This is a genomic window from Candidatus Sneabacter namystus (genome assembly GCF_008189685.1).
Lineage (GTDB): Bacteria > Pseudomonadota > Alphaproteobacteria > Rickettsiales > Rickettsiaceae > Sneabacter > Sneabacter namystus.
The window spans coordinates 403701-605311 of the sequence record NZ_CP043312.1 but is presented as its reverse complement, the minus strand read 5'-3'; the positions used below and the strand labels follow the sequence as shown (position 1 = coordinate 605311).

The 201611-nt window shown below is 34.5% G+C and carries 195 protein-coding genes, 17 tRNA genes, 2 rRNA genes and 1 other RNA gene (1 of these 215 only partly in view); 97 read left to right on the top strand and 118 right to left on the bottom strand.

Annotated elements, in window-relative coordinates:
• The first annotated feature begins 227 nt into the window (after nucleotides 1–227).
• From FZC37_RS02995 to infB, 9 genes are all read left to right on the top strand, one after another.
• Nucleotides 228–303, top strand: a tRNA-Ile gene (locus tag FZC37_RS02995).
• Nucleotides 304–379: 76 nt separating this feature from the next.
• Entirely contained in the window at nucleotides 380–985 is a 606-nt protein-coding gene (locus FZC37_RS02990) for a Maf family protein (RefSeq protein ID WP_148952233.1), read from the top strand.
• Between the two features lie 75 nt (nucleotides 986–1060).
• On the top strand, nucleotides 1061–1774 hold the full coding sequence (locus tag FZC37_RS02985) for a YebC/PmpR family DNA-binding transcriptional regulator (protein WP_148952232.1): 714 nt from the start codon (nucleotides 1061–1063) through the stop codon (nucleotides 1772–1774).
• 87 nt (nucleotides 1775–1861) lie between these two features.
• The gene (gene htpG / locus FZC37_RS02980) at nucleotides 1862–3751 is read left to right on the top strand and encodes a molecular chaperone HtpG (protein ID WP_148952231.1); all 1890 of its coding nucleotides are present in this window, start codon (nucleotides 1862–1864) and stop codon (nucleotides 3749–3751) included.
• Nucleotides 3752–3821: 70 nt separating this feature from the next.
• The gene (locus FZC37_RS02975) at nucleotides 3822–5006 is read left to right on the top strand and encodes an MFS transporter (RefSeq protein ID WP_148952230.1); all 1185 of its coding nucleotides are present in this window, start codon (nucleotides 3822–3824) and stop codon (nucleotides 5004–5006) included.
• Between the two features lie 81 nt (nucleotides 5007–5087).
• A complete protein-coding gene (locus FZC37_RS02970) occupies nucleotides 5088–5795 on the top strand; it encodes a phosphatidylserine decarboxylase family protein (RefSeq protein ID WP_148952229.1) in 708 nt (235 codons plus the stop codon).
• A gap of 36 nt (nucleotides 5796–5831) precedes the next feature.
• Nucleotides 5832–6587: a CDP-alcohol phosphatidyltransferase family protein gene (locus FZC37_RS02965; protein WP_216363372.1), complete on the top strand. Its 756-nt coding sequence runs from the start codon at nucleotides 5832–5834 to the stop codon at nucleotides 6585–6587.
• Between the two features lie 136 nt (nucleotides 6588–6723).
• Entirely contained in the window at nucleotides 6724–8226 is a 1503-nt protein-coding gene (gene nusA, locus FZC37_RS02960) for a transcription termination factor NusA (protein WP_148952227.1), read from the top strand.
• The gene (gene infB, locus FZC37_RS02955) at nucleotides 8226–10559 is read left to right on the top strand and encodes a translation initiation factor IF-2 (protein ID WP_148952226.1); all 2334 of its coding nucleotides are present in this window, start codon (nucleotides 8226–8228) and stop codon (nucleotides 10557–10559) included. Before nusA ends, infB begins: the two co-directional genes overlap by 1 nt.
• Before the next feature lie 3 nt (nucleotides 10560–10562).
• Here infB and FZC37_RS02950 read toward each other — a convergent pair whose 3' ends face one another.
• The 7 genes from FZC37_RS02950 to fdxA all read right to left on the bottom strand — a co-directional run bounded on the left by FZC37_RS02950 (nucleotide 10563) and on the right by fdxA (nucleotide 17582).
• Nucleotides 10563–11141: a NifU family protein gene (locus FZC37_RS02950; protein ID WP_148952225.1), complete on the bottom strand. Its 579-nt coding sequence runs from the start codon at nucleotides 11139–11141 to the stop codon at nucleotides 10563–10565.
• 20 nt (nucleotides 11142–11161) lie between these two features.
• On the bottom strand, nucleotides 11162–12454 hold the full coding sequence (locus FZC37_RS02945) for an MFS transporter (RefSeq protein WP_148952224.1): 1293 nt from the start codon (nucleotides 12452–12454) through the stop codon (nucleotides 11162–11164).
• 52 nt (nucleotides 12455–12506) lie between these two features.
• Complete coding sequence (locus FZC37_RS02940; protein WP_148952223.1) at nucleotides 12507–13775, bottom strand: MFS transporter; 1269 nt, start codon at nucleotides 13773–13775, stop codon at nucleotides 12507–12509.
• A gap of 14 nt (nucleotides 13776–13789) precedes the next feature.
• Nucleotides 13790–13996, bottom strand: coding sequence for a hypothetical protein (locus tag FZC37_RS02935; protein ID WP_148952222.1), 207 nt, complete (start codon nucleotides 13994–13996; stop codon nucleotides 13790–13792).
• Between the two features lie 91 nt (nucleotides 13997–14087).
• On the bottom strand, nucleotides 14088–15383 hold the full coding sequence (locus FZC37_RS02930) for an MFS transporter (RefSeq protein WP_148952221.1): 1296 nt from the start codon (nucleotides 15381–15383) through the stop codon (nucleotides 14088–14090).
• A 222-nt stretch (nucleotides 15384–15605) separates the two neighbouring features.
• On the bottom strand, nucleotides 15606–17174 hold the full coding sequence (locus FZC37_RS02925; protein WP_148952220.1) for a lysine--tRNA ligase: 1569 nt from the start codon (nucleotides 17172–17174) through the stop codon (nucleotides 15606–15608).
• A 78-nt stretch (nucleotides 17175–17252) separates the two neighbouring features.
• Nucleotides 17253–17582, bottom strand: a complete 330-nt coding sequence (gene fdxA, locus FZC37_RS02920; protein WP_148952219.1) for a ferredoxin FdxA — start codon at nucleotides 17580–17582, stop codon at nucleotides 17253–17255.
• Between the two features lie 387 nt (nucleotides 17583–17969).
• Here fdxA and rho point away from each other — a divergent pair, with 387 nt between their 5' ends.
• The 7 genes from rho (at nucleotide 17970) to rpmA (ending at nucleotide 23095) form a co-directional block, all read left to right on the top strand.
• Entirely contained in the window at nucleotides 17970–19370 is a 1401-nt protein-coding gene (gene rho, locus FZC37_RS02915) for a transcription termination factor Rho (RefSeq protein ID WP_148952218.1), read from the top strand.
• Between the two features lie 121 nt (nucleotides 19371–19491).
• Nucleotides 19492–19818 carry a hypothetical protein gene (locus FZC37_RS02910; RefSeq protein ID WP_148952217.1) on the top strand — a complete coding sequence of 109 codons (327 nt, stop codon included), beginning with the start codon at nucleotides 19492–19494 and terminating at the stop codon, nucleotides 19816–19818.
• 35 nt (nucleotides 19819–19853) lie between these two features.
• A complete protein-coding gene (locus tag FZC37_RS02905; RefSeq protein ID WP_172619350.1) occupies nucleotides 19854–20201 on the top strand; it encodes a hypothetical protein in 348 nt (115 codons plus the stop codon).
• A gap of 19 nt (nucleotides 20202–20220) precedes the next feature.
• Nucleotides 20221–21681, top strand: a complete 1461-nt coding sequence (locus FZC37_RS02900; RefSeq protein WP_148952215.1) for a hypothetical protein — start codon at nucleotides 20221–20223, stop codon at nucleotides 21679–21681.
• 1 nt (nucleotide 21682) lies between these two features.
• A complete protein-coding gene (locus tag FZC37_RS02895; RefSeq protein WP_148952214.1) occupies nucleotides 21683–22513 on the top strand; it encodes a hypothetical protein in 831 nt (276 codons plus the stop codon).
• Nucleotides 22513–22824: a 50S ribosomal protein L21 gene (gene rplU, locus FZC37_RS02890; RefSeq protein WP_148952213.1), complete on the top strand. Its 312-nt coding sequence runs from the start codon at nucleotides 22513–22515 to the stop codon at nucleotides 22822–22824. Before FZC37_RS02895 ends, rplU begins: the two co-directional genes overlap by 1 nt.
• 22 nt (nucleotides 22825–22846) lie before the next feature.
• Nucleotides 22847–23095: a 50S ribosomal protein L27 gene (gene rpmA / locus FZC37_RS02885; RefSeq protein ID WP_148952212.1), complete on the top strand. Its 249-nt coding sequence runs from the start codon at nucleotides 22847–22849 to the stop codon at nucleotides 23093–23095.
• A 127-nt stretch (nucleotides 23096–23222) separates the two neighbouring features.
• Here the strand turns inward: rpmA and ssrA are convergent.
• Nucleotides 23223–23554: a transfer-messenger RNA gene (gene ssrA, locus FZC37_RS02880) on the bottom strand.
• A 62-nt stretch (nucleotides 23555–23616) separates the two neighbouring features.
• Here ssrA and FZC37_RS02875 point away from each other — a divergent pair.
• The 4 genes from FZC37_RS02875 to FZC37_RS02860 are packed head-to-tail and all read left to right on the top strand — an operon-like array spanning nucleotide 23617 to nucleotide 26669.
• Entirely contained in the window at nucleotides 23617–24633 is a 1017-nt protein-coding gene (locus tag FZC37_RS02875) for an NAD(P)/FAD-dependent oxidoreductase (RefSeq protein WP_148952211.1), read from the top strand.
• On the top strand, nucleotides 24634–25509 hold the full coding sequence (locus tag FZC37_RS02870) for a bifunctional 5,10-methylenetetrahydrofolate dehydrogenase/5,10-methenyltetrahydrofolate cyclohydrolase (protein WP_148952210.1): 876 nt from the start codon (nucleotides 24634–24636) through the stop codon (nucleotides 25507–25509). It begins immediately after the preceding gene.
• An 8-nt stretch (nucleotides 25510–25517) separates the two neighbouring features.
• Nucleotides 25518–26186 carry a glutathione S-transferase family protein gene (locus tag FZC37_RS02865; protein WP_148952209.1) on the top strand — a complete coding sequence of 223 codons (669 nt, stop codon included), beginning with the start codon at nucleotides 25518–25520 and terminating at the stop codon, nucleotides 26184–26186.
• Nucleotides 26187–26192: 6 nt separating this feature from the next.
• A complete protein-coding gene (locus FZC37_RS02860) occupies nucleotides 26193–26669 on the top strand; it encodes a crossover junction endodeoxyribonuclease RuvC (protein ID WP_148952208.1) in 477 nt (158 codons plus the stop codon).
• Here the strand turns inward: FZC37_RS02860 and FZC37_RS02855 are convergent.
• The 3 genes from FZC37_RS02855 to FZC37_RS02845 form a co-directional block, all read right to left on the bottom strand.
• The gene (locus FZC37_RS02855) at nucleotides 26666–27052 is read right to left on the bottom strand and encodes a helix-turn-helix domain-containing protein (protein ID WP_148952207.1); all 387 of its coding nucleotides are present in this window, start codon (nucleotides 27050–27052) and stop codon (nucleotides 26666–26668) included. The genes FZC37_RS02860 and FZC37_RS02855 overlap by 4 nt on opposite strands.
• A gap of 8 nt (nucleotides 27053–27060) precedes the next feature.
• Nucleotides 27061–28542 (bottom strand): DNA polymerase III subunit gamma/tau, encoded by a 1482-nt coding sequence (gene dnaX, locus FZC37_RS02850; protein ID WP_148952206.1) that lies wholly within the window; start codon nucleotides 28540–28542, stop codon nucleotides 27061–27063.
• 193 nt (nucleotides 28543–28735) lie between these two features.
• A complete protein-coding gene (locus FZC37_RS02845; RefSeq protein WP_148952205.1) occupies nucleotides 28736–30256 on the bottom strand; it encodes an Npt1/Npt2 family nucleotide transporter in 1521 nt (506 codons plus the stop codon).
• A gap of 60 nt (nucleotides 30257–30316) precedes the next feature.
• Here FZC37_RS02845 and murD point away from each other — a divergent pair, with 60 nt between their 5' ends.
• Genes murD through FZC37_RS02825 form a run of 4 tightly spaced genes read left to right on the top strand, consistent with a single transcriptional unit; the run spans nucleotide 30317 to nucleotide 35482 of the window.
• Entirely contained in the window at nucleotides 30317–31684 is a 1368-nt protein-coding gene (gene murD / locus FZC37_RS02840; protein WP_148952204.1) for a UDP-N-acetylmuramoyl-L-alanine--D-glutamate ligase, read from the top strand.
• Complete coding sequence (recJ, locus tag FZC37_RS02835; protein WP_148952203.1) at nucleotides 31685–33403, top strand: single-stranded-DNA-specific exonuclease RecJ; 1719 nt, start codon at nucleotides 31685–31687, stop codon at nucleotides 33401–33403.
• A 50-nt stretch (nucleotides 33404–33453) separates the two neighbouring features.
• On the top strand, nucleotides 33454–34845 hold the full coding sequence (xseA, locus tag FZC37_RS02830; RefSeq protein WP_148952202.1) for an exodeoxyribonuclease VII large subunit: 1392 nt from the start codon (nucleotides 33454–33456) through the stop codon (nucleotides 34843–34845).
• Nucleotides 34835–35482, top strand: coding sequence for an RlmE family RNA methyltransferase (locus FZC37_RS02825; RefSeq protein WP_148952201.1), 648 nt, complete (start codon nucleotides 34835–34837; stop codon nucleotides 35480–35482). Before xseA ends, FZC37_RS02825 begins: the two co-directional genes overlap by 11 nt.
• Nucleotides 35483–35487: 5 nt before the next feature.
• Here FZC37_RS02825 and tsaE read toward each other — a convergent pair whose 3' ends face one another.
• Genes tsaE through nhaA form a run of 5 tightly spaced genes read right to left on the bottom strand, consistent with a single transcriptional unit; the run spans nucleotide 35488 to nucleotide 40361 of the window.
• Complete coding sequence (gene tsaE, locus FZC37_RS02820) at nucleotides 35488–35955, bottom strand: tRNA (adenosine(37)-N6)-threonylcarbamoyltransferase complex ATPase subunit type 1 TsaE (RefSeq protein WP_172619349.1); 468 nt, start codon at nucleotides 35953–35955, stop codon at nucleotides 35488–35490.
• Entirely contained in the window at nucleotides 35906–36775 is an 870-nt protein-coding gene (locus tag FZC37_RS02815) for a YihY/virulence factor BrkB family protein (protein WP_148952199.1), read from the bottom strand. The genes tsaE and FZC37_RS02815 overlap by 50 nt, the downstream gene beginning before the upstream one ends.
• Nucleotides 36776–36811: 36 nt before the next feature.
• The gene (locus FZC37_RS02810) at nucleotides 36812–37675 is read right to left on the bottom strand and encodes a division plane positioning ATPase MipZ (RefSeq protein ID WP_148952198.1); all 864 of its coding nucleotides are present in this window, start codon (nucleotides 37673–37675) and stop codon (nucleotides 36812–36814) included.
• The gene (locus tag FZC37_RS02805; protein WP_148952197.1) at nucleotides 37672–39207 is read right to left on the bottom strand and encodes a leucyl aminopeptidase; all 1536 of its coding nucleotides are present in this window, start codon (nucleotides 39205–39207) and stop codon (nucleotides 37672–37674) included. Before FZC37_RS02805 ends, FZC37_RS02810 begins: the two co-directional genes overlap by 4 nt.
• Nucleotides 39207–40361: a Na+/H+ antiporter NhaA gene (gene nhaA, locus FZC37_RS02800; protein WP_148952196.1), complete on the bottom strand. Its 1155-nt coding sequence runs from the start codon at nucleotides 40359–40361 to the stop codon at nucleotides 39207–39209. The genes FZC37_RS02805 and nhaA overlap by 1 nt, the downstream gene beginning before the upstream one ends.
• A gap of 130 nt (nucleotides 40362–40491) precedes the next feature.
• On the opposite strand from nhaA, the gene FZC37_RS02795 reads away from it, so the two are divergent.
• Nucleotides 40492–40563, top strand: a tRNA-Thr gene (locus FZC37_RS02795).
• Nucleotides 40564–40636: 73 nt separating this feature from the next.
• On the opposite strand, the gene lipA is transcribed toward FZC37_RS02795, so the two are convergent.
• The 6 genes from lipA to FZC37_RS02765 form a co-directional block, all read right to left on the bottom strand.
• Nucleotides 40637–41533 (bottom strand): lipoyl synthase, encoded by an 897-nt coding sequence (lipA, locus tag FZC37_RS02790; RefSeq protein WP_148952250.1) that lies wholly within the window; start codon nucleotides 41531–41533, stop codon nucleotides 40637–40639.
• A gap of 21 nt (nucleotides 41534–41554) precedes the next feature.
• Nucleotides 41555–42103 carry a hypothetical protein gene (locus tag FZC37_RS02785; protein WP_148952195.1) on the bottom strand — a complete coding sequence of 183 codons (549 nt, stop codon included), beginning with the start codon at nucleotides 42101–42103 and terminating at the stop codon, nucleotides 41555–41557.
• 88 nt (nucleotides 42104–42191) lie between these two features.
• On the bottom strand, nucleotides 42192–43106 hold the full coding sequence (locus FZC37_RS02780; protein WP_148952194.1) for a tyrosine-type recombinase/integrase: 915 nt from the start codon (nucleotides 43104–43106) through the stop codon (nucleotides 42192–42194).
• Nucleotides 43103–44425 (bottom strand): tRNA uridine-5-carboxymethylaminomethyl(34) synthesis GTPase MnmE, encoded by a 1323-nt coding sequence (mnmE, locus tag FZC37_RS02775; RefSeq protein ID WP_148952193.1) that lies wholly within the window; start codon nucleotides 44423–44425, stop codon nucleotides 43103–43105. The genes FZC37_RS02780 and mnmE overlap by 4 nt, the downstream gene beginning before the upstream one ends.
• Nucleotides 44426–44461: 36 nt before the next feature.
• Nucleotides 44462–45463 (bottom strand): ribonucleotide-diphosphate reductase subunit beta, encoded by a 1002-nt coding sequence (locus FZC37_RS02770; protein ID WP_148952192.1) that lies wholly within the window; start codon nucleotides 45461–45463, stop codon nucleotides 44462–44464.
• A gap of 51 nt (nucleotides 45464–45514) precedes the next feature.
• Nucleotides 45515–47299 carry a ribonucleoside-diphosphate reductase subunit alpha gene (locus FZC37_RS02765; RefSeq protein WP_148952249.1) on the bottom strand — a complete coding sequence of 595 codons (1785 nt, stop codon included), beginning with the start codon at nucleotides 47297–47299 and terminating at the stop codon, nucleotides 45515–45517.
• 201 nt (nucleotides 47300–47500) lie between these two features.
• On the opposite strand from FZC37_RS02765, the gene prfA reads away from it, so the two are divergent.
• The gene (gene prfA / locus FZC37_RS02760; protein WP_148952191.1) at nucleotides 47501–48580 is read left to right on the top strand and encodes a peptide chain release factor 1; all 1080 of its coding nucleotides are present in this window, start codon (nucleotides 47501–47503) and stop codon (nucleotides 48578–48580) included.
• Between the two features lie 29 nt (nucleotides 48581–48609).
• Here the strand turns inward: prfA and priA are convergent, their stop codons facing one another.
• Both priA and fabZ read right to left on the bottom strand, forming a co-directional pair.
• Nucleotides 48610–50565, bottom strand: a complete 1956-nt coding sequence (gene priA / locus FZC37_RS02755) for a replication restart helicase PriA (protein ID WP_148952190.1) — start codon at nucleotides 50563–50565, stop codon at nucleotides 48610–48612.
• Between the two features lie 4 nt (nucleotides 50566–50569).
• The gene (fabZ, locus tag FZC37_RS02750) at nucleotides 50570–51013 is read right to left on the bottom strand and encodes a 3-hydroxyacyl-ACP dehydratase FabZ (RefSeq protein ID WP_148952189.1); all 444 of its coding nucleotides are present in this window, start codon (nucleotides 51011–51013) and stop codon (nucleotides 50570–50572) included.
• A gap of 154 nt (nucleotides 51014–51167) precedes the next feature.
• On the opposite strand from fabZ, the gene FZC37_RS02745 reads away from it, so the two are divergent.
• From FZC37_RS02745 to mutL, 4 genes are all read left to right on the top strand, one after another.
• A complete protein-coding gene (locus FZC37_RS02745) occupies nucleotides 51168–51947 on the top strand; it encodes an enoyl-ACP reductase FabI (protein ID WP_172619348.1) in 780 nt (259 codons plus the stop codon).
• A 181-nt stretch (nucleotides 51948–52128) separates the two neighbouring features.
• A tRNA-Ser gene (locus tag FZC37_RS02740) sits at nucleotides 52129–52222 on the top strand.
• Between the two features lie 53 nt (nucleotides 52223–52275).
• Nucleotides 52276–53553, top strand: coding sequence for an MFS transporter (locus FZC37_RS02735; protein WP_148952188.1), 1278 nt, complete (start codon nucleotides 52276–52278; stop codon nucleotides 53551–53553).
• A 2-nt stretch (nucleotides 53554–53555) separates the two neighbouring features.
• Complete coding sequence (mutL, locus tag FZC37_RS02730; RefSeq protein WP_148952187.1) at nucleotides 53556–55322, top strand: DNA mismatch repair endonuclease MutL; 1767 nt, start codon at nucleotides 53556–53558, stop codon at nucleotides 55320–55322.
• Nucleotides 55323–55412: 90 nt separating this feature from the next.
• Here the strand turns inward: mutL and FZC37_RS02725 are convergent, their stop codons facing one another.
• Nucleotides 55413–56912: an Npt1/Npt2 family nucleotide transporter gene (locus tag FZC37_RS02725; protein ID WP_148952186.1), complete on the bottom strand. Its 1500-nt coding sequence runs from the start codon at nucleotides 56910–56912 to the stop codon at nucleotides 55413–55415.
• A 333-nt stretch (nucleotides 56913–57245) separates the two neighbouring features.
• Between FZC37_RS02725 and FZC37_RS02720 the strand changes: the two genes are divergently transcribed.
• A complete protein-coding gene (locus tag FZC37_RS02720) occupies nucleotides 57246–57743 on the top strand; it encodes a hypothetical protein (protein WP_148952185.1) in 498 nt (165 codons plus the stop codon).
• 9 nt (nucleotides 57744–57752) lie between these two features.
• Here the strand turns inward: FZC37_RS02720 and secA are convergent, their stop codons facing one another.
• Nucleotides 57753–60362 carry a preprotein translocase subunit SecA gene (secA, locus tag FZC37_RS02715; protein ID WP_148952184.1) on the bottom strand — a complete coding sequence of 870 codons (2610 nt, stop codon included), beginning with the start codon at nucleotides 60360–60362 and terminating at the stop codon, nucleotides 57753–57755.
• 194 nt (nucleotides 60363–60556) lie between these two features.
• Between secA and FZC37_RS02710 the strand changes: the two genes are divergently transcribed.
• Complete coding sequence (locus FZC37_RS02710; RefSeq protein ID WP_148952183.1) at nucleotides 60557–61384, top strand: peptidylprolyl isomerase; 828 nt, start codon at nucleotides 60557–60559, stop codon at nucleotides 61382–61384.
• Between the two features lie 28 nt (nucleotides 61385–61412).
• On the top strand, nucleotides 61413–61769 hold the full coding sequence (locus FZC37_RS03175; RefSeq protein WP_148952182.1) for a YraN family protein: 357 nt from the start codon (nucleotides 61413–61415) through the stop codon (nucleotides 61767–61769).
• Nucleotides 61770–61784: 15 nt separating this feature from the next.
• On the opposite strand, the gene FZC37_RS02700 is transcribed toward FZC37_RS03175, so the two are convergent.
• A complete protein-coding gene (locus tag FZC37_RS02700) occupies nucleotides 61785–63473 on the bottom strand; it encodes an ABC transporter ATP-binding protein (RefSeq protein WP_246120990.1) in 1689 nt (562 codons plus the stop codon).
• A 204-nt stretch (nucleotides 63474–63677) separates the two neighbouring features.
• On the opposite strand from FZC37_RS02700, the gene FZC37_RS02695 reads away from it, so the two are divergent.
• Both FZC37_RS02695 and FZC37_RS02690 read left to right on the top strand, forming a co-directional pair.
• The gene (locus FZC37_RS02695) at nucleotides 63678–64673 is read left to right on the top strand and encodes an ABC transporter transmembrane domain-containing protein (RefSeq protein WP_148952180.1); all 996 of its coding nucleotides are present in this window, start codon (nucleotides 63678–63680) and stop codon (nucleotides 64671–64673) included.
• Nucleotides 64674–64684: 11 nt separating this feature from the next.
• Nucleotides 64685–65296 (top strand): hypothetical protein, encoded by a 612-nt coding sequence (locus tag FZC37_RS02690; protein ID WP_148952179.1) that lies wholly within the window; start codon nucleotides 64685–64687, stop codon nucleotides 65294–65296.
• Nucleotides 65297–65418: 122 nt separating this feature from the next.
• Here FZC37_RS02690 and fusA read toward each other — a convergent pair whose 3' ends face one another.
• From fusA to gyrB, 5 genes are all read right to left on the bottom strand, one after another.
• Nucleotides 65419–67497 carry an elongation factor G gene (gene fusA / locus FZC37_RS02685; RefSeq protein WP_148952178.1) on the bottom strand — a complete coding sequence of 693 codons (2079 nt, stop codon included), beginning with the start codon at nucleotides 67495–67497 and terminating at the stop codon, nucleotides 65419–65421.
• Between the two features lie 16 nt (nucleotides 67498–67513).
• Nucleotides 67514–67999: a 30S ribosomal protein S7 gene (gene rpsG, locus FZC37_RS02680; RefSeq protein ID WP_148952177.1), complete on the bottom strand. Its 486-nt coding sequence runs from the start codon at nucleotides 67997–67999 to the stop codon at nucleotides 67514–67516.
• Nucleotides 68000–68075: 76 nt separating this feature from the next.
• On the bottom strand, nucleotides 68076–68459 hold the full coding sequence (gene rpsL / locus FZC37_RS02675; protein ID WP_148952176.1) for a 30S ribosomal protein S12: 384 nt from the start codon (nucleotides 68457–68459) through the stop codon (nucleotides 68076–68078).
• Nucleotides 68460–68697: 238 nt separating this feature from the next.
• Complete coding sequence (locus tag FZC37_RS02670) at nucleotides 68698–68946, bottom strand: DUF2671 domain-containing protein (RefSeq protein WP_172619345.1); 249 nt, start codon at nucleotides 68944–68946, stop codon at nucleotides 68698–68700.
• A 365-nt stretch (nucleotides 68947–69311) separates the two neighbouring features.
• Nucleotides 69312–71732 carry a DNA topoisomerase (ATP-hydrolyzing) subunit B gene (gene gyrB / locus FZC37_RS02665; RefSeq protein ID WP_148952174.1) on the bottom strand — a complete coding sequence of 807 codons (2421 nt, stop codon included), beginning with the start codon at nucleotides 71730–71732 and terminating at the stop codon, nucleotides 69312–69314.
• Nucleotides 71733–71898: 166 nt separating this feature from the next.
• On the opposite strand from gyrB, the gene FZC37_RS02660 reads away from it, so the two are divergent.
• From FZC37_RS02660 to FZC37_RS02615, 10 genes are all read left to right on the top strand, one after another.
• Nucleotides 71899–72789 carry a TIGR01459 family HAD-type hydrolase gene (locus tag FZC37_RS02660; protein WP_148952173.1) on the top strand — a complete coding sequence of 297 codons (891 nt, stop codon included), beginning with the start codon at nucleotides 71899–71901 and terminating at the stop codon, nucleotides 72787–72789.
• 101 nt (nucleotides 72790–72890) lie between these two features.
• Nucleotides 72891–73349, top strand: coding sequence for a signal peptidase II (gene lspA, locus FZC37_RS02655; protein ID WP_172619344.1), 459 nt, complete (start codon nucleotides 72891–72893; stop codon nucleotides 73347–73349).
• Nucleotides 73350–73353: 4 nt separating this feature from the next.
• On the top strand, nucleotides 73354–73716 hold the full coding sequence (locus FZC37_RS02650; protein WP_148952171.1) for a ribosome-binding factor A: 363 nt from the start codon (nucleotides 73354–73356) through the stop codon (nucleotides 73714–73716).
• 8 nt (nucleotides 73717–73724) lie between these two features.
• Nucleotides 73725–74642 (top strand): tRNA pseudouridine(55) synthase TruB, encoded by a 918-nt coding sequence (truB, locus tag FZC37_RS02645; RefSeq protein WP_172619343.1) that lies wholly within the window; start codon nucleotides 73725–73727, stop codon nucleotides 74640–74642.
• A gap of 38 nt (nucleotides 74643–74680) precedes the next feature.
• Nucleotides 74681–74947: a 30S ribosomal protein S15 gene (rpsO, locus tag FZC37_RS02640; RefSeq protein ID WP_148952169.1), complete on the top strand. Its 267-nt coding sequence runs from the start codon at nucleotides 74681–74683 to the stop codon at nucleotides 74945–74947.
• Between the two features lie 48 nt (nucleotides 74948–74995).
• The gene (gene holA, locus FZC37_RS02635; RefSeq protein ID WP_148952168.1) at nucleotides 74996–75958 is read left to right on the top strand and encodes a DNA polymerase III subunit delta; all 963 of its coding nucleotides are present in this window, start codon (nucleotides 74996–74998) and stop codon (nucleotides 75956–75958) included.
• Nucleotides 75959–76011: 53 nt separating this feature from the next.
• Entirely contained in the window at nucleotides 76012–77313 is a 1302-nt protein-coding gene (gene proS, locus FZC37_RS02630) for a proline--tRNA ligase (RefSeq protein ID WP_148952167.1), read from the top strand.
• A 50-nt stretch (nucleotides 77314–77363) separates the two neighbouring features.
• Nucleotides 77364–77990 (top strand): DUF2659 family protein, encoded by a 627-nt coding sequence (locus FZC37_RS02625; RefSeq protein WP_148952166.1) that lies wholly within the window; start codon nucleotides 77364–77366, stop codon nucleotides 77988–77990.
• Between the two features lie 60 nt (nucleotides 77991–78050).
• Nucleotides 78051–79283 (top strand): outer membrane protein assembly factor BamB family protein, encoded by a 1233-nt coding sequence (locus FZC37_RS02620; protein ID WP_148952165.1) that lies wholly within the window; start codon nucleotides 78051–78053, stop codon nucleotides 79281–79283.
• Nucleotides 79284–79332: 49 nt separating this feature from the next.
• Nucleotides 79333–79409 (top strand) — tRNA-Arg (locus tag FZC37_RS02615).
• Nucleotides 79410–79431: 22 nt separating this feature from the next.
• Here the strand turns inward: FZC37_RS02615 and prfB are convergent.
• The 3 genes from prfB to FZC37_RS02600 form a co-directional block, all read right to left on the bottom strand.
• Nucleotides 79432–80545, bottom strand: a protein-coding gene (gene prfB / locus FZC37_RS02610) for a peptide chain release factor 2 (RefSeq protein ID WP_410520478.1) whose coding sequence is annotated in 2 segments (ribosomal slippage) — nucleotides 79432–80478 and nucleotides 80480–80545 — 1113 coding nt in all. Because the reading frame shifts where the segments join, the coding sequence is not laid out codon by codon here.
• Nucleotides 80546–80556: 11 nt separating this feature from the next.
• The gene (locus FZC37_RS02605; RefSeq protein ID WP_148952163.1) at nucleotides 80557–81456 is read right to left on the bottom strand and encodes a signal recognition particle receptor subunit alpha; all 900 of its coding nucleotides are present in this window, start codon (nucleotides 81454–81456) and stop codon (nucleotides 80557–80559) included.
• Nucleotides 81456–84092 (bottom strand): tetratricopeptide repeat protein, encoded by a 2637-nt coding sequence (locus FZC37_RS02600; RefSeq protein ID WP_148952162.1) that lies wholly within the window; start codon nucleotides 84090–84092, stop codon nucleotides 81456–81458. The genes FZC37_RS02605 and FZC37_RS02600 overlap by 1 nt, the downstream gene beginning before the upstream one ends.
• A 160-nt stretch (nucleotides 84093–84252) precedes the next feature.
• Here FZC37_RS02600 and FZC37_RS02595 point away from each other — a divergent pair, with 160 nt between their 5' ends.
• Nucleotides 84253–85998, top strand: a complete 1746-nt coding sequence (locus tag FZC37_RS02595; RefSeq protein WP_148952161.1) for an Hsp70 family protein — start codon at nucleotides 84253–84255, stop codon at nucleotides 85996–85998.
• Between the two features lie 58 nt (nucleotides 85999–86056).
• Here the strand turns inward: FZC37_RS02595 and FZC37_RS02590 are convergent, their stop codons facing one another.
• Entirely contained in the window at nucleotides 86057–86554 is a 498-nt protein-coding gene (locus tag FZC37_RS02590) for an Hsp20/alpha crystallin family protein (protein ID WP_148952160.1), read from the bottom strand.
• Nucleotides 86555–86823: 269 nt separating this feature from the next.
• Between FZC37_RS02590 and FZC37_RS02585 the strand changes: the two genes are divergently transcribed.
• A complete protein-coding gene (locus FZC37_RS02585) occupies nucleotides 86824–87201 on the top strand; it encodes a hypothetical protein (protein WP_148952159.1) in 378 nt (125 codons plus the stop codon).
• A gap of 162 nt (nucleotides 87202–87363) precedes the next feature.
• Nucleotides 87364–87435 (top strand) — tRNA-Glu (locus FZC37_RS02580).
• Between the two features lie 49 nt (nucleotides 87436–87484).
• On the opposite strand, the gene metG is transcribed toward FZC37_RS02580, so the two are convergent.
• Nucleotides 87485–89002 carry a methionine--tRNA ligase gene (gene metG / locus FZC37_RS02575; protein WP_148952158.1) on the bottom strand — a complete coding sequence of 506 codons (1518 nt, stop codon included), beginning with the start codon at nucleotides 89000–89002 and terminating at the stop codon, nucleotides 87485–87487.
• A 157-nt stretch (nucleotides 89003–89159) separates the two neighbouring features.
• Here metG and FZC37_RS02570 point away from each other — a divergent pair, with 157 nt between their 5' ends.
• Nucleotides 89160–90461, top strand: coding sequence for an APC family permease (locus FZC37_RS02570; RefSeq protein ID WP_148952157.1), 1302 nt, complete (start codon nucleotides 89160–89162; stop codon nucleotides 90459–90461).
• Between the two features lie 6 nt (nucleotides 90462–90467).
• On the opposite strand, the gene rsfS is transcribed toward FZC37_RS02570, so the two are convergent.
• Genes rsfS through acpP form a run of 3 tightly spaced genes read right to left on the bottom strand, consistent with a single transcriptional unit; the run spans nucleotide 90468 to nucleotide 92493 of the window.
• Nucleotides 90468–90887 carry a ribosome silencing factor gene (gene rsfS, locus FZC37_RS02565; protein WP_148952156.1) on the bottom strand — a complete coding sequence of 140 codons (420 nt, stop codon included), beginning with the start codon at nucleotides 90885–90887 and terminating at the stop codon, nucleotides 90468–90470.
• A gap of 14 nt (nucleotides 90888–90901) precedes the next feature.
• Nucleotides 90902–92152, bottom strand: a complete 1251-nt coding sequence (gene fabF / locus FZC37_RS02560) for a beta-ketoacyl-ACP synthase II (RefSeq protein ID WP_148952155.1) — start codon at nucleotides 92150–92152, stop codon at nucleotides 90902–90904.
• Nucleotides 92153–92211: 59 nt separating this feature from the next.
• Nucleotides 92212–92493 carry an acyl carrier protein gene (gene acpP, locus FZC37_RS02555; protein ID WP_148952154.1) on the bottom strand — a complete coding sequence of 94 codons (282 nt, stop codon included), beginning with the start codon at nucleotides 92491–92493 and terminating at the stop codon, nucleotides 92212–92214.
• A gap of 577 nt (nucleotides 92494–93070) precedes the next feature.
• On the opposite strand from acpP, the gene FZC37_RS02550 reads away from it, so the two are divergent.
• Complete coding sequence (locus FZC37_RS02550; protein WP_172619342.1) at nucleotides 93071–93826, top strand: Fic family protein; 756 nt, start codon at nucleotides 93071–93073, stop codon at nucleotides 93824–93826.
• Nucleotides 93827–93946: 120 nt separating this feature from the next.
• Here FZC37_RS02550 and fabG read toward each other — a convergent pair whose 3' ends face one another.
• The 3 genes from fabG to FZC37_RS02535 form a co-directional block, all read right to left on the bottom strand.
• A complete protein-coding gene (fabG, locus tag FZC37_RS02545; RefSeq protein ID WP_148952152.1) occupies nucleotides 93947–94675 on the bottom strand; it encodes a 3-oxoacyl-ACP reductase FabG in 729 nt (242 codons plus the stop codon).
• Nucleotides 94676–94684: 9 nt separating this feature from the next.
• Nucleotides 94685–95752: a recombinase RecA gene (gene recA, locus FZC37_RS02540; protein ID WP_148952151.1), complete on the bottom strand. Its 1068-nt coding sequence runs from the start codon at nucleotides 95750–95752 to the stop codon at nucleotides 94685–94687.
• Nucleotides 95753–95949: 197 nt separating this feature from the next.
• Nucleotides 95950–96492 carry a CvpA family protein gene (locus FZC37_RS02535; RefSeq protein ID WP_148952150.1) on the bottom strand — a complete coding sequence of 181 codons (543 nt, stop codon included), beginning with the start codon at nucleotides 96490–96492 and terminating at the stop codon, nucleotides 95950–95952.
• Nucleotides 96493–96979: 487 nt separating this feature from the next.
• On the opposite strand from FZC37_RS02535, the gene FZC37_RS02530 reads away from it, so the two are divergent.
• The 4 genes from FZC37_RS02530 (at nucleotide 96980) to FZC37_RS02515 (ending at nucleotide 101276) form a co-directional block, all read left to right on the top strand.
• Nucleotides 96980–97615 (top strand): transglycosylase SLT domain-containing protein, encoded by a 636-nt coding sequence (locus FZC37_RS02530; RefSeq protein ID WP_216363371.1) that lies wholly within the window; start codon nucleotides 96980–96982, stop codon nucleotides 97613–97615.
• 73 nt (nucleotides 97616–97688) lie between these two features.
• Nucleotides 97689–98630 carry an AEC family transporter gene (locus tag FZC37_RS02525; protein WP_172619341.1) on the top strand — a complete coding sequence of 314 codons (942 nt, stop codon included), beginning with the start codon at nucleotides 97689–97691 and terminating at the stop codon, nucleotides 98628–98630.
• 25 nt (nucleotides 98631–98655) lie between these two features.
• Entirely contained in the window at nucleotides 98656–99837 is a 1182-nt protein-coding gene (locus tag FZC37_RS02520) for a malic enzyme-like NAD(P)-binding protein (protein ID WP_148952147.1), read from the top strand.
• A 626-nt stretch (nucleotides 99838–100463) separates the two neighbouring features.
• Nucleotides 100464–101276, top strand: a complete 813-nt coding sequence (locus FZC37_RS02515; protein ID WP_148952146.1) for a hypothetical protein — start codon at nucleotides 100464–100466, stop codon at nucleotides 101274–101276.
• 64 nt (nucleotides 101277–101340) lie between these two features.
• Here the strand turns inward: FZC37_RS02515 and rplO are convergent, their stop codons facing one another.
• From rplO to FZC37_RS02400, 23 genes are all read right to left on the bottom strand, one after another.
• Nucleotides 101341–101811 (bottom strand): 50S ribosomal protein L15, encoded by a 471-nt coding sequence (rplO, locus tag FZC37_RS02510; protein WP_148952145.1) that lies wholly within the window; start codon nucleotides 101809–101811, stop codon nucleotides 101341–101343.
• 39 nt (nucleotides 101812–101850) lie between these two features.
• Complete coding sequence (rpsE, locus tag FZC37_RS02505) at nucleotides 101851–102474, bottom strand: 30S ribosomal protein S5 (protein WP_148952144.1); 624 nt, start codon at nucleotides 102472–102474, stop codon at nucleotides 101851–101853.
• Nucleotides 102475–102488: 14 nt separating this feature from the next.
• Nucleotides 102489–102857 carry a 50S ribosomal protein L18 gene (gene rplR / locus FZC37_RS02500; protein ID WP_148952143.1) on the bottom strand — a complete coding sequence of 123 codons (369 nt, stop codon included), beginning with the start codon at nucleotides 102855–102857 and terminating at the stop codon, nucleotides 102489–102491.
• 6 nt (nucleotides 102858–102863) lie between these two features.
• The gene (gene rplF / locus FZC37_RS02495; RefSeq protein WP_148952142.1) at nucleotides 102864–103391 is read right to left on the bottom strand and encodes a 50S ribosomal protein L6; all 528 of its coding nucleotides are present in this window, start codon (nucleotides 103389–103391) and stop codon (nucleotides 102864–102866) included.
• 25 nt (nucleotides 103392–103416) lie between these two features.
• Nucleotides 103417–103815 (bottom strand): 30S ribosomal protein S8, encoded by a 399-nt coding sequence (gene rpsH, locus FZC37_RS02490; protein WP_148952141.1) that lies wholly within the window; start codon nucleotides 103813–103815, stop codon nucleotides 103417–103419.
• Nucleotides 103816–103818: 3 nt separating this feature from the next.
• Complete coding sequence (rpsN, locus tag FZC37_RS02485) at nucleotides 103819–104124, bottom strand: 30S ribosomal protein S14 (protein WP_148952140.1); 306 nt, start codon at nucleotides 104122–104124, stop codon at nucleotides 103819–103821.
• A 37-nt stretch (nucleotides 104125–104161) separates the two neighbouring features.
• On the bottom strand, nucleotides 104162–104701 hold the full coding sequence (gene rplE, locus FZC37_RS02480) for a 50S ribosomal protein L5 (protein ID WP_148952139.1): 540 nt from the start codon (nucleotides 104699–104701) through the stop codon (nucleotides 104162–104164).
• 7 nt (nucleotides 104702–104708) lie between these two features.
• Nucleotides 104709–104936, bottom strand: coding sequence for a 50S ribosomal protein L24 (rplX, locus tag FZC37_RS02475; protein WP_148952138.1), 228 nt, complete (start codon nucleotides 104934–104936; stop codon nucleotides 104709–104711).
• A 13-nt stretch (nucleotides 104937–104949) separates the two neighbouring features.
• A complete protein-coding gene (gene rplN, locus FZC37_RS02470; protein WP_148952137.1) occupies nucleotides 104950–105318 on the bottom strand; it encodes a 50S ribosomal protein L14 in 369 nt (122 codons plus the stop codon).
• A gap of 50 nt (nucleotides 105319–105368) precedes the next feature.
• Nucleotides 105369–105596 carry a 30S ribosomal protein S17 gene (rpsQ, locus tag FZC37_RS02465; protein ID WP_148952136.1) on the bottom strand — a complete coding sequence of 76 codons (228 nt, stop codon included), beginning with the start codon at nucleotides 105594–105596 and terminating at the stop codon, nucleotides 105369–105371.
• An 18-nt stretch (nucleotides 105597–105614) separates the two neighbouring features.
• Nucleotides 105615–105806, bottom strand: a complete 192-nt coding sequence (rpmC, locus tag FZC37_RS02460) for a 50S ribosomal protein L29 (protein ID WP_148952135.1) — start codon at nucleotides 105804–105806, stop codon at nucleotides 105615–105617.
• Nucleotides 105803–106225, bottom strand: a complete 423-nt coding sequence (rplP, locus tag FZC37_RS02455) for a 50S ribosomal protein L16 (RefSeq protein ID WP_148952134.1) — start codon at nucleotides 106223–106225, stop codon at nucleotides 105803–105805. The genes rpmC and rplP overlap by 4 nt, the downstream gene beginning before the upstream one ends.
• 16 nt (nucleotides 106226–106241) lie before the next feature.
• Entirely contained in the window at nucleotides 106242–106898 is a 657-nt protein-coding gene (gene rpsC / locus FZC37_RS02450; RefSeq protein WP_148952133.1) for a 30S ribosomal protein S3, read from the bottom strand.
• The gene (rplV, locus tag FZC37_RS02445; protein ID WP_148952132.1) at nucleotides 106888–107247 is read right to left on the bottom strand and encodes a 50S ribosomal protein L22; all 360 of its coding nucleotides are present in this window, start codon (nucleotides 107245–107247) and stop codon (nucleotides 106888–106890) included. The genes rpsC and rplV overlap by 11 nt, the downstream gene beginning before the upstream one ends.
• 3 nt (nucleotides 107248–107250) lie before the next feature.
• Nucleotides 107251–107529, bottom strand: coding sequence for a 30S ribosomal protein S19 (rpsS, locus tag FZC37_RS02440; RefSeq protein ID WP_148952131.1), 279 nt, complete (start codon nucleotides 107527–107529; stop codon nucleotides 107251–107253).
• A gap of 2 nt (nucleotides 107530–107531) precedes the next feature.
• Nucleotides 107532–108356, bottom strand: a complete 825-nt coding sequence (gene rplB / locus FZC37_RS02435; RefSeq protein ID WP_148952130.1) for a 50S ribosomal protein L2 — start codon at nucleotides 108354–108356, stop codon at nucleotides 107532–107534.
• Entirely contained in the window at nucleotides 108353–108667 is a 315-nt protein-coding gene (gene rplW / locus FZC37_RS02430) for a 50S ribosomal protein L23 (protein WP_216363368.1), read from the bottom strand. Before rplW ends, rplB begins: the two co-directional genes overlap by 4 nt.
• Nucleotides 108664–109290 (bottom strand): 50S ribosomal protein L4, encoded by a 627-nt coding sequence (gene rplD / locus FZC37_RS02425; protein WP_148952129.1) that lies wholly within the window; start codon nucleotides 109288–109290, stop codon nucleotides 108664–108666. The genes rplW and rplD overlap by 4 nt, the downstream gene beginning before the upstream one ends.
• A 24-nt stretch (nucleotides 109291–109314) precedes the next feature.
• A complete protein-coding gene (rplC, locus tag FZC37_RS02420) occupies nucleotides 109315–109965 on the bottom strand; it encodes a 50S ribosomal protein L3 (RefSeq protein ID WP_148952128.1) in 651 nt (216 codons plus the stop codon).
• A gap of 20 nt (nucleotides 109966–109985) precedes the next feature.
• On the bottom strand, nucleotides 109986–110300 hold the full coding sequence (gene rpsJ / locus FZC37_RS02415) for a 30S ribosomal protein S10 (RefSeq protein ID WP_148952127.1): 315 nt from the start codon (nucleotides 110298–110300) through the stop codon (nucleotides 109986–109988).
• A 35-nt stretch (nucleotides 110301–110335) separates the two neighbouring features.
• Nucleotides 110336–111517 (bottom strand): elongation factor Tu, encoded by a 1182-nt coding sequence (gene tuf / locus FZC37_RS02410; RefSeq protein WP_148952126.1) that lies wholly within the window; start codon nucleotides 111515–111517, stop codon nucleotides 110336–110338.
• Between the two features lie 111 nt (nucleotides 111518–111628).
• A tRNA-Gly gene (locus tag FZC37_RS02405) sits at nucleotides 111629–111699 on the bottom strand.
• 7 nt (nucleotides 111700–111706) lie between these two features.
• Nucleotides 111707–111790: transfer RNA gene (locus tag FZC37_RS02400), tRNA-Tyr, on the bottom strand.
• Nucleotides 111791–112006: 216 nt separating this feature from the next.
• Here FZC37_RS02400 and FZC37_RS02395 point away from each other — a divergent pair.
• Both FZC37_RS02395 and leuS read left to right on the top strand, forming a co-directional pair.
• Complete coding sequence (locus FZC37_RS02395; protein ID WP_148952125.1) at nucleotides 112007–112714, top strand: TrmH family RNA methyltransferase; 708 nt, start codon at nucleotides 112007–112009, stop codon at nucleotides 112712–112714.
• Nucleotides 112715–112752: 38 nt separating this feature from the next.
• Nucleotides 112753–115251: a leucine--tRNA ligase gene (gene leuS, locus FZC37_RS02390; protein WP_148952124.1), complete on the top strand. Its 2499-nt coding sequence runs from the start codon at nucleotides 112753–112755 to the stop codon at nucleotides 115249–115251.
• Between the two features lie 53 nt (nucleotides 115252–115304).
• On the opposite strand, the gene FZC37_RS02385 is transcribed toward leuS, so the two are convergent.
• Together FZC37_RS02385 and era are read right to left on the bottom strand one after the other, a co-directional pair.
• Complete coding sequence (locus FZC37_RS02385; RefSeq protein ID WP_148952123.1) at nucleotides 115305–116780, bottom strand: hypothetical protein; 1476 nt, start codon at nucleotides 116778–116780, stop codon at nucleotides 115305–115307.
• Between the two features lie 172 nt (nucleotides 116781–116952).
• Nucleotides 116953–117864 (bottom strand): GTPase Era, encoded by a 912-nt coding sequence (era, locus tag FZC37_RS02380; RefSeq protein ID WP_148952122.1) that lies wholly within the window; start codon nucleotides 117862–117864, stop codon nucleotides 116953–116955.
• A 35-nt stretch (nucleotides 117865–117899) separates the two neighbouring features.
• Here era and FZC37_RS02375 point away from each other — a divergent pair, with 35 nt between their 5' ends.
• The 3 genes from FZC37_RS02375 (at nucleotide 117900) to FZC37_RS02365 (ending at nucleotide 120046) form a co-directional block, all read left to right on the top strand.
• A complete protein-coding gene (locus FZC37_RS02375) occupies nucleotides 117900–118232 on the top strand; it encodes a ferredoxin family 2Fe-2S iron-sulfur cluster binding protein (RefSeq protein WP_148952121.1) in 333 nt (110 codons plus the stop codon).
• A gap of 122 nt (nucleotides 118233–118354) precedes the next feature.
• On the top strand, nucleotides 118355–119251 hold the full coding sequence (locus tag FZC37_RS02370) for a hypothetical protein (RefSeq protein WP_148952120.1): 897 nt from the start codon (nucleotides 118355–118357) through the stop codon (nucleotides 119249–119251).
• Nucleotides 119252–119269: 18 nt separating this feature from the next.
• Complete coding sequence (locus tag FZC37_RS02365) at nucleotides 119270–120046, top strand: hypothetical protein (RefSeq protein ID WP_148952119.1); 777 nt, start codon at nucleotides 119270–119272, stop codon at nucleotides 120044–120046.
• A gap of 76 nt (nucleotides 120047–120122) precedes the next feature.
• On the opposite strand, the gene rrf is transcribed toward FZC37_RS02365, so the two are convergent.
• The 4 genes from rrf to dprA form a co-directional block, all read right to left on the bottom strand.
• Nucleotides 120123–120237: ribosomal RNA gene (gene rrf, locus FZC37_RS02360) — 5S ribosomal RNA — on the bottom strand.
• A 79-nt stretch (nucleotides 120238–120316) separates the two neighbouring features.
• Nucleotides 120317–123165 (bottom strand): 23S ribosomal RNA (locus tag FZC37_RS02355).
• A gap of 201 nt (nucleotides 123166–123366) precedes the next feature.
• Nucleotides 123367–125709: a type I DNA topoisomerase gene (topA, locus tag FZC37_RS02350; RefSeq protein ID WP_148952118.1), complete on the bottom strand. Its 2343-nt coding sequence runs from the start codon at nucleotides 125707–125709 to the stop codon at nucleotides 123367–123369.
• A 4-nt stretch (nucleotides 125710–125713) separates the two neighbouring features.
• A complete protein-coding gene (gene dprA, locus FZC37_RS02345) occupies nucleotides 125714–126835 on the bottom strand; it encodes a DNA-processing protein DprA (protein WP_148952117.1) in 1122 nt (373 codons plus the stop codon).
• 117 nt (nucleotides 126836–126952) lie between these two features.
• Here dprA and FZC37_RS02340 point away from each other — a divergent pair, with 117 nt between their 5' ends.
• Together FZC37_RS02340 and FZC37_RS02335 are read left to right on the top strand one after the other, a co-directional pair.
• Entirely contained in the window at nucleotides 126953–127264 is a 312-nt protein-coding gene (locus FZC37_RS02340; RefSeq protein ID WP_148952116.1) for a hypothetical protein, read from the top strand.
• Between the two features lie 166 nt (nucleotides 127265–127430).
• Nucleotides 127431–128708 (top strand): MFS transporter, encoded by a 1278-nt coding sequence (locus FZC37_RS02335; protein ID WP_148952115.1) that lies wholly within the window; start codon nucleotides 127431–127433, stop codon nucleotides 128706–128708.
• 6 nt (nucleotides 128709–128714) lie between these two features.
• Here FZC37_RS02335 and tyrS read toward each other — a convergent pair whose 3' ends face one another.
• The 9 genes from tyrS to FZC37_RS02290 all read right to left on the bottom strand — a co-directional run bounded on the left by tyrS (nucleotide 128715) and on the right by FZC37_RS02290 (nucleotide 135149).
• A complete protein-coding gene (tyrS, locus tag FZC37_RS02330) occupies nucleotides 128715–129971 on the bottom strand; it encodes a tyrosine--tRNA ligase (RefSeq protein WP_148952114.1) in 1257 nt (418 codons plus the stop codon).
• Nucleotides 129972–130001: 30 nt separating this feature from the next.
• Nucleotides 130002–130451 (bottom strand): hypothetical protein, encoded by a 450-nt coding sequence (locus FZC37_RS02325; RefSeq protein WP_148952113.1) that lies wholly within the window; start codon nucleotides 130449–130451, stop codon nucleotides 130002–130004.
• 164 nt (nucleotides 130452–130615) lie between these two features.
• The gene (locus FZC37_RS02320) at nucleotides 130616–131401 is read right to left on the bottom strand and encodes a baseplate hub domain-containing protein (RefSeq protein WP_148952112.1); all 786 of its coding nucleotides are present in this window, start codon (nucleotides 131399–131401) and stop codon (nucleotides 130616–130618) included.
• Nucleotides 131402–131423: 22 nt separating this feature from the next.
• On the bottom strand, nucleotides 131424–132053 hold the full coding sequence (locus FZC37_RS02315) for a DUF2460 domain-containing protein (RefSeq protein WP_148952111.1): 630 nt from the start codon (nucleotides 132051–132053) through the stop codon (nucleotides 131424–131426).
• Nucleotides 132054–132074: 21 nt separating this feature from the next.
• Complete coding sequence (locus FZC37_RS02310) at nucleotides 132075–132518, bottom strand: hypothetical protein (protein ID WP_148952110.1); 444 nt, start codon at nucleotides 132516–132518, stop codon at nucleotides 132075–132077.
• An 11-nt stretch (nucleotides 132519–132529) separates the two neighbouring features.
• Entirely contained in the window at nucleotides 132530–132868 is a 339-nt protein-coding gene (locus FZC37_RS03170) for a phage head completion protein (RefSeq protein WP_148952109.1), read from the bottom strand.
• On the bottom strand, nucleotides 132865–133428 hold the full coding sequence (locus tag FZC37_RS02300) for a hypothetical protein (RefSeq protein ID WP_148952108.1): 564 nt from the start codon (nucleotides 133426–133428) through the stop codon (nucleotides 132865–132867). The genes FZC37_RS03170 and FZC37_RS02300 overlap by 4 nt, the downstream gene beginning before the upstream one ends.
• 44 nt (nucleotides 133429–133472) lie before the next feature.
• Nucleotides 133473–134639: a phage major capsid protein gene (locus FZC37_RS02295; protein WP_148952107.1), complete on the bottom strand. Its 1167-nt coding sequence runs from the start codon at nucleotides 134637–134639 to the stop codon at nucleotides 133473–133475.
• Nucleotides 134640–134672: 33 nt separating this feature from the next.
• Nucleotides 134673–135149, bottom strand: a complete 477-nt coding sequence (locus FZC37_RS02290; RefSeq protein WP_148952106.1) for an HK97 family phage prohead protease — start codon at nucleotides 135147–135149, stop codon at nucleotides 134673–134675.
• A 161-nt stretch (nucleotides 135150–135310) separates the two neighbouring features.
• Between FZC37_RS02290 and trpS the strand changes: the two genes are divergently transcribed.
• From trpS to FZC37_RS02235, 11 genes are all read left to right on the top strand, one after another.
• On the top strand, nucleotides 135311–136303 hold the full coding sequence (gene trpS, locus FZC37_RS02285; RefSeq protein WP_148952105.1) for a tryptophan--tRNA ligase: 993 nt from the start codon (nucleotides 135311–135313) through the stop codon (nucleotides 136301–136303).
• A gap of 8 nt (nucleotides 136304–136311) precedes the next feature.
• A complete protein-coding gene (locus tag FZC37_RS02280) occupies nucleotides 136312–137505 on the top strand; it encodes an ABC transporter permease (RefSeq protein ID WP_148952104.1) in 1194 nt (397 codons plus the stop codon).
• Between the two features lie 9 nt (nucleotides 137506–137514).
• Nucleotides 137515–138180: an ABC transporter ATP-binding protein gene (locus tag FZC37_RS02275; protein ID WP_148952103.1), complete on the top strand. Its 666-nt coding sequence runs from the start codon at nucleotides 137515–137517 to the stop codon at nucleotides 138178–138180.
• Nucleotides 138181–138280: 100 nt separating this feature from the next.
• Nucleotides 138281–138353 (top strand) — tRNA-Trp (locus tag FZC37_RS02270).
• A gap of 38 nt (nucleotides 138354–138391) precedes the next feature.
• Nucleotides 138392–138580 carry a preprotein translocase subunit SecE gene (gene secE / locus FZC37_RS02265; RefSeq protein WP_148952102.1) on the top strand — a complete coding sequence of 63 codons (189 nt, stop codon included), beginning with the start codon at nucleotides 138392–138394 and terminating at the stop codon, nucleotides 138578–138580.
• Nucleotides 138581–138661: 81 nt separating this feature from the next.
• Complete coding sequence (nusG, locus tag FZC37_RS02260) at nucleotides 138662–139189, top strand: transcription termination/antitermination protein NusG (RefSeq protein WP_148952101.1); 528 nt, start codon at nucleotides 138662–138664, stop codon at nucleotides 139187–139189.
• Nucleotides 139190–139252: 63 nt separating this feature from the next.
• Nucleotides 139253–139693 carry a 50S ribosomal protein L11 gene (rplK, locus tag FZC37_RS02255; protein ID WP_148952100.1) on the top strand — a complete coding sequence of 147 codons (441 nt, stop codon included), beginning with the start codon at nucleotides 139253–139255 and terminating at the stop codon, nucleotides 139691–139693.
• Complete coding sequence (gene rplA, locus FZC37_RS02250; protein ID WP_410520480.1) at nucleotides 139683–140411, top strand: 50S ribosomal protein L1; 729 nt, start codon at nucleotides 139683–139685, stop codon at nucleotides 140409–140411. Before rplK ends, rplA begins: the two co-directional genes overlap by 11 nt.
• Nucleotides 140412–140447: 36 nt before the next feature.
• A complete protein-coding gene (gene rplJ / locus FZC37_RS02245; RefSeq protein ID WP_148952098.1) occupies nucleotides 140448–140963 on the top strand; it encodes a 50S ribosomal protein L10 in 516 nt (171 codons plus the stop codon).
• 22 nt (nucleotides 140964–140985) lie between these two features.
• Complete coding sequence (gene rplL / locus FZC37_RS02240) at nucleotides 140986–141390, top strand: 50S ribosomal protein L7/L12 (RefSeq protein WP_148952097.1); 405 nt, start codon at nucleotides 140986–140988, stop codon at nucleotides 141388–141390.
• A 14-nt stretch (nucleotides 141391–141404) separates the two neighbouring features.
• Nucleotides 141405–141476 (top strand) — tRNA-Cys (locus tag FZC37_RS02235).
• 48 nt (nucleotides 141477–141524) lie between these two features.
• Here the strand turns inward: FZC37_RS02235 and FZC37_RS02230 are convergent.
• Entirely contained in the window at nucleotides 141525–141740 is a 216-nt protein-coding gene (locus tag FZC37_RS02230) for a hypothetical protein (protein WP_148952096.1), read from the bottom strand.
• 302 nt (nucleotides 141741–142042) lie between these two features.
• On the opposite strand from FZC37_RS02230, the gene FZC37_RS02225 reads away from it, so the two are divergent.
• Both FZC37_RS02225 and FZC37_RS02220 read left to right on the top strand, forming a co-directional pair.
• On the top strand, nucleotides 142043–142357 hold the full coding sequence (locus FZC37_RS02225) for an HU family DNA-binding protein (protein WP_148952095.1): 315 nt from the start codon (nucleotides 142043–142045) through the stop codon (nucleotides 142355–142357).
• A 27-nt stretch (nucleotides 142358–142384) separates the two neighbouring features.
• Nucleotides 142385–143014, top strand: coding sequence for a peroxiredoxin (locus FZC37_RS02220; RefSeq protein WP_148952094.1), 630 nt, complete (start codon nucleotides 142385–142387; stop codon nucleotides 143012–143014).
• 255 nt (nucleotides 143015–143269) lie between these two features.
• On the opposite strand, the gene FZC37_RS02215 is transcribed toward FZC37_RS02220, so the two are convergent.
• Together FZC37_RS02215 and FZC37_RS02210 are read right to left on the bottom strand one after the other, a co-directional pair.
• The gene (locus tag FZC37_RS02215) at nucleotides 143270–144877 is read right to left on the bottom strand and encodes a 30S ribosomal protein S1 (protein WP_148952093.1); all 1608 of its coding nucleotides are present in this window, start codon (nucleotides 144875–144877) and stop codon (nucleotides 143270–143272) included.
• Nucleotides 144878–145092: 215 nt separating this feature from the next.
• Entirely contained in the window at nucleotides 145093–145623 is a 531-nt protein-coding gene (locus tag FZC37_RS02210; protein ID WP_148952092.1) for a phosphatidylglycerophosphatase A family protein, read from the bottom strand.
• Between the two features lie 147 nt (nucleotides 145624–145770).
• Between FZC37_RS02210 and FZC37_RS02205 the strand changes: the two genes are divergently transcribed.
• The 4 genes from FZC37_RS02205 to trxA are packed head-to-tail and all read left to right on the top strand — an operon-like array spanning nucleotide 145771 to nucleotide 148627.
• Nucleotides 145771–146019 carry a hypothetical protein gene (locus FZC37_RS02205; protein ID WP_148952091.1) on the top strand — a complete coding sequence of 83 codons (249 nt, stop codon included), beginning with the start codon at nucleotides 145771–145773 and terminating at the stop codon, nucleotides 146017–146019.
• Entirely contained in the window at nucleotides 146006–146758 is a 753-nt protein-coding gene (gene fliP, locus FZC37_RS02200) for a flagellar type III secretion system pore protein FliP (RefSeq protein ID WP_148952090.1), read from the top strand. Before FZC37_RS02205 ends, fliP begins: the two co-directional genes overlap by 14 nt.
• Nucleotides 146759–146792: 34 nt before the next feature.
• Complete coding sequence (locus FZC37_RS02195) at nucleotides 146793–148244, top strand: trypsin-like peptidase domain-containing protein (RefSeq protein ID WP_148952089.1); 1452 nt, start codon at nucleotides 146793–146795, stop codon at nucleotides 148242–148244.
• A 38-nt stretch (nucleotides 148245–148282) separates the two neighbouring features.
• Nucleotides 148283–148627, top strand: coding sequence for a thioredoxin (gene trxA / locus FZC37_RS02190; protein WP_148952088.1), 345 nt, complete (start codon nucleotides 148283–148285; stop codon nucleotides 148625–148627).
• Here trxA and FZC37_RS02185 read toward each other — a convergent pair.
• From FZC37_RS02185 to FZC37_RS02170, 4 genes are all read right to left on the bottom strand, one after another.
• A complete protein-coding gene (locus tag FZC37_RS02185; protein ID WP_172619339.1) occupies nucleotides 148624–149853 on the bottom strand; it encodes a CCA tRNA nucleotidyltransferase in 1230 nt (409 codons plus the stop codon). The genes trxA and FZC37_RS02185 overlap by 4 nt on opposite strands.
• 3 nt (nucleotides 149854–149856) lie before the next feature.
• Nucleotides 149857–150702: an outer membrane protein assembly factor BamD gene (locus tag FZC37_RS02180; RefSeq protein WP_148952086.1), complete on the bottom strand. Its 846-nt coding sequence runs from the start codon at nucleotides 150700–150702 to the stop codon at nucleotides 149857–149859.
• A 35-nt stretch (nucleotides 150703–150737) separates the two neighbouring features.
• Nucleotides 150738–150822, bottom strand: a tRNA-Leu gene (locus tag FZC37_RS02175).
• A 137-nt stretch (nucleotides 150823–150959) separates the two neighbouring features.
• Nucleotides 150960–151223: a flagellar biosynthetic protein FliQ gene (locus FZC37_RS02170; protein ID WP_148952085.1), complete on the bottom strand. Its 264-nt coding sequence runs from the start codon at nucleotides 151221–151223 to the stop codon at nucleotides 150960–150962.
• A 303-nt stretch (nucleotides 151224–151526) separates the two neighbouring features.
• Here FZC37_RS02170 and FZC37_RS02165 point away from each other — a divergent pair, with 303 nt between their 5' ends.
• The 3 genes from FZC37_RS02165 to trmB all read left to right on the top strand — a co-directional run bounded on the left by FZC37_RS02165 (nucleotide 151527) and on the right by trmB (nucleotide 152570).
• Nucleotides 151527–151751, top strand: coding sequence for a hypothetical protein (locus FZC37_RS02165; protein ID WP_148952084.1), 225 nt, complete (start codon nucleotides 151527–151529; stop codon nucleotides 151749–151751).
• 70 nt (nucleotides 151752–151821) lie between these two features.
• Nucleotides 151822–151893, top strand: a tRNA-Ala gene (locus FZC37_RS02160).
• 26 nt (nucleotides 151894–151919) lie between these two features.
• Nucleotides 151920–152570, top strand: a complete 651-nt coding sequence (gene trmB / locus FZC37_RS02155; protein WP_148952083.1) for a tRNA (guanosine(46)-N7)-methyltransferase TrmB — start codon at nucleotides 151920–151922, stop codon at nucleotides 152568–152570.
• Here trmB and FZC37_RS02150 read toward each other — a convergent pair whose 3' ends face one another.
• The 5 genes from FZC37_RS02150 to murB form a co-directional block, all read right to left on the bottom strand.
• Nucleotides 152571–154436 carry an Rne/Rng family ribonuclease gene (locus FZC37_RS02150; RefSeq protein ID WP_148952082.1) on the bottom strand — a complete coding sequence of 622 codons (1866 nt, stop codon included), beginning with the start codon at nucleotides 154434–154436 and terminating at the stop codon, nucleotides 152571–152573. It lies immediately after the preceding gene.
• A gap of 136 nt (nucleotides 154437–154572) precedes the next feature.
• Nucleotides 154573–154648: transfer RNA gene (locus tag FZC37_RS02145), tRNA-Val, on the bottom strand.
• Between the two features lie 105 nt (nucleotides 154649–154753).
• Nucleotides 154754–156049, bottom strand: coding sequence for a serine--tRNA ligase (gene serS, locus FZC37_RS02140; protein ID WP_148952081.1), 1296 nt, complete (start codon nucleotides 156047–156049; stop codon nucleotides 154754–154756).
• Nucleotides 156050–156052: 3 nt separating this feature from the next.
• Nucleotides 156053–157339, bottom strand: coding sequence for a S41 family peptidase (locus FZC37_RS02135; RefSeq protein ID WP_148952080.1), 1287 nt, complete (start codon nucleotides 157337–157339; stop codon nucleotides 156053–156055).
• Nucleotides 157340–157344: 5 nt separating this feature from the next.
• Nucleotides 157345–158250 carry a UDP-N-acetylmuramate dehydrogenase gene (murB, locus tag FZC37_RS02130; RefSeq protein ID WP_148952079.1) on the bottom strand — a complete coding sequence of 302 codons (906 nt, stop codon included), beginning with the start codon at nucleotides 158248–158250 and terminating at the stop codon, nucleotides 157345–157347.
• A gap of 91 nt (nucleotides 158251–158341) precedes the next feature.
• Between murB and FZC37_RS02125 the strand changes: the two genes are divergently transcribed.
• Nucleotides 158342–158752, top strand: a complete 411-nt coding sequence (locus tag FZC37_RS02125; protein WP_148952078.1) for a DNA polymerase III subunit chi — start codon at nucleotides 158342–158344, stop codon at nucleotides 158750–158752.
• Nucleotides 158753–158786: 34 nt separating this feature from the next.
• On the opposite strand, the gene FZC37_RS02120 is transcribed toward FZC37_RS02125, so the two are convergent.
• The 4 genes from FZC37_RS02120 to FZC37_RS02105 all read right to left on the bottom strand — a co-directional run bounded on the left by FZC37_RS02120 (nucleotide 158787) and on the right by FZC37_RS02105 (nucleotide 161052).
• Complete coding sequence (locus tag FZC37_RS02120) at nucleotides 158787–159728, bottom strand: L-threonylcarbamoyladenylate synthase (RefSeq protein ID WP_148952077.1); 942 nt, start codon at nucleotides 159726–159728, stop codon at nucleotides 158787–158789.
• Between the two features lie 166 nt (nucleotides 159729–159894).
• Nucleotides 159895–160833, bottom strand: a complete 939-nt coding sequence (locus FZC37_RS02115) for an ACP S-malonyltransferase (protein ID WP_148952076.1) — start codon at nucleotides 160831–160833, stop codon at nucleotides 159895–159897.
• A 20-nt stretch (nucleotides 160834–160853) separates the two neighbouring features.
• A tRNA-Gln gene (locus FZC37_RS02110) sits at nucleotides 160854–160924 on the bottom strand.
• Between the two features lie 55 nt (nucleotides 160925–160979).
• A tRNA-Ala gene (locus FZC37_RS02105) sits at nucleotides 160980–161052 on the bottom strand.
• Nucleotides 161053–161189: 137 nt separating this feature from the next.
• On the opposite strand from FZC37_RS02105, the gene FZC37_RS02100 reads away from it, so the two are divergent.
• Nucleotides 161190–161420 (top strand): hypothetical protein, encoded by a 231-nt coding sequence (locus FZC37_RS02100; RefSeq protein ID WP_148952075.1) that lies wholly within the window; start codon nucleotides 161190–161192, stop codon nucleotides 161418–161420.
• Nucleotides 161421–161523: 103 nt separating this feature from the next.
• Here the strand turns inward: FZC37_RS02100 and lon are convergent, their stop codons facing one another.
• Nucleotides 161524–163851, bottom strand: a complete 2328-nt coding sequence (gene lon, locus FZC37_RS02095; protein ID WP_148952074.1) for an endopeptidase La — start codon at nucleotides 163849–163851, stop codon at nucleotides 161524–161526.
• 299 nt (nucleotides 163852–164150) lie between these two features.
• On the opposite strand from lon, the gene FZC37_RS02090 reads away from it, so the two are divergent.
• Nucleotides 164151–165191 (top strand): pyridoxal-phosphate dependent enzyme, encoded by a 1041-nt coding sequence (locus FZC37_RS02090; protein WP_148952073.1) that lies wholly within the window; start codon nucleotides 164151–164153, stop codon nucleotides 165189–165191.
• Between the two features lie 9 nt (nucleotides 165192–165200).
• On the opposite strand, the gene FZC37_RS02085 is transcribed toward FZC37_RS02090, so the two are convergent.
• Entirely contained in the window at nucleotides 165201–166049 is an 849-nt protein-coding gene (locus FZC37_RS02085) for an RMD1 family protein (RefSeq protein WP_148952072.1), read from the bottom strand.
• 178 nt (nucleotides 166050–166227) lie between these two features.
• On the opposite strand from FZC37_RS02085, the gene FZC37_RS02080 reads away from it, so the two are divergent.
• From FZC37_RS02080 to FZC37_RS02060, 5 genes are all read left to right on the top strand, one after another.
• On the top strand, nucleotides 166228–167706 hold the full coding sequence (locus tag FZC37_RS02080) for an Npt1/Npt2 family nucleotide transporter (protein WP_148952071.1): 1479 nt from the start codon (nucleotides 166228–166230) through the stop codon (nucleotides 167704–167706).
• A gap of 3 nt (nucleotides 167707–167709) precedes the next feature.
• Complete coding sequence (gmk, locus tag FZC37_RS02075) at nucleotides 167710–168273, top strand: guanylate kinase (protein WP_148952070.1); 564 nt, start codon at nucleotides 167710–167712, stop codon at nucleotides 168271–168273.
• Nucleotides 168274–168397: 124 nt separating this feature from the next.
• Entirely contained in the window at nucleotides 168398–169615 is a 1218-nt protein-coding gene (ftsA, locus tag FZC37_RS02070) for a cell division protein FtsA (protein ID WP_148952069.1), read from the top strand.
• Between the two features lie 74 nt (nucleotides 169616–169689).
• On the top strand, nucleotides 169690–170952 hold the full coding sequence (locus tag FZC37_RS02065) for a hypothetical protein (RefSeq protein ID WP_148952068.1): 1263 nt from the start codon (nucleotides 169690–169692) through the stop codon (nucleotides 170950–170952).
• A 15-nt stretch (nucleotides 170953–170967) separates the two neighbouring features.
• The gene (locus tag FZC37_RS02060; RefSeq protein WP_148952067.1) at nucleotides 170968–172770 is read left to right on the top strand and encodes a glycosyltransferase family 2 protein; all 1803 of its coding nucleotides are present in this window, start codon (nucleotides 170968–170970) and stop codon (nucleotides 172768–172770) included.
• Nucleotides 172771–172781: 11 nt separating this feature from the next.
• On the opposite strand, the gene FZC37_RS02055 is transcribed toward FZC37_RS02060, so the two are convergent.
• The 14 genes from FZC37_RS02055 to FZC37_RS01990 all read right to left on the bottom strand — a co-directional run bounded on the left by FZC37_RS02055 (nucleotide 172782) and on the right by FZC37_RS01990 (nucleotide 184618).
• Entirely contained in the window at nucleotides 172782–174203 is a 1422-nt protein-coding gene (locus tag FZC37_RS02055; protein ID WP_148952066.1) for a UDP-N-acetylmuramoyl-L-alanyl-D-glutamate--2,6-diaminopimelate ligase, read from the bottom strand.
• A gap of 7 nt (nucleotides 174204–174210) precedes the next feature.
• Nucleotides 174211–175857: a peptidoglycan D,D-transpeptidase FtsI family protein gene (locus FZC37_RS02050; protein ID WP_148952065.1), complete on the bottom strand. Its 1647-nt coding sequence runs from the start codon at nucleotides 175855–175857 to the stop codon at nucleotides 174211–174213.
• 31 nt (nucleotides 175858–175888) lie between these two features.
• Complete coding sequence (gene ftsL, locus FZC37_RS02045) at nucleotides 175889–176251, bottom strand: cell division protein FtsL (protein ID WP_172619338.1); 363 nt, start codon at nucleotides 176249–176251, stop codon at nucleotides 175889–175891.
• Between the two features lie 6 nt (nucleotides 176252–176257).
• Nucleotides 176258–177175 carry a 16S rRNA (cytosine(1402)-N(4))-methyltransferase RsmH gene (gene rsmH, locus FZC37_RS02040; RefSeq protein ID WP_148952063.1) on the bottom strand — a complete coding sequence of 306 codons (918 nt, stop codon included), beginning with the start codon at nucleotides 177173–177175 and terminating at the stop codon, nucleotides 176258–176260.
• Between the two features lie 3 nt (nucleotides 177176–177178).
• Complete coding sequence (locus FZC37_RS02035; RefSeq protein ID WP_246120974.1) at nucleotides 177179–177631, bottom strand: division/cell wall cluster transcriptional repressor MraZ; 453 nt, start codon at nucleotides 177629–177631, stop codon at nucleotides 177179–177181.
• Nucleotides 177632–177849: 218 nt separating this feature from the next.
• On the bottom strand, nucleotides 177850–179640 hold the full coding sequence (gene uvrC / locus FZC37_RS02030) for an excinuclease ABC subunit UvrC (protein WP_148952062.1): 1791 nt from the start codon (nucleotides 179638–179640) through the stop codon (nucleotides 177850–177852).
• Between the two features lie 55 nt (nucleotides 179641–179695).
• Nucleotides 179696–180622 (bottom strand): FAD-dependent thymidylate synthase, encoded by a 927-nt coding sequence (thyX, locus tag FZC37_RS02025; protein ID WP_148952061.1) that lies wholly within the window; start codon nucleotides 180620–180622, stop codon nucleotides 179696–179698.
• 29 nt (nucleotides 180623–180651) lie between these two features.
• Nucleotides 180652–180724: transfer RNA gene (locus tag FZC37_RS02020), tRNA-Thr, on the bottom strand.
• 5 nt (nucleotides 180725–180729) lie between these two features.
• Nucleotides 180730–182130: a DASS family sodium-coupled anion symporter gene (locus tag FZC37_RS02015; protein WP_148952060.1), complete on the bottom strand. Its 1401-nt coding sequence runs from the start codon at nucleotides 182128–182130 to the stop codon at nucleotides 180730–180732.
• Between the two features lies 1 nt (nucleotide 182131).
• The gene (locus tag FZC37_RS02010; RefSeq protein WP_148952059.1) at nucleotides 182132–183343 is read right to left on the bottom strand and encodes a dicarboxylate/amino acid:cation symporter; all 1212 of its coding nucleotides are present in this window, start codon (nucleotides 183341–183343) and stop codon (nucleotides 182132–182134) included.
• 75 nt (nucleotides 183344–183418) lie between these two features.
• Nucleotides 183419–183979: a ribosome recycling factor gene (frr, locus tag FZC37_RS02005; protein WP_148952058.1), complete on the bottom strand. Its 561-nt coding sequence runs from the start codon at nucleotides 183977–183979 to the stop codon at nucleotides 183419–183421.
• A 158-nt stretch (nucleotides 183980–184137) separates the two neighbouring features.
• Nucleotides 184138–184422: a BolA family protein gene (locus tag FZC37_RS02000; RefSeq protein WP_148952057.1), complete on the bottom strand. Its 285-nt coding sequence runs from the start codon at nucleotides 184420–184422 to the stop codon at nucleotides 184138–184140.
• Between the two features lie 30 nt (nucleotides 184423–184452).
• Nucleotides 184453–184525 (bottom strand) — tRNA-Phe (locus FZC37_RS01995).
• Between the two features lie 9 nt (nucleotides 184526–184534).
• Nucleotides 184535–184618 (bottom strand) — tRNA-Leu (locus FZC37_RS01990).
• A 200-nt stretch (nucleotides 184619–184818) separates the two neighbouring features.
• Between FZC37_RS01990 and FZC37_RS01985 the strand changes: the two genes are divergently transcribed.
• Nucleotides 184819–185781 (top strand): hypothetical protein, encoded by a 963-nt coding sequence (locus FZC37_RS01985; protein WP_148952056.1) that lies wholly within the window; start codon nucleotides 184819–184821, stop codon nucleotides 185779–185781.
• A 44-nt stretch (nucleotides 185782–185825) separates the two neighbouring features.
• Here the strand turns inward: FZC37_RS01985 and clpX are convergent, their stop codons facing one another.
• Together clpX and ileS are read right to left on the bottom strand one after the other, a co-directional pair.
• Entirely contained in the window at nucleotides 185826–187094 is a 1269-nt protein-coding gene (gene clpX / locus FZC37_RS01980) for an ATP-dependent Clp protease ATP-binding subunit ClpX (protein ID WP_148952055.1), read from the bottom strand.
• A gap of 50 nt (nucleotides 187095–187144) precedes the next feature.
• Nucleotides 187145–190306: an isoleucine--tRNA ligase gene (ileS, locus tag FZC37_RS01975; protein ID WP_172619337.1), complete on the bottom strand. Its 3162-nt coding sequence runs from the start codon at nucleotides 190304–190306 to the stop codon at nucleotides 187145–187147.
• A 115-nt stretch (nucleotides 190307–190421) separates the two neighbouring features.
• On the opposite strand from ileS, the gene FZC37_RS01970 reads away from it, so the two are divergent.
• Genes FZC37_RS01970 through hemW form a run of 3 tightly spaced genes read left to right on the top strand, consistent with a single transcriptional unit; the run spans nucleotide 190422 to nucleotide 195952 of the window.
• A complete protein-coding gene (locus FZC37_RS01970; RefSeq protein ID WP_148952053.1) occupies nucleotides 190422–191417 on the top strand; it encodes an RluA family pseudouridine synthase in 996 nt (331 codons plus the stop codon).
• Between the two features lie 47 nt (nucleotides 191418–191464).
• Complete coding sequence (locus FZC37_RS01965) at nucleotides 191465–194758, top strand: UvrD-helicase domain-containing protein (protein WP_148952052.1); 3294 nt, start codon at nucleotides 191465–191467, stop codon at nucleotides 194756–194758.
• Between the two features lie 15 nt (nucleotides 194759–194773).
• Nucleotides 194774–195952 carry a radical SAM family heme chaperone HemW gene (hemW, locus tag FZC37_RS01960; RefSeq protein WP_148952051.1) on the top strand — a complete coding sequence of 393 codons (1179 nt, stop codon included), beginning with the start codon at nucleotides 194774–194776 and terminating at the stop codon, nucleotides 195950–195952.
• Here hemW and tmk read toward each other — a convergent pair.
• The 3 genes from tmk to FZC37_RS01945 form a co-directional block, all read right to left on the bottom strand.
• Nucleotides 195912–196550, bottom strand: a complete 639-nt coding sequence (gene tmk, locus FZC37_RS01955) for a dTMP kinase (RefSeq protein WP_148952050.1) — start codon at nucleotides 196548–196550, stop codon at nucleotides 195912–195914. The two genes, hemW and tmk, sit on opposite strands and share 41 nt — an antisense overlap.
• Before the next feature lie 20 nt (nucleotides 196551–196570).
• Entirely contained in the window at nucleotides 196571–197452 is an 882-nt protein-coding gene (locus FZC37_RS01950) for a tetratricopeptide repeat protein (protein ID WP_172619336.1), read from the bottom strand.
• Between the two features lie 276 nt (nucleotides 197453–197728).
• The gene (locus FZC37_RS01945; RefSeq protein WP_148952048.1) at nucleotides 197729–198334 is read right to left on the bottom strand and encodes a hypothetical protein; all 606 of its coding nucleotides are present in this window, start codon (nucleotides 198332–198334) and stop codon (nucleotides 197729–197731) included.
• A 143-nt stretch (nucleotides 198335–198477) separates the two neighbouring features.
• Between FZC37_RS01945 and FZC37_RS01940 the strand changes: the two genes are divergently transcribed.
• The 4 genes from FZC37_RS01940 to FZC37_RS01925 form a co-directional block, all read left to right on the top strand.
• Complete coding sequence (locus FZC37_RS01940) at nucleotides 198478–199854, top strand: FliI/YscN family ATPase (RefSeq protein WP_148952047.1); 1377 nt, start codon at nucleotides 198478–198480, stop codon at nucleotides 199852–199854.
• Nucleotides 199838–200248 (top strand): flagellar FliJ family protein, encoded by a 411-nt coding sequence (locus tag FZC37_RS01935; protein ID WP_148952046.1) that lies wholly within the window; start codon nucleotides 199838–199840, stop codon nucleotides 200246–200248. The genes FZC37_RS01940 and FZC37_RS01935 overlap by 17 nt, the downstream gene beginning before the upstream one ends.
• A gap of 90 nt (nucleotides 200249–200338) precedes the next feature.
• Nucleotides 200339–201085 (top strand): ABC transporter ATP-binding protein, encoded by a 747-nt coding sequence (locus FZC37_RS01930; RefSeq protein ID WP_148952045.1) that lies wholly within the window; start codon nucleotides 200339–200341, stop codon nucleotides 201083–201085.
• Between the two features lie 43 nt (nucleotides 201086–201128).
• Nucleotides 201129–201611: the 5' portion of an ABC transporter permease gene (locus tag FZC37_RS01925; RefSeq protein WP_216363366.1), read on the top strand. Its footprint extends 240 nt past the window's final position; 483 of the gene's 723 nt are visible here — the first part of the coding sequence; it begins with the start codon at nucleotides 201129–201131; the stop codon falls past the right edge of the window.

Sequence of the window (201611 nt, the reverse complement as noted above, 5' to 3'; positions counted from 1 at the left end):
ATACTATTGTGGTGTATCATTCGGTTTAGAGGATTTTGACTAAAGCATACCAGACCCTATTAAAGGTTAAAGTTAAAAGGCTCTACTGTCAATATTCATTGCCATGTTGCCTTGTGGTGTACGTGGGGTGTTGGTGTGAGATTTCTTTTATCATGTCTTGGTTAAAATTTGTAGTTGACACGAAAGTTTGATTGCAGATAAAACTTGGGTGTTCATTTTATCAAGTTGGGCTTGTAGCTCAGGGGTTAGAGCGCACGCCTGATAAGCGTGAGGTCGATGGTTCGATTCCACCCAGGCCCACCATTGCTTTCTTGTTTTGACTACCTAGTGCAACTTTAAGTGCCCTGTTATTTGCTTAAACTAAAAAGAAATTTTTTATATGGAAGGTAAGAAGAGGTTTGTTTTAGGATCTTCTTCTGCGATCAGATTTACTTTGATTCAGTCTTTGCTAAAGAAAGAAGATTTTGATGTTCATCCTCCAGACATTGATGAGGAAGTGTTAGATAAAGAGTTGCCTCGAGAATATGTTAAACGTATAGCTGAGGCTAAAGCAGAAAAGGTTTCGCGCACTGTAGACAATGAGTATGTGATATGTGCTGATACAGCTGTTGCTTTAGGTAGAAGAATTTTACCTAAAGCCGTAAGTGATGATCTTGTACGACAATGTTTAAAACAACTTTCTGGAAGGAGGCACAGGGTGTATACGTGTCTGTGTGTTATACGTAGAAGTTTGAATGCTGATGGAGTGCAACATGTAAAAAGAGTTAAAGTTGTAGAAAGTAGGGTGCGCTTTAAAAGATTAACTCAGCACGAGATACAATGGTACGTTGATTCGAAAGAGGGATTAGATAAGGCTGGCGGCTATTCTATATACGGGAAAAGCCAGGCCTTGATTCTTTTTTTGAGTGGTTCTGTGTCAGGAGTTCAGGGATTGCCATTGCTTGAATTGAAGAATCTTCTTACATCTGTTGGAGTGGATGTTTGAGTGTGTGTGGATGCTTTTTTATTATGATACCTAATCTTAGTATAATGAAAATTAGAGCAATTGCGTTTAAATAGTATGGCTGGTCATTCAAAGTTCAAAAATATACAACATAGAAAAAGTGCTCAAGATGCTAAAAGGGCGAAGCTTTTTACGAAGATTTTGAAAGATTTGTATCATGCCGCTAAATCTGGTGCAGATCCATCTTTAAATCAAAAATTACGTACTGTGATAGCTCATGCCAAGTCTGTAAATGTACCGAAAAGTAGGATAGATTCTGCTATATTAAAAGCAACTTCGTCCGGCAATGGGGAAAATTATGAAGAGGTAAGATATGAAGGCTTCATTTATGGTGTTGCTTGTATTGTTGAAGTACTAACAGATAACCGCAATAGAGCTGCTGGAAATGTTAGATCTATCTTCAACAAATATGGTGCCAGCTTGGGTGAAGTTGGGTGTGTATCATGCATGTTTTCATATGTAGGAGCGATATATTACGATACCGATGTTTGTAACGAAGATGAACTGTTGGAAGTAATTGCAGATACTAGTGTGATAGATTTTTGTATAAGTGAAGATTACTATGTGTGTTTTGCTGAGCCTCAAAAATTTTGTGAAGTAGTAGAGCAGCTAGAAAATAAGCTTGGAAAGTGTGTAAATGCAAATTTAACCTGGAGAGCAAAAGAATTGGTCAATGTTCTTGACCAGGATAAATTAAGCAAAATAGAGAAATTTTTAGAAGCCTTGGAAGATACAGAAGATGTGCAGGCTGTTAGCACAAATTTGGTATAGCTTTTTGTTGTATATAATTAGTTATAATGAGAATTGAATGTACTTCCGATACTGTGACTTTTATTTAACATCTATATTAAGATAATTATGCAAGATAGTGGTGACATGAACAACGCACAACAAGAACGTAACTTGCATCAATTCGATGCTGAGGTAGGCAAAGTATTGCACCTTATGATTAATGCTATCTATACCAATAGTGACACTTGTTTACGAGAGCTTATTTCTAATGCCTCAGATGCATGCGAAAATTTGAGATATTTGGCTCAAAGTGATGAAATTCTGTCTTCTTATGTGCAGGATTTGCATATAGAAATTATTCTTAATAAAAAAGAAAATACATTGAGCATTTATGATACTGGAATAGGTATGACAGAAGAAGAGTTGAGAAAAAACCTAGGAAGTGTGGCGCATTCTGGTACACAGAAATTTTTAGAACAAAGAACTGGTGACAGGCAACAGGATAGTGATTTTATAGGAAAATTTGGTGTTGGTTTTTACTCTGTCTTTATGATTTCTAAAAATGTTGAGGTATTTAGCTGTAAAGCAGGAAGTGCTGATGTTTACAAATGGTCTTCTGATGGTGTTAGTCACTATTGTGTGGAGAAAAGTGAAGAAAAGATAAGAGGTACAAGGATAGTGGTACACCTTGATCCCAACTCTGAATATTTAGATTTCCATAATGTAAAAAGGGTGGTAAAGAAATATTCTGACTATGTATCCGTACCTATAATGTTAAATGTTCATGGTGATGCGGTGCAAGAAGAAGATTCTAAGTGTGTCAACTCATCTATTGCGGTTTGGAGAAAGAGTAAAAATGAAGTTTCTAAACAACAGTATGAAGATTTTTACAAAGAGATTGCAGAAGTGCCAGACTCTCCATGGGGGGTACTTCATAATGTAAACGAAGGTGTTGTTGAATTTACGAATTTACTTTTCCTTCCTACAAATCGTACATTTGATTTATTTTCTTCGGAAAGAAAAAGAAGAGTGAAACTTTACATTAAAAAAGTTTTTATAACAGATGAAGGGGTAGATTTGGTTCCTTATTACCTCAGATTTTTAAGAGGCGTGATAGAAACTGATGCTTTACCTTTGAATATTAGTAGAGAGAATATTCAAAACAGTCCTGTGATTGGTAAAATTAGAAGCGTGATAGTAAAGAGGGTTATAGATTTTTTAACATGTAAGCTCAAGAATAATTTTGATGAATATTTACATTTCTGGTCTAATTTTGGGTCAGTATTAAAGGAAGGGTTATGTGAAGATCATGTAAATGCCCCCTTGTTGTTGAAAATTTCCCTGTTTTACAGTGCGTTGAAGAAAAAATTTATTACCCTTTCTTCTTATATAGAGGGATGTAAACAAGATCAGAGGAGTATTTATTATTTTTCTGGTGAATCAACAGAGCGTATGTTAGCTAACCCTGCTATAGAAGGTTTATTGAAAAGAGATATCGATGTTTTGCTACTTACAGATACTGTAGACAGTTTTTGGGTTGGTATGATTAATGAGTTTGAGGGCAAGAAATTTGTTTCAGCATCTAGCTTTGATTTAGGAATAGAAAAAGATCAAGATGCAAGTGAAGCAAACAGTAAAGGTGACAATGATGCTTTATGTAAATATTTTAAAACTTGCTTGGGGCAAAAAATTAAAGATATAAGAATCTCTGATAGACTTGTAGATAGTCCTGTATGTCTGGTATCAGAAGAAGGTGGTATGGATTCACATATGGAGAGAATATTGGTGACAAGAAAGCATATAGAAAAGCCATCGTCTAAAATTCTAGAAATTAATCCATCTCACGATATATTGCAGAAATTGCGTTCTAGAATTGAAGCTGGTACATGTGGTGTTGATACTGAAGATGTTGTGCATTTGATGTTTGATCAAGCCACTTTTTTAGATGGTTCTTTCCCAGAAAATGTTGTAGATATGAGTAATCGTATTAACAGAGCGTTGTCTAGAATTGGTTAACAATTAAAATTGCTTTTTGGACTGAAAAGTAATAGCATCCGGCTTGCTTGATTTTTCTACTTTGTTGATTATGAAACGTGATTATGGCAAATTTGCTGCTTTGAGCAGCATAGGGGCTGCACTTGAATATTACGATTATGTTTTGTTTGGTTTATCAGCGCAGTATATAGCTCAGGTATTTTTTCCAAATTCTGGCGGTGGTCAGGGTTTTGTTAAAACTGTCTTTGTATTTTCCGCAGCACCTTGGGCTAGATCTTTATTAGGTATATTGTTATTTTCCTTTTTAAGAAGGATGGATGTACGTCGTTCGTTAATTTTGAGCATGATGTTGATGGCGTTTAGTACTTTTGCTATAGGTATCATTCCTTCAGTTGAAGTCATAGGTGTTTTGGCACCTGTATTGTTAATAGTTTTTCGCTCTTTGCAAGGCGCTGCTTTTGCTGTTGAACTACCGTATAACTTGCATTTTGGTAGTGATTACTTAGGCAGATATTTTAGCCTTTTTACCTCGGTTATTATTTCAAGTTTTACTTTAGGATCAATAATTGCTCATGTAGTGATGTGGAGTATGACCCACTATTTTAGTTGTGCTCAAATTGTTGAAAAATATTGGAGAATACCTTTTTTGTTGGGAGGAGTGTTAGGAGTTTTGGGATATTTTATGAGACGTAATGTTAGCGTTACTTCGAAAGAGGCTTTGACTATTCCAAAAGTTAAGGTGCATAACATTATGTTGGCTTTTTCTATGCTTATGATACAAGGGCTTTTGATAACAAATGCGGCTTATTTTAGCTCTACTCTTACTTCGTTGTATTCTTTCAGCCATGAAAAAGTATACTTTGCTTCTTTGATTGGCTTATTTGCTTCTTTTATATTTGCACCTTGTATTGGTTTTTTCACCTATAGAACAAATATTAGGTATTCTTTGTTATTCAGCATTAGCATTGGAGTTATGCTATTACCGTTGTCTTTTTTTTTACTGGAAAGATTTGGTACCGTTACTCTATTTACTTGCTTATATCAATTTGTTACTACATGTTTTGCTGCAGTAATACCTGTGTTTTGCACACGAGTATTAGGTATTAAAGGAATAGCTATGGCCTTTGTTTACAATTTTGTTTGGCCAATTTCTGCTTTAAGCATTATATTGGTAAGGAATTATGGCTTTACCCCGATTATTTGTATTTATATTCTTTTATTGATTCTTTCTTTCGTTGTTGTAAATAGATTTAAGTCTCATGTTTCAGAAACATAATGAACGTTTTCGTTTAACTTCTATTTACCGTTGTAAATATTTGGTATAAAATCTCATCGTTATACACATTTTAGTATCGTTATGAGCAAGAGTAAGTACTATTTGTCAGCCATCCATAGAGAAGGATATTCCGTCATTTTAGTCGCTGCTATAGCAGCTTTTTTACTTTCTATGATTCATGCAGGCTTTGGTTGGTTTGCTTTAGTCTTCGTCGTATTGTTGTGTGGATTTTTCCGTAATCCTTCAAGAGTTGTTCCTATTGCTGACAATCTTGTGGTGAGTCCTGCAGATGGCGTGGTTACATCTATATCTGTTACTAAATTACCTGAGCAAATCGCAGTAGAGGGTGTGGAAGAGGTAATCAAAATTAGTATTTTTCTTAGTGTTTTTGATGTACATGTTAATAGGGTACCATGCACGGGTAAGGTAGAATGTGTCAAATATATTGCTGGTAAATTTATCAATGCGTCTCTAGATAAATCTAGTGACATGAACGAAAGATGTTACGTTTTGTTACGTAGCAAAGCAGGGCAGGTGGTGGCTTTTAGTCAAATTGCTGGATTTATTGCAAGGAGAATAGTAAACAATTTATCGGAACAACAAGATGTCATTATAGGATCTAGTTTTGGTATAATAAAATTTGGTAGCAGGATGGATGTGTATTTGCCATCAGATTCTGTCGTGCAAGTGGCTGAAGGGCAAAGAATGGTAGCGGGTGAGACTGTTTTATCTGATTTGCAAAAGCAACATTCATCTACTGGTGATCTTGCTTATGAGGTCAAAGAATGATCTCTAGTTATTGTTGATTATATATAGTTATTTCTTGTGCCGCGATCTCTTTTTTTAGTTAGATTGATACCCAATATTATTACTCTTATGGCCCTATCTGTTGGGTTGAGTTCTGTACGTTTTGGCTTAAATGGCAAGTGGGAAAGTGCTGTTTGGTGCATCATTATTGCAGGTTTTCTAGATATGATGGATGGGCGAGTCGCCCGTTTTTTAAGGGTGACATCATCTTTTGGTGTAGAGCTGGATTCTCTTTCTGATATGGTTAATTTTGGTGTTGTTCCGTCATTGTTACTTTATGTATGGTGTATGTGTTTGCCAGGTAGGAATGTTTTATTATGGGGATCTGTTCTTTTTTTTACTACTTGCACGGCAATAAGACTTGCAAAGTTTAACTTAGTTGCCCATAAACCTAACGCTCATAATGGTAGGGGGAGGCATTTTTTCCTTGGCATGCCAGCTCCTGTTGGAGCTGCTTTTGCAATAATGCCTATAGTGATAGAGTTTGATATTGCTAAGTTATTAGATTTTTCTTTGAATAATCGTTTTATTCTTGCTCCTTATCTTGTTGTGATAGGTTTTTTTATGGCAAGTAGAATTCCTACTTTTTCCGTAAAATTTATCAGAATTTCTACAGAATATGTTTGGATGTTTTTTCTGTTAGTAGTAATAATACTTGTACTATTGTATTTGTATCCTTGGTACTTTATTCCATTTATGGCTTTAATTTACTTGGTTAGTGTTATATTAAGTGTAATTGTGTACTACAAATCTGGGAAATCTTTTGCTAAATAGTCCTTTGGTCTAAAATTGGTGCGTTTTTCTGTGTTTGCTACTATACTGTGTGATGCATTATGTATGGTTTTGCTATGTAATGCGTTATGCTTTTTGTATTTTTCTGTTTTAATTTCACTAATTTGATTGTAGGTGTATGAGTATTTCTGGAGAAGAGTTATTGCATGTGGTTGAATCCGTTGCAAAGGACAAGGGTTTATCCAAAGATATAGTGCTACAAATGCTGGAGAATGCTGTCGCTGCTGCAGGAAGTAAAAAGTATGGTAAATTTCACAAAATTCAGGTTCGTATTAATAAAAAAGATGGCGTTTTAAGCATATATAGAGTGCTTACAGTAGTTGATACTAATAAAGATGATGATATTACTCAAATATCTTTTGAAGATGCACGTGTGATAAAACCAGATTGTGTAATTGGAGATGTGATAGAGGAAAAATTGCCACCTTTAGATTTATCTTGTGAGTTTGCGGAAATTGTTAAGCGTGCAATTTCACAAGAGTTTGTCACAGCGGAAAAAGAGAGAGAGTATGATGCATTTCACGACAGAGTTGGAGATATGATTTCTGGAGTAGTAAAATCTGTAGAGCGTAATGGCGGTGTCATGGTTGGATTAGCTGCTGGTAATGCTGAAGGATGGCTAGCTCGTAAACAGATGCTACCTGTAGATAATTTTAAAATAGGAGATAGGGTAAAGGCTTACATATATAAAGTTGAAAGAAGAGATGGATGGGCACAAATCTTTTTGTCAAGGACAGATGAGCAAATGTTGGCTAAGTTATTTGCCTTGGAGGTTCCTGAAATCTATGATGATATTGTGCAAATTAAGGCAATTGCTCGTGATCCAGGTTCTAAAGCTAAAATCGCTGTTTATTGCTCTGATGATTCTATTGATGCTGTTAGATGTTGTGTTGGTAGTAGAGGAGCAAGAGTGCAGGCTGTATCCCATGAAATGAATGGTGAGAAGATAGATGTTGTGAAGTGGAGTTCTGACTTGGCACAATTTGTTGTAAATGCTTTATCGCCTGCTGTAGTAGAAAAAGTGGTAATACATCAGTCACAACATGTGGTGGAGACTATACTACAAGAAGATCAGTTAAGTCTTGCTATAGGTAGAAAAGGGCAGAATGTTGGGCTTGCCTCTCATCTTGTTGGATGGGAAATAAGGATTGTTACGGCAGATGATGCTTCTGCGAAACGCCTTGCTGAATTTCAAAGTGTTACTAGTATATTTAAAGATGTTTTAGATATTGATGAAGTTCTAGCACAATTGTTGATATCAGAGGGTTTTGATTCTTTGTCAGCGTTGGCAAATGCGACAGTGGAGCAAGTTGCTGGTATAGAAGGGTTGAACAGTGAAATTGCTGAAGAAGTTATTACTAGGGCTGTTTCTGTGCATAAAAAAGAACAGATAGCTAAAGCTGAGTTTTTGCAATCTCATGGTGTTGATGATGAGTTGTGTAATTTATTATCTATGGTGTGTTGGGAAGATTTTGTAAGACTAGTTGAGTATGGAATAAAGACAGTCGAAGATTTAGGCGCTATTACAGATAAAGAATTTCAAAGTTGTGTCATAAACAAACCTCTTGATAAGAGAAAGGTAAGGGAATTAATTAGTCATGCTAAGAATACTGATCATTAATGGATGTTATGGAGAAAAAAGATAAGGAGAAAAAGCGTCTTACTCTGAGTATAGGGAAAGTGAATGTAGATGAGAAGGCGATAAAGGAGAAATTTTTATCGAATGCTGATAAAAATAGTATTTCTGTAGATGTAAAAGTTAATAAAGTAACTTCATACTCAGTGTCTTCTATTTCTGGTTTGAGTAAGAAAGAGGAAGTTGTAGCTAATATGGCTGATAAAGCAAAAGAGATTCAGAAAGTCAAAAATGAAGCAGAAATAGAGAAGGGCAATGATGCAAAAAATGTAGATTCAGTGTTTGATGTTGCTCAAGAGGATGATTTAAGAAATAAAGAAGTCAGCGATAGTGCAGAGTCTAGAAAAAAGACGAATACTGTAAAGGCTCGTACTAATAATGAAAATGAAGAAGAGAAGAAAGTAAAACATGAAAAATCTTTAATATTAAGCAAGGATAAGGCTAATAAAAGATTACATAAAGCAAATTTATTTAATCTTAGTGAAGGTATAGATACTGTGACTACTACTCGTAGTTTGTCGTCAATAAAAAGAGCGTTTAATAAAAGTAAAAAAAGGCGTAATGAGATAAAATCAAAGGTTTATCGTGATGTAGTGATAGGGAGTTCTATTTTGGTATCTGACCTTGCTCATGCTCTTTCAGAAAAGGTGCAAGATGTTCTAAAAAGTCTTAAAAGCCTTGGTGTTACGCATGGAGATGTGGTAGATGGAGATACTGCAGAGATGGTCGCTGTGTCTCTTGGTCATGCAGTAAAAAGGGTGGCTTCAGATGCTAATATGGGATTGTATAGTATTATGAGTAATATAAACGATTCTGATAAACATTTGGAATGGAGGCCACCTGTTGTGTCTGTTATGGGTCACGTTGATCATGGTAAAACTTCCCTTTTAGATGCTCTACGTAAAACGAGCGTAGCAGATAGTGAAGAAGGTGGAATTACACAATATCTTAGCGCTTATGTCATTGGTGAAGGTAAAAAAGCTATTGTTGTTATTGACACTCCTGGACATGAAGCCTTTTCTCAGATGCGTCGCAGAGGAGCTAGTGTGACAGATATTGCAGTTATTGTTATTGCAGCAGATGATGGTATAAAAGATCAGACTGTAGAGGCCATCAAGTACGCTAAAGCATCTTGTGCTGCTGTCATAATTGCTATTAATAAGATTGATAAGCCTGATTTAAAGATAGAGGCCATTAAAGCCGATTTATTAAATTATGATGTTGTTCCAGAAGAAATGGGTGGTGATGTGGTGATTGTACCTGTATCAGCAAAGAAAGGAACAAACTTGGATGAATTGCTTAAATCAATTGTCCTTGTTGCTGATATTTTGTCTTTAAAAGCAAATTATAAGGGTATCACTGCTGGTGCGGTGTTAGAGTCCAAAATGGATGCTAAAATTGGTGTGTCAGTTACAGTTGTTGTTCAAAGAGGTGTGCTGCGTGTAGGTGATATTGTCGTAGCTGGCAGTAGCTGGGGAAAGATAAGACGTTTGTCTAATTTTTTAGGTAATAAAATTGATTCTGCAGGTCCTTCTACACCCGTAGAAGTTATTGGCCTTGGCTCTGTTCCTAAAGCTGGCGACATTTTTATGGTAGTAGAGGATGAAAAAAAGGCAAGGGCACTTGCTACTGTAGAAGAAGGCCTTCAAACAAAGAAACAGGAAGAGGAGGATGTATTTGATATTACTACTAGTAAGCTTAATAGACTCTCTATAGTAGTAAAAGCAGATGTACAAGGTGCACTTGATGCTATTTTAAATAATTTGCCTACAGAGACATTCGAGGGGGTCGCTTTACATGTCTTGTATAGTGGATTGGGAGATATACAAGAAGCAGATGTAAATTTGGCACATTCTTTTTCTTCAATGCCGATAGTGTTAGCATTCAACGTAAAAGTATCTAATACTGTAGAAAAAATAGCGAAATTGCAAGGTGTACACATTGGCCATTATAGCGTTATATACAAGCTTTTGGAAGATGTACGTTGTATGTTAAACGACATGCTGCCATTGATACATAAAGAATATCCTATAGGTTCTGCTATTGTTAAGAAGGTATTTTGTGCGTCTAAAATAGGCAAAATTGCTGGTTGTTTGATTGTTGATGGTATTGCGAAAGTGGGCTGTGTTGCTAAGATTGTAAGAAATAAAAAGGAATATAACAGTACTGTTATAAAAAGTATCAAAAGGGAAAAAATGCCTGTTAAGGAGGTGAAAAAAGGGATTGAATGTGGCCTAGAGTTTAACATTGATACTTTCCGAGAAGAAGATGTAATAGAATTTTATGAAATAAAGCAGGAAAAGCAGCAATTGTTCTAGAACTCAATTATCTTCCAAAAGATCTTCTATTTCTACAGATATAACTTCTGGTACGTGATATTGAATTGTATTTTGAACTCCTTGTTTCAATGTGATAGTTGAACTAGGACAACCTTTGCAGGCTCCTACGAGTTTTACGTATACAATCCCTTTGTTGAATCTCAAATATTCTATATCTCCTCCATCTAGCATTATAGCTGGCCTAATGTATTCTTCTATAACTTGTTTTATTTGCCGCTCTATATCTGGTAGACTTACTTCTTCTTGTTCTTGTAGAGGTTGCGACCTATCTGCCTCTATGTCAAAGACCTGATCTGTTTTTTCAAAATGCTTTGTTATCAAAAGTACAATCTTAGATTTTACTTTTTCCCAAGAGGTACTTTGTTCTTTTGTAATAGTGATAAAATCTGTACCGAAAAACACCATAGATACTTCTGGAAGAGAAAGTAGCTCCTGTGCTAAAGAGCTACTTCTACACTGATCTTTGGAAGTAAAAGTTTGAGGCATTAAAGGGCTAACCTCCCTGTTACATACAAACTTTACTGCTAAGGGATTGGGAGTATCTTGTATGTTAACTAGCATGACATAAATAGACCTTTTTGCTATTCATTACTGCCAGCAGAAGCAGTGTCTCTTTTCTTTTCTAGCCTTTCGAAGTATACAACCGCTAAAGCAAATAGTATATACAAGGGTATTAATATTGCCCATAAACCGAACGCTCCAAATCTTGCTTTAAGAGGGTCCAACACTACGGTACCAAGTGCCCAACTTGCTGCAGTGGCGAAAGCAAATGCAAATGCAACTACGGTAAACCTTTTTAACGTCGGAAAATGAGAATAGAAAATAGGAGTAGCAGGAGAACCACATAAGTAGAAAATGGTCACTAACATCTGTAACAATATTATCACAGAAGAATAAGGACAATACTCTAATATTGGTGGCAATATCAGCACTAAAGCTAAAAATATATGTGCTCTATATTTTACTATCTTAATTGGCGAAATTATTAATACAATACAAGCCAATGCTACATCGACTATAACTTCGACCGTACTTACCGCTAAATTACAATTGATCACGTCTTGAGTGGAAAATCCAAACCTATTTTGAAGAGTTTCCGGTATGTGTATACAACGTAGACAAAACATCATTGGTAAAACTGCGTTTATCGCCAATAACCACATAAAGCTTCTTATGTTTACCTTATTGGAAGTGGTCATGGTTTTCGTCAAACTACTTGATTTGTTACGCAGCATTATCATTTTCTCCCTTGTAAACTCAGGAGCTTCTCTTAGCGCTGTTCTGGCGACACCTCCTGTGACTGCTATCAACGATCCGAACGCAAACGCATAACGCCAACTCAATCCAAATTTCAGTATAAAGTTGCACGTTGCAAGAGCGAACAAACCACCAAGTCCAGTAGCAGAAGCAACCATGGCTATGTAAAAATACCTACGAGGAGGTTTTGTTAACTCCAGTAGGTATATCTCTGCTCCTGTTACTTCTCCCATTGCTGACATTCCTTGTATCACTCTACATAGTATCATCAATACCTGAGCCGACATTCCTATCGATTCGTATCCTGGTAGTGCGGCCATAGTAACACATGCTATCCCAGACATCATAGTGGTAACTATCACTGTAATTTTTCTACCTAACACATCACCTATTCTTCCAAAAATTAGGGCCCCAATAGGTCTAAACATGAAAGTTGATAAAAGAGCAAAGTTTCCTAGTAACCAAGAACCCGACGCCCCCTGTGGGAAGAATACAGGGTTGATGATTTGAGCCATATGTACATATAGGAATAGGTCAAAAAATTCAAGGAAGGTACCAACAGATAAAAGAGCTGTCGTCTTTGCATGTTGCAGCCTTTCATTATCACTTTCTTTCATATTGTACCAAAGTTATAAAGTTAAATTTTCATTTTTGTAACAAGATTCTATTCTAGTTCCTTATCAATTTATCTCTTTCCAGCTTGTTAAAATAATTGAATCCGGTAAGAAAACACGCCCATACAGGAATAGCGACTATCCAAATTGAGTAATAGCCAAATTTTTCTGTCAAAGGCTGCATCGAAAAAGCCCCAAGTGGAAAGCTAATTCCTTTAGATATTGCGAAAATTAAAGATACAGTTGTAAATCTTTGAAGAACAGGAAAATGTGAGTAAAAAATAGGCGTTGCTGGAGTTTGTCGCAGGTCGCACATAATCATTAACGCTTGAGCTAGTAACACAATGTACGCTGAACTAGCATACTGCAGCATGAAAGGCATCAGCAGCGCTACCAACAGAAAAGCACGAGATCTGAACTGAACTATCTTCAACGGATGTATTTTTATTACTATCATAGTTACAGCAAAGTCCACAAACAGATCTATGCAAGTTAATAGTAGATTGTGGTTTATAATATCCTTTGCAACGAATCCAAATTTTGCCTTGAACACGTTTGGACAGTGTATATAAAGCACGTACATTACTACAGGTGATGCTAGGTTCATCAGCATCATATAGAAAATGGATTTTTTACTTATCGAAGTTTTTACTTTTGCGGAATCTGAATGCTTTTTAACAGCAGTTTTTGCCTGTAAAAAATCTGGCGCTTCCCTTAGCGCTCTTCGTGCCACACTTCCTGCAATGGCTATCATGGTACCTATAGCAAAAGCATAACGCCAATTAATGCCTAAATTGACCACTGCCGCACATACTACAAGAGCAAACAATCCTCCTAGAGTGCAAGATAAGGTAAGAGTACTGACAAATACATACTGCCTTGGGGGTTTGATAAGTTCCAAAAGAAAAATTCTCGCTCCTATTACCTCTATAGACGAAGTAATTCCTTGTACTACACGACATGACAACATCCCGAAAGACGCAGCAACACCTATAACACTATATTCTGGTAATATAGTCATTACAGCACAAGTTCCTGACATCACTATATTAGTTAATATAAATGTGAATTTACGTCCGCATGTGTCGCCTATCCAACCGAACAACAAAGCTCCAAACGGTCTGAAAGCAAAAGTAGTGCATAGAGAAAGGTTAGCAAGTATCCAAGACCCTTTCATCGAAGCTGGAAAGAACAAGGAGTTCAGAATGTGGGACATATGGATGTAAAGCCAAACGTCAAAAAACTCTAAAAATGTACCAATTGCCAGGATTATAGCTGCTCTTCTTTGATAAGCAAGATCTTCAGTTGCAATGGTGACTGCCATATTTGTGACTATATTTAATTTAATTCTAACTGAGCATTCATCGCTAGATTCAGTATGTTTTTTATGAAGTCTAGGAAAAGAATAGGAAATGTAAAAATTACAGCGCTACTGACAGCATAAAAAGCTGATCCTGCTTGTGTAAGAAAAATGACAATATATGAAAAGACTTGCCTAATTGTGCAAGGAAGAAAAACGTTAAGAAAACTTTCAATGGAAACCATTAAATCCTTTCGTAGAAATACTTAAAAACATCCTCAACAATGAGGCTAACCCTACTTTTTAACTATGTCAACTAACTTATTAATTCTTTCTTTACATGATGTCTTCATTATTTCTAGTTTTCTTGTCTAATTTTGCGAAGTAGAAAATAGCTATATTAAAGTTGATCCACACAGGTATCAAAATTACCCACATTCCGCATAGGCCCAGTCTATCTGTAAGAGGTTTCATGCAAAATGCACATAGTGTATATGATATTGCGCCAGCCATGGCAAAGGACATACCTACAGCTCTGAACCTTTTTAATATAGGAAATTTTGTATAAAATATTGCCACACCACCTGGTTCTACATCTACTGCGAATAGCATTGCAAGGGTCTGTAATATTAATATACTTACTGGAGATTGGGCGTTAGATAGTACAAACGGAGCCGCAAATATTACTACTAAATGCAGCACAGAGCGCGTTATTATGATCCTAAACGGGTGAAATTTTAGGACAAGATAACCAAGCGCAAAGTCAGATAATACTTCGCCCAATCCTAGTATAGAGTTATGATTAAGAACTTCCGCTGGAGTTAACCCTAACTTTGATCTGAGAAAATCTGCAGAGTAGTTGTAGAGAAAAAATAAACATGTGTTAGGAGCCATGCTAGCCAATGTCATGAATAAAAGTGATGACTTATTTATTGGACGTCTTAGCAATGGACTTTTTTCTAGTACTTTTTTACTACTATCTGACATATAGGATATAAGTCTTTTTCTTGCGTTAGAGAAGTTACTTGCTTCTTTCAATGCTCTTCTTGCTACTGTTCCTACTATTGCCACTACTACTCCGAACATGAAAGCAATTCTCCAACTTAAATCTAATAATTCTATTAAGGAGGCTAAACCTACTGCTGCAAACCTGCCAAAAGTTGCTGATGCGGATACAAGAAATATAAGAAAAAATTGTGTTGGAGGTTTGCTAGATTCTAATAAATATAGTCTAGCACCAGCTACTTCTACCAGAGATGCGATACCCTGCACCCCTCTACAAATTGTTAATATGATTGGGGCCAACACTCCTATATATTCATATGTTGGTAGTATTGCTATGACAGCACAAGACATCGCCATCATAGAAGTTGTTATGAGGATAGTTGCTTTTCTTCCTAAAGTATCTCCTATCCATCCAAAAATTATTGCTCCTATTGGTCTAAATAAGAATGCGGAACAAAGCGCAAAGTTAGATAGTAACCAAGAATGTTTAAAAGATGGTGGGAAGAATAAATCATTTATTTTGACAGACATGTGCAAATAAAGCCACAAATCAAAAAATTCAAGAAATGTACCAATTGATAACAATGTGACGGCGGTTTTTTGTTGTGGTGATATGTTAGGAAGCATATACAAGTACGAAATATTTTTTAGTTTATCGAAATTCGGTGTATTAAATTTGACGTAATGGATGTGTTTTTAGGTGTTAATGCAGCTTTATTAATAATTAACCTATAGTTGTAATATTAACACAAAAATACCCAACGTGCAAGATTTCCTCCTACACTTATAAGAATGAATATTGTGTATATAGAATACTACTAAGACGGTCTTTTTTGCACTAAAGGAAACTTATTTTCTTGTTAGAGCTGAGTCTATTAAATTGATAGATTTTTCTTTTCCCAAAAGTGACAGAAGTGATCCTAATCTTGGTCCAACGTTTTTTCCCAAGAGGGTTTTGTATAGGAATTGAAAGTAGTTTTGCATATCATGCGCGTGGTATAGCATCCCTATAGCGTAGATTTCTTTTTGTATGGCAGTAGCGTCCGACAGTTGAAGAACTTTTTGTTTTAGCTGTTGTAAAATATTGCGTTGTATATCGTCAGTGATAACAGAGTATTCTTTTGTTGTGTCGGCCGCTTTTACGAAAGCGATGGCATGCTTTATCAACTTATCCAAATATGAATCAGTTTCTTGTACTATTTTATCATCGTAATTTTTAATGAAGCTCCATATCATGTCTTTATTTTCTACATTGCATGATTCTACTAAATTGATCAGAGTGCTAAATGTTATTCCATGTGTTGTGACAATTGGCACCTGGCCATTGTGTATATGGTATACTGGATTCTCTAATTTTTGCTTGATATTTTGAGAGTGATATTTTTCGTTTAGCATGAGGTATTCATCTACGCATGATGCTATTGTGCCCATGTGTAGTTTCTTCGCTCTTTCTGGATTTTTATATAGGAAAAGTTGCAAGCTTTCTAATGGTGCGTATTGCAACCACCGGTCTATTTCTATACCGTTACCCTTTGATTTAGAAATTTTTTCTCCTTGTTCGTCTAAAAACAGTTCATAGCAGAACAATACCGGCGGTCTTCCCCCTAAGATTTTACATATTTTGGAATATATATCAGCGTTTGGTGCATGTTCTTTGCCGTGTATTTCTAAATCGATCTTTAAGGCTGCCCACCGCATACCAAAATCTGGTTTCCATTGTAACTTACAGTTACCTTTAGTGACTGGCACTGTAACGTGTTTGTTCGTGTCTGTATTTATGTATGTTATAGTTCCATTAGTTGTATCAAGTGTTTCTACCTTGACTTGTAAAACCTTTCCTGTTGTGGGGCATATTGGCAAAAATGGTGAGTATGTTTTTCTACGTTCTTCTCTTAAAGAAGGAAGCATTACATTCATTATCTCGTCATATTTTTTTAATACTTTTAACAAATATTCGTCAAAAAGACCTTCAGAATAACATTGGGTTGCGCTGTAAAAATCGTATGAAAAGCCAAATTTATCAAGGAAAGATTTTAGCTGTTTATTCATGTAATCGCCAAAACTTTTAGTTTCACAAAAAGGATCCGGTACATGGGATAGTGGTTTATGTAGATGTTGTCTTAACATCTCTTGGTTTGGAACATTTTCTGGTATTTTTCTCATGCCATCTAAATCATCTGAAAAGCATATCAACTTAGTTGGTATATCGCATATTTTTTGAAAAGCCTGTATTATCATGTTTGTTCTTGACACTTCTCCAAAAGTACCTATATGTGGTAAACCTGATGGTCCATACCCAGTTTCAAATGACACTATGTCTTTTTGTGAGTTTGTATTTTGTATTCTTTTGTGTAATTTTTTGGCTAATTGAAAAGGCCATGCTTTTGACTGAATATAATGTTCTTTGTTTATGTGCATATACAGTACATATTCTTGTTAAGTTAAGAGTAATTAAGAATTAAATTCTTACATTGAATTACGCTATATTCGGGGTATTTATATTTTTTCTGTGTCTGAGCAGTATCTATCAAATTTATTGTCTTCTTTAGAATATTTTTCTGCATCCTCTAATGGAGATTTAGACTTCGTAATTGATGGCCATTTTTTGCTAAATTTTGCATTTCTCTCTGTCCAGACTATATTTTTTTCAGACTCGGGCTCTATTGCGTTTACCGGACACTCTATTTCGCATATCCCACAATCTATGCATGTGACGGGATCTATCACTAGCATTTCTTTCCCTTCTTTGAAACAGTCAACAGGACATACATCTACACAATCTGTATACTTACATTTGACGCAAGCGTCAGTTACTACGTATGCCATCTATCTATTAGTAAAAAAGCTGAAACCCGCTTTATGATAGCATATCAGAGTGTTCTTGAGCAATATGGTGTTTGCCATAAAAAAAAGATTGTTACTCAGTGAGTGATAGAATTACACTAATTACTTATTCTTGTACACGTTATGTGTTAAAGTTTGTTTGACACAAGAGCAAGGGCATGATATCTAAGGCAATCAGCTGATTGCTTCAGCGTTTTGTATCTAATTGCCTTTTCTCATTGAGATCTTGTGTTGTTTTACCCAACGAGTTTTGATCTAGGTTTACTAGTAACCTTATCTCTTGTTATTTGCACGTTTTGTGTAAGGCAAAAGTTTATACATTTCCACTCAATATACGTATGTGTTTTTTAACAGCCCTTGACAAGTTTTATGAAAGAAAATTCTCACAATGAAATTCCTGCACACGATGGTGGTGCAACTAGCTGCGAAGATTCGCTAGCGGATTCTAATGCTAAGAAAGATTCTGGAAAAAAGAAGTTATTAGAAGAGCTGTTTGGTGGTTGTAAGGTATACGTTAAAGAGTTTAGGAAAATGGATCCTGAGCGTTTGTATGCTTTAATGGACAAGTTAGGACTCAAGCATTATGCCGGATTGTTAAAGCAAGATCTTATTTTCTTTGCTATGAAGAAAATTGTAGAATATGGAGGAGAGATAGTTGTTGAAGGAGTGTTAGAGGTTTTATCAGAAGGGTTTGGTTTTTTAAGATCAGCAGAGGCAAATTATCTTGCCGGTCCTGACGATGTGTATGTTTCTCCTAGTCAAATTAGAAGATTTTCTTTACTTACAGGAGACACATTGGAAGGGGAGGTGCGCGCTCCACGCAATGGTTCTGAGAGATATTTTGCTCTTTCTAGAGTAAATAAGGTAAATTTCTTACCTGTGAAAGAAGCGGTCAAGCGTTCTCATTTTGATAACTTAATTCCTATATTTCCTGAAGAAAAATTATTACTTGAAACTGACAATGCTGGTGAAAATGATATAAGTACTAGGGTTATTGATATTGTAGCCCCTATAGGTAAAGGACAAAGAAGCTTAATTGTGGCACCGCCGCGTACTGGAAAAACTGTGTTGTTGAAAAATTTAGCTCATGTTATTGCTCAAAATCATCCAGAAGCATTTCTTATTGTTCTTATGATAGGTGAAAGGCCAGAAGAATTAACTGACATGCAAAGATGTGTAAAAGGTGAAGTTGTAAGTTCTACTTTTGACGAGCCTGCTAATAGGCATGTGCAGATAGCTGAAGTAGTTATAGAGAAAGCAAAAAGGTTAGTGGAACATAAAAAGGATGTGATTATCCTTTTGGATTCTATTACACGACTTGCAAGAGCGTATAATGCTGTTATGCCGTCTTCTGGTAAAGTACTAACTGGAGGTGTAGATTCTAATGCCTTGCAAAGACCAAAGAGATTTTTTGGCGCAGCAAGAAATATAGAACATGGTGGTTCTTTAACTGTTATTGCTACCGCTCTTGTAGAGACTGGGTCTAGGATGGACGAGGTTATTTTCGAAGAATTTAAAGGTACTGGTAACTCTGAAGTTATTCTAGATAGAAGGGTGGCGGATAAGAGAACATATCCTGCGATTGATATCAGTAAATCTGGTACCCGTAGAGAAGAATTGCTTGTTGGCAAAGCTGTTTTGAATAAAATGTGGATTTTGAGAAAAATTTTGGTTCCTATGAATACTTTGGAATCTATAGATTTCTTACTCGCAAAATTGAAAAATACCAAAACTAACGAGGACTTTTTTGACTCGATGAATCCTCAATAGATATGCATTATATGCATATTATAAGAGAAATTTTGTTTTTATATGAATAAGATTTCTGGACATAATTTTGCTATTATGGTAACAGTTCTCTGAACGATAGATTACGAAATGTGGTTGCTGTATGTCTGTAAGTGTTTTTTTTGGGGCTCGCACCCCTGGAGTTTCGACTCCGACCGTATCTGATTTTCGCTCTGTTTCCCAAGGTGTAAGTATGTTGATTAAGGGGGCGTTTAAGGTTTCTAAAATTGCTAGTGGTAATGTTACGAGTAATGAAAGTGAAGTTTTTACTGGTAAGTGCGTTAAGGTTCATATAGAAAATTTGGTGCAAGATATGATTGCTGATTTGTGTTCTTCTGGTATCTCTCGAAAAATGCAGGAACTAGATGTACATTGTGGGTATGATAAAGGCAAGTTATATTCTGGCAATACTTTAGATATTAAGGTTTGATGTTGGACGTACCTAGTAGTGAGACTACTTCCTTGATGAAGCTGGTTGAAGATGTGAAGCTCGCGGTTGAGAATGTGGTAGAGCTTAGTAAGCAAGGGCAGGATTTGTTGCGACAAGGTAATACAAAGGGTTTTTTTGCTGTAGTTTCAGAATTAGGAAAGGTAGTAGAAAGTGCTACAGGCATGTTTGATGCTATTGAATCTCATGCTGATTTTCCGCACGGCCTAACTGCTCAGGTTAGAAAAGAGATAGCTGGTAAGTCTGAAATATGGAGTAAAACGTTGGATGATTTTCGTTCATTGCTTTCGTCCGCTATAGGAGATGAAAACTATAATATGTATAGGTCTGCTGGTAAGGGAGGCGTGATAGACGAAGAATGTTAATTAAATTTGTGTGTAGTTTATGACTATAAAGGGTTTAGGCTTGTTGTGTGGCCAGCAGAAATATCTTATGGATAGGTGTGCTTTAAACGTTGCAAGGCGCTCTATGGGAAATAGGGCTACTTATATTAACTTGAGATCTAATTGTGATGAAGCTGTAGATAAGCTTGGTTATTCTTCTACGGTACGCAAAAATTGGAGCTGTGATATAGATTGGGCAGGCGGTGCAAAGCAATTTGCTGCTAATAGTGCATTTGAGAAAATGTCTAGCTTGAGTAAGTATTGTGATAATTTAGAAGTTGCTTTTTCTGATGCTAGTAACACCCCTAAACTTGTTAAACAAATCTTAGATGTTCAAGGGGTAGTGAAACGTCACACAGATAAAGGGGCGCTCAGTGCTCATGATCTTGACGTAGTGATATCTAATGTAGAAAGGCTAGTATCTCTTGTTAATGATTTGAATAGCGTTTTGCACGTAACTAAGCGTTCAGTGTTTAGTGATCTTGTAAAACAAGTCAATGATTTTAATAATTCTGCTTTAAAATTGTCTGATGTCGCAAAAAGCATGAAGAGTGTACCTAGTTCTTCTTCTGAATTTGAAGTGATGGGTAAGGGAGAGCAATGTTATGAAGCGATCAATAAATTGTCTGAATTTGTTGAAATAGATTCATCTGGAGTATCTTTCGAAGGTTCAAAGGCACAGGTACCTATTAAAGTATTAGGTGCGTCTATCTCTGCAAATGATTTTATCTCAGGTGCAGTTGTTATAGATATCGATGATAAAAATAGCGATGGCCTGTCATTTGGCGTACGTTTAGACAATATAAGGGGTGCAAAAGAGAAAAAAGGTGATAGTTCTAAGAGTTTTATGCTGAATAATTTTACATCAAAGACAAATGTAGATGGTGCCTCGGCTGACAAGGGCGCAAAATCAGATAAAGGTATACAGTTTGAGTCAGATGTAAGCGTATTAGGTGGAGGCAGATTGTCTGGATTAGCTGAGATGCATTCGCTTGTGATTCCTAAAGTACGTATGTATTTAACCCAAGTAGCCGAATCCGTATGTAAGGAAGTGAATGCTTGTTTATCTAACGCAGCTGGTAGTAAAGATTTGCTATCTTTGAAAGATAAGCCTGCAGATGGAGATGTACTGATTGAATTTAACAAGGCTTGGAAGGGTACTTGCACCAAGGGAAAGCAGGTGCAAGATTGTTTTTCTACTGTAAAAGATGTAATTACTTATTGTTCAAATGAGATACCTGAAATTTTTAAACATTACCATGACTCTGTTGAACTAGCTGCGTCTGAAAAAGATGCTGTGCAAAAAGAACAGGTCTTCCAGTATTCTTTGTTGCAAGCAGAGTTAGTTTCTGAAGAAAAAGACTTGGCAAGAACTCTGGAATATATTAACCTCCTCATACAATCTGTGAACAAGTTTCTTGATAGCTTGCTAGATTGTGCAAAGGGAATAGTAAGAGGATGATATGTCATTAACAAAATTGAGTAACTGCCAAGGTTTATCGGGTCTTGGTTCGTTGTTACAGAATATAAAGTTAGCTCAAGAAACCAAGAAAATGTTTGGTTTGCCATTATCTCGTATGTCTGCTTTTGAGCGTAAGCAGCACTTAGATGGTATGTGCGAGTTGCATGAGGCTTCTTCTGGAGCAGAGTATGGTTTGGAGAAAAGTTTGATTGTAAAGGAAGTATCAGAGCGTTGGACAGCTTTCTGGAGTTCTTTAGATAAAATAATGCAGGAAGTTGAACAAGAATATGAACATGCTGTACGAAATGGTATAGCAAATGTTACATCGGAAGACGAAGAGCGTTTGGTGAGTGCGGTTTCGGTTCGTAAGGTGATTGTTTTGTCTAGATTTGAAGATGTGAGGCGTTTATTTGATGATAAAATGTCTGAGTCTGTGTACCTTGAACAGGTGGATCTTGATGCGAAGGATATAGATGGGATTATGAAAGATGTGAAAAAAGAGTTAGATTCTTTGCCTGCTGGAGCTGTTGATACTGTTACTGGTAAGAGTAAGAGCGTCGTTGTTGAAGAGTATTTTAAAGCTTTAAAGAAGGCTTCTTTAGATGTGCGAGGTCTTGTAGACAGATTCGGCGGTGTTTCATCTAAGATAGAGAGTGTGGTAGGTAGCCTTAAGAGTAAGGTTGCATCTCTGCAGGCTGTGTTAAAGCGTTACTCTCCTGATCCTATGGATGTTGCAAGAAGTATATCTTTAATCGATGACGAGAGAAGAGCGCATGAAATGTGGGATGATGTAATGTCTAATATGTATATTAACAAGAACAGAAGGGGATAATGTTTGCGATTATAAAGTCTGGTGGGAAGCAGTATAAGGTTTCTGCGGGTGATGTTGTAGCGGTAGAGAAGATAGTTGCAAATGTCGGCGATGATGTAATGTTTGATGAAGTGCTGTTTCTTGAATCTGACGACGGAGAGATTAAGATTGGGGCGCCAGTCGTACCTAATGCTTCAATTAAAGCTACTGTGATGGAGCATTGCAGAGAAGATAAAGTGATCGTTTTTAAGAAGCATGCAAGAAAGAACTATAGGCGTAAACTTGGACATCGTCAGCCTGTTACTAAGGTTAGAATTATCGGAATAAAATAATAAATGTGTTAGGTAAGATGCTATGGCTACCAAAAAAACTGGAGGTGTTTCACGTAATGGCAGAGATTCTGCTGGTCGTCGTTTAGGTGTTAAATGTTCTGATGGTCAAAAGATTTCGTCAGGCTCCATTATAGTAAGACAGCGTGGTACAAAGTTTTTACCAGGCGTTGGTGTTGGCGTTGGAAAAGATCATACTATTTTTGCTGTTCAAGAGGGGATCGTGAAATTTTTCAGGCAATCTAATAACAGGGTTGCTATTTCTGTCGTTTAGATCTACGACATTCGTATTTTGTTAGTGTTCTTTGCGTCAGCTTTTTCGCGCGTACGTGGGCAGTTTTTGTTTCACTGTTGAAAGAGCTTTGTCTGTTTGAAAAGAAATTTGCATTCAAGATTTTAGTTGAGAGCTTTTCTGTTGCTCGGAAAGCCCTCGGAACCGCTGGAGGATAGCTACTTTAAGCAGCTAGAGCCCACCTTTTGTTGTTGTTTCCGTTTAAGGAATAGATCTTTTTATTGCAGAAACTACAAATCGGGTGATCTGTCCCCGAGAGAAATGTACCCCTTTCGTCAAAGTGTCGATACTATGTCACCCCCATTTGCATGTGCCTTTTTTGGTGGAGGTGCCGGGTACTGCCCCCGGGTCCACGTTTGCTATTATAAGTACAGTTTATCGCCATAGTACACTGCGAATGTACACAGACATTGTAGCAAAAACAGTTGCAAGATCAATTTTATATTTGTTAAATGTTGTCATCTTATATACTGTAGTGTTGTTTATGAATTAATCTACAAATTATGGATAGTCGTATTAAAACGGATGTTGTGGTTATAGGCGGTGGGCCCGTTGGTTTGTTTTCTATTTTTCAGGCTGGAATGCTAGGAATGAAAGTAAATCTTTTTGATGCGTTGGAAACGCTAGGTGGACAGTGTACAGCTTTGTATCCTAAAAAGCCAATTTACGATATTCCGGGGCACCCATGTATAGCTGCTGAGGCACTCGTTAAATCTTTAATAGACCAGGCGGCACCATTTCGTCCTGTTTATCATTTGGGAGATATGGTTTCCGAACTTACTCAAGAGAGAGATAAGTGGTTGATAAAAACACAAAGTGGGATAGAGTGCGAATCTTCTGTTGTACTCATTGCTGCTGGTAATGGTTCTTTTGTTCCAAATAAGCCTGACATAAAAGGCATTGATAGCTTTGAGTTATCTGGGAGTGTGGCGTATTGCGTTAAAGATTATTCACACTTTGATGGACAAGTAGTTTTAATAGCGGGAGGAGGAGATTCAGCTGTAGATTGGGTGAACATCTTATCAGGTGTTGCGAAGAAGATATTTTTGGTGCATAGACGTGAAAAATTTCGTTGTGCAGAAGAAAGTTTGCAGAAAATGTTGAAATTTGTTGATGCCGGTATTGTTGAGATTTGCGCTCCGTATCAAGTGTATGATATCATGGGTAAAGGAGGTGTTGTGGAGGCTGTTGATATAGCATCCATCAAGGAAGGAGAGGTTAGGCGTTTAGCAGTTGATAAGGTGTTGTGTTGTTTTGGTCTTAAGAGTCGTCTAGGCCCAATAGAAAATTGGGGGCTGAGCGTGGACAAAGGTAAAGTTATGGTGAGTTATCCCACTTGTATGACCAATTTACCTGGTGTATATGCGGTGGGGGATATTGCACTTTATGAACATAAATTAAAGCTAATTTTAACTGGCTTTGCTGAGGTGTCATTTGCTTTACATGATGCTTATGCAAAAGTATTTCCTGAAAAAACTCTCAGATTTCAGTATTCTACTACTCAAGGTGTGCCAAATTAGATGCTATCAAAGCTAATAGATGGAAAAAAACTTGCTAAAAATTTATTGCAAGAAGTTAGTCGGGTGACTCTTTTTTTAAAGAGCACATATGATATCGTTCCCCATTTGGCTATCGTGATAGTTGGTAATGACCCTGCTAGTGCTTTGTATGTGCGTAATAAAATTAATAAAGCCAGAGAGGTAGGTATACAAACTACTCTCTGTCAGAAAGATATGGATTGTTCGTATGATGATTTGATGAGTCTTCTAAAAAAACTGAATGATGATCGAAAGATACATGGTGTTATAGTACAATTACCATTACCTTCTTCATTATGTGCACATAGTATCTCTAAGGCGATTGCACCTTGCAAAGATGTAGATGGACTGAACCCTGTAAATGTAGGATTGTTGACCAAGAATAATGAGGATGCTTTTATACCTTGTACACCTCTTGGATGTTTACGCTTAATTACATCAGTCTCATCTGTAAAAGGTAAACATGTTGTTGTAGTTGGAAGGTCAAATATTGTTGGTAGGCCACTTGCTTCGTTGTTGCTTAATTATGATGCTACTGTGACTATATGTCATAGTAAAACTGCTAATCTTGCAAATGTAACTAAATCAGGTGACATTGTTATTGTTGCTACAGGTATACCTAATAGGTTTGGTAAAGAATATTTTTCTAGAGGTAGTACAGTTATAGATGTTGGTATTTCTCGTGTAGGAGATGTATTTGTAGGTGATGTTGATTTTCAGGATGTAAACGGATATATATCGACTATTACTCCGGTACCAGGTGGTGTTGGGCCAATGACAGTGGCATTTCTTTTGGCAAATACTGTCAAAAGTGCATGTTTGCATGTAAAAGACAACTCTTATAAAGTGTTTTACTAAAAATAACAATGTACGTTTTATATCATCATCCATCATGCCCTTTATCACGTCAGATAATGGTAACTATGGAATACATGTCTCTTGATTGTGAATACTTGCAAGAAGAATACTGGTATCGTAACGCTAAATTAGCTGATATTAGTTCTTTTGCTACTGTACCTTTGCTGAAATGCAGAAAATTTGGCGTTATAGATGGTGCATACCCTATATTAGAATTTCTATTGTCCTTGTATCCAAATTCACATATATTTCCCGGTAGTTTACGTGCCATTTCGGAGATGAGAAGGTTGTTATCAGTTATTAATTCAGAATTTTATTATCACGTATCTCAGAGAATAATAGAGGAAAAATTGTTACGTCTTTTAGCCAATAGAGGTAGTCCTAGAGGTGATGTGTTGAGGAGCGCTACGTCTCGACAGGTCTACTATTTAAACTATTTTTCTTGTGTTATAAGGGATAGAAATTTTCTGTTGTACGATAAAGTGAGCGTAGTTGATATTGCTTTAGCGTCTCATGTTGCAATGTTAGACTATTTTAACTATGTTGAATGGTATAGGTACCCTACATTGCGTGGTTGGTATCAGGTTTTGAAGTCCGTTCCATGTTTTAGGGCGTTGCTCAAGTCTAGGTTTAGTAGTATCAGGCCCCCAGAGCATTATATGGAATTAGATTTTTAGAAAGTTATGAGAATTTTTGGTATTGACCCAAGTGTTTTAGTATGTGGTTGGAGTTTAATAGAGTATTCTGATGGTGCTGCTTCTTATATAGACAGTGACACGATTTTTACCAACCCTGCTGAAAATATCTCTATAAGGCTGTATAAGCTTATGAAAAAGTTTCACGAATTGTTAGATGAGCATAGGCCAGATGCTATATCTATAGAGGAAGTGTTTCTTAGAAAAGATATAGGAGTTGTCTTTAAGTTGAGTTATGTACGAGGCATTATACTTGCACTTGCAGGGGATAGAAAAATTCCTGTAATAGAAGTAGCCCCTGTAACTGTGAAGAAAGTTGTTACTGGTAATGGTAAATCAGGCAAAGCTCAGGTGCGTAATTTTGTTGTAAAGGTTGTGCATAATAATGGAATACGATTTAGTAGTTATGATGAATCAGATGCTTTGGCCATAGCCTATTGTGCTGGGGTAGTAGGCAAGTTTTAACTAGGCTTTGTAAAGAAGAATACTACAAGAAAGATCAAAGTACACATTATCGTGATGCACCACCGATTTAAAAGGATTTTTAAAAAATCATGCCTTTTGTTGTTGATGCTTTGTAGTTGAGGATGGCTGTTCATGTGCGTATGGAACATTTGATTTGCATCTATAGTATCTATTCCTAGATATTGAGCGTATATTCTCTTATATCCTTTTGCATACACTGGTGATACAAGGCTCTCTAACTTTTGCATCCCATCTTCTTCATCTTCTAAAAGTTTAAGATATTTGACACTGATATTTATTGCGTTATGCACTTCTTCTATAGAAAGAGACAGTGCTTCTCTTGCGCGTTTGAGGTCATGTGCTGTTATAGATTCTTGATGCATTTTTTAAGTTATTGTGTGTTGAGTAGTATATCTTGTACTTCTTTTACATTGTAATGTTCATGCAAAATCTTCCATTGAGAAGAGGTTTTTACCAATTCCACAAGTTTATTCTTCAAGCTTCTTATGGTGGCATGTTTTTGTAAAGGTGTTACTACTAAATCTGTGTCATTTTCTTTTAAGATAGCTCTTAATTTGTCGTTAAGAGGATCGTTTTGGTCTGCCATAATCTCTAAGATTGTGGATGTACATGATTTTATTTCTACGTTATTCATTAGGTAATAGCATAAATTTAACAGATTTTTTTCTTTTAAGGTGTCTAAAATTTTTAGTATGTTCTTATAAGAGTCATCATCTTGTTGATTTCCTTCTTCTTTCACCTCTGACATCTCTGATATATACACAATTTTGCATAATAGTATTTCTATCACCGGAAGATGATTAGGTGCTTCTTTTAAGTCTTTTATTGTATTTAAAATTAACTGCCATGTTATAGTTAACTTTTCCAATGAGGAGCATTTTGCTAAAGCGTGTATATTTTCTTTAAGATCTATGTCTTCTACAGCACTTTCTGGGCAGAGTTTTACTTTTGAACACACTCCAACTAGTTCTAATAACTCTTCTAATATATGAGAAAAATTTATTCTATTTTTTGAGATTTGATCCAGTATTGCAAATGCTTCTTTGCCTTTACCTTGTAGTGCAAGTGACAGCATAGAGAGCAAGGTTTGGTGTTCTTCTAGATTTAGTATTGAATTTACTATGTCGACTTCAATTATATTGCCTTGTGTATTTGCGATATTACTTATTTGTTCCAGTAAAGATATTGCATCTCTTGCAGAGCCTTGACTTTTTTTTGCAATAATGGCAAGAGCATTGTCTGTAATATTTACTTTTTCTTTTGTGCATATGTCTTTTAATAATTGCACAATTTCATTGTTAGAAAATCTGTTTAAGTTAAACCTTTGACATCTTGATATAACAGTTGGCGGCAGTTTATTACTTTCTGTTGTGGCAAAAATAAAAATTAAATGTTCTGGTGGTTCTTCAATTGTTTTTAGCATTGCATTAAACGCACTCTTGGACATCATATGTACCTCGTCTATTATGTAGACCTTAAACTTACCTAACAGGGGTTTGTATGCTGCATTCTCTGTTATTGTTCTTACATCATCTACACTGGTATGGCTTGCAGCGTCGATCTCTATTATGTCAGGATGATTTCCTTTGTTAAACGATGCACAATTTTCACAATTTTCACACGGTGTTACTTGAGCCCCTTTATCTATCTTTTGATTGCTGCAATTTACCGTTTTCCCTATTATTCGCGCGATAGAGGTTTTACCTATACCTCTTATTCCGGTCAATAGGTATGAGTGTGATACTCTTTTTTGTATTATAGCGTTAGACAGTATCGTTACAAAGGTACTTTGCGCCTGTACCATTCCAAGATTTTTAGGCCTATATTTTAGCATCCACGCATTAGCTGACATCCTCTTGGTCTAACTTAAATGACATAAAACAACATACTGCACGAGAGAGATTAATGCGGTGACCTGTTGGCTACATGTAGGCTGCTTCTTCCGACCTGACCTTTTACATCTAAAACGACATCCACCGCACGAACGACATTTTAACATTTGTATATTTTGTTATCAACGAACTGAAAACATTTCTTACTATTTTCTAGTCGTGGTGTAATACAGCTTTATTATACTCGTTACCTAATTGATTTGCCGCATAGCACCACAGCACGCATGTCATTGAGAATAAAATCATGAGAAAGACTGATATGGAAGAAAATGTCGCATTTGGCATCAACGAAAATATACTTGCTTGTATAAGAGCTCCTAACGACTTACCAAATTTAACTCCGACAGTATCTGCACATGCTTTACCTTGAGTCTTTAGTTCAGGATCCAATGGCACATATGACATTTCTTTAGTTGCATCGAAAAGAGTGTATTTTGTCGCTTTGGTAAAAATATTTTGCAGTGCACCTGCAATAAGTGTGACATATAAGGTATTTGTAGCCCATATCGAAGCAAGTACTGTAGCGGCTGTTTCACAATTTGCTGTAATAAAAAATATGGTACCAAAAAACCAAGTGCATATGGGTGTAATTAAAGCTCCAGCTTTCCAACCAAATTTTCTTATTACTCCTGATCCGACAATCACTGCAACTATTGTTACTATACCGCTATATTTTAGTGTCATACCAGTAAACGCAAGGTTAAATTCTGGAATTTGATACATCATTCTTACTTTGTCTTTCCACATAGATTCTACAGTGGTTATGGAGATACCGTATGACATTAGCAACAATCCTATTAGTCTTATGTATTTAGACTGTGTTATTAATTTTATACTTTCAAGAGTTGATTGCTGTGATTTTTTTGGTTTGAAATTAAAGTTTATTAGGTCTTCTTTGTCGATTACGAATTTGTTTAGTAAGAAGAATATCACTATGCTGGCTATACCGAACAGCGCCATTATACTTAGTACTACCTGTATACATAAAACGGTTTGAGAGATTTTAAGAGAAAATTTGTGGATAAGCCAAGATGTTAAGTTAGGTATATTTTGTAAAAATGATCCTGACAGATACAGGCCAGTTTGTCCTAATACTCCAAACATCACATAAAGTCGTTTTGAAGTTGCAACTGGAGTAATAGCATTTACAAACTGCCAAAACAGCAATGATAACACTATGTTGGACCATAATTCGGATACAACATATAACAAAGAGCAACTCCAATTAGATATTACTAAAGCGAATAGTTTTAGACTTTTCCATTTGACTGCCGCTGTGTTAAGATCAAGAAGATGTGAGGAGTATATATGTTTCGGTAGAATGACGAACGCGAATAACAGAAAAAATGCCACAAAGGCTGTAATTATCGTGTAGAATATATTTTCTGCTTTTATTGTTTTTGTCAGTTTTACGTATATTATTCCGGCTAATATGGATGATGGTAAAACTCCCCATATTTTTAGTACTGAAATGACTTCTGTTGCAACTAATGTGGTGATTAGGGAATCTTTTAAGGCTTTGGAAATATTTTGAACAAATAGTATGCAGAATAACAAGGCTGCTATTGCACAAAACTTCTTTAATTCGCTTCTTTTTATTGGAAATATGTGGCTAAACGCTGCAGCTGTTAATTTTGTAGCTTGAGAAAGTAATTTAGCCAATGTTTTGTTCATTAGAAGAAATATACAACGGCCAGATTGTATTGTATGACATAAATGTAGTCAACAGAGATTATGAAAACTAGTTTTATTGATGATTTCAACACTAAAGCAATAGGAATCTTAGGCCTTGGTGTAACTGGGTTAAGTGTTTTGGAATTTTTAAAAGGCAAAGCAAAGTTGTTGATTTGTTATGATGACAATGCATCAGCTATACATAGTGCGCAAAGCCGTGTTGGAGATATTCTTGTAAAAAGTATTGATGATGACGCTTGGGAAAATTTAGATTACCTCGTTGTAAGTCCTGGTATTAGTATTGCTGGTGAAAAAGCTCACAATATAGTCAAACAAGCTGCTGCTTGTGGTGTAAAAATAATATCTGATATAGATTTGCTCTATAATAGAGATCCTGATGCGACATATGTTGGTATTTCTGGCACCAATGGTAAGAGTACAACAGTATCTTTAATTTCACATATTTTAAATTTTTGTGACTTATCTCATTCTTTAGGGGGCAATATAGGCACTCCGTGTTTATCTTTGCCTAAGTCTGAGATATATGTACTGGAATTATCCTCTTTTCAGATAGATTTGTTAAAGTATCCTAAGTTCAGTATTGCTGGTATTACAAATATTACCCCCGATCATGAAGATAGGTATCTTTCATTCGATGAATATTTGCAATCTAAGTTACACCTTGCTGACTTTTTATATCAAGATGGATATTTCGTTGTAAGAGATGTAAAAAGTAGTTACGAATATAAAGCGTTGCAACAAAGATACAAAAGCAGTGCTTTTTCTTCTATTTCTTCGTTACCTGATTGTGCTGTATTTCATAATTTGCATGGCAGGGATTTACCTTCTCTTGAATGTAATTTTTTGAAGAATTTTTGCTTATTAGGCAAACATAATGAAGAGAATTTTAGTTTTGCAATTACTGTGTGTTTATTGCTTGGATGTGATCCGAACAAGGTATCCTCTGCTGTAAGATCCTTTAAGGGATTAGAACATAGGCTTGAATTGGTTCTTAAAGATGGAAATGTTACTTACTATAATGACAGTAAAGCTACTAATATGCTCTCAACTGTATGTGCTATACGTTCAATGCGTAACATTTACTGGATTGCAGGTGGTAGGCAACATAACATAGAAGAAGATATGTTGATACCAGAGTTGGGTCATGTTCGAAAAGGATATTTTTTTGGCGAGAATCGTGAGCTACTTTATGCCAAACTTAATAAGTTTATGGAATGTTATACATTTAATACACTTAGAGAATGCTTAATGAAGGTGATATTAGATGCGCGAAAATCAGACTCTGAGGTTGTTGTACTTTTTTCTCCTGCGAGTAAATCTTTTGATCAATTTGATAACTTTATGCATAGAGGTCGTGAGTTTAAAAGACTTTGTTTAGAGTTAACATCTTGTAAATTTATGATTTAAATGTTTTCTATACTGAAAAAGCGTTGGCTTTTAAAGCAACATAAGAAAGAAATAGTTGAGGATATAAAATTACGCTACAAGCTAAATGATATAGTAGCGCAAGTTATTAGTTCTAGGATAGAAATATCAGATGTGAACTTTTTCTTATTTCCGACTTTACGCCATCAAATGCCAAATCCTTTTGTCTTAAAGGATATGGATTGTGCTGTTGAATGTGTTAAGAAGACTTTGCTTGCGAAAGAACGTATATGTATATTTGCTGATTATGATGTAGACGGAGCTACGTCTTGTGCTGTATTAAAAAAATTTTTTAAGGCACTTGGTGTAGAATGTAATGTATATATACCAGATCGTATTACGGAAGGATACGGTCTATCTGAAAGCGCTATTAAGCGTATTTCTCAGCATTCTACTTGTATTATTTCTGTTGATTGTGGATCTGTGTCTTTTGAAGAAATTATGTTGGCTAAGAGTCTTGGTATGTCTATGGTAGTATTGGACCATCATATCTGTACATCGCGTGTTGCAGATGCAGATGCTGTCGTTAACCCTAATAGATTGGATGATACGTCTGGTTTACATTATATGGCAGCTGTAGGTGTAACATACATGTTTATTGTTGCTCTTAGCAGTTGCTTGAAGGATACATACTTAAAAAGGTTGATTGAAACGTTTGACTTATTGTCATTATTAGATTTAGTTGCTCTTGGCACTGTATGCGATGTCATGCCTTTGATAAAGTTAAATAGAGTTTTTGTGACTCAAGGACTGAAGATATTGAAAAAAAGGCAAAATGTAGGGCTTCGTAATCTCAGTGATACCGCAGCTTTAGCGGAAGAACCAACGGTGAGACATTTGGGGTTTGTATTTGGCCCTATGATTAATGCCGGTGGTAGGGTAGGTGACTCTATGCTGGGTGCCAAATTGTTATCTACTGACAGTGAAGCTGAGGCTGTCAAGATTTCTACATATCTGCACGAATGTAATGTAAAGCGTAGAAAAATACAAGATGATGTTATGGAGGAAGCATGTCAGCTTATTGTAGAGCATGGGCTAGATAATGTTATAGTTGTATGTGGTGATTTATGGCATGTAGGAGTAATAGGAATAGTGGCAAGTAGGTTAAAAGAAATATATGATAGGCCTGTTGCTGTTATATCTTTGGATGAAAATGGCATAGGAAGAGCGTCGTGGAGATCGATAAAGGGATTTAATTTTGGGGCAGCAATTTTACTAGCAAAAGAAAAAAATTTAATTACGGAAGGTGGTGGGCATGATATGGCAGCCGGTTTTTCTGTAACAAAAGATAAAGTGGAAGATTTGCGATTGTTTTTATCTAATGAGTTTAATAAGTCTAGCATACAACATCACTGCTTCTTTGATTTTGAATTACCTATCAGTGCTTTTACTTCAGAGTTGTTTGAGCAATTATCTTTTCTTGAGCCTTTTGGTGTTGGAAATGCTACACCTGTTTTTAAAATGACTCAGATATCGGTAATAAATGCTAAAGTTGTTAACAATAAGCATGTAAGTTGCATTCTGGTGGATATTTTTTCTAAAAAATCAATACCTGCGATTGCATTCGAAGCGATAAGTAATGGAATAGGAAAGGTATTATTGACTAAAAATGTTGTCTTATCTGTTATAGTAACTTTACGTAGAAGTTATTGGAAGCATAAGGAAACAATAACATGTGAGATAAAAGATATTATCTATTAGTTCTTTATTAACTCTGGCTGCCTTTGTGTGGTCTTTTTAAGACTTACTTTATGTCTCTTGAACAAAATTTTACAGATAATGTTTCAGATACAGTAGGGGAATATACTGTGACGCAGTTTACACGTCATATGAAGTCTGTAGTGGAAAGTCAATTTTCGTGGGTCAAAGTATCAGGAGAGATTTCAGGGTTCAAAGTATCACATTCCGGACATGCCTATTTTAACCTGAAAGATGATAAAAGTATTGTTGCTTGTACATGTTGGAGTTTTGCCATCAAATCTTTGAACGTCTCTTTGGAAGATGGGATGCAGGTACTTATTTATGGAAAGGTCAGCATTTATGGTGGACAATCTAAATATCAGATCAACGTTGCATCTGTTAGTCATATAGGAAAAGGGGATTTGATGCAGCAATTTCAGCTTTTGAAGCAAAGATTGCAGCAAGAAGGCTTGTTTCTTTCAGAACATAAGAAGAAACTTCCAGCTTATCCTCAAACTTTGGGTATAGTGACTTCTATGCAGGGTGCAGTATTACAAGATATGCTGCATCGTGTGCAAAATCGATATCCTGTCAGCATTTTGTTGTATCCGGTTGCTGTACAAGGAGTAGGTAGTGCAGGAGAAGTAGAAAAGGCAATTAATGTATTAGGATCTGGAAAGTATGTGCGTGATGCAGGGCCTGCTAATGAGATATCAGTACAACCGGATTTAATAATCGTTGCAAGAGGTGGTGGTTCTATAGAAGATTTGTGGAGTTTTAACGATGAAAAAGTAGTAAGAGCTATTTTTGCCTCTGAAGTGCCTGTTGTATCTGCAATAGGGCATGAAACAGATTTTGTATTGTCAGATTTTGTCGCAGATGTTAGAGCTCCTACACCGACTGCTGCTATAGAGATGGTGTTACCGGTATTACCTGATTTGCAGCAAAGATTGACACGTATTATTGATTTTTTACGTGCTTTTTCTTCCCAATATCTTCTTAGTAAAAAAGAGTTGCTTTGCGCTCATGTTCCTAGCTCAGGTTGGATGATAGCATCATTACTATATAAAGAGCAGAGATTGGACGAGTTATATGACAGAATTATAGTACGTTCTTTACGTAATTATGAGGAAAGGTTATCTCGTAGCAAAATTAGCACAGCTCTTATTTTCAATTTTATTAAAAAAGAAAAGGTGAAATTACAGATGTTGTACAATTCTCTATGTGCTACTATGGGTGCCTTTGTCTTTAATTTGCAACGCAAGATGGAAGTATACGAGGCAAAAATACACGGACTTGATGTGAACAGCATTCTTAAAAAAGGTTTCATTTTAGTAAAAGATCAAAATGGCAATATAATCAGTTCTGCAGCTCGTATTAAGAATAAAGATTATGTGAATTTGGTTTTTGCTGACGGTGTTGTTTTAGCTTTATGTATTGAAGGTAAGAAAGATGAAAAATAAAAAACGAGGTATTACAGCTTCTTCTCGTAGGTGGGTTGAGCGTCATGATTCTGATTTATATGTGCGCTTAGCTAAGCAAGATGGTTACCGTAGTAGAGCAGCTTATAAATTGCTGGATATACAAAAATCTTTTTCTGTGATCAATGTAGATAATGTAGTATTGGATTTAGGATCGTCTCCTGGTAGTTGGAGTCAGGTCGCTATTAATATCGCAAAACGCGGCGTTGTAGTGGCAGTAGACATTTTGCCGATGAAGAAATTATCTGGAGTATATTTTTATCAAAATGACTGTCTTTCCAAGGCATTTGGTATAAAAGTGCAAGAGTTACTTTTTGATGTAACTGGTCAAAAGAATGGTTGCGTAGATGTGATTTTAAGCGATATGTCTCCTAATTCGAGCGGATTTGGTGATATAGATCACGTTCGATCATTGCTTTTATGTGAAGCTTGTATGAAAGTCGCACATGATAGACTACGTAAAAATGGTAATTTAGTGATGAAATGTTTACAAGGAGCAGAACAGGATAATTTCATCTCTCATATTCGTACATTTTTTTCAAAGGTAACTCTATTTAAACCAAAAGCTAGCAGGAAAGAATCTCGAGAGATTTATATAGTAGCTCAAGGTAAGCTTTGATACTTTTAACCAGTTCGTACAGAAGCAGTTCTAGCGATATTGGTTGTTGTTATTTCTACGAATAGTACATTTGTGTTTTTTATGTACTGCATTGCCATACTTGGCCATTCTATTAGAATTAGTTTGCAACCTTGTAATGCTTCTTCAATGCCTAATTCTATTAAATCTAACGCATTGTTCACTCTGTACAGATCATAGTGGTATACTTTTTTATCTTTTCCGGTATATATATTTAAAATATTGAAGGTTGGACTGACAACCGATACGTCTACATTCAGATAAGCATGAGTTAGGTATTTACATAATGTAGTCTTACCACTGCCTAATGGCCCTGTTAAGGCTACAACGGTAGGAAATGTGGTAATACCTGAGATAATATTCTTACCTAACCTTTCAGTATCACTAAGGTTGTTTAGTGTTATATTATCGTACTGCACTGAAAAAATTGTTTCTTTTGCTATTTTGTTCAACACAACTATTGACTTCTGCTCCGTATATAAATACTAAGTTTACTGTGTAAAAAAGCAATAAAGTCATAATTATTCCACCTAAAGATCCGTATATAATATTGAACTGGGAATATAAAGACAGATAAGAAGAGAAAAGTCGTCCACTTAATACCCATAACGTTACTGTAACGCATGCTCCTGGAATAACAGAAGGTAATCGTATTTTTCTGTTAGGTATAATGTAGTACAGTGCACTTACAAAACAGAAAAGTGTTATGTATATTGCGAAATTATGTATCGTGGAAAACATTGTCACGGTTTTTCTCAATATAAGATCTATTGAAAAAGGTGCTGTTATATAAGAAAAGAATACAAGTGATGTGATCACTAGAAAAGTACCAAGTCCTATAAGTAGCAATTGCAAGGTGCTTTGAAGTCTTCTTATAAGATATCTTGGTGGATTGTGTACTCTATGTATTCTGTTTAGTATTGTTCTAAGTCCTTCTATTAAAGAAGATGCTGTCCATATACTGCCTACTGTTGCAAAAGTCATCAAACTTTGTGCAGGAGCAGAAGTTAGCTTTATTAAGTGAGGTTTTATGGAGTGTGTTGTGGCGTGTGGCATATTATCCACTAACCACTTTATTAGATGTTTACCTATATCAGACGCTCCTACAAGAGTACTGATCGATAAAAATAACAATAAGGTCGGAAAAATTGCCAACAGCATAATAAAAGACATGTACCCTGCATGCTCGATACCGTCATGTTCTACTATTTTTATTGACGCTGTCCAAAAATACTGAAAAAAACTTATTATTCTACTGCGTAATTTTGTAAACATCTTGTATTAAGATTTTTTCGTGGAGTTAAGTACACCTTAACTATTTTTGCTTATATTAAGAAACCTAAGTAAACCTCTCAATTCTTGTCGTGCGGCTACATGAGACATAGATAGATTATCTTGTTTAATGGCAGGCAAATCAAGTAATGTTAAACCTTTTAAAAAAAGTTCCCTAAAAATTACTCGTTCTCCAAAACCAGGACTGACCCTACACTTTACTTTTTTTGATATTTCTTCTATTACTTGGGACACAGCTCTTTTATTTTTTGCATCTATGCTACTCAATCTATTTCTTACTATGACCCAATTAATCTCCCCACCATCTCTTTGAGCTTTAAGTAATTTCTGTTTCCATATCATCTCGCTATAAGTGGAGAGTTTATTAATTTTCAAAGAATCCGGATTGACACTTGCTAATACGTCAATATCAAGAAAGCTATCATTTACTGGCGTTACTATGGTGTCAGCATAAGAATGTGCAAGAGAGGATAAAGAACATACACTGCCTGGTGTATCTATCACTATTACGTCTGCATATTCTTTTGCCTTGTTGAGAGTGTGTTGTAATATTTTTGCCTCTTGCTCTTCTGTGACGCTACTATTACAGGATTTTCCTTGTAATAAAAAATGTAATGGCAACTGTAGTTTTATATCGGAATTTTTTTGGTTAAAAATTTGGCGATTTTGTATATAAGTTGTAAGAGTTTTTTGATTTCCATCAGTGTCTAGACTTGCAACTTTTAGTCCTTGATCTATTAATCCTGCTATGATATGCATAGCGCACGTACTTTTTCCTGCTCCTCCTTTAATGTTGCCTATTACCAAGATGTGTGTTTTTCGATTGGTGCTGCTACTGAAAGGTGCTGCGTTATGTTCTTGTTTTTCTATGTTCTTTGTCATTTCTTTTCTTGTTCTTTGATCTTAACTTTACTTTTTTTTTCTACAGTTTTTTTAACAGGTTGATTATTTGTATCTTCATAAAACAGTTCCACCAACTTATCCAGCAACGCCACTCCGTAACCTTTAGCGTTTACTGCGCCACTTTCTAGTGCCACTCCTGCAATATCAAGGTGTGCCCATTTAGTCTCTCCTACAAAATGCTGTAAAAATTGTGCTGCTGTAGCGGCTCCGGCTGCACCAGGTCGTGTTTCTGATATATTGGCTATATCAGCTACTGTAGATTTCATAAGATCATCGTAATCTTTATGTAGTGGCATGTGCCATACTTTTTGTTCAGTTTGTTCTCCCGCTTCTTCCAACTGTTTTATAATTGTCGTATCATTGCCGAAGCATCCAGCGTAGGTAGAGCCTAAAGAGACAATTACTGCTCCTGTTAACGTAGCGAGATCTATCATAATTTTTGGACTAAATTTAGATTGTGTATACCAAAGTGCGTCTGCTAACACAAGCCTGCCTTCTGCGTCTGTATTTAGTATTTCTACTGTTTTCGAAGACATAGTTTTTACTATATCACCTGGGCGTTGTGCGTTATGACCAGGCATATTTTCTACTAAGCCTACCACTCCTACGGCATGCACTTTTGCTTTTCTTGTGGCTAGGCTTTTTATAGCTCCTAAAACTGCTGCAGATCCAGCCATATCATACTTCATCTTATGCATGTTGTGTGCTGGTTTGATAGATATACCACCGGTGTCAAAAGTTACTCCCTTTCCTACGAATGCCACAGGTGCATCTTTTGGATTGTCTGTTCCTTTATATTGTACCGTAAGCAAAATAGATTCATGCCCTGACCCTTGCCCTACACCTAACAATGCATTCATTCCTAATTTTTTCATTGAATTTTCTGACAAGACAGAAATTTTGACATTTTCCAAGCCCTTAAACTCTTGTTGCACTTTAGCTGCATATAACTTAGGGTACAGATCATTTGGTGGAGTATGAACGCAGTCTTTCGCAAATACCGTACCATTGTTAATTGCTTTTAAATGGTCTAAAGGCGTTGTATCTTCTATGCCATCTAGATACAGGCATGTATTTATGGATTCTTTTTCGCTTTTGTATTTTTCAAAGCAGTATTGACCAGACATAATGCCGTACGCGCAGTTGGCTACCCAAACATCTTTGTTTATATTCACGATATCCATCCGTGCTGATAGTTGTACCGCTTGTAGCTTCAATTTTTTTATATGGCTAGAGATTGTATGTCCTGCTTTTTGGAATGTTAAGTTGGAAATTTTTTCCATTTCACCAAGTCCAGCCAAAAGTATGAATACCAGCTTTTCTTTATGCATATGTGACACTACTTCAATTTCCCCCTCTTTGCCTTTAAAACTGCTTGAAAATTCTAGGTATTTACTTAGTACAGGATACTGTTTCGTAATATCTGTGTCGTAGTTAAGTATTTGTAATTTGTCGTTTGTTAGTACAACAAAAGATGTTGCTTTTGGGGCGTTGTTAAATTTTATGTCCATTATATATATTTATTTTTTGATATTTTTAACTTTTTTCCTACCTGCACCGCGATCATTCCTAATACTAAGGTTGTTATAGAACCTAAAGTTAAACCAGTTTTAACTAAATTTAAAGTTTCTTTATCAGAAAAAGACAATTCTCCTATAAATAGACTCATTGTGAATCCTATTCCTGACAATAATGCTACTACATAAAAATCCATCCACGATGTTTTATCTGGTAAAGATGATATTTTCAATTTCACTGCTAACCAAGTAAATATCATTACTCCTACTTGCTTTCCTACTACAAGGCCAAGAAAAATACCTAAAGATACTGGTTTAAAAATTGTTGTAAAATCTACCATGCGTGTATCTATGGTGCATGCCGCAAGTGCAAACAGAGGCAATATCATAAAATCTACAATTTTTTGCACAGGTATAGTAAACTTTTTTATAACATTTACTGGCATTAGTAAACCGGTTAATACTCCTGACATAGTTGCATGAATACCAGAATTTTTCAAACCTATCCACATAGTAATGCAACCAATTAAATAAAATACGATATTGTGTGTTTTGTATTTATTTGAGGCTACACAAATTCCAAATCCTAGTAAAGTAATTAACAAAGGAGAGAGAATAATGTTTTTATTATAAAAAAGAGCAATAATGAGTATTGCTCCTATATCGTCGAATATTGCTAAAGCCATAAGAAATAACTTTACAGATCTTGATACATAAGGTTGCGCTATAAGTGCAAATGCTGTTAGTGCAAATGCTATATCGGTAGCACAAGGGATAGCACATGCCTTATAATGTTCTATATTCGCTACATTGACTAATAGGAAGACAGCAGCTGGTACTATCATCCCACCTACTGCTGCAAAAAGTGGAAGAAAAATTTGTGATCTATCAGATAGTAATCCTATTTTTATTTCTTTTTTTAAATCCATTGCAACTAGCAAGAAAAATAATGTCATAAGACCTTCTGATATCCATTCTTTTATCGACATTGAATACAGTACTATGTTTAGTATTTTAGAGTATTGCTGCGATATTTTAGAGCTGCTTAATAGTATAGATATGCATGCTGCTGTGAGTAAAAATACGTTTCCTAAAAATTCTAAATTTTTTCTTACAAACTGAGTATTTGCCTGTGATGGTGTTGTCATTTTGAATTGTTATTGATTTAATTTCTGGGATTTTGTCTATTTTTATGTAACAATACCTGTGTAGAATAGCATGTTATAGGGGGAGAGTCCCTAAATTCGTTTGTTTGTGTTACTCTTTGCTACACGTGATGCCGAATTAGCTCAGTGGTAGAGCAACCGCCTTGTAAGCGGTAGGTCGTCAGTTCGAATCTGACATTCGGCACGTTATAGTCTCTTTACAATAAAACGTACGATTTTTCTTCCTATTTTTGTGACTAATTGTGTAACTGTGTGTATTACAATTTATTTTGTTCTAAGCGCGCTTGTTTTAATTTGAGAAAATCTTCGTCTGCATGGTAAGAAGATCGTGTTAGTGGTGTGGACGAAACCATTAAAAAGCCTTTTGCCTTGGCCAACCTACCATAATAATCGAAAATTTCAGGCGAGATGTATTCTTTTACTTGAGCATATTTAGGTCCAGGTGATAGATATTGACTTATTGTTATAAAGTCCACCTTTGCTTCTATCATATCGTCCATCACTTGCATTACTTCTTGTTTTGTTTCACCTAGACCTAACATAATGCCAGACTTTGTAAATATTTCTGGATCTGTTTTTTTTACATTGTCCAAAAGGCGTAAGGAGTTATAGTACCTTGCTCCTGGTCTTATCTCTCTATACAACGAAGGAACAGTTTCTATGTTATGATTGTACACATCTGGTTTAGCTAGCACCACGATTTCTAATGCTCCTGACTTATTACGCCAATCTGGCGTTAGCACTTCAATTGTTGTGGCAGGAGACTGTTTTTTTATCTCTAATATGCATTTTGCAAATTGTTCTGCTCCACCATCTGGCAAATCGTCTCTATCAACAGAGGTTATGACTATGTGAGAGAGAGATAACTGTTTTACTGATTGTGCTATTTTATAAGGTTCTTTTGTATCAATTGGTTGTGGTATACCAGTTTTCACGTTGCAAAATTTACAGGCTCGGGTACATACCGATCCTAAAATCATCATTGCTGCATGCTTTTTTGACCAACACTCGCCTATGTTAGGGCAAGCTGCTTCTTGACATATCGTATTAAGGTTTAATGTCTCGATTATGTTTTTGGTTTCTTTATAGATTTTAGAATTTGGAGACCTTACTCTTAGCCAATGAGGTTTAGAGCTTTTATTATTTGAATTCATCATGCTTCAGTATTTTATATTTCAAACTGATACATTGCTTATAAACCATTCTTTACCTAAGTTTTTTATGTGTCTACTGAATGTCCATTTTGAAAGAGGGTATTGCAGTACAAGAGTGATAAAAGCCTTATTGTTAAAAGAATATATTTTTTCTACCTTAGCATTCTGAACAGACCCTTCCTCTATTTCAAATATCTTATCTTGCATCGTCTTTATTGTATCGATGAAACTGGATTCTACTAATGCTGTTAATGCTTTTTCATCCTTTTGTTTAAGAGATTTTCTCAGCAGTAGAATTGCCTTTTTGGCACTTGATATAAACTTAGATAAAGAAAAAGAATCAAAATTTTTGGACAAGGTATTGATACCTTCTAATAGTTCCTCTTTGTTTTCTACTACTATCAGATCGTGATTAATTGTAGTAGCACTTTCAGAATAAGATGTTACATCTTTTGCGACAGAAAAGTCTTGGGAGCTACTGGTATAATCTGTTTTTACCATGGTTCCAATGGCCTTTGCGAGCTTTCTCAAAATTATGAAAGTTAAAAATAATAGTACTAGCAGTTTCATCTTTAACCTACTTAAATATAGAATGTTATTTAGATACTACATTCTGACATTGTGAAGCATATAGTGCAACTGCCTCTTTCTTGAATTTTTAGTTGAGAGGGTGTTTTTTGTATGACTTATATAAATGTTCAGTATCTATATGCGTATATATTTGTGTAGATTTAAGACTAGCGTGTCCTAGTAATTCTTGTACCGCCCTTAGACTAGCACCATTTTTTAGCAGGTGTGTAGCAAAGCTGTGTCTAAAGGCATGAGGTGTGACATGTTTAGGCAGATTCATATTTTTGCGTAATTGTCTTAAAGTGGCATTAAATGTACTAGCTTTTAGAGTTTTACCTCTTTTTCCTAAAAAAATAGGGATATTAGGTTGTATAGGAAAAGGTAAGATTTGTAAGTAGTGTTTTAGATGTGATTTTAGTAAAGAAAGCAATGGAATGATTCTTACTTTATTGCCTTTACATACGACTTTTATACTATCTTCTCCTATGTGTTCCTTTGTTATAGATAGAGTTTCACTAATTCTTAATCCCGTACCGTACATTAACATTAATATGGTTTGATCTCGCAATGCTGTCCAATTTGTTCTGTTGTGACCTATTGCAGATATACATAGTACTACGTCATTTGCATCTAAGACTTTCGGATTATTGCGTTTTATTTTTGGTATTTTTATGGAAAATATATGATGATTGATAGAAGGGTATTGTACCGAAAGAAATTTGTAGAAATTTCTTAAGGAAGATATAGCTCTTGCAGAAGAGGCATGAGAGCTAGACTGCATCCTCCACGCAAGCCAACTTCTTATGGTTCTGATGTCAGTGGAGATTATATCGTCTATGGTTGTAGTCTTATTGTAATATTTGTGTAAAAAATAACAAAAATTGTTTACGTCTTTTATGTAGGCAACCACAGTGTGATGTGAATAACCTAGTTGATTTTGCAAATAGCTTGTCCAGTTTTTTATTGTTTCTGATACAGGTGTATCAATTATCTGCAGCATCATTTACCAATACAGAAATTTTTAAATACTTTCTCTAATACTTCTTCTATGTGGATTGTTCCCGTAATAAGTTTAAGGTATTCGTGTGCATTTTGTATCTCTTGAGCTTTGATTACAAAGTCTTGTTCTTGCAAAGAGTTTTCTAAGCAATTTAAAGCTTTTAGTATAGCAACTCTATGTCTGCTTCTTGTGATAAGAGGATCATGTGTAGGATATGCTAATGTCTTAGCTTTATTGACTATTTCTTTAATTAACATCCCTATATTAAGCTTTTTTAAGCAAGATATTGATATTGTATCTTTTTCATTGTAATTTTCTACAAGATCTATTTTATTTATAGCTACTATTGTATTGTTGTCTTGCATTTGTTTTAGCTCTTCAGGGATAAAGCATTGCTCGGTAGGGTCTGCTAAAATTATTTTTATATCGCATTTGGCAAAATAGTCTTTAGCTTTTTTAATTCCTATTTTTTCTACTAAATCTGTAACACTCTCTCGTACACCGGCAGTATCTATTATACTTATGGGGTATCCTTCTAAATTTATGTTGGCTACAACTACATCTCTAGTTGTGCCTGCTATGTGTGTTACTATCGACGTTTCATTTTTGGTAAGAAGATTTGTCAGGGAAGATTTGCCTGTATTGGGCGCTCCGAAAATGCCTAATTTAATTCCACTTCTTAATCTTTCTCCATTGCGGTTATCAGATAGATGGCTTTTTAAATCGCGTATAAGGGTTTTAATCATTTGAGAAATGTTTGTCAGTACGGTATCTGGTACGTCATCCTCAGGAAAATCTATTAATGCAGTGAGTAATGCCATTATCTCTACCGTAATATTACGCCACTTGGAGTATAATTTCTGCAAAGCGCCTGACATTTGACGTACTGCTTGTACGTGTTGCAGTTTTGTATCTGCTTCTATCAGATCTGATATGCCTTCTGCTTGTGTTAAATCTATTTTTTTGTTCAAAAACGCTCTTTTTGTGAATTCACCTGGATCCGCATATCTTACATTTGGTTCGTTTAACACTACTTCTGTTAATATTTCTTTTATTGCGTTGCCTCCGTGTGTATGTATTTCTAATACGTCTTCTCCAGTAAAACTTTTAGGAGCGGCGAAAAAGATAGTGACAGCGCAATCAATTAAATCATATTTTCCGTTTCTGAAATCGTATATGTTATTTGTGTAACACATACGTGGCGTAAAATGTGATTCTCTGGTTAATTTTTTCAACAGTAACAATGATTTTGGTCCTGAAATTCTAAAGACGCTTATTCCTGCCTTACCCGGAGCTGATGATAGTGCAAAAATGGTATCCATATCGTCAATGGATGACTAAGAATTACTTCAACTTTTTTATCTGGGAAGCATTTCTTGCTGCATAGAGTTTTCATCTATATCTTTAAATACTTCACTCCAAACACCTTGGGTCGCAGATTTAGCGTACTCAGTGACACGTGCTTCAAAGAAGTTTGCATGCTCCACACAATTGAGTATTTCATCAAGCCATGGAAGAGGATTTTCTTCAGTAAGGTACATTTCTCTTAACCCTAATTGCACAAGCCTTTTATCTGCCACATATCTTATGTATTTTTTTACTTCTCTTGCTGTTAAACCTTTTACATCCCCAAGCTCGAATGCTAAATCGATAAATGCATCTTCAAGATTTACTATGGCTGCACATATTTCACATAGATGATTCTTTAAAGAGTCATTCCACACTTTGGGGTTTTCTTGTATGAATGTTTTAAAAAGTTTTATTATTGACTGTGTGTGCAAAGTTTCATCTCTGGCAGACCATGTCACTACTTGCCCCATTCCCTTCATCTTATTAAATCTCGGAAAGTTTAATAGGATGGCAAACGATGCAAAAAGCTGCAACCCTTCAGTAAATGCACCAAAAGCTGCTAGAGTGGTTGCTATACCTTCTGGATCATTGACATTAAATTTTTCCATATAATCGGCTTTATCAGACATTTCTTTGTATTTTAGAAATGCTTGATATTCAACTTCGGGTAATCCTAAAGTGTCCAATAGATGAGAATATCCTACTATATGAACCGTTTCCATATTAGAAAAAGCTGTTAACATCATCTGTACTTCAGGAGCTTGAAACACTCTAGAATAGTGCTTCATGTAGCATTTATTTACCTCTATATCTGCTTGAGTAAAGAACCTTAAAATTTGTGTTAACAGATTTTTTTCACTATTAGAAAGATGGTATTTCCAGTCTATTACATCATCGCTCATTGGCACTTCTTCTGGTAGCCAATGAATTTTTTGTTGAGTATACCAGGCCTCGTATGCCCACGGATATTCAAAAGGTTTATACGCTTTACGCGCCTCTAAAAGACTCATTTATATATATAAAATTAATTTGGATTTGACTGACATGTTTTGTATTTATAGCTATTGGCAAGATAAGCATTCATTATCGATACTGACTTCAGCATTTTGTGTAACGTTAGACGTAATCTTTTCTGCTCTTTGTATAGATGTAGATCTACAGTAATACATCCCTTTTACGCCTGATTTCCAAGCCTGATAATGCACATCATGCAAGTATTGTTTGTGCGTATTTCCTGGAAAGAAAACATTAAGAGATTGAGACTGCGAAATGTAAGGCACTCTTTCTGAAGCTAACTTAATTACCCATCTCTGATCTATTTCAAATGCGGTTTTAAATACTTCTTTTTCATGATCTGACAGACACTTTAGATGTTGTACAGAGCCTTCATGTGCTGCTATAGAAGACCATATATGCTCGTTATTGAGGTCTTTTTCTTGTAGTACTCGTTCTAAATTTTTGTTTCTGACAGTAAAAGAACCGCTTAAAGTTTTTTGAGTAAAACTATTTGCTGTAAAAGGATCTATGCCTGGTGAAGTGTTATTTGCTATGACTGATATAGAAGCTGTTGGTGCTATGGCCATTATATTACTAAACCTGATTTGCATACCTACTTCTTCCGCATCAGGGCAAGCCCCCCTTTTTTTTGCTAATTCTTTAGAAGCCGATTTAGCATGTTCTTGTATGTGTTTGAATATTTTATGATTCCACACATTTGCCATAGCAGATTCTATTGGCACATTTTTACCTTGCAAGAATGACGCAAAACCCATAACTCCAAGGCCAACGCTACGTTCTCTCATGGCAGAATATTTAGCATTACTCATTTCTTCAGGGGCATTTTCTATAAAATCTTGTAGTACGTTGTCTAAAAATTTCATTATATCCATTATGAAGACGGGGTTATCTTTCCATTTTTCAAATTTTTCTAAATTGAGTGAGGAAAGGCAGCATACAGCAGTTCTATTGTTTCCCAGATGATCTATTCCTGTTGGCAAGGTAATTTCATTGCACAGGTTAGAAGTTTTTATAGAAAGCTTTAATTTTTTATGATGTTCAGGGATGAGGCTATTTACTCTATCGATGAATAAAAGGTAAGGTTCTCCAGTTTCAATTCTTGCAGAAAGTAATCTGATCCATAAATCTCTCGCTCTTACTTGAGATATTACAGATTGATCGTAAGGACTGGTTAAATCCCAAGTATCATCTTCTTCGACGGCATGCATGAACGCGTCTGGTATAGTTACTCCATGATGTATATTGAGTGCCTTTCTGTTTATATCTCCACCTGTTGGTCTGCGCATATCTATAAATTCCTCTATTTCTGGGTGAGATATTGGTAAATATACAGCTGCACTACCACGTCTTAAAGATCCTTGTGAGATGGCTAATGTTGTTGCATCTTGTACTTTAATAAATGGAATAATACCGGAGGTTTTACCATTACCTCTTACAATTTCATTAATAGATCTGACATTACCCCAATATGTACCTATCCCGCCACCTTTAGATGCTAACCATATATTTTCGCACCACGTTGAGACTATATCTTTTAGACTATCTGCTACTTCGTTTAAAAAGCATGATATAGGCAGCCCTCTATTTGTTCCTCCATTACTTAGTATGGGAGTTGCTGGCATAAAAAATAATAAACTCATGTATTCATATAGCCTTTGTGCATGTTCTTGATCGTCTGCGTAATATCCAGCAACTCTTGCAAATAGATCCTGAATACCTTCACCTTCTAATAAATATCTAGCTTTTAACGTTTCTTTTCCAAAAGAAGAGATAAGTTGATCCCTAGTTTTATCTATTTTGACGCTAAATGTGTTTTTATAGTTACTCATATCAACAGTTTTTTCATGCATTGTGATAGTCATAATAGACCTTAATTTTTCTTTTGTAATCTAGTAACTTAAACATTTTTTGTATATGATTTTTATTTCCAGTTTTCTTGGGCTATTGATTATGCTAGCAAGTAAAGCAATTGTTGTATAAAAACGGTTTTAGAAGATTTTTGATTAACTAGATTATATATATTTAACACGATGCAAAAAGAGAAGTTTTTATCGCGTATTGGTCAAGTGCGGGACAAGTATTGTAGCCTAAATGAGAGTCTTATGTCTATCAAAGACATAGGATCTTCTCATTATGTAGAAGTGACGAAAGAAATAGCAAGTTTGCAGGAATTGGTGAAAGTGATAGAAGAATACTTCTCTGTACACAAAGAGGTGGAGCAAGTGTCTGAGATTTTAAAAGGTGAAACGGATAAGGAACTATTGGAGTATGCTCAATCTGAAATCACTTCGTTATCACAAAGAATGACTGTTTTGGAAGAATCTATAAAATTAAAACTTCTACCTAAGGATTCGTTGGATGAGAAAAATGCTATTTTGGAGATACGATCTGGTACTGGTGGGGATGAGGCAGCTTTGTTTGCTACAGAATTGTTTGGTATGTATCAAAAATATGCTGCTTTCAAAGGCTGGAACGTGGAAATTTTAAGCATGCATGAAACAGATATTGGTGGTTGTAAAGAGGTGTGTGCTCTTATAACGGGCAAAGACGCTTTTTTTCAGTTGAAGTTTGAATCTGGCGTTCACAGAGTCCAGAGAGTTCCTGCTACTGAGTCAAAGGGTAGGGTTCATACTTCCGCTGTGACAGTTGCCGTGCTGCCAGAGATGGAGGATTTAGATGTTACAATAGATGATAAAGACGTTAAATTAGAGACTTGTAGAGCGTCAGGTGCCGGAGGTCAGCATGTCAATACTACTGACTCGGCTGTGCGTATTACGCATATTCCAACAGGTATTTGTGTGGTACAGCAAGATGAAAGATCTCAGCATAGAAATAAGGCTAAGGCTTTAACAATTTTGAGATCTAGGGTGTTTGAAGTGGAGAAAAACAAAAGAGATAAGGAGTGTGCAGATAGTAGAAAAAGTCAAGTCGGTTCAGGCGATAGATCGGAAAAGATAAGGACTTATAATTTTCCTCAAAACAGAGTTACAGATCACAGAATTCAGCTTACGTGTCACAATATTAACGCCATAGTATATGAAGGTATGCTTGGTGAGATATTAGAGGCATTAGTTCTAGATTACCAAGCTAAGCTATTGCAAGGGCTGTAAAATTTGTTTATGTGATTGTGTATGATTATTTAGTCAAAATCGTATGGGTCTATATCAATTTTTATTTTTATGCTAGGTGGTATGTTGCAATTTTGTAGCCACGATTTTATGTATTGTTGTAAGTCGAAGTTTTTATCTGCAATTAGTAATATTTTTTGTCTAAAAATATTTTTAATTTTTGTTATTTCTGCTTCTACTGGTCCTAATATTTTTACCTGAGGCATTTTGTGCGCAAGTAATGCGAATCTTTGAGATATTTGAGATACTTTATTTTCGTTTTTTGCACTCAGTAATATTTTAGCGATTCTGCTGAAAGGAGGCATGCCAGCCATTTTTCTTTGCTGAATTTCGTGATTTATAAATCCCTTAAAGTCATTTTTTTGTATCAATTGCATCACTTCACTGTGGGGAAAACGTGTCTGAATATAAGCTTGTCCCTGCTTTTGTAATCGTCCCGCTCTACCGCTAACTTGATGCAGCATTTGAAAAGTTCTTTCTAATGCTCTTACATCGCCTCCTTTCATTGCTAAATCTGCGTCAATTACTACTACCATACTCAAGTTAGGAAAATTATATCCTTTGCTTATTACTTGAGTGCCGATCACAATGTGATATTCACCATTTTGAATTTTTTCAAGTGTAGTTTTTGTTTCCTCTATGTTATTCATTGTATCCATGCTCATTATTACAGAAGGATTATGAGGAAATAGATCATCGATTGTTTCTTTTACTTTTTCTACTCCTTGTCCGTATCCTATAATAGCCTGGTTGTCAGTAGAGTTGCATGATAAACATTTTATGGGAAGTGTGATTGTATAATTGCAGTATTTGCACTTGAGCTGATTTGTTTGTTTGTACCATGTAAGCCAATTACTACAAAATTTACATTCTTGTTCAGTGCGGCACTGGGCACATACGACAACAGAAGCATATCCTCTTCTATTTAGAAATAACATTACTTGATTGTTGTTATTGAGCTCTTTGCGCATTATCTCTATGAGATGTGTGCACAGACCTAACTTTGTCATGCTAGTGTCTATCAAAGTTATTTTTGGTAATTGTGCTCTAAAGCGAGATGCTATATGCACATAGTGGTATTTTTTCTGTATGCAATTAAAATATGTTTCTAACGCAGGTGTGGCAGAACCTAAAATGACAGACGTGTTACAAATTTTACCTCTTAACACTGCCATATCTCTTGCGTTATAAAGAAATAAATTATTTTGTTTATAAGATTGGTCATGTTCTTCATCTACAACTATTAATCCCAAATTACTATAAGGTAAAAATAAAGCGCTTCTTGCACCAATCACTATACAAGCTTTTCCTGATATTAATTTTTGTAATATGTTCCGTTTGTTTTTTGCAGAAGTGTTGGAATGCCAAGTAAGCAGTTGATTGAGAAAAATACTTGTACAAAGAGTTAGCATTTGTGTCGTAAGGGCTATTTCTGGTACTAGTATTAACACTTGTTTGCCTTGTTGCAAAATTTTTTGTGCTAACTTTACGTATATCAAGGTTTTTCCTGATCCTGTTACTCCGTGTAATAGTATCGGTTTTGCACAATCTTTATCTAGTTTGTTTAGTATATTTTCTAGAATTTGCATCTGTTGATGAGAAAGTGTAAAACTTTCTTGGGCTGTTTCATTGGAGAATGATGTAAGCTCATTGTTTCCCATCATATCTTTTGCACAAAGGGGTAAAGCGGCTTTAATTGCTGTTCCTAAGCTAGTGCAGTAATATCTTGCAGCTTTTGTTAGGAAATTTATATAATTATTACACACCGTATGTCCGGTGAAATGTAATATATCTTTTAGTTTATATTTAGGTGTTTTATTATTAATTGATAGCACTATTCCTGGAATTTGCGCATTGCGCAATGGAACTACTACTACATCTCCGGACTTTATTTGCAATTGTTCTGGCACTCTGTAGGAGAGTGTCTCCAAGTTGTGTCTTGCTACTGCAATTTCTGCAACTTTCATTATTTTAAGAGGCTGTTGCGGCGCTTATCGTTGCCGTTGCCGCTTTTTCATTGCTCACCATAGCAACTGTATCAAATTTCCACAAAATGCCTTTTTGTTTAGATAGATGCGCCTCTAGCGTTATTACATCTCCTGGTATTACTTGCCTTTTGAATTTTACGTCATTTAATCCTACTAAATACACAGCATCCTCGTTGGAAATAATTTTATTTTGTGTTATTAGAGTTTTTTTTGCTAATACGCAACACAGTTGCGCCATGGCTTCTATTATTAATACTCCAGGCATTACTGGAGTATTAGGGAAGTGTCCTACAAAAAATTGTTCGTTATATGTGACGTTTTTTATGCCTTTTGCATACTTTCCTTCTTGAACCTCTATTACTTTATCTATTAGTAAAAATGGCCACCTATGTGGCACAAATTGTACTATATCTTCTATTTTCATCATAAATGGATATACATTTTATTGTATTTGGATACAGCTCAGATTGTGGCTTTACAGCGCGTAGCAGTCAAGGCGATTTTCGTTAAGTTGACTAGTATATAAGTATCTTGTAGACTCCCGTCTTGTTCGGACATATGAAGTTTATACGATAATATAGATGTTACTTAAAGGAAAGAAAGGTTTAATTACAGGAGTAGCTAATTCTCAGTCTATAGCATGGTCTGTAGCAAAGATGGCTTCTGAGTATGGTGCAGAATGTATTTTTTCTTATCAAGGGGAGGTTTTAAAAAAGAGGGTAGGTCCTTTAGCGGAAGAAATAGGATGTAAAGCATTATACGAGTGTGACTTAAGTGATGAAGGCGCTGTATTTGATATGTTTGACAAAATTAAGAAGGATGTTGGTGATTTAGACTTTGTATTGCATTCAGTTGGCTTTGCTAATAGAGAAGATTTGAAAGGACGATATCTAGATACGAGTCCAGCCGGATTTAACACGTCTTTATCTGTTTCTTCGTATTCACTTAATAGCTTGGTTAAAGGGTTTGAGAAAGTTGTTTCCAATAATGGTGGTAGTGTCGTTGCTATGACTTACTATGGCTCTGTTAAGGTTGTTCCATCTTATAACGTTATGGGAGTTGCGAAGGCCGCTTTGGAGGCAGGTGTGCGTTATATTGCTTCTGAGGTAGGTCAAAAAGGTATAAGGGTAAATGCTATCTCTGCTGGTCCAATAAAAACCTTAGCTGCTAGCGCTATATCAGGTTTTAGAAGCATGTTGTCTCATGTTTCAGAATCTTCTCCTTTGCGTCGTAATGTAACAGGTGAAGATATTGCAGGTTCTGCTGTTTATTTATTCTCTGATTTATCTAGAGGTGTTACAGGTGAAATTCATTATGTTGACTGTGGTTATAACATTATGGGTGTTCCGATTAAGATTTAGTACCTATTTCTAAGTTACTTGTTTTTAATGTATGAAAATGAAGTTTAAAGCTTCATAAATTATATTCTTTTTTCTTTCATTCCCGAGTAAAATGGTGTAGCGTTTACCTATAATGGTAGGGCTTAGGACCCTTATTTGTAAAATGATTAGTGTTCAATTAGGTATTACACTTGTTGAATATGGAAAGGTGGCTGAGTGGTCGAAAGCGGCGGTTTGCTAAACCGTTATACGATTTAATAGTCGTATCGGGGGTTCGAATCCCCCCCTTTCCGCCATATTGATTGTTTGTCTCCTTGTATTTCAATTGAGCTATTGTTAGTGCACATTTATGTTACTGTTGGTTTCTGTTTTAACAATGATAGTGCAGTACTATTCCTATCATATACTAGGTTTTTTAGCTGCTAATATTTCGTATAATTTTTTTCCTGAATCGGATGAGGTAACACGATTGTTGAAAATGTATGGAATAATTGCTATTGCTATGGTAATACGGCCGTTAGGTTCAGTGCTTTTGGGGCGTATAGGAGATATGTTTGGTCGATATAAGGCTGTTAATTTATCTTTAGCTATTACAGGAGGGGCTGCAATTTTTTTGGGATTGATACCTAATTATTCCTACATAGGCATACTGTCTACTTTTCTATTAATTATAGGGCGTATGCTTATATCTGGATTTACTAGCGCTGGTACAGATGGAGTGAGAATTATGGTGTACGAAAAAATAGGGCGTTGTAGGCAATATTTCGGTGCTGGTATTACTGCAGTTGCTTCTGTTATAGGATCGCTAGTTGCATCTATTTCGGCTTCTATTTTTACCACTAGTATTTTTCCCGAATATTTTTGGCGTGTAGCTTTTATTCTAGGAGGTACATTACATTTTTTAGTCATTAGTATAAGGAAGATATCTGCTCTAGAAGGGAATACTGCTTTTAATTATTATAACGATGTACAGAAAGAGGAAGGATATGAGTACTATAAAAATTTACCGCTGTGGAATGTAGTAAGGCAGTATATGTCTAGAGTTGTCATATCTGCTATATTACTTGGTAGCATCTCCTCTTCGTATACGTTTTTTATAATATTTTTTAGAGCTTACTCTAGTACAGTTTTACACTTTATCAATGAGTCTTCTTTTTTGTTTTATAACACTATTGGAATAGTATTCTATGTGTTGTTTTCTTTAATTAGTGGATATATTGCTGATTTTTGGAATGCTAATAAGGTTCTTTTTGCTTTTCTTTTGATACTGTTACTGGCATCTGTTTTTTTTACTGTTTGTATACGTCTTGATATTTTTATCCCTGCGGTATACTTGATATGTTCTGGATGTTTAGGTGGAGTTTCTGTTCCGTTATTTGTGTTTGTAAAAAAAGTGCTGCCAAAAGTTGTACGGTATAGATTATATGCAGTGTCTCATGCTTTAGGATCTATGTTTATTTCTTTGCCAACACAAATTGTAGCTATGCTTTTATATAAAAAGCTTGGGGTACATTGGGCTCCTATGCTCTACTTTATTGTAGTTATATTGTTGATACCATTTGCTTTTAGCATGTATATTATTGTTACGAGAAGTACATATAAATCTTTTATAATTAATAAGATATAAGTTTGGGTAACGTTATACAAAAATTATCAGAAGTTACGGTAAATCTCATTGCTGCAGGTGAGGTAGTATTGGGTCCTGCATCTGTTGTAAAGGAATTGGTAGAAAATGCTTTAGATGCTGGTGCAACTCAGATAGACATTTGGTTAGAATCTGGCGGTAAAAATTTTATTAGAGTGAAAGATAATGGCATCGGTATGACACGTGATGATATGTTACTGTCTTTTCACAATCATACTACATCGAAACTTGATCAAAATGATCTTAACAATATTTCAACTTTTGGGTTCAGAGGTGAGGCGTTGGCATCTATTGCATCTGTGAGTAAAATTAACATGATGAGTAGATATAAAGGTAGCAATGAGTCATATCAAATACTTTTATCAGGTGGTACAGATTATACTATTAGCCCTGTGATACATGATTACGGTACCACAATAGAGGTAAGAGAGTTGTTTTTTTCTACTCCTGCTAGGCTACACTTTCTTAAGTCAGACAAAGCAGAAGCGGCGCGTTGTTTGTCTGTTATAAAGAATATTTCTTTGGCACATTTAGATAAATCTTTTGCTTGTTATATTGATGGAAAACAAGTTTTTCAGGTTTTACCTTACTGTGATTTAAGTATTCAGGAAAACTTATTGAATAGGGCATCAAGTGCTATGTGTCATGAGTTTGTAGATAATGCACTTTTTATAGATAGTCGTAAAGATGATGTCCATCTTACTGGTGTAATTAGTGTTCCTACATATTCTAAAGTATCTACTGACAGTCAAATATTTTTTGTAAATGGCAGACCAATTAAGGATAAAATTTTTTCTACAGCTTTGAGAATAGCATATAGAGATGTAATACCAGCAGGTCGCTACCCTTATGCTGTTTTGTTTCTTACAACTTCTCCATACGATGTGGATGTTAATGTTCATCCTTCCAAAACAGAAATACGTTTTAAGAGACCGTATTTGTTAAAAGATTTTGTTACCGAATCGATTAAAGTAGTATTGCGTAGCGTTAGCCATTTATCTGCAACACGGAGTATTGATCTTGATTCGTTTCAAAAAAGCAATTGTTCTATTTCGAGCCCTTTTTTGCAAGAAGATAAACATTTGCCTTATTTTACTGATTCAAAAGAGCTTTTTGAATTAAAGCCAGATGTTAAAACATATGAGAAAGTAGTAGAAAGTGATTCTTACCCTTTGGGTGCAGCTAGATTTCAAATAGGAAATTCCTTTATTATAAGCCAGACGTCCGACGGTATTGTCTTAGTGGATCAACATGCAGCGCATGAGCGTCTTTTGTACGAGTCTATGAAAAGCTCGTTTCTTGAGAGAAACGCTCAAACGCAAAAGTTGTTATATTCCGTTAAGGTTGTGCTGTCTTCAGAGGAAGCATTTTCTGCAATTGTAGAGAGGTTAGATTTGTTATCTCGTATTGGCTTGGTATTAGAAGTTTTGTCTGATGACTGCTCTGTTCAGGTTGTTTCTGTTCCACTGTTGCTTGTAGATCATGATATAGCACAGATTGTTAAAGATTTATCCGATGATTTAGTTAATATGTATGATCTTAATCGCGTGGAAAATATTCTGGAACATGTGTGTAAAACATGGGCATGTTACCATTCACTAAGAGCAGGCAGATCGTTGTCTTTGGATGAGATGAATGAGCTGCTACGTAAAATTGAGACCACAAGTAATGCAGGTCAATGTAATCACGGTAGACCAAGCTATGTAAAGCTTTCTGTAGATAAAATTAGAAAGATTTTTGAAAGGACTTAAAATACTAATGTACAAAGAAGGATAGTTATTTTTTGCAAAATGTACCCTTCTTTGTAGCTGTCTTCTTTTACTGTATTACAAATTTATTTGTTACATATTTTTTTCTGCCCGTGCTTTTTCAAACAGCACAGATAGTTTGGATACGGATATGATCCATATTAGGCAAAAGCCCACTAATAACATTGCAAGATATGGAGCAATGGACATTTGCGTAGCTGTTGCAGACACTAGGAAGAATGTCTGTTGGATAATTCCTGAACCAGATTTTCCCAACCTTCCGCCTACTCCATCCACTGCGGCTTTTCCTTGGGTTCTCAGATCGTCGTCTAAAGGTATATATGCCATCTCTTTCGTAGGGTCAAAGAGAGCATATTTTGTACCTTTACTAAGGGCTATTAGCGCGACTCCTAAATATACAGATATGGTAATAGGCGATATGGCCAATGACGATAACACGCAAGATGTTTTTTCTTGCAGCAATAAAATTGCAAAGAATAACGATCCTGCAACTAGTGTCATAACTGGTGTTGCTAATGCACAGAATCTCCAACTAAATAATCTTGTGAGATTCGCACCGATGATCATTAATACCGCTGTGACAGTAGATGTAATACTTGAATAATTACCATAAAATTCCATTATGTCTGTAGGCGTCTTAAACATAATTTTGACTTGGTTTTTAAAGGTAGCTTCAACGAAATTGATGGTAATACCATACGCCAAAGGTAAAATAACCAAAAATCCTATGTATTGAGAACTGAAAACTGCTTTCATACCCTGCATAAAGGATAACTTTACTTTCTTTTTTTTCGCTCCTTGAGTGTCAGGATCATATAAGGTGGCATCTGTCATGATTCTAGTCACTATCCAGTGGTGTATGTACAATACTGTGCAGGCACATATTACAAGTGCAAGAATGACCCATTTCATGCTGTACGCCCATCTGTCTGCTTCAGGTAGATGTTTCGTAGATTTTGCAAGTACAACTAAACCTTGACCTGCTAAAAATCCTCCTACATTAGCTATCAGGCCTAGCAAAGGATATACTCTTCTGGCTTCTGAAATTTTTGTTATTTCGTTTGCAAACTGCCAAAATAAAACTGACAAGGCTATATTTCCCCACAGTTCCGCAAATATAAAGAATAGAGAATAGCTCCAATTACCTACAAGAGCTATAACGTATCTGAAATTTGGGTATTGATGTGCGGTAGTTGTAATCCATTCTGGAGACGCATGTAGTATATCTGCATTTGGAAAAATGACAAATCCAAAAACGGTAAAAAATGTTACAAACATTATCACCGTCGCCCTGAATAAATTAGGTCTAGATAGTACAAGAGAAGCCTTGCTGTAAAGGCCCATTATGATAATAGCAAATGGTAGGGTGCCCCATAGTTTCAAGAAACTAAACGATTCCGAACCACATCCCGGTGCTGTTAAAATTAAGCTATCTTTTATATCCCTTAAGATAGTGTAATTAAACAAAACAAAAAACATCAAGGACGCAAGAGGGATAATTTTCTTGCTTTCATGTGCTGTTATGGGCCAAAAACATGCTCTTAGGCCAGAAAACTTAATTTCATTACTCATATAAATCAATTACGATAAAAATCTTTTTTAGTAGTCATACATCTGCCTTTTTATGGTTGCTTAGATTCTACTACTCAAAATTTAAGTTTCTTCGATTCCTCACTAACCGTATACAAATCCTATCCGCACGTCTATGTTTGACACGCAGATCACTTGGCAGACTAGTATCCTTACGGTTTTTTCTGTCTAGTGTCAAGTGATTTTGCATGTAATTAAACTTTTTTGTTTCTGTTTCTATGTGTAATAATGTGTGTGTCGAGGTTGATTTTTGTTTTAATTTTTGTAAAGCTTTAGAGGATACCTTAATTAAAATGTAAAGTAGACGTCGATATTATGCTTAAGTTTTTCAATTCGTGTTTAGTGCTGATATTTGGTTTGTGTGTAGTGACAAATGTGTATGCAGCGTCTGATGATAAGGCTTTATCTTTGGCTTCTAATACCGCAGCTTCTGATCCCGCCACTAATACTTCAGCTATTGAGCAAAATAATTCTCTGGCATTGAAATCGTTGGAATATGAGCGCGTGATCAATGAATATACTAAGTATCTTTCAAGTGTTCCAAAGGAAGTAAAAGAAGAAGAGATTAAATATTTTGAAAATTTGGCTGATATAGATAAAGAACTTGTTAGGTTAAGGAAGTTAAAGACTTCTTTGTATATGCAACTTTCGGATGCTGTAAAATCTCACCAAGCAAAAAAAAGGGATTTTGAAAGAAAATTGCGTTTTTTATCATCTATACAAAACGACAATTTAAACAAAGCAAAGAAGAAATATAGTGGAAGAAAGAAGAATAATAACGGTACATCATTTAAATCTTCTTTTAAAAAGTAAATTGGGCAGTTATGCTGTCAGTATGTCTTTTCCATGACAGTGTTTGTATTTCTTTCCTGAATTGCAGTGGCATTTTTGATTGCGTCTTGTACTGTTGTTCGTTAGTTGCTCTTCTTTCTGTTTGGTATCTTGTGCCTGTGTCATTTTTTCTAGGAAAGATAACTTTTGAATAAACAAGATATTGAATTTGTCTATCATTTTAGTAAACGATTCAAACGCTTCTGCTTTATATTCTGATAGAGGATCTTTTTGAGCGTAGGCCCTATTTTGGATAGCTTCTTTTACGACAGATAAATTTGCAAGGTGTTCTTTCCATACGTTATCTAATGTCGACAATCTTAAATATGTTACCATAGCCTTTAGAGTAGCAGCGTCATATAATTCCTCCCTTGTTTTGTGTATTTCACACACTTTATTTGCTGCTTTTTCTGCTATATCTTTGGCATTTTGACATCCTTTCAATAAAGCATCACTGTCTTTTATACCGCAAATTGTTTCTAGGGTTATTTGTGCAATGTTTTTATCTTCTTCTGATAGGAAAGTTGAAGTAATTTTCGTAGATAACAAGCCAAAAAGAGCATCTTGTACTATACCAGCTAATGTATCAATTGCTAAAACATTGTTCTCCATAATTTTATTTCTTTGTTCATAAATTATGGTTCTTTGTTTATTGATTACATCATCAAACTTGAGAAGATGCTGTCTCATTTCATAGTGCTGATTTTCCATTCTTTTTTGAGCAGTCTTTATTGCATAGCTTGCCATATTATGATCTATAACTTGATCAGCTTCTTTGGATAGTTGCTTTTTTAGAAAATTAATGCTTTTTTCTGATGCAAAAATTCTTATTAATTTATCATCTAGAGATAGGAAAAACTTTGACTGTCCTACATCTCCTTGTCTACCGGAACGTCCCCTCAACTGATTATCTATTCTTCTACTTTCATGTCTTACTGTTCCTATCACCAATAGCCCTCCTGCTTGTTGTACTTTCTCCTTTTGATATTTATGATGCGCTTCTATTTCTTGAATTTTTAATTTCAGTTTTTCTTCATCTATATCGGAATTATGTGATACAAATTGCCTAATTTCTTCATTGACATTACCTCCTAGTTTTATATCTGTTCCTCTGCCAGCCATATTGGTTGAAATTGTGACACTTTTGAAGCACCCTGCTTGTGCTATAATTTTGGCTTCCATGGCATGATTTTTTGCATTTAGAACATTATGTTTAATTTTTTCTTTCTGTAATATTTTAGAAAGAAGTTCTGACTGTTGTATGTCTTCTGTACCTATTAGCATTGGCTGTCCTATTTCATATCTTTCTTTAATTAATGCACATACTGCTTTGTATTTTGCTTGTTCTGTTGCATATATTGAATCGGAATGATCTATTCTTTTTAAAGGCTTGTTAGTTGGTATGGTGATTACGTCTAACTTGTATACTGTTTTAAATTCTTCTGCTTCTGTCGCAGCTGTACCAGTCATACCAGATATGTGATTGTATAATCTGAAATAATTTTGAAATGTTATAGACGCTAACTCTTCATTTTCTGGTAGGATCTTTACTTTTTCTTTAGCTTCTAGTGCCTGATGTAATCCACTGGCATAGCGTTTACCTTCTGATATTCGTCCTGTATTTTTGTTTAGACATAATACTTTGTTGTCTCTGACTATATAATCAACATCTTTTTGAAAGAGTGTATGAGCTCTTAGACTCTGGTTTATTTGGTAAACCAGGTGTGAATGTTCTGGATCGTACAAGTTTGCTTTAGTTGGCAGTATAGATAGATGTTGTAATTTTTTTTCTAAATGTAGAACACCTTCTTCTGTTAGTGCTACCGAGCTCATTTTTTCATCTTTAGAAAATAAGCAACTATCTAACTGGGATATTAAGGAATCAATAATATTCCATAGGTCTAAATTTTCATCTACTGAGCCTGATAATACCAAAGGAGTACGAGCTTCATCTATAAGTATAGAATCTGCTTCGTCTATGCATGCTGCATGCAATTCTCTTTGCACTTTATCTTCTTGACTAAATTTTGTGTTATCGCGTAGGTAATCAAAGCCCAATTCATTGTTAGTAGCATATGTTATATCGCACATATAAGCTCTTTTTCTTTCTTTATCATCTTTTTCTGCTGTAATGCATCCTACTGAGAGACCTAAGAATTCAAAAATTGGCTTCATATCATTGGCATCTCTTTCTGCTAGATAGTCATTTACTGTCACGATATGCACTCCTTTTCCTTCTAAAGCTCGTAGATATGTTGCCGTTGTGGCTGCTAAAGTTTTACCTTCTCCTGTTGCCATTTCTGCAACACATCCGTTATATAACGATACTCCGCCCAGTATTTGAACATCAAAATGTCGTATGTTTAAAGTGCGTTTGGTTGCTTCTCTTACAACAGCAAATGCTAAACATAGCGTAGCTTGTGATACGTGTATTTCAGTAGCTATTTTGTCTTTTAAAATCTGCGTTTGCTGTTTTAGTTCTTTGTCTGTGAAATTTGATACTCTACTTTCATAAGAGTTTATTTCGTCCAAGCACTTGTATAATTTTTTTACTTTATTCTTATATTTGAAATTGAAAAATTTAGTGAAAATACCGAGCATAACCGTTAACAAATATACGTTTTACAATGTGATGAAAAAACACGTAGTAAGGATAGATGTATATATTGATTTTAGCAAATTGATCTGAGAGAGATATAGCTTCATATGTATGAATTTTTGTGTTATTGTGTTGCTGGTTTCTTATTAGGGAACTTGAAAATAATAAAGTTGATTAGCATATATACGGTTTTACTATGATGTTGTTGAATAGGGTTTTTGTTTTTTATGCCATAGTGTTTGGTTTTTTTTCTGCTTATGCCAAAGATCAAAGTGTTGGGTTGGACATTGTTGCAACTTATAAAAACAAGCAGATCACAGAAAGGCAACTTCTTGACTTTTATGATTTGTGGTCTAGAAAGGCTTCTGATACTCAAATGAAGCCATTTTTTGATTTACCTAAAGAATGGCGACAGCATATTATTCGTGAATATGTTAAATCTCTTGTTTTAGAAGATGCTGCAAAAGAAAGCAAAATAGAGAAATCTCCGGAGTATAAGAAAGCATTTGATACGTACTCTAAAATGTTTTTGATGGAGTTTTTTTTAGACAAAAAAGTCAATGAATGCGTCACAGATGCTGTTGTGGAAAATGAGTATAATAGCTTCGTGAAAAATTTGAAAGAAAAGGGAGAGGCGAAAATTATAGTATTAAGGTTCCCTACAAAATTAGATGCTTCAGCGTTTTTACAAAAAATTAAGGCTGGTGGTAAATTTAATGATATGGTAAAGGCTTTACCAGAAGGTAGTAAATTTGCTGACGATGCAAGATATTTTAGACCTGGTGATTTAAACTCTGAACTAGAAAATGTGATATTTAGTTTGAACGTAGGTGAATGTTCTGGTGTTACACATATTGGCTCTGAGTTTTTCTTGGTGAAAATTATTGATAAAAGGCAGGTTGCAGATATTCCTTCTTTAGGGCAGGTGGGCCTTGCTTTGAGAAATAAACTTAAGGCACGTGAAGGAGAGCAGGTTGTTGATTCTTTAATGAAGCAAGCTCAGGTTCGCATATTTGTTAGGTAAAGCATCTTCCTTAACCTAGAGTAGTTCTATGTTGGGTTTATCTCGTGTTAGGCTTGGTTTAATTGCGGAATATGTCGTGATATTGCGGTATATTTTATTTGGGTATAAGATTGTTGCTCATAGATGGCGTTTACATAAAAGAGGAGAGATTGACATAATAGCTGTGCGATTTCGTACTTTAGTGTTCATTGAGGTAAAGGCTAGAAGCCGCGTTTCCTCTTGTAACCTTATTCATGTAAGGCAGCTAAAAAGAATAAGGAGGGTAGGGGAGATTTTTTTGCAGCACTATCACAAAAAATACGAGGGATACAATGTTCGTGTTGACTTTGCCTTGGTTAGGTATGTATTTTTTGCATCTGTAACATGTAATAGCTGGATATATTGAACTTAAACGAAAGCCTTATGCAGTTTTGTTATACTGGCTGTGCACTTCCCATAATTTTTTATACATGCCGTCTTTTTGCGCCATAAGTTCTTCATGTGTACCTTCTTCTTGTATTCCTTTATTACCTAGTACCAATATTCTATCCATATTTTTTAAAGTAGACAGTCTATGCGCTATTATTATGACAGTTTTCTTACTATCAGACACCATCGTGTCTATGTTTTCTTGAACTATTTTTTCTGTTTTACCATCAAGAGCAGAAGTTGCCTCATCTAATATAAGAATAGGGGCATTTTTCAGCATTGCTCTTGCTATCGAAATTCTTTGTCTTTGACCTGTGGATATTTTACTTCCTCTTTCTCCAATCGGTGAATTGTACTTATCTGGCAGATGGTCTATAAAATCTGACAATTGTGCTTTCTTACTTACTGCTATTACTTCTTCGTCAGATGCTGAAAGATTTCCGTATCGTATATTGTCTATGACACTGCGTTTAAAGAGCATAATGTCCTGTGGAACAACTGCTATATTTGCTTTTAAGGATTCTTCTGTTATGTTTTGTATGTTTTGATCTCCTACAAAAATTTGCCCTGAAGTGGGTGTGAAATTCCTTAATAATAGCCCTATTAGTGTAGATTTACCTGTTCCTGAGTATCCTACTATTCCTAATTTTTCTCCTGGATTTATTACAATATTTATATTGGATAGAATTACATCATTGTCATAGCTAAAGCAGATATTCTTAAATTGTATCTGTTTTTCTTTTGCATCTAATTGTTGTACATTACATCCATTGCTAATTTTTTCAGGTGTTTGTAGTATATCCATTGCACTTTTCATTTCCCCCATAGCTTTTATGAGATCTTGCATTGCCTCCATAGCATGCCAAATATCTAACGATAGCATACCAGAGGTGCTAAAAATTAGAGCTACATCTCCTAAAGTGATCAATTCTTTGTGATATAGTTTTAAAGAATAAAACAATATAAACGCGAACATACATAGGTGTGCTACACCGTTGACTATCTGTATAAAGCACGCATATTTGTATACTTTGACTTGTCTTGGAATTAGCAAATCTTTAATATCGTTGTCTAGTAGTCTACTTTCGTGTCGTTTAGTAGCAAAATTATATATTGATAGTATATTTAACACTTTATCAGCTATTTCTCCCATTACTGCGTGTTTTCCTAGTGCTTCTGATATGTTTAGGTAATACAGTTTGCGAGAGAGTGTGAAAATAAGACCACAATATAATGTTATCCACATAGTGATATATAAACCAAGCCGTGCATGCGTAATATATAGGGCAACTAGGCCTACTGTTATCTGCAATACCTCTTGAAAGACGCCAGAGTGCATTTCTCCCCAAAATTTGTCATATCCTTCTAATAAGCTTTTTGCTTTGCTATTTATTATACCGGAATAAGTATTTTGAAAGAATGACAAGGGATGATTTTGTATACGATCATAGGTGTATAACAGTATAGAACGCCTTACCAGGGGTTCTGACATCCATTCTGCTACCTCACTTATTCTCCACAGCACTTGTGATGCTATAAATGAACCTAAAAGTAACAGTATAGGTGACATAATTTCTGTTCCCCAATTTCTTCCATGTCTTGCTAAAATATCCACTAGCATTTTTACAGAATAATTGTATGCAAATGGTGCAAAACTATAAGTAATGGGTGCTAATAGCATCACCAGATAGAACCATTTGTATGGTTTGATGTGATGCCAAAAGAAAGACCATATGGACTTGTTGACAGAATTCATTTATGCTGACGTTGATGCTTTGTAAGTGAACTTTTTTAGATCGGATTTGCACAATTTACTACAATTTTTTCCTTTAAGCTACTTAATAAAGCACAATTTATTGGCAAAAAATCCCTTTAGTGTATTTACATGACTAATAGCGGTAGTTTAGGTGTCATATGGCGTGTATTACGAGATTATATATTGGTTCGTAGATGGAGTTTTATAGTCTTGATGATTTGCACAGTTATTTCTGGAAAGTTGAGTGCGTTATTCATACGATATCTATCTCCTGCTGTAAATAGCCTCTTTTTAGCTGATCTTACTTTATATAAAGTGTTGCGGCCTTGTTGTGTGGTATGTGTTTTAGGTATTGTAGTGGGAATTTTGGAATACATTCGTACTTTTTTAGTTGGATATCTTGGGTACAACGCTATTTGCATTGTGCAGTCTCAATTATTTAAAAATCTTATCTTTGCAACTCCAGAACGGCTAAATAATTTATCTGTGAGTGAAGTTTTATCACGCTTTACGAATGACTTACTTCTACTTAAAGGCTTAGTTGTGCATTTTTTTGCTAGTTGTATAAGACAATGTGTTTTATTTATGTTTTTTGTGTATGAGATTTTCAGAATGGAGTTTTGTTTATCGCTTTGCATAAGTGTTATATTTATTGTAACAGGGGTACTACTCAATGTTATTGGTAGAAAGATGCGTGATATTCAGCTTAAAGTGCAACAAAATTTGTACTCTTATAATAAGTACATAGAGAATGTGTACACAGATTTTCACTTGATGGATATGAATAAAAGATTAGATTTAGAGACAAAATCCAACTTCCGTATAGGAGAAATTTTAAAAAAATATAAAGCTCAATCAGCATATAATGCCTTAGCATTTTTGAGTGTTGAATTTGTCAGCAGTGTTTGTGTTGCCGGTATTATTTTCTATATGGGAATAATGATGCTAACGGATATTGGTGTCATAAATCCTGGTCGTGTTGTAACTTTTCTTTTATCTTTGATGTCTGTGGCTAGGCCTATAAGGGGTATAATGCATTTGAATCATTCTTTACAGTCGGGTATTGCGGCAGCTACTAGAATATTTAAAATTCTTGATTCAGAAGAGGATAAGAAAGATAAGTAAATGTTAAGTTTATGTACAGAATATTTCAGAAGTTTATACCGTTACTATTACTTTTCATCGTACTTGGCTGGCGTGCCTATAATTGGGAATCGCCTGGAATGAATACAAATTATAGCGCCGATTGGCAATCAGACCCTAAAAGAAAGCAGCTTCATCTGACAAATTGCATTATAGATTTTGTAGAAAACACCTCTGTTGATTGTCTAAATCCACATTTTCCTTCTATTGCTATTAAAGTAAGCAAGTTTCATAATGCATGGGTACATGTTGTGTACACTGATTCTGACCAATCGTCTTTAAGGGCTTTTATTGACTCTACAGCGGACATATATCCATTTTATAACAAAAGTCAAAATGATTTCATGGATTGCCCTTTATGGCATTATAGTTTGTTTCGTAAGCCTATTACTTTCTGGAACGGTCATGCATGGGCCGTAATTGTTGACTATGAAAATAAAACTATTAAGCCTGTTGTTGGTATTTCTTGGGGCTTTAGGCTGGTTAAAACGCGATTGCGTCCTGTAGCTATTTGGCCATCACAATTAGGCAATAATGCATGGGAAAAAGATCAAATTCTAATTCAGAAAGGGCTAAGTAAATTTACAATGCTTTCTTGCGATTAAGATCTGGATATATTCAAAAATACTATTGTTCTATTTGTGATATCACGAGAGCGCTTTTTTTGGGCGTACTTATACGTCTCACAAGTGTTGGGTAGGTATATAAAAAAGGTATATAAGAAGCGCTATCCTTTAGATATTATTTCGTCTGCTATGCTCTGAGGAACTTTCTGATAATGATCAAATGTCATGGTATAGCTCGCTCGTCCTTGTGCTACGGAGCGTAACGTATTGATATATCCGAACATTTGAGCAAGTGGAACGTGAGCACGTATAACTTGTGCATCATAATTTTTCTCCATGAATGTTACGTGACCACGTCTGCTTTGTATGTCTCCCATTATATCTCCCATATATTCTTCCGGAGTTACAATTTCTACCATCATGACAGGTTCTAAAATGCATGGAGAAGCATCTCTTACAGCTTGCTTAAAGGCGGTTTTTGCTGCTATTTCAAATGCCATGCTACTTGAATCAACATCATGATATGCGCCATCTAGCAAAGTGACTTTAAAATCTATAGTTGGGTACCCTGCTAAAATTCCTGTTTGCATTGCATTTTCTATCCCTTTTTGTACTGCAGGTATGTACTCTTTCGGTATGTTTCCTCCTACAACCTTACTTGTAAATGAGAACCCAGAACCTGGTTCAGATGGTTCGAAAACCATCTTAACTCTTGCAAATTGTCCTGCACCACCAGATTGTTTTTTATGGGTGTGATCTATTTCACTTGGTTTAGTAATAGTTTCTCTATATGCGACTTGAGGAGCTCCAACCTTTGCGTCCACCTTAAATTCGTGTAGCATTCTATCTATAATGATTTCCAGATGTAACTCTCCCATTCCTTTGATAACAACTTGCCCGCTCTCTTTATTCGTTGCTACTTTAAAAGAAGGATCTTCCATTGCTAATTTGGTTAACGCTATACCCATTTTCTCTTGATCTGCAGTAGATTTTGGTTCCACTGCTAGCTCTATTACTGCCTCTGGGAATTCCATCTTTTCTAGCATTACCTGTTCTTCTATAGAAGATAATGTATCACCTGTTGTAGTATTTTTTAATCCTGCCACAGCTACTATATCTCCTGCTTGAGCTTGTAGAATTGTTTCTCTTTGATTGGCGTGCATAAGCACCATCCTTCCTATCCTTTCCTTTTTATCTTTTGTTGTGTTAATCACCATGTCCCCTGACGAGACTTTACCACTATATATTCTTATAAACGTCAATGATCCTACAAATGGATCTGTCATTATTTTGAAGGCAAGTGCAGAGAAACTACCTTTTGGATCCAATGCTTTTTGTATTGCAGAACCATCTTTTACTAATGTTGCACTAACGGTCTTAAGATCATCAGGAGATGGAAGATAGTCTACTATTGCGTCTAACAGCAGTTGCACACCTTTATTTTTAAATGCACTTCCAAATAATACAGGGACAAAATTTCCTTGTATTGTTCCTTTTCTTATGCATTTTTTTATATCTTGTTCTGATATCTTTTCGTCCGACAGGTACTTTTCCAGCAAATCATCATCTAGAGAAAGGGCTACTTCTAACATTTCTACATGTTTTTCTTGAGCCTCCTTTAATAGTTCGGTTGGAATATCAACTTCCTCAAACTTCGCTCCCAATGATTCTTCGTGCCAAATGAACGCTTTCATTGACACTAAATCAATTAAGCCAACGAAGTTCTCTTCTGTTCCTATAGGAATCTGTGTCTGCAAAGGGTTTGCTTTTAATCTATCTCGTATCATTTGCACGCATCGTGCAGGATTCGCACCTTTTCTGTCAAGCTTATTTATAAAGCATATACGTGCTACCTTATATTTGTTAGCTTGACGCCATACTGTTTCTGACTGCGGCTCAACTCCTGCTACACCATCGAAGACTGTTACAGAACCATCCAATACTTTGAAAGACCTTTCTACCTCAATTGTAAAATCTACATGTCCTGGTGTATCTATGATATTGATACGTTGATCTTGCCAAGAGCATGTAGTTGCAGCAGCTGTGATTGTAATCCCTCTTTCTTTTTCCTGTTTCATCCAGTCCATCGTTGCACTTCCTTCATGCACTTCTCCTATTTTGTGTGACATTCCCGTATAAAACAGGATTCTTTCAGTTGTGGTGGTTTTACCTGCGTCAATGTGTGCGGCTATTCCTATATTACGTATATTTTTCGCTTCTGCTTGTTTTTCTTGAGCCATTAGTGATTATCTTTGTTTATACTTTTTTTCTTTTTACTGCAAAATGGGCAAAAGCTCTATTAGCTTCTGCTACTTTGTGTGAATCATCTTTCATTTTTACTGCTCCACCTTTATTGCAAGATGCCTCAAATAACTCTTCGGCTAATTTTTCCACCATACTCTTTTCAGGTCTTTTTTGGGAGGCCTTAATGAGCCATCTAGTTGCCAGAATAGTACTACGCCTGCTTTCCACAGCATGAGGAACTTGATAGTTAGACCCTCCAACTCGTAGAGATTTGACTTCTAGTAAAGGAGTAGCATTTTCCATTGCTTTATTAAACACCTCTATCGGATCTTTGTCATATTTTCTCTCCAGTAAACTTAAGGCATTGTACACTATAGACGATGCCAAAGATTTTGCTCCATTCTTTGTTACATTGTTGATAAATTTTGCCAACATAATGCTGTTAAATTTTGGATCAGGAGATGTTTTTCTTATGGTTGCAGCGTGACGTCTTGACATATTTTTGTTCTTTATATCAATTATTTTATAAGTTTATAAACATAAAAGTTTCATTTATACGTGTAAAAAAAAACACCTAGCTTTTCGAAGCTGTCTTTCTTTTTACACCGTATTTTGATCTAGAAGATTTTCTTTCTTTTACACCTTGTGTGTCAAGCGATCCTCTTACTATGTGATATCTTACACCAGGTAGATCTGGTACTCTACCGCCTCTTACAAGAACGTTGGAGTGTTCTTGTAGATTATGACCTTCTCCTGGTATGTACGCATTTACATATTCTCCGTTAGATAGCTTTACTCTTGCTATCTTTCTTTGAGCAGAGTTTGGCTTTTTTGGTGTTGCGGTTTTCACAAGTACGCATATTCCTCTTAAGAAAGGATTGCTTGATAAAGATGGAGATTTAGATTTTTTAACTTTTTTAACTCTTCCTTTTCTTACCAATTGATTGATGGTCGGCATGTGTAATTATTTAAAATACTTAATCGTCAGTTATTATTTACAAAGCGTAAGCAGGATTCTAGATGATTTACTAAAGAAAGTAAATGCGCTAGTTGCGTTTCAAACGATAAAATCTACATGTGCTGCAATGTTGAAACACCAAGTTTAATTTAAATACTATATCAGATGCATATAGTAGGCAAAAACGTACGCTACGGCTTCTCTCAGTTTGTAAAAGAACTAAGCAAAGCACACAAAACTAGCTATTTGGCAACTTAGTTAGTTTTATTGCTTCTTTATCCCAGCGATATTGTACACTAAATGTTTTTACTTCCGTAACAATTAAGTCTCCGTTTGGTAACTGAGCCACTTCGCACCCTCTTTTCAATGCATCCAATATTAGGTTAGAAGACACGCACATATACTTCAGGTCTTGCAATATATTTTCAGATTTCTTGTTGCGTTTCTTAATAGTTTTTGCTTTAGTATTCTTTCTTCTTTTTTCCATAGTTAAATAAGATTCATAATATACATACCTGCGGTACATTATTAGATCGATAATTATGTAACCTCAAGTATAATTTTCACTTCCTTGCGTACCATGGTATTCGATACTGCGCTAGTAATCAAGTATCAATAGGACATTATTTTGCAAATGAGAATGTGTTGATAATATGTTACATACAACCAAAAGTTAGAATGTTTTTTTAATAAAGTTTAAGGTAGATGAGTATATGCCTTTCTTTAAAAAGACATTGTTGCATATTTACACATCAATAAAGAGGATAAAAAAGCGGTATTAGATGTTAGCTAAGTTGTTATTTAGCCATAGTGAAAAAATATTAGGATTTAAGAACAAGTAAAATATTTTAACTAGAAGTCTAAATTTTTTACTTTAAGAGCATTGTCCTGAATAAATTGTCTTCTTGGTTCCACCATTTCACCCATCAAAGTTGTAAATACTTGACTGGTTTCTATGTAGTCTTGCATACCAATTTGTAACAGTACTCTAGCTTCTGGATTGAGAGTTGTTTCCCATAGTTGGTCTGCATTCATTTCTCCCAGTCCTTTAAATCTTTGTATTTTTATTTTACTTCTTGCTAACATTGGTATGAATTTTAGAAGAGAAGAGGGGGTGTAAAAAGTATTTGCCTTTTCTTTTGTCTCTATTGTGATTCCATTTTGGAACATATCTGCATACTTCGATAATATTTGCACTATTTCACTAAAGTGGTTGTGTAATTCATCGATTGTTAATGTATTACTGGAAGTAACTCCATGCATCTTTTTTGAAATAATAAGCTTATCTTCTGTATGTGTGATTTGCCAGCTGCACTCTTCTGATTGTTTTTGTAGTACTTTGTTTGCCATGTTAGCCAGTGATGGCAAGTTTAGAAGGCCAACTGTACATGCACATAATGCTACAACTTCAGCAGCGGAAAGGTCGACATTTTGTCTCTCTAACTGATATATGCTTTTTTGCAAATCATCTAGTAATGTTTTTACTGCGTCATAGTCTAGTTTTTTTTCAGCATAAAAGGAGATATTATCTTTTAGCGCTGTACTTGTTATGTATTCATTTAAAGCAGCTTCATTTTTGAGATACAACTCTTTACCTGAGTTCGATGTTATTTTGAACAAAGGAGGTTGTGCTATGTATAAATAGCCGTGTTCAATGATCTCTTTCATATGTTTAAAGAAGAATGTAAGAAGTAAGGTACGTATATGTGACCCGTCTACATCTGCATCTGTCATTATTATAATCTTATGGTACCTGAGCTTATCTAGGCAAAAATCTTTTTCTCCTATGCCAGTACCTAAAGCTGTAATTAAAGTACCAATCTGTTCTGAATTAAGCATTTTATCAAACCTAGCCTTTTCCACGTTTAGTATTTTACCTCTAAGTGGCAATATAGCTTGATACTTTCTATTTCTTCCTTGTTTTGCTGTTCCGCCTGCTGAATCTCCTTCTACTATAAATACTTCTGACTTTGCTGGGTCTTTTTCTTGGCAATCAGCTAATTTTCCTGGCAAAGTCGCAACGCTTAAAGCATCTTTTTTTCTCGCTAGTTCTCTAACTTTTCTTGCAGCCACTCTTGCAGTCGCCGCATCTTTTATTTTGCCTGTTATAATTTTTGCAAGACTAGGATTTAATTCTAACCAGCTAAAAAATTGTGTAAAAACAGTATTTTCCACTGCACTTCTTACTTCTGGACTTACGAGCTTATTTTTTGTCTGTGAAGAAAATTTTGGATCTGCTACTTTTGCAGATACTATGCAAGAAAGCCCTTCGCGTATATCTTCTCCTGTTATGGTAACACTGTTTTTCTTATTCATGGCTGCCGCATCATATTTTGTCAAATAAGCTACAACGGCTCTTGTTAAAGCTGTTTTTAAGCCAGCAAGATGAGTTCCTCCGTCTTTTTGATGTATTGTGTTGGTAAAGCACAGTATGTTTTCGTAGTATCCGCTATTCCATTGTAGTGCTACTTCTGCATGAGTTGACGTATCTTCATCACTTGCCATATGTATTACGGGACATATGGTGTTTTTTCCTTTATTTAGATATTCTACATACGACGCAATTCCTCCTTCGTATTGGAATGAGGCAACTTTGTTGGGCGTTACTCTTTGATCTGAAAGAAATAATTTTAGTCCTTTGTTTAAAAACGCTAACTCTTTTAGTCTATTTTCTAAGATGCTAAATTGAAATTCGATGGAATCAAATACCTCGGCAGAAGGCAAAAAAGTAACTTGCGTTCCAGTAAATGTTGATTTATTAATCGCCTTTAGCGGTTCTACTGGTTTTCCATTTTCAAATTTTACGTAATATTCTTGCCCATCTCTCCATACATTTAATTCTAGCCAATCTGATAGTGCATTTACTACTGATACACCTACACCGTGCAAACCTCCGGATACTTTGTAAGAATTTTGGTCAAACTTCCCACCGGCATGCAATTTTGTCATAATCACTTCTGCGGCTGATATACCTTCTTCTTTATGTATTTCTGTTGGAATACCTCTACCGTTATCTTTAACTTGCACAGCACCGTTATCTAAGATAGAAATTGTTACGTCACTTGCAAATCCGGCTAATGCTTCATCTATAGAGTTATCAAGTACTTCATAAACCATATGATGTAACCCACTGCCATCGCTTGTATCTCCTATATACATTCCTGGTCTTTTTTTGACAGCAGCTAAATCTTTAAATATTTTGATAGCATCTGCACCGTAAGAATTCGATGCTTTTTTACTTAATTTATGCTTTAATTCCTGTGATTCTGACATTGAGTATGTTAAGTTGAGGTTGGTATGGTTCGTTTAAATTTTAAAAGCGTGATGACAGCTTTGTTTTTCATTGTTTATTGTTTATGCTGATCTAGCGTTTAAATACTTTGAAGTGTGTTTTTGTCATTTTTTGGAACTTAATTTACATATTTATTACTGGTTCATCATGGTTTACAGTCTGGATAAGGTACTACAAATTACTGATTTATCAAAGCATTATGATGCTATTTTGTTTGACGTCTGGGGTGTCATTCTTGATGAAACGGAATCTATTTTACCTAGTGTTGTTGATACCATTAACACATTAATTAAAGAGAAGTATGTGTATTTTGTTTCTAATGCTCCTATACAGAGTAACATTTTAGCAAAATTTCTTCTAAAAGAGGGCATTAATGTGAGTGCAGATCACGTTATCACTTCTGGTCAAATGTCTAGGGATTTACTTTTCGATCCAGAATATCAAAAAAGTATTTTTGGATGTACTAAATCTCAGGTGAATATTTATCGCATACATTACGATTCTCCTTACCGATGCTTGTTTGACGACTTAGCAGTAAATTATGTGGAAGATATTGCTATGGCCGACTTAATTTTGGTTACTGTAAGATCACAAAAACCGGAAGTGGAGTGTAAGGAAATTGTTACTTTGTACAAAAAGGCATTACAACTCAACGTTCCTGTGTTATGCGTCAATCCTGATTTGCACGTTCGTGGTAAAGATGGAAATGCTTATTGTTCTGGTTATTTCTCTAATTTATATAAAGAGATGGGAGGTAGAGTTTTCTTTATCGGTAAGCCTTACCCTGCTATATATAACAAAGTTTTTATTTCTGGAGGATTGAGTAAAGAGAAGCATAAGGTTTTAATGGTTGGCGATACTCTTACTACTGATATAAAAGGAGGTATAGATGTAGGCATTAGTACTGCTCTTGTACTGACTGGCAATGTTGCAACTGCGATAGGGCAAGACTCGCAAGATGTTGATGTATTACATAAGGTACGGTTGCATTGCCAATTGCATGATATCTTCCCTAATTATCTTGTCTCTTTGTTGTAAAACTTCTATTAATATGCTTGAATTGCTCGGTGAATATAATATTTTCTTAGCTTATGTATAAGTAATTTTGAATCAATACTGAATTTAAAAGGTTTTGTGTCGTGTATGTAAAAATACTTAGTAGTACCATTATTGTAGTTATTGCTGCCTTAGATCAGTTTAGTAAGAATGCTTTGCAGTCATATTTTGCGCAAGGTGGTGGTTACTCTTTGCCTTTTGTTAAGATTATACCGGTATGGAATCCTGGCATTAGTTTGGGTATTTTAGGTGAGTTGCCGTATTCTGGTAACTTATTTCTTGTTATAGGAACAATATTGGTAACTTTGCTTTATAAGATGATTTTGTCTATAAGATCTAAACGAGTTGCTATATTGTGGAGCATGATAATTGGAGGGGCTGTAGGAAATTTGATAGATAGAATAATCAGCGGGGCTGTATTTGATTTTATCGATATAAGTCTTTGTGGAAAGCATTTTCCGACATTTAATTTTGCTGATTGTGCTATTTCTCTTGGGGTGTTAATGCTTTTGATAAGAAGTTTTAAAAGTATGCGAAGGTAGTAATGTGAAAAAACAGTATCGCGAGAAGCAAGTAGCTAAAAACGCCCAATATTTTTTGTCCAAATTGTTATCTGGACTTGAAACTTTTGACAGTAGTATGAGAGGAGTATTTTTATCTGTAACTGATGTGCGTGTTTCTTCTGATTTAAGATTATGTTCTTGTTTTTATACCCTCAGAATTGATGTTACAAATGTTCTTCCTGCTCAAGTATCAACAGTGTTAGAGGAAAATAAAAAAAGGATGAGGTTTTTGTTATCTAGATATTTGAACTTAAAGTATGCTCCTGATTTACGTTTTACTTATGCGGCAGCTTTTGATAACGTTAGCCAAGTGCAAAAATTGTTGCAGGTTATAAGGAAAAGTTAAAGTAAATCGTGAACGATATATTCTATTGTCGGGGCTGGCATGGTTGGGTAAATTTGTATAAACCTAAAGGTATATCTTCTAATAAGGCTTTATGTAAACTCAGAAAAATAATAGGTAACAAGAGTGTGAAAGTCGGTCATGCTGGCACTCTAGATCCATTAGCTCATGGGGTTTTACCTATTGGAATAGGACATGCTACAAGGCTGATTGAGTATGTTGTAGATTGCACGAAGAAATATGAATTTACCATGCAATTTGGTGTTTCTACTGATACTGAAGATATAGAAGGTAATGTTACTAAAACAGAGGTGGTAGATTTTGATGTATCTATGTTAGAGGTTGTTTCATCTAAATTTACTGGCAGTATGAATCAGGTACCTCCGAATTTTTCTGCTGTAAAAGTGAATGGTAAAAGAGCATATGCTCTGGCTAGGGCAGGGGTTCAATTTTCTCTTTCAAGCAGGCCTGTAACAATTAAAGATATAAGACTTTTATGGTATGACAATGACCTAAAACAGGCGCGATATTTTGTAGAATGTTCTCGTGGTACTTATGTACGCTCATTATCGAAAGATATAGCGGATTTTTTGGGTGTATGTGCAACTGTTATTGATATTACTAGAATCTCAGTTGGGGTATTCGATAGTAAATCTTCAATTTCATTGAGCAGATTTGACAGTGAAAAGTGTGATAAAGAAAATTTATACCAGCACTTGTTGCCTTTAGGCTTGGTTATGGGTAGAATACCCAAGGTTTTGGTTACGGAAAGTCAGCGATGTGATCTGTCGTTTGGGCGTAAGGTTCAGTTAAGTGATGATGTGAAGGATGGAACTGCGTGTGCTGTATATAAGGGCATTTTAGTTGCTGTTGGACGTGTTGCCGATTCTAATGTTTTTTTTCCTAACAAAATTTTTGAAAGCTCATAGTAGTTTTAATTTAAGTAGCAAATACAAATGGTTTTTATATGATTTCTTCAGATCAAGTGCGACAAATTATAAAAGATTTTGGTACTAGTGCCGTAGATTCTGGTTCTTCCGAGGTGCAGTGTGCTCTTCTTACTTATCGTATAAAAGGACTATCAGACTACGTAAAGACATACAAAAAGGATTTTTCTGCCAAAAGGCTATTGTTGAAGCTTGTTTCTAAAAGAAAAAGACTTTTAGCTTATTTGAAAAGTGTCAGTATAAATCGTTATGCTGCTCTTATTGAAAAGCTTGGTTTGCGTAAGTAGAAGGGGGTAGCTTGTTAGTTATAGCAATATTACCTTTGCATAGTTTGTATGAAGGCCAATTCTACTAAAATTGATTTAGTTATAGATGCTCTTAAGAAGGGTAGCTGCAATGCTGTATTGTTACATGGTACTGACAGAGATCTTGTTAATCACTTTTTCAATTTATTACTTCAATCATTAGGTTTATTTTGCAGGAAAATAGAACTTGATGCGACAAGTTGTGAAGAAGCAGTTTCTGTTTTCTACAACCTCAATCTTTTTGGACGTAAAGAGTGTATCAGAGTACAGGTGGGCTCGCGTCATGTGAGCGATATGATAAAGAATTCTTTGCTTTATGATCTTGCACATGTACCTGTATTTGTAGGTTATGGTCTATCCAAAGATAATGATGTAAGAAGGTTTTTTGAACGAGAAAAGGCGTTATTTTCTGTTGCTTGTTATGAAGATAAAGATTTTGAAAATGCTATAAGAAAGGCATGTAGGCAATATAAGATCGAAAAAGATGCTGTTTTATATCTAATTAGCAATTTAGATAGAAATCGATTTTCCTTATCAAATGAGATTGAAAAATTAGATTTGTTATCACAAAGTGTGGAAGAAATTTCTTTGCAAAATGTGCACGATATCAGTACGTGTGGTAGCCATTATGCAACGGATGAATTATTTTTTTCTTTAGAAGAAAAAGATGCTCGAAGATATTTTTCCACTTTGAAGGCTGTCACTGAAAATAAAATAGCAGATATTACTTTATTACGCTCTTTGCTTCATTATTATTTAAAACTTGTGTATGTCTTACATTCTAATGATTCTATAGAAGCAGCGGTTGCAAAATTAAAGCCACCAATCTTTTTTAGATATTTAGATAGATTTATCACAATCGCGCATACTATCTCCAAGGAACGATTAAAAAAAATGCTTGACTTGATTTATGTTATTGAGATTCAGTTGAAATCTCTAGTTACTGGCAGGGTGCTTTTTGAAAATGTGTATTGCCAGGCTAATGTGTTGTAAATGCTTTTTGCATTTGTTATAACTGTCGTCAAGTTTATATTAATAGAGATTTTATGAAATTTTCACAATACTTTCTTCCTACTTTGAAGGAGGAGCCAAGTGGAGCATCTATTGCGTCACATTCGTTAATGATAAGGGCTGGTTTAATACGTCAAGTATCTTCAGGTTTGTACACGTGGTTACCTTTGGGTGTAAGATTGTTGTCTAACATTCAGCTAATTTTAAGACAAGAGATGGATAAAAGCGGTTGTTTGGAAGTACTTATGCCGTGTATACAACCTTATAATTTATGGGAAGAAAGTGGTCGTGGAGACGTATATGGTCAAGAAATGTTACGTATCAAAGATCGGCACAATAATACTATGATCTTTGGCCCTACAGCAGAAGAAATGATAACAGATTGTTTTAGGAAAAATATACAATCTTTCAAAGATTTACCTAAGATTTTTTATCAAATACAGTGGAAATTTAGAGATGAGATAAGGCCTAGGTTTGGCCTTCTGAGAGGTAGAGAATTTTTACTTAAAGATGCATATTCATTTGATGTAGATTTTGAAAATGCAATGAAAGCTTATTGGAATGTTTTTATGGCATACTTGAGATTTTTCAAAAAATTGGGTGTGGATGTTATACCTTTACAAGCTGATAGTGGTCCTATAGGTGGTGATTTAAGTCATGAGTTTCATGTAATAGCTGAGGTTGGTGAGAGTGACTTATTCTTTGATCCTGAGCTTGTTGAATTGGTGAAAGGAGAAATAAATGCTGATTCTGTGAACAGAATGTCTAAGCTGTATGCTATGTGCGATGATAAACATATTGCTAATGGTTCTTCTGCGTCGGTTCGGAGTGCAAAAGGAATTGAGGTAGGGCATACTTTCTTTCTTTCTAATAAATACTCTTCTGCAATGAATGTTACAGTGCAGGATGCTAATGGAAAATTGCTAAATCCAGAAATGGGGTGCTATGGTATTGGTGTGTCACGACTTGCAGCAGCAATAGTAGAGGCCAATAGAGACTCACGAGGTATTATATGGCCAAAAAATGTTGCTCCATTTATTTGCTCTATTGTTAATTTGCTTAGTAATGATTCAAGTTGTGTAGAATACTCTGAGAATCTTTACCAGTTTGCTTGTGCTTTTGATATGAATGTATGTTACGATGACACAGATTCTGTGGCTGGTAGTAAATTGATTAACAACGATCTTTTAGGTTTTCCTTTGCAACTCAGGATAGGAAAGAGTTTTGTTAAATCTAGCAATGTCGAAGTGTTGCATAGGCGTTGCGGTAAAGTAGAGTTTATAAATAAAGATAATATTCAAGAATACCTAAAAGATTACTTTAGCAAGGCGAATTAGATGTGTAGTGTATACTTTTTTAAACGAAATAAATAATTTGATCAAGATTAGTGACTAAGGATATTTTGACTGAACTAGAAGATGCAAAGCGTCACTATAGACATGTTGTGTGGTATAGAAGATTTTTTGTAATCGCTGTTTTTATTACGTGTGTTGCCATATTGTTCTCTTTGTATTGTGATAGAAAAAATTCTGTTAATAAGAGATATGATGTAAGGGCTGGAGAATTGCTGATAAATTCGTTGTATCATAACATTGATATCTCTGGTGAGGTATTGCATGGAGTAAGGCCAAGTGTAGATTTAGTGCGCTTGAGGCAAGTTAAATATTTTCTTGATGCAGGAAAAAAAAAGACTGCTATGATGCATTTAGAAAATCTTGCTGATAATGCTTGTCTTAGAGAAATAAGAGCTCTGTCTAAGACAATGTGGATGGGGATAGCTCTTGATATGGAACAAAACGATAATATAAGAAAAACATTCTTACTTTATAGTTCCAGCTTTAAGAATGAGAGGGCAGTGTTATATTGGAGATCTAAAATTTTGCTAGCTTTGTTCTATACTTGCAATGCTGATAAGAAAACTGCTAAAACGGTTATAGATTCAATTGTTTTATCTCATAAAGCTCCTAGTTCTATACAGCAAGAGGCTAAGGCCATTTTATTAACTATAAAATAGGAATTTATCGTCGTGTTTATTAAGTTTAGATACTATATTTTGTTGTTGCTTGCTACTTGTATGCTTAGCGGATGTTCTTTATTTAGCAAACATGCACCAGTTGATGATTTTCTTAATAAACTTAGTGAAGAGCATGTTATTACATCACACGATATTTTATTGCCTGAAGCGCGTACTAATACCATTTGGCATGATGATATAGATATTGTCAATTCTAACATTGCACACTTTAAGGTAAGTGGAAAATTAGACACTTGGAGCTTGAAGCATTTTGCTTATAGTAAGGATATTGTGTCAGATGTTGTGTGTGATTTTGATAAAATTTTTATCATGACCAATACAGGCGTTGTTGTGGCAATAGATAAATCTGATTACTGTGCAGTTTGGACAAGTGATATTGGATTGAAGAAAGAAAAAGTACAATTTTCTTCTATGTCTATTTATGGTAATAAGCTATATGTTACTGCTAACAATTATTTTTTAATTTTATCTGTCGTAGATGGAGAGGAATTGGTGCGTGTTCCATTTCAAAACTATATCACTTCAGGTGTATGCCTTTCTGATGATGATACCAAAGCATATATAAAAGATGATAGGGCTATGTATTCCGTTGATACAAGTTCTGGTAGGGTTACTTGGATATTACTCGGAACACCAGATAATATAAAAATTTACGCACGTACTAAATCTTTATTGTATAAAGGAGATTTGCTTATTACGGATTATTCAGCTGGTCAATTGAGTGTTATAGAATCCAAAAAAGGAGGGCGTTTATATCAGCGTGTTTTATTTCCTCAGGGGCATGCTTGTGAAATTGTGCAGTTGTCTTTGGGTGGCGTTATATGTCAGCCTATTTTAGATAAGAAGAATGATATGCTGTATTTTGCTGCTGGTCCTGACTATATCACTAAGTATGATTTAAAAAAGCAAAAAGCTGTATGGAGTAAAAAAATTCCTGGTATAAGAAAGATGTTGCTTGCTGGTAATACACTTTTTGCAACTACAATGGGGCGTCAGGCTGTATCTGTTAATATCGATAATGGCCAGTTGTCATGGGTTGCAAATCTTGATACAAACTTGTCAAAGCAGGGATCTAGAGATTTTTTACAACCTTTACTAGTTAACGAGAATTTGGTTGTTGTATCTGCAAATGGTGAAATGTTTACTGTTAATCCTTTTAATGGAAGAGTTGCTTCTAGAATCAATTTTGATTCCGGTAAGGTATTAGCTATGTGCGTGATAGACGATCAACTAAAGTTGTTTACAAAAAAAGGTATGATAGAAGTAAGATGAATGTGTCAGTTGTTTTGTTAAGATAAATTGTTTATCATATCCGTTCCTGGCGCCCTTAGCTCAGCTGGACAGAGCAACGGACTTCTAATCCGTAGGTCAGAGGTTCGAATCCTTTAGGGCGCGCCATTTTTTTTAAGTTGTATACAACTTACTCGTTATTCTGTTTCACATCGGAAGAGAGTTTTTTGAATATGAAATTGTTTAGATTTCCATCTAATACTTTTTTTACATCATATTCTTCGTAATTTATTCTTAAGTCCTTAACTAATTGATAAGGTTGCATGACGTAAGAGCGTATTTGATTTCCCCAACTGATAGCCCCTTTTTCTGTATTCTGCTGATCGGTTTGTTGTTTTTTCTGCTGTAATTTGAGGGCATAAAGTCTAGCTTTTAAAACTTTCATTGCAGTTTCTTTGTTTCTATGTTGAGATTTTTCGTTTTGGCATTGTACAACAATGTTAGTAGGTAAATGGGTAATGCGTATTGCTGACTCTGTTGTGTTCACATGCTGACCGCCTGATCCAGACGCCCTGAAGGTATCTATTCTCAAATCTTGTTTGTTAATTTCCACGTCATTGTCATCATTTATCTCTGGGTATACCCAAGCGCTTGCAAAGCTAGTCATGCGTTTTTTGGCTGCGTTAAAGGGTGAAATACGTACAAGTCTGTGTACACCTGATTCATTTTTAAACCAGGCATAGCTATTTAGACCTTCAATTTTTATAGAACAAGATTTAATTCCGGTCTCTTCTCCGTCTACTACACCTATTATATCGCATGAAAGTTTTAATTTTTCTGCAAATCTTATATACATTCTTAACATCATGGAGCACCAATCGTTACTTTCCGTGCCTCCTGCTCCAGAGTTAAGGTCTATAAAACAATTGTTACTATCATATTTTTCTGAGAAAAGGCATTCAGTTTTCAAAGTGTTTGCCTTTTCTAAAATACTTTCAGCTTCTTTTAGTATGTCTAAGTCGAAATCTTTGTCTGATTCTTGATTTTTCGAAAATAACGTCTCGAACTCAACGATATCATTATATGAGGATATGATATCGTCAAATTTTTTTAAAAGAGACGTAAGTTTTGCTTTTTCTTGTAGAACAACTTTTGCCCTTTCAGGTGTGTTCCACAAATCTGGCTGAGAAATTTCTTTATTGAGTAGTTCAACTGTATTGGATATAGCTTCTACGTCAAAGACAACCTTTTATAAGGTTAACTGCACTTTCTATATCACCTTTAAATTCTCTCAGTGTTTTCATATTCAATACTATTAGTCAAATTTTATATCTAGCATCGTTGTAACAAGTTCTTCTGTTTGTACTTGAACCAAGTTTACCACATCTTCTCCTGTACTTAGGAATAATATTGGTATTTTATGTTTGTGAGCAACGCTCAGTATCGTACCAGGTTTTATATCGTTGTCCACTTTTGTAAAAACGATGCCTGATATGCTATCGAAGGCTTCAGAGAAGTAATCTATCTGATTGTGTACGTTTTGACCACATGTGCTATCTATTACCAATAGAATTTTTTCTGGGGCTTCTGAATAGGCTTTTTGGATTGAGGTCTTCATCTTTTTTAATTCTAGCCACAAATTCTTATTTCCGCTTAATCTACCTGATGTATCTAGTAGCAGAATTTTATAGTTATCTTTTACTGCCTGTTGTACTGCTTCGTATGCTATGCTACTTGGTGTTTGTGCTGTGGGTGTAAAAAAGTTAGCATTAGTCAGTTGTACTAGTTTTTCTAACTGGTCGCATGCAGCTGCTCTGAAGGTATCACATGTCGCAACCATAACAGAAGAAGTTTGAGATAATGAGTATGCCAGCTTACCTATTGTAGAAGTTTTTCCAGATCCATTGACTCCACATACTAAAATTACACTTGTAGCGCAATTCAGGTGAAACTGTCCTTCAACTTTGGATATAATTTCATGTATTATGTTGCGCAGAGAAGAGTTGATGTCTGCACTAGCAGGTCTTTTTTTTAACTGTTGTATAATGTAATCTGTAGTTGTGATGCCAACGTCAGCTTTCAGTAATATTGTTTTTATCGATTGAAGAGTTTCTTTATCATTACTGCTTTGTTTTGCTAGTATAGTATTTACAGCCGACCTTAATGTTTTTGAACTTTGCGTGATTTTGGATTTTAGATTTTCAAATAGAGACATTATGACAAAATGTTATCTTGAAAAATATTTGCTTCAATCTCTTTGAGATAGTTATCAAGTAGATTGTCAATTGTACTATATTTTAGATAGTGGTCTATATTAGTTACTTTAGTATTGATCGTTGATGTTAAGTTTTTTATTGTGTCATGCATTGCTTTATTTGCTGCGGCTGCATAGGTACAGATCATATTGATTCCTTGTTTGTTACCTAAAATAGAATAGCATAGTGCTAACTTGATTAAGTTTTGGATTTCTTTTTCAGACAATGAGTTTTTATTTTTTGTTATTATTGATAATACACCTGGTGTTACCATATCTGCGTACATTTTCCATTCTTTTGCTCTGAATGCTGCTTCTTGTTTTATCATGCGTCCTTCTTGAGAGGTATCATGATTTACGTACCTTATTGCAGCACGGTAGTCGCGCATTCGCATGCATGCCAAAGCTTTAATTTGAGATCTTTTTCTGTATTGATACCACGTTGGTAAGTTATTTGCTTCTGTAAAATTTAGTATGGAGATAGCAAGATCAGGTTTATTATTGTATATGTAGATGCAAGCGAGATATTCAGATAGCAACGATCTTTTTTCTTGGAATGTTCTATATTTGATCTGATGTTCAAGAATTTTTTCTGCTTTATCTAGTAGGTCAAGTTGAACAAGATTTTTTATTATTGATAATGCTATTTTATCTCCTTGCTCTCCAGATGGAATAATGTTTTTAAATTCTAAGAAAAGGTTTGCTTTTTCAATATTAGAAAAAGAGGATAGGTACTGTTCAGACAGAAATACTTTGTTAAATGAGTTACGCAACCTTTTTGATATTACATTGTCTTGATTTAAGGTTTTTACTTGTTTTAGTATCCTCAGTTCTTGTACTAGATTATTCTGTCTTTTATATATATCTGCTAGATACAAGCACAATTTTGTTTCAGTTTTTATATCTCCTGCTCTCATTTTACAACTCACAAGATTGTTAGCTATATCTTCTGTAGGTAAAGAACGTTCTATATCATGTAATTGAGCAAGTAATAGCCCTATTTGCATGCCATTTGGGCTTAGTACAGCATTTTTTTCTAATTGTATCAGTATTGCTTTTGCTTGTTGTATGTTTCCTTTTTTTAATTCCAAACGGGCTTTATAGCACTTTAATTTTTCTTGTATCTCTTTTGTTGTAGATGTTTTAACTTTAGATAGCAACATTTCACAATCTTTTAGCTTATTTTTATCTAAGTATTTTTCTAGAGTGTGAAAAATCAAATGCCAAAGCACTTCCTCGTGATATTCTGAGGTAAATTCTTCACAATCTGTTAAAAATTCCACACAGTTGTCTTCTAAATTCAAGATATGATTGCCCCATAGTCTTACTTCTTTTGGTAACGTTTCTCCTTCGAATCTGGATAATACTTTTTGCATGCTTGTTTTAGCATTTTTTTTATCTCCCAGTAGCTGTAATATTACAGCATGTGAGAATATTGTTGGCGTATCCAGATTGTATTTATTATTCTGCACTATTTCTGACAGTACTGATGCTGCTTCATGATACATTCCTTTGCTAAAATATAGAGTAGATAGTCTTATTTTATATTTATCTTTTTCTTTAGAAGATTTGATCGCAGCCTCTATTACATGCTTTTGCTTGTTGAATTCACCCTCATGATACCATGGTAACATTGATCCTAGATTTTGCTGGGTTGGAGAATCTATCTTATACTTGAATATGCTGAACACATTTTCTTCTTTATGTGTATGTAATTTTTCACTATGTAATACTATTGCGATACCTTGTACCGAGTGTAAAGTATGAAAGAGTTTTGTTGAGTATTGTTGTCTTAAGTGTAATGTTGGTGTTTTTGTCATTAGTACTTGTATTTGTTGACCTTGAAAATAGATATTTCCTATTTTAAATGATTCTGGGATATGTAATTTATACTGGTCGTATATTTCTTCTAATGTAGCTTCAAGTTTTGTGTTAGTGAATAGGCGCGGTGTTAGGAATATGTCTTGTAATCTTGCACCTGCTTTATTTTTTACTAAAAGTGCTTCTATTTCTGGACATTTTATATTATGTAACTGAGAGCATTGTAGTTTCATATACTTTTTTATAGTCTCTGCTTTGCCAGCTGGGCTAAGTATCAATAAATCTTTACCTATGGCAAAGATAGCCATATATATCTTGGATAGAGGGTCGTGGATTTTTGAATTTGAGACTTGTATTGTTATTGGAGCAGAAGCAGATTTTATACTTTTTTTAGTGGGAATATCATCATTGATAGATTTCAATTTTTTGATATTAATTACAGTTTGTTTTTCTCCTTTAGTAATAGTGTGATACAGATATTTGTCTCTTATTTGTATATTTACGGTTTTGTTATCAGTACTCGATGGTAGTAATTTTGCTACTTTATGAAAGTCTTTACTCGTAATGATTTGTGTTGTTGGTGTATAAAATTTTGCTTGTATGGTATTGTTAGTTACGCGTATAGATGACGGAGGGTTGTTATTGTGTTGTATTGCTATGGTGTTATATTGTGCTGTGGTTGTTGCCCCTAACGCAATTGTATGTGCTTGGCATTGTACGGTTGTTATCAATGCAATCAGAAACACTTTGATTGCACACATAGAAGTTCTTATCATACTGCTTGAGATGTTGAAAATGACTCGTAACTTGCCAATGCACAAGAAACACGCATCACCAATACTTAAATAGTCTACGCGAATTGTACTACAAATATTTAATCTTAAAAAGGGTTTATATTGGCTTTAGTATCAGGAATCATAATATTGTTAGGTTGCAATGAAAGATGATATTGCTATAGGTATAGATTTCGGTACTACTAATACTGTAGTAGTTTGCATTGATGAAGAGAAAGTACGTATTTTGTTGAATATGCCATCTGAGGTTAGCGTTGACGAAAATGGATCAGTAATTCTTGGTAAAGATAAAGGTGTAATAAATGTATCTTCCATAAAAAGACTGTTAAGTGGAGACATAAAAGATTCTGAATCTTTATCAGATGCCATAAAAGCATTTTTTCCAAATTTAGTTTTAGTGAAAGGTGAATGCTTTATCAAAGTTGGTGAAAAGTTACTTTCTCCCGTATTGCTTGTGAGTAAAATTTTAGAGTATGTGCGACTTGAGGTGGAAAATATTTTACAGAAGAAGATTTCCTTTGCTATCTTAACTGCTCCCGCTTATTTTAATAACAATGCTAAAAGCGCTCTACTCAAAGCAGCAAAGCTTGCTGGTATCAAGGTGTTAAGAATAATAAGTGAGCCTACTGCAGCTGCGTATGCTTATAAGGTAGACAATAAAGACATGTCTACGTATTTGGTGTTTGATTTAGGTGGCGGTACGTTTGACGTTTCTCTTCTACAAAGTAGAAAAGGGATATTGCGAGTTTTGGGAGTAAAAGGTGATGCTTGGTTGGGAGGAGATGATGCTGACTTTATTATAGCCGATAGTATTAGAGCCAAATTGAGTGATTTACAGGTACACAAAGATGTAAATATTCTTTTATTGGCACGCCAAATCAAGGAAGCCTTGTCTTCAATGTCTTGCTATAGAACGTTTGTTATGACAGCTGACAATGTTAGTGTTGAAATAAGTTTTACAATATCGGAGCTTGAGCATCTGCTTTTAAGTATTACAAATAAAACTATTGCTTTGACAAAGTCATTATTGTCGGAGCATGCAAGTGTAAAATTAGATAAGATATTGCTAGTTGGTGGTAGTGTTCAATTACCTGTCTTTGATAAAGCATTACGAGAAGCTTTTCCAAGTGTGATAATAGAAAAAAGCAAAGATACAGAAAAGATAGTTGGAATAGGGGCTGCGTTGCAGGCATATAATCTTAGTGGCAATAGAAAAGACGTATTAATAGATGTTGTACCTTTATCCTTAGGGATTGAGGTTGCAGATGGACTAGTAGAAGTAATAATTCCTAGAAATAGCCCGATTCCTAGTAATGTTACAAAGCTTTTTACTACTCAATTAGCTGGTCAAACATCGATTAAATTTAATGTTTTGCAAGGAGAGAGAGAGTTTGCCAAAGATTGTATTTCTATAGCAACATTTGAATTAGACGGTATTGTGTCTATGCCTGCGGGCGTTCCACGTGTGGAAGTGACATTTGCGCTTGATATGAACGGCGTTCTTTCTGTGCAAAGTACCGAGTTATTAACGAATATATCACAAGATGTGATTGTACATACGTCTTGCGATCTCTCTCAGGATGTCGTTCACGACATGATATCAGACTCTATTAGCTATATGCAAAAAGACTCTTTACTTCGAGAGGTTGTGGAAAGTAGAAGAAATGCAGAAATTCTTATAAAGAAGATCGGTTTAGCATTATCGAAGACTAAAACGGAATATCCTGATATTACAGGTATTGTTTCAAGGTTACGTACAGCTCTGGATTCAAATGATGAGCAGTTGGTAATAGATTTAACTCAACAGCTGAATATTGCGTCTATCAATTTGTTTTCAGAAGTTTTACAGACATGTATAAAGGGAAAGGAGATCACCTCAATAATGTAAATTAGCTACTCTGTTATCAATTATGCGCCACTTCCCCCAGTGTTGTCTGGGGGAATGGTTAACCTTCTATTTGTATGATTTTAGATTTGTCTATAGACTTTTTAGATTTAGGGATGTCAATTGTCAGAATTCCATTGTTAAACTTAGCTTTAATATTTTCTCGTTCTATATCACATGGAAAACTGATAACTCTTCTAAAATCTCCGCAATAACTTTCGCAATGATAAAATCCTTTTTCTTTGTCAGTCTGCCTCTCGACACTTTCTTTGTGTCCTGAGATGATCATAGAGTCATCCATCATCTCGATTTTCACATCCTCCTTTTTCACTCCTGGCAACTCTGCTTGTATGAAAAAACTTTCTTTATTTTCCGCTACATCAACCTTCGGAAAGAAAGCTCTTCCTATTCCCTTTTTATTCTCTCTATCGTATATACCTAACGCAGATCTGAACAGCTGATCCATAACCTTTTCTATTGGTGAATCAAACATAGCAGCAGGATCCTCTCTTAGTCCATAGAAAGGGTTGTAGCGAGATTTTTCTAAATTTTTACTCATAAGCTACCTAACTAAAATTGTTAAATGTCTTTCACAAAAATGCATATAGGATGTGATCATTTATTTTCAAGATCAACGTTATCTGGTTATTGTAGAAAAATTTTTGTCTTTGTTACGACGAGTTGTTTATTTTGTTCTGTTTGGTTGTTGACTGTATGTACATTGTCTTAGATTTATATAAATTAACTTAAATTAAAAAATGTTGTTTTTTTGTTAATATAAGTATACAACTATGGTAATGATGTATTAACTAATAAGGTAAATAAATTATGCCGTTTGATTTTTCTATTTCTTTTGGTGATCCGTTTTCTACGCTAGGTCAGGGAATGTTATGCAATGATTCTACTGAATTTTCTAGAAGTGATTTTCCTGCATGGCAAGGGGCGAAAGTTGACTTTAGTCCTAGTGTGTCAGGTACCTTTGGTGGTCTTTGTAGTACTATAAACCCAACTTCTCCATTAAGTCTTGGATTAGGTGCTGTAAAAGGTAATGTATCTAAAGTGTCTTATGAAATGAAGGATTCTAGGTATGGTCTTGATAAAAGCACTACATTATTTCAATCATCAGGTGCTAATAGCGGATCAGATGCCTTAAATAAGATGGGCGGTACACTGAAAGACATGAGCTCTTCTCCTAAGTTTTGGTAATAGTTCTATTTTTAAAGTAGGTAGGTACGTATCCTACCTACTTTTTTGCACTTTATCTGTTTTGTTTCTAAGGGGTAGCGGTAGTTTTACTACAGCTTTATAAAGTGTTGCAATTATTTCTCTAAGGCATTATGCTCTTTTCTGGCACATATATATTTTTAAGGCCCCTTAGTTTATCGGTTAGAACGTCGCCCTTTCACGGCGGAGAGACGGGTTCGATTCCCGTAGGGGTCACTTTTTTGTTTTGCCTTGCAAAAGGTTTACATTTTGTGCGTTAAGCATTCTATTTTTCAATTTTTGTGAACAATATTTGGCAAGGCTGGAGTATGGCTTTTGGGAGCAGAGGTATTGCCAAGTGTTGTATTGGGCATGGTGTCATATTTAATGCAAAGATGCTCAAGATTTTTTTAGCTGCGTCTGGCATGAAGGGTTGTAAATAGATTCCTATATGTTTAATGCTTGTAAGGGCTATATACATATCTATGGATGCTTGTTCTTTATTGGTTTTAATTGTTGTCCAGGGAGTGGTTGTATCTATATGTTTATTGGTGTCAGATGCTAGCTGTAAAATTGCGGACAGTGCTGATTTGATATCGAAGTTTATATTTATTTTTTTTATTGCTTCATATGCATGTGTTGAGGTAACGCTTAATGGATGTATTTTCCACACTGAGGCATCTTTTATGTCTGGTACAGCGTGATTAAAATATTTTCCAGAAAATGCTGTTACCCTTTGTACCAAATTTCCTATTTTATCCGCTAATTCACTATTGACTCGATTTACAAATGCTGTTTTAGAAAAGTTACCATCTTTTCCTAATGGAATTTCTTTGAGTAGGAAGTATCGCATTGCATCTACGCTTGCTTCTTGCTGTAATTGTATTGGGTCTATCACATTTCCTACTGATTTAGACATTTTTTCTCCTTCTATTGTCCACCATCCATGTACTACAAGTTTTTGTGGTAATGATAATTCTGCTGCCATCAAAAAAGCTGGCCAATATACTGCATGAAATTTTAGTATATCTTTTCCTATAATATGTATTGCGGATGTCCAAAAATTTTTAAATTTTTTGTCATCAACATTTGGATATCCCAATGCAGTGATGTAATTAGTAAGAGCATCCAACCAAACATATATTACGTGCTTTGGGTTATTTGGTACTGAAATTCCCCAAGAGACACTAGTACGTGATATTGATATGTCTTGTAGTCCTTGCTTTATAAAGTTTATTACTTCTGTTCTTTTTGTATTTGGGTATATGAATAACGGGTTATTTTCGTAAAACGATATAAGTCTATTTTGTAGTTTTGATAATGCGAAAAAATAACTTTCTTCTTCTACCCATTCTACTGTACTTCCGGTAGGGGCTAGTTTGTCTTCCGTAAGGTCAGATTCATTGTAGAAGGCTTCATCCCTTATTGAATACCAGCCAGAATATTTCCCCAGGTATATGTAGCCATTGCGTGATAATGTGTTCCATAAAGAATGTACTGCCTCTTTATGTCGAGTTTCAGTTGTTCTTATAAAATCATTGTTGCTGATGTTGCATATTGTCATCAAGTTTTTAAACTTCATGGAGATCACATCAACAAAATTTTGTGGTGATGTATTATGACTTTTTGCAGCACGTTCTATTTTTATTCCATGTTCGTCTGTACCTGTTAGTAATATTACTTGTTTTCCAAATAATCTATGTTGTCTTGCTATTACGTCTGCTATAACGCATGTATAAGAATGTCCTAGATGGGGTTTATCGTTTACATAGAAAATTGGAGTTGTGACATAGGAGTGCGACATTTGTTTGTTATGTTTGTTGAAAAATGTATAGTCTCATTGTCTTTATATTTGTTGAGTTTTGCAATAGTAGTGATAGGATGGGTTTCTATTGCAATTGAAAAATGCATATGGGGTATAAACCCATAGTTAAAATAAATAATTAATTAACGATCTATTGATGAAACGAATTAGTACCTTTTCTCTTATTGCTTTGGTAATAAGTTGTCAGTTAGGAGTAGGGGTGTTTATGTTACCAGCTTACTTTGCTAGGCATGCGTCCATTGGACTATTTGGATGGGTAATAGCTGGTAGTGTTGCTATGTGCCTTGCACTCATTTTTGCAAAGTTGTTTACGCTTTTTCCTGATAGGGCAGGTGTTCATGTATATGTGGAAGCTGCGTTTGGCAGGCAATGTGCATTTTTAATAGGATGGTCTTATTGGATTATTTCTGTGATCAGTAACACGGCGCTTATTGTGACAGCGATTGGATATCTATCTTCTGTATTCGGGTCGTTGTCTACTTTTAAGGTGATACTGCTTGAATTTTGTATGCTTATGATTGTGTTTTTGATTAATTTATTTGGTATAGGAGCGGCTGGAATATATGGTTTGTTTTTAGTAATTTTAAAAGTAATACCTTTAATTTGTATTCCTATTCTTGGACTGTATTTGAAATTTAATTATGAGCACTTCATTCCCTTTATTTCTGATGGTGAAAATGTATGGAAGGTGCTGCAAAAAACAAGCTTTTTAGCAATGTGGAGTTTTATAGGAGTAGAGGCTATTACCGCTCCTTCGATCTCAGTACAAGGTTCTAGTAAAAATGTACCAAAAGCTATTTTTTGGGGAACTTTATCACTTGTTGCATTGTATTTTATAAATAGTGTTGGTGTGAGGGCTGTTGTACCTGTTTCAGTGCTTGCAGACTCTGCTGCTCCTTATTCTGAAGCGGCTAAGGCAATTTTTGTAAATGCTGGTAGAATTGACGTAATTATTTCGTTTATTGCAGTGATAGTGTGTCTTAATAACTTAAATGCTTGGACATTATCTGGTGGGCATTTAGCATCTAATCTTGCTGATGATGGCTTTTTTCCAAGTATTTTTGCGAAGAAAAATAAGTATGGTGCTCCTTACGTTAGTATGTTCATTGCTTCCTTATTGGTTTTTGTATTTTTGGTGTTTTGTTTGCAAAAAAGATTTATAGATCAATTAGAGTTAGTGATAGATGTTAGCGTGATTATCTTTTTGCTTGTGTATGCGATGTGTGCCGTGTCACTATGTCTTATTCTAGCAAAGAAAAATAGAAAGATTAGCTGTAGATATGCTTTTATGGGGTTATATGTTGTAGTGTTTTCCATTTTTGGTATATGTAGTAACGATATCAAGACGGTGATATTTGCTATACTAGCCTTTTTGTTTTCTAGTGCACCTCTTTATATATACCTTTACTTACAGCGGCGTAAGCAGGGAGCAAGATGACATGCTTCAGTTTTGCATTAATGCAGAAAGATTAATTTCCTCAGAGGCTTGTTGTAATAGATTTTCTATTTCGTATTCTATGCGTGCCTCATTAGTAAGCAAATGCACTATTATGTCTTGTGCGTCTATTGCTACCCATTTTGATGATTCAAACCCATCGTATCCTATTTCATATTTTGAGCACTGTTTTAGAGCAAAGCCAACATGTTGTGCAATGGCTTGTATACCTCTTGCTGATTCATGTTCCGCAACTATGATATAGCTTGCTAAAGGATGGTTTTGGAATACTTTGATACTAAGTGCCTTTTTTTGTTCCAAAATTTCAATTACTACAGATGCTACTTTTTCAACACAGGTTTCTCTTTGTATTGGTTTTGACTGTGCGTAAGATACGTGACGCTTAGATAATATGCTGTTTTCCTCCATAAACTCAAATATTGCTAAACTGATTTTATTACTATACTAGCGTTTGTACCTCCAAATCCAAATGAATTACTTATTATATAATGCATTCGTTTTTCATGAGGGGCGTTTCTTGCAAGATTCATTTTGACTTCAGAGATCTGTTGATCAAGATTTATCGTAGGGGGGGCTACGCTATCTCTCATAGCAAGGACGCAAAGTGCTATTTCCACACTTCCCGCTGCTCCTAACATATGTCCTAATGATGATTTTGTAGATGACATCACTAACTTTGAATTAGCAGCAAAAAGAAGATCTTGCACTGCTACTAATTCTATTTTGTCTCCTACCTGTGTAGAGGTTCCATGGGCATTTACGTAATCTATATCTTGTGGATGAATATTTGCGTCTTTAAGAGCTTTGTTCATGCATGACAAAGCTCCCTTGCCTTCTGGATGTGGTGATGTGTAATGGTACCCATCTCCGCTTGTGCCATATCCTGTTAGTTCGGCGTATATGTTTGCATTGCGATTTTTTGCATGCTGAAGCTCTTCTAGTATAACTACACCTGCTCCTTCTGACATTACAAAACCGCTTCGGTTGACATCCCAGGGTCTGGATGCGGCCTCTGGATTTGTATTAAACTTTGTAGTTAAAGCTTTGCAAGCGCAAAATCCTTCTACTCCTAACGGGGTTATAGAAGCTTCAGCGCTTCCTGCAATCATTATATCTGCTTCGTTATATCTTATCATTTTTGCTGCCTCTCCTATTGCATGTGCTCCTGTTGTACAAGCTGTTGCAACTGATAAATTTGGTCCTGTAAAACCGTACTTTATTGATACTTGTCCAGCTAACAAATTAATAAGGGTAGATGGTATGAAAAATGGTGAGATATTTTTTCCTTTATTAAATTCAACGCTTGCTTCTTCTATGTTTCCTAGCCCTCCTATACCAGAGCCAAGATACACTCCAATACTATCTTTTTTATTGTCCTCTAAAAGATTTATGCCAGAATCAATTATCGCTTCATGCGTTGCACCAAAACCGAATTGCATAAAACGTCCCATTTTCTTTAGGTCACGCTCGGCTATACAGCCTTCTGGAGTAAATTGCAGCAATTCATTATCTATCTCTCCTGCTATGCGACAGTTATGCCTGCTTGCGTCAAATGACTTTATTTGTCTTATTCCGCTCTTGCAGTTTAGAATGCTATCCCAAGTTGTGCGCGCATCACGCCCCAATGGCGTTACCATGCCTACACCGGTGATCGCTATCCTACGTTCTTTCATTCTTTCTAATTATACTTTACGAATTGAGACATTTCACACTCCGTAAGTGTAACACACAATTAGCCACTTTTCAGCTTCGTTATATGCTCGGCAGCTTCTTTTACAGAAGTAATTTTCTCTGCCTGTTCTTCTGGTATTTCGCAATCAAAGGCGGCTTCTAATGCCATAACAAGCTCTACCATATCTAAACTATCCAGCTCTAAATCTTTTACAAAAAGAGAATCTGGCGAAATTTTCTCTTTATTAATTTTCAAAGTATCGGAAGCTACATCAATTACTTTATCAAGTGTTTTATTGAAATCTTCTTTATTTTCAGAATCGTTTTTTACATCATTAGACATATTTAATTAACCTATTTAATATTTAAATGTTCACTCAAAATTATGCATTTACTGAGAATTTTTGGCTTAGCGATTTTTATTCGAGTGACAATCATTTATTGTATCTCGTATGATCGGCTTTTGCCAATAGCTTTTAAGTGTATGATATCAACATCTTTTTTAACAATCTACGGCAATTTATTCATAAAAACAAATACAACTTTAAATTCACTTAAAAATAACTTAATCATCAATGATTGCCTATACATATTCTACTTCATTGATTTACAATTAGATCAAGTTAGACGAGATCACATGATACCATATTTTTGTCAAAAGTATATTTGGATTGTGTGATTTTATCTATCTTACTATTTTTATAGATTATGGAAATTTGTAATTACAAACAATTATTTGTGTTCATATAAAAAGGAGTGATCTATATAAGTTTACTGATGTATTAATATCCTGCACTATTAGTAAAGTATGCTTATTTCTGACATTTATTTTAGAATTTATAGTATCTTTGATTAATATACTTTACATTAAATTACATATCATTTAGTATAACTAAAAATTAACAACTTAAAGTTAAATTATGTATTCAGAACTTATCAAAAAAAAAGAACAGTTAGATTCTTTAAGGCCTATATCTCCGGCTATATTAGATAATTTGAGAGAATGGTTTGTGGTGGAATTGAGTTACACCAATACTGCTATAGATGGCAACACTTTTACTAGGCAAGAGACAAATTTATTAGTTATGAATGATATAACTATAGGTGGCAAAACTTTAACTGAACATTTAGAGATAAAAGATTATGCAAATGCAATAGATTTTGTTAATGATCAGGCACGTAATAGATTAGAGGATATTACAGAGAAAGATATATTAGATCTGCATCACAAGATTTTGCTTAGTACAGGTAGGAGTAATGCCGGTAAATACAGGACCATTCCTGTAAGACTTTGTGGATCTGTAGTGACATTTCCTAATCCAACACGTGTGCAAGGATTAGTGAAAGAGTTAGTAGAATATATCTCTGGAAGTCAAGATCATCCTATTACCATAGCGTTAGAAGCACATAGTAGACTTCTTTCTATTAGGCCTTTTTTAAGAGGTAATGGTCGTGTTGCTAGGTTACTTATGAATATGATTCTTATGATGAATGGATACCCTCCTGCAATCGTTAGAAAAGAAGATAGAATGGAATATATAGACTGTTTAGAAAAGGCACAATATGCTGGTGCTAAAGAAAGTTATGTTGAATTTATGTCTGTGTGTATTAGTAGATCATTAGATATATATATAAAAGCGGCTTCTACTAATGCTTTAGATGACAACAGCGTTTAAGGTGTGTTTCTGCAACAGAGTCTCTTTTTTTCATGGTTGTTTGTGCAGTTCAAAACAAAAGGGCGTGGAGGGATTTTAGATCTTGTTTTATCTATTCTAGAGAATAATTAATTATATTAACTAGATCATTAGCATGCCACCGTTGATGTGCAATGTTTGTCCTGTTATATAAGATGCTTCTGTACTGCTGAGATATAGCACGGCATTAGCTATTTCTTCTGGCATACCAAAACGCCCTTGAGGAATTTTTTTCATTATTTCTGCTTTGTATTCCTGTGGTAATTTTTCCGTCATGTTAGACAAGATAAATCCTGGTGCCACTGAATTGACCGTAATACCTCTGGAGGCTACTTCAAGTGCTATTGACTTTGTCATCCCAATCAATCCTGCTTTTGATGCACAATAATTTACTTGTCCTTTATTTCCACTTATTGCTACTACGGATGCGACGTTAATTATTCTTCCAAATCTTCTTTTGAACATCGATTTTATTGCTTGTCTATTGAGTGCAAAATTCGATTCAAGATTCACAGATATCACTTTATGAAAAGTCTCATCAGACATTCGTATCGCGAGTCCATCATCTGTTATTCCTGCGTTACACACCAAAATACCTAAGTTTGGTATACTTTCTATAAGGGCTGAACACGCGTCTATGTCGCGTAGGTCGCATACCTGAATTTCGTAGTTATTTTTCAGTTCTTGACCAAGTTTTTCAAGTTTATCTTTGTTTGTTCCACTGATTACCACGTGGGCCCCCGCTTTGTGCAATCCAAGTGCTATGGCTCTGCCTATACTACCAGACGCTCCTGTTACCAGTGCTACAGAGTTTTCATTTAATGATAACATAATTGATAGTTATTCTTTTTTGTCTTTAGCGTTGTTTTTATCTCTAGCGTTGTTTTTATCTTTCACGAATATAGAAGATAAAATTTTATCTTTAATTTCTGCCTTCACCTTTTCATTTTCTTCTAGGTAGAGTTTTGCTTTGTCTTTTCCTTGCCCAATTTTTGTATTGTTGTACGAGTACCAGGCTCCTGCTTTTTCTATTATATTTAAGTCTGTGCCTAACGTTACTATCTCGCTCGTTTCACAAATACCGCCACGGAACAATATATCTGTAAAGGCTATTCTAAATGGTGGAGATACCTTGTTTTTCACCACTTTTATTTTTATCTGGTTGCCTATATCTACCTCTCCTTCTTTTATTCCTCCTATACGTCTTATATCAATTCTTACAGATGCGTAAAATTTAAGTGCTTCGCCTCCAGGAGTAGTTTCTGGGTTACCGTATAGTACTCCTATTTTTTTTCTTAACTGATTTATGAAAATCAGGACACATTTGCTATGAGAGAGAGATCTTGTTATTTTTCTTAAAGCTTGACTCATGAGTTTGGCATGTAGTCCTATATGATTTTCTCCCATATCTCCTTCCGCTTCTGCTTTCGGTACTAGAGCTGCGACACTATCTACTACTATTACATCTACAGCTTCAGATCTTATCAAAGTATCTACACTTTCCAATATATCCTCTCCGCTGTATAGACTGTCTGCCAAAATCAGGTTAGACATATTTACACCTATGTTTTCAGCGTGCAGGGAATTAAAAGTCCCTTCTGCGTCTATAAAAACACACGTTCCTCCATTGTTTTGTGTTTTTGCTATGGTATGAAGTGCTAATGTTGTTTTGCCTGAGCTTTCTGGTCCAAAAATTTCAATTATTCTACCTTTAGGAAAACCTCCTGCGCCAAGTGCAACGTCTAACGCGAGAGAGCCGCTTGGTACAACTTCTATATCTTTTTTATAATCTTCTCCTAACGTTCTTACAGACCCTTTACCAAAAGCCTTTTCTATTTGTCCAATTGCTGCATTCAGAGCTTCAATTTTGTTAGTGTTATCAGATTGAGTTTTGTTTGATTTTGTCATATGTAAATTTAGAATTTTTATCGTAAAGCATGAACTATAGAACAATAGTATTGCATAGAGGATCTTCAGGCTACAAAAATTATTTTAACTACTTTTATTAAATAATGAGAATAAGCGTAAGTTATCCGTTATTCAGAATAAGCGTAAGTTATCCGTTATTCAGAATAAGCGTAAGTTATCCGTTATTCATATTTAGATCAGAAGTGTATCTTAGACAAAAAATTCTGTAAAGATTTTGTATTTATAAGTGAAGATATTTGCCAAATTATAGTAGAGCATATTTCTGCAGACACACTTTTTTTTACCCACTTAGGAGAGCTGGCAGATTTTACATTTTGCACTAATTCCCACGCATTTTTTGCATTGTTATAGCTTTCTGTGCTAACAACAACGCAGGCTGCAAATGCCACTGTACACAAAGTTACACCTTTTAACATTCCAACTATACACCCAAATATTCTATCTATAGAGCAAGGTTGTGAGACTTCTGGTATATTTTCTAATATTGAAACGATTATGCTAGCAAAAATGTATGTAGCGACGAATGAAGTTACTGTTAAGACAATCTCACTTTTTATGTAAGATGATAATATCTTTTTAGCAAAGGGCACAAGCATTATCACTATTGCTGCTGTAATTGCGAAAAATATCGCGCTGAGGGAGGTACGTACTCCTCCTTTCCAGATACCCATAGAGCAAGAAAACACAAGCACTAAGATGCTGAATATGTCGAAACCCATTTTTTTAAGTCGTTTTAAAGTATTAGGTTGATGAAAAATAAGTTACGTATTTATCATTCCATGGTCGCGAGTATGGCATAAATTGCAATTTGTTTCTATAAAAAGAGTGACAATTTAATCTACGTAATTGATTAAATTCAAAAAATTGATAGATTAACTATCTGTATATAGTTGCACAGCATAAAGATATTCTTGAATAGCATGAAGATGTTCTGATACTTTTGGTTAAAATGCCTTATTTGTGTAGGTGAAGTTAACTTAGTGTAAAAGAGTATTATATATGCTTGCTACTAGTATGTTTATTTGTTTATTTATTATAGCTTTTTGATTGAGTGTATTATTGCTATAATTAAGCTAGCATGTAATTTATGTAAATAAAACGAATTGGTTTTAATAGGTTCTAATTAAGATGTTACCGTATTTTGCGTCGGTTTTGTCGTTTATAAAAGTGTGTGTTAATAGTGTCGGAAATAGGCTACTGTTTTGCATGTATGTGCTTGTTGTTGTTCTTGTGCCTGTGCAGGCTTTTTGTGATCAAAGATTAAGTGATATAAGTAAATGTATTAGATGGATACATTACTATGAGAGGTTGTATGGAATTCCTCGTGGTACGATGCACGCTATCTCTCTTGTTGAGAGTGGCACAAGCTGTGGAGATTTTAGGTATAGAGTACCAGCTCCTTGGGCTGTGAGCGTAGAGGGAAAGGGATATAGGTTTGATTCTAAAGGAGAGGCTAAGAGGTTTGTTAATCGCATGCTTAATAGAGGCATTAGGAATATTGACGTTGGTTGTATGCAGGTGAACTTAAGGTATCATGCACGTTCTTTTGCTTCCTTAGATAAGGCATTGGATCCTGCTTGTAATATTAAATACAGTGCGTCTTTTCTGCGTAAGCAATATGATAGGTATCACAGTTGGCCAAGAGCGATAGGATGTTATCATTCTAAAGATCCTTATAAATCTTCTCAGTATTATAAGAAAGTTTTTAAGGCAAGGAGTGAGGTGTACTATGGATTATACCTTGCTTCAAATCATGGAATGGCAGGGGTGTATTCTAAGAAGTCTTTGTCTAATCAAGGATTGCGGTTTGGTAAGAGGGATAATAAGTTAGGACGTAAATAACAGCTTATTCATAAATAGAGTAGGGTATTGCGTTAGGCCTTTTGTATAAATAATATTAATGTTTGGTGGTAGCATGTTTTTAATGTTTTTCCAGAGCGTGCTGCCTATTTTTCTTATCGTTCTTTCTGGACATTTGATAAGAAGGTACTGGATTTCTTCAGATGAGTTTTGGAGGGGGCTGCAACAGATGTCGTATGCGTTATTTCTTCCTGCAGCATTATTTAGTTATTTGAGTGAGGCGAACTTCAAGTTGAAGGGATCTATGAGTATGGTTATAGCTCTCATTTTAACTAATGTTTTAGTATGTTCTGCTTTAATTTGGTACCAAAGATATAGTCAGTCAATTCCAAATAGAAGGTTTCCATCTGTATTGCAGTGTAGTATAAGGTACAATACTTATGTTTTCCTAGCTTTAGGTAAGGCATTATTTGGAGATGAGGCTAATAGAATTGCATCTATTGTAATTGTGTACATGATTACCTTGGTGAATGCTATATCAGTTTTGGCATTTGATACGTATATAGGTAGAAAGAAACATTCCTCAAAAAGTAGGACGCAGGCTGTTACTGCAGTGGTAATTAAATTGCTTAAAAATCCAATTATATTTAGCAGTAGTTGTGCGATTCTCTTTAGCTACAACAACGTTGTGTTACCTCATGGGTTGCAGCAGTTTTTTCATGTCTTAGGTCAGGCTGCATTAGGTATAGGTTCTTTAACTATAGGGGGGGAGTTGAGGCTTAAAATACAAAGAGTATACATTCCTCAGATTTGCTTAAGTACTATTACAAAGTTACTCATTTTGCCTATTATAGCAGTATGTATGCTGAAATTGCTAAGAGTAGAAGGGATGATGAGAAGTATTGCCTTACTATACAGTTGTTTGCCTTGTGCAAATGGTGTAGTGGTTTTATCTAGGCAGTTAGGTGGTGATGCAGAATTAGATGCTTCTATTGCTACGGTTCAGACTGTTCTTGCAATATTTAGTTTGGCATTTATTATGAGCGTGTTTCATTAAAGGTAAAAATTTAAGGTAAAAGTTTATGAATGATTCTGATGTGTTAAAAGAAAAATCTCTGCAATACCATAGCTCTTCCCCTAAGGGTAAGATAGCTGTGTCTGTTACTAAGCCTTGTTCAACAAAGCAAGATTTATCTCTAGCTTATTCTCCTGGAGTAGCCTTTCCTTGCATGTCAATTAAAGAAGATGCCGAAAACGCCTACCTTTATACAGCAAAAGGTAATACAGTTGCAATTGTTACGAACGGCAGTGCGGTTTTAGGTTTAGGAAATATAGGGGCTCTTGCGTCTAAGCCTGTGATGGAAGGCAAAGCAGCATTATTTAAGAAGTTTGCAAATATAGATGCTTATGATATTGAAGTAAATACTTCCAATGTTGATGATTTTGTAAAAACGGTATCGCTTATTTCTACTGGCTGGGGTGGAATCAATCTTGAGGATATAAGGGCTCCCGAATGCTTTATTATAGAAGAGCGTTTAAAACAAGAAGTGGATATCCCAGTTTTTCATGATGATCAACATGGTACTGCAATAGTGGTACTAGCAGGTTTGATCAATGCCTTAGACATACAAGGAAAATCTTTGGAATCAGCAAAGATCGTGATAAATGGAGCAGGGGCAGCTGGTATTGCATGTGCTGATTTATTGGTAAAAGCTGGAGTTTCAAAAAGTAATCTTATTATTTGTGATTCTAAGGGAGTGATACACAGTGATAGACAAGATTTAAATTTTTGGAAGGCTAGATACGCTATTGATACTAAAAAACGGTTTCTTAGCGAAGCAGTGCTTGATTCTGATGTGTTTATTGGTTTATCGGTAAAGGGGGTACTGACAACAAAAATGGTGCTTTCTATGCAAAAAAAGCCTATTATTTTCGCTTTAGCAAATCCTGATCCAGAAATTTTGCCTGAAGTGGTAAAGTCTGTACTACCTGATGCTATTATATCTACTGGAAGATCTGATTATCCAAACCAAATTAACAACGTATTATGTTTTCCTTTTTTATTTCGAGGAGTTTTAGATGCAAGAGCAAAAGATATTACGGATGCTATGAAGATAGCTGCGGCCTATGCAATATCAGGTTTGGCAAGAAATCCTATTTCTAGTGATATTATATACGGACCAGACCATATCATTCCTTCTGTGTTTGACACAAGGCTCATAGAGAGTGTTTCATCTGCAGTTGCACAAGCTGCTGCTCAATAGATTATTACTCTGAAAGTGATCTATTGAGAGGCGTTGTTGTAGGTTAGCGTTTCATCTGAGGTTACATTTAGTGGGTTGTATACCGTTTCTCTTTATAAAAATCCGGTATTTTTTAATTCTATTGACATAATGTTGCGCATAAATGAGTGAACCTTTCACGGTTGCTTTCATATGTTTTGAGGAGTATTGCTGGCTATATAATGCATCACTGTACTAGCAAGAGTTTAGTTTTCTCACTTCAAATGGGGAATTATTATTCTTCCAAAACTCAGCATCTGTCACTTTTCTACGCTTTTTTGATATTGTAGTTGATCCTTCTTGTGCATCTTTCTTGAGTTTGTATATCTCTAATTATCCCTTTTTCTATTGTGATGTGTGATTTGTGGTAATTGCAAAGCTAGTTCTCAAAAAGCTTGCTGTTAAAATATTTGGCGCTTGCAATTTATATATTATACAACTATAAATTATAAAAATTATTGCTTGATATTTTTCTCAACCGAACCTATTATTTTCCATAATATATATTATAGCTATTATATAATAACTAATATAGCCAATTGCAGGATAAAAAAATAATTGCTTTTTATATAAATCATAATTCAATTTTTAAAACTATAGGTAGTATAATGACTTACAACCATTTTTATACTCAAAACAACATAGAAGATATGTTAACACATACAAATATTGCTGGTACTGAAGAGAGAGGACATGCCAGAGAGCGACATGGGGCTGGGGCAGATATTGATGGCCGTAACGTAGCAGAGCGAGATGAACTGTCTTCAAAATTTTTACAAAATGATGGACAAGGGGTCATACTGCAAAAGGTAATGAATGCGCTGTGTAACGTACAAAGGCGAGGACGTGCTTGCATAGATAATTTGGGCGTTGGTGCTATAACCAAAATATTCTTTACTGCTTATATTGGTACTGCTGGAAGTGAAGGGATAGAGGCGATAGAAAATAATGATACTTTGCATGTGACACTACCTAACCTAGGATGGAATCCCAGAATATATGCAGAGATTGCGTACCATACCGGTCCTATTGGAAAGGATAAAGTTGCACAAGAGATAACTTCTAAATTCACAAAAATGAGTGAGATACGTGGACAACAAGCGTATCATCCTCTCAACAAACGACAAAAAGTCGAGGTGAGTGCTGAAAGGTGTGGCGTTTATAGATTATTTTCTGAGGATATTAACAATTATGATAATGACACAGTAGTGAGTAATCGTGTACATATGAGAAACAAATATTTTACTGTGCGTATGGTAAAAGGGGGGATAGAGCGTATTGGTCATGCTACGCTTCCAAAGGCTATTACCTTGTGGCCTGAGATGTCAGATATTGATGGAATTATAGCAGAAGATAATCGTCCACACATTCTGACAAATCTTCAATACGATGTTCCTCCTTCTTGTTGTGTGATACTGTAAATGTAAATAGCTCTTCAGCTTCTTGGTGTATATATAAAAAAGGATTAGAGAGAAGATACAAAGGTCATCTTTGCTTTACACCAAGAGCTTCTAGAGCTTTCTTTGCTGCTTTGGAGCAAGGTATACTGATTTCTACATTTTGGAAAAGAGCCGCATCATGCTGTTTTTTACCCAAGACTACCTTTGCACAAATTTTCTTTCCTTTCTTGATAATACCTGCTTTGATGAGATTATCTAAACTAAATACAAACTGTTTAGTGGTATCTTGAGATACTATCCTTGCAATATCATCCACGGTAAAGAGCTTAGTTTCTGTAGTATTTTGACTCAAACTATTAAAACCACGCTTAGGTAATCTTTTAATCAAGCTTGTTTGTCCACCTTCAAAGAAGCGTATCGAAACGCCAGATCTTGCTTTTTGCCCTTTCACACCTCTTCCACATGTTTTACCTTTTCCACTACCAATTCCTCTTCCTACCTTCAATTTAGAAGATTTACTCCCTTTTGGATTTGTTAATGTATTTAAACTTAGCATATCAAATTACGTAAAACCTTATAAAAAGAACTTTTTTCTCTATTGTACCGCGGTATCAACAACAGAGTCTTCATTTTGTGCATTTTTGTCTTCTTTTGCAACTACTGTTCTTAAGACCATTTTTTCTTTATGGGCATTAATAGAAATATCATGTATCGATTTGTCTCGTCTTTTTGCTATTGACCCAGGAGAGCATAAATTACCTAATGCATTTAGTATAGCTCTTGCTACAGTGTATGGATTAGATGATCCATGAGATTTAGCCACAATATCTTTTATACCAAGATTTTCTAGAATTGCTCTTGCTACAACTCCGGCTATTATTCCTGTTCCTGCTGATGCTCTTCTTAACAAAATTTTTGTTGCACCGCTTCTTCCTTGAACATCATGATGTATTGTTCTCTTTTGATAAAGTGGAAAAGACATCATACGTCTTTTGGCTTTATTTACAGCTTTTGCTTTTGAACTCAATGCTTCACTTGCATGTCCGGAAGCAAATCCTATTCTTCCAGCCTTATCACCTACAGCAACACAAGTGGAAAAGGAAAAAGTTCTACCCATCTCCACTACCTTTGTTACCCTTCTAACACTTAAGACAGATTCACTGATCTGCGATTCTTCCTCTGTTTGGTGTATCTTTTTATTTCTAAAATCTTTCTGCATTTATAAATAATATACTAAAAGTTTAACTTAGATCTGGCAGCATCACAAAAAGCTTTTACAATTCCATGATATTTATGTTGACCTCTATCAAATACTACTTTCGTAATACCCGCATTGCTTGCTCGATCTGCTATGAGGCCCCCTACTTTAGTTGCCATATCTTTATTGCAGTTTGATGCAGATTTTTTTCTCAAAGAGTTTTCCATAGAAGATGCTGATGCTAAAGTATAAGTTTTACCGTCTTTTTTGACAGAAAAAATCTGACACGAGATATGAGCACGTGATTTTGTTATTGAAAGTCTATTGTACTCACTTGCCACTTTGGCAATTTTATTTCTCACTCTAGATTTTCTCCTTTCTATTCTTTTTTTATTTTTTATCATGGATCACTACTTTCTCTTTATTTCTTTTCTAAATACTGGCACATTTTTTATTCTAACTCCAGTACCTTTATAAGGTTCAGTAGGTCTTTGGCGAATCACCAAAGCGGCAAATTGTCCTAATGTTTCTTTATTTATAGATCGCAGCAACACAGACGTAGGTTTTGTAATTTTCACCTCTATGTCTTTTGGTATCTCTATGCAAATACCATGACTTTTTCCTAAAGCCAGGTATAAATACTTAGGACAACATGAGGCCTTGTACCCTGTTCCGGTTATTTCTATTTCTTTTTCAAAGCCTTGCGAGACTCCTATAACCATGTTGTTTATTATACTTCTAGTAGTACCGTAAGAAGCGATTGCCCCCTTATTTTCAGCCGACACAAACACAGTATTCGTTTCTACCACAACCTTCACACCTGACGGAATAGAAAAGACCAAATTCCCCTTTGGCCCTTGTACTTTGCACGTTCTTTCGTTTATCTCACACGATACCTCATGTGGAAGAACTATAGGTACTTTTCCTACTCTTGACATACCAAAACAACCTTTCCTTCTTTAATTAAAATACTTTGCATAAAACTTCTCCCCCTACTCCTAATTCGTGAGCTTTTCTATCTGACATCACTCCTTTAGAGGTAGATAAAATACACACACCTAACCCGTTTTTTACTGGTTCCAAATCTTTAATAGAAGAATATACCCTTCTTCCTGATTTAGAAATTCTTACTAGCTCTTTTATTCCGTAGACTTTATATCCAAAATACTTAAGTTTTGCTACCAAATACTTTCTTTTACTTGGCTCTTCTTTTACTGATACGTCCTTTAAATACCCTTCTTCAAGCAAAACATTTAATACGCTAAGCTTTAATTTTGAAAAAGGAATGCAAACAGAAAGAAGACGACAGCTTTGCGCATTTCTTATTCTAGTTAGCATATCTGCCAATGGATCTGATATCATAAATTACCAACTACTTTTTACTAAACCTGGAAGCAAACACTGACCAGATAGTTCTCTAATTTTATTACGGCATAAAGCAAACCTTCTATATACTCCTCTAGGCCTACCTGTGATTGAACAACGATTTCTTATTCTAACAGCAGAAGAATTTCTAGGAAGCTCATTTAATGCTTTTACCGCTTCATATCTTTGTGCTAAAGGTAAATTTTTATCATATATTATCTCTTTCAGACTTTTTCTCTTTGCAGTAAAAGAGGCGCACATCGCAACTCTTTTCTTATTTCTTGCTATCACACTACACTTTGCCATTTCTATAATACTTAAGTCTTTTTTATGTTAGCTTTTCTTATTTGATAAAAGGCATAAAGAAACCCTCCAGCAATGCTTGCCCTTCCTCGTTGTTACGTGCTGACGTAACACAGCAAACACCAAGACCCCTCATCTCGCTGATCTTATCATAATCTATCTCAGGAAACACTATGTGCTCTTTTATGCCAAAAGAAAAATTTCCCCTTCCATCAAAATCCTTATTTGAGAAACCTCTAAAATCTTTTACCCTTGGCAGCGCAGTTAACACCAAGCGCTCCAGGAATTCATACATTCTTGACTTTCTTAAAGTAACTTTACACCCTATTGGCATACCGGCTCTTAATTTGAAAGAAGATATTGATTTTTTTGCTTTTGTCGTAATAGATTTTTGTCCTGCTATAAGCTCCAGCTCTTTTGCTGCACTTATAAGTTTTTTTCCATCTGTCACTGCAGCTCCAACTCCCATACTTAGCACTACTTTTTCCATTTTGGGGACTTGATGCAAATTTTTATACCCAAACTTCTCTTTTAAAGATGGTACAATCTTTTTTTTATATAAATCACAAAAACGGTCCATATTCTCTTTACTTATCCTTTTTAAGTGCAACGTTTGAAAGATCTATAAAAGACTCTTGTATTATTATACCCCCGACATCTTCTTTATTCGGTTTTTTATGTTTTTTTTTCAAAGCAATACCAGAAACTAAAACTTTCCTTAACTGTCTGTTTACCTTAATTACTTTACCAATTTTACCTTTATCGTTGCCAGTCAGTATTACAACTTCTAAATCTTTCTTTATCTTTTTTGACATAAACTTCTTTTTACTATAACACTTCTGGTGCTAAATTGATTATCTTTATAAAGTTTTTTGCTCGCAGCTCTCTTGGTATTGAACCAAAAACACGGGTGCCAATCGGCTCTTTATTATTATTTAGTAATACCACGGAGTTGGAACCAAACCTTATAGCACCTCCATCTTTTCTAGCAATGCCAGAACGGGTGCGTACTATAGCAGCTTTATGAACTTCTCCTTTTCCAACTTTTGAGTTTGGCATAGCTTCTTTTATAGAAACTACTATTATGTCTCCTATTTGTGCACACATTTTACCTGATCCTCCTAAAACTTTGATGCACATTACCTTCTTAGCTCCTGAATTATCCGCGACATCCAAAATCGTCTGCATTTGAATCATGACTATATCTTTATTCTAAATTTCTAAACTAATTCTATTAAACAAAGCTTTTAATACAAAACTACCCATTTCTTAGTCTTTGAGATAGGAGAATTTTCTTCTATTTTCACTTTATCCCCGACTTTATACATGTTTTTGCTGTCATGTGCATGATATTTTTTAGTTCTACTGACTATTTTTTTGTACAAAGGAGATGTAAATCTTCTTTTTACCAAAACAGAGACAGTTTTATCACGACTTGCGCTTACCACACTTCCTTGTAAAATTCTTTTCGGCATCTTAAATTAGTTGTATGTTTAAATTTTTCTTTTGCGCAAAGATATAGAGGTATAAATTTGAGCAATTTTGACTCGTATCTTTTTCGGCTTAGATGTATCTTTATTGTCTCCATACGACTTTTTTAATCTCAACTGGAATAAATCCTTTTTTAAAGAGTTTATCTCTTTAAAAGCATTGTGTAAAAAATCATCATCTTTGTCTGCCGTCATAGATTCGCTAACCCTTGTCTTATAGTTACTTTTGTCTTAATTGGCATTTTAGCTCCAGCTAATCTCAAAGCTTCCATTGCCTCCTCTTTACTTACTCCATCTACCTCGAACAATATCCTTCCGGGAGAAACTCTAAAGACAAAACACTCAGGAGAACCTTTACCTTTACCCATTCTTACTTCCGTTGGTTTTTTGGATACAGGTATAGAAGGGAAGACCCTTATCCACATTTTACCTTTTCTTTTCATATACCTAGTAGCTGCAATACGAGCAGCTTCTATTTGTCTGGACGTGATACGATCCATCTGTAAAGCTTTCAGTCCAAAAGATCCAAAAGCTAAGGTAGTACCACCTTTTGAAACGGAAGCAACTCGCCCTTTTTGCATCTTTCTATATTTTTGTTTACTCGGAGCTAACATATTCTAATATACCTTTCTACACTTTCTTTTTACTGGTAGTTTCTCTTCCTTGTAAGCATATCCAAACCTTTATGCCAATTATTCCATACGGTGTGATTGCTTCTGCAAGAGCATAAGATACCTTTTCTCTTAGAGTATGTAAAGGAACCTTACCATCCATATATTTTTCTGTTCTTGCAATCTCTGCTCCGGCCAGTCTTCCAGCACAAACAATTTTAATACCTTTAGCACCCTGCTTCATTGCTGATTGGATCGAACGCTTCATGGCTCTCCTGAAAGAAACTCTCTTTTGTATTTGAGTCGCTACAGTATTTGCCACAAGTGTCGCATCTAAATCTGGATATTTTGTCTCCTCTACAGATACGAGAATTCTTTCTACTCCTGTGATCTTATTTACTGCTTGCTTAATACGATCTATTCCAGCACCCCCAGTTTCAGCTATTAAACCAGGTCTTTTGCAAGAGATTGATATATTTACCTTAGTCTTACATAATTCACAAACTATTTTTGATATCTGTGCTTGTTTAAACTCCCTTTTTATCCAAGCTCTGATCGTGAGATTAAGAGCAACTACATTTGAATAGTCTTTCTTACTTGAATAAGACAAGATATGCCAATTGTTGCACAGCTTTGGTCCTAGCCTAAATGAATTCGCTTGTACTTTATGACCCATTTTCTTTTTCCCTTATAGTTAAATAAATCCCTGAGAAGAATTTATGTATAGGAGAAGCTCTCCCCTTAGCCCTTGCTCTTATGCGCTTCATACAAGCAGATTTACCAACTGTCGCTTTTGTGATAATTAGCTGATCTGCTCTTAATCTGTGATTATTTTCTGCATTAGCAATAGCTGATATTACACATTTTTTGACATCTTTTGCTATTCTTTTTCTGCAAAACGTCAACTGTGTAATCGCCTCCTTAGTGCTCATTCCGCGTATTAGCGCTGCAACTAGATTTAATTTTCTTGGACTTACTCTTAAGTTTGTGGCAGAAGCAATTGCTTCATTTTTTTCTCTTTTCATTTTTTATCCCTTTTTTGCTTTTCTATCACCAGAATGACTAGAAAAATTTCTAGTGGGAGAGAATTCTCCAAGTTTTCTTCCTACCATATCTTCTGTAACTAACACAGGGATGAATTTTTTTCCGTTATGTACACCAAATGTAATTCCTACAAATGATGGCAATATGGTGGACCTACGAGACCAAGTTTTTATTACCTCGTACTTTCCCGACTCTTTTACCTTTTTTACCTTTCCTAACAAATAATTGTCAAAGAATGGACCTTTCCAAACAGATCTAGCCATACCTACCTTTTACGAGACCTTAATATGAATTTATTAGTACTCTTATTTTTACGAGTCTTTTTTCCTTTCGTAGATTTTCCCCAAGGAGTTACAGGATGTCTACCTCCTGAAGTTTTCCCTTCTCCACCTCCGTGGGGATGATCAACAGGGTTCATACTCACTCCTCTGACAGTTGGTCTAATCCCACGCCATCTAGACCTTCCCGCTTTTGCATAAACAGCATTTTTATGAGAAGCATTTGAGACCACTCCTATTGTTGCCTTGCAAGTGAGAGGAATAATCCTCACCTCTGAGGATACCATTTTTACTTGAGCATAGCCGTTATCCTTTCCGATTATTTTTACGTACGCACCAGCGGATCTTGCTATTTGTCCACCTTTACCCTGTTTAAGTTCTACATTGTGTACAACAGACCCTACTGGAATATTGTCTAACGTCATGCAATTACCCGACTTTACCTCAGCATCAGCTGCGCTGATTACCTCATACCCTTTTTTCATTTCATCCGTTGCTAAAATGTACGATAATTCTCCGTCTTCATACTTCACAAGTGCTATAAAAGCTGACCTATGAGGATCGTATTCGATTCTTTGTACAACCGCTGGAATATTTTCTTTGTTTCTTCTGAAGTCAATTAACCTATATTTCTTTTTATGTCCCCCGCCTTTGTGTCTGCACGTAATTCTACCAAGATTGTTACGGCCACCACTACTTTTAGCGCCATGCACCAAGCTTTTTATAGGAGATCCTTTCCACAAATGAGAAGTATTTTCTCTAATTAAAAATCTCGTTCCTGGGGTTGTTGGGTTATATTTCTTCAGTTTCATTGCCTTATAATATCACTTATTTCTTTTATTGTGTCACCCTTTTGCACAGTTACCACAGCCTTTTTCATATCTGGCCTTTTTCCTAAAGTCCTTTTATAAGACTTTACCTTACCTTTAACATTTAGCATGTTCACACCTATAACTTTTACATTAAAGATGCGTGAGACGGCAGCCTCAACTTCTTTCTTATTTGTTTTTTTCGAAACATAAAATAAGTATTTCTTTTTGTCAACATACTCACTCTCCAGCTTCAATGCCTTTTCAGTTACCAGTGGCCTTCTGATTATGTCGTATAGATTTATATTCTTCATGCTAACCTAGCTTCTAAACTTTTTACAGCTTCAGTTGACACCACAACGGATTCATATTTTACAAGATCCAGTACATTTATACCAACTGTAGGCAACAATTTGCAATTTTTTATATTCCTGCAAGAAAGATGCAAGTTTGTATCTACTGAATCAGTGATTAATAAGGTAGATCGTAGTGAAGATAATTGTTTTAAGATTTTATGACACTGTTTAGAAGATATAGATTCCATTTTTAGATGATCTACAAAAACCATTGTTCCTTTTTTAAACTTTGCAGAAATAGTAGAAATGAGTCCAATATTACGCAATTTCTTTGGCAATTTTGTAGCATGACTTCTAACTACAGGTCCATGTACCGTTGCCCCTCCTCTCATATGTACTTCTCTTTTTCCACCTTGTCTCGCTCGTCCTGATCCTTTTTGAGCGTGTGATTTTCTTCCAGTTCCAGATACCTCAGAGACCGTTTTACTTTTTCTAGTACCTTGTCTGGAATTTGACATCTGCCAGTCAATATACCTTTTTATATTAGCCCAAGAAGGCTTAGAGCTAAATATTTTGTCACTCAAATTTATCTTTCCTTGCACTTCAGCGGTTAGGAAATTTAAAAAATTACTTTCAGCCATGATATATTCTTTTGTTAAGCTTCATTAGTTTTTTACATTATAATGTACAGCTTGTTTGACCGCTGATTTTATTTTAACTAGGGAATTTTTTGCCCCTGGAACAGCGCCTTTTATAAATAATATATTTCTTTCTTTATCTATTTGCACCACTTTAAGGTTTTGCACGGTTACTTTCTTGTTACCTAATTGACCTGCCATTTTTTTATTTTTAAATACTTTACCTGGATCTTGGCAGCCTCCGGTAGAACCTTGAGATCTGTGTGCTATAGATACACCATGTGATGCACACATTCCACCGAAATTATGTCTTTTCATAACACCACTGAATCCTTTACCAACTGAGGTGCCAGACGCATCTACTAAAATTCCAGCTTCAAGATTGTCTATAGATACTTCCTCTCCTACAGCTACATTTGTATAACCTTTTACCTCACATAAATGTTTCAACCCGCTCACGTTTGCCTTTTTTAATATACCCTTATGAGACTTTTTTAAAGATTTGTCTTTAGCAAGTCCATACGCCAACACAGAGGCCTCGTAACCATCATTTTCTAAGGTCTTTTTTCCTACTATCACACATCGTATAACTTGTAGTAATGTTATTGGTACTACCTCATTACTATCTAAACATATTTTCGTCATTCCAAGCTTTTTCGTAAGCAATCCCTGCAACATAATACTTCTTTAATTTAAACTTAAGATGATAAAGCAACTTCTATATCTATTCCGCCTGGAACTTCAAATTTTTCCAAGGCTTCAACAATTTGCGGCGTCGGGCAAATGACAACTATGAGGCGTTTTGACACCCTTATCTCAAATTGCTCTCTGGCCTTTTTATCTTGTCCAGGCGAAGTGTTTAATGTCATTTTACTCACGTTCACAGGAAGAGGAATAGGACCCCTTACTTCATTTCCCACTCCAGCTATTATTTTCATTATGTCTTTAACAGTTTTGTCTACTAGGGTGTAGTCGTAACTTTTTACTCTAATTTTTAACTTTTGATTTGACATAATTTGTTAACTCTAACCTGCTTGAAAAAACCTTACTAATGTATAATCTTAGACACTACACCAGCCCCAACTGTTTTACCTCCTTCCCTGATCGCAAACTTCAATCCTTCTGACATTGCAATTTTTGATATGAGCTTCACCTGCACGGTTATATTATCTCCCGGCATTACTACTTGCATAGAATCTGGGAAGGTAAATCCTCCCGTCACATCAGTTGTTCTGAAGTAAAATTGAGGTTTATATTTAGCATCAAAGGCGGTCTTTCTACCTCCTTCTGCTGCGGTCAATATGTATATCTGAGCTTCAAATTCATCATGTGGTGTAATAGTACCTGGTGCAGCTATTACTTGCCCTCTTTCAATGTGCTTTCTTTCAACACCTCTTAGCAACAAACCAACATTGTCACCAGCTTCCCCTCTGTCTAGAAGCTTTTTGAACATTTCTACTCCTGTACAAACAGTCTTTGTAGTATCCTTGATACCCACAATCTCAACGGTCTCTCCCACTTTTATCACACCTTGCTCTATTCTTCCAGTTGCCACTGTCCCTCTTCCGGATATGCTAAACACATCCTCTATAGGCATCAAGAAGCTTTGATCAATATTTCTCTCTGGCTGAGGTATGTATGAGTCTACAGCATCTAGAAGAGACTTGATAGCTGCTATACCTTCTTCTTTTTCTTCCAATGCTTGTAAAGCAGATCCTCTTATTACTGGTACATCATCGCCAGGAAACCCCTGTTTACTTAATTCTTCTCTAGCTTCCATTTCAACAAGGTCCACTAATTCAGGATCGTCCACCATATCTACCTTGTTTAAGAAGACGACTATCGATGGCACACCAACCTGACGAGCGAGCAAAATGTGCTCTTTTGTTTGAGGCATAGGACCATCTGTTGCAGATATAACCAATATCGCTCCATCCATTTGAGCAGCACCGGTAATCATATTTTTTACATAGTCTGCGTGCCCTGGGCAATCTATATGAGCATAGTGCCTCTTTTCGGTTTCGTATTCTACGTGAGCTGAGGCTATCGTAATACCTCTTTCTCTTTCTTCAGGCGCAGAATCTATCTCTCCGTATTCTCTAATTTTCGCCTTTCCTTCTTTAGCTAAAACGTGAGTAATAGCTGCTGTTAAGGTTGTTTTACCATGATCGACGTGACCAATAGTTCCTATGTTACAATGTGGCTTATTTCTTTCGTATTTTTGAGACATATCTACTTACAATTAAACTAAGTATTTCATTACGTATTATATCAATGTGATAAAGCATTATCTACCTATTTACCAGGATTACCTGCAAACACCTGACCGAGCTGTTCTCGGAGCGGATGATGGGAATCGAACCCACGCCACCAGCTTGGAAGGCTGGAGCTCTACCATTGAGCTACATCCGCGCGTCCATGGTGGGGAGAGAAGGAATCGAACCTACTCTCGCTTGCGCGGGCAGATTTACAGTCTGCTGCCATCCCATTCGGCCATCTCCCCAAAAGAGTGCAAAGGACCACTACATAGGCAATTAAACTACCACTGAGCCTTTAGTTTTACCATTTATCATCTGATAACTTGGTTCAAATAAAGATGCTAATAAAAGTGAGCAAATTTGATTGAAAACGCATATCAACGATCGTATTCTAACCCATTTAATATTTGATAACAACAACTATCACACTAATTTTGCGCACATAGTAAATATAAACGATTATGACAGAAGAACATTTAATTTATGGTAAGCATGCGGCCATTGCCTGCATAAAAAATAAGAAAAGAAAAGTAGTTGATATATTTTGTACGTCGAAAATATTTTTAGAATTGCGTGATTACATTCTTTCATCTAATGCAAGATTTAGGGTTGTGGAGAATATATTATTGCAAAAAATGACAGCAGGTAATTTGCACCAAGGTATTGTAATCAAGGTTAAAAGAAAGTCATTATTAAAGATACCTAAAGAGGCCAGAAAAATTGCTATACTAGATAGGGTGTATGATCCAAATAATGTTGGGGCTATTATTAGATCAGCAGTGGCATTTGGTTTTGATACTGTTGTTGTTGCTAAAGATCACGCTGTTATAGAAAGTGGTGCAGTAGCAAAAGCAGCTAGTGGATCTTTGGAATACATTAATTGCGTTATTGCTGTAAATTTGAGAAATGTTATCTCGCAGTTAAAAAATAATGGTTTTTGGATAGTTGGACTGGATTGTAAAGGAGAAAGTATTGTACACACTACTCTTAGTGAATATGATAAATTAGCTGTGGTTTTAGGTTCAGAAGGTGTTGGTATAAGAAGTCTTATCAAGAGCAGTTGTGACTTTTTGTTGAAGATAGACATGAAAAAAGAAGATGTTGGTAGTATCAATGTTTCTAATGCTGCTGCTATAGCATTTTATGAAAGTAGTAAATTGAGAAAATAGCTTAAAAATTAATTTGTTTTAAATGAAAAAAAGGGATTATGAGTAGAAAATCAGAAGGTATAGAAGGGAAATGGCAAAAGATTTGGAGAGAGAGAAAAGTATTTGAAGTTGATATAAATCCTAAAAAGAAGAAGTGTTATGTATTAGAAATGTTTCCTTATCCTTCTGGTAAACTTCACGTGGGTCACGTAAGAAATTATGTTATTGGGGATGTTATAGCAAGGTATAAAAGGTTATGTGGTTTTAACGTATTGCACCCAATTGGTTGGGACGCATTTGGACTTCCTGCAGAAAACGCGGCAATAGATCAAGGTGTTAGTCCGTCTGTATGGACAGAACAAAATATCGCATCAATGAGACATGAATTGAGTTTGTTGGGAATATCTTACGATTGGAGTAGGGAAATTAAAACGTGTAGCAGTAGCTATTACTTGCATGAGCAAAAACTCTTTTTAAAAATGTTACAAAAAGATTTGGCTTATAGACAAGAATCATGGATAAATTGGGACCCTGTTGATAAAACGGTTCTTGCAAACGAACAAGTAGTAGATGGACGAGGATGGCGTTCCGGAGCTGTTGTAGAAAAGAAAAAGCTACATCAATGGTTTTTTCGTATTACGCGTTATGCCAACGATCTTATCGAAAGCCTAAATAATTTGCATAAGTGGCCAGAAAAAGTGCGTATTATGCAGAAAAATTGGATAGGACGCGCAAAAGGAGTTGAGATAAAGTTTGAGGTACATGGTATTTCTGAAATCATAGATGTTTTTACTACCAGACCAGATACAATATTTGGCTGTAGCTTTATCGCTATTGGATGTGATCATTATCTCGTTAAGCGTTACTTAGATACCCCTAATGTAAAAGCTTTTGTAAACAAATGCATGGCTTTAAAGAATGAAGAGATAGATAAAACAAAATTAGGACTATTTACAGGTCTGTATGGTGTGCATCCTTTTTGTGCAGAGAAAAAAATACCTATTTATATTGCCAATTTTATTCTTAGTGATTATGCAAGTGGGGCGGTATATGGATGCCCTGCTCATGATGAAAGAGATTATGAATTTGCTGTAAAATATGACTTAGAGATAGTAAGAGTTATAGAGTCGAATTCGTCTAAATTGCCACATATAGAAAGTGGCACAATGATAAATTCTAAGTTTTTAAATGGTATGGATAACGAGCTGGCCAAAAGTGTGGTGACAGAGCGTTTGATTAAAGAGAAGTTGGGCAAAGAGCGTGTTGTATATCGATTAAGAGATTGGGGTATATCTAGACAAAGATTTTGGGGTTGTCCTATCCCTATTATACACTGCAACGATTGCGGTATTGTTCCTGTACCTTTAGAGCAATTGCCTGTTACGTTGCCAGATCAAGTCACTATTGCTAAAGGTAATTTTCTTGAATCTTGCGCTGAGTGGGTTAATACTGCTTGCCCATTATGCAAAAAATCAGCAAAAAGAGAGACGGATACGTTTGATACATTTTTTGAATCTTCTTGGTATTTTTTGAAATTTTGTAGTAAAGATTCCAAAACTCTGATAAATGAAAAAGATTGTAATTATTGGATGCCAGTAGATCATTATATAGGTGGTGTGGAACACGCTGTTTTACATTTGTTGTACGCACGTTTCATATCAAGAGTAATGATAGATTGTGGATATACTTCAGTTCCTGAGCCATTTGATCATCTTCTTAATCAAGGAATGGTTTTACATCATACTTTCAAAGATTCTGACGGTAATTTTATTTATCCAGAGGATGTAGTGATGCAAGAAGGGGGAAGAAAAAGTAAATCTTCTGGGAAAGTGGTATACAAAAGTGATGGATTAGAGAAGATGAGTAAGTCTAAAAAAAATGTAATTGGGCTAGACTATATAGTTAAGCAGTATGGTGCAGATACTTTGCGTTTATATGTTTTATCTGACACTCCTCCAGAAAAAGATGTGCAATGGGTAACAGAAGGCGTAGAGGGATGTAGCAAATTTATTTCTAAATTATTTTCTCTTGCTGAAGTTTTTGTAAAGCAAGATTGTGTTCATGCAAGGCCGGATGAGTCCTTGCTTATTCTTTGCAATGGCATAGTTAAGAATGTATCTTATGCTATAGAACAGTCTAAGTTTAACAATGCTATAGCTTATCTAAGGACTTTGTGTAATGAAATTAGTGATCGTGTAAACACAAATTTTACTTCTACTACGAAAGAATGTTTCGTAACCTTGATAAAGATGTTTAATCCGTTTATTCCTCATGTAACAGAAGAAATATGGAATATGTTAGGACATGATGATATTTTGGCTTTAGACGATGTTTGGCCTAAGGTCAATATAGATTCTGCATTAATTAATTCAAAAGTTAAAATTGCAGTGCAGATAAACGGCAAGACTAAAGGGATAATAACTGTACCACTAAACGCAGATCAAGAATGTGTCAAAACAGAGGTGCGTAATGATGAAAAGTTGAAATCATGGTTGATATATAAAGAGGCAAAGAAGACAATTTTTGTACCTAACAAAATAATTAACTTTGTTCTCTAAAGTTTTTTATTGAAAGTAGTAGTTTTAAGAAGCACATTATTTTTGTACTGAAGTTATCTGTTTACCGAAGTGAGTCTTACCTGTACTACTTTTCCATCTGTATTTTCATAATATCTTTTTATTAACTGATAAGTTCCCTTCCAGCATTGCGAGAGCTCTTTTTTTTCATCACCGAATAATAATGATGTCCAAGTGCGCCAAAAATTTGTTATGAGTAACATCATACTTTCGTCAGACATGCTGTGATATTGTATTGAGTACACTATATCGTAGCACTGAAGTAATGAATATAATGGACTATCTTTAGCTTTTGGTGGTATTACCTTTTTTCTTTTGGTGGGTTCATGTTTTGGCACTTTCTTATCACATTTTTCTTTTTTTGTTTCCTGTTTTGATATTTCTTTTTTTATTTCTTCTTTTTTTGCCTTTTCTTCTGTTATATTTTTGTCTTCAAAAAAACTATACTTTTTCTCTTTTAAAGACGATTTAAGCTTATCTATTTCTGATAGAGGTGTTTGTATTTTTTTGTCTACATCTCTTTCGTTTGAAACGCCACAAAATTGTGATAGTGAAGATGCTGTATCTTTCTTTTGAGTTTTATTCTCTTCTTTAGCTTTTGTCATAACTTTTTCTTTCCCTGCTTTTAGTATTGCTTCGATACATAATTTAGACTTAGTGTTGGTATCGTTGATTTGTAAGTTTTTATTTTCTATTTTTGATTTTTGTCTTTCCAGCAGTTTTTGTCTTTCCAGCAGTTTTTGTCTTTTTAGTTCTTCTTCCTCTTCTTCTTTAATTTTTTTCTTTTGCTTTTCAATTTCTATTTGCCACATTTCTTCTTGTAGCTCTTTAAGAGCATTGCAAGGATGTGGTTGTGTTTGATTAGGTTTAGAAGAAACTGTATTGCATTTTCTGCACAATAAATCTGGCGCAGTTAAGAGGTTTGAAGGATTCCACAAGATGTAATCAGATATATCTGCAAATGGATTTATGTAAGGATGTTTTTGAATTGAGTTTATATAGCATAAGAATGCTATTATTAAGTTCTGTTGTAAAAGTGAATTGTTGTCATTCTCCTTGTTCAGTAACATTTGAAATTTTTTCCATACTATTTCTAGTTCTGTATTAGAAAAAAATTTATATATAAACAGCTGAGTCAAATGATTGTAGCTATTTGTTGCTACTATTTGTTCTAGATGTTTACTAGTACTACCACTTAGTGTAAAGACGGATGTTTCTGATTCTGAATGTTGAATTTTATAAGAAGAATCTTTTGTTTGTATGATCAACTCATGATCATTGAGAAAAGCTTTAAGGGGTGTAGATGGGCTAAAGTGCGTGCATAAAATAGCGCTTTTTGTGATGTTGAGCACCTCTTGTAATTCCTCTTCTTCTAGAAAAAATTTATCTACTTTTTTTCTCTTTATACATGCTGTATGTTTTGCTATTTTTTTGGATAATTGTAGAATTACTTTACGGATGTTATATTGCAACAAATTTTGAAAGCTAAACGCAGAATCAGTAAGTTTCACATTCCTATACTTGTATTGTTATTATAATTAATATCTGTGTTTTTGATCTATGTTTTTGTACTTTCGGTTTAAATAATTTCTTCCCTACTACTTTAAGTAACAAGAAATTTCGCTTATGTCTACAAGTTTACGTAAATTACAATTGTACGTATATATATATATCATCTAATGTTCATTTAGGTGACTGATTCAGTTTTTCTATCCAATCTGGTCTTACTTTTATAAAAAGACTTAATTTGGCACGTATTTGTAGATGTGTATTTATTTCTATTTGCGCTCTTTCGCGAATTTGCCTAATTTTTTTGCCTTTTTCTCCTAGTACTATAGATTTATGGCTTTCTTTTAGCACCGTAATAACTTGCTTTATAGTAGTTTTATTGTTGCAAGTATTTGTTTCCCAAAGCTCTGTTTCTACATTTATGCTATATGGCAGTTCTTTTCCTAAACATAGAAAAACTTGTTCTCTTGTTATCTCAGATGCTAAATCTCTATAAGATGAAGTTGTGTATTCTTTTTTATCGTATAACCAAGCTCCTGGTGGGGCTTTGTCTAATAAATGTTGTATTAATGTACTAATACCTTCTTTAGTTTTGGCAGAAATGGTAAATATTAACACTTTTGGTAAAAGTTCCTTTATTTCATGTACCAGTTGTTTTACATTGTGAGCTTTATCAATTTTATTAATTATGACAAGGAGTTTGTTTTTAAACTTCCTGTACATGGTTGACAGTAGTTTATTAGATGTTGCATCTATTGGATAAAATCTTCCATCTACTATTAATAAAAGAAAGTCTGCTGTATTAACATTATTTTTTGTTTGCTTTAGCATAAACCTTTTCATTGCATCTTTTTTTTCGCATATTCCAGGTGTGTCTATTAATGCTATTTGGGTATTGCTTTTTGTCAAAATGCCAGTAACCGCGCATCGTGTTGAGTGCGGTTTGTGCGTTACTATGGACACCTTATGTTCTAAAATGGTATTTAACAAGGTTGATTTACCAACATTGGGCCTACCTAGTATGCATACTGATGCGGAACAAGTTTTGATTTGCTTCATGATTTTTTTTCTTATAGAATCTAACACCTGAATCTTAAAATAAATTCTTTGTTGTTGGTTACATGTCTGGTATTCCTATCACTTTTATCTACCCGGATGGTACACAAAAAATTGTCAATGCGCAGCCTGGATTATCTGTGTTGGAAGTAGCAAAACAACATGATATCCCTATAGAAGGTGCATGCGGTGGCGGATTAGCATGTTCAACATGTCATGTTATTGTAGAAAGTCAAGAGGCATATGATTCTTTAAAAGCGCCATCCGAAGAAGAAGAGGATATGTTGGATTTAGCTTTTGGTTTAGAAGAAACATCTAGATTGTGTTGTCAGATACTTGTAGATGAATCTCTATCTGGTATAAAGTTCAAAATTCCTTCTTGTAGTCGCAACCTCTAAATAGCTATATTTGAATTCTTACAATCTATAGTTGCTTTAATTCTCTTTTTTTGTATCATCGTTGAGAAGTTGATGTTCTTGAAAAAGAGAATACAAAGTTTAATTCGCTATAACGTAAAAATATGACACAGATAATGGATTTAGAGCGACATAAAAACAAAGCTAAAGGACGCTATACAAGATTCGAAACTTTAAAGAGAGCATTTGCTGAAAGCGATATGGGAAGAAGGCCTATTTCTGACTACTTGTATACTACATCTGTGCGTGGTGCTGTATTTCTAGATTTTCGTCATATTTTTGGATGGCAGGAAATGAAAAAGGCTGTGGATATATCGTATACATCATTTTCTTCTTTGAGGCAGATGATTACGCCACCATGGGAGCTAAAAAAATTTCAGCACGCATTTAATAACTTATTTCGCTATCTTCTTTCTGATATTACTAGTCAAAATAAGATCCAGAGTCGGGAAATATTTAATGCGGTTTTCGATATTAATTGTGCCGCAAGGTTGCTAAAGCGCTGCTGTTGGTGTACTAAGAATTTATTTCTTGGACCTGCTAAACTAGGTAATGTTCATACGCAGTATATGGACAATGGTAGTGATATGCCTTACGGGCGACTCTTACGCAAAATAACACATACGATAGCACGTCTTGTGCAGACGTTTGAGCGTTGGTATCACGAAGCAAAGCGTTGTGTAAATCCGCAACATAGAATTCCTTTTTACTTTAAGGATAATGATGACACACCTTTGCAAGGAAGGAATAGATTGTGGCGTGGGACAATATTTCGATTTGTTGAATTTGAAGAATTCCTTGAAGATGGATCTGTAAATAAAAACAGTAACAATTTTGGCAATCTTAAGAGCATTGCCAACGTTTATAACCAATCTGGTAAAACAGAATATGTTGACCTTACCAACGGGGCCAAACCCTATGGACATGGATTGACTAAATATAATCATGAAAAAGGGAGCATTACGTATGTACTGCTCCCATTGAAAATTTATCTTAACTAACTTATATAGGTATATATTATGCCAAGCGAAGAACTAAAACAAAGGCTAGGAAAGCCGTTTTCTTATGACATTTTTCAAAAAGTTGTAAGGAACAATATCGTACATAGCGTACCTTTTGAAGAGATGAATAACCCGTTTGCAAGTGCACATTATACTCAGAATCGTTATAAAGGGTTTGCAACAGATGGGCATAAAAGTTGGACCTTAGATATTGATGATGCTGAAGATTCAGATGAGACTCAGAATATTGATGTCTTACAAGAGCCAAATAGTCCTCATTTTTGTTTAACTATAAGAGCGTATGATAAATGTAAACCATGGCTTCATAATTCTAAATGTGTTTGTAATTTTTTACATCGTGAACATCAAAAGGGATACATGTTTGAGGTGGTTGATGTGCAAAATCATGTTTACAATAATTCTGAATATAACACAGGTGGTAAGTATGAAACAGCTGATCGCTTTTCTATTAACGCATTACTTGAAGATATTCTTTGTAGATGGCAAAGGGAATTTCCCCAAAATAAGGTTACGGCTATCAGTGCAAAAAATGTCTGCGACGAAACTTCCGATACTAGCTATGTGAGAGATACTTTTGCACGAGGAGGGGACTATAACATTAGCACTTTGGAAAATACATTTCGTGAAAACAACGTGCCTCGCATTATGCTTGCACTATTCAAAAAGATTCATGGAGAGAATGCACGAGTTCACTTATCACTAGGTACACTTAACTCAGGTGAAGTAGATCGTGATTACTTTATTATGGATTGTGGATGGTGTGAAATTATCTAACTGTCTAAATTTAAATAAATGTCACATAATGTGACATTTATTTATGTAAAAATAAGATGTACATTTTACATAACAAGCCTGGCAATGACCTACTCTCCCACATCTTATGATGTAGTACCATCGGCGCTGCAGGGTTTCACGTTCGAGTTCGGAATGGAGTCGTGTGTGGCACCTGCGCTATAACTACCAAGCCAGTAATGTAAAGCTTTATTATGTTTTGTAACCCCTATTTTAATAGAGTTAGTACTGTATGCACTTGTAGGCCTTATAAGAATAAAATTGATCGAATTTTAGTACCAGTTAGCTCAACGCGTTACCACGCTTACACACCTGGCCTATCAACGTGGTGGTCTACCACGATTCTATAAGATTTAGTTTTGAGGCAAGCTTCCCACTTAGATGCATTCAGCGGTTATCTTTTCCATACTTAGCTACCCAACTATGCTACTGGCGTAACAATTGGTGCACCAGAGGTATGTCCACCTTGGTCCTTACGTACAAAAGGCAGGTCCTCTCAAATCTCATACACCCACGGTAGATAGAAACCAAACTGTCTCACGACGTTCTAAACCCAACTCACGTACCACTTTAATCGGCGAACAGCCGAACCCTTGGGACATTCTTCAGCCCCAGGATGTGATGAGTCGACATCGAGGTGCCAAACAGTTTCGTCGATATGAACTCTTGGAAACCATTAGCCTGTTATCCCCGGAGTACCTTTTATTCGTTGAGCGATGGCCCTTCCACACGGGACCACCGGATCACTATGACCGACTTTCGTCTCTGCTCGTCTTGTAGGACTCGCAGTCAGGCTAGCTTATGCCATTACACTCTAGCAGTTGATTTCTAACCAACCTGAGCTAACCATCGCGCGCCTCCGTTACTCTTTGGGAGGCGACCGCCCCAGTCAAACTACCCACCATGCACTGTTCTGGACCTTGATTCAAAGGTCTCAGTTAGATAACAAAAAGCAAATAGGTGGTATCCCAAGGGTGACTCCATATAAGCTGGCGCCCATACTTCAAAGTCTCCCACCTATCCTGGATATTTACTTTTTGCTATCAATACAAAGCTGTAGTAAAGGTTCACGGGGTCTATTCGTCTAACCGCGGGAACTCCGTATCTGCACGGAGAATCCAATTTCACTGAGTCAACACTGGAGACAGCGGGGAAGTCGTTACGCCATTCATGCGGGTCGGAACTTACCCGACAAGGAATTTCGCTACCTTAGGACCGTCATAGTTACGGCCGCCGTTTACTGGGACTTCAATTCGAAGCTTGCACTCCTCCTTTTAATCTTCCAGCACCGGGCAGGCGTCAGACCCTATACATCGTCTATTGACTTAGCAGAGCCCTGTGTTTTTAATAAACAGTCGCTACCCCCTAGTTTGTGTCACCTTAACCTGGTTGCCCAGGCAAGGTCATCTTTATCCCGAAGTTACAGATGCAATTTGCCGAGTTCCTTCAGTGTTGTTCTCTCAAGCGCCTTAGTATGCTCTACCAGCCCACCTGTGTCGGTTTGGGGTACGGTCTTTAATGGAGGTGCTATTTCCTGTAAGCTTCTAATTACTTGCACAATCCAATAAGCGCAAATAAACTCGTCACTTAGTCACTTTCCTCCTGGTTCAGGAATATTAACCTGATTCCCATCGACTACGCCTTTCAGCCTCGCCTTAGGGGCCGACTAACCCTGCGCAGATTAACTTTACGCAGGAAACCTTGGACTTTCGGCGAGAGTGTTTCTCACACTCTTTATCGTTACTTATGTCAGCATTCTCACTTCTGATACCTCCAGTAAAACTCACGATTTACCTTCACAGGCTTACAGAACGCTCCGCTACCACTTACAATCGGCTTATCAAGGCTTATTCTAAGATATAGAACCTTTTTGAAAAAACCGCTAAAAAAGCGATTTAATCTTAGCTCTATAACATAGAAAAAGCCTTGATGCGAAAGTAAATCCACATCTTCGGTAAATGGCTTGAGCCCCGGTACATTGTCGGCGCAAGAAAGCTTAATTAGACCAGTGAGCTATTACGCTTTCTTTAAAGGGTGGCTGCTTCTAAGCCAACCTCCTGGCTGTCTTGGCTTTCTTACTTCCTTGCACACTTAGCCATTATTTAGGGACCTTAGATTGCGGTCTGGGTTGTTTCCCTCTTGACTACGGATGTTAGCACTCGCAGTCTGTCTGCTACGTTTAACTGATTAACATTCGGAGTTTGGTTGGAGGCAGTAAATCTTTCGACCCCACTTTCCATCCAGTGCTCTACCTTCAATCAGAAACACGTAACGCTCTACTTAAATAGATTTCGCGGAGAACCAGCTATATCCGAGTTTGATTAGCCTTTCACCCCTAACCACAGCTCATCCCATAATTTTTCAACATTAACGGGTTCGGTCCTCCAGTAAGTGTTACCTTACCTTCAACCTGGCCATAGTTAGATCACTCGGTTTCGGGTCTAGTCCATCAAACTAAAGCGCCCTATTCAGACTCGCTTTCGCTGCGCCTACACCTTACGGCTTAAGCTTGCTTGATAGACTAACTCGCTGACCCATTATGCAAAAGGTACGCCGTCACAACACTGTAAAACAGGTTGCTCCGACTGTTTGTAGGCATTCGGTTTCAGGTCTATTTCACTCCCATCATCTGGGTTCTTTTCACCTTTCCCTCACGGTACTAGTTCACTATCGGTCGCTAAAGAGTACTTAGGCTTAGAGGGTGGTCCCCCTATCTTCAGACAAAATTCCACGTGTTTCGCCTTACTCGAGCTTACATTCATCCGTTACCCTTACAGGACTATCACCTTCTATGGTTGGGTTTTCCACCCCATTCTGGTTTTGATGATTGTAAGACTGGCCTGGTCCGTGTTCGCTCGTCACTACTAACGGAGTCTCAATTGATTTCTTTTCCTCTGGCTACTTAGATATTTCAGTTCGCCAGGTTTGCTCTTTGGAGGTATTTATTAACTCCAAAGTGTCCGTAAACGGACGGGTTCCCCCATTCGGAAATCTCCGGATCAAAGCTTATTAGCAGCTCCCCGAAGCTTATCGCAGCTTGTTACGTCCTTCATCGCCTTTTAGCGCCAAGGCATCCACCAAATGCCCTTATTAATTTTATAAGTATAAATCACCTACAAATAGTGCATACAGAACTAACTCTATATTAGTTCTTGGCTACAAAATTTCTTTCTTAGACAGTCACTTGACTATATATTTTCACAAAGAAAACAGCTTTGGTACAAAACTACCAAGGCTTATAGTATACCGCCTTCTTTCAGTAGGCAAGAACAAGATTGATTGTAAAACAACATTTTTAACAATTATTTTTTTATTCTTTTTGTTGTGGCTTTTTTATTCTTAAGTTTTTGTGTTTGCGTTAAAAGTTTTACAGCCTCATCTATTGCTATGTTAAATGGATCTTGCTTATATTTTATATTGGCTGTAATTGATTGATGTTCTATATAAAAACCGAATTTTGATACCTTTAAGTATACATTTTCTCCTGTTTCTGTATGTTGACCTATCACTTTTGGTAAATCCAGCATTTTTAATATCAAATCTTTTGACAGTGAATTTTTATCTAAACCGCTTGGTATAGATATCCGTTTTATTGATTTGTTTTCCTTATCTTCTTGTTGTATATACATTCCATATTTACCATGTTTTATTGATATTTCTTTTTTATTAGAATCTTCAAAAACAAGATCGTTTTGCGTATTTCCTTCTATATCGTTAGATAAATAATCTGCTACAGATTTAGAAAATTGACATTGAGGATATTGAGCACACGTTAAAAATGGGCCGAATTTCCCTATTTTTATTTCTATATTTTTCTCTCCACATTTAGGGCATGGTTTTTTACTATCTTCTTTTGGAAAGACAATTTTTTCTAATGCTTTTGCCATCAGATCAGATACTTCTTGATAACTCTTATCTTCTATTGTTTTTATTTTTTCGTTAAATTTTTTCCAGAACTTATTCAAAAGTTTTTCTTTACACGTTTTTCCTTTTGCTACTTCATCCAATTCTTCTTCTAATTTTGCTGTAAAATTGTACTGAAAATATTCGTCGAAGAAATTTTCTAAAAATGTGATAAGTATAGATCCTGTGAAATTTGGTATAAATCTCTTTTTATCTAGATTTGCATATTCTCTATTCTGAAGTACTGATATTATATTTACATATGTAGATGGTCTACCAATGCCCAATTCTTCTAATTTTTTCACTAAACTTGCTTCGGAATATCTTGCCGGTGGTTCTGTAAAATGTTGCTTTGGAGTTATGCTTTGAGTAGTTAAACTTTCTCCTTCTTGTAAAGAGTACATAATACTTGCCTTTTCTATTTTGTCATCATATTCATCATATGAGTTATATATGATGCTATAACAATTACTAGATGATATATAAGACTCGGTAGCTTGTGCAATATGACTACCATCATCACATGTTGCTTCTGCAGATATTGTTTCAATTACAGAAGATTTCATCTGAGATGCTACGGAGCGCTTCCATATAAGTTCGTAAAGAGCACGTTGTTCATCTGATAAGCTGTCTTTTATTTTTTCTGGTGTCAAATTTACATTAGTTGGTCTTACTGCTTCATGTGCTTCTTGTGCATTTTTGGTTTTAGTTGAGTATATCCTTGACTTGGTAGGTACGAAGTTGCTTCCAAAGCTTGTATTGATAAAATCTCTTATTTGCGTCAAAGCTTCATTTGATAATACGACCGCGTCTGTTCTCATGTATGTAATAAGTCCAACTATGTCATCTTCTACTTGTATTCCTTCGTAAAGCTTTTGAGCTATTTGCATAGTCTTTTTCACCGTAAATCCTAGTTTCGTTGCGGCTTCTTGCTGCAGAGATGCTGTATTAAATGGTGGGGGTGGATTTTTATTAGATTTCTTTTTTTGTATTCGTAATATTTTAAAATATTTTTCCCTTAACTTTACTTCTAATTCTTTTGCTTCTTGTTCTGATATGTCAAATTTGTCTAATTTCTTTCCGTCTTTGTGAGTTAGTTTTGCTTTAATTTCTTTATTGTCTTTTGTGAGAAAGTTCAAGAGGACTGACCAGTATTCTTGAGTGTCAAATTTTGCTCTTTCAAACTCTCTTTCGCAAATAAGTCTAAGAGCTACTGATTGCACTCTTCCAGCAGATTTGCATTTTGGTAATTTTTTCCATAATAAAGGAGATAAGGTAAACCCTACTAAATAATCTAATGCCAACCTTGCTTGTTGCGCCTGTACTAAATTCATATCTATATCTCTTGGATTTAGTATTGCTTCTTTTACTTTATCTCGAGTTATTTCGTTGAATGCTATTCTTGAAAATTTAGTATCGGTTGATATTTCGCTATTATTTTTTAAATATTGCGTTACAGAGTTGTAAATGTGCCATGCTATAGCCTCCCCTTCTCTATCTGGGTCAGTTGCCAAATATATTTTTGTTGTTTTTAGACTTTTTTTTGCAATATCTCCTACTATTGATGAAGCTCCTTTTACGTATTCGTAAATCATTTGGAAATCTTTTTCTGGTAGTACTGAGCCTTGCTTTGACGGTAATGCTTTTACATGCCCCATAGATGCAATGACGTTAAACTCTTTTCCAAGATATTTTTCTAAAGTTTTTACTTTTGCTTTAGATTCAACTATTACAAGTTTCATGTGGTTAAAGTATTAAAGAAAATGCATTGCCAGGATGTCGTTGTATTCTACCTGCTAATTCTAATTCTAACAGTGCTAAGTACATTTCTTTTGGAGATAAATTACAGTGTTGAGAAATTTTATCAGCGCTAAAAGGAATATTTGAAAGAGTGTTTAATATTTTTGATCTCGTCTCTTCTGTACTTTCCTCGTAAGTGCTTTGTGCATTGTCTTGATCAAAGAATTTGTTTGTCTTTCTTTCTTGCATTTTGTTTTTTATGTGGGTGAATCTAGGAAGATTATCCATTATATCTTGTGCATTTTCTATTATTGTTGCACCATTTTTTATCAGTAAATTTGTTCCTTTTGATCTGGGGTCTAGTGGAAATCCTGGTACTGCAAAAACCTCTTTTCCTTGCTCCAATGCTAACCTTGTAGTGATTAATGACCCGGAATTGTAACGTGCTTCTATTGCAGCTACCGCTAAACTTATACCTGCAATTATCCTATTTCTTTGGGGGAAGTTTTGAGTCATTGGCTTGGAATACAAGGGCATTTCAGACATTATAAGACCCTGTTCTGCAATCTTATTATATAAATCGGCGTTTTGCAGTGGATATATGTTATCTACTCCGCCTGCTAAAATAGCTATAGTATTTGGTATAGATGCTTGATGTGCTGCGGTATCTATTCCTTTTGCCATTCCAGAGATTATGCACATATTAAATGATTGCGATAGATCTTCAGCTATATGTTTTGTAAGATTTACCGCATTAAGAGACGCATTTCTTGATCCTACTATTGCTATGCAATCTTTTTGCGCGAGTTTTATGTTTCCTTTGTATGTAAGCAAAGGGGGGCAGTCTTCTAAATGTAGTAAAAGTTTTGGATAATCTTCATCTTCAAATGATATTATGTGCGCTTTTTCTTTTTCCAAAGATTCTAGTTCATCTGTTGCTTCATTTTTTGAACATATCTTTATCGGTTCATCTTTCCCCCCTCTTCTTGCGCAATTTTGCAAATTTTCTAATGCTTTTTCTGGACTGCCAAACATTTCCAGTAACTTAAAAAAAGTTCTTGGGCTGATATTTTCGCTTCTTATTAGCCTTAGAAATGATATTAATCTGTTAGAACGAGAATTTTCCATTTACCATAGTTTAGATTTCTATGTAACAGTTACGATACCACGCTATCTATTAAAATAGCCTTAAGGCAGAGTAGGATAATACATATTATTTGTCTACATAAGCCATTCTTTTTTGTTGTGTTCGATGGTACAATTGCTCAGGTGAGTTACATGCTTTTCTACATAGAGTTTTATACTAAAAAATTTATGAGGTTACACAATCCTTTTGTTTTAGCTCAATCTTGGGAAAGTTTAAGCGAGCATGAATTAGGACAATTGAAGAAAGATTTGAAAATTCAGTTGGCGTTTATCAAGTCTGCCATTGATGATAAAATGTTCTCTGATGAGCAGGTGGCACACATAGAAGCTTGGATGATTAGAATGAAAGATAGCTTTTTTACTTTGGATATAAAAAAAGAATATTTAGAGATTGTAGAGAGTTGTGAATAGCTTAATATCTTTACAAAAGGGTGTTTTTATAAGACAATCAGGCCCATGCGTGTTTGTATGAAGGATTCAACTTTGTTTCTGTTATACAAGTAGTAGCATTTAAGTAGTAACATTTTGAATTGAAAATGTTTGTACATTTCTCTATATTTTGAAAATTTCTTGATTCGTGAGATTAAAACTACGTCGCCCTAAATCTATTTTTCTTGCTGCTATAGCGGGTAATGTACTCGAATATTACGATTTTACTGTTTATATAGCTTTTTCTCTTGATATAGGTAGGGTTTTCTTTCCGTATAATTCTGATTTATCTCAGGTGTTATATGCATTAGCTGGATTTGCTGTTGGTTTTATTGCCAGGCCTTTAGGTGGGATTTTTTTTGGCTATATAGGAGATAAGTTTGGAAGAAGGGCTGCACTGTTATGCTCTGCTTTTGGCATGACTTTCGCTACTTTTGGTATAGGAGTACTGCCTTCTTATCATGCTATTGGTAAAATATCATCTGTTTTATTGTTTTGCTTTAGAGTAGTTCAAGGGTTTTGCATTAGTGGAGAAGGTACTGGTACAGCTATTTTTGTTTTGGAGCATAATAATTCTAGAAAAACTGGATTAATTTCTGGTTTGGTTCATGGAACAAATATAGCAGGGACGTTTCTTGCTACCTTAGTTGCATTGGGTTTGAGATGTTATCTTGGAGATTTTGAACATTTTTGGAGGATAGCATTCTTATTTGGTGGTGTTTGTGGCTTTGTTACAATGTATTTAAGAATGCGTGTATCGGAGACTCCTATTTTTCGTAAAATGCAAGTTATAAAGCGTAAAAAGAGATATAGCCTATTTTCTATAATGCGTTCTAGTTGGAGAAAAATGATTCTTACTTGTGCTACTGGTGCTATGGCAAGTAGCGTTGTACAGATTATAAAGGGTTACGTGTATGTTTATTATCAAAATATAATGAATTTATCTTCAGAGGTATCTTTGCTATATATGATGTATGCTTCCTTATTTTTAATAGTCAGTATGGCGCTGTGGGGTCATTTGATAGATAGGTTTGGTGGGATTAAAATTTTGATATTATCTGCGTTGATGATAATCGTTTTTTCTATACCGGCACTGACATTAATGTCGCAACCGGAAATGGCTAGTCATATTTTGGCTTTGACTTTATTGGGTATTGTTGCAGGCGCTGCATCTTCTTCCGCGTATTCTTTTGTTATTACTCTCTTTGAACCATCGCAAAGATTTTTTGGAGTATCTGTTAGCTATAATTTAGGTATTGCTTGTTTTGGTGGTACTGCTCCTATTATATCAAGAGTATTAGTAGATTATATGAAGGATGTTTCTTCTCCTGCTTATTATATGATGGCTGTCAGTTTAGGATTTTTGCTGATATTTTGTATTTTTTACAGATCTTCAGCGGAAAAAATGGTTGTACAAGACAAGTAAAGCTTTTTACTGATAGATCTTTACAGAGATGTGTTTTTTCTTTCCAACACTTATAATGATTGTCTGTTTATCGTTACACGTTATGTTTTGTGACGGATTTAACACTTTTATCCCATCAATTTTTACAGCTCCTTCTAGTATTAGTCTTTTTGCTTGAGAATTAGACGATGCTAAGCCTGATAACTTCACAATTTCGTATGCTGATAAAATCCCTTTTGTCAGGTTTTTATTTATTTTGATTATTGGTAGTCCTTGAACTGAATGGTCTTTTGTATCGATATTAGCAAATACATTCAAAGAAGTTTGTAATGCTTCTTGTGCTAATTGTTTACCATGGCATAAAGTCGTAATTTTGAGCGCTAAACATTGTTTAGCCATATTTTTATCTTTTTGTGCCATTTTCTTTAAATCACATTCTTCTTCTTCGCTATATTCTCCATATAATTTCGCAAATCTTATTATGTCTTTATCTTCTATATTTCTCCAATATTGAAAATATTCATATGCGTTTAGCAATTCTTCATTTAACCATACTGCTCCTTTTTCTGATTTTCCCATTTTTGTTCCAGAGGAAGTTGACAGCAAAGGCAATGTAAGTCCGTATACTTTTTTATTCAAAATTTTGTGTATCAACTCTACTCCAGCGATTATATTTCCCCATTGATCACTTCCTCCTATTTGCAGAGAACAATCGTACATTTTATTTAAGTGCAAAAAATCTAGGCTTTGCAAGATAGGATAATTAAATTCCAAAAACGATATGTGAGATTTGGAATTTAACCTATTTTTTACGGTCTCCATAGATAACATTTTGCTTAAAGAGACGTATTTTCCGTACTCTCTTAGTACATCTAGATATTTTATTGTTCCGAGCCATTGATCGTTATCTACTAAAACTGCAGAATTCTTTCTTCCATCAAAATCTACGAATTTTGATATGGATTTTTTTATACCTTCAGCATTTTTGTCTATCGCGCCGTATTCTAACATTGGTCTAGTTTCCGTTTTTAGTATGGGATCCCCTATTTTGCTTGTAGCTCTACCTAGAAGAATAATGGGTTTATTGCCATATTTTTGTAAAAATCTAGTCAACATTAATGTCAACAAATTTCCTATATGCAAAGATGGAGCTGTGCAGTCAAACCCAACATAAAACGTTACTTTTCCTTCTGCAAGGAGATCGAAAAGTTGGTTTTCATTAGTGCATTGATATATGAATCCTTTGGATCTAATGCTATCTGTAAAGCCTTTACAATTTGACATAATTGTAATTGATATATTATTACAAAATTTTTAAAATGTTTGTGTAAATTGTCTTTGAGAGGATTTCTTGAGATAGATAGATACTATAGAGACGATTAATACAGTCGTTATACAAGCTGAAAAAAAGCAAACCGAGTATATTATAGCTCCCATTTTTGCAAGTTTTACTGTAGTGAAGCATGCTGCTATGCATGATATGCATCCACATATTTGTCCTGATATTCTAGCTTTATAGGTGTTTTTTGCAGTTTGTTTCGATAAAGAGTTTTTGACTTGTTGTTCTAGATACGTCATTTCTAAAATTTTTGCAAATGAGCCAGGACTCATTTCTTCGTATGCCGCAACAACTTCTACAGGGGGAAGAATTTTCCCTATGTTTGTGTTATATCCTCTTCTTTTGTCTTGTTTTGTCTTTGTAAACCCTTTGTTAAGAGAATTATTTTTCTTATAAAAGAAATTTTTTGAATCTTTTCGTGCCATTTATTTTTTTTGTAATTCGTATATATCTGTTTTGGTAAGTGTAGAGAGATTTAATGTGGATGAGTACTCATGCATTGACACGTAGTGACATTTGTATATGGAAAAATTCTCTATAAATCCGATAATAAAATGTTTAATTATTCTTTCCATACTATGTTTATTACTTAATGTATCCTTGTTTTGCAAAAATTGTGTTCATTATTAAAACGACCTTTGCACATTTCTATAGTTTTATCACATCCAGGCTTGAGCTTAATTTCTTCTTTCCGTTCTAAAATACTTTCTGCATAAGCTTTCCAAAAAGATGTACCTACAACAACCTTGTCCAACCTTGTACCATCTTTTTCTCCCATAGAAGTATGTTGTAATATTAATACATCGTTCTTGTCAATTGTTGCATAACCTCTGCTGTAGTATCCTACCTCTAGATTAGTTTGTATTGGTACTTGTATTGTTATCACACTGCCCTTTATGGAAACTATTCTATATGATTTTTCAAAAAGTTTCATATTAACTGTACAATTTTGATCTCCTAAAGATGCTTGACAATCTTGAAAAAGGTATATGAGAGCATGTTTTTTTAATTTATGTAACTCTGATTGTAAGAATATTTTGAATCGCAAAAAAGAACTTTCGACTTTTACGCAATAATATTTTCCTACTGAAGAGATGGTTTCAGCTTCTGCGTTATACATATCTATTTGTATGTAAGCGTTCAATAAGGTCAGCTCTGTCCTTATTCCTTCCATACTAAATATGCCTTCTAGTATTGCAGAATTTTCACCTTTTGAATCGAGAACTATTTCTGTTACATCGATATCAGAGTGGGAACTGTACCTTAAATTTTGTTTATCTACTACTATATCTTGTTCAGCATTGCAAAATAGCAAAGGTGTATTGTTTTGTTTTGTTATAGTAAAGAGATAAAATACATTACTAGGTAAACTCATAAAATTTTTAAAAACTTATTTATTACAAAAGAATTTCAAGCAAGCTGCAGTTTTTTACTTTTACCATATTGTCAATTCTAGATTCATATTCTATTTGATCGTTATTGAACCTGACTGGTATATAAAATGAGAAATATGTTCTAATAAGGGCTGGGTTTAACTCTTTTTTAAAGACTAACAATTTTTTTTCTGTATCAAATTTGAAACTTTCTTCTGGTAGCTGCTTTTCTTCATACAGTACCCTTATTGTTTCTTTTATTGGTGTAAGTATTATTCTATAGGTAGCTTGGCTTTCTTTTTGTTGTATATCAGAATATTGTTTTGCTAAATAAAAGGATTTATCGTCTTGTTGAGATGGTATAACTTGTTGATTTTCTGCCATATGATCTGCTACATCCATAAACAAGAAGGCGTTATGTTTTCCTTGCCTTGCGCAAAAAAATTGTAGTAACAGATTAATCTGTGCATGTGTTAGAAGACAATTGTCTATTACATATTTGTTTATTGGTCTTCTATGTCTTGCAAGTCTTGCCTCTCTGCCTCTAAAAGTTCGTATTACCTGGGTGTCAAATGTTGGACCTCCTGAGATAAAAGTTGACAGAAATTTTGGCAAAAGCGTTTCTTGTATTGTTATTGGGTTATTGAAATACATTTTTCTTTGATTTGTTTGAGATTATAAAACCTGAAAAGTTGTCATAATTAAATATTCAAGAGACATTCTAATTGCCGTTTTATCCTCACCATGTGATAAGGTGGATTTATTAAAGGATAATTGAGTTAGTGCAAAAATGCCTTTTACATTTTTCTCTATCACTGGTGTTTTTTCTAACCTCTCATCTATCCTCTCGCACTTAAGTGAGTCTAGAATTTCGTTAGCAAGTTGCGATAACAATTGCCTTTTAATATCAAATATTTGTATGTTTAGCAGCATTTCGTAACAAGGTAGCGTTGTTGGCATTGATTGTACATTTGTAACAGATGTTATTATTAGTGGATATGTACTGTTCTCTTGTTGTTGCAGGAATACTTTTGCATTTGACTTACGTACTTCATTAATCGATAGCAAATGTTCTTTTATTTTATTTTCTATGTCGAAAATAATTTCAAAAATGCTCATTATTATACCTACTATGCGTTGTTATAAGGTGCAGGTGTTGCAATAATATTTAGGAATCTGTTCTGATCGTTTAGATTAGAAATATCTCTTATTTTAAATAGATAATTGTCCATCTTTATATACATCGTGTTTGATATATTTTTCATATATCTAATTTGAAATAGGTGATACGGGTTCGTAATTGTGTTGCCAAAGTTTATATTGTGCATGATGCTGAGCATTGTTGTATGTTTTTCGTGATGCGCTTGTACGGTTGTTATTACTGTCCATGATGATTCTTTTTGATGTTCTGTTAGATGTATTATATGTATTTTTTTCTTTAGAGATTTAGGTATTTTAGAGATACTCATATCTGAATTTTTCTATGTGATTGGTATAATTTAGCAGCCGATGGAATGGAAAATTCTGCAATAGAACTTTGGTTGTCGTACATGTCACTTATATGTTGCAAGATCCCTGCAAGTATATATTTTGGGGCTAAATGATATAGCCCAGTTACCGCTATCTTAACCTCAATTATTTTATCTATCTCTATGTTGCAAAGGTTTAAAAATCCACGTTCTGGGGTAAATTGTACTAAATTGTTATGTACTTTTTCTCCCTCGCATAGCACTTCTTGTACAGCTGCTTCTATATATGTATTTACCTTTACGTCTCTTTTTATGCCGCAACGTATTTTATAGGTAATTATTTGATCTATTAGCTGCTGGTTAAGATAATCTTCAGCATAATCTACTGCGCATTGTAGTAGATCCGTAATTACTTGTGTCTCTACTTCTTGCCCTTCACTAATCCACAGATGTTTTTTAATTGTATCCAAAGTTATTAACTTTAGGTAACTGGCGTTTTGTGTTGTTCGAGTTTGAGTTAAAACTTTAGAATTTTTTTCACTTAAGTGGTAATGTATCATAACTAAATTGATCTGCGAATTAGTAAAATTTATGGCATTTTTGGCTATTGACCTGGGTTGTATCTAAGTCCTACAACTGCATTTGGATCTATTATCTCACCTCCAGTTTTTTTAACAGCGTAGAACACTACAAATGGTTTTTGTGTAAACGGATCTCGTTGTATTGAAATGTTATCACTGTCCACTATTTTGTACGCGGATTTAAAGTCTCCAAATAAGATCAAAGGTTCGGATGGAATTTCCTCTCCTTCTTGTGGAAATTTTGGCATTTTATCGCAGCATACGACGTTTTTTCCTAATAGCGTTTCTGGCACGTCGGCTCCTAACTGAGGTTGCCACAGGAATCTTCCAGCCGAATCTGCAAGTTTTTGAATTTCCGACAAAGTACTTCTGTGCATTAAAAACGAAGCATTATGGTGGTAAGTGTCACTTAATTTGTTGCACAGATTTACTAGTGTAGAGGTGTCTATTTTTCTACCAGTTATTTCTCTTTCTTTTCTTTTTTCTTCTGACAAAAATATTTTCATAATACCAGTGGGGCTTACTATAACTTGAGCAGCTGCATCTCCTACTTTACAATTTCCTCTTATGAAACTTTCTTCTTCTTTATCTGCAAAGCTGCAGCTTAATTGTTCATGTAACCATTCTTCTACGTTTACACATGGATCGTCTATTAAGGTCTGGGAAATTTTTGGTTGACTGTAAATTTGGTGTGTTATTATTCTTTGCATTCTTATGCTAGCAGATTCTGTTATAGGTCTGTTATCTGTTTCTCCTACCCAACCACACGCGAATTTTTCTTCTTGTATTGGTAAATCTAGAGCTGTGCCTGATATTTCTTCTACAGATGCCAATTTTCTCATCGCACATAAAGCTCTTACACTGCTTTGTATTTCCTTTTTTACAGGTATTGAGACGAGAATTCCTGTACCATCTTGGCTAAGTCCGGAACTAATGTGTGCTGATTTGATTCTTACATTATCATGCACATTTCCTTTTCTTATATAGTCCAAGAAATGCTGTCTTGCAGATTTGTCATTGGTATTTTGGTTGTGAATGTATGGCCTTTCTTGGCTTGTAATTAAGTTGGTATATTTTTTTTCTAGCAAGTTTAATTGATTGCGTACTTGTTCGTCTGTTTTTTGTTGATTATCGTGAAAATGTTTCCAATTTTCGGTAAGAGTAGAGATTTGTTTAGATATATCTGTCATACAATTTTACTTTTTTGTGTAGTTGTTAAGTGGTCAAAGTAAGCTGGTTAATTCTTGTGCTGTATTAATAAGATTTGTCAAAGAATTGATTTCGTTTTGAGATGAAATATCTTCTATTTTTGCCATTGTGTTTGCTGGAAACGTTACTACGCTAATTTCATGTAGCTCGGTTTCATATATCTCATTAAAACCTTGAGGATTGAAAAATGTCTTTTCTGGATTTGGTATTATTCCAACACTTAATCCTTGCACTATTCCTGATGTAATTAAGGTTATTGCTTCTTTTCCTGTATCGGTTTCTTTGACTATTGAAGCTGTTATCAGCAATCCATGTGTATCTTCTTGTGCTGATATTATTTTTCCTATTGGTTTTGTCGCGTCATGTTGCCATAGTAATTTGAATGTATTATCGTTCTTCTTTTGTAAACTTTTTTTAAATGCTCCAGGCATCAACATATCTTGCGCTTGGTCTACGTGTTGAAAAACACTTGCATATCCTTTTATGTACATTGTTTTCTACAAATATTTTTTTATTTGATTTTCTTATACCAATATGAAACCCTATCGCTAATACTTTATTTTAAAAATTAGTATGAAATTTTTTCCGTTCTTATTTGAATGTAGTTTTTTTGTTTTCATTTTCACCTCTTTAAAAAATAGGATTTGTATACATGCGAAAAGTTGTTCTTACAGGTGATAGGCCTACAGGAAGGTTACATTTAGGGCATTATGTAGGCTCTTTGCAAAATAGAATTAAGTTACAAAATGAAAATCAGCAATACATTATGGTAGCTGATATACAAGCCTTGACCGATAATGTTGAGCGTGTTGGTGTAGTTTCTAAAAATATTGTAGAAATCGTAAAAGATTATTTAGCTGTTGGTTTAATACCTGAGCAAAATTGTATTTTTTTGCAGTCGTGCATTTCTGCAATAGCCGAATTGAGTATTTTGTTTTTAAATATGGTCAATATTTCTAGATTGGAAAGAAATCCAACTGTAAAGGAGGAAATAAAAAAGAAATATCGTTCTGGGAATGTTCCTGCTGGATTTTTATGTTATCCAGTTAGTCAGGCTGCTGATATTTTAGCCTTTGGATCTGATATTATTCCAGTAGGATCTGACCAATTGCCAATGATAGAACAAACAAATGAAATAGCTCGTAAGTTTTCAAGGTTATATAAAAAAGGAGTATTAAAAGAAGTAACTCCTCTTTTGGGAACAGTAAGTCGTTTACCTGGTATAGACGGTAAGAATAAGATGGGTAAATCTCTTAATAATGCGATTTATCTAAGTGATAGTGATGATGATATTTGTAAAAAAGTTCTATCTATGTTTACAGATCCTGATCATATAAAAGTTAGCGATCCAGGGAAAGTGGATGGAAATGTAGTGTTTGCTTATATGGATGTTTTTTTTCAAAATAAAGAAGAGTTGGAATCTATGAAGGCACATTATAAAAAAGGAGGATTGGGTGATACTGTAATAAAAAACATCCTTTCTAAGGTGTTAATAGATTTAATTTCTCCCATGCGTGAGAAAAGAGAAACTATTTCTGATGAATATGTTTTATCCTTACTCTCATGTGGTACATCTGCTGCAAGAAAAGTAGCTGATAATACTTTAATAGAAGTAAAAAAAGCTATGGGAATGTTTAGGCTTTAAAGGCAGTTATGCGTGTTATATTAGTATTTCGTATTGCTTTTCGTTATTTCTTTTCAAAAACTACGGATCGTGCAGTGTCGGTTGTGTCTTGGTGTTCAATCTTGGGGATATTAATAGGTGTGTTTTCTTTGATAGTGGTCTCTTCTGTTATGAGAGGATTTAAAGAAGAGTTGATAGCCAGTATAGTATCTCTTAATGGGGAAATGAAAATTACCAATAAAGGTGGCTTGTATAATTATAGAGAGATTCTAGATAAGCTTCGTGCATTGGATTTTGTTTCTAGCACGTCTCCAGTTTCTAGTTGTTATGGTCTTGCCGTTTCTTCTTTTTCTCATGTACCAATTATTGTGAGAAATATAGCTGCGAGCACGCCAAAACTCTTTCAAGGTGACTTGTCAGAGCTTGATTCTGAAAACAGCATTGCTATAAGTAAAAGTATGTCTAGTGCGCTTGCAATAAAAATCAATGATAAGTTTACAATTGCAGGATTTACTGATGTTACCAAAAATAAAGATGTTACAGTTAAAGCAATTTTTTTTGATTCTGGTGTTGATGCTTGGGTTGCCTTGGTGCCTTTTTCCTTTGCTAAATCTTTTACTGGAAAAGGGGATTGCGCATCTTATATAGAGGTTTGTACTAAAATTCCAGATCGTATAGACTTTTATGCGAACAAAATCAAAAAAGATATATTAACCCCAGGTTATAGTATATTGACTTGGAAAGATAGTAATCCTGAGCTTATGAAAGCTATTGCTACCGAAGGAGTTGCAATGTTTGTTGTTTTAGGTTTAATCATACTAGTTGCTACTTTCAGTGTCTTTTCTAATCTCTTTGTGGTAGTTCGTGGAAGAATGAGAGAGATATCTATATTAAAGACTATGGGTTTTTCTAAAAGTAGCATTATGTCAGTTTTTATCATTTTTGGTATGTTGTCTGGATTTATAGGTTCTAGCATAGGAATGTTTTTATCCTGGTGCTTTTTGTATAACGCAAATTACATAAAATCAATTTGTGCTAAGTTTATTCATATCAGGATAATGGAGATGATATTTTACTTCTTAGATAGACTTCCTGTTTCTATGAACTACATGGATTATGCTTATGTAAGTTTTTTTACTTTAGCTTTAGCATTTATTTCCACTTTATATCCTTCGTATAAAGCTGCTCAAATGTGTCCGTCTGATGTTTTGTATTCTGATTAGTATGCTCTCATGCATGTAATTCAATTAAGAGATATTTGTTACAAGTATCAAGGGTGCAAAGATGACGTGTTACGAGGGATTAATTTCACATTAAAAGACAAGAGTATTGTGAGTATTATGGGTAATTCTGGTAGCGGTAAATCTACTCTTCTTAGTATTTTAGGTGCTATAGTTTCTCCTTCTTCGGGTACTGTAAATATATGTGGTGTGGATGTTACAAAGCTGAATGATGATAAAGTTACGACTTTTCGTTCTGGTAATATAGGATACGTTTATCAAAATCATTGCCTTTTGAAAGATTTTTCTGTGATAGAAAATGTAGCATTGCCTTTGCTTTTACAAAATGTGAAAGAAAGTAAATCTTATGATGACGCTTTATCAGTTTTGAAAAGTCTCAATATTGAATATACTGCTAATAGATTTCCTTCAGAATTATCTGGAGGCGAGCGTCAAAGAATTGCTATAGCAAGAGCTATTGTAAATCGTCCAAAGGTTATTGTTGCTGATGAACCAACTGGTAGCTTGGACGAGTCTCAGTCTGTTAACGTTTTTTCTCTATTGTTGAAGTTGGTGCGTTTATATAATATCTCTTGTGTAGTGGCAACACATAACTTAAGCTTGGCACATATGACAAATGTAGTATATAATCTTAAGGATGGAGTGCTTAGTAGTTAATATCTACTTAATTGAAAGCATTCTTTTTTTTAGTAAATTTGTCTTTGCTCAAGCGCCGGTTTAAACTGTTCTAGTTTTTATTCGTACAAGGGCTTTTGGAAGGAGTATAGCTCAAATGGGAGAGCGTCGGTCTCCAAAACCGGAGGTTGCAGGTTCGATCCCTGTTGCTCCTGCTTTATTCTTTGTTATTTATATAGTGTGTTGTTTTATCATGATTGTTAAGTGCTCCAGGTTTTTTTTAGATGTTTTGTCTGAGGTGAAAAAGATTAGTTGGTTTCCTAGTAAAGATCTTTTTGGTGCTTCTTTAAGGATTGTTGTTATTGTTGCATGTGCTAGCGTTGGCTTTTTGTTTATTGATTGGTGTGCTAAACATCTTGTTACATGGTTTATTGCTTTTTAGCGCTGTATGATTAGGGTTGTAGCTTTTATTTATGCTTTTGGTTGTGATATTTTTAAATTATTCTAGAAGAATTTGTGAAAAATGGGAAAACGATGGTATGTACTTCAGGTCACTGCTGGCTCTGAGAGAATTATAAAGGATAGCATTTTGGAAAAAGCTGCTAAAAGTAATATGCTTGAGAGTTTTGGTGATATTTTTATTCCGTCTATTTTTGTGCATGAGGTCAAACGTGGCTATAAAGTGAAAGTAGAAAAAAAGATTATGCCTGGGTATATGTTTATTAATATGGAAATGTCAGATTCTGCATTGTCATTGGTAACAAATATTCCTAGAGTAGCAGAGTTTTTGGGTCAAAAAGAACCGACCGCTGTTAGTGAAGAAGAAATGCAAACAATATTATCAGAGGTGGAAAGGCAATCTAGTAACGCTGCTTTACCTAGTATTTTAGATGTTGGTACTTCTGTAGAAATTTTAGATGGACCTTTTGAGTCTTTTAAGGGTAAGGTGAGTGCGGTTGATGAGGTAAAAAATAAAGTTACTGTAGTAATAAGTGTTTTTGGAAACGATACTGTTATTACTACAGACGCAAGCTGTGTAAAAAGAGCTTGAAAAGCTTGTTTGCTTACTTTAGAATCGCTCATGCGTGTTTAATGTAATTACAGTTTTGTTTAAATGTCTAAGAAGGCTACTCGTGCCGTATCAGCCTATATAAAGTTGACGATAAAAGCTAAAAGTGCTTCTCCAGCTCCTCCTGTGGGACCCGCTCTTGGTCAGCATGGTCTGAATATTATGGAATTTTGTAAAGGTTTTAACGATAAGACGAAAGATATGTCTGCGGATATGCCAGTTCCTGTTATTATAGAGGTGTATAAGGATAGGACTTTTTCTTTTCTTATTAAGACCCCTCCTGTGTCTTATCTTTTGATGAATGCTGCCGGTATTTCTAAGGGGTCGGCTGAAGTGGGAAGAAAAGATCCTGTGGGTTGTGTGTCTCGTGATCAATGTGTAGAAATTGCAAAGCAGAAGATGGAAGATTTAAACGCTCATGATATAGATCAAGCTGTTAAGATTGTGGAAGGGTCAGCTCGATCAATAGGAATTGTTGTTAAATAGGTTGATTATTGTGGAAAAGAAGTTGTCAAAGAATATGAAAGCTACAGCTGCAATTATAAGTTCTGCTAAAAGCTGTTCTGTGTTAGATGCAATAGATGCTATACAAAAGTCGGCATTTGTGAAGTTTGATTCTACTTTGGAAGTGGCGCTAAAACTTGGTATTGATGCTAAACAGTCTAATCAATCTGTAAGGGGAGTTGTCTCACTACCTGGAGGTACTGGTAAATCTATTAGAGTGGCTGTCATATGTAAAGATCCGTCTGCAGTAAGTGTTGCCAATGCTGATATAGTTGGGTCTAACGATTTGATTGATGAAATATCTGCAGGTGTTATAAATTTTGATGTTTGTATTGCCACCCCTGAAATGATGGGACAACTTGGTAGGGTGGCTAAAATTTTGGGTCCTAAGGGGCTTATGCCTAATCCTAAATTAGGGACTGTTGCAACTGATATTGTTAAAGCTGTTAATAACGCTAAATCTGGTCAGGTTGAATTTCGCTCTGATAGAGGTGGTTCGGTATGTGTTGGTGTTGGTAAACTTTCTTTTTCAAAGGAAATTCTTGCTGAAAATGTTAAGGTGTTGGTAGATGCGGTTTTGCAAGCGAAACCTTCTTCTACAAAAGGTGAATATTTAAAACGGATGTTTCTTTCATCTACAATGGGCAAGAGTGTAAGGATTGATATATCCGAAATTTTGAGCTCGAAGAACAAGGCTTAACCTCGTAATTAAAAGAAGTTGTATTTATATAAGTATATGAAGGCTAAAAAAGAAGAAATAGTTGACGAAGTTTCAAGTATATGTAAAGAGCATAATTCATTCGTAATTTTAAGTTATTCTAGTTTGGATATGGCGAAAATTTCGAATATAAGGTCTACTTTGCGCAAAAAAGATAACGGTATCAAGATGGTCAAAAATACTTTGGCCCGTGTTGCTGTTAGAAATACTGATTTAAGCGATGTATCAGAATATTTTAAGGGGTGTTCTGCTGCTATAGCTTATTCTTCTGGTGATCCAGTTCATTTTGTGAAAGATGTATGTGATTTTCAGAAGTTGTATTCTGGACACCTATCGATTTTAGGAGGGGTGATAGATGGACAGGTTTTGAGTGCGTTGCAGGTGGAAAGCGTTGCTAAAATGCCTCCTATAGAACAACTTTACGTACAATTTACTAGATCGCTTGCTTCTCCTTTACTTGAGTTGACTCGGGTATTAGGTGCGCCGGCAAAGCAGTTGGTGAATTTACTTGAGGTATATTCTAAAAATATTTAAATAAATTATAAAAGTAGTTTTTATGTCAAAAAGTGTCGTACAGTCCATAGTTGATCAAGTAATGGATATGAAAATGATGGATGTTGCAGAGTTAGTTCAATCTATGACAGAGGAATTGAAAAAAAGAGGAATAGATCCTACTCCAGTTCCGACTGCAGTTGTTGCTGCTGCGTCTTCATCTGATTCTGATTCAGCTGCTGCTGCTAGTTCATTTGATGTGATTATAGCTGGAGTTGGTGATAAAAAAATGCAGGTTATTAAAGAGGTGCGTACTATTACTTCTTTAGGATTAAAAGAGGCTAAAGATTTAGTTGATAGTGCTCCTGGGGCGTTGGTTAAATCTGCTCTTAGTACTGAAGAGGCAAATAAGGTTAAAGAGCAATTAGAGTCAGCTGGTGCACAGATTACTTTAAAAGCTTCTGCATAATTTTAAAAATATGGGGCCGAGTAGCAAAGTGGTAATGCAGGGGACTGCAAATCCCCTATACATCGGTTCGATTCCGATCTCGGCCTCTCTTCTCTTCTCTTCTATATATAAGAATATTGCTTTTGGTCTTTCTTTTAGCATAATTTCTTTCCTATCTGTATCGATTCGCTATTGTGTATAAATTCCTTTATATTACTAACTTTGAAATAAGGCACTATAAGAATCACAAAAGCCAAAATAATAAAGACTGTAATTAATATCGAAGACAACATGCCTATCACAACGTCCCGAGAGGGGTTGTGATACTCATCTGCCATAGTAGGAATGACACTAAATCCAGAAAATAGCAAGACCCTATTAAAGCTCTATCAAAACCAAAGGAGATATCGATTTTAGCTCTCGTACATTTCATATTCTGTTAGTTTTATTTCTGTTTTTTTGTGTATATTTGGGGTTAAGTCATTGTTTTTTTGTGTCTGGTTGTAAAATCTTACATTTATATAGTTTTAGTTATAGCTATTCGATGTTAATATGTGTTTAGTTTATCTTCTGTACTTGCTCAACAAGTGCTTGTTGTTATAATGCTTTTTATAGCTGATGACATTTGAGTGATGGGCTGTACTTAGAATTTGTAAATAAAAAAGGAAGTTTAATGAATAAATCTGAATTTATATCTTTTATTGCAGAAAAGAAAGGTATGACGCGTGTAGAGTCTGAAAGCGCGTTGAATGCCGTTATAGACTCTATTACTAGTGCGATAGAGCTTGGAGAGAGTGTTAATCTGGTTGGTTTTGGTGCTTGGCATGTAGTAGATCGGGATGCCAGAATGGGACATAACCCTAAGACAGGTGAAAAGATGCAAATTCCAGCTTACAGTCATCCAACTTTTAAAGCTGGTCAAAGGCTTAAAGATGCTTGTAATCAGGGAGGGGGGAAAAATCGAAAAAGTGTTCGTAAATCTAAATAAATCTCAAATCACATAAAAACTTGTTGTATGTCTGAAAACTATGAAGGGCAAGATGATGCGTATGCCACTGTTGGCCATATTGCCCCAAATTTTTCTTGTAGTGCTGTTATGCAAGATGGAACAATTGAAGAATTGAATCTCAAAGCTTTTACCAAAGGGAAAAGTTGTGTGTTATTCTTCTACCCTGCAGATTTTACATTTGTATGTCCTTCTGAAATTATAGCTATGGACAGGCGTATAGAAGAGTTTAATAATAGAAATTGCTGTGTGATAGGAGTCAGTGTTGACTCTCAATTCTCTCATTCAAAGTGGCGAGAAATGTCTCCAAAAGAAGGTGGTATAGGCCCTGTCAAATTTCCTTTGGTTGCTGATATTAATAAAGATATTTCTCTTGCTTGGGGAGTGTTGTCTGATGAAGGAGTAGCACTACGTGGTACCTTTATAATTGACCAAGAATCTATTATTCGTCATGCGTCTATTAACGACCTGCCTATTGGACGTAACATAGATGAGTATCTTAGAATACTTGATGCTCTAGATCATTTTAAAAAGCATGGTCAAGTATGTCCAGCAGGTTGGACAGCTGGTAAAGACGCCATGGAACCTACAAGTGATGGAGTAAAGCGTTACTTAAGTAAAAATTCTGATTCTTTGTGAAAATAGGTTTTCTTTTCTAAAGAGTATAGTAAGAAGATTTGCTTTTTAATGAATTAAAAAAGGGTGATGGGAATTTCCCACTCACCCTTTTTTGGTACACATTTTTTATACAACTCGCCCACTGTTATGAGCTGTCGTTGTAGTTTTTCTCTTATGTCTGATTTCGTTTGATAATTGTTCTACAGTTAATGCAATAACGCAAAAATTCTCTTCTAATGATCACCCCCTCTCCTTAACTGTTTAACTCTCTCTCTATCAAAGAAGTGATAATTCTACTCTCTTCTTAGCATCGTCTATTGTTTCCACTTTTGCCTTAACGATTTCTCCTACAGATATTTTTGCAATTTTTGCTGCGTTATGCTCGTTTTTATCTACGACTACTAAAATTGTATGGTCTGCCTTTACTAAGACTCCACCTTTATCATCTTTATTTTCTACAAGACATTCTATTACACTGCCTACAGGATTCTTTTCTATAAAGCCATTATATAACTCTAAAGACATTTGTTTTATTCCCAATCTAAACCTTTCTTTATCAGGATTTACTTCGATTACCCTACATTGTATTTTTTCTCCTTTCTTGAATTGGCTTAATAAACCTTTGCCATCATTTTGCCAGGAAATATCGTACTCATGTATTAGTCCTACTAAGTCTTCTGTTAAAGTTACAAAGATACCAAAATTTGAAATGCTTTTTATAATTCCTGTCACTACGGATCCTACAGGATGTTCGTCTATAAATTTCTGCCAAGGCTTTTCTAAACATTGTTTTATGCTGAGAGAAACCCTATATTTATTTTGATCTATTCCTATTACTTTACATTTTACCTCTTGTCCTATAGAGAATTGATTCTTTATATTTACGTTATTTTTATCAGACCAGCTTATTTGTGAAACGTGAACTAATCCATCTATTTTGTTTTTTAGTTCCACAAAGAGCCCGTAATCTTCTAAGTTTGTTATTCTGCCTGTAACTATTTTACCTACAGCAAATTCTTCTTGTATTTCTTTCCAAGGTGTATTGTCCAGCTGTTTTATTCCAAGTGATATTCGCTTTGCTACAGGATCGAATCCTATTACCATTACTTTTATTGTTTCGCCTATTTGTAATACCTCTGATGGGTGATGTATTCTACTCCATGCTATATCTGTTATATGTACAAGCCCATCTGTACTGTTAAGGTCTATAAACGCTCCATAATCTGTTATATTTTTGACTACTCCATCTAACACCATTCCTACTTTTATTTCACTTAAAAGTTTGTCTTTTGCTTTAGACTTAAGCGATTCTATTACTGACCTTCTAGATACTACTATATTTTCGAGTTTTTTATCCATTTTCAATATGTGAAAATGTTGTTCTTCTTGTAATAAATGAGAAAGATCTTTTAATGGTTTTGTATCAATTTGACTTCCCGGTAGGAAAGCTACGACGCCCGCTATATCTACTGCGAGTCCTCCTTTTATCCTTCCAAATATCTTTCCTTTTACTACTCTTTTTTCGTTAAAGGCTTGTTCTAAAGGTCCCCAGGCTTCTTCTCTTACAGCTTTCTCTCTGCTTAAGACGGTATGGCCGTAGTAATTTTCTGATTCTTCTACGAACACGTCAACTTCATCTCCTAATTCTGGGTGCCCTGCAGACTCACCTAGTTCGAATTCGCTCAATGGTATTATGCCTTCGTTTTTTAAGTTGGCGTCTACTACAACGAAATTTTTATCTTTTCTTATTACTTTTCCTTTTACAACTCTACCTTGTAACGTATCACTTGTTTTTTCTTCCATTAAAGACAAGAAATCTGCTTCTACTAAAGGATTGATTGTCATATTTTCTAGAGCTGGTGCAAATCTTTCTTTTTTAAGCATTGAATAAGTTAAATTAAATAAAAATTAGGTTAAAAAAATACTATTAATTACTTGTTCAGTTTGTTATTACATAAGTAACTTCTTGTTTTTAATAAAACAACAGGCTGAAAGCAACAGCGTAATTCTAACTTGCATTTTGTAATTTGACCAGTTGTAAATGTAAAAAGCTATACTATGTGACAGTTTACGGATATCAGGTGAGGGAGATTGTCTGGTTAATATGTTAAAAGTTTCCACACTAGATGAATAGCAATTGTCAGTGCTGATGCCATTATGCCTGCTGCTATATCATCTAAAAGAATGCCAACAGTTCCTACGTATTTGTTATCGATTGTGCTTACAGGCGGTATTTTAAATATATCAAATATACGAAATAGTACGAAACACGTAATATAGAAGCATAATGTGTATTTAGTGTGCGTATGTAAAAAAGGTTGTAACACGTCAAAGCATACAAATACGCACCATTGCCCTACTACTTCGTCTATTATTATTTCCTTTGGGTCGTGTTTTTGCGTTGATTTAATGTACTTGTTTATGGATACAATGCTTATAACTATTCCAATGATTAAAGCCAAAAATTCATATTTTAATCTTTGGCTAAGTGATAAGTGATGAAGAACATGACTAAATATCAAATAGTGTGCTATGCATGATATAGCAGATCCAAGAGTGCCTGGTGCTGGTAGAAAGCCTATAGGCCCTAGAGTAGCTATTTTTACTAATACTCTTTTATCTGCTATCATCTAGTCCGGGTCTTTGATAAAAGGATAAACTGAATGCTCGTATCTCACGAATTTTTCTATAGTTACCTTTATTTATAGGTTTTGTCAAAATAATTTTTATAAATCTTTTAGAAAGTGATTATTAGCTGTTATTTTGTAAAGATGTTAATGAGTCTTATTTTTGTTGTACTGTTGTTTGTTTCAGTTGTATATTGTGTGCGGAAAATTCTCTGTCACAAAAACTTATCTTTTGGTACTATCTTACGATCTTGTGGCATAGGTAGCAAAGAATTCGAGCACATAGCACATTTAGGCTACGGTACTAGGTGTGTTGTATTTAAGCATGGAAAAAAAAATTACTTATTGCTATTAAGTAAAAATCAAAATCTTTTGCTGGATAAATATGAGGATACGTAAGACAGCGTTTATTGTTGGTTTTTTATTTGTTCTGTTATCTTGTAGCCTTTGTTTTGCCAGTCAAAATTCAGTTAATATCAATCTTGGCAATTTAGACGATGTTGTCTCTAGTACGTCGTTTAGTGGTAAAGTTATTCAGGTGTTTTTTTTGATAGGTGTATTAGGCATAGCACCATCGATACTAATAATGGTAACTTCTTTTGTTCGTATATCAGTTGTGTTTTCTATAGTACGTACCGCAATTGGGTTGCAAAACTCTCCTCCTACGCAAGTGTTAAATAGTTTAGCTTTATTTCTCACGCTGTTTATCATGTACCCTACATTTGAAAAATCTTACGATAATGGCATCAAACCTTTAGTGGAAGAAACTATCTCTTTAGATAAGGCAGTTCCTCTTATTATTACACCATTTAAGAGTTTTATGATGTCTAACACAAGAACGCAGGATATATCTATGTTCAAAAATATTGCAAAAATAGATAGCGTTAAAGAAGAAGTACCTATTCATGTTGTAATACCAGCGTTTTTGATAAGTGAGTTACGCAAAGCTTTTGAAATTGGCTTCCTTCTTTTTTTGCCTTTTCTCATAATTGATGTCATGGTATCATCCACGTTGATGGCTTTGGGTGTTATGATGATGCCTCCTGTTACTGTTTCTCTACCTTTCAAAATTATATTTTTTGTTTTGGTAGATGGATGGCATTTACTCGTAGGGAGTTTGATAAAAAGCTTTTATTGAAAGCTTATTTTTTCACTATTTGTAGCGATAATTTATGAAGACTATTTTTCGTATGCAACTAAGAACTCTGTTGTTCGTATGTTGTGTCTTTGTTTTTAGTACATCTTTTGCCGATAAGGCTGCTGTTGTTTCTCAGGCTACGCTAGATAAGGTAAAAAAGGCTTCTGTTACAATTCAAACAACTGTTTCGCAGCCTTGTTCCGATTTGTTCGGTGTAGGTACCTGTTCTGGATCTGGCTTTGTTGTGAACAAAAATATGGGTATCATTTGCACTAATGCTCATATAGTTGGTCGTGTTAATGTGCCAGATAATTTTGTTATTACATTTTATAACGGTAAAAAAGCTGAAGCAAAATTGCTTTACTTGGACAATTTTTGGGATTTAGCTTTCTTGAAAATTGCTCCTAAAGATATGTCAAATGATGTATCTCAGCTGTCTTTTTCACAGGCTAATTCAACAAAAGAAGGGGATAAGGTATTTTCTGTTAGTAATACAGAGTTAGCTTCTTTTTCTTTTTCCGAAGGGTATGTTAGTGATATATACAGTATTGGTGGCAGTATGCCGCAGCGTTCTTACACGATAAATAGTAATCAGGTAGGAGGTGCTAGTGGCTCTGCTATACTAAATACTTCTGGATCAGTTGTTGGAGTATTGTATGGTTGTGGAAAAACTTATGAACTTGCTTTAAATGGCGAGTATGTTAAATACCTGTCGCAGTTTCTGTCTGCTGGCAAAATTCCCGTAAGAAAGCATATAGGTGCTATTGTCTACACTTGTTCTTTGGATGACATGGTGAAATTCAACAAATTTCCTGAGGATATAGCATCTCAGTATATGAAGAATAATGAGAAAAGTAGAGGAAAAGTTCTTTTTGTTGATAGTATAATACCTGGTTCTCCTGCAGAGGGTATTTTGCAACCGGGTGATATCTTATGGAAAGTAGATTCTCATGCTCTTGGAGCTGATTTGCTCTCTTTTGACACTATCATGAATAAAGCAACTTCTCCTTTAAAATGTGTGGTATTTAGAGATGGGCAATGTTTAGATTTAAGTGTTCCTGTGTTTGATTTATCTAATTATTCTATAAAGAATATCGTCAACTTTAATGGTGCTAGATTTTTAGAAGCAGATCCTATTTTAGCTAGATATAAAGGTGTACCTTTGGGAAGCTTAATGTGTGGATATGTAGAAGATGGTAGTCCTTTTGCGTTACGTGGGAATTATACTAGGTTTTGTGGATTTTCTGTGCATGAAATAAATGGAGTTAAGGTTAAGTCTTTAGAAGATTTTTTAAGGGTAGCTAAAGGGTTAAAGAATTCTGCTGGATTTTCCATTCGTGGTATTTCTCGTGTACCTTTCCGTCCTTGGTATTTTATAACTGCAAGTGAAAATTTTTTCGCTACGGTGCGTTTAGGTCAAGACAATACTCTTGATGTGTATAATTTTGATTCCATGAGCTGTAGATGGATTAAGACATCTTATTAGTGTAAGGATTGTTTATGTAAAAATAAAAAACGTTTTGTATGGCTATTAAAAATATTGGTGACGAAGATTTTAAAAGTGTTGTAAATGAAGGCAGTGGGTATGTGTTAGTTGATTTTTGGGCTCCTTGGTGTAAGCCTTGTGTAGCTCTTTCTTCTATCTTGGAAGATATATCTCAAAAGTATTCTAATACTTTGTCTATTGTTAAAATGAATATAGACGATAACCCTTCTGTTCCTTCTGCGCACCGTGTTAAAAGCATACCTACTTTGATATTGTTTTTTAATGGCAAAGAGCTTGAATCACACATAGGATTTGCTGATTTTGCTTCTTTGACCAACTGGTTGGACAAACTCATGCAGTCCAGCAAAGACACAGAGCTTTAGTTTTTGTGTGCCGTTTTGATGATATATTGAAGAATGTCTTTTTTTGACATCTTAAAAGCACTTTTTATCCATACCTTTTTTGATATATCTAAAAGACGCTTTATTTCTTTACCCGGCAAAATGCCGAGGTCTGTTATGTCCTTTCCTGTGATTGGTAGCATTGGTTTAGGTTTATTTATAAATTGTTGTAATAGAATTGCTGCATTATTTAATGTTAAATCTCTTCTAACGTATCCAATGATTACATGTTCTGTGAAGCAATTTGTGTGATCATACCACAGTAAATCAGCTGTTTGAGTATCAATTATATAGGACATTAAATGAGATATTTTAGCTATCCTAGCCTTCGAAAAACTTTTCTTTTTTAGTACCTGTATTACATTTTTTACCGGATTATGCATAAAAAGAGAAGAGTATCGAAGAGAAAGGCTGCTTTGTGGTAGTTTAAGATATGTTCTGCATTCTTCTAGTCTGGATAAATTAGATATTTCTATATTTAAATCTGCGAATATAGTTTGTAGTATTTTCCCTTCGTGCATTTTGTTTAGTATTTTTACGTTGCACAAATTTAATAGTCCATCTAGTTCTTGAATAACCCTTTCATTTGATATCAGTGATAATTTGTTAGCATATTTTACACAATTTGTGTATCCTGACACATCTAAGCTTGTTGCATATCTTGCTGAAAAACGAAAAAATCTCATTATTCGTAGATAATCTTCTTGTATTCTATCTTCTGGTGCACCAATAAACTGTACTTTTTTTTGCCTTAAGTGTTGTATACCGTTTACGTAATCGTAAATTTCGTTTTGTATGAAACAATACCCCAGTGCGTTGATTGTAAAATCTCTTCTGAAAGCATCTTTTTCAAAGCTTGTAGTAAATTTTACGTCTGCGTGTCTACCGTAGCATTTGATATCTTCTCTTAAGGTTGTAATATCAAAAATTTCTCCTTTAAATACGACCTTTACTGTACCAAATTTTGTGCCTGTTTGAGGTATTATTTTTACTTTTTCTTTTTCAAGGATGGAGATTACTTCATCTGGTGTTAGAGGTGTGGCTATATCGATATCATTTGGTTCATGCTGCAGTATTGCATCTCTTACACATCCACCTATTAATCTTGGCCATAAAGTGTTAGGTAAACCTATTGATAAAAAGCCTATTACATCTTTTATTAACCTATTCTTAAAGTGTAATTTTTGTTTTATGACTAGAGGTTTCAATATCTACTTTAATTGTTTTTTTGATGAGCTTTTAGTTTTATTTTTTGATAAATACTTCTTTTGCGGATTTTTGCTACTATTTTTCAGATATTTTTGCATGATGTTTAAGGAAGCGTTATTCCATGTAGAGTTATGAAACTTGTTGCCCAATTCAGACTGAAATTCTTTAGCTTCTTCTTTAAGTCCTAGCATTAAGTGTGCTTCTACCATTCTAAGTAGTGCTTCTTGTATAAAAATATTATCTTTAGATTGATTTAACACTTTTCGAAATCTCAATATTGCACCTGGAACATTTCTTTTCTTTAAGTAGAATCTTCCTATTATCATGTCCTTTTCTAGGACATACTTATTTAGAAAGGGTAAATGTTCTTTTGATACTTTTTCTGAATATTCACATTCTGGAAATGTTGACAAAAGAGTATTACAGACTGAAATTGCATCTTGTGCTTTAGCTATACAGCAAGCAGAAGGACCAAGTTGTTTTATATATGCTAGCAATTTTAGATACAGTGCATAATTAACATCTTTATTGTGTGGATATAAATCTAGAAATTCAGAAATTATATCCTCCGTGTCTAGATATCTTCTTGCTTTGAACATACAGTATGCCTCCATTATCATAGCTTCTGGGGCTAATTTATTGGTACAGTGTTCAATGTATAGATTTTCAAATACCTGAGCTGCAAGTTTAAATTGTTTATTTTCTACCATTTCCATACCCAATTTATACGCCTGTTCAGGAGAAGATGTTTGTGGCACAACGTTTCTTGTTAGCGTGCATCCCGATAACAAGAATAGTATTGGTATTAGTAGTACAAGTATATTTTTGTGAAACGTTTTAAAAAACATCGATCTTTTGATAAATTCTATATTATTAATTCACATGGTACCCCTGGCCGGATTCGAACCGGCACGTCACGAAGACAGCAGATTTTGAGTCTACCGTGTCTACCATTCCACCACAGGGGCTTATCTTTTTTTTTAAAATACACAATAAAGGTTTTTTTATTGTGAATTCTCTTGAAAGAACTAGATACAGGGTCTTCACCCATTTGTCAAAAATTTCTACAATCTTTGATAACTGATAAATAAGGACTAGCATCATATCATTTTGTGATAATAGCATGTACTATATGGTCAGTGAGGATGGTTAGTTTCTTTAAGATGTATGGAGCCATTATTATAAGGCCTATAAACACTGATAGCATTTTTGGTATAAACGTCAAAGCACCTTCTTGAATATGTGTTAAGGCTTGTAGAAACGACATACACACCCCTACTACTAATGCTATTAACAGTATTGGTGTAACAATTGATACTAAAGTTTGTATTGCTGCTTGTCCTATTGGATTTAGCGATGAGACATCCATAACTTACTTTATAAAACAATATTTTCATAGGTAAGTGTACACTAGCTTTCTGAGTTACACTATTCATATTGATAGGTTTTGTTTAATTTGTCTTACATTATTAAGAAATGACTACTTTAGTTTTAGAAAAAAGCGTGTACGAGTTATATCTTACTTGTTGTTGTAATACTGTTATATCTCAATAATTTTTTAGTAGATTTTTATACTTTAAGTTATAAAATAGCTTGACATCAATATCTTTTTTATATAACAATCCTTTTGTTTGACTGGATAAGTAGTTTGTTAAAATATTTATTGCTTAATATGAAACCTGAATTTGATAAAAATATATTACGTGGCGTATTTGATATAGACGGTCATTGTGATGCCGCTGCTAAGTATTTTAGAAGACTACGTACTTCTTGGAATAAGGATGATGTTGCACATGCTCTAAAAATTATGTCAAATTTAGATTCTACTGTCGCAGGTATCAAGAAAAAGAATGGTGATCGTGCGATTAGTAGCAAAAAAAGGTACCTAGGCTCATAGTTTTTTTTATACTTATTTGAAATTTGGTTTTATAGTTTCCATTTTGATTGTATAATCCAATTCTCACTTAGGGGGTATAGCTCAGGGGTAGAGCATCTGCCTTGCACGCAGAGGGCCAAGGGTTCAAATCCCTTTACCTCCACCTTTTTGTTACTCGTTATTAAATTTATGAGTTTTATTTGTCGTACTTTTGCAAGAAGGATAAGCAGAGGATTGTCAGCAAGACAGTTGCAGTTGCTTGATGGTTTTTCTTTTTTAAATGAGGTTTCCTTAGCAAAAGTATTTTCTCAGAACAAAATTATAGAACTGGAGATAGGATTCGGTAACGGAGATAATTTATTAAACATGGCCTTACGTAGTCCAGATGTACTGTTTATAGGCGCAGAACCGTACCTAAATGGCGTAGTTTCACTAATTGACAAGATATGTTCTGCTAAAGTAAGTAACATTCTTATATGGCCAGATAATGTGGATTTATTATTGCCACATATTCCTGACAACAGTTTTACAAATATTTATATTTTATTTCCGGATCCTTGGCCGAAAAATCGCCATAAAAAAAGAAGGTTAATTAATACACATAGAGTAGAGTTGTTTAAAAAGAAGCTACAACAACGAGGTATGTTAAAGTTTTCCTCAGATGTTAATGACTATGTATCTTGGGTAGACAGTATATTTTTTGAACAAGGATGGCACAAGTATATTACTAGTGAAGAAGAATTTTTACCTGGGTATAAAGCTACCAAATATCACAGAAAGGCTGTGAAAAATTCTATTGATGCTGTACAATTCAGGTCATTTTTCTATATCTCAAGATAATTATTTGTTTGTGGTTTTCCTTTGGCTAAGGGTAACTCTTCTTCCGTGGTTTTTAGAACTTTTTCTATTACTCAAGACTTCTTCATTTTCTTCATCGGCCACATTATCTTTTACTTCTCTAAGATCTGGTACTAGTAGTGGTAATACATGAGATCTAGAGCTAGTCCCCTCTTTCTCTTTGCTGATTTTTTCTATGGCAAATTCTTCTAAATGTGCTTCAGGATCGTTTATTATTGCTATTTCTATTCCATATTTTTTTTCTATTCTTACTAACTCTGCTTTTCTATTATTTAAAAGTGAAAGTGCAATATCAAGATGTGTGAATACTGCAGCACCGCTTAATTTTGTTGGATGAGTGCTAATTTCATTTTCTAAAGTACGCAGTATGAGCATGTCTGTTACATTTTCGCTTCTAACAACACCTTTTCCTTTACAGGTAGGGCACATTATTGTTGTCACTTCTAAAAATGATGAACGTACCCTTTGTCTCGACATCTCTAATATGCCAAACTGACTAATGTTGCCAGTGCTAGTGCGGGCAGAATCTTGGGTGAGAGCTTTATCTAATACTTTTTTGACAATTTTGCGGTGAGATCCGCTTTTCATATCTATGAAATCTACTACTATTAGCCCTGAAATGTCTCGTATCTTGATTTGCTGTGCTATTGTTACTGCTGCTTCTAAATTGGTATTCAGTGCTGTATCCTCCACACTTTTTTGTGTATTTGATCTTCCTGAGTTTACATCGATTAACGTAAGTCCTTCTGCTGGATTGATTACTATGTAACCACCAGAAGGCATTTCGACTACTGGTTGATACAAGGATGCTATCTTATTTTCTATACCAAATTTTGTAAATATTGGCACATTATCATCATAAAGTTTTACCTTATCTGATGCGCTCGGTATAATGTTGTTAACACATTTAACGGTTTGTGTATACGTGTGCAAACCTTGCACAAGTACCTCTTGCACTTTGTCGCTTAATATATCACGTATTGTTTTTTGAATTATACCTTCTTCCATATGTATAAATGATGGTGCCGGTACTTGTGCTGCTAATTTTTGTATTTTATTCCACAATTTGACAATATACTGGTAATCGCTCTTAATTTGTTCTGACGCTATAGCTTTACAAGACGTCCGCATAATAATACTTACATTTTCGCTAGAGTGTGCAGTTAATTGCTCAATGAGCTTACGCAGCCTAGATCGCTCCGAAGAGGAAGCAATTTTCTTTGATATACCATGTCCTTGAGCCTTTGTTGGCATTAACACGCAGTACCTACCTGCTATTGAAATGAAAGTAGAGAATGATGCCCCTTTGTTCCCTCTTGCATCTTTTTGCGCTTGTACAAGTAGCACTTGTCCCTTTCTGATAGAATCTTGAATATTGATTTGCGTTTCGTCTTTTTGTGTATCTTCGTTTATTTCGCAATCTTCTTGTTCCGTTTGAGATATATCATCTAGATCTATATTCTTTGTAATATTTTCTATATCTAATTCATCGTCATCGTCATCTAGTATTGTTTCTTGATCTTCCAAAACTAGATTAGATAAGTCTTTATCTTTTATTGATTGTATCGGCAGAATATGTTTTTTATTTGACAGGATATTAAAATAGCACGGCGCTATCTCGCTTAAAGGCAAAAATCCTTTTTGGTTATCTCCATATTCTATGAAAGCTGCTTGTAGTGCCGGTTCTATCCTTTTTACTACTGCTAAATATATATTACCTTTTATTTGTTTTTGGTCTTTAATAGAATATTCAAAAGCTTCTATGGTATTATTTACCCCTAAACACACCACTCTGGGTTCATCTTTGTATACTCCATCTATTAGTATTCTTTTTTCATTTGGTCTCATGTGTGACCCACTTCTTTACTTAAATTAAAAATAAAGCAATCTCTATCTATATATTAATGTCTAAGCGTGACTAGACATTATGTCAAGGATAATCAAGGTTTATTAAAACTATGAAACGATGATTTATACAACTTATTGGTGGGCGATGACGGGATCGAACCGCCGACCTCCTCGGTGTAAACGAGATGCTCTACCAGCTGAGCTAATCGCCCTAATAGGCAATTCAACATATTATAAAACTTCTTTTAATACAAGTAGTGCTTGTATAACAAATATGTGGATTTTTTTGAAAGTACGTTACATAACGACAAAACATTCTATTCTTCACTACAAATATGCTTAATTTTGGTTTCCAGTACTGGGAAACTTTTTTCATTATTCATGTATTTTTGTAACACTTGCGGTATGTGTAAACGTTTACCATCAAAATAGTTTTCTAATACCGCCGCTATAGTTCTTTCTATTGCAAGTCCTGAGGCATTAAGAGTGTGAAGAAAGTAATTTTTATTTTTTATTTTATACTTTGCTTTCATTCTGCGAGACTGAAAATCAGTGCAATTAGAGCAGCTAGAAATTTCTCTGTATTTATTTTCATGAGGCATCCAAACTTCAAGGTCATAAGTTTTACTAGATTGAAATCCCATGTCTTGAGTGCATAAAGTAACAACTCTATAACTTAAGTTTAATTTTTCCAATATGGTTTTTGCTGCCATCAATAGATATTCGTGTTCTTCTTCTGAATGGTACTCATCTGTAATACTTATAAGTTCTACTTTATGAAATTGATGTAGTCTTATTAAACCTTTTGTATCTTTACCAGCACTTCCTGCTTCAGATCTAAAACATGGTGTGCATGCAACCATTCGTAAGGGTAAAGATTCTATGCTAAGTACAGTGTTAGCTACCAAATTTACCAATGATACTTCCGCCGTTGGTATTAGCCTATATCCGTCTTCTGTGACAAATGACTCTTGACTGAATTTTGGCAATTGTCCGGTATTATACATTGCTTTATTTAGTACTAGATAAGGAGGAGAAATCTCTTTGAAGGAAAAATGTTGCGTATGGAAATCTACCATAAAATTTATTAGTGCCCTTTTTAGCAGTGCTAATTTACCTGTGAGAGTCACAAATCTACTACCAGACATTTCAGTTGTTTTTTGAACTTCTACACCATTTATTAAATGTGCTATATCTATGTGATGCAGGTTTGTCGAATTAACTGTATTTCTTGAGTCCCACTTTTCTTTTTCAACATTATCATCTTCTTTTGTTCCAAATGGTACATCTATCTGTGGTACGTTTGGCAATGCATCTAGAATAGAAGACAATTCTCTTTCTGCGTTCTCTAGGTCTTTTTTTATTTCAGATAGTTGATGTTGTATTTTTTTGTTATCTTCTTTTATCTTCTTTATTTTCTCTTCGCTTGCGTTTGTGTATTGCTTTGACAAAAGATTTCTTTCATGTTGCAAAGCCTGTATTTTGGATATTGATTCTCTTTTCCTTGTGTCTTTGTTTAGCAAATCATGTACTACACTGGGATCTATTCCTCTTTTTTGTAACTGAGATATACAATCTGCTGTTTTTTCTCGTATCCAATTTATGTCTAGCATATTTTACTCTGTTGATAAGCCTTTAGAGTACTTGTAATTTGCTATGCTAATTCCAGTAAGCAAATCTACAGCTCTTCTGTATTGGTAATCTGTGTTGTACAACATTTGTGCTTGTGTATTAGAATCATGCTTTTGAAGACTGGTAATCATTTTGTTCTTTACACTTTTTGACTCATAATCTTTTATATTATTTGGAATGAGACTGGACTCTACCAATAAATCTGGCTTTACTCCTTTTCCGTCTATAGAGTGGCCTTTAGGGGTGTAATATTTACCTACTGTAAGTTTTATAGAAGAATTTTTATGATTTAGCGGTATAAGTGCTTGTAAGGTGGCTTTTCCAAATGATCTGGTACCTATTACTATTGCTCTTTTATGATCTTGCAAAGCTCCACTTAAAATTTCAGCAGCTGACGCTGTACCTTTATTGATCAATAATGCTATCGGAACTTTTGGCGCTTTTACCGCTGATTGTCTAGCTCTTCTTAGATCACTTTCTTTATTTTTGTATCTGATCTTTACTATGGTACCGGAATCAAGAAAATACTCCCCTATTTCTATTGCAGAATCTAATAACCCTCCTGGATTATTTCTAAGATCTAGTATTATTCCATCCAGCCTTTTTTTGTCCCGTAGAATTTTATGCATGGCTTTCTTAAGTTCTGTTGCAACATTAAGCGTAAAACTGCTAATTTTAAGGTATGCTATATCTCCGTATGTATGGTACTTCAACGGGGCAATTTTCATTGTAGTCCTTGTGATATGATAATCTATTAGCCTACTATGCCCTTCTCTTTGTATTGTTACCTCAACTATTGTCCCACATTTGCCACGTAAAGCTTGTAAGGTTTTTTCTATACCCATATCTCTTGTTTTCATGCCTTGTACAGCGACTATCGTGTCTCCTGCTTGTATTCCTACTTTTTCTGCTGGTAGGTCTGCTATAGGAGTGACTACTTTTATTTGTCCATCTTCCACTATGCAGTCTATACCAATACCACAAAATTGTTCTCCTATTTGTGTTAGGCAATCTTGTAATGCGTTTTCTGTAAGGTATGTTGAATGAGGATCCAAAGACGAAAGCATGCCTTCTATAGCACTAGCAGTGAGAGTTTGTGGGTTTAAAGGATCTACGTAGTTTTCTAATATTTGTTCAAATACTTCCGCTATTTGATTCATATAGTCTGCGTTGGCATTTGCATCTTGTTTTTGAGATGACAAAGCAGATTGAGGCAATGCTACTAAAACTATCCAAGCCAAACTTTTTATGATGTTTTGAAATTTTATCACACTACTTATCTGCCTAAAATTTTTACCTCCAATTGTAGCATAATGCCCGCTAAATTATACACTTTCTCTTGTGTTTTTTTGATCAAGGTTTCTAAATCTTTTGCTGATGCATTGTCTATGTTTATTAGAAAGTTTAAATGTTTCTTTGACCATACCGCTTCTCCTACTTTCATGTCTATTCCTCTGATTGCTTGTATATATTGCCAAGCTTTTTGATTTGAGTTTGATGGATTGATAAATGTACTACCTGCTGTTTTTTCATAAATAGGCTGTGAATTTTCTCGTAGCTTTTTGTATTGTTCCATTTGTTCATTTATGTGACCAAACTTTCCTTTGTGGTATGTCATTTTAGCCGATGTAATGATCCAATCTTTAGGTATGTCGGTAGTTCTATAATTGAACTGAATGTCAGAATTTTTTAGTATATATGTATTACCCTTTTTATCCATTACGTGTACTTCAGATACTAGTTGTGAAAATTCATTTCCGTAACTGCCAGCATTCATGGCTATACTTCCTCCTATGGATCCTGGAATACAGTCTATAAAAGAGAAGTTACTTATCTCTGACATGAGACAATGCCTTGCTAAAGTGCTATTTAGAACCGCTGCACCAACATTCACGTGATTGTCTTGCTGTTGAATTGTTGAAAAATTTCTTCCCAATTTTATAACTACTCCTTCTATTCCTTTATCTCTTATAAGTACATTAGATCCATTACCAAGAATGGTGATGTTTAAATACGATCCTACTTTTTTTAAAAAATAAGATAACTCATCTGTATTATAGGGCTTATACAGCACTTCTGCTTCTCCTCCTACTGAGAGCCTAGTTAGTTGTGATAGCTTGTAACTAGGTTTTAGTACACCTTTTAAATTTAGCTTTTGTAACTCCTTATATAATTTGTTCATTGTGTTATTTTCTATAAGAGTATTATATACACTTTTTTGTGATTATAATTTATTAGTCTCCTTTCTGCTTATAAACAGGATATACATCACTATGAAAAAAGCAAAATTTTATCAGCCTACAAGTTATACAATTGATAAAGCTGTCGCAAAACGTGCTGAGCTCTTATATGAAAGTGAGGGTAGAGTTGCTATTTTGACAGACAGTATTACAACAAGCCACCTAATTGACAGAGCTTTGTGGACCTACTCTTACATGTCTTTTTTGCCACATGCTTTAGACACAGATCCTTACCTTGATGATCAGCTAATACTTATTAGCACAAACGCTTACTCTTTTAATATAAATTGGCCACTGATATGTGTTAATACACCTATACGGCATTATGCGCATGATTATGCATGTGTGATTTTTTCTATAGGATGTAGCTACATTACTGATATAAGAAAGCAATTTAAATCTTTGCAGGCAGATGGTGTAGAAGTAGAATTTTCTAAAGGTTAATATAAATTAACTTTTTCTTTCAATATAAAAATATCTAGGATTTGTACGAGGCTCTTGTCAATCGGTCATTTATAGCAATTCCTATACCATGATTTGGTATTCTTGCTACCGCTATTCCGCATCCAATTTTTTGAGCGTTTTCATCCGCTATTCTTAGCATAGCGTACAAATTGTGGGCGCACTCATTTAAATCTCCTGCTTTAGAAAGGTTCATTATAGCTTTTCCTGTGAAATTGTTTTTTGCAAACCCAAGCCCAATTTCTCCTTCAAATAGGTGATCTGCATTTATGCGTATTGGCGATATAGGTGAGTAATGCTTAGGTTGTGTACCAGGTGCAACAACTATGTCATTCTCGTCATAATTGTATACCTTTACTCCCGTGCTGTTGTATATTTGTTCCGCTGATATTGTACCTTGTCTTATTATTCTGATTTTGTCCCTGGTGTCTATTATTGTTGATTCTATACCTATAGAAACAATTCCATTTAACACTGGTACTTTCCCCGAAAAATCTTTTATTATATGCGCAGTGGTAGTGGCTGTGATTCTTGAGGAATAATTTGCACTCGGAGCTGCAATTGGAACAGATGATATGTTTAATAGCTCTTGTGCTATTGAATGATTTGGACATCTAATTGCTATTGCTGGTCCTGATGTGACATTGCTTGCTATTTTACAATCTTTTGTCTTGTATGTTATCAGCGTGATAGGAGCTGGCCACATTTCAGCTATTTTTTTTGCGTCATTTTCAAACACTCCAAATTCCATAGCATTTTGCATGTTTCTTACATGTACTATGAGAGGATTACTTTTCGGCCTTTTTTTTATCTCAAATATTTTTTCACATGCTTCAAAAGATGTGGCATCTGCTCCTAGACCAAATACCGTCTCTGTAGGAAAAGCCACAACATGCCCCTCGCGTATTAAGTTAGCAGCATGCATCACACTTTGTAATATGCTACTTTTTAATTGCATTGAAAACTTCTTTGTTATAACTAGGTGGTATAGCTAGGCAGTCTTCAGGCGCTTCGTTCTTATGCTTTTTTATACAACAAGAAGTAAGTCCTAAGCATACTCCAATGACTAAAATATTATAAACCTTCATGGGTAAATTTTGATAAAGATACTTCGATCTATCATTTTAGCACATACTTGATATGAAAGCTTTTATACTTTTTGTTGTTTCAAGATTAAAAAACTCGAAATCTTTTTCATCTCTCTTTGCAAGGTTAGATAAGACGTTTTTTGGCCCGATCTCTACAAAATAATTTTTACTTTGACCAGTATTGTAACTTTTTGCGTATTCTACGCTCTTGCTCCACAGTACAGGCATCGTTAGATGTACAACTAGCTCTTGTGCTATAAGATTTTGGTATAATGGTTGTGCAGTTGTATTACTTATGACTGTCACAACAGGAGAACTAAATTGGTATTGTTGCACTACTTGATTGAGCTTTTCTACAACAGGTTGCATTAATTTAGAATGAAACGCTCCACTGACGTTTAGCACTATTACTTTGCCTTTTTCGTCCTTTAGCTTACTTTGTATCTGATTTATTGCAGATATTGTTCCACTTACTATTAATTGGGTATTAGAATTATAGTTTGCTATAGATAAAATATCGTTTTTTTGAATATCTTGTATAGCTGCATTTACACTTTCTTTTGGAATATTCAAACAAGCAGCCATTGCACCTGTTGGAGCTTGCGACATCAATTGAGCTCTGATTTTTATAAGACTCAAGGTATCTTCAAAATTTAAAGCCCCTGCAGCAAATAGAGCAGTATACTGTCCTAACGAATGTCCGGCTATAATAGTTGCTAAGTTTTTGAACTTTTTCTCTGCTATTATTTGTAAAGCAGCCAGGGCAGACGCACTAACTATGAATATTGCAGGTTGTGCAATTGTTGTATCTTTAAGCTGCTGATCATTGCCTTCAAATAGAATTTTTTTTATATTGGTTTGCAAAATGTCTTCTGCTTGTTCAAAAATCAGTCTTACTTCTGAAAAATTTCCAAACAGACATTTTCCCATACCAACATGCTGAGAACCTTGTCCTGGGAAGACAAAAAACGACATTTGTAATTTTATCTAATTTGCTGGGATGGATGGATTCGAACCACCGATCACGGGATCAAAACCCGCTGCCTTGCCGCTTGGCTACATCCCAATTAACGCTCAGTAAGTATTTACATTTCCTAATTGTATTGTCAAGTCTGTAAATGTGGAGCCAGGCGGGATCGAACCGCCGACCTTTTGAATGCCATTCAAACACTCTACCAACTGAGCTATGGCCCCATTTAAATTTCACTGTACTTGATTCTAGATAAAACAATTAAGTTAGTGTACTATATATCTGAGGTTGCACAATAAAAGTGATTTGTCAACATTTCTTAATAGTTTTTTGCTGCTTTTTTTTATTAAATTTTTGTATTATGACGCTCACTAAACATAAGGTTTTAGAGTACAAAGTGTGCTCTTTTTTATACTCTGAACTTGAAATTCTTGAAAAAGTTCGAGATGGAGGATGGTACATAACATATATGACGCCTTTCAAAGATTGTTGTACAGTCATTTTGGAAAGGTCTAAAGAGGCACATGAGGAAGAAGATTCAGATAGCTTGTATATTCCTCCAAGAAAGAAATTAAGAATCACAGGTGGTTGACCTCTTCTCTTGCATCGCTTCGGCAAAAGAAGAACTGTTATTTATCACGAAGTTCTTCGTCATGCTTTTGTATTTAGATTTTCTTGTGAAAATGTACATCGTTTCACTTTTTATCTAGCGCTTCTTTTAATGCTTCTTCTGCATTTTCTATTGGTATTATAGACAGCTTGTTTGTTAAACTTTCTGGTATGTCATGAAGGTCTCTCATGTTGTCTTTTGGAATCAAAACGGTAGACATGTTACCTCTTTTTGCTGCCATAAGTTTTTCCTTTAATCCTCCTATGGTTAATATTTTTCCTCTTAAGGTTATCTCCCCAGTCATTGCAACATTTTGCTTTACAGGAGTAGACGTCATTAAAGATACGATTGTAGTAAAGATCGTAATTCCTGCTGAAGGACCATCTTTTGGTATAGCTCCTTCTGGAACATGAAGATGAATATCGTGATTTTTATATAATTCCTCTTTTACTTTAAAAGTATGAGCTTTGGACTTAAACAAGCTAAATGCTGCTTGCGTAGACTCTTGCATTACATTACCTAATTTACCGGTAGCTTTAATTTTACCTTCTCCTGGTACTAGAACTGCCTCTATATGCAACAAACTACCTCCAACCTCTGTATAAGCAAGGCCCACTGTGGTACCTATAATAGACTTATCATTTAATTTATCTTCATGATATTTTGCAGGACCTAGAAATTCTACAATATTGCTTTTTGTTATCTTTACAGATGTTACTTTGTTATTCAGAATTTTTACCAAAGCTTTTCGTGCCAATGCTTCTATTTGTCGTTCTAAATTTCTCACTCCTGACTCCTTTGTATATTGCAACAAAAGTAATTTTATAGCTTCATCTGTTATTTTTAATTCTCCGTCTTGAAGTTTATGATGTCCTATCTGTTTTGGTATTAAGTGTCTTTTAGCAATCTCCATTTTCTCTTTATCGAGATATCCGGATAGGTGTATTATTTCCATTCTATCTAATAAAGCAAGCGGGCAGTTGAGTGAATTAGCGGCTGCAATAAATATAACTTTCGATAAGTCATAACCAACTTCTAGATAGTTATCTACAAATTCTTTATTTTGTTCTGGATCTAATACTTCTAGCAATGCAAAAGATGGATCTCCTCTAAAATCTTTACCAATTTTATCTATTTCGTCTAACAAAATGACAGGGTTATCACTTCCAGCTTTTCTAATAGCCGAAATAATTTTTCCTGGCATAGATCCAACATAAGTTCTTCTGTGGCCTCTAATTTCCGATTCATCATGTACACCTCCCAATGCACATCTTACATATTTACGATTTGTAGCTTTAGCTATAGAGGCTGCCAAAGACGTTTTTCCTACTCCAGGTGGGCCAACAAGACATAGAATAGGAGATTTGATACTGTTAGATCTTTTTAATACTGCTAAATGTTCAATAACTCTTTGTTTTATTTTTTCTAGACCATAATGTTCTTTCTGTAGTATTGCATTTGCCTTTTCTAAATCTATTTCCTTTTCTTCTGTTGTTCCCCATGGCATTGAAAGTAAAATATCTAAGTAATTTCTCACTACCGATGCCTCTGCACTCATGGGGCTCATTAACTTGTATTTTTTTAACTCACTTTTTGCCTTATTTTTAGCTTCTTCAGATAAATTAAGATCTTCTATTTTTTCTTCAAATAAAGTAACTTCTGACTTATCTCCATCTATTTCAAGTTCTTTTTGTATAGTTTGTATCTTTTCTTTTAAGTAATACTCTCTTTGGCTCTTTTCTATTTGTGCTTTAATCTTTTGCTCTACTTCTTGCTCTGTCTGAATTATGACTCTTTCTTTTTGAATAAAAACCAATAGTTTTTTTATTCTGTTAAGAATGTTGGTTTCTTCTAATAGTAACTGTTTTTGTGCTATGTCTATGCTAGATAACTGCGAAGAGACTAAGTGTGTTGCATAGATAGGATCTTTTTTAACAAGAAGAGTAGAAATTATGTCATGATGTATTGTTTTACTAATTTCGCTATATATGGTGAAATTTTCTATAAGTTCATCGCATAGATCCGGTAGTTGCATTTTTTCTTTTACAGAATCTGGTTTGATATCAGGCAATATCTCGTAAGTAGCCATTATTCCCCTATCTTGCTCTGTGATACCTAAGATAGAAACTCTTTCTAAAGATTCTACAACTAACTTCATCCCTCCTCCGTGCAGGAAGAATGACTGGATAATTCTTGCTTTTGTCCCAACTTTGTATATGTCATCAAAAGTTAAATGTTCTTTGTCAGGATCTTTTTGTGTTACTAAAATTACATGGTCTCCAAAATTTTCAGATGCTATGTTCGCAGCTGCTAAAGAACTTTTACGTCCTATAGACAATGGCACAGGTATCTGTGGAAAAACTACAGTATCTTTCAGCGGTATAAGTGGTAATATTTGTTCCATCTTGTTTATAGATGATATAAATGTGTTTAGACAATCTTGTACTTGCCGGTAGACTATAAGGTATCACGCCAAGCAGCTCATTCATGCGAAGTATATAGTTTCCATTTTTTTAAAATCAAGGCTTATTTAGTATATAAATTTAAATGCTTGACAAAAATTTTTTGTAATCAGGTGTTATTAAAAAGTATATGTACGATACATATAGGTGCTTTTTATATATATTGCATTTTGTTACACTGAATTTGCTACATCATTTTTTAGTGATATAAAATCTTCTACCAATATTGTTCAAACTTATTTTTAAAGACATGCAAGATATTCACAACGTACGTAAAGCTTCCTTATGTATAGAAAAGTATATAGTAGACACACCTGTTATTACATCTGACATTTTGAACTCAATATTAGGACATAATATTTTTTTTAAATTAGATTGTTTTCAGGTTACTGGTTCTTTTAAAGTAAGAGGTGTTCTCAATTATTTTCTTTCCTTAAAACATTTGCCAGAAAAAGTTGTTGCCAGCAGCACCGGTAATAATGCAATAGGTGTGTCTTTTTTGTCACAAAAATTAGGCATAGAATGTAAGATATACGTTCCTAAAACTGCTGCTAAAATAAAAATAGAAAAAGCTATATATTATGGAGCTAAAGTTCACATCGTTGAGTCTGTAACTGATATTTCTAAATTAATGTTGAAAGATGTTGAGTTAGGTTATACTAGCTATCCTTCTTCTGAACATGAGGACGTTATCGCTGGAGCAGGCACTGTATGTTATGATGCGTTACTACATTTACAGGAGAAATCAATTGAAGTTGATGCGATTTTTGCATCTTGTGCAACAGGTGGAATGCTTTCTGGTTCGTTGTTAGCTAAGAATTTAATTATGCCACATGCTAAATTATTTGGTGTAGAGCCTTCTGTTGTAGATGATGCGTTAAGATCTATCATTACCAATACTGTTGTTCCAATCAGAAAAAACTCAGATATGAGTATTGCAGATGGGTTAAATATAGGATCTATTGCTACTGCTACTTTACCGTATTTAAAAAAATTAGATGGTTTTTTTCTTGTTCAAGAAGAAGAAATTAAATATTGGACTAGTCGTGTAATGCAGCTAGCGCAAGTGCAAAGTGAAGCCGCATGTGGCATAAATATGGCTGCTGTAAAGAAATGGATAGATATGAATAAAGCGTCTGGTGATCAAAAAAGACGCAACATACTGGTTATTATTTCTGGAGGAAATGTGGATTTTACGTCTCTTGCTCACCATCACTGTAGCAATATTTCAGATATTGCATGTAACCGAAGCAGCGATACTACTGAATTTTTTGACTTGTCAAAAAATTAACTGTGATGATCACATACTGACTACAGCTATATGGATTAGGTTTAGCAGTATCTCTACCCCTATCAACACTATTATTGTCATTTCTAGTCTACTAGAATGCTTATGACTTAGATCATTAGATAACATCTCGTATAGATCATGCATCATATCTAACCTTCTATTCAAAATATTTTGTCTTGGTTGAATGTCTTGCGATTTTGCGGTCAAAATGTACAATTGCTCATAAATCGGCCTACTCCAAAAAAATTCTGGAATATCTAGCATGTCATTGTGTAGGTTAATGGAATAGCGTTCTCTAAATAACATTCCTGTTTTTTTTGAAATCTCTCTTTTTGATAAAGAAGTGCTTCCTTTGTAGGACAATTCTTTTTGTATTTGATGTGTGCTTTTTATAAGTTTAGCTACAGAGTTTTCTAGAAAACTTAATTTTACCGATTGAGCTACTGCATAAGAAATAGAAAATTTTGTAAAAATATTATCAGAAGGAATAACTAAGTGATCTTTTTTGTCGTTAAAATATCCTTTTGCTACTCCTGGAATATACTTGCATTCTATTACTTCACTATTTGCTGAAGGGTTTTGTGTTTTTCCTTGTGTAAATGCACTGATGTTATCTAATATTTCGTTGCATTTTTTTTCGCTTGCTCCCCAAATTACAATAGAACCGAAGTAAAATATGAATACTTCAACAAGTTCTTGAGAATCTTGTTCTTTTGTAGAAAAGTATATTGTGCCTTCTAAAGAAGCAAATTTTTTGTCAGAACTTTTAAAAAATTTTTTTATTCCTAAAATGTCATATTCATCTGCTTTACAAGCCGCATAACATTTTAGAGAATGCGGAGAGATCGAGTGATACATTGATTAGATGTAAATGAAAAATACAGCTTAGAGGATGCTAACATATTATTAATGAGAATAGTAGATGATTTATTTTAATCAAGTTTGTTGCAAACGTTGATGCTTCCTATATCATGTGTTTTTCACATCAGTTTAATTAGATAAGACAATGATGTGTTAAGGGGATTTATTAAAGCTAATGTATACAAGTACTACGAGTTCTTCTAAGACTATCTATTATCTGAGAAAGATTATTCCGATTCCGGAAAGTGGATTGCTAAAATTCTTTTCCATGGCATTTTTGATGTTTTGCATTTTGTGTAATCAAAGTATGCTTCGTATACTAAAAGATAGTATAGTAATTTCTGAAGTGAATGCGGAAATTACAGGCTTTGCAAAAGTTGTAATATTTCCGGTGGCAGCCATATTAGTTATATTGTATAGCAAAGTTGCAGACCGTGTGCCTTACACAAAGATATATAGTGTTGTGGTGACATCATTTATCTTATTTTTCTTAACTTTTGCTTTTTTTATATACCCTAACGTAGATTGTCTTCATATAAGTTATGACACCGTAAGCAGGTTATCGTTTAATCACCCATATCTCAGATGGTATCTTCTTCTTTTTGGTAATTGGGGTTACACCACGTTTTATGTACTGGCAGAATTATGGCCAGATGTTGTCTATGTAATATTTTTTTGGCAATTAGCAAATCATATTACTACTGTTGAACAGGCACGCAGTTTTTATCCCGCTTTATCTTTTTTTGGAAATTCTGCCACTGCATTTATGGGAATGTTTATGTTGTATATTACCTCTCCTAATTGTCTTGTTTATAAAGTTTTTAATTTTTGTAGTAGTAAAATTTTATTAGTAAAAGTATGTGTGTGTATTTTGGCTATCTTTGGCTTTGTTAGTATATATTTAGTGCATTTTATTTCACGTACGATTATTAAAGAGTCATTTCTTTGTGTTGGTGTTGATACAAAAAAGAAAGCAACAATTGGAATAATAGAAGGACTAAAATACGTCGCTAAATCTAGGTATCTTTGGATAATAACTACATGCTCTACAGCATTTTATTTTAGTATGAACTTAGCAGAAGCTTTGTGGAAGGCTGAAGTAAGTGTAGCGTATCCAACTGTATCTCAATATGCACATTTAAGCTCAATGTGCATATTCTGGACTGGTGTCTTTACCATGATATTGAATGTTGCTGGAAAAAGTATAATGAGGCTACTGAATTGGAAGATGATTTTTTCTATACCTCCCGTTACTATGGCTGTATCAGGTTGTTTATTTTTTGGTGTTTCTCTATTTGTTAATTATTCTTCATTTTCTAGTACTTTCGTTTATCTACCCGTAATTTTTGGGGCTGTACATAGTGTATTAGCTAAAGGGGTAAAATATTCCGTATGGGACATTTCTAAAGAGATGTTATACATACCTTTAGACCCTATTATGAAAACACGTGGTAAGGCTGCTACAGACCTTATTGGCTCTAAATTTGGCAAATCTTTTAGCAGTATTGTACCTGTTATCATATTGAGCTTTTCAAAGGCCACAGGATACCTGGCTATTGCTCCCGTTATTGCAGTCTTATTTGTTATTGTGTGTATCATTTGGCTGATAGCTGCTCATTTTTTATCGTTAGAATACGAAAAGCGAGTAAATTAGAAAATGTTTTTTATTGTCTTTTTTGGCGTTTCTGGGGTGGGCAAGTCTACAATTGCCAGGCACATGGTGCAAAAATTTCCTAAATCTTTTTCTTTATCGGTTTCACATACTACTCGTTTTGTAAGGGAAAAAGAAAGAGATGGGCAAGATTATTTCTTTGTAACCAAGGATGAATTTATATCTATGATAAATAATAATTCTTTTGCAGAGTATACAGAATATGATGGTAATTTTTATGGAACTACAAAATCTTTTTTAGAAAAGAGGATCAAAAGTGGTACAAATGTTGTTTTAGATTTAGACTATAATGGCGTAAAAAGCTTAAAGAAGCTTTATAAAGATAATACAGTAGCGATACATTGCTCGCCTCCTTCTTTTGATATTCTTAAACAAAGATTGGAAAGCAGAGGTGACAATAAGGAAGATACAGAGCGTAGATTGTTTATAGCTAAGCAATCTTTACAAAACCAAGAACTAGTGGATCTAGAAGTTATAAATGACGATTTGTCAGATTGTGTAAAAGAGGTGATACAATTTTTACGTTCTTTAAAAATTAAGTTATTGTAGCCTTATTAAATAACATAGTTACTTTTTTATTTGTATATTTGTAGTAACCACTGTTATTATAACGTGCGTTTACGCTTGTTCTTGTCAATTAGTTGATAATGTTAATTGAGATTGATTTATATGTATGAGAAAAAAAGCTAATTTTGTTTGCTTAGATATTGGCTCTCATAAAGTTGCACTTCTAGCGGCTAAGGTTAACTCTGAAAGTGATGCAGAAGTCTTGGTACATCAAATTTATGCTTCTGAAGGATTTGGAGCAGATGGTATTGTGGATCTCAAAAAAGCTGAACGTACCTTGAGTAAAGTTCTGTACAATGCAGAAAAGCTTTTGAAGTCTCATATCAGTAACATTACTGTCGCAATATCAAGTAAAGCTATAGAATCTAAATATGCAAGGCAAACTCTCGTATTAAACAATACGGCAGTCACAAAAGACCATATAAATTCTCTTTTATCGCAATCTGTTAAAAAATTTGAAGAAGCTGGAAAAAGTGTTATGCATTGCTTTCCAATAGAGTTTTGCGTAGATGGTCAAAGTATGGTTAAAAATCCGGTTGGCATGATTTGTAACAAGATTAACGGATTGTTTCATATTATGACTCTAGAGTCTAACGCTTTGCTTAATTTGACTGGTTGTTTTGTAAAATGCCACGTTTCTGTTGATGAATTTTTTGTATCAGGTGTTGCTTCTGGTATTTCTGCTATATCTACTAATGTAGATGGTATTGGTGCACTGGTTATAGATTGTGGTGCTATGAAAACTTCTTTTACTGTATTTCATGATAATTTGCCTGTGTTTTCAAGCTCTATTCCAATTGGTGGTTGGCATGTAACAAACGATATTGCACATGTGCTTTCAGTGAATTTTGATGTAGCGGAAAAACTTAAGGTGTTATACGCAAATCTAACTGATAATGCACCTACTTTGACGTTAGAAGCTGAAAGAAAAGGACAAGTAGAAAAGATTAATAGCGTACTATTGAATGAGATTATTAAATCTAGAGAATCTGAGATATTTTCCATGATAGCGGAAAAATGTCATCTACTTGATATAGAGCCTTGTATCTTACAAAATATAGTTCTTATGGGTGGAGCGTCCGATATAGACGGGTTGGATAATTTGTGTGGATCTATTTTTCGTACTTCCAATGTGCGAAATTTTTCTTGTTATTATGATGGGATCTTGTCTAATGAAAGTAATATTAATTCTTATGCGACAGTTTTAGGTATGTTGGAATATCGCATGAAACATCATGCGCAGTATTCACGTATTATTAACACTGATTGCAGCTCTTCTATCCTTTATAAAACTTTTTCTTTTTTTAAAAATCTGTTCAATTAGTTTTCATTAACTAAGTTTTTACTTCTTTATAGCACAATCATTCTTATGCGCTTATAAACGTAATGGATTTTTGTGTGACTTTGTTCTCTTGCTTTTATTACCTATTAATATTTTGTACATTCAATTTATTTTTAGTTAGCAATGTTTATGCTGGTGCATGGCTACGTAAAAAAGGTGAAAGTTATTTTTCATGCTCTTCTGACGTTATCAAAACATCGGCATTTTGGGAAAATTTATGTCAAGTGAAAAATATATTTCATGAAGATTTTATTGAAGATAAACAAATGGCAATTAATGATTGGCGTTATATAGCAGAGTATGAGCCGGATATAATTATACTACTTCCTAAGGGAAATAAAGCGTTGCATGGTGGATATACAGAAGCTAATCCCATGTTTGTTAGTATGCGAGCTAGAGCTCGTAAATTTAGAAATGGAACTGAAGAAAGAATGCGTATTCAGTTTAAGAGAATGAAAGAATTAGAAACAATTTTGGATTCTCTCTTGCATTATAGCTCAGGTAGAATTGTTTCTCAGGCATTTTATGAATATGGAATAAGTGATTGGTGTACTGTTGGTACTAAGCTTATTAATGTGCATTATTTGCAAAAATTTCTTTTACATACTAATGATCACATTAGTTGGCATTCTTCATTACGTTTAAAGGTGCTGGATTGCTATCCTTATTTTTTATCTATTATGCCAAGCGTATATTATCAATGTTCTTATAAGATGAGCCACGGTGTTACTCGTAACAATGATGGAAAGCTACAAAAGAAATTTCCGTATTTTCGTTGTATCTCGCATAATTACGGATTCGGAGCAGAAGCTTTATTAGGTTATACAAGTGAAAAACCCTTTTCTATTGGTCCGTTACAAGTACATAAGCGTTATGTAGACCGTAGCGTAGGGTTTTTTAGCAAAAAAAGTTGTCCTAATTGGGGCGAAATTAGAGCTGATGTAACTTATGGTTTTATTTTAGCAAACGATTATGAATTAACTGCACAAGTTTTTTGGTCTTGTTTATATCCATTTCGTAACGATGGATTATGTACAATGAGTACTAAGTCGTCTTGTGTTACTTTAACCAAACAGTTGGATAAAATAAGTATGAATTTTTCTCTCATATTAGAGCATATAGACGCAACTAGCTTCTTAAAAGACTCAGTTCTGCATAGTATCTTATATGATAGATATTTGCAAAATGGCAAAAGTACTCTCTATTATAATATTGAAGAACATGGAGTATGTGGAAAGAAACATGAGGAATTATTTTGTAAGAAGAATTTTAATTTATTTAACTTAGGATGCTCCTTTAGAATTTCTCTAGAATTTTAATATTTAAAAAGTGTAATGAATTTAGCACAACTTATTAAATACGAATATGAAGATATAGATCTACTATTTTTATCTTATTTACTTGAACGAAAATTTCTCTGTAAAGCGCAAGTTAGTTATGCTTTATTAGCTCATGCTTCTTGCTGTACTGATCTTGTTATGATTCTTTTAGAGGCAGGTTTTATACAATATGAGAAATTATTATTACTCTTATCACAATTCTTTGGTATAAAACAACTTAGTTCAAAGCACAACATGGTAGTAGTTGGTAACTACGCTGAGTTAAATGACTATTGTAAAAGAGGATATTTTGAATGCACAGACCAATGCAACAAAACCTTTGTAATTAGCACTGTATGTGATACAAAATTGCTAATTCAGCTTGTATCTTCTTATTCGTTAGAACGAGTATTGTTATGTCGTAACAAAGATTTCTTTTTTATATTAGATAGTGCGTTTCAAAGATATTCTCTTGCTCAATCTACAAGCTTTGTTAAGTTTATAAATAAGGTCTCTGCAAAAAATGTCTGCTATGGTCGTTTGATATTTTTATTAGTGTGTACATTTTATTTATTTCTAATAAAGATTAATTTTATTTTTCATTTAATCAATATAGCAGTTTTAGTTATTCAAAATTTCTTTAAAGGCACTTTAATCTTAACATCTGCAATAAAAAGATGGGAAAATAATAATGCAGAGTTAGACTATTTTGCTGAGTACCCTTGCTATAGTATATTAATTCCTGCCTACAAAGAGAAACATATCGCCAGGCTGTTAGATGCTGTATCTAGATTTTTATATCCAAAGCATAAATTGGACGTAAAACTTTTGATAGAACAAGACGATGATATAACTAACTTAGCGATCAAACAGTACAATATTCCATTCTACGTACATGTTGTATATATTCCAAAAAGTGTACCTAGAACTAAGCCTAAGGCCATGAACTTTGCCATGCCGTACGTAAAAGGACAATATGTGACAGTATATGATGCGGAAGATATTCCAGAACCTGCACAATTGATAAAATCTGTTCATGCATTTGCTAATCTGCCATTAGATTATGTATGTGTACAAGCTAAGTTAAGGTTTTATAATGCCAAAGAAAACTTGCTTACTAAACTCATGAGCATTGAGTACAGTGTGTTATTTAATTTTCTAGTAAGAGGGCTAAATTTGCTCAAATTTCCTATACCACTGGGTGGTACTAGTAATCATTTTAGAACGTCAGCATTAAAACAGGTTGGTTGTTGGGATGCTTATAATGTTGCAGAAGATGCAGATTTAGGCATTAGAATTTTTGCTCATAAGTATAAAGTGGGTGTAATAGACTCTTTTACTTCAGAAGAAGCACCAATTGATTTATCTTCTTGGATTAAGCAACGTGTAAGATGGCTCAAAGGATATTGGCAAACTTTCTTTATTTTTGTATATAAACGGCGTTCCTACGGCGTAAAAGATACGATAGGGGTAATAAGTTTTGTAGGTTTTGCTACATATGGGCAGTTAATTTTTCCTTTGGCGTTCATATTAACTTTTTTTGCAAAAACTCCTTTTGTACAAAAGCTGTGGCTTGTAAATACATATATAAGCATGTCGTATGTTATATTGGCTTCTATACTAGGCATACGAGCTGCAAAATTGGTTGATCATCCTTTGCAATATATATACATGATTCCCTGTTATTTTTTGTATTTTTTACTGCACTCTATAGCAAGTGTTTTCGCCATTTTAGAATTAGCTTTTGCTCCGTTTCAGTGGAATAAAACAGAGCATGGCGTGAGTAAACTTACTCAAAAATGGTTATGGAAAAAGTAAAACAGATATTGCTACCTATTTATACATTCTAAAATAATTGCTTTATCAGAAAAAGGTATATAATTTTCTTTCACAATTTGATATTTTTCATGCCCTTTACCCGCAACTAACAATATATCGCAATCTGACATAGTATCTATGGCATACTGTATCGCAGCTTTCCTATCAGGTATTATGGTCCCCTTTGGGCAACTTGATTTTATAGCCATTCTTATAAAATCTGGATCTTCATTTCTTGGGTTATCATCTGTTATTATTACCTCATCTGCTAATTGATTAGCTACCACACCCATTTTTGCCCTTTTACTTTTATCTCGATCTCCACCACAACCAAAAACTAAAAAGATTTTCTGATGCATATTTTTAACTTCTGCGACTATTTGTAAGACTTTTTTTAATGCATCTTCATTATGAGCATAATCAACAAATATATTCTTAGCAATTCTTTCTAACCTGCCTGGTGGTGCTGTTATCTGTTGTGCGAGAAAGGACAATTTAGATATATCAGCTCCTAGCTGTGATATGGCTATTGTGGCTGCCAAAAGGTTGTGTGCTTGATGCTTTCCTATAATACTGGTCTTGTATACAACGTCGGTTTTGCCGCATTGTAATAAAAGTTCTTGACCACATATATCACTTTTTTGTATTGCAATTTTTACCTTTCCTGTATTGCCATATACAATGACGTTATCATAACCTTTTATTACATCTTTTATTTTAGGTAATACCTCTTCATGTACTACGATTTTAGTATCGTTTGAGCAATTATTGGTAAAGATTATACATTTATCTTTTAAGTATTGATCTACAGTTTTATGATAGTCTAAATGTTCTGGGCTAAAAGATGTAAAAACGACTACTTTTGCTAAGATATTACTTAGTCTTCTTTGTTGCAGTGCATGACTTGATGCTTCTATTATTACATGTGTAACGTTTTTTTGAGCGAGTTTATGAAGAGTTTGTCGTAAGTCTACCAAAGAGGGTGTAGTAAGATTTGATTGATATTTTATATTGTGATCAGAAATGCAGCCTAATGTTCCTATGCTAGCAGCACTATATCCTAAATGTTTAAGAAAGTTTCTTATATAGTGTACCACTGAAGTTTTGCCATTTGTTCCAGTAACAAGAATAACATTTTCCGGTATGTTGGGATAAAAATGATGTACACATTTTTCTAAGGTCTCATGTATATTTTCTACTATACATAAACATGCTGAGGTGCTACTGCGACAAATATCTTCTTGAGTTACTACAACCTTTGCGCCTTTATTTATGGCATCGTCGATAAAATCGTTGCCATCATACTTATTACCTTTTATCGCAAAGAAAGCAGAATTATTTGTACACAATCTTTGATCTGAAAAAATATCCTCTACATTGTTTTTTCTCAATATTGATATTACTTCAGCTGCGTTCTTTTTTCGATTTTTCATAATCTGGTTAGCTATTGTTTTGAGGAGGATTCATCAAATAGTACCATTGTTCTCTTGAGCAAGGTTGTTTCTCTATGCCATATTTTATAGACATCCTTTTTATAATCTGTTTTACTGCTGGAGCCATTGTATACCCTCCGGTTGCGTGCCCATGTGTTGCTGCTGTTGCATGTGGTTCGTCTAGAGTTGCGTATACGATATATTTTGGATTGTGTACAGGGAAGGTCGCCATTACAGAAGAGATCCTTAACGTCTTAGAATATTTTCCCTGAACAACTTTATTTGCTGTACCGGTCTTTCCTCCTACATCTAGGTCTTTTATATATGCAGCCCTTAGGCTACCATGTGTCGCTGCTAAGCTCATCAAGATTTTCATCTTTTCGGTTGTAAGAGGGTTTTGCAAAACTTTTGTGCCTGATATTTTGTTTGTCCTTTTTAAGAAAGTTAATGGTATTTTTGTTCCACCGTTTATAATCGGTATCATCGCTTGTACGTAGTGTAAAGGAGTAACGGAAATTCCATATCCGTATGCTACTGTTGTTAGAGTAATATCCGACCATTTTGATCTTGGAGGCAGTATAGGTTTTGCATGTTCTGATATTTCAACGTGACTTATTGCGTCCAACAGGCCTAATTTTTGAAAATATTCCTGTATTTTTTCTTGCCCTATTTCTAAAGCTATTTTGCCTAATCCTTTGTTTGAAGAGTGAGCAAAGATTTGAGCGATAGACTTATTTCCAGATGTTTGTGTATAATCTTGAATTTTGTACTTACTGACAGAAAGGTTTGTTACATCATATACATCATGCAATCCTATTGTATTTGTATCAAAACCTATAGCCATAATGATTGGCTTCATTATAGATCCTAGTTCGTATGTACCAATAGAATTTTTGCTTAGCAGAGCCTCTGGATTTGAGAAGTCAATATTATAAGGGTCAAAACTTGGTTCATTAACAAAAGATATTATTTCTCCTGTATTTACATCAGCTATTATTGCATTTGCTCCTTTTGCGCCAAAAGTTGAAATAGCTAATTTCAATTCTTCTTTTACTATGTTCTGTAGTTGAGAATCTATGCTAAGAAGGATCTTTTCTTGCAATCTATCATTGCAAATCTCTGCATTCAGCCCTCTTTCAATACCGGCTAATCCATTGTTATACAGATCTACATACCCTATCACGTGAGAAAGGGAACTACCTTGCGTGTAAAATCTTCTGTAGTTTTTTTGGGCTTCTATGCCAAGAATTCCAGCTTGCTCTATATTTGCTTTATCTTTAATAGTGATATTGTGTTTCAACCATACGAATTTTTTGTTACTTTGCAATTTTGCTAATAAAGAATGATATTCCAAGGAGGGTAAGGCTTTTATAAGTCTCTTCGCTACTATATCATATGGTTGAGTTATTCTATGTGGATAAGCACACAAGCTGGCTGTAGGTAGATTTATTGCAAGAGGTATGCCGTTTCTATCAAGAAGTTCTCGCCTTATGGGAGTTTCTTCTACTGACTTGCTTATGGTGATTGGTTCTGATAAAGACAGAGATAACAACCTGCATATAACAACGATCGTTAATGCTAATGTTATTAATATACTTTTTTTTAATCTTGAATTTGCTAAAGCGACACTATACTGCCAGAATAAAACACTCATGAACTTCTTTTATCTTGTGTCTTGATGGATACTAGGTTTTAAAATTCCATTTTATATTTTCTACTTTTTTAGAGACTACCTTTCTTATAGGAGTTTGATATTTTTTTGGATTATCTTTTACATTTTTTACTATTTGTTCAGCTTTAGTCTGCCCTAAACTTTTTAGATGTTTTTCTGTTAAATGCCTTATACGTTGTGGCCTGCTTATATAACATAGCTCCGCCTTAAGTATATTCATTCTTGCTTGTTCTTTTTTTATTTCTTTTTTTATTTCTTCTGTCTTATGTTCTAATACTACCACCGAGTTTTTAAAATTTAAAATCCCGTACCAGATACCAAGGGCTATAATAGGCAACAGAAAATATAGTAATGTATCTTTATTGTAGGTAACCATAAACGTTTATATTCGAATTGCAACTCTTAGTTTTGCAGACCTAGAGCTGTCGTTAAATTGTAACTCTTCTTTATCTGGAGTAATTGGCTTTTTTGTTAATATTTTATATTGATATTGGGCCGATGTTGGTTCTTCTTTTGCATATTTTGATCGTGATATTTTTTTTACTGAGTTTTTTCTTAAAAAGTCTTTAATGATACTGTCCTCTAAAGCGTGAAAAGCTATAGTTACTAATTTGCCATTTTGTTTTAGCAAATTGGTAATTTTAGTTAAGCTATCTTGTAGAGTCTTTAACTCTTGATTTACCTCCATTCTTAATGCTTGAAAAGTTTTCGTAGATACATCTATTTTTCTATACTTACCTCTTTTTAAGGTATTACGTATTAACTGTGCTAGCTGGGTAGTAGATTGTATGAATTGTTTATTTTGCACTATGGCTTTAGCAATTTTTTTCGAGTAGCGTTCGTTACTATTTTTATACAGCATCTCTGACAATTGTGACTCTGAAAAGTTATTTACAATATCTTGTGCTGTAACTTGATTTTTAGCATTATCCATTCTCATATTAAGTGGCCCATCATATAAGAAAGAAAAACCTCTACCAGGATCTGTAAGCTGCATTGTAGAAGTGCCTAAATCGAATAAAAATCCATCTACCGAATGAGGTATATGTTTATCTAAATCAGCAAAATTAGACTGTATAAATTTAAATCTAGAGTTATATTGTTTTTGTAAATCTTTTGCATGCTGTATCACGCTTGGATCAACGTCAAATCCGATGACATTACATTTTGCAGTTTGTAATATTGCTTTAGAATGTCCTCCCATACCAAAAGTACAATCTACATAAGTATGATCATCTTGCGGATCTAAGTAATGTATTACTTGCTTTAATAGAACTGGAATATGATTTTTCACAGGCATGGTTTAGGTATTTTTTAAAATTGATAAATTTTTCTTAGCAATTTGTTTAGCTTTTGACATATAGGCATTCAGTTCATCTGGGTTCCAAATTTCAAAAGTTGTTCCTTTTCCTATAAATGTAGCTTTGGTGTTTATCTTTGCATACTGTAGAAAATGTTTTGGTAATATTACTCTTCCCTCTCCATCTATAGATAGCATTGTAGCTTCCCCCATAATTACTGTTTCGAAAGCATCTCTTTCAGCTGAGTATGGTGGCAAAGCTTTTACGGCATTGCTTATTGTTTCTAATCTCACATCGTCATATACCTCCACACAAGAATTCTTTATAGACGGACATGCTATCAAATGCTGAGATTCTTTATTAATCATATTTCTAAAATTTGCTGGCACAGATATTCTACCTTTTTTGTCTATAGAGTTAGTATATGTAGATAAAAAAAGATTTTGTAACATCATGGGCTAACATGGGTTTTTACGGGCAACTGTGCCACCATCATCTTAGGCTAATAATGTTCGTAAATCTCGTCAACAAATAAAATTTATTATTTTTCTATAATATCTCGTAAAAATTGAAAAATGCAATATATAAGTAACTTTTAGTTAAATAAATTATTATCTTATAAACAACATTGAGTATACAATTTATTTATAAAGAAAAACTTAACTGCAAACAATTAAGTTTTTTTCAACTTCTTTATCGAAGATAAAATTCTTTGTGCTAATGTTGCTCCTATTCCAGGCACCTGAGTTATACTCTTCAGGTCTGCATTAAGCAGATTTTCAAATGAGCCAAAATGTAACAGCAAGCTTCTTTTTCTATTTTTTCCTAATATTTTTATTTCATCTAATTCTGATGCAAAAAGTGCCTTATTGTGTCTTTTTCGATAAGCGTTTATAGCAAGATTATGTACCGCATCACGTAACTTTTGCAAATATAACATGGTTGAACTATCTTTCGGTAATGTAAAAGGTCTTTGATTTAGTGTATGAAATTTTTCTTGACCCGAGTTACGATTTTTACCTTTTGACATTGCCACAAGGAAAATATCTGTCTCTTTTAGAATTTCTTTAGCAGCGTTTAGATGTCCTAGTCCTCCATCTACTATTATTACATTTGGTAAAGGGATTTTTGACTCTAATCTTTTTAGTAGAGCTACTTTCAGCAAGTGATAATCATCTCCTTTAGCTTTATTAGGAATAGGTTGTGCTACAAAAATTCTACAATCCGCTTTTACTATTCCTTCTTGTGTTGTGGCTACCATAGCTGACACAGCGTGCTCACCCATTATATGACTGTTATCATACAGCTCTATTTTAGAAGGGGCGAAGTGTAAACCAAACAGATTTTTTATATCTTGCAAAAATTGATTGTGATACTTAGTGAAATTTAATTTACTTTCCAAAGATAAGGCCGCATTATTATTTGCATTCTTGACAAGAAGATTGTCTGGAGTTATTTGAAGTTTTATTTGCTTTTTGAATAAAGTAAAAAAGGCAATTTCTATATCATGTTTAGATACAGGAGTATTAGGTAACATTATTTTTTCAGGTGGAATATGTGTTGAATAAAATAAAGTTAGGAAATTTTGTAAAATTTGATTTTCTGATACATTCTCCAAATTCTGAAAAAAATATTTTTTGCTTCCATAACTTTGACCTCCTCTGTAAAAAAAAATCTCTACGCAGCAAGTTCCATTTATAATAGATATACCTATAACATCACAATTTCCTTTTTCATAAGCTGAAGAAGACTGATTTTGCACTTCTTTTACCGCTAGTAATTTATCTCTCACCATAGCCGCCTTTTCATATTCTAAATTTTGGCTATAAATGCTCATTTGTTTATTCAGGATATTTTGTAAATGAGTATTTTTTCCTTTTAAAAAGATCTCCATTTGACGCACAGATTCTTTATACTCTTCTTTAGTTATATAGTTCGTACAAGGAGCGCTACATCGTTTGATCTCAAATTGTATACAAGGTCTTTTTCTATTAAGAAAGTACGAATCAGAACATGTTCTGATTTTGAAAATCTTTTGTAGTAATGAGAAAACCTTTTTTAGAGACGCAATATCAGCAAAAGGCCCGTAAAGATCAGAAGTTATTATTTTCCCTCTGTATTTTGTCAGCTGAGGGAATTCATGATTTTTACTAATTTTTATATAAGGAAATGATTTGTCGTCTTTTAAAAGTATATTGTAACGAGGTTGATGTTTTTTTATAAGATTTGCCTCTAGTATTAGGGCTTCAAATTCCTGCATTACAGTGGTATACCGTACCAGCGATACACACGACACCATATGTTTTGTCCTATATGGTAAGTTGTCTGCTGTATATTGCAGTAGCCTTTTATGTAAATTCTTTGCTTTGCCCACGTAAATAACATTTTCTTTTTGAAACATCATATACACACCAAAGGTGTTTGGAGCTTGATTTGCTACTTCTTTTATCAATTCTTTACTCACGTTTTCGCATGATTATAAAACTGAATATTTAAGTCAAAGATTTTTTGTTTTGAAATTAACTTAGTATATCAATTAGGTACTGCCATTCCCTTTCTTTTAAACCGCTTTCCTTTTTAGAGATTTTATTTACGTCTACAAACTTTTTCAAAGCTTGTATTTGAGACTTGGATAATTCAGCTCCGTGATGCCTATATTCCATAAAAGCTTCATAGACGTGTGGTAGCCACAACTTGATTATTTCAAGAAGTATTTTTGCATATTCTCTTATTTCATATTGTGCGTGTTGCGCATATCTTAATGAAATGAAATGTAAAAGATTATGCAGATCAATCTTCCAGTACCATTGTGTGTAATAATTAAGGTTCAAATTCATTCTTGCTAACTCTCTAGCTAGGCCTGTTTTTTCGTCATCTACCACATTTCCATCTATGTCTGTATTTAGCATTTGAGAATAATTATCATAACATCTTTCAGAATCGGTTTTTATGATATGTAAAATTTTATCTGTCTCTTCTTTTGTTAAGGGTTCATTATGACGTCCTTGTTTGTTAGAGCTAGATTGAGCACATAATATCTCTCTTTCTGGTAAATAAAATTCTTTATCCAAAACAGAATATCTTGCTGAATACTCATTTACGTTAGCAGTTCTGTGCCTAATCCATTGTCTTGCTATAAATATTGGCAATTTAATATGAAATTTAATTTCGCACATTTCTAAAGGAGAAGTATGCCTATGTTTTACAAGATAGTTTATTAAAGCCTTATCTTGACTGACTTTTTTTGTACCGTGTCCATAAGATACACGTGCAGCTTGTACTATTGCAGAATCTGATCCCATATAATCTATAACTCTTATGAAACCATGATCTAAAACCTTTATCTTTTTATATAAAATTTTTTCTAGCTCAATAGATGTATCTCTTTTTGTAGTATTTTCATACAGATCTTCTTCCTCTTGATCTAAAATTAAATCTTGTAGCATTTTACGTATTTTAAAGTTGTTTAAGAGTGTGCCGGCAAAGGGAATCGAACCCCTGACCTATACGTTACGAATGTATCGCTCTGCCAACTGAGCTATGCCGGCAAATGTTACCAAATATTTAGCAATTTCCACCATGATAAACCTGCAACAATCCATATACATAGGTTTAACGAGCTTAAAATAAATCCTATTTTACACCACATTTTGCTTTCTAAAGTTGTGTCAGCAAAAAGAATAACAGTTGCTCCTCCAGCATAATGGGTTAGTGACATGAATAAACTAGAACAAAACGCTAAAGATAACGCCGCCAACATTGGAGGTACATTTGCATGTATAGCCAGTGATAAACAAATACCATACATGCTACTGATATGTGGTATAGCTCCTGCAAACAAATAATGAGAGTAAAAATATGCAAAAACAATTATGAGAAAAGATAACGCCCAATTGTTTCCAGGTATGCATTGTCCTAATAGCGATCCATAATATCCTATTATTCCTGATTTTTCTAATTGCTCTCCCAATAGAACTACTATACCAAACCATAAAAAAATATCCCATGCAGATTTGTGAGATATAATGTCATTAACACTCAAAACATCTGTGATAAGTAGGATACTTACACCTACTAAAGTTGCCGTTACATTACTTATTCCATATTTAGGTCCAACAATCCACAAAGACAACACTAATGTCAAAGTTATTAGTAGTATCTTTTCTTTTCGACTAAATGGATGCATGGATGTCGATGCTTGTACCGCTAATTGTTTAAACGATTCGCTTGTGTCAAACTTAAAGTATTTTTTTATGAAAAGTGGCAAAAAAAACAAGCTTATTATACCAGGTAGTGCTGCTGCTATGCACCAGTTCCACCACTGCAAATTTATTCCACTTACTTTTGCTATATTACATAATACTGGATTTCCAGCAGTGCCAGTTAAAAACATAGCTCCAGTTATACATACAGTATGAGAGTATACTAAGCAAAGAAAGTTCTTTAAATTTTCCTCTTCTTTTATAGTTTTTTTGAATTTTGACATTTCATTTATCACAGGTAAGATTATTCCTCCTGCTTTAGCGGTACTACTAGGAATAAACGGAGCTATTAACACATCAGTACACACTAAACTGTATGCTAAACCAACCTCGTTATTACCAAAAAGTCTGGCAAAAATATATGCTATTCTTGTACTAAGTCCTACATTGATTAATGCCTTCGCCATAAAACAAACTGTAAATATCATCCATATTACAGGTGATGAGAAGGCGCTTAATGCTTTTTGCACCGGTATTATTTGCATCACAATAGCAGTCGTAAGACTGATCAAAGCTATCTTGCTATTAGCAGAAGCTTTTATCATTAACGCAACTATTGTAGCAATAAATAACCCAAGTAATCTCCATCCTTCTACTGATACCAAATTAGAAGGATGTGTAAGAAAAAATACGGAAAATATAACACAAGGGATAAATACTTTTAATGCTTTTATCATGCTGTTGTTATTCATACTAGGATTTGTATTTATTTATGTCCCAATTATTTTCGCTATGATCTACTACTAAAGTCATTGCTACATCTCCTGTAACATTGACTGTAGTACGCAGCATATCAAGCAACCTGTCTATGCTAGCCAATATAGGAACGCTTTCTATAGGAATATTTGCAGACTGTAGTACTACAGGAAGAGTTATTATAGATGTTCCAGGTACTCCAGCACCTCCAATCGCCCCTAAAGTTGAAGATACTATTATTGCTAAATAGTCTGTTATATCTAATTGTATAGAGTACAGCTGAGCCGAGAATATTGCAGATATACCTAGCCCAATTGCAGACCCATTCATATTTACTGCAGCTGAAATAGGTAACATAACTGACGCACTAGTTTTTGATATGCCTAATTTGTTTACTGCTATTTCAATAGTAGTAGGCAGTGCAGCCTTAGTACTACTTGTAGAAAAGGCTAATAGCTGATATTCCAAGCTCTTTCTATAAAAGGGCAAAGGAGATTTTCTACAGTAAATACAAATCAACAACCCATATATTAAATATTGCAAAGTCATAGCGACTATCATCGCTGCTACGAATTTACTGACACTAAGCAATACAGTGATTCCTTGCACAGCAATTGTGCTTGCCATCAGTGCACACACACCATAAGGAGAACAACTAACTATTATAGCTATCATTTCAAACACCAAAGTGGAAAAAAAAGATACTACTTTTTGTAGGTTGTTAGATTTACTCTTAAACTGGTTCATTACCACTCCTGCAAATATAGAGAAAAATACTATTTGCAGTAGATTACCTTTACTGAAAGCTTCTATGACATTTTCAGGTATGATACCGATTATCAAGTTCTTGAAAGAAAACTTATCTAGGACTACTGATGCTGTTGAAAGAGCTGGTTCAAAACCTGGATTTTTACCTGGCTGTAGTAATATACCTACCCCGAGTCCAAATATTACAGCAAACGTTGTAGTTACTACAGAGATTGTGACTATTTTGAACCCTATTCTACCCAAAGATTTAGCATTGGAAGAATTAAGTATTCCTTTTACCAAAGTACAAAAGATCAAAGGGCCCATCATCATCTTCAAGCTCCTTAAGAACATACTACCTATAACACTGGCAATATCCAACCACTTTGGGAATTTAGCTAATATAGGTCCTAGTGATACACCAATTATAAGGCCTATTAATACCTTTTTCCATAAATTCATAATGTAATTTTATTGTACATGGTTATTATGCATAGTATGGAAAATTTTGTTTCACCATTCTCTATTTGCAAAAATTTAAATTGTCATAATTTCTTGTTCTTTTCTTGCCTCATATTCGCTCACCTTAGAGGTACATTCGTTTGTATGTTTCTGCAACATTTCAGAAAATCTTTTTTTTTCGTCTTCTGATAACGCATGTTCTTTTTCTAACTTTTTGATATGCTCTAGAGCATCTCTTCTAATATTTCTTATTGATATTTTGCAGTTTTCACCATATTTATGGGCTATCTTAACTATTTCCTTTCGTCTGTCCTCACTAAGTGATGGTATTGATACTAATATACTTTGTTCAGATATAACTGGGTTTACTCCTAAATTTGAATCTGTAATCGCTTTTTGCACCGTTTTCACTAAAGATGTATCCCAAGGTTGTACCTTTAAAGTTTTGCTATCTAAAATCGATACGTTAGCAAGTTGAGATAAAGGAGACTCATTATCATATGCTTTTACTTTTATACTTGTAAGTAGGCTTGGAACTGCCCTACCTGTTCGTAATCCTTTCAAATTATCTAATAAGACATCTATTGCTTTATGCATCCTGCTTTTAGCATCGTCGATAATTTCCTCTACTTCCATTCTTCTTTACCACTTTAGTTATGATTATAGATCAGCAATGTATATTTGACTTTTAGTCAAAAAAGAAACGCTCTATTATTACAGAAGCTCAAGCATTATAACTGTATAAGCTCCATATTGAAAGTGTTTTACTGTTTACACTGTAGATGTACACTTTCTTATTTTTCTGAATTTACCTCTGTAGGTGCTTTAATATCGATAGATATTGAGTGAATGTGCAACATTTCCTCTTTCAATACTGCATACACTCTTCTATGTCTTTCTAACAGATGTATTCCTTCAAAACATTCGGATACTATTTTTATCTCCACATGAGTTACACCTTCAGTATTTTTAACTGGCTCGTGTTCTTCATGCTTTGATGAAGTGTCTAGCACATTTATAGATAAAGGAGAAAAAGCTTTGCACAATTTTTCTTCAATGGTCTTTAATGGAGATGACATATATATATCCGTTTTTTTTATAGGGCAAGGTGGCTCGAGCTGGAATCGAACCAGCGACACAAGGATTTTCAGTCCTTTGCTCTACCGACTGAGCTATCGAGCCTAATTCACGTACCCACGGCCGGACTCGAACCGGCACGGGCGCAATGCCCAACGGATTTTAAGTCCGCAGCGTCTACCATTCCGCCACGCGGGCTAAGAACTATACCCTATATAAATAGAGCAAAAAAAGCAACAGACTTTTCTTAAAAGCATATTTTCACACATAAAATAACAGTTTTTTAAATTCTAAAAAAGATCAACTTTTAGTTGTTTAGCGTGATTTATTGTGATTATATGTAGAAAAATTTTCCCCTATGAAATAGGAAATTTTATTACACTTTTTAGTAAAAAATTATGAAATACAAATATCATACAAGTAATTTTGAATTACATTATAGAGTAAAGGCATGCAGAATTGATGAATTAGGCTTCAATTCTGATTTTCATGACCTTGTCATAAAAAAATCTCTAGCACAGCTAAAAAAAGAGATCCCTAAGGATTCATACAAAGCGAAAAAAAAGAAAATTTTAGAAGGAGTATGCAGCGGAGTATGCGATTTAGTATATGAGTATGCCGTAGACAAAAAATTAAAACTTAGAGATGCGTCTAAATTAGTCTATCAGGATTTTCTTAAAGGTGGCAGTGTAGCCAAATTGACGAAACGAGTGTTAGTAAATCAAGAACAACGTAATATGTGTCACCATAGACAAAAAGAAGAGGGGTTGGAGAATACTATGAATGATTTACTTGATGCGCAAAAAGGAGCTGAGAAACTACTTAAAGTTGATGTAAGTATGTTTAGTAAGGCTGCTCCTGCAAATTCTTTGCAACCTGCAGTTTCTTCTAGTGATAGCTTTTTATCATCTCCATCTTCATCAAAAGATTATAAAATTGCTGAAAGTGATATAGATTTTATTTTTATACGTAACTTATATAGTCTTGAAAAAGACCGTATTGTATCTATACAAGGCAGTATTAAATGTAGAGATTTTTTTTGGCAAGATGTGAAAGAATTTCTCCATGCATGTCTATTGCAAGCTGTAGTCGTAAAAGATGATACTATTTGTATAGATTTTTTTGATCCTAACTTTGGAATAATAAATTTTATAATATCCACAGAGAAAAGTTTTGCTCCAGTAATGAAAGACACAAAGTTCTTTAACTTGTTGTTGAAGGCAATATCATACGCTCTTACAGCAAAATTTACTGATATTTTTCCTAAAGGAAAATACGACCACTTTTCTATTGAAGAAGTTACGGCTATGGAAAGAAGAGAGATACGAAAGTCTAGCTTCTTTGACAAGATAACCTTGTGAGTGCAATATTTCCATTACACATATGAATTTAAGCGATACACTTTTTATTTGTTAGAGGCTCTTTTTCTTCTCTTAACATCCTTATGTATTAGAGTAAGAGCCTTTTTTTCACCTAAATCGTTTGTTGTATCTAATACTAACGTAGATCCAGCTTTAGTTTTTTTGATATTAAACATAGCATCTAGCAGAGCAGACTCTATTATATTTTTCAGTCCTCGCGCCCCTACTTTTTTCTCCAAAGCCTTCTGTGCTATTAGGTCCAGACTGGATTGTGAAAATTCCAAATTGATTTTATCCAACTTAAATATTCTTTGGTACTGTTTCACTAAAGCATTTTTTGGCTCTGTCAAAATTCTTACCAAAGCATCATGACTTAGACAATTAAGCCTTGCTACAACAGGTAGCCGACCAACAAATTCTGGAATCAGGCCAAACTTTATCAAGTCTTCTGATTCTAAATGTTTTAAAGTTTGCCCAGTACTTAAATTGTTTGAACCGTGTATATTAGCGGCAAAACCTATTGAATTTTGTGATACACGCTGTTCCACTATTTTTTCTAATCCAACAAATGCACCTCCGCAGATAAAGAGAATATTAGTTGTATCAACTTGTATAAACTCCTGTTGAGGATGTTTCCTACCATGTTGAGGTGGCACGGAAGCTATACTGCCTTCCATAATTTTTAGTAAGGCCTGTTGAACACCTTCTCCTGATACGTCTCTCGTAATAGAAGGGTTTTCAGACCTACAAGTAGCTATTTTGTCTATCTCATCTATATATATTATGCCTTTTTGAGCTTTTGCCACATCATGATCTGCCGCTTGCAATAAATAAGATATTATTTGCTCTACGTCTTCTCCAACGTAACCAGCTTCTGTTATAGCTGTTGCATCTGCTATAGCAAAAGGAACATCTAAAACCTTTGCTAATGTCTTTGCAAGTAATGTCTTCCCACATCCGGTAGGGCCAATAAGTAATATGTTAGATTTTTCTAACTCTGGCTCTCCTTTGACATGTTCAGCATGTATCCTCTTATAGTGGTTGTAAAGTGCTACTGACAGTACCTTTTTAGCATCTTCTTGATCCACCACATACTCTGACAGTATTTCATAGACTTTGTGAGGGTAAGGAACAATCGACCTACCAGAATCTTTTGAAAGTGTTTGCTCTTCTTGTAAGAGTTCGTAACACAGATCTACGCATTCGTTGCAGATAAATACAGAATCTCCCCCTGCAATTAGCCTTGCAACCTGCATTTGTTTTTTCATGCAGAAAGAACATTTATCCTCTCTATCTTCTATCAATACACTCATTTTTTATTCCTAACTTACAGATACTACACTGTTGATTATAAACAAACTAATTAAATGGAGCAAATTCTAAAATGCACAAGAAACTCTTCAAAGCTACATATATCAGAATTTTGCGGAATTTGTTGTATTTGTTGTACCTTGGATAAGGTTTGTTCTTCAATTATCTGTATATTAGATTGTATAACGTTACAACTTCTTTCATTGCCTGAAAAAATTTCCACCCGAACTTTTTCTGATATATGATAATTGTCCAATTTTCTTTTCTCTTGTATAAGGCGTATTAAGTCATTCAACCATCCCTTTTCCACAAGTGAACTGTCTAAGTTTGTGTTTAGGGAAATTATGCATTCTATTTCTGGTATTGCTTTAACATTTTTCGCCTCTTTGTCTTTTACTGAAAGTACAAGGCTAAATTCATCAGATGACAATAATTCACCTGACACAATAACAGAATTATCACCTGAATGTTGCCAGTCTTCTTTTCGTACAGCAGATATAATCTGTTGTACTTTACTCGGTATTCTTGCAGCTATTTTGTCTAAATTTGGCACTAATATATAATGCCCTACTGTATCAACATCTTTTCTAAAGACTACTTCTTGTACCCCAATTTCTTCTTTTATAAGATCAATATATTGTTCTAAAGCATCTGTATTGATAGCATAAATTGTGATGTCCTTAAGAGTTTGTCTAACTCGTATACCAGTTTTATTTCTGATAAAAAGAGCACCTTTACATATCGCTCTAACTTTTTCCATTGAAGTAAGCAAACTTAGATCCGGAGCAATTGCGTTAAGCAAGGGAAATAACTCTAAATGAACACTTTCTTTTAAAGTTTTCCTAGATAATCCCAAATATATTTCTTCGCACAACATTGGTAGCAAAGAAGCACAAGCCTGAGACATAGTAATAAGACAAGTGAAAAGAGCATTGTATGCTGCAAGTTTATCTTCGCATATATCATGTTTCCAAAATCTTTGTCTGCTTCTTCTTATATACCAGTTGTTTAATTTGTCAAAAAACGAATCTATTTCTTGGTAAGCATTTTGAGAGTTAAAATCCTTTAAAGCCACCTTTATAGCATCCGTGGTAATACGCAACTGGGACAAGATGTATTTATCTAGTACGTTATCCGATTCATATATAATCTTTGCAGTGATGTTATCTGAGTTGGAGTACATACAGAAAAAATGATATGCCTGCCATATAGGCTTGATGGTAAGCCGAAGTGAGTCATATACCGCTTTTCCTTCTTTGTCTAAAAGTAGATCACCTCCTTTAACTACATTTGAAGACAACATAGTAACACGCAATGCATCTGCTCCATACTGATCAAAAATTTCTAAAGGATCAGGATAATTGTTTAATCGTTTAGAAAGTTTTTGTCCTTTTGCGTCTAAGACTACCCCATGACATACGCAGTTTAAAAAAGGAGGTTTGTCAAATAGTGCCGTAGACAACACCATCAAAGTATAGAACCATCCTCTGGTTTGCGCTGTATATTCTGCTATAAAGTCTGCTGGAAAGTTATTTATGAAATTTTCTTTATTTTCGAATGGATAGTGAGCCTCTGCATATGGCATAGCTCCACTTTCAAACCAACAATCTAAAACGTCTGGAACTCTGCGCATCATGGATTGCCCGGATGGATCATCTGGATTTGTACGCACTAAAGAATCTATGAACGGTCTGTGTAAATCTTTGACTTTTACATTAAAATCTTTTTCCAAATCTTTTATAGACCCATATACATCTATTCTTGGATATTTGGGATTATCTGATACCCACACCGGTACAGGAGCTCCCCAAAATCTGTGCCTACTTATCGCCCAGTCTTTTGCATTTTCTAACCATTTTCCAAAAAGGTTGTTTTTTACAAACGTGGGAATCCAATTAATTTGTTCATTTAGATTCACCATTTTATCTCTAAAAGAAGAAACTTTCACATACCATGATGGAACTGATTTGTATATAAGTGGTTCGTCAGTTCTCCAGCAGTGTGGGTATCTATGTATATACTGTTCAGTCTTAAACCATACCTGCTTTTTTTTTAACTCCATTATTATCGAATCTGTAGCTGCAAATACTTGCATACCAGAAAAATCTGATACTTCTTTAGTGAAAACTCCACCTTCATCTACAGGACAAACTGGTTTTATGTCATATTTTTTGCACAAATTGTGATCGTCTTCTCCAAAAGCAGGAGCTATGTGTACTACGCCTGTACCCGCCTCTTTTGAAACAAATTCATCTACAAGTACTTTAAAAGAATTAGGATTACTTTCAAAATATGTAAAAATAGGCTTATAGCTTTTGCCCTCCAATTCCTTTGCTGTAATTGTTGCTACCACATCCTGAGCGTTTAGTTCATTTTTATATTTTGAAAGGGAATCACAAGATAATATGTAGCAATGTGTACCTTTCAAAACAACGCTGTACGTTAAAGTATCACCGACCGCTAAAGCTAAATTAGACGGCAAAGTCCAGGGGGTAGTAGTCCATGATAATAAAAAACACTTATCTACGTTATCTATTTTTTTTACTGACTCTGGTAAATCTAATAATTCAAAAGTTACAGTGACAGCTTTGTCTTTCTTTTCTCTGTACGAGTTGTCTAATTTCGTCTCAAAGTTCGACAAAGGAGTTTGACAAGCCCACGAATAAGGAACAACTTTTGTATCATGGTATATCAAGCCTTTATCATATAACTTTTTAAAGACCCACAGCACTGACTCCATGAACGTTAAATTCATAGTTTTGTAGTCATTTTCAAAATCTACCCAACGACCTTGTCTAGTTACATACTTTTGCCATGCTTGAGTGTATTTCAAGACTGAGTCTTTGCAGTAACTGTTAAATTTTTCTATACCGTATTCTTTTATATCTAAACTACCCGACAACTTGAGATCCTTTTCTGCCCCCATTTCTGCAGGTAAGCCATGACAATCCCAGCCGAATCTTCGTTCTACTCTTTTATTCAAAGAGGTATGAAATCTCGCATATGTATCTTTTACAAAACCTGTAAGTAAATGTCCGTAGTGTGGTAAACCATTTGCAAACGGCGGCCCATCATAAAAGACAAACTTATCAGTCGTCTTTCTTTGATTGACAGATTTTTCAAAAATCTTTTCTGTATGCCAATACTCTAGTATATTTTCCTCTATCTTAGGAAAGTGTGGATTTGGTATAGTTTTCGGATATCTTAAGGACACAATTATAAAATGTATTTTTAGATGATAAATGTGTTAACTTCAGTTGCTAAACAACAAAAACACACAAGATTTTACATACGGATTGAAATAGTATCAAGTGCAAGTGTCAAGATGCATGAAAACAAATAGATATTTCTTAGATGGTAAATTTTTTGGCAACAGACTTGATGTAGCGATTGCATCAATTGCCAAAGAAAGTAGAAGTAAAATCACAAAGCTAATACGTTCTGGTAATGTTTTAGTGAATGGCAAGGTAGTACAAAGTGCAGATTTTCTCCTGAAAACTAATAGCTCTGTCTGTGTGTCATACCAAACAGACGCATCTGACTGTATACCAACAAAATCTGTTATTTTTGAAGTGATTTTTGAAGATAATGATATTGTGTTAATTAATAAACCAGCTGGGTTGGTTGTACATCCCGGCGTAGGACATATTCATGACACATTAGTTAATGGTCTTATGTATCGATATGAGACTTTAGAAAAAAACAATTTTAGAGCAGGTATAGTACATAGAATCGATAAAGATACTTCTGGAATCCTTGTTGTAGCTAAAAATGATTATTCGCATCTGCACATAGCAAACCAGGTGAAAAATCGCTCCATGCAAAGGGTATATTATGCTTTAGTATGGGGGGTGCCAATGCCATTGCAAGGCTCAATAGAATTTTATATAGGAAAAAGTAGACACGATCATACCAAAATGGCTGTATATAAAGATAAAAGTAAGGGTAAGTATGCTTTAACATATTATAAGGTTGTATCTATGTCTCCTTGCAAAACGCTTAGCATGGTAGAATGCAGACTTGCTACAGGTAGAACTCATCAAATTAGAGTTCATATGGCATATATAGGACACGCAATAGTGGGAGATTTTGTCTACGGTAGCATTTTATATGGAAAAAATTTGTGCAAAATTGAAAAAAATAAATTAACAAATATATCTCTTATTAAAAGACAATGTTTACATGCCCATCACATAACTTTAAAGCATCCTAATACGAATAAAGTTTGTACTTTTGTTGCCCCTATTCCTCATGATATGCTTCAAATTTGTGAAGATTTTGGTATTGATACGACGCCCGTTACTATGGCAAAAAATTATTACTGAAGTATCAAGTTAATTTAAATTACGAGTCTATATTAAAAATTCAACAGATGTCATTCACTCAAAATATTCCTCAAATTCAAGCATCTGACCCTAACATATCTACTTGGGTTATGGCTTCTGCAGGCACTGGAAAAACAAAAGTTCTTATAGATAGAATAATGAGGCTGCTAATAAATGGAGTAGATCCTGCAAAAATTTTATGTATTACCTTTACTAACACTGCTTCTAATGAAATATCGTATCGAATAAAGCACAACGTAGAAAATTGGATTAAGTATGACTCTTCTGAGTTAAAAAAAGTACTTTTTGATTTAACAGGTAAACATTTTTCAGATCAAAATCTAAAAAAAATAAAAAATACATTAAATACTTTCGAAAAGAAAATTCAGGACATGAAGATATGTACTATACATGCATTTTGCCAATATAGTTTAAAAAGGTTCCCTTTTGAAGCATCCATTTCTCCATCTTTTCGTGTCATAAATGAGATAACAGAAGCACAAATACGAAAAAATATTATAGAAGAAATTTTCAACTTACAAGAATGCGAACAAGCACTCAAACGCCTATCTCTACATTTTCATGAAAGTACAATCTACGATATTATACACAGTACGTCCTCTACAAACGTAGTATCTATCATCAAAAATTTTGCAACAGAGGAAAAATACAAATCTTTTTTAATCTCAGAGACAAATTTTCAATGTACGAATCAGAAAAAGATTTTATCCCAAGTTATTAATCTTGTTAGTGATATCAATTTACTGCAATGGCAACCTTTTAACACAACCTGTGGAGATATAGAGTTTTTGTCCGTCTTAAAAAATTACTACGAACTTTCAGTAGAAGAAAGAGCCATTAGATGGCGCGAATTAATACCACTTTTCATTAACTCTTCAGGTAATAAAAAAATAAGATTAATTTCTCAAAAATTGACATGTGAAGCTCCTGATCTGATCAAATTATTATTAAATTTACAAGATGAGTTATTTAATTGCTTAAAAAAGGTAGAACATAATAATTTAATTGAAGCTAGCACCGCCTTTTTCTGCATAGCACAAATTTTTTCATCTAGATTTGAAAAATATAAACGCGATAAAGGATTTCTAGATTACCGAGATTTAATTAGATATACCAAACATTTATTTACAGAAAGTAAAGATAAAGATTGGGTAATGTATAAATTAGATGGAGGTGTTGATCATATTTTAGTAGATGAAAGCCAGGATACCAGCAAAGAGCAATGGGAAGTGATTACGGCTCTCATGAACGATTTTTTCTCAGGTGAATCAAGTGAGACACATAAAACCTTTTTTATAGTAGGAGATGAAAAACAATCTATTTATAGCTTTCAAGGTGCATGCGTCGACACATTGAAAAAAGTAAAAAAACATTTTGAATCTAGTGCGTTGAGTGCAAATCGACCTTTTAAAAATATACAATTAAATCACTGCTATCGATCTTCGCAATTAATTATAGATTTTGTGGAAAGAGTGTTAAATGCTTCTGACTGTTTTGTAAATGTACCCAAATTACTATCTAGTAGTGCAGACAGTCCAAGCAGAATTGAAGTTTGGCCAATTACCATGTTAAACAAAAAAAGAGAAGAGTTGTTTTGGCCGCTACCATGTGCTTCTTATCAGATAGATTCTGCCTCATATACCCTTGCTGTACAGATAGCTCAACGTATTAAAAATTTGCTGCAAAGTAGGATAATTTTACCCTCAACCAAAAAGACAATTCGTAAAAAAGACATTGCTATCCTTATTCAAAGAAGAACAAAATTTGCTAAGATATTGGTATCTACTTTATGTGAAGAAGGAATATCTGTATCAGGTTTAGATAAAGTCACATTACATGACAACTTAACAATTATGGATGTAGTTGCTATTGCTAAATTTGTTCTTTTACCAACTGATGATCTGAATTGCGCTATTTTACTTAAATCTCCTATTTTTTCTTTATCAGAAGATCAGCTATACGAACTTAGGTCATCTAATAGTACAAAACAGACATTGTGGTATAAAATTCAACACGATCTATTTTATAGAACAATTTGCACTGACATGATGCAATGGATAGAAGCTTACAATACTACAGAAGGAGTATTTGACTTCTTTTATATTATTTTAAACTGCATGGGTGTAAGAAAATTATTACTACAAGATAACAACAAACAAGATGGAGATATTCTTGACGAATTTTTACACCTAATTAAAAAATTCGAAAAAGAAACTCAAGGAAATTTGTATCAATTTATTCAATGGTTTGAGAACACGGATGTTTGTGTTACACGTGACAACGTAGACAAGGCAGATTCTGTAAATATCATGACTGTACATTCTGCTAAAGGATTGGAATTTCCGGTGGTTATTATTTCAGATGCCACTTCTGTTTCTATATCTGATAAGTTTGTATTTGTTGAAAATGATAAAGTAGCTTTGTGTTATCCACCAACTTTAACAAAGAAAATTCAAGCCCGTAAAAAACAGAATTTCGATGCAGACTATCAAGAATATCTAAGACTAATGTATGTTGCATTTACTAGATGTCAGGATTATTTAATAATTTGTGGTAGTACATCTCGCAACAACGTTTCTTCCAATTGTTGGTATAACTTAGCAAAATCAGTATTAATGGAAGATACAACAGCTTTAAAACATTGTGTTTTAGAAAACAGTGAAAAAGAAAAACAAGATATAATGTTTTGGGAAAGTAAACCTTTTGAGACTAAAGATTTTGAAGATTATGATACACAAGTACAACACGCTAATGATGTAATTTTTAAAGAATACAATTTTGCTATCGAGAAGTTACGTCGTAGTAATGTTGCAAATTCTTTTTCACATTATGTGCCACAAGAGAAAAGTATGCACTATGGTAGAATTATGCACAAAATTCTAGAACACATTGTAGGCGGAAACACATGGGACAATATTACTCCTTTACTGCAGCACATATCTACTGGGGCGCGCGCGCAAGCGATGCATCAATTACATTTGTTAACTACTTCAAATATGTGGAAAGATCTAATGCAAGGTAAAGTATGCTCTGAAGTGAATATCGTGTCTCATCAAAATGATAACTGTACCAAAATCTTTAGATTAGATTTACTAATAGAGACAGAAAATAATGTGACAGTAATTGATTACAAAACAGGAGATAGAAGCAAATGTTCTACAGAGGTAATTTTTAAATACAATGAACAAATGCACAGGTATCTACAATGTGTCGAAAAACTTCATCCGAATAAAACAATCAAAGGCTATCTTTTATGGTTGCATGATATGAGTTTCAGTGATGTACCTTTTAAAAAGGGTCAATTGTCCTATTTTGACTAACTTAATTATTTCTTTATGCTTTCTGTTTATATTCATTGGCCTTTTTGTTTAAGTAAATGTCCGTATTGTGATTTTAATTCCCATGTTGCCAGCTCTTTTAACTATTCTTCTTGGCAAGAATCTTACAAAAAAGAGTTACGCTGGTTTGCAAATTTATTAAAAGGACAATATATCAGGTCTATTTTTTTTGGTGGAGGTACACCTTCGCTTATGTCGGCAAAACTTGTAGAAGCTGTAATAAATGAGATTGCCAAAATTGGTATTGTAGATCAAAAAACAGAGATATCATTGGAGGCTAATCCTACATCTGTAGAAGCTAAAAAATTTAAAGATTTGTCTCTCTGTGGTATCAATCGTATTTCTATTGGCGTGCAATCTTTAAGAAATGAAAGATTAGGATTTTTAGGACGTCAACACACTGTAGATGAAGCATTATATGCGGTAAATGTAGCGAAAAAGGAATTTAAAAACTGTTCTATGGACATCATTTATGCTTGTAAAGGACAAAGCATATCTGATTGGAAACATGAATTAGAGGAAATTATACATCTACAACTAAATCATTTGTCTTTGTATCAGCTTACAATAGAAGAAAATACAAAATTTCATACATTATTTAAAAAAGGCAAATTACCAGTAATAAACTCTGATTATTCTTTACATATGTATAATATAACAAACGATATTTTATCTAAGCATGGATATATACAGTACGAGATTTCGAACTATGCATCAAAACTAGATAAAATTTGCAAACATAATATGACTTATTGGAGGTATAAAAGCTATTTAGGTATAGGACCAGGAGCTCATAGCAGAATTGTAAATGATATTAATGATATTGTTACAATAGAGATGCATTCTTCCCCTAAAATATGGATGAGTAATGTTGACTCTAATAATCATGGAATAGTGAAACAACAGAATTTAACTGTGCAAGAGATCTTGACTGAAAAAATTTTTATGGGATTACGCATTACAGAAGGAATAGATCTGAAAGACATTCTAGCAATTTCCGGTCAAACAAAGCAAGAAACCTCGCTGTACCATGTCACTGAAAATCTTATCAAGCTAGGCCATATAAAAATACAAGATGAAAAAATCACGCTAACTAAAACTGGCTTTGCGTTACACACAGAAATAGCATCAGAGATTATATCTTCGCTAACTTCCTCATCAGATGTTCTACAATAATACTTGTTGTTTTACCGAACTTATTGGCATCTACAACCATGATTCTTTCAGGAAAAAGTGTCGCTATGTGTAAAAATCCTTCTCGAATCACTGTCTGCTGCTTTAGTGGCATTGAATCATAAAAATGTTTCACTGGTCTGTTTTTTATCCTATCTACCACAGTTACAGGATTGATATCTAAGAGATATGTTACATCTGGCCATATGCCACACACAGAGTTATGTAAATCTTGTATCCATTTTATGTCTATCTTTCCCAAGATTCCTTGATAGCATAATGTAGAATCTATAAATCTGTCAGATATTACACAAATATTTTGCTTTAATTTGGGAAGTATCACCGTCTGTATATGATCATATCTTGCTGCCATAAATAACATAAGCTCTATTTTAGGTGATAAACGCTCACTTTTTAGAATCTTATTTAGTTGTTTCCCTATAACTGAGCGACATGGCTCCTTTGTTATTGCAACAGGCAAACCTTGCTGTTCTAAAATTTTTTTTAGCTTTCTTGTTTGAGTAGATTTACCACAACCATCCATTCCTTCAATTGAGATAAAAATCCCTCTTGAAAGTTTTTTAGTAGTATAATCCAACATATTTTTTACTTCAGATGCATTTATTGCTTTTTATTTTCAACAACACAATGATCTTGAACAGTTTCTTTCTTTTGTACCAGAGACTGTATTTTCTCGTTCAAGTTAAGATATACTCCTATCGCTACAAAGCATTCTTTATGACAAGTTGGTGCAACTAACAAAGATAACTCATCGTATAAATTCTCGCCTTCTAAAGGAGATAAACTTTCTATCTCAAGAAATGTATCAAATGTTGGCATGTGAGAAAATTGCTTCTCTAAAACATTTAAAGCATCTTCTTTTCTATTTTCTGACAAAAACACAGATGTTAACTCTTTATAAGCAGCTTGATTCATTTTATTGTACTTTACTGCCTTCATGGCATGATCTATTTTGACGCTATTTGGTATATCTGCTTTGCATGATTCTGCGTACATGTTAGATATTTCTTCTTTCTGTTGTAACGTAACATCAGACAAATGAAGTACAATGTCAGCATATTTATCGAAATTATTCCACGACTGTAACATGTAGTAACTTTTCACTACAAGCATTAGCATATTTGGATCTGGGTTGTCGTCCTGCGCAAAACTCTTAGAAAATTCCAAACTATCAGAATACTTTCCCATCTTGAATAAAACATCAGCCAATTTTTTCTTAGCAAACATCCCTAAAGAATCAGATTTTGTTAACTCTTTAAGGTTGTCGATAGCCTCGTTCAAATGTTCATCGTGTAGACTCACCTGAACCAAATTATAATATTCTTTTAAAAAAGAATTATCTGTATCAGAGATACCTTTTGGTGCCTCTATGTTAGGACCACTTAATCCTTTGTGAGATTGCATCAACAGAGCATAAAATGCATTTTTTTCACTAATAAAACCGTACGACACAAATAACTTAGTAAGTAATATTGCGACCATACATAGAACCAAACCGCACGCAATCAACGCTATGATCAGCGCTAAAAAACTCACCTTGATTTCGTACTCACTCCAATATATAAGGACTTTTGAATCAAATTGTGATAAATATCTGCATAATAGATAAATTTTTATGCAAAACACAACCGAAAGAGCGAAATACAAGCTTACTTTTCTCATTATTACTACTTCATTTTATTTGGAATTAACTTCTTCACTTTTTTACTAATACTAAGATAGCTGACTAAGCCAAACATACACCTTAGCAGCGGACATCTATTCTACTTGCCCTTTATTAATATCTTGAATAATTTTGTAAATTTTTTCTATTATAACAAACCTTCTTTCATCGTAACTAATATCGGATTCTCTTCCTTGATTTTCAAGCTTTTTTGTTACAATTACAGCACTATTACTTCTCTTTTTTGTAATAGACAAAACTCCAACATCAGAATCGGATACTGATTCGTGTATCTCTACATTACGATCTTTATTTAGGTTATTACACAATATAACAACAGGAGATAATGAAGAAACCATATCATTTGGACATACAGCATTTAGGTATTTAATCTCTGCTGTGGTATCATGATTTAGTGCTATTTTTACAGCTATTTCGTATAGCGCTTGTGTTACTGCTAGAACAGTAAAATGTGTACTGAGAGTCGACACCTTAGGTATTTTTTCTGATTTAATACCTTTGCTAGAAGCAGCTTTACTAATATGAGTAATTGTGTCTCTTTTTTGCACAGTTGCGAAAATGCTGCCATACTGTATCGTTTGAAAGAAAAATACAAATATGAATAACCCAATAGTTGGTAGAAAAAAAGACCAAAAAATATTTTTCAAGTACTTTAATGAAGTCAGGAATTCTTTTATCATCTCACCTGTGTTTGTTGTGTACGTGCGTACGTTTTTTTTCATAAAAGCGCAAGGCGTTTGCTGAATGTACCATGATTTATATCATTACTAAAGCTTTATACAACTAATGTTTTTACTCACGCTTCCATAGTTTGCTTAGATTTATGCTATATGTTTTGACAAAAAATATTACAGAAAAAGTTCAATCAATTAATGATTTTGCTATTTCTACATTACAAAGCATAGATGCGATAAAAACATACGGATATGTAAAGGCAGTGACAGGGCCATTGATAAAATGTTCTGGCATAGAACGTTGTGTAACGATGGGAGAAATATGCGAGATTGAAGTCAAAACTTCGCATAAAACTGTCCTAGGTGAAGTAATAGCTTTAGATCAAAATGAAGTAACACTTCTTCCATTTGAAGGAGGAGATGGAATTAAAATAGGAGACATAGTATCAATAAGTTCTATAGGAAACGTTGTTTTTCCAGATATATCCATGCTAGGTAGAGTCATTGATGCGTTTGTCAAACCAATAGACGATAAAGGGCCTATACACCCTGGTAATAAAAAATACCATCTTAAGCACGCGGGGCAGGCATTTGATTTAAGAAAGAAAATAGGCCCCAAACTAAATTTAGGAATAAAGGGTATCGATGTTTTCGCTCCTTGTTGCATAGGACAAAGATTAGGAATATTTTCTGGAAGTGGGATAGGAAAATCTTCTCTTATTGCCATGTTAACAAAACATGCCAACTGCGATGTTAAAGTTGTAGGACTGATAGGTGAAAGAAAGAGAGAAGTTGTGGAGTTTATAGACTCGTACCTGCAACCTGAAAAAAAAGATTTTGTAGTTGTGGCTTGTACATCTAATGAACCAGCATCTTTGAAAAAAAGAGCTGCATATCTTACGTTATCTATAGCTGAATATTTTCGCGATTTAGGAAATAACGTGTTATGTATAGTAGATTCACTTACACGTTTTGCCATGGCACAAAGAGAGATAGGTCTTATGGCAGAAGAATTACCTGTCAGCAAAGGATACCCTCCTTCTGTCTTTAATGAAATTCCTCTTTTATTAGAAAGAATTGGTCCTGGCTCAGAAGACAATAATTCTAGTATCACAGGGTTATTTACTGTTTTAGTCGAAGGTGATGATTATAATGAACCCATTAGTGATGCAGCAAGAGCAACCTTAGATGGACACATAGTACTGTCAAGAAATATTGCAGAAAGAGGAAGATTTCCTGCGATAGACGTGCTAAAAAGTTTGTCTAGAGCCACTCCTGCTTGTAATAGCGATTGGGAAAATTCTGTTGTGCTTGAAGCAAGAGAGATACTAGCTACGTATCAAGAATTAGAAGACGTAATTAGACTTGGGATGTATAAGCAAGGAAACGATAAAAAAGTAGACAGAGCTATAAAACTCCAGCCTCTCATAGAAAACTTTTTGCATCAATCTTCCAAAGAAGTGTTTTCAATGCAAGAAAGTTACTCCATGCTAGCTAAAATACTAGGATATGAAGATCATAAATAAGCTTATACAAGTTTATAAAGCCAAAGAAAAAGAGCTTATTTATAGAAAAAATACTTTGGAAGGATCAATTACAAAGATAGAAAAAGATATAGCACTGCTACATAACTCTAGAGAATGTGCAGCAAACGCCAATTTTGATTTTCTATATACACTTCATTACATAGAAAGAATCAAGTCTCAAATATCATTAAAGAAGCTTAAAATTACTGATTTAGAAACCATTTTATCTAAAATCAATGATGAGTTGTTACGTAATTTTCAAGAACAAGAAAGGTGTAAAGTATTGAAAAATATTTACTCAAAAAGACGTAAAACGGAACAAGATACACAAGACAGAAAAACTCACGATGAAATAGTGTCCTTGAAAAATTCTCAATTCAAAAAACAAAAGTGAACTAAAAATCAACGTTTTTTGTTGCTTTTTTTAACTTTCAGCGTACCATCTCACACAATGTGAGTTAGCTTTATTAAAGTTGAAGGTTTTATGAGTGATATTTCTAGAATAGAATTTTCTAATGTGTGCAAGTATCACAAAAAGAAACTGATACTGAATTCTATAAATTTTAGCGTACAAAGAGGGGAAATAGCTACATTTTTAGGTGCAAATGGAGCAGGAAAGACTACTCTACTCTCAATTGCTGCTAACCTTATTTCTCATGACAAAGGCACAGTTACGTTATACGATAATTGTGAGAAAAACATAGATACTATTACACAATATCGTAAAAATATTGCCTTTTGCCCATCACGAGCAATCTTTGATGAGCGTTTTGACATATACTACAACATATTTTACACAGCCTTAAAATACGGCCTTTCAAAAAATGTAGCACATGCTAACACTGAACACTTTATCAAAAAGCTTGATCTTATAGAATATAAGCATAGTCACCCATCAGTCTTAAGTTTTGGTTATCTACAAAGATTTTCAATTGCCAAAGCTTTGGTACATAAACCAAGCATAATAATTCTGGATGAACCAACAGTAGGATTAGATTTTCTTGCAAAAAAAAACTTACATAATATTATGTTATCCCTTAAGCAAGAAGGTAAAATAGTTTTATTGACTACCCATGACTTGGAGGAGGCAGGCAATATATCAGATACTTTATATATTATAAAAGACGGGCATATAGCACATAAATGTGCAGGAAAAGATATAGCGAGTGAGTCTAAAAAATTAGAAACATTGATCGAAGATATTTTAAAAGAAGAAAGCAATGCAAGATAAATTAAGAATTTTTATAGTTTCTCTTAAGATAGATCTAATGCACATGAGAAACTCTATGATTAAAATGATAATTAATGCTATATCGTGGGCGTTACCAACAATTGTAGTAGTTACCTTTATCCTTCCTCAGTATGGTGTTGGAAAAGATTTTACCTCCTTGCAGATTGCAAGCGTTATAGCGGGAGTTAATTTTTTTTCTTTTCATTCACATCTATATACTTTAGTAAGTAAAATAGAAAATAAACAAATGTCCGCCGATCTTCTGCTCCCAACCAGTATAGATATGATTCTACTGCAAAAGGTAACATTTTTTTGCATATACGGCGTAGTAATGTCCGTAATTATCTTTATATTAGCGTATTGCATTTACTACTCTAGTGGCATGTTTGCGCAAATGAATATCTTAAAGTTGCTTTTTGTAATTTTTATTACAAGCATGGCAAAGGGATTGAATACCCTATTATTAGCGGGCTGTATCGAAAAAATGGTCGATATAGAAAATATAATAATGAGATTTATGTTTCCC

Excerpts from the sequence above, each read along its gene's own strand:
- FZC37_RS02990 (WP_148952233.1), top strand. The coding sequence starts at position 380 with ATGGAAGGTAAGAAGAGGTTTGTTTTAGGATCTTCTTCTGCGATCAGA.
- FZC37_RS02985 (WP_148952232.1), top strand. The coding sequence starts at position 1,061 with ATGGCTGGTCATTCAAAGTTCAAAAATATACAACATAGAAAAAGTGCT.
- htpG (WP_148952231.1), top strand. The coding sequence starts at position 1,862 with ATGCAAGATAGTGGTGACATGAACAACGCACAACAAGAACGTAACTTG.
- FZC37_RS02975 (WP_148952230.1), top strand. The coding sequence starts at position 3,822 with ATGAAACGTGATTATGGCAAATTTGCTGCTTTGAGCAGCATAGGGGCT.
- FZC37_RS02970 (WP_148952229.1), top strand. The coding sequence starts at position 5,088 with ATGAGCAAGAGTAAGTACTATTTGTCAGCCATCCATAGAGAAGGATAT.
- nusA (WP_148952227.1), top strand. The coding sequence starts at position 6,724 with ATGAGTATTTCTGGAGAAGAGTTATTGCATGTGGTTGAATCCGTTGCA.
- infB (WP_148952226.1), top strand. The coding sequence starts at position 8,226 with ATGGATGTTATGGAGAAAAAAGATAAGGAGAAAAAGCGTCTTACTCTG.
- FZC37_RS02950 (WP_148952225.1), bottom strand. The coding sequence starts at position 11,141 with ATGCTAGTTAACATACAAGATACTCCCAATCCCTTAGCAGTAAAGTTT.
- FZC37_RS02945 (WP_148952224.1), bottom strand. The coding sequence starts at position 12,454 with ATGAAAGAAAGTGATAATGAAAGGCTGCAACATGCAAAGACGACAGCT.
- FZC37_RS02940 (WP_148952223.1), bottom strand. The coding sequence starts at position 13,775 with ATGGCAGTCACCATTGCAACTGAAGATCTTGCTTATCAAAGAAGAGCA.
- FZC37_RS02935 (WP_148952222.1), bottom strand. The coding sequence starts at position 13,996 with ATGGTTTCCATTGAAAGTTTTCTTAACGTTTTTCTTCCTTGCACAATT.
- FZC37_RS02930 (WP_148952221.1), bottom strand. The coding sequence starts at position 15,383 with ATGCTTCCTAACATATCACCACAACAAAAAACCGCCGTCACATTGTTA.
- FZC37_RS02925 (WP_148952220.1), bottom strand. The coding sequence starts at position 17,174 with ATGCACATAAACAAAGAACATTATATTCAGTCAAAAGCATGGCCTTTT.
- fdxA (WP_148952219.1), bottom strand. The coding sequence starts at position 17,582 with ATGGCATACGTAGTAACTGACGCTTGCGTCAAATGTAAGTATACAGAT.
- rho (WP_148952218.1), top strand. The coding sequence starts at position 17,970 with ATGAAAGAAAATTCTCACAATGAAATTCCTGCACACGATGGTGGTGCA.
- FZC37_RS02910 (WP_148952217.1), top strand. The coding sequence starts at position 19,492 with ATGTCTGTAAGTGTTTTTTTTGGGGCTCGCACCCCTGGAGTTTCGACT.
- FZC37_RS02905 (WP_172619350.1), top strand. The coding sequence starts at position 19,854 with ATGAAGCTGGTTGAAGATGTGAAGCTCGCGGTTGAGAATGTGGTAGAG.
- FZC37_RS02900 (WP_148952215.1), top strand. The coding sequence starts at position 20,221 with ATGACTATAAAGGGTTTAGGCTTGTTGTGTGGCCAGCAGAAATATCTT.
- FZC37_RS02895 (WP_148952214.1), top strand. The coding sequence starts at position 21,683 with ATGTCATTAACAAAATTGAGTAACTGCCAAGGTTTATCGGGTCTTGGT.
- rplU (WP_148952213.1), top strand. The coding sequence starts at position 22,513 with ATGTTTGCGATTATAAAGTCTGGTGGGAAGCAGTATAAGGTTTCTGCG.
- rpmA (WP_148952212.1), top strand. The coding sequence starts at position 22,847 with ATGGCTACCAAAAAAACTGGAGGTGTTTCACGTAATGGCAGAGATTCT.
- FZC37_RS02875 (WP_148952211.1), top strand. The coding sequence starts at position 23,617 with ATGGATAGTCGTATTAAAACGGATGTTGTGGTTATAGGCGGTGGGCCC.
- FZC37_RS02870 (WP_148952210.1), top strand. The coding sequence starts at position 24,634 with ATGCTATCAAAGCTAATAGATGGAAAAAAACTTGCTAAAAATTTATTG.
- FZC37_RS02865 (WP_148952209.1), top strand. The coding sequence starts at position 25,518 with ATGTACGTTTTATATCATCATCCATCATGCCCTTTATCACGTCAGATA.
- FZC37_RS02860 (WP_148952208.1), top strand. The coding sequence starts at position 26,193 with ATGAGAATTTTTGGTATTGACCCAAGTGTTTTAGTATGTGGTTGGAGT.
- FZC37_RS02855 (WP_148952207.1), bottom strand. The coding sequence starts at position 27,052 with ATGCATCAAGAATCTATAACAGCACATGACCTCAAACGCGCAAGAGAA.
- dnaX (WP_148952206.1), bottom strand. The coding sequence starts at position 28,542 with ATGTCAGCTAATGCGTGGATGCTAAAATATAGGCCTAAAAATCTTGGA.
- FZC37_RS02845 (WP_148952205.1), bottom strand. The coding sequence starts at position 30,256 with ATGAACAAAACATTGGCTAAATTACTTTCTCAAGCTACAAAATTAACA.
- murD (WP_148952204.1), top strand. The coding sequence starts at position 30,317 with ATGAAAACTAGTTTTATTGATGATTTCAACACTAAAGCAATAGGAATC.
- recJ (WP_148952203.1), top strand. The coding sequence starts at position 31,685 with ATGTTTTCTATACTGAAAAAGCGTTGGCTTTTAAAGCAACATAAGAAA.
- xseA (WP_148952202.1), top strand. The coding sequence starts at position 33,454 with ATGTCTCTTGAACAAAATTTTACAGATAATGTTTCAGATACAGTAGGG.
- FZC37_RS02825 (WP_148952201.1), top strand. The coding sequence starts at position 34,835 with ATGAAAAATAAAAAACGAGGTATTACAGCTTCTTCTCGTAGGTGGGTT.
- FZC37_RS02815 (WP_148952199.1), bottom strand. The coding sequence starts at position 36,775 with ATGTTTACAAAATTACGCAGTAGAATAATAAGTTTTTTTCAGTATTTT.
- FZC37_RS02810 (WP_148952198.1), bottom strand. The coding sequence starts at position 37,675 with ATGACAAAGAACATAGAAAAACAAGAACATAACGCAGCACCTTTCAGT.
- FZC37_RS02805 (WP_148952197.1), bottom strand. The coding sequence starts at position 39,207 with ATGGACATAAAATTTAACAACGCCCCAAAAGCAACATCTTTTGTTGTA.
- nhaA (WP_148952196.1), bottom strand. The coding sequence starts at position 40,361 with ATGACAACACCATCACAGGCAAATACTCAGTTTGTAAGAAAAAATTTA.
- lipA (WP_148952250.1), bottom strand. The coding sequence starts at position 41,533 with ATGAATTCAAATAATAAAAGCTCTAAACCTCATTGGCTAAGAGTAAGG.
- FZC37_RS02785 (WP_148952195.1), bottom strand. The coding sequence starts at position 42,103 with ATGAAACTGCTAGTACTATTATTTTTAACTTTCATAATTTTGAGAAAG.
- FZC37_RS02780 (WP_148952194.1), bottom strand. The coding sequence starts at position 43,106 with ATGATGCTGCAGATAATTGATACACCTGTATCAGAAACAATAAAAAAC.
- mnmE (WP_148952193.1), bottom strand. The coding sequence starts at position 44,425 with ATGGATACCATTTTTGCACTATCATCAGCTCCGGGTAAGGCAGGAATA.
- FZC37_RS02770 (WP_148952192.1), bottom strand. The coding sequence starts at position 45,463 with ATGAGTCTTTTAGAGGCGCGTAAAGCGTATAAACCTTTTGAATATCCG.
- FZC37_RS02765 (WP_148952249.1), bottom strand. The coding sequence starts at position 47,299 with ATGAGTAACTATAAAAACACATTTAGCGTCAAAATAGATAAAACTAGG.
- prfA (WP_148952191.1), top strand. The coding sequence starts at position 47,501 with ATGCAAAAAGAGAAGTTTTTATCGCGTATTGGTCAAGTGCGGGACAAG.
- priA (WP_148952190.1), bottom strand. The coding sequence starts at position 50,565 with ATGAAAGTTGCAGAAATTGCAGTAGCAAGACACAACTTGGAGACACTC.
- fabZ (WP_148952189.1), bottom strand. The coding sequence starts at position 51,013 with ATGATGAAAATAGAAGATATAGTACAATTTGTGCCACATAGGTGGCCA.
- FZC37_RS02745 (WP_172619348.1), top strand. The coding sequence starts at position 51,168 with ATGTTACTTAAAGGAAAGAAAGGTTTAATTACAGGAGTAGCTAATTCT.
- FZC37_RS02735 (WP_148952188.1), top strand. The coding sequence starts at position 52,276 with ATGTTACTGTTGGTTTCTGTTTTAACAATGATAGTGCAGTACTATTCC.
- FZC37_RS02725 (WP_148952186.1), bottom strand. The coding sequence starts at position 56,912 with ATGAGTAATGAAATTAAGTTTTCTGGCCTAAGAGCATGTTTTTGGCCC.
- FZC37_RS02720 (WP_148952185.1), top strand. The coding sequence starts at position 57,246 with ATGCTTAAGTTTTTCAATTCGTGTTTAGTGCTGATATTTGGTTTGTGT.
- secA (WP_148952184.1), bottom strand. The coding sequence starts at position 60,362 with ATGCTCGGTATTTTCACTAAATTTTTCAATTTCAAATATAAGAATAAA.
- FZC37_RS02710 (WP_148952183.1), top strand. The coding sequence starts at position 60,557 with ATGATGTTGTTGAATAGGGTTTTTGTTTTTTATGCCATAGTGTTTGGT.
- FZC37_RS03175 (WP_148952182.1), top strand. The coding sequence starts at position 61,413 with ATGTTGGGTTTATCTCGTGTTAGGCTTGGTTTAATTGCGGAATATGTC.
- FZC37_RS02700 (WP_246120990.1), bottom strand. The coding sequence starts at position 63,473 with ATGCTATTAGCACCCATTACTTATAGTTTTGCACCATTTGCATACAAT.
- FZC37_RS02695 (WP_148952180.1), top strand. The coding sequence starts at position 63,678 with ATGACTAATAGCGGTAGTTTAGGTGTCATATGGCGTGTATTACGAGAT.
- FZC37_RS02690 (WP_148952179.1), top strand. The coding sequence starts at position 64,685 with ATGTACAGAATATTTCAGAAGTTTATACCGTTACTATTACTTTTCATC.
- fusA (WP_148952178.1), bottom strand. The coding sequence starts at position 67,497 with ATGGCTCAAGAAAAACAAGCAGAAGCGAAAAATATACGTAATATAGGA.
- rpsG (WP_148952177.1), bottom strand. The coding sequence starts at position 67,999 with ATGTCAAGACGTCACGCTGCAACCATAAGAAAAACATCTCCTGATCCA.
- rpsL (WP_148952176.1), bottom strand. The coding sequence starts at position 68,459 with ATGCCGACCATCAATCAATTGGTAAGAAAAGGAAGAGTTAAAAAAGTT.
- FZC37_RS02670 (WP_172619345.1), bottom strand. The coding sequence starts at position 68,946 with ATGGAAAAAAGAAGAAAGAATACTAAAGCAAAAACTATTAAGAAACGC.
- gyrB (WP_148952174.1), bottom strand. The coding sequence starts at position 71,732 with ATGTCAGAATCACAGGAATTAAAGCATAAATTAAGTAAAAAAGCATCG.
- FZC37_RS02660 (WP_148952173.1), top strand. The coding sequence starts at position 71,899 with ATGGTTTACAGTCTGGATAAGGTACTACAAATTACTGATTTATCAAAG.
- rpsO (WP_148952169.1), top strand. The coding sequence starts at position 74,681 with ATGATTTCTTCAGATCAAGTGCGACAAATTATAAAAGATTTTGGTACT.
- holA (WP_148952168.1), top strand. The coding sequence starts at position 74,996 with ATGAAGGCCAATTCTACTAAAATTGATTTAGTTATAGATGCTCTTAAG.
- proS (WP_148952167.1), top strand. The coding sequence starts at position 76,012 with ATGAAATTTTCACAATACTTTCTTCCTACTTTGAAGGAGGAGCCAAGT.
- FZC37_RS02620 (WP_148952165.1), top strand. The coding sequence starts at position 78,051 with ATGCTTAGCGGATGTTCTTTATTTAGCAAACATGCACCAGTTGATGAT.
- FZC37_RS02605 (WP_148952163.1), bottom strand. The coding sequence starts at position 81,456 with ATGTCTCTATTTGAAAATCTAAAATCCAAAATCACGCAAAGTTCAAAA.
- FZC37_RS02600 (WP_148952162.1), bottom strand. The coding sequence starts at position 84,092 with ATGATAAGAACTTCTATGTGTGCAATCAAAGTGTTTCTGATTGCATTG.
- FZC37_RS02595 (WP_148952161.1), top strand. The coding sequence starts at position 84,253 with ATGAAAGATGATATTGCTATAGGTATAGATTTCGGTACTACTAATACT.
- FZC37_RS02590 (WP_148952160.1), bottom strand. The coding sequence starts at position 86,554 with ATGAGTAAAAATTTAGAAAAATCTCGCTACAACCCTTTCTATGGACTA.
- FZC37_RS02585 (WP_148952159.1), top strand. The coding sequence starts at position 86,824 with ATGCCGTTTGATTTTTCTATTTCTTTTGGTGATCCGTTTTCTACGCTA.
- metG (WP_148952158.1), bottom strand. The coding sequence starts at position 89,002 with ATGTCGCACTCCTATGTCACAACTCCAATTTTCTATGTAAACGATAAA.
- FZC37_RS02570 (WP_148952157.1), top strand. The coding sequence starts at position 89,160 with ATGAAACGAATTAGTACCTTTTCTCTTATTGCTTTGGTAATAAGTTGT.
- rsfS (WP_148952156.1), bottom strand. The coding sequence starts at position 90,887 with ATGGAGGAAAACAGCATATTATCTAAGCGTCACGTATCTTACGCACAG.
- fabF (WP_148952155.1), bottom strand. The coding sequence starts at position 92,152 with ATGAAAGAACGTAGGATAGCGATCACCGGTGTAGGCATGGTAACGCCA.
- acpP (WP_148952154.1), bottom strand. The coding sequence starts at position 92,493 with ATGTCTAATGATGTAAAAAACGATTCTGAAAATAAAGAAGATTTCAAT.
- FZC37_RS02550 (WP_172619342.1), top strand. The coding sequence starts at position 93,071 with ATGTATTCAGAACTTATCAAAAAAAAAGAACAGTTAGATTCTTTAAGG.
- fabG (WP_148952152.1), bottom strand. The coding sequence starts at position 94,675 with ATGTTATCATTAAATGAAAACTCTGTAGCACTGGTAACAGGAGCGTCT.
- recA (WP_148952151.1), bottom strand. The coding sequence starts at position 95,752 with ATGACAAAATCAAACAAAACTCAATCTGATAACACTAACAAAATTGAA.
- FZC37_RS02535 (WP_148952150.1), bottom strand. The coding sequence starts at position 96,492 with ATGGGTTTCGACATATTCAGCATCTTAGTGCTTGTGTTTTCTTGCTCT.
- FZC37_RS02530 (WP_216363371.1), top strand. The coding sequence starts at position 96,980 with ATGTATGTGCTTGTTGTTGTTCTTGTGCCTGTGCAGGCTTTTTGTGAT.
- FZC37_RS02525 (WP_172619341.1), top strand. The coding sequence starts at position 97,689 with ATGTTTTTAATGTTTTTCCAGAGCGTGCTGCCTATTTTTCTTATCGTT.
- FZC37_RS02520 (WP_148952147.1), top strand. The coding sequence starts at position 98,656 with ATGAATGATTCTGATGTGTTAAAAGAAAAATCTCTGCAATACCATAGC.
- FZC37_RS02515 (WP_148952146.1), top strand. The coding sequence starts at position 100,464 with ATGACTTACAACCATTTTTATACTCAAAACAACATAGAAGATATGTTA.
- rplO (WP_148952145.1), bottom strand. The coding sequence starts at position 101,811 with ATGCTAAGTTTAAATACATTAACAAATCCAAAAGGGAGTAAATCTTCT.
- rpsE (WP_148952144.1), bottom strand. The coding sequence starts at position 102,474 with ATGCAGAAAGATTTTAGAAATAAAAAGATACACCAAACAGAGGAAGAA.
- rplR (WP_148952143.1), bottom strand. The coding sequence starts at position 102,857 with ATGATAAAAAATAAAAAAAGAATAGAAAGGAGAAAATCTAGAGTGAGA.
- rplF (WP_148952142.1), bottom strand. The coding sequence starts at position 103,391 with ATGTCAAGAGTAGGAAAAGTACCTATAGTTCTTCCACATGAGGTATCG.
- rpsH (WP_148952141.1), bottom strand. The coding sequence starts at position 103,815 with ATGATATCAGATCCATTGGCAGATATGCTAACTAGAATAAGAAATGCG.
- rpsN (WP_148952140.1), bottom strand. The coding sequence starts at position 104,124 with ATGGCAAAGTGTAGTGTGATAGCAAGAAATAAGAAAAGAGTTGCGATG.
- rplE (WP_148952139.1), bottom strand. The coding sequence starts at position 104,701 with ATGGACCGTTTTTGTGATTTATATAAAAAAAAGATTGTACCATCTTTA.
- rplX (WP_148952138.1), bottom strand. The coding sequence starts at position 104,936 with ATGTCAAAAAAGATAAAGAAAGATTTAGAAGTTGTAATACTGACTGGC.
- rplN (WP_148952137.1), bottom strand. The coding sequence starts at position 105,318 with ATGATTCAAATGCAGACGATTTTGGATGTCGCGGATAATTCAGGAGCT.
- rpsQ (WP_148952136.1), bottom strand. The coding sequence starts at position 105,596 with ATGCCGAAAAGAATTTTACAAGGAAGTGTGGTAAGCGCAAGTCGTGAT.
- rpmC (WP_148952135.1), bottom strand. The coding sequence starts at position 105,806 with ATGACGGCAGACAAAGATGATGATTTTTTACACAATGCTTTTAAAGAG.
- rplP (WP_148952134.1), bottom strand. The coding sequence starts at position 106,225 with ATGTTAGCTCCGAGTAAACAAAAATATAGAAAGATGCAAAAAGGGCGA.
- rpsC (WP_148952133.1), bottom strand. The coding sequence starts at position 106,898 with ATGGGTCATAAAGTACAAGCGAATTCATTTAGGCTAGGACCAAAGCTG.
- rplV (WP_148952132.1), bottom strand. The coding sequence starts at position 107,247 with ATGAAAAGAGAAAAAAATGAAGCAATTGCTTCTGCCACAAACTTAAGA.
- rpsS (WP_148952131.1), bottom strand. The coding sequence starts at position 107,529 with ATGGCTAGATCTGTTTGGAAAGGTCCATTCTTTGACAATTATTTGTTA.
- rplB (WP_148952130.1), bottom strand. The coding sequence starts at position 108,356 with ATGAAACTGAAGAAATATAACCCAACAACCCCAGGAACGAGATTTTTA.
- rplW (WP_216363368.1), bottom strand. The coding sequence starts at position 108,667 with ATGAAGAATATAAATCTATACGACATAATCAGAAGGCCACTGGTAACT.
- rplD (WP_148952129.1), bottom strand. The coding sequence starts at position 109,290 with ATGGCTGAAAGTAATTTTTTAAATTTCCTAACCGCTGAAGTGCAAGGA.
- rplC (WP_148952128.1), bottom strand. The coding sequence starts at position 109,965 with ATGTTGCAGGGATTGCTTACGAAAAAGCTTGGAATGACGAAAATATGT.
- rpsJ (WP_148952127.1), bottom strand. The coding sequence starts at position 110,300 with ATGTCAAATCAAAAGTTAAAAATTAGAGTAAAAAGTTACGACTACACC.
- tuf (WP_148952126.1), bottom strand. The coding sequence starts at position 111,517 with ATGTCTCAAAAATACGAAAGAAATAAGCCACATTGTAACATAGGAACT.
- FZC37_RS02395 (WP_148952125.1), top strand. The coding sequence starts at position 112,007 with ATGACAGAAGAACATTTAATTTATGGTAAGCATGCGGCCATTGCCTGC.
- leuS (WP_148952124.1), top strand. The coding sequence starts at position 112,753 with ATGAGTAGAAAATCAGAAGGTATAGAAGGGAAATGGCAAAAGATTTGG.
- FZC37_RS02375 (WP_148952121.1), top strand. The coding sequence starts at position 117,900 with ATGTCTGGTATTCCTATCACTTTTATCTACCCGGATGGTACACAAAAA.
- FZC37_RS02370 (WP_148952120.1), top strand. The coding sequence starts at position 118,355 with ATGACACAGATAATGGATTTAGAGCGACATAAAAACAAAGCTAAAGGA.
- FZC37_RS02365 (WP_148952119.1), top strand. The coding sequence starts at position 119,270 with ATGCCAAGCGAAGAACTAAAACAAAGGCTAGGAAAGCCGTTTTCTTAT.
- topA (WP_148952118.1), bottom strand. The coding sequence starts at position 125,709 with ATGAAACTTGTAATAGTTGAATCTAAAGCAAAAGTAAAAACTTTAGAA.
- dprA (WP_148952117.1), bottom strand. The coding sequence starts at position 126,835 with ATGGAAAATTCTCGTTCTAACAGATTAATATCATTTCTAAGGCTAATA.
- tyrS (WP_148952114.1), bottom strand. The coding sequence starts at position 129,971 with ATGTCAAATTGTAAAGGCTTTACAGATAGCATTAGATCCAAAGGATTC.
- FZC37_RS02325 (WP_148952113.1), bottom strand. The coding sequence starts at position 130,451 with ATGGCACGAAAAGATTCAAAAAATTTCTTTTATAAGAAAAATAATTCT.
- FZC37_RS02320 (WP_148952112.1), bottom strand. The coding sequence starts at position 131,401 with ATGAGTTTACCTAGTAATGTATTTTATCTCTTTACTATAACAAAACAA.
- FZC37_RS02315 (WP_148952111.1), bottom strand. The coding sequence starts at position 132,053 with ATGTATTTCAATAACCCAATAACAATACAAGAAACGCTTTTGCCAAAA.
- FZC37_RS02310 (WP_148952110.1), bottom strand. The coding sequence starts at position 132,518 with ATGAGCATTTTTGAAATTATTTTCGACATAGAAAATAAAATAAAAGAA.
- FZC37_RS03170 (WP_148952109.1), bottom strand. The coding sequence starts at position 132,868 with ATGAGTATCTCTAAAATACCTAAATCTCTAAAGAAAAAAATACATATA.
- FZC37_RS02300 (WP_148952108.1), bottom strand. The coding sequence starts at position 133,428 with ATGATACATTACCACTTAAGTGAAAAAAATTCTAAAGTTTTAACTCAA.
- FZC37_RS02295 (WP_148952107.1), bottom strand. The coding sequence starts at position 134,639 with ATGACAGATATATCTAAACAAATCTCTACTCTTACCGAAAATTGGAAA.
- FZC37_RS02290 (WP_148952106.1), bottom strand. The coding sequence starts at position 135,149 with ATGTACATAAAAGGATATGCAAGTGTTTTTCAACACGTAGACCAAGCG.
- trpS (WP_148952105.1), top strand. The coding sequence starts at position 135,311 with ATGCGAAAAGTTGTTCTTACAGGTGATAGGCCTACAGGAAGGTTACAT.
- FZC37_RS02280 (WP_148952104.1), top strand. The coding sequence starts at position 136,312 with ATGCGTGTTATATTAGTATTTCGTATTGCTTTTCGTTATTTCTTTTCA.
- FZC37_RS02275 (WP_148952103.1), top strand. The coding sequence starts at position 137,515 with ATGCATGTAATTCAATTAAGAGATATTTGTTACAAGTATCAAGGGTGC.
- secE (WP_148952102.1), top strand. The coding sequence starts at position 138,392 with ATGATTGTTAAGTGCTCCAGGTTTTTTTTAGATGTTTTGTCTGAGGTG.
- nusG (WP_148952101.1), top strand. The coding sequence starts at position 138,662 with ATGGGAAAACGATGGTATGTACTTCAGGTCACTGCTGGCTCTGAGAGA.
- rplK (WP_148952100.1), top strand. The coding sequence starts at position 139,253 with ATGTCTAAGAAGGCTACTCGTGCCGTATCAGCCTATATAAAGTTGACG.
- rplJ (WP_148952098.1), top strand. The coding sequence starts at position 140,448 with ATGAAGGCTAAAAAAGAAGAAATAGTTGACGAAGTTTCAAGTATATGT.
- rplL (WP_148952097.1), top strand. The coding sequence starts at position 140,986 with ATGTCAAAAAGTGTCGTACAGTCCATAGTTGATCAAGTAATGGATATG.
- FZC37_RS02225 (WP_148952095.1), top strand. The coding sequence starts at position 142,043 with ATGAATAAATCTGAATTTATATCTTTTATTGCAGAAAAGAAAGGTATG.
- FZC37_RS02220 (WP_148952094.1), top strand. The coding sequence starts at position 142,385 with ATGTCTGAAAACTATGAAGGGCAAGATGATGCGTATGCCACTGTTGGC.
- FZC37_RS02215 (WP_148952093.1), bottom strand. The coding sequence starts at position 144,877 with ATGCTTAAAAAAGAAAGATTTGCACCAGCTCTAGAAAATATGACAATC.
- FZC37_RS02210 (WP_148952092.1), bottom strand. The coding sequence starts at position 145,623 with ATGATAGCAGATAAAAGAGTATTAGTAAAAATAGCTACTCTAGGGCCT.
- FZC37_RS02205 (WP_148952091.1), top strand. The coding sequence starts at position 145,771 with ATGAGTCTTATTTTTGTTGTACTGTTGTTTGTTTCAGTTGTATATTGT.
- fliP (WP_148952090.1), top strand. The coding sequence starts at position 146,006 with ATGAGGATACGTAAGACAGCGTTTATTGTTGGTTTTTTATTTGTTCTG.
- FZC37_RS02195 (WP_148952089.1), top strand. The coding sequence starts at position 146,793 with ATGAAGACTATTTTTCGTATGCAACTAAGAACTCTGTTGTTCGTATGT.
- trxA (WP_148952088.1), top strand. The coding sequence starts at position 148,283 with ATGGCTATTAAAAATATTGGTGACGAAGATTTTAAAAGTGTTGTAAAT.
- FZC37_RS02180 (WP_148952086.1), bottom strand. The coding sequence starts at position 150,702 with ATGTTTTTTAAAACGTTTCACAAAAATATACTTGTACTACTAATACCA.
- FZC37_RS02170 (WP_148952085.1), bottom strand. The coding sequence starts at position 151,223 with ATGGATGTCTCATCGCTAAATCCAATAGGACAAGCAGCAATACAAACT.
- FZC37_RS02165 (WP_148952084.1), top strand. The coding sequence starts at position 151,527 with ATGAAACCTGAATTTGATAAAAATATATTACGTGGCGTATTTGATATA.
- trmB (WP_148952083.1), top strand. The coding sequence starts at position 151,920 with ATGAGTTTTATTTGTCGTACTTTTGCAAGAAGGATAAGCAGAGGATTG.
- FZC37_RS02150 (WP_148952082.1), bottom strand. The coding sequence starts at position 154,436 with ATGAGACCAAATGAAAAAAGAATACTAATAGATGGAGTATACAAAGAT.
- serS (WP_148952081.1), bottom strand. The coding sequence starts at position 156,049 with ATGCTAGACATAAATTGGATACGAGAAAAAACAGCAGATTGTATATCT.
- murB (WP_148952079.1), bottom strand. The coding sequence starts at position 158,250 with ATGAACAAATTATATAAGGAGTTACAAAAGCTAAATTTAAAAGGTGTA.
- FZC37_RS02125 (WP_148952078.1), top strand. The coding sequence starts at position 158,342 with ATGAAAAAAGCAAAATTTTATCAGCCTACAAGTTATACAATTGATAAA.
- FZC37_RS02120 (WP_148952077.1), bottom strand. The coding sequence starts at position 159,728 with ATGCAATTAAAAAGTAGCATATTACAAAGTGTGATGCATGCTGCTAAC.
- FZC37_RS02115 (WP_148952076.1), bottom strand. The coding sequence starts at position 160,833 with ATGTCGTTTTTTGTCTTCCCAGGACAAGGTTCTCAGCATGTTGGTATG.
- FZC37_RS02100 (WP_148952075.1), top strand. The coding sequence starts at position 161,190 with ATGACGCTCACTAAACATAAGGTTTTAGAGTACAAAGTGTGCTCTTTT.
- FZC37_RS02090 (WP_148952073.1), top strand. The coding sequence starts at position 164,151 with ATGCAAGATATTCACAACGTACGTAAAGCTTCCTTATGTATAGAAAAG.
- FZC37_RS02085 (WP_148952072.1), bottom strand. The coding sequence starts at position 166,049 with ATGTATCACTCGATCTCTCCGCATTCTCTAAAATGTTATGCGGCTTGT.
- FZC37_RS02080 (WP_148952071.1), top strand. The coding sequence starts at position 166,228 with ATGTATACAAGTACTACGAGTTCTTCTAAGACTATCTATTATCTGAGA.
- gmk (WP_148952070.1), top strand. The coding sequence starts at position 167,710 with ATGTTTTTTATTGTCTTTTTTGGCGTTTCTGGGGTGGGCAAGTCTACA.
- ftsA (WP_148952069.1), top strand. The coding sequence starts at position 168,398 with ATGAGAAAAAAAGCTAATTTTGTTTGCTTAGATATTGGCTCTCATAAA.
- FZC37_RS02060 (WP_148952067.1), top strand. The coding sequence starts at position 170,968 with ATGAATTTAGCACAACTTATTAAATACGAATATGAAGATATAGATCTA.
- FZC37_RS02055 (WP_148952066.1), bottom strand. The coding sequence starts at position 174,203 with ATGAAAAATCGAAAAAAGAACGCAGCTGAAGTAATATCAATATTGAGA.
- FZC37_RS02050 (WP_148952065.1), bottom strand. The coding sequence starts at position 175,857 with ATGAGTGTTTTATTCTGGCAGTATAGTGTCGCTTTAGCAAATTCAAGA.
- ftsL (WP_172619338.1), bottom strand. The coding sequence starts at position 176,251 with ATGGTTACCTACAATAAAGATACATTACTATATTTTCTGTTGCCTATT.
- rsmH (WP_148952063.1), bottom strand. The coding sequence starts at position 177,175 with ATGCCTGTGAAAAATCATATTCCAGTTCTATTAAAGCAAGTAATACAT.
- FZC37_RS02035 (WP_246120974.1), bottom strand. The coding sequence starts at position 177,631 with ATGATGTTACAAAATCTTTTTTTATCTACATATACTAACTCTATAGAC.
- thyX (WP_148952061.1), bottom strand. The coding sequence starts at position 180,622 with ATGCTACAAGATTTAATTTTAGATCAAGAGGAAGAAGATCTGTATGAA.
- FZC37_RS02015 (WP_148952060.1), bottom strand. The coding sequence starts at position 182,130 with ATGAATAACAACAGCATGATAAAAGCATTAAAAGTATTTATCCCTTGT.
- FZC37_RS02010 (WP_148952059.1), bottom strand. The coding sequence starts at position 183,343 with ATGAATTTATGGAAAAAGGTATTAATAGGCCTTATAATTGGTGTATCA.
- frr (WP_148952058.1), bottom strand. The coding sequence starts at position 183,979 with ATGGAAGTAGAGGAAATTATCGACGATGCTAAAAGCAGGATGCATAAA.
- FZC37_RS02000 (WP_148952057.1), bottom strand. The coding sequence starts at position 184,422 with ATGTCATCTCCATTAAAGACCATTGAAGAAAAATTGTGCAAAGCTTTT.
- FZC37_RS01985 (WP_148952056.1), top strand. The coding sequence starts at position 184,819 with ATGAAATACAAATATCATACAAGTAATTTTGAATTACATTATAGAGTA.
- clpX (WP_148952055.1), bottom strand. The coding sequence starts at position 187,094 with ATGAGTGTATTGATAGAAGATAGAGAGGATAAATGTTCTTTCTGCATG.
- FZC37_RS01970 (WP_148952053.1), top strand. The coding sequence starts at position 190,422 with ATGAAAACAAATAGATATTTCTTAGATGGTAAATTTTTTGGCAACAGA.
- FZC37_RS01965 (WP_148952052.1), top strand. The coding sequence starts at position 191,465 with ATGTCATTCACTCAAAATATTCCTCAAATTCAAGCATCTGACCCTAAC.
- hemW (WP_148952051.1), top strand. The coding sequence starts at position 194,774 with ATGCTTTCTGTTTATATTCATTGGCCTTTTTGTTTAAGTAAATGTCCG.
- tmk (WP_148952050.1), bottom strand. The coding sequence starts at position 196,550 with ATGTTGGATTATACTACTAAAAAACTTTCAAGAGGGATTTTTATCTCA.
- FZC37_RS01950 (WP_172619336.1), bottom strand. The coding sequence starts at position 197,452 with ATGGTCGCAATATTACTTACTAAGTTATTTGTGTCGTACGGTTTTATT.
- FZC37_RS01945 (WP_148952048.1), bottom strand. The coding sequence starts at position 198,334 with ATGATAAAAGAATTCCTGACTTCATTAAAGTACTTGAAAAATATTTTT.
- FZC37_RS01940 (WP_148952047.1), top strand. The coding sequence starts at position 198,478 with ATGCTATATGTTTTGACAAAAAATATTACAGAAAAAGTTCAATCAATT.
- FZC37_RS01935 (WP_148952046.1), top strand. The coding sequence starts at position 199,838 with ATGAAGATCATAAATAAGCTTATACAAGTTTATAAAGCCAAAGAAAAA.
- FZC37_RS01930 (WP_148952045.1), top strand. The coding sequence starts at position 200,339 with ATGAGTGATATTTCTAGAATAGAATTTTCTAATGTGTGCAAGTATCAC.